The sequence below is a fragment of the Arachnia propionica genome, from assembly GCF_037055325.1.
Taxonomy (GTDB): domain Bacteria; phylum Actinomycetota; class Actinomycetes; order Propionibacteriales; family Propionibacteriaceae; genus Arachnia.
Genome location: NZ_CP146373.1, coordinates 1,893,880 through 2,124,565 on the forward strand (window position 1 = coordinate 1,893,880; position 230,686 = coordinate 2,124,565).

The 230,686-nt window shown below is 63.8% G+C and carries 208 protein-coding genes, 3 tRNA genes, 3 rRNA genes and 2 riboswitches (2 of these 216 running past the window's edge); of the genes, 95 read left to right on the top strand and 119 right to left on the bottom strand.

The window, feature by feature from the left end; all coding sequences use genetic code 11:
* The 5 genes from mshB to V7R84_RS08765 all read left to right on the top strand — a co-directional run.
* Positions 1–104: the 3' portion of an N-acetyl-1-D-myo-inositol-2-amino-2-deoxy-alpha-D-glucopyranoside deacetylase gene (gene mshB / locus V7R84_RS08745; RefSeq protein ID WP_338568056.1), read on the top strand. The gene continues 790 nt to the left of window position 1, outside the view; the window shows 104 of its 894 coding nt (coding positions 791–894); the start codon falls outside the window, past its left edge; its stop codon occupies positions 102–104.
* Positions 105–199: 95 nt separating this feature from the next.
* Positions 200–370, top strand: a riboswitch (cobalamin riboswitch).
* Positions 371–487: 117 nt separating this feature from the next.
* On the top strand, positions 488–1,471 hold the full coding sequence (locus V7R84_RS08750) for an iron ABC transporter permease (protein ID WP_338573867.1): 984 nt from the start codon (positions 488–490) through the stop codon (positions 1,469–1,471).
* On the top strand, positions 1,468–2,265 hold the full coding sequence (locus tag V7R84_RS08755) for an ABC transporter ATP-binding protein (protein ID WP_338568058.1): 798 nt from the start codon (positions 1,468–1,470) through the stop codon (positions 2,263–2,265). Before V7R84_RS08750 ends, V7R84_RS08755 begins: the two co-directional genes overlap by 4 nt.
* A gap of 9 nt (positions 2,266–2,274) precedes the next feature.
* A complete protein-coding gene (locus tag V7R84_RS08760) occupies positions 2,275–3,357 on the top strand; it encodes an ABC transporter substrate-binding protein (protein WP_338568060.1) in 1,083 nt (360 codons plus the stop codon).
* 85 nt (positions 3,358–3,442) lie between these two features.
* Positions 3,443–4,975, top strand: a complete 1,533-nt coding sequence (locus V7R84_RS08765; RefSeq protein ID WP_338568062.1) for a hypothetical protein — start codon at positions 3,443–3,445, stop codon at positions 4,973–4,975.
* A 12-nt stretch (positions 4,976–4,987) separates the two neighbouring features.
* Here the strand turns inward: V7R84_RS08765 and V7R84_RS08770 are convergent, their stop codons facing one another.
* From V7R84_RS08770 to V7R84_RS08795, 6 genes are all read right to left on the bottom strand, one after another.
* Positions 4,988–5,755: an ABC transporter permease gene (locus V7R84_RS08770; RefSeq protein ID WP_338568063.1), complete on the bottom strand. Its 768-nt coding sequence runs from the start codon at positions 5,753–5,755 to the stop codon at positions 4,988–4,990.
* Entirely contained in the window at positions 5,752–6,789 is a 1,038-nt protein-coding gene (locus tag V7R84_RS08775; protein ID WP_338568065.1) for an ABC transporter substrate-binding protein, read from the bottom strand. The genes V7R84_RS08770 and V7R84_RS08775 overlap by 4 nt, the downstream gene beginning before the upstream one ends.
* A complete protein-coding gene (locus tag V7R84_RS08780) occupies positions 6,786–7,457 on the bottom strand; it encodes an ATP-binding cassette domain-containing protein (protein WP_338568067.1) in 672 nt (223 codons plus the stop codon). Before V7R84_RS08780 ends, V7R84_RS08775 begins: the two co-directional genes overlap by 4 nt.
* Positions 7,454–8,287 carry a class I SAM-dependent methyltransferase gene (locus V7R84_RS08785; RefSeq protein ID WP_338568069.1) on the bottom strand — a complete coding sequence of 278 codons (834 nt, stop codon included), beginning with the start codon at positions 8,285–8,287 and terminating at the stop codon, positions 7,454–7,456. Before V7R84_RS08785 ends, V7R84_RS08780 begins: the two co-directional genes overlap by 4 nt.
* 179 nt (positions 8,288–8,466) lie before the next feature.
* Positions 8,467–10,377 carry an alpha/beta hydrolase gene (locus V7R84_RS08790; protein ID WP_338568070.1) on the bottom strand — a complete coding sequence of 637 codons (1,911 nt, stop codon included), beginning with the start codon at positions 10,375–10,377 and terminating at the stop codon, positions 8,467–8,469.
* Between the two features lie 2 nt (positions 10,378–10,379).
* Entirely contained in the window at positions 10,380–11,216 is an 837-nt protein-coding gene (locus tag V7R84_RS08795) for a hypothetical protein (RefSeq protein ID WP_338568072.1), read from the bottom strand.
* Between the two features lie 233 nt (positions 11,217–11,449).
* On the opposite strand from V7R84_RS08795, the gene V7R84_RS08800 reads away from it, so the two are divergent.
* The 3 genes from V7R84_RS08800 (at position 11,450) to V7R84_RS08810 (ending at position 15,897) form a co-directional block, all read left to right on the top strand.
* Complete coding sequence (locus V7R84_RS08800) at positions 11,450–12,895, top strand: CCA tRNA nucleotidyltransferase (RefSeq protein WP_338568074.1); 1,446 nt, start codon at positions 11,450–11,452, stop codon at positions 12,893–12,895.
* A gap of 159 nt (positions 12,896–13,054) precedes the next feature.
* The gene (locus V7R84_RS08805; RefSeq protein WP_338568076.1) at positions 13,055–13,483 is read left to right on the top strand and encodes a hypothetical protein; all 429 of its coding nucleotides are present in this window, start codon (positions 13,055–13,057) and stop codon (positions 13,481–13,483) included.
* A gap of 14 nt (positions 13,484–13,497) precedes the next feature.
* On the top strand, positions 13,498–15,897 hold the full coding sequence (locus V7R84_RS08810; protein ID WP_338568078.1) for a GDSL-type esterase/lipase family protein: 2,400 nt from the start codon (positions 13,498–13,500) through the stop codon (positions 15,895–15,897).
* Between the two features lie 202 nt (positions 15,898–16,099).
* Here the strand turns inward: V7R84_RS08810 and V7R84_RS08815 are convergent, their stop codons facing one another.
* Complete coding sequence (locus V7R84_RS08815) at positions 16,100–16,408, bottom strand: hypothetical protein (RefSeq protein ID WP_338568080.1); 309 nt, start codon at positions 16,406–16,408, stop codon at positions 16,100–16,102.
* 468 nt (positions 16,409–16,876) lie between these two features.
* Here V7R84_RS08815 and V7R84_RS08820 point away from each other — a divergent pair, with 468 nt between their 5' ends.
* The 3 genes from V7R84_RS08820 to treZ all read left to right on the top strand — a co-directional run bounded on the left by V7R84_RS08820 (position 16,877) and on the right by treZ (position 22,863).
* Entirely contained in the window at positions 16,877–18,355 is a 1,479-nt protein-coding gene (locus tag V7R84_RS08820) for an SGNH/GDSL hydrolase family protein (RefSeq protein ID WP_338568082.1), read from the top strand.
* 172 nt (positions 18,356–18,527) lie between these two features.
* Positions 18,528–21,065 carry a malto-oligosyltrehalose synthase gene (gene treY, locus V7R84_RS08825; protein ID WP_338568084.1) on the top strand — a complete coding sequence of 846 codons (2,538 nt, stop codon included), beginning with the start codon at positions 18,528–18,530 and terminating at the stop codon, positions 21,063–21,065.
* Between the two features lie 58 nt (positions 21,066–21,123).
* Positions 21,124–22,863: a malto-oligosyltrehalose trehalohydrolase gene (gene treZ / locus V7R84_RS08830; protein ID WP_338568086.1), complete on the top strand. Its 1,740-nt coding sequence runs from the start codon at positions 21,124–21,126 to the stop codon at positions 22,861–22,863.
* Positions 22,864–23,031: 168 nt separating this feature from the next.
* On the opposite strand, the gene lgt is transcribed toward treZ, so the two are convergent.
* A complete protein-coding gene (gene lgt, locus V7R84_RS08835; protein WP_338568088.1) occupies positions 23,032–24,027 on the bottom strand; it encodes a prolipoprotein diacylglyceryl transferase in 996 nt (331 codons plus the stop codon).
* A 101-nt stretch (positions 24,028–24,128) separates the two neighbouring features.
* On the opposite strand from lgt, the gene V7R84_RS08840 reads away from it, so the two are divergent.
* Complete coding sequence (locus V7R84_RS08840) at positions 24,129–24,680, top strand: NADAR family protein (protein ID WP_338568090.1); 552 nt, start codon at positions 24,129–24,131, stop codon at positions 24,678–24,680.
* 125 nt (positions 24,681–24,805) lie between these two features.
* Here the strand turns inward: V7R84_RS08840 and V7R84_RS08845 are convergent, their stop codons facing one another.
* Both V7R84_RS08845 and V7R84_RS08850 read right to left on the bottom strand, forming a co-directional pair.
* Entirely contained in the window at positions 24,806–25,288 is a 483-nt protein-coding gene (locus V7R84_RS08845; protein ID WP_338568092.1) for a hypothetical protein, read from the bottom strand.
* A 186-nt stretch (positions 25,289–25,474) separates the two neighbouring features.
* A complete protein-coding gene (locus V7R84_RS08850) occupies positions 25,475–26,083 on the bottom strand; it encodes a DUF6498-containing protein (RefSeq protein ID WP_338568094.1) in 609 nt (202 codons plus the stop codon).
* 283 nt (positions 26,084–26,366) lie between these two features.
* Here V7R84_RS08850 and V7R84_RS08855 point away from each other — a divergent pair, with 283 nt between their 5' ends.
* Positions 26,367–27,686, top strand: a complete 1,320-nt coding sequence (locus V7R84_RS08855; protein ID WP_338568096.1) for an SWIM zinc finger family protein — start codon at positions 26,367–26,369, stop codon at positions 27,684–27,686.
* 19 nt (positions 27,687–27,705) lie between these two features.
* Positions 27,706–30,174, top strand: a complete 2,469-nt coding sequence (locus tag V7R84_RS08860; RefSeq protein ID WP_338568098.1) for a DUF6493 family protein — start codon at positions 27,706–27,708, stop codon at positions 30,172–30,174.
* 24 nt (positions 30,175–30,198) lie between these two features.
* Here V7R84_RS08860 and V7R84_RS08865 read toward each other — a convergent pair whose 3' ends face one another.
* A complete protein-coding gene (locus V7R84_RS08865) occupies positions 30,199–30,633 on the bottom strand; it encodes a pyrimidine dimer DNA glycosylase/endonuclease V (RefSeq protein ID WP_338568100.1) in 435 nt (144 codons plus the stop codon).
* 408 nt (positions 30,634–31,041) lie between these two features.
* Here V7R84_RS08865 and V7R84_RS08870 point away from each other — a divergent pair, with 408 nt between their 5' ends.
* The 5 genes from V7R84_RS08870 (at position 31,042) to V7R84_RS08890 (ending at position 38,030) form a co-directional block, all read left to right on the top strand.
* Positions 31,042–32,142: a hypothetical protein gene (locus V7R84_RS08870; RefSeq protein WP_338568102.1), complete on the top strand. Its 1,101-nt coding sequence runs from the start codon at positions 31,042–31,044 to the stop codon at positions 32,140–32,142.
* Positions 32,135–34,771, top strand: a complete 2,637-nt coding sequence (locus tag V7R84_RS08875) for a DUF6493 family protein (RefSeq protein ID WP_338568104.1) — start codon at positions 32,135–32,137, stop codon at positions 34,769–34,771. The genes V7R84_RS08870 and V7R84_RS08875 overlap by 8 nt, the downstream gene beginning before the upstream one ends.
* Before the next feature lie 190 nt (positions 34,772–34,961).
* A complete protein-coding gene (locus V7R84_RS08880; RefSeq protein ID WP_338568106.1) occupies positions 34,962–35,189 on the top strand; it encodes a FitA-like ribbon-helix-helix domain-containing protein in 228 nt (75 codons plus the stop codon).
* Positions 35,186–35,572 (top strand): type II toxin-antitoxin system VapC family toxin, encoded by a 387-nt coding sequence (locus V7R84_RS08885; protein WP_338568107.1) that lies wholly within the window; start codon positions 35,186–35,188, stop codon positions 35,570–35,572. Before V7R84_RS08880 ends, V7R84_RS08885 begins: the two co-directional genes overlap by 4 nt.
* Before the next feature lie 58 nt (positions 35,573–35,630).
* Positions 35,631–38,030, top strand: a complete 2,400-nt coding sequence (locus tag V7R84_RS08890; RefSeq protein WP_338568108.1) for a DUF6493 family protein — start codon at positions 35,631–35,633, stop codon at positions 38,028–38,030.
* A gap of 208 nt (positions 38,031–38,238) precedes the next feature.
* On the opposite strand, the gene V7R84_RS08895 is transcribed toward V7R84_RS08890, so the two are convergent.
* The 4 genes from V7R84_RS08895 to V7R84_RS08910 all read right to left on the bottom strand — a co-directional run bounded on the left by V7R84_RS08895 (position 38,239) and on the right by V7R84_RS08910 (position 44,323).
* Positions 38,239–38,796, bottom strand: a complete 558-nt coding sequence (locus V7R84_RS08895) for a type IV toxin-antitoxin system AbiEi family antitoxin domain-containing protein (protein ID WP_338568109.1) — start codon at positions 38,794–38,796, stop codon at positions 38,239–38,241.
* Between the two features lie 593 nt (positions 38,797–39,389).
* A complete protein-coding gene (locus tag V7R84_RS08900; protein ID WP_338568111.1) occupies positions 39,390–40,970 on the bottom strand; it encodes a UvrD-helicase domain-containing protein in 1,581 nt (526 codons plus the stop codon).
* The gene (locus V7R84_RS08905) at positions 40,967–42,901 is read right to left on the bottom strand and encodes an ATP-dependent nuclease (RefSeq protein ID WP_338568113.1); all 1,935 of its coding nucleotides are present in this window, start codon (positions 42,899–42,901) and stop codon (positions 40,967–40,969) included. Before V7R84_RS08905 ends, V7R84_RS08900 begins: the two co-directional genes overlap by 4 nt.
* A gap of 327 nt (positions 42,902–43,228) precedes the next feature.
* Positions 43,229–44,323 (bottom strand): DUF2207 domain-containing protein, encoded by a 1,095-nt coding sequence (locus tag V7R84_RS08910; RefSeq protein WP_338568114.1) that lies wholly within the window; start codon positions 44,321–44,323, stop codon positions 43,229–43,231.
* A 95-nt stretch (positions 44,324–44,418) separates the two neighbouring features.
* Between V7R84_RS08910 and V7R84_RS08915 the strand changes: the two genes are divergently transcribed.
* Genes V7R84_RS08915 through V7R84_RS08925 form a run of 3 tightly spaced genes read left to right on the top strand, consistent with a single transcriptional unit; the run spans position 44,419 to position 45,481 of the window.
* Positions 44,419–44,775 carry a metalloregulator ArsR/SmtB family transcription factor gene (locus tag V7R84_RS08915; protein WP_338568116.1) on the top strand — a complete coding sequence of 119 codons (357 nt, stop codon included), beginning with the start codon at positions 44,419–44,421 and terminating at the stop codon, positions 44,773–44,775.
* Positions 44,772–45,125: a nuclear transport factor 2 family protein gene (locus tag V7R84_RS08920; protein WP_338568118.1), complete on the top strand. Its 354-nt coding sequence runs from the start codon at positions 44,772–44,774 to the stop codon at positions 45,123–45,125. The genes V7R84_RS08915 and V7R84_RS08920 overlap by 4 nt, the downstream gene beginning before the upstream one ends.
* Entirely contained in the window at positions 45,122–45,481 is a 360-nt protein-coding gene (locus tag V7R84_RS08925; protein ID WP_338568120.1) for a TfoX/Sxy family protein, read from the top strand. The genes V7R84_RS08920 and V7R84_RS08925 overlap by 4 nt, the downstream gene beginning before the upstream one ends.
* A gap of 418 nt (positions 45,482–45,899) precedes the next feature.
* Here V7R84_RS08925 and V7R84_RS08930 read toward each other — a convergent pair whose 3' ends face one another.
* Positions 45,900–46,847, bottom strand: coding sequence for a hypothetical protein (locus tag V7R84_RS08930; protein ID WP_338568121.1), 948 nt, complete (start codon positions 46,845–46,847; stop codon positions 45,900–45,902).
* A gap of 821 nt (positions 46,848–47,668) precedes the next feature.
* Between V7R84_RS08930 and V7R84_RS08935 the strand changes: the two genes are divergently transcribed.
* The 3 genes from V7R84_RS08935 to V7R84_RS08945 all read left to right on the top strand — a co-directional run bounded on the left by V7R84_RS08935 (position 47,669) and on the right by V7R84_RS08945 (position 50,108).
* Positions 47,669–47,739, top strand: a tRNA-Pro gene (locus tag V7R84_RS08935).
* Positions 47,740–47,770: 31 nt separating this feature from the next.
* A complete protein-coding gene (locus V7R84_RS08940; RefSeq protein ID WP_338568122.1) occupies positions 47,771–49,939 on the top strand; it encodes a hypothetical protein in 2,169 nt (722 codons plus the stop codon).
* 96 nt (positions 49,940–50,035) lie between these two features.
* Positions 50,036–50,108 (top strand) — tRNA-Ala (locus V7R84_RS08945).
* A gap of 97 nt (positions 50,109–50,205) precedes the next feature.
* On the opposite strand, the gene V7R84_RS08950 is transcribed toward V7R84_RS08945, so the two are convergent.
* From V7R84_RS08950 to V7R84_RS08965, 4 genes are all read right to left on the bottom strand, one after another.
* On the bottom strand, positions 50,206–50,478 hold the full coding sequence (locus tag V7R84_RS08950; protein ID WP_338568123.1) for a hypothetical protein: 273 nt from the start codon (positions 50,476–50,478) through the stop codon (positions 50,206–50,208).
* Positions 50,479–50,607: 129 nt separating this feature from the next.
* Positions 50,608–50,967, bottom strand: a complete 360-nt coding sequence (locus V7R84_RS08955; RefSeq protein WP_338568124.1) for a hypothetical protein — start codon at positions 50,965–50,967, stop codon at positions 50,608–50,610.
* 117 nt (positions 50,968–51,084) lie between these two features.
* Entirely contained in the window at positions 51,085–51,312 is a 228-nt protein-coding gene (locus V7R84_RS08960) for a hypothetical protein (RefSeq protein ID WP_338568125.1), read from the bottom strand.
* A gap of 265 nt (positions 51,313–51,577) precedes the next feature.
* Entirely contained in the window at positions 51,578–52,141 is a 564-nt protein-coding gene (locus tag V7R84_RS08965) for a hypothetical protein (protein WP_338568127.1), read from the bottom strand.
* Between the two features lie 164 nt (positions 52,142–52,305).
* Between V7R84_RS08965 and V7R84_RS08970 the strand changes: the two genes are divergently transcribed.
* Both V7R84_RS08970 and V7R84_RS08975 read left to right on the top strand, forming a co-directional pair.
* On the top strand, positions 52,306–53,562 hold the full coding sequence (locus V7R84_RS08970; RefSeq protein WP_338568129.1) for an ATP-binding protein: 1,257 nt from the start codon (positions 52,306–52,308) through the stop codon (positions 53,560–53,562).
* Positions 53,563–53,696: 134 nt separating this feature from the next.
* Positions 53,697–54,920: a dicarboxylate/amino acid:cation symporter gene (locus V7R84_RS08975; protein ID WP_338568130.1), complete on the top strand. Its 1,224-nt coding sequence runs from the start codon at positions 53,697–53,699 to the stop codon at positions 54,918–54,920.
* A gap of 25 nt (positions 54,921–54,945) precedes the next feature.
* On the opposite strand, the gene V7R84_RS08980 is transcribed toward V7R84_RS08975, so the two are convergent.
* On the bottom strand, positions 54,946–55,896 hold the full coding sequence (locus V7R84_RS08980) for a GlxA family transcriptional regulator (RefSeq protein WP_338568132.1): 951 nt from the start codon (positions 55,894–55,896) through the stop codon (positions 54,946–54,948).
* Between the two features lie 100 nt (positions 55,897–55,996).
* Between V7R84_RS08980 and V7R84_RS08985 the strand changes: the two genes are divergently transcribed.
* Entirely contained in the window at positions 55,997–56,623 is a 627-nt protein-coding gene (locus V7R84_RS08985; protein ID WP_338568133.1) for a cysteine hydrolase family protein, read from the top strand.
* Positions 56,624–56,655: 32 nt separating this feature from the next.
* On the opposite strand, the gene V7R84_RS08990 is transcribed toward V7R84_RS08985, so the two are convergent.
* The 4 genes from V7R84_RS08990 to V7R84_RS09005 form a co-directional block, all read right to left on the bottom strand.
* Positions 56,656–57,408 carry a hypothetical protein gene (locus V7R84_RS08990; RefSeq protein ID WP_338568134.1) on the bottom strand — a complete coding sequence of 251 codons (753 nt, stop codon included), beginning with the start codon at positions 57,406–57,408 and terminating at the stop codon, positions 56,656–56,658.
* A 1-nt stretch (position 57,409) separates the two neighbouring features.
* Entirely contained in the window at positions 57,410–57,754 is a 345-nt protein-coding gene (locus V7R84_RS08995; protein WP_338568135.1) for a PadR family transcriptional regulator, read from the bottom strand.
* A gap of 187 nt (positions 57,755–57,941) precedes the next feature.
* Positions 57,942–59,675: a glycoside hydrolase family 3 N-terminal domain-containing protein gene (locus V7R84_RS09000; protein WP_338568137.1), complete on the bottom strand. Its 1,734-nt coding sequence runs from the start codon at positions 59,673–59,675 to the stop codon at positions 57,942–57,944.
* Between the two features lie 172 nt (positions 59,676–59,847).
* Positions 59,848–60,708 carry a DUF817 domain-containing protein gene (locus tag V7R84_RS09005; RefSeq protein ID WP_338568139.1) on the bottom strand — a complete coding sequence of 287 codons (861 nt, stop codon included), beginning with the start codon at positions 60,706–60,708 and terminating at the stop codon, positions 59,848–59,850.
* Between the two features lie 358 nt (positions 60,709–61,066).
* Here V7R84_RS09005 and V7R84_RS09010 point away from each other — a divergent pair, with 358 nt between their 5' ends.
* Both V7R84_RS09010 and V7R84_RS09015 read left to right on the top strand, forming a co-directional pair.
* On the top strand, positions 61,067–61,750 hold the full coding sequence (locus tag V7R84_RS09010) for a hypothetical protein (protein WP_338568141.1): 684 nt from the start codon (positions 61,067–61,069) through the stop codon (positions 61,748–61,750).
* Entirely contained in the window at positions 61,743–62,867 is a 1,125-nt protein-coding gene (locus V7R84_RS09015) for an XRE family transcriptional regulator (protein ID WP_338568143.1), read from the top strand. The genes V7R84_RS09010 and V7R84_RS09015 overlap by 8 nt, the downstream gene beginning before the upstream one ends.
* Before the next feature lie 159 nt (positions 62,868–63,026).
* Here V7R84_RS09015 and V7R84_RS09020 read toward each other — a convergent pair whose 3' ends face one another.
* From V7R84_RS09020 to V7R84_RS09030, 3 genes are all read right to left on the bottom strand, one after another.
* Positions 63,027–63,137, bottom strand: a complete 111-nt coding sequence (locus V7R84_RS09020) for a toxin-antitoxin system toxin subunit (protein ID WP_338573870.1) — start codon at positions 63,135–63,137, stop codon at positions 63,027–63,029.
* 135 nt (positions 63,138–63,272) lie between these two features.
* Entirely contained in the window at positions 63,273–63,548 is a 276-nt protein-coding gene (locus V7R84_RS09025) for a ribbon-helix-helix protein, CopG family (RefSeq protein ID WP_412728117.1), read from the bottom strand.
* 122 nt (positions 63,549–63,670) lie between these two features.
* Positions 63,671–64,420: a helical backbone metal receptor gene (locus tag V7R84_RS09030; protein ID WP_338568147.1), complete on the bottom strand. Its 750-nt coding sequence runs from the start codon at positions 64,418–64,420 to the stop codon at positions 63,671–63,673.
* A 495-nt stretch (positions 64,421–64,915) separates the two neighbouring features.
* Between V7R84_RS09030 and V7R84_RS09035 the strand changes: the two genes are divergently transcribed.
* From V7R84_RS09035 to V7R84_RS09060, 6 genes are all read left to right on the top strand, one after another.
* On the top strand, positions 64,916–65,290 hold the full coding sequence (locus tag V7R84_RS09035; protein ID WP_338568149.1) for a hypothetical protein: 375 nt from the start codon (positions 64,916–64,918) through the stop codon (positions 65,288–65,290).
* A gap of 78 nt (positions 65,291–65,368) precedes the next feature.
* Positions 65,369–66,088 (top strand): TOMM precursor leader peptide-binding protein, encoded by a 720-nt coding sequence (locus V7R84_RS09040; RefSeq protein ID WP_338568151.1) that lies wholly within the window; start codon positions 65,369–65,371, stop codon positions 66,086–66,088.
* The gene (locus V7R84_RS09045) at positions 66,085–66,735 is read left to right on the top strand and encodes a hypothetical protein (protein WP_338568153.1); all 651 of its coding nucleotides are present in this window, start codon (positions 66,085–66,087) and stop codon (positions 66,733–66,735) included. Before V7R84_RS09040 ends, V7R84_RS09045 begins: the two co-directional genes overlap by 4 nt.
* The gene (locus V7R84_RS09050) at positions 66,732–67,970 is read left to right on the top strand and encodes a YcaO-like family protein (protein WP_338568155.1); all 1,239 of its coding nucleotides are present in this window, start codon (positions 66,732–66,734) and stop codon (positions 67,968–67,970) included. Before V7R84_RS09045 ends, V7R84_RS09050 begins: the two co-directional genes overlap by 4 nt.
* 4 nt (positions 67,971–67,974) lie before the next feature.
* Positions 67,975–68,697, top strand: coding sequence for a SagB/ThcOx family dehydrogenase (locus tag V7R84_RS09055; RefSeq protein ID WP_338568156.1), 723 nt, complete (start codon positions 67,975–67,977; stop codon positions 68,695–68,697).
* A 570-nt stretch (positions 68,698–69,267) separates the two neighbouring features.
* Positions 69,268–70,050, top strand: a complete 783-nt coding sequence (locus V7R84_RS09060) for a DUF6199 family natural product biosynthesis protein (protein ID WP_338568157.1) — start codon at positions 69,268–69,270, stop codon at positions 70,048–70,050.
* Between the two features lie 137 nt (positions 70,051–70,187).
* On the opposite strand, the gene V7R84_RS09065 is transcribed toward V7R84_RS09060, so the two are convergent.
* From V7R84_RS09065 to V7R84_RS09085, 5 genes are all read right to left on the bottom strand, one after another.
* Positions 70,188–70,622: a hypothetical protein gene (locus V7R84_RS09065; RefSeq protein WP_338568158.1), complete on the bottom strand. Its 435-nt coding sequence runs from the start codon at positions 70,620–70,622 to the stop codon at positions 70,188–70,190.
* 81 nt (positions 70,623–70,703) lie between these two features.
* Positions 70,704–71,066 carry a TfoX/Sxy family protein gene (locus V7R84_RS09070; RefSeq protein ID WP_212323880.1) on the bottom strand — a complete coding sequence of 121 codons (363 nt, stop codon included), beginning with the start codon at positions 71,064–71,066 and terminating at the stop codon, positions 70,704–70,706.
* Between the two features lie 83 nt (positions 71,067–71,149).
* The gene (locus V7R84_RS09075; RefSeq protein ID WP_338568161.1) at positions 71,150–71,974 is read right to left on the bottom strand and encodes an alpha/beta hydrolase; all 825 of its coding nucleotides are present in this window, start codon (positions 71,972–71,974) and stop codon (positions 71,150–71,152) included.
* Positions 71,931–72,137, bottom strand: a complete 207-nt coding sequence (locus V7R84_RS09080) for a hypothetical protein (protein WP_338568162.1) — start codon at positions 72,135–72,137, stop codon at positions 71,931–71,933. The genes V7R84_RS09075 and V7R84_RS09080 overlap by 44 nt, the downstream gene beginning before the upstream one ends.
* Positions 72,138–72,302: 165 nt before the next feature.
* A complete protein-coding gene (locus V7R84_RS09085) occupies positions 72,303–73,295 on the bottom strand; it encodes an alpha/beta hydrolase (protein WP_315567205.1) in 993 nt (330 codons plus the stop codon).
* 400 nt (positions 73,296–73,695) lie between these two features.
* Between V7R84_RS09085 and V7R84_RS09090 the strand changes: the two genes are divergently transcribed.
* On the top strand, positions 73,696–73,920 hold the full coding sequence (locus V7R84_RS09090; RefSeq protein WP_315566949.1) for a hypothetical protein: 225 nt from the start codon (positions 73,696–73,698) through the stop codon (positions 73,918–73,920).
* Between the two features lie 248 nt (positions 73,921–74,168).
* Here the strand turns inward: V7R84_RS09090 and V7R84_RS09095 are convergent, their stop codons facing one another.
* From V7R84_RS09095 to feoB (V7R84_RS09135), 9 genes are all read right to left on the bottom strand, one after another.
* Positions 74,169–75,260: an alcohol dehydrogenase catalytic domain-containing protein gene (locus V7R84_RS09095; protein WP_338568166.1), complete on the bottom strand. Its 1,092-nt coding sequence runs from the start codon at positions 75,258–75,260 to the stop codon at positions 74,169–74,171.
* A gap of 65 nt (positions 75,261–75,325) precedes the next feature.
* Positions 75,326–76,657 (bottom strand): ISL3 family transposase, encoded by a 1,332-nt coding sequence (locus V7R84_RS09100; protein WP_338568008.1) that lies wholly within the window; start codon positions 76,655–76,657, stop codon positions 75,326–75,328.
* A 208-nt stretch (positions 76,658–76,865) separates the two neighbouring features.
* Positions 76,866–78,092: an IS256 family transposase gene (locus V7R84_RS09105; RefSeq protein WP_338568167.1), complete on the bottom strand. Its 1,227-nt coding sequence runs from the start codon at positions 78,090–78,092 to the stop codon at positions 76,866–76,868.
* 324 nt (positions 78,093–78,416) lie between these two features.
* Positions 78,417–79,850: a hypothetical protein gene (locus tag V7R84_RS09110; protein WP_338568169.1), complete on the bottom strand. Its 1,434-nt coding sequence runs from the start codon at positions 79,848–79,850 to the stop codon at positions 78,417–78,419.
* Positions 79,851–79,940: 90 nt separating this feature from the next.
* Positions 79,941–80,519, bottom strand: a complete 579-nt coding sequence (locus V7R84_RS09115; RefSeq protein ID WP_338568171.1) for a NifU family protein — start codon at positions 80,517–80,519, stop codon at positions 79,941–79,943.
* Positions 80,516–82,396, bottom strand: a complete 1,881-nt coding sequence (feoB, locus tag V7R84_RS09120; RefSeq protein ID WP_338573873.1) for a ferrous iron transporter B — start codon at positions 82,394–82,396, stop codon at positions 80,516–80,518. The genes V7R84_RS09115 and feoB (V7R84_RS09120) overlap by 4 nt, the downstream gene beginning before the upstream one ends.
* A gap of 56 nt (positions 82,397–82,452) precedes the next feature.
* Positions 82,453–82,698 (bottom strand): FeoA family protein, encoded by a 246-nt coding sequence (locus tag V7R84_RS09125; protein ID WP_338568173.1) that lies wholly within the window; start codon positions 82,696–82,698, stop codon positions 82,453–82,455.
* Between the two features lie 101 nt (positions 82,699–82,799).
* On the bottom strand, positions 82,800–83,387 hold the full coding sequence (locus V7R84_RS09130) for a hypothetical protein (RefSeq protein WP_338568175.1): 588 nt from the start codon (positions 83,385–83,387) through the stop codon (positions 82,800–82,802).
* Complete coding sequence (gene feoB, locus V7R84_RS09135; RefSeq protein ID WP_338573874.1) at positions 83,384–85,261, bottom strand: ferrous iron transporter B; 1,878 nt, start codon at positions 85,259–85,261, stop codon at positions 83,384–83,386. The genes V7R84_RS09130 and feoB (V7R84_RS09135) overlap by 4 nt, the downstream gene beginning before the upstream one ends.
* Before the next feature lie 298 nt (positions 85,262–85,559).
* On the opposite strand from feoB (V7R84_RS09135), the gene V7R84_RS09140 reads away from it, so the two are divergent.
* Entirely contained in the window at positions 85,560–86,492 is a 933-nt protein-coding gene (locus V7R84_RS09140) for a 2-hydroxyacid dehydrogenase (protein ID WP_338568177.1), read from the top strand.
* A complete protein-coding gene (locus V7R84_RS09145; RefSeq protein WP_338568178.1) occupies positions 86,489–87,184 on the top strand; it encodes a GNAT family protein in 696 nt (231 codons plus the stop codon). The genes V7R84_RS09140 and V7R84_RS09145 overlap by 4 nt, the downstream gene beginning before the upstream one ends.
* 89 nt (positions 87,185–87,273) lie before the next feature.
* Here V7R84_RS09145 and V7R84_RS09150 read toward each other — a convergent pair whose 3' ends face one another.
* Positions 87,274–87,492 carry a FitA-like ribbon-helix-helix domain-containing protein gene (locus tag V7R84_RS09150; protein ID WP_338568180.1) on the bottom strand — a complete coding sequence of 73 codons (219 nt, stop codon included), beginning with the start codon at positions 87,490–87,492 and terminating at the stop codon, positions 87,274–87,276.
* A gap of 170 nt (positions 87,493–87,662) precedes the next feature.
* Here V7R84_RS09150 and V7R84_RS09155 point away from each other — a divergent pair, with 170 nt between their 5' ends.
* The 3 genes from V7R84_RS09155 to V7R84_RS09165 are packed head-to-tail and all read left to right on the top strand — an operon-like array spanning position 87,663 to position 90,810.
* The gene (locus tag V7R84_RS09155; RefSeq protein WP_338568182.1) at positions 87,663–88,304 is read left to right on the top strand and encodes a TetR/AcrR family transcriptional regulator; all 642 of its coding nucleotides are present in this window, start codon (positions 87,663–87,665) and stop codon (positions 88,302–88,304) included.
* Entirely contained in the window at positions 88,301–89,182 is an 882-nt protein-coding gene (locus V7R84_RS09160) for an ABC transporter ATP-binding protein (protein WP_338568184.1), read from the top strand. Before V7R84_RS09155 ends, V7R84_RS09160 begins: the two co-directional genes overlap by 4 nt.
* Positions 89,179–90,810, top strand: a complete 1,632-nt coding sequence (locus tag V7R84_RS09165; protein WP_338568186.1) for an ABC transporter permease subunit — start codon at positions 89,179–89,181, stop codon at positions 90,808–90,810. Before V7R84_RS09160 ends, V7R84_RS09165 begins: the two co-directional genes overlap by 4 nt.
* A 402-nt stretch (positions 90,811–91,212) precedes the next feature.
* Here V7R84_RS09165 and V7R84_RS09170 read toward each other — a convergent pair whose 3' ends face one another.
* The 14 genes from V7R84_RS09170 to V7R84_RS09235 form a co-directional block, all read right to left on the bottom strand.
* Positions 91,213–91,662: a DUF6301 family protein gene (locus V7R84_RS09170; RefSeq protein ID WP_338568188.1), complete on the bottom strand. Its 450-nt coding sequence runs from the start codon at positions 91,660–91,662 to the stop codon at positions 91,213–91,215.
* A 197-nt stretch (positions 91,663–91,859) separates the two neighbouring features.
* The gene (locus V7R84_RS09175; protein WP_338568189.1) at positions 91,860–92,312 is read right to left on the bottom strand and encodes a DUF6301 family protein; all 453 of its coding nucleotides are present in this window, start codon (positions 92,310–92,312) and stop codon (positions 91,860–91,862) included.
* A 99-nt stretch (positions 92,313–92,411) separates the two neighbouring features.
* Entirely contained in the window at positions 92,412–92,864 is a 453-nt protein-coding gene (locus V7R84_RS09180; RefSeq protein ID WP_338568190.1) for a DUF6301 family protein, read from the bottom strand.
* Positions 92,865–93,060: 196 nt separating this feature from the next.
* The gene (locus V7R84_RS09185) at positions 93,061–93,513 is read right to left on the bottom strand and encodes a DUF6301 family protein (protein WP_338568192.1); all 453 of its coding nucleotides are present in this window, start codon (positions 93,511–93,513) and stop codon (positions 93,061–93,063) included.
* Positions 93,514–93,612: 99 nt separating this feature from the next.
* Positions 93,613–94,065, bottom strand: coding sequence for a DUF6301 family protein (locus tag V7R84_RS09190; RefSeq protein WP_338568193.1), 453 nt, complete (start codon positions 94,063–94,065; stop codon positions 93,613–93,615).
* Between the two features lie 161 nt (positions 94,066–94,226).
* Positions 94,227–94,724: a TY-Chap domain-containing protein gene (locus V7R84_RS09195; RefSeq protein ID WP_412728050.1), complete on the bottom strand. Its 498-nt coding sequence runs from the start codon at positions 94,722–94,724 to the stop codon at positions 94,227–94,229.
* 121 nt (positions 94,725–94,845) lie between these two features.
* A complete protein-coding gene (locus tag V7R84_RS09200; protein ID WP_338568195.1) occupies positions 94,846–95,298 on the bottom strand; it encodes a DUF6301 family protein in 453 nt (150 codons plus the stop codon).
* Positions 95,295–98,621, bottom strand: coding sequence for a hypothetical protein (locus tag V7R84_RS09205; protein ID WP_338568197.1), 3,327 nt, complete (start codon positions 98,619–98,621; stop codon positions 95,295–95,297). The genes V7R84_RS09200 and V7R84_RS09205 overlap by 4 nt, the downstream gene beginning before the upstream one ends.
* 143 nt (positions 98,622–98,764) lie before the next feature.
* Positions 98,765–98,896, bottom strand: coding sequence for a hypothetical protein (locus V7R84_RS09210; protein ID WP_338568199.1), 132 nt, complete (start codon positions 98,894–98,896; stop codon positions 98,765–98,767).
* Between the two features lie 30 nt (positions 98,897–98,926).
* Positions 98,927–99,160, bottom strand: a complete 234-nt coding sequence (locus V7R84_RS09215) for a hypothetical protein (protein WP_338568201.1) — start codon at positions 99,158–99,160, stop codon at positions 98,927–98,929.
* Positions 99,161–99,305: 145 nt separating this feature from the next.
* Positions 99,306–99,689, bottom strand: a complete 384-nt coding sequence (locus V7R84_RS09220) for a hypothetical protein (protein WP_338568202.1) — start codon at positions 99,687–99,689, stop codon at positions 99,306–99,308.
* Between the two features lie 238 nt (positions 99,690–99,927).
* Complete coding sequence (gene mgrA, locus V7R84_RS09225; protein WP_338568203.1) at positions 99,928–100,965, bottom strand: L-glyceraldehyde 3-phosphate reductase; 1,038 nt, start codon at positions 100,963–100,965, stop codon at positions 99,928–99,930.
* 56 nt (positions 100,966–101,021) lie between these two features.
* Positions 101,022–101,756: an ABC transporter permease gene (locus V7R84_RS09230; RefSeq protein WP_338568205.1), complete on the bottom strand. Its 735-nt coding sequence runs from the start codon at positions 101,754–101,756 to the stop codon at positions 101,022–101,024.
* On the bottom strand, positions 101,746–102,696 hold the full coding sequence (locus tag V7R84_RS09235) for an ABC transporter ATP-binding protein (protein WP_338568206.1): 951 nt from the start codon (positions 102,694–102,696) through the stop codon (positions 101,746–101,748). The genes V7R84_RS09230 and V7R84_RS09235 overlap by 11 nt, the downstream gene beginning before the upstream one ends.
* 98 nt (positions 102,697–102,794) lie before the next feature.
* Here V7R84_RS09235 and V7R84_RS09240 point away from each other — a divergent pair, with 98 nt between their 5' ends.
* On the top strand, positions 102,795–103,337 hold the full coding sequence (locus V7R84_RS09240; RefSeq protein WP_338568208.1) for a PadR family transcriptional regulator: 543 nt from the start codon (positions 102,795–102,797) through the stop codon (positions 103,335–103,337).
* Positions 103,338–103,347: 10 nt separating this feature from the next.
* Here V7R84_RS09240 and V7R84_RS09245 read toward each other — a convergent pair whose 3' ends face one another.
* On the bottom strand, positions 103,348–105,306 hold the full coding sequence (locus V7R84_RS09245; protein WP_338568210.1) for an OPT family oligopeptide transporter: 1,959 nt from the start codon (positions 105,304–105,306) through the stop codon (positions 103,348–103,350).
* Positions 105,307–105,768: 462 nt separating this feature from the next.
* Here V7R84_RS09245 and V7R84_RS09250 point away from each other — a divergent pair, with 462 nt between their 5' ends.
* Positions 105,769–107,463 carry a hypothetical protein gene (locus tag V7R84_RS09250; protein WP_338568212.1) on the top strand — a complete coding sequence of 565 codons (1,695 nt, stop codon included), beginning with the start codon at positions 105,769–105,771 and terminating at the stop codon, positions 107,461–107,463.
* Here V7R84_RS09250 and V7R84_RS09255 read toward each other — a convergent pair.
* Positions 107,438–107,935: a flavodoxin domain-containing protein gene (locus tag V7R84_RS09255; RefSeq protein WP_338568214.1), complete on the bottom strand. Its 498-nt coding sequence runs from the start codon at positions 107,933–107,935 to the stop codon at positions 107,438–107,440. The two genes, V7R84_RS09250 and V7R84_RS09255, sit on opposite strands and share 26 nt — an antisense overlap.
* A 69-nt stretch (positions 107,936–108,004) precedes the next feature.
* Here V7R84_RS09255 and V7R84_RS09260 point away from each other — a divergent pair, with 69 nt between their 5' ends.
* The 17 genes from V7R84_RS09260 to V7R84_RS15485 all read left to right on the top strand — a co-directional run bounded on the left by V7R84_RS09260 (position 108,005) and on the right by V7R84_RS15485 (position 131,341).
* The gene (locus V7R84_RS09260) at positions 108,005–109,129 is read left to right on the top strand and encodes an ATP-dependent 6-phosphofructokinase (protein WP_338568215.1); all 1,125 of its coding nucleotides are present in this window, start codon (positions 108,005–108,007) and stop codon (positions 109,127–109,129) included.
* 211 nt (positions 109,130–109,340) lie between these two features.
* On the top strand, positions 109,341–115,238 hold the full coding sequence (locus tag V7R84_RS09265; RefSeq protein WP_338568216.1) for an Ig-like domain-containing protein: 5,898 nt from the start codon (positions 109,341–109,343) through the stop codon (positions 115,236–115,238).
* A gap of 19 nt (positions 115,239–115,257) precedes the next feature.
* The gene (locus V7R84_RS09270) at positions 115,258–116,235 is read left to right on the top strand and encodes a MoxR family ATPase (RefSeq protein WP_338568218.1); all 978 of its coding nucleotides are present in this window, start codon (positions 115,258–115,260) and stop codon (positions 116,233–116,235) included.
* The gene (locus tag V7R84_RS09275) at positions 116,232–117,437 is read left to right on the top strand and encodes a DUF58 domain-containing protein (RefSeq protein WP_338568220.1); all 1,206 of its coding nucleotides are present in this window, start codon (positions 116,232–116,234) and stop codon (positions 117,435–117,437) included. The genes V7R84_RS09270 and V7R84_RS09275 overlap by 4 nt, the downstream gene beginning before the upstream one ends.
* Positions 117,434–119,704 (top strand): DUF3488 and transglutaminase-like domain-containing protein, encoded by a 2,271-nt coding sequence (locus tag V7R84_RS09280; RefSeq protein WP_338568221.1) that lies wholly within the window; start codon positions 117,434–117,436, stop codon positions 119,702–119,704. Before V7R84_RS09275 ends, V7R84_RS09280 begins: the two co-directional genes overlap by 4 nt.
* Positions 119,694–120,812, top strand: a complete 1,119-nt coding sequence (locus tag V7R84_RS09285; protein ID WP_338568223.1) for a hypothetical protein — start codon at positions 119,694–119,696, stop codon at positions 120,810–120,812. Before V7R84_RS09280 ends, V7R84_RS09285 begins: the two co-directional genes overlap by 11 nt.
* Positions 120,809–121,627: a hypothetical protein gene (locus V7R84_RS09290; RefSeq protein ID WP_338568225.1), complete on the top strand. Its 819-nt coding sequence runs from the start codon at positions 120,809–120,811 to the stop codon at positions 121,625–121,627. The genes V7R84_RS09285 and V7R84_RS09290 overlap by 4 nt, the downstream gene beginning before the upstream one ends.
* Positions 121,624–123,087, top strand: a complete 1,464-nt coding sequence (locus V7R84_RS09295; protein ID WP_338568227.1) for an FHA domain-containing protein — start codon at positions 121,624–121,626, stop codon at positions 123,085–123,087. Before V7R84_RS09290 ends, V7R84_RS09295 begins: the two co-directional genes overlap by 4 nt.
* A 1-nt stretch (position 123,088) precedes the next feature.
* Positions 123,089–124,699, top strand: a complete 1,611-nt coding sequence (locus V7R84_RS09300; RefSeq protein WP_338568229.1) for a serine/threonine-protein kinase — start codon at positions 123,089–123,091, stop codon at positions 124,697–124,699.
* The gene (locus V7R84_RS09305; RefSeq protein ID WP_338568231.1) at positions 124,696–125,133 is read left to right on the top strand and encodes a hypothetical protein; all 438 of its coding nucleotides are present in this window, start codon (positions 124,696–124,698) and stop codon (positions 125,131–125,133) included. Before V7R84_RS09300 ends, V7R84_RS09305 begins: the two co-directional genes overlap by 4 nt.
* Complete coding sequence (locus V7R84_RS09310; protein ID WP_338568233.1) at positions 125,127–125,411, top strand: hypothetical protein; 285 nt, start codon at positions 125,127–125,129, stop codon at positions 125,409–125,411. The genes V7R84_RS09305 and V7R84_RS09310 overlap by 7 nt, the downstream gene beginning before the upstream one ends.
* Positions 125,411–128,305, top strand: coding sequence for an FtsK/SpoIIIE domain-containing protein (locus tag V7R84_RS09315; protein ID WP_338568235.1), 2,895 nt, complete (start codon positions 125,411–125,413; stop codon positions 128,303–128,305). The genes V7R84_RS09310 and V7R84_RS09315 overlap by 1 nt, the downstream gene beginning before the upstream one ends.
* Before the next feature lie 20 nt (positions 128,306–128,325).
* The gene (locus V7R84_RS09320; protein ID WP_338568236.1) at positions 128,326–128,853 is read left to right on the top strand and encodes a hypothetical protein; all 528 of its coding nucleotides are present in this window, start codon (positions 128,326–128,328) and stop codon (positions 128,851–128,853) included.
* Between the two features lie 308 nt (positions 128,854–129,161).
* Positions 129,162–129,542 (top strand): transposase family protein, encoded by a 381-nt coding sequence (locus tag V7R84_RS15480; protein ID WP_412728051.1) that lies wholly within the window; start codon positions 129,162–129,164, stop codon positions 129,540–129,542.
* Positions 129,543–129,551: 9 nt separating this feature from the next.
* Positions 129,552–130,190 (top strand): hypothetical protein, encoded by a 639-nt coding sequence (locus V7R84_RS09325; RefSeq protein ID WP_338568238.1) that lies wholly within the window; start codon positions 129,552–129,554, stop codon positions 130,188–130,190.
* A gap of 60 nt (positions 130,191–130,250) precedes the next feature.
* Entirely contained in the window at positions 130,251–130,826 is a 576-nt protein-coding gene (locus V7R84_RS09330) for a hypothetical protein (protein ID WP_338568240.1), read from the top strand.
* 80 nt (positions 130,827–130,906) lie between these two features.
* Complete coding sequence (locus V7R84_RS15485; RefSeq protein ID WP_412728052.1) at positions 130,907–131,341, top strand: WXG100 family type VII secretion target; 435 nt, start codon at positions 130,907–130,909, stop codon at positions 131,339–131,341.
* Here V7R84_RS15485 and V7R84_RS09335 read toward each other — a convergent pair.
* Entirely contained in the window at positions 131,284–131,886 is a 603-nt protein-coding gene (locus tag V7R84_RS09335; RefSeq protein WP_338568242.1) for a DsbA family protein, read from the bottom strand. The genes V7R84_RS15485 and V7R84_RS09335 overlap by 58 nt on opposite strands.
* A gap of 105 nt (positions 131,887–131,991) precedes the next feature.
* Here V7R84_RS09335 and V7R84_RS09340 point away from each other — a divergent pair, with 105 nt between their 5' ends.
* The 3 genes from V7R84_RS09340 to V7R84_RS09350 are packed head-to-tail and all read left to right on the top strand — an operon-like array spanning position 131,992 to position 135,391.
* Positions 131,992–132,543: an ECF transporter S component gene (locus V7R84_RS09340; protein WP_338568243.1), complete on the top strand. Its 552-nt coding sequence runs from the start codon at positions 131,992–131,994 to the stop codon at positions 132,541–132,543.
* Positions 132,540–133,301 carry a transcriptional regulator gene (locus V7R84_RS09345; RefSeq protein ID WP_338568244.1) on the top strand — a complete coding sequence of 254 codons (762 nt, stop codon included), beginning with the start codon at positions 132,540–132,542 and terminating at the stop codon, positions 133,299–133,301. The genes V7R84_RS09340 and V7R84_RS09345 overlap by 4 nt, the downstream gene beginning before the upstream one ends.
* Complete coding sequence (locus V7R84_RS09350; RefSeq protein WP_338568245.1) at positions 133,298–135,391, top strand: ATP-binding cassette domain-containing protein; 2,094 nt, start codon at positions 133,298–133,300, stop codon at positions 135,389–135,391. The genes V7R84_RS09345 and V7R84_RS09350 overlap by 4 nt, the downstream gene beginning before the upstream one ends.
* On the opposite strand, the gene V7R84_RS09355 is transcribed toward V7R84_RS09350, so the two are convergent.
* The 3 genes from V7R84_RS09355 to V7R84_RS09365 are packed head-to-tail and all read right to left on the bottom strand — an operon-like array spanning position 135,362 to position 137,145.
* Positions 135,362–136,168: an HAD-IIA family hydrolase gene (locus tag V7R84_RS09355; RefSeq protein ID WP_412728118.1), complete on the bottom strand. Its 807-nt coding sequence runs from the start codon at positions 136,166–136,168 to the stop codon at positions 135,362–135,364. The genes V7R84_RS09350 and V7R84_RS09355 overlap by 30 nt on opposite strands.
* Positions 136,169–136,180: 12 nt before the next feature.
* Entirely contained in the window at positions 136,181–136,753 is a 573-nt protein-coding gene (locus V7R84_RS09360; protein ID WP_338568249.1) for a hypothetical protein, read from the bottom strand.
* 2 nt (positions 136,754–136,755) lie between these two features.
* The gene (locus tag V7R84_RS09365; protein ID WP_338568251.1) at positions 136,756–137,145 is read right to left on the bottom strand and encodes a roadblock/LC7 domain-containing protein; all 390 of its coding nucleotides are present in this window, start codon (positions 137,143–137,145) and stop codon (positions 136,756–136,758) included.
* A 240-nt stretch (positions 137,146–137,385) separates the two neighbouring features.
* On the opposite strand from V7R84_RS09365, the gene V7R84_RS09370 reads away from it, so the two are divergent.
* Positions 137,386–138,117, top strand: coding sequence for an OmpA family protein (locus tag V7R84_RS09370; protein WP_338568253.1), 732 nt, complete (start codon positions 137,386–137,388; stop codon positions 138,115–138,117).
* A gap of 3 nt (positions 138,118–138,120) precedes the next feature.
* On the top strand, positions 138,121–140,799 hold the full coding sequence (locus tag V7R84_RS09375; protein WP_338568255.1) for a hypothetical protein: 2,679 nt from the start codon (positions 138,121–138,123) through the stop codon (positions 140,797–140,799).
* On the opposite strand, the gene V7R84_RS09380 is transcribed toward V7R84_RS09375, so the two are convergent.
* The 5 genes from V7R84_RS09380 to tyrS all read right to left on the bottom strand — a co-directional run bounded on the left by V7R84_RS09380 (position 140,800) and on the right by tyrS (position 148,830).
* Positions 140,800–141,633 (bottom strand): fructosamine kinase family protein, encoded by an 834-nt coding sequence (locus V7R84_RS09380; RefSeq protein ID WP_338568257.1) that lies wholly within the window; start codon positions 141,631–141,633, stop codon positions 140,800–140,802. It abuts the gene before it with no gap.
* A 250-nt stretch (positions 141,634–141,883) separates the two neighbouring features.
* Positions 141,884–142,000, bottom strand: a 5S ribosomal RNA gene (rrf, locus tag V7R84_RS09385).
* Between the two features lie 94 nt (positions 142,001–142,094).
* A 23S ribosomal RNA gene (locus tag V7R84_RS09390) occupies positions 142,095–145,210 on the bottom strand.
* A gap of 271 nt (positions 145,211–145,481) precedes the next feature.
* Positions 145,482–147,002 (bottom strand): 16S ribosomal RNA (locus V7R84_RS09395).
* Together the 16S, 23S and 5S rRNA genes form the textbook arrangement of a ribosomal RNA operon.
* A 568-nt stretch (positions 147,003–147,570) precedes the next feature.
* Positions 147,571–148,830, bottom strand: coding sequence for a tyrosine--tRNA ligase (gene tyrS, locus V7R84_RS09400; protein WP_338568259.1), 1,260 nt, complete (start codon positions 148,828–148,830; stop codon positions 147,571–147,573).
* Between the two features lie 87 nt (positions 148,831–148,917).
* Here tyrS and V7R84_RS09405 point away from each other — a divergent pair, with 87 nt between their 5' ends.
* Both V7R84_RS09405 and V7R84_RS09410 read left to right on the top strand, forming a co-directional pair.
* Positions 148,918–149,229 carry a metalloregulator ArsR/SmtB family transcription factor gene (locus tag V7R84_RS09405; RefSeq protein WP_338568261.1) on the top strand — a complete coding sequence of 104 codons (312 nt, stop codon included), beginning with the start codon at positions 148,918–148,920 and terminating at the stop codon, positions 149,227–149,229.
* Positions 149,213–149,539, top strand: a complete 327-nt coding sequence (locus tag V7R84_RS09410) for a hypothetical protein (protein ID WP_338568263.1) — start codon at positions 149,213–149,215, stop codon at positions 149,537–149,539. The genes V7R84_RS09405 and V7R84_RS09410 overlap by 17 nt, the downstream gene beginning before the upstream one ends.
* A 138-nt stretch (positions 149,540–149,677) precedes the next feature.
* On the opposite strand, the gene argH is transcribed toward V7R84_RS09410, so the two are convergent.
* From argH to argC, 6 genes are read right to left on the bottom strand one after another with little or no spacing between them, the layout of a single operon-like run.
* Entirely contained in the window at positions 149,678–151,078 is a 1,401-nt protein-coding gene (gene argH, locus V7R84_RS09415) for an argininosuccinate lyase (protein WP_338568265.1), read from the bottom strand.
* The gene (locus V7R84_RS09420) at positions 151,075–151,587 is read right to left on the bottom strand and encodes an arginine repressor (protein ID WP_338568267.1); all 513 of its coding nucleotides are present in this window, start codon (positions 151,585–151,587) and stop codon (positions 151,075–151,077) included. The genes argH and V7R84_RS09420 overlap by 4 nt, the downstream gene beginning before the upstream one ends.
* Positions 151,580–152,752: an acetylornithine transaminase gene (locus V7R84_RS09425; protein ID WP_338568269.1), complete on the bottom strand. Its 1,173-nt coding sequence runs from the start codon at positions 152,750–152,752 to the stop codon at positions 151,580–151,582. Before V7R84_RS09425 ends, V7R84_RS09420 begins: the two co-directional genes overlap by 8 nt.
* On the bottom strand, positions 152,749–153,651 hold the full coding sequence (argB, locus tag V7R84_RS09430; protein ID WP_338568271.1) for an acetylglutamate kinase: 903 nt from the start codon (positions 153,649–153,651) through the stop codon (positions 152,749–152,751). Before argB ends, V7R84_RS09425 begins: the two co-directional genes overlap by 4 nt.
* On the bottom strand, positions 153,648–154,799 hold the full coding sequence (gene argJ, locus V7R84_RS09435) for a bifunctional glutamate N-acetyltransferase/amino-acid acetyltransferase ArgJ (RefSeq protein ID WP_338568272.1): 1,152 nt from the start codon (positions 154,797–154,799) through the stop codon (positions 153,648–153,650). The genes argB and argJ overlap by 4 nt, the downstream gene beginning before the upstream one ends.
* On the bottom strand, positions 154,796–155,827 hold the full coding sequence (argC, locus tag V7R84_RS09440) for an N-acetyl-gamma-glutamyl-phosphate reductase (RefSeq protein WP_338568274.1): 1,032 nt from the start codon (positions 155,825–155,827) through the stop codon (positions 154,796–154,798). The genes argJ and argC overlap by 4 nt, the downstream gene beginning before the upstream one ends.
* Before the next feature lie 120 nt (positions 155,828–155,947).
* On the opposite strand from argC, the gene leuS reads away from it, so the two are divergent.
* Positions 155,948–158,782, top strand: coding sequence for a leucine--tRNA ligase (gene leuS, locus V7R84_RS09445; RefSeq protein WP_338568275.1), 2,835 nt, complete (start codon positions 155,948–155,950; stop codon positions 158,780–158,782).
* Between the two features lie 60 nt (positions 158,783–158,842).
* Here leuS and V7R84_RS09450 read toward each other — a convergent pair whose 3' ends face one another.
* Entirely contained in the window at positions 158,843–159,403 is a 561-nt protein-coding gene (locus V7R84_RS09450; protein ID WP_338568276.1) for a TetR family transcriptional regulator, read from the bottom strand.
* Between the two features lie 90 nt (positions 159,404–159,493).
* Here V7R84_RS09450 and putP point away from each other — a divergent pair, with 90 nt between their 5' ends.
* Entirely contained in the window at positions 159,494–161,005 is a 1,512-nt protein-coding gene (gene putP / locus V7R84_RS09455) for a sodium/proline symporter PutP (RefSeq protein ID WP_338568277.1), read from the top strand.
* A gap of 21 nt (positions 161,006–161,026) precedes the next feature.
* Here putP and V7R84_RS09460 read toward each other — a convergent pair whose 3' ends face one another.
* From V7R84_RS09460 to V7R84_RS09500, 9 genes are all read right to left on the bottom strand, one after another.
* Positions 161,027–162,124, bottom strand: coding sequence for a cytochrome P450 (locus tag V7R84_RS09460; RefSeq protein ID WP_338568279.1), 1,098 nt, complete (start codon positions 162,122–162,124; stop codon positions 161,027–161,029).
* A 20-nt stretch (positions 162,125–162,144) separates the two neighbouring features.
* Positions 162,145–164,640, bottom strand: a complete 2,496-nt coding sequence (gene pheT / locus V7R84_RS09465; protein ID WP_338568280.1) for a phenylalanine--tRNA ligase subunit beta — start codon at positions 164,638–164,640, stop codon at positions 162,145–162,147.
* Complete coding sequence (pheS, locus tag V7R84_RS09470) at positions 164,637–165,746, bottom strand: phenylalanine--tRNA ligase subunit alpha (RefSeq protein WP_338568282.1); 1,110 nt, start codon at positions 165,744–165,746, stop codon at positions 164,637–164,639. Before pheS ends, pheT begins: the two co-directional genes overlap by 4 nt.
* Positions 165,747–165,968: 222 nt before the next feature.
* Positions 165,969–166,781 (bottom strand): TrmH family RNA methyltransferase, encoded by an 813-nt coding sequence (locus tag V7R84_RS09475; protein WP_412728119.1) that lies wholly within the window; start codon positions 166,779–166,781, stop codon positions 165,969–165,971.
* Entirely contained in the window at positions 166,778–167,146 is a 369-nt protein-coding gene (gene rplT, locus V7R84_RS09480; protein WP_338568286.1) for a 50S ribosomal protein L20, read from the bottom strand. Before rplT ends, V7R84_RS09475 begins: the two co-directional genes overlap by 4 nt.
* Positions 167,147–167,210: 64 nt before the next feature.
* Positions 167,211–167,417, bottom strand: coding sequence for a 50S ribosomal protein L35 (gene rpmI, locus V7R84_RS09485; protein WP_338568288.1), 207 nt, complete (start codon positions 167,415–167,417; stop codon positions 167,211–167,213).
* A gap of 35 nt (positions 167,418–167,452) precedes the next feature.
* Entirely contained in the window at positions 167,453–168,079 is a 627-nt protein-coding gene (gene infC / locus V7R84_RS09490) for a translation initiation factor IF-3 (protein ID WP_338568290.1), read from the bottom strand.
* A 270-nt stretch (positions 168,080–168,349) separates the two neighbouring features.
* Positions 168,350–169,462, bottom strand: a complete 1,113-nt coding sequence (locus V7R84_RS09495) for a suppressor of fused domain protein (RefSeq protein WP_338568292.1) — start codon at positions 169,460–169,462, stop codon at positions 168,350–168,352.
* A gap of 111 nt (positions 169,463–169,573) precedes the next feature.
* On the bottom strand, positions 169,574–170,974 hold the full coding sequence (locus V7R84_RS09500; RefSeq protein ID WP_338568294.1) for an MFS transporter: 1,401 nt from the start codon (positions 170,972–170,974) through the stop codon (positions 169,574–169,576).
* 24 nt (positions 170,975–170,998) lie between these two features.
* A riboswitch (cobalamin riboswitch) is annotated at positions 170,999–171,143 on the bottom strand.
* An 89-nt stretch (positions 171,144–171,232) separates the two neighbouring features.
* Here V7R84_RS09500 and V7R84_RS09505 point away from each other — a divergent pair.
* The gene (locus V7R84_RS09505; RefSeq protein WP_338568295.1) at positions 171,233–171,742 is read left to right on the top strand and encodes a hypothetical protein; all 510 of its coding nucleotides are present in this window, start codon (positions 171,233–171,235) and stop codon (positions 171,740–171,742) included.
* Positions 171,743–171,773: 31 nt separating this feature from the next.
* On the opposite strand, the gene hisG is transcribed toward V7R84_RS09505, so the two are convergent.
* The 4 genes from hisG to V7R84_RS09525 form a co-directional block, all read right to left on the bottom strand.
* Positions 171,774–172,619 (bottom strand): ATP phosphoribosyltransferase, encoded by an 846-nt coding sequence (hisG, locus tag V7R84_RS09510; RefSeq protein WP_338568296.1) that lies wholly within the window; start codon positions 172,617–172,619, stop codon positions 171,774–171,776.
* A 15-nt stretch (positions 172,620–172,634) separates the two neighbouring features.
* Positions 172,635–172,898: a phosphoribosyl-ATP diphosphatase gene (locus V7R84_RS09515; RefSeq protein ID WP_338568297.1), complete on the bottom strand. Its 264-nt coding sequence runs from the start codon at positions 172,896–172,898 to the stop codon at positions 172,635–172,637.
* Between the two features lie 19 nt (positions 172,899–172,917).
* On the bottom strand, positions 172,918–174,165 hold the full coding sequence (gene mshC, locus V7R84_RS09520) for a cysteine--1-D-myo-inosityl 2-amino-2-deoxy-alpha-D-glucopyranoside ligase (protein ID WP_338568299.1): 1,248 nt from the start codon (positions 174,163–174,165) through the stop codon (positions 172,918–172,920).
* 65 nt (positions 174,166–174,230) lie between these two features.
* Entirely contained in the window at positions 174,231–174,746 is a 516-nt protein-coding gene (locus V7R84_RS09525; protein ID WP_338568301.1) for a DUF3090 domain-containing protein, read from the bottom strand.
* Positions 174,747–174,899: 153 nt separating this feature from the next.
* Between V7R84_RS09525 and V7R84_RS09530 the strand changes: the two genes are divergently transcribed.
* Both V7R84_RS09530 and V7R84_RS09535 read left to right on the top strand, forming a co-directional pair.
* A complete protein-coding gene (locus V7R84_RS09530) occupies positions 174,900–175,868 on the top strand; it encodes an aldo/keto reductase (RefSeq protein ID WP_338568303.1) in 969 nt (322 codons plus the stop codon).
* A gap of 77 nt (positions 175,869–175,945) precedes the next feature.
* Positions 175,946–176,031: transfer RNA gene (locus V7R84_RS09535), tRNA-Leu, on the top strand.
* A gap of 279 nt (positions 176,032–176,310) precedes the next feature.
* Here V7R84_RS09535 and V7R84_RS09540 read toward each other — a convergent pair.
* Positions 176,311–177,846 carry an MFS transporter gene (locus V7R84_RS09540; protein ID WP_338568304.1) on the bottom strand — a complete coding sequence of 512 codons (1,536 nt, stop codon included), beginning with the start codon at positions 177,844–177,846 and terminating at the stop codon, positions 176,311–176,313.
* A 73-nt stretch (positions 177,847–177,919) separates the two neighbouring features.
* On the opposite strand from V7R84_RS09540, the gene V7R84_RS09545 reads away from it, so the two are divergent.
* Entirely contained in the window at positions 177,920–178,504 is a 585-nt protein-coding gene (locus tag V7R84_RS09545) for a TetR/AcrR family transcriptional regulator (RefSeq protein ID WP_338568305.1), read from the top strand.
* Between the two features lie 172 nt (positions 178,505–178,676).
* Here V7R84_RS09545 and V7R84_RS09550 read toward each other — a convergent pair whose 3' ends face one another.
* The gene (locus tag V7R84_RS09550) at positions 178,677–179,477 is read right to left on the bottom strand and encodes a cytochrome c biogenesis CcdA family protein (protein WP_338568307.1); all 801 of its coding nucleotides are present in this window, start codon (positions 179,475–179,477) and stop codon (positions 178,677–178,679) included.
* Positions 179,477–180,265, bottom strand: coding sequence for a DsbA family protein (locus V7R84_RS09555; RefSeq protein WP_338568309.1), 789 nt, complete (start codon positions 180,263–180,265; stop codon positions 179,477–179,479). Before V7R84_RS09555 ends, V7R84_RS09550 begins: the two co-directional genes overlap by 1 nt.
* A 144-nt stretch (positions 180,266–180,409) precedes the next feature.
* Between V7R84_RS09555 and V7R84_RS09560 the strand changes: the two genes are divergently transcribed.
* On the top strand, positions 180,410–182,590 hold the full coding sequence (locus V7R84_RS09560; protein ID WP_338568311.1) for a HelD family protein: 2,181 nt from the start codon (positions 180,410–180,412) through the stop codon (positions 182,588–182,590).
* On the opposite strand, the gene V7R84_RS09565 is transcribed toward V7R84_RS09560, so the two are convergent.
* The gene (locus V7R84_RS09565) at positions 182,583–183,470 is read right to left on the bottom strand and encodes a methylenetetrahydrofolate reductase (RefSeq protein ID WP_338568313.1); all 888 of its coding nucleotides are present in this window, start codon (positions 183,468–183,470) and stop codon (positions 182,583–182,585) included. The two genes, V7R84_RS09560 and V7R84_RS09565, sit on opposite strands and share 8 nt — an antisense overlap.
* Before the next feature lie 92 nt (positions 183,471–183,562).
* On the opposite strand from V7R84_RS09565, the gene V7R84_RS09570 reads away from it, so the two are divergent.
* Both V7R84_RS09570 and V7R84_RS09575 read left to right on the top strand, forming a co-directional pair.
* A complete protein-coding gene (locus V7R84_RS09570) occupies positions 183,563–184,645 on the top strand; it encodes a polyprenyl synthetase family protein (RefSeq protein ID WP_338568314.1) in 1,083 nt (360 codons plus the stop codon).
* The gene (locus V7R84_RS09575; RefSeq protein WP_338568316.1) at positions 184,635–187,004 is read left to right on the top strand and encodes an HAD-IC family P-type ATPase; all 2,370 of its coding nucleotides are present in this window, start codon (positions 184,635–184,637) and stop codon (positions 187,002–187,004) included. The genes V7R84_RS09570 and V7R84_RS09575 overlap by 11 nt, the downstream gene beginning before the upstream one ends.
* Here V7R84_RS09575 and V7R84_RS09580 read toward each other — a convergent pair.
* The 6 genes from V7R84_RS09580 to V7R84_RS09605 form a co-directional block, all read right to left on the bottom strand.
* Positions 186,990–188,102, bottom strand: a complete 1,113-nt coding sequence (locus tag V7R84_RS09580) for an enterochelin esterase domain-containing protein (protein ID WP_338568317.1) — start codon at positions 188,100–188,102, stop codon at positions 186,990–186,992. The genes V7R84_RS09575 and V7R84_RS09580 overlap by 15 nt on opposite strands.
* Positions 188,099–188,887 (bottom strand): ABC transporter ATP-binding protein, encoded by a 789-nt coding sequence (locus V7R84_RS09585; RefSeq protein WP_338568319.1) that lies wholly within the window; start codon positions 188,885–188,887, stop codon positions 188,099–188,101. The genes V7R84_RS09580 and V7R84_RS09585 overlap by 4 nt, the downstream gene beginning before the upstream one ends.
* Positions 188,884–189,915, bottom strand: a complete 1,032-nt coding sequence (locus tag V7R84_RS09590; RefSeq protein WP_338568320.1) for a FecCD family ABC transporter permease — start codon at positions 189,913–189,915, stop codon at positions 188,884–188,886. Before V7R84_RS09590 ends, V7R84_RS09585 begins: the two co-directional genes overlap by 4 nt.
* Positions 189,912–190,904, bottom strand: a complete 993-nt coding sequence (locus V7R84_RS09595; RefSeq protein ID WP_338568321.1) for an iron ABC transporter permease — start codon at positions 190,902–190,904, stop codon at positions 189,912–189,914. The genes V7R84_RS09590 and V7R84_RS09595 overlap by 4 nt, the downstream gene beginning before the upstream one ends.
* The gene (gene fepB / locus V7R84_RS09600) at positions 190,901–191,908 is read right to left on the bottom strand and encodes a Fe2+-enterobactin ABC transporter substrate-binding protein (protein ID WP_338568322.1); all 1,008 of its coding nucleotides are present in this window, start codon (positions 191,906–191,908) and stop codon (positions 190,901–190,903) included. The genes V7R84_RS09595 and fepB overlap by 4 nt, the downstream gene beginning before the upstream one ends.
* Before the next feature lie 75 nt (positions 191,909–191,983).
* Positions 191,984–192,499 carry a hypothetical protein gene (locus tag V7R84_RS09605; protein ID WP_338568324.1) on the bottom strand — a complete coding sequence of 172 codons (516 nt, stop codon included), beginning with the start codon at positions 192,497–192,499 and terminating at the stop codon, positions 191,984–191,986.
* Between the two features lie 228 nt (positions 192,500–192,727).
* Here V7R84_RS09605 and pknB point away from each other — a divergent pair, with 228 nt between their 5' ends.
* The 5 genes from pknB (at position 192,728) to V7R84_RS09630 (ending at position 198,316) form a co-directional block, all read left to right on the top strand.
* Positions 192,728–194,872, top strand: a complete 2,145-nt coding sequence (gene pknB / locus V7R84_RS09610) for a Stk1 family PASTA domain-containing Ser/Thr kinase (protein WP_338568326.1) — start codon at positions 192,728–192,730, stop codon at positions 194,870–194,872.
* Between the two features lie 35 nt (positions 194,873–194,907).
* The gene (locus tag V7R84_RS09615) at positions 194,908–195,834 is read left to right on the top strand and encodes a DMT family transporter (protein ID WP_338568328.1); all 927 of its coding nucleotides are present in this window, start codon (positions 194,908–194,910) and stop codon (positions 195,832–195,834) included.
* Positions 195,835–195,860: 26 nt separating this feature from the next.
* Positions 195,861–197,042, top strand: coding sequence for a hypothetical protein (locus tag V7R84_RS09620; protein ID WP_338568330.1), 1,182 nt, complete (start codon positions 195,861–195,863; stop codon positions 197,040–197,042).
* A gap of 396 nt (positions 197,043–197,438) precedes the next feature.
* Positions 197,439–197,846 carry a hypothetical protein gene (locus V7R84_RS09625; RefSeq protein WP_338568332.1) on the top strand — a complete coding sequence of 136 codons (408 nt, stop codon included), beginning with the start codon at positions 197,439–197,441 and terminating at the stop codon, positions 197,844–197,846.
* A complete protein-coding gene (locus tag V7R84_RS09630; protein ID WP_338568334.1) occupies positions 197,834–198,316 on the top strand; it encodes a hypothetical protein in 483 nt (160 codons plus the stop codon). Before V7R84_RS09625 ends, V7R84_RS09630 begins: the two co-directional genes overlap by 13 nt.
* A 19-nt stretch (positions 198,317–198,335) precedes the next feature.
* On the opposite strand, the gene V7R84_RS09635 is transcribed toward V7R84_RS09630, so the two are convergent.
* The 5 genes from V7R84_RS09635 to V7R84_RS09655 are packed head-to-tail and all read right to left on the bottom strand — an operon-like array spanning position 198,336 to position 203,437.
* Positions 198,336–199,763 carry a class II 3-deoxy-7-phosphoheptulonate synthase gene (locus V7R84_RS09635; RefSeq protein WP_412728053.1) on the bottom strand — a complete coding sequence of 476 codons (1,428 nt, stop codon included), beginning with the start codon at positions 199,761–199,763 and terminating at the stop codon, positions 198,336–198,338.
* Positions 199,747–200,415, bottom strand: coding sequence for a response regulator transcription factor (locus V7R84_RS09640; RefSeq protein ID WP_338568336.1), 669 nt, complete (start codon positions 200,413–200,415; stop codon positions 199,747–199,749). The genes V7R84_RS09635 and V7R84_RS09640 overlap by 17 nt, the downstream gene beginning before the upstream one ends.
* The gene (locus tag V7R84_RS09645; RefSeq protein WP_338568337.1) at positions 200,412–201,605 is read right to left on the bottom strand and encodes a sensor histidine kinase; all 1,194 of its coding nucleotides are present in this window, start codon (positions 201,603–201,605) and stop codon (positions 200,412–200,414) included. The genes V7R84_RS09640 and V7R84_RS09645 overlap by 4 nt, the downstream gene beginning before the upstream one ends.
* Positions 201,602–202,351: a lysophospholipid acyltransferase family protein gene (locus V7R84_RS09650; protein WP_338568339.1), complete on the bottom strand. Its 750-nt coding sequence runs from the start codon at positions 202,349–202,351 to the stop codon at positions 201,602–201,604. Before V7R84_RS09650 ends, V7R84_RS09645 begins: the two co-directional genes overlap by 4 nt.
* 9 nt (positions 202,352–202,360) lie before the next feature.
* Positions 202,361–203,437, bottom strand: coding sequence for a C40 family peptidase (locus V7R84_RS09655; protein ID WP_338568341.1), 1,077 nt, complete (start codon positions 203,435–203,437; stop codon positions 202,361–202,363).
* A 143-nt stretch (positions 203,438–203,580) separates the two neighbouring features.
* Here V7R84_RS09655 and V7R84_RS09660 point away from each other — a divergent pair, with 143 nt between their 5' ends.
* Complete coding sequence (locus V7R84_RS09660; protein WP_338568342.1) at positions 203,581–205,266, top strand: DEDD exonuclease domain-containing protein; 1,686 nt, start codon at positions 203,581–203,583, stop codon at positions 205,264–205,266.
* Here V7R84_RS09660 and V7R84_RS09665 read toward each other — a convergent pair.
* Entirely contained in the window at positions 205,212–205,721 is a 510-nt protein-coding gene (locus tag V7R84_RS09665; RefSeq protein WP_338568343.1) for a peptidylprolyl isomerase, read from the bottom strand. The genes V7R84_RS09660 and V7R84_RS09665 overlap by 55 nt on opposite strands.
* A gap of 160 nt (positions 205,722–205,881) precedes the next feature.
* Here V7R84_RS09665 and V7R84_RS09670 point away from each other — a divergent pair, with 160 nt between their 5' ends.
* Both V7R84_RS09670 and V7R84_RS09675 read left to right on the top strand, forming a co-directional pair.
* On the top strand, positions 205,882–206,637 hold the full coding sequence (locus V7R84_RS09670) for a hypothetical protein (protein ID WP_338568345.1): 756 nt from the start codon (positions 205,882–205,884) through the stop codon (positions 206,635–206,637).
* Positions 206,638–206,702: 65 nt separating this feature from the next.
* Entirely contained in the window at positions 206,703–207,281 is a 579-nt protein-coding gene (locus tag V7R84_RS09675) for a prepilin peptidase (protein WP_338568347.1), read from the top strand.
* Here V7R84_RS09675 and trpD read toward each other — a convergent pair.
* Together trpD and V7R84_RS09685 are read right to left on the bottom strand one after the other, a co-directional pair.
* On the bottom strand, positions 207,213–208,319 hold the full coding sequence (gene trpD, locus V7R84_RS09680) for an anthranilate phosphoribosyltransferase (RefSeq protein WP_338568349.1): 1,107 nt from the start codon (positions 208,317–208,319) through the stop codon (positions 207,213–207,215). The two genes, V7R84_RS09675 and trpD, sit on opposite strands and share 69 nt — an antisense overlap.
* The gene (locus tag V7R84_RS09685) at positions 208,316–208,714 is read right to left on the bottom strand and encodes a response regulator (RefSeq protein WP_338568351.1); all 399 of its coding nucleotides are present in this window, start codon (positions 208,712–208,714) and stop codon (positions 208,316–208,318) included. The genes trpD and V7R84_RS09685 overlap by 4 nt, the downstream gene beginning before the upstream one ends.
* A gap of 83 nt (positions 208,715–208,797) precedes the next feature.
* Between V7R84_RS09685 and V7R84_RS09690 the strand changes: the two genes are divergently transcribed.
* Positions 208,798–210,255, top strand: coding sequence for a GuaB1 family IMP dehydrogenase-related protein (locus V7R84_RS09690; RefSeq protein WP_338568353.1), 1,458 nt, complete (start codon positions 208,798–208,800; stop codon positions 210,253–210,255).
* A 22-nt stretch (positions 210,256–210,277) separates the two neighbouring features.
* Here the strand turns inward: V7R84_RS09690 and V7R84_RS09695 are convergent, their stop codons facing one another.
* Genes V7R84_RS09695 through V7R84_RS09710 form a run of 4 tightly spaced genes read right to left on the bottom strand, consistent with a single transcriptional unit; the run spans position 210,278 to position 212,625 of the window.
* Entirely contained in the window at positions 210,278–210,625 is a 348-nt protein-coding gene (locus tag V7R84_RS09695; protein ID WP_338568354.1) for an iron-sulfur cluster assembly accessory protein, read from the bottom strand.
* 28 nt (positions 210,626–210,653) lie between these two features.
* The gene (locus V7R84_RS09700) at positions 210,654–211,505 is read right to left on the bottom strand and encodes a glycerate kinase (RefSeq protein WP_338568356.1); all 852 of its coding nucleotides are present in this window, start codon (positions 211,503–211,505) and stop codon (positions 210,654–210,656) included.
* A complete protein-coding gene (gene pspAA, locus V7R84_RS09705) occupies positions 211,502–211,825 on the bottom strand; it encodes a PspA-associated protein PspAA (RefSeq protein ID WP_338568357.1) in 324 nt (107 codons plus the stop codon). Before pspAA ends, V7R84_RS09700 begins: the two co-directional genes overlap by 4 nt.
* Complete coding sequence (locus tag V7R84_RS09710) at positions 211,822–212,625, bottom strand: PspA/IM30 family protein (protein ID WP_338568359.1); 804 nt, start codon at positions 212,623–212,625, stop codon at positions 211,822–211,824. Before V7R84_RS09710 ends, pspAA begins: the two co-directional genes overlap by 4 nt.
* A gap of 147 nt (positions 212,626–212,772) precedes the next feature.
* Here V7R84_RS09710 and V7R84_RS09715 point away from each other — a divergent pair, with 147 nt between their 5' ends.
* Together V7R84_RS09715 and V7R84_RS09720 are read left to right on the top strand one after the other, a co-directional pair.
* Positions 212,773–213,480 carry a DUF3043 domain-containing protein gene (locus V7R84_RS09715; protein WP_338568361.1) on the top strand — a complete coding sequence of 236 codons (708 nt, stop codon included), beginning with the start codon at positions 212,773–212,775 and terminating at the stop codon, positions 213,478–213,480.
* The gene (locus tag V7R84_RS09720; RefSeq protein WP_338568363.1) at positions 213,477–213,683 is read left to right on the top strand and encodes a hypothetical protein; all 207 of its coding nucleotides are present in this window, start codon (positions 213,477–213,479) and stop codon (positions 213,681–213,683) included. The genes V7R84_RS09715 and V7R84_RS09720 overlap by 4 nt, the downstream gene beginning before the upstream one ends.
* A gap of 141 nt (positions 213,684–213,824) precedes the next feature.
* Here the strand turns inward: V7R84_RS09720 and rocF are convergent, their stop codons facing one another.
* Complete coding sequence (gene rocF / locus V7R84_RS09725; RefSeq protein WP_338568364.1) at positions 213,825–214,742, bottom strand: arginase; 918 nt, start codon at positions 214,740–214,742, stop codon at positions 213,825–213,827.
* Between the two features lie 127 nt (positions 214,743–214,869).
* Between rocF and V7R84_RS09730 the strand changes: the two genes are divergently transcribed.
* Positions 214,870–216,363, top strand: a complete 1,494-nt coding sequence (locus V7R84_RS09730) for a leucyl aminopeptidase (protein WP_338568365.1) — start codon at positions 214,870–214,872, stop codon at positions 216,361–216,363.
* 152 nt (positions 216,364–216,515) lie between these two features.
* Here V7R84_RS09730 and V7R84_RS09735 read toward each other — a convergent pair whose 3' ends face one another.
* Positions 216,516–217,214, bottom strand: coding sequence for a hypothetical protein (locus V7R84_RS09735; protein ID WP_338568367.1), 699 nt, complete (start codon positions 217,212–217,214; stop codon positions 216,516–216,518).
* Positions 217,215–217,296: 82 nt separating this feature from the next.
* Here V7R84_RS09735 and V7R84_RS09740 point away from each other — a divergent pair, with 82 nt between their 5' ends.
* The 3 genes from V7R84_RS09740 to V7R84_RS09750 all read left to right on the top strand — a co-directional run bounded on the left by V7R84_RS09740 (position 217,297) and on the right by V7R84_RS09750 (position 220,247).
* Complete coding sequence (locus V7R84_RS09740) at positions 217,297–217,899, top strand: helix-turn-helix domain-containing protein (RefSeq protein WP_338568370.1); 603 nt, start codon at positions 217,297–217,299, stop codon at positions 217,897–217,899.
* A 211-nt stretch (positions 217,900–218,110) separates the two neighbouring features.
* Complete coding sequence (locus V7R84_RS09745; protein WP_338568372.1) at positions 218,111–219,373, top strand: glycosyltransferase; 1,263 nt, start codon at positions 218,111–218,113, stop codon at positions 219,371–219,373.
* Positions 219,374–219,533: 160 nt separating this feature from the next.
* Positions 219,534–220,247: a hypothetical protein gene (locus V7R84_RS09750; RefSeq protein ID WP_338568376.1), complete on the top strand. Its 714-nt coding sequence runs from the start codon at positions 219,534–219,536 to the stop codon at positions 220,245–220,247.
* Positions 220,248–220,357: 110 nt separating this feature from the next.
* Here the strand turns inward: V7R84_RS09750 and V7R84_RS09755 are convergent, their stop codons facing one another.
* Entirely contained in the window at positions 220,358–220,684 is a 327-nt protein-coding gene (locus V7R84_RS09755; protein ID WP_338568378.1) for a hypothetical protein, read from the bottom strand.
* Between the two features lie 37 nt (positions 220,685–220,721).
* Here V7R84_RS09755 and V7R84_RS09760 point away from each other — a divergent pair, with 37 nt between their 5' ends.
* Positions 220,722–222,125 (top strand): FAD-dependent oxidoreductase, encoded by a 1,404-nt coding sequence (locus V7R84_RS09760; RefSeq protein ID WP_338568381.1) that lies wholly within the window; start codon positions 220,722–220,724, stop codon positions 222,123–222,125.
* A gap of 60 nt (positions 222,126–222,185) precedes the next feature.
* On the top strand, positions 222,186–223,880 hold the full coding sequence (gene sucB, locus V7R84_RS09765; protein WP_338568384.1) for a 2-oxoglutarate dehydrogenase, E2 component, dihydrolipoamide succinyltransferase: 1,695 nt from the start codon (positions 222,186–222,188) through the stop codon (positions 223,878–223,880).
* 114 nt (positions 223,881–223,994) lie between these two features.
* Here sucB and V7R84_RS09770 read toward each other — a convergent pair whose 3' ends face one another.
* The 5 genes from V7R84_RS09770 to purN form a co-directional block, all read right to left on the bottom strand.
* Positions 223,995–224,984 carry a malate dehydrogenase gene (locus tag V7R84_RS09770; protein WP_338568386.1) on the bottom strand — a complete coding sequence of 330 codons (990 nt, stop codon included), beginning with the start codon at positions 224,982–224,984 and terminating at the stop codon, positions 223,995–223,997.
* A 61-nt stretch (positions 224,985–225,045) separates the two neighbouring features.
* Entirely contained in the window at positions 225,046–225,330 is a 285-nt protein-coding gene (locus V7R84_RS09775) for a DUF3017 domain-containing protein (RefSeq protein ID WP_338568388.1), read from the bottom strand.
* The gene (locus tag V7R84_RS09780; RefSeq protein ID WP_338568391.1) at positions 225,311–226,174 is read right to left on the bottom strand and encodes a bifunctional methylenetetrahydrofolate dehydrogenase/methenyltetrahydrofolate cyclohydrolase; all 864 of its coding nucleotides are present in this window, start codon (positions 226,172–226,174) and stop codon (positions 225,311–225,313) included. Before V7R84_RS09780 ends, V7R84_RS09775 begins: the two co-directional genes overlap by 20 nt.
* Positions 226,175–226,184: 10 nt before the next feature.
* Positions 226,185–227,741, bottom strand: a complete 1,557-nt coding sequence (gene purH, locus V7R84_RS09785) for a bifunctional phosphoribosylaminoimidazolecarboxamide formyltransferase/IMP cyclohydrolase (protein ID WP_338568394.1) — start codon at positions 227,739–227,741, stop codon at positions 226,185–226,187.
* Positions 227,738–228,313, bottom strand: a complete 576-nt coding sequence (purN, locus tag V7R84_RS09790) for a phosphoribosylglycinamide formyltransferase (protein WP_338568396.1) — start codon at positions 228,311–228,313, stop codon at positions 227,738–227,740. The genes purH and purN overlap by 4 nt, the downstream gene beginning before the upstream one ends.
* 163 nt (positions 228,314–228,476) lie before the next feature.
* Here purN and V7R84_RS09795 point away from each other — a divergent pair, with 163 nt between their 5' ends.
* Positions 228,477–229,646, top strand: a complete 1,170-nt coding sequence (locus V7R84_RS09795; RefSeq protein WP_338568398.1) for a TIGR04053 family radical SAM/SPASM domain-containing protein — start codon at positions 228,477–228,479, stop codon at positions 229,644–229,646.
* On the opposite strand, the gene V7R84_RS09800 is transcribed toward V7R84_RS09795, so the two are convergent.
* Positions 229,635–230,686 carry the 3' portion of a DUF6350 family protein gene (locus V7R84_RS09800; protein WP_338568400.1) on the bottom strand. It continues 229 nt past the right edge of the window, so the window shows 1,052 of its 1,281 coding nt (coding positions 230–1,281); the start codon falls outside the window, past its right edge; it ends in the stop codon at positions 229,635–229,637. The genes V7R84_RS09795 and V7R84_RS09800 overlap by 12 nt on opposite strands.

Here is a 230,686-nt window from a genome sequence, read left to right on the forward strand (position 1 = left end):
TGCGCACCGTCGAAGGAACGGGCGAGGCCTACCGGCTGGCCGCTGGGGTTCCCTTCCCCGGCGACGGTCCCGCCGACGACCTGTTCGCGGGCCTCGACGTCTGACCCTTTCCCGCTCCCGCGTCTCCTCCCCGCGTCACCGATTCAACCGGTGACGCGGGGTTTGTTCGACAATGCGACAAATTCCTTCTTCAACTGCTAGCCTCCGTCGTGAAGCTGGCCCGTTGGGGCATGGGAACCCGGTGCGAATCCGGGACTGACGCGCAGCGGTGACGGTGACAAACCTGCGACTTACGCCACTGGGAAAACCCGGGAAGGCCACAGGCGAGGAGGATCCGGAGTCCGAAGACCGCAGCTTCGTTGTATCGGCTCAGAGCCTCGCGAACAGGCTCGTGGACAGTGGAGCTTCGTTGGCAAGCCTGAATTCAGCTAGCAGGGTGCTGAAATATCTCACCCTGCCCATCGTCATTGTGGTGCTGGCGCTCACCATGGTGAGCGTCATCTACTCCGTCAACATCGGCTCCGAGGCTCTCGATCAGGAAGCCATCTGGGATGTGATCGTCAGCAGGTTGGAGGGAGTCAGCAGCGAACACAAGGCCGTCGAGACCATCGTCTGGGACCTGCGGCTTCCCCGGGCATTGCTGGCAGTTGTCGTCGGCGCGGGGCTCAGCATCGCCGGCTGCGCCATACAGACTTTGGTGCGCAACCCCCTCGCCGACCCCTACCTGCTCGGTGTCTCCTCGGGTGCCTCCGTCGGCGCCACCGCGGTAATCACCTTCGGCGTCCTGTCCGGTTTTGGACTGTGGTCGACATCGATCGGGGCACTGCTCGGGGCCCTGGCGGCTGCCGTGGCCGTCTACCTGGTAGCCATGGCCCAGGGCGGTCTCACCCCGATTCGACTCGTTTTGTCCGGGGTGGTGCTCTCCTCCGCGTTCTCGGCCATCGCGAGTTTCCTGGTGTTCAAAGGACCCGATCGGCGCGCCGCCCAATCGGTGCTGCACTGGCTGCTCGGCAGCGTCTCCGGCGCCCAATGGGACCGACTCCCGCTCGCGACCGGCGTCGTCCTGATCTGCCTGACGCTGCTGCTACTCGGCAGCAGCTGGCTCGACGCGCTGGCCTGGGGACCCGACGCCGCCGCGGCCCTCGGCATCCCCGTCGGCGTGCTGCGCCAAGGACTCTTCGTGCTGCTGGCGGTGCTGGTCGGGGTGCTGGTGGCAGTGTCCGGCGGCATTGGTTTCGTCGGCCTGGTCATCCCGCACCTGTGCCGCATGGTGGTCGGTTCCCTGCACCGCCGACTGCTTCCACTCGCCGCTTCCGTCGGCGGGCTGTTCCTGCTGTGGGTCGACGTAATTTCCCGCGTCATCGTCGCCCCCTCCGAGATGCCGCTCGGTGTGGTCACCGGCCTGATCGGCGCACCGGTCTTCCTCATCGTCATGGGTCGCCGCAACTACGGATTCGGCGGTGGCTCGTGACCGCACTCAAGGCCGACAACCTCACCTGCTCCATCGGACGGCGAGTGATCGTCTCCGGCATCAATCTCGAAATACAGCCCGGCACCATGACGGCCCTGATCGGGGTCAACGGCGCCGGCAAATCCACCCTGATGCGGGTATTGGCGGGCATCAGGCCCGCGACGACGGGGCGCGTAACGATAAACGGCAAGGACATCTCCCAGCTCCGTCCCAAGGAACGAGCCCGGCTGTTGGCCTTCGTCGCTCAGGAGGAGGCCGCACCCGAGGACCTCTCGCTCTCAGAGATGGTCACCCTCGGGCGGCTGCCGCATCTGATGCCCTGGCAGGCCGGCGGCTTCAAGGAGAAACGCGTCGTCGCCGAATGCCTGGAGATGGTGGGACTGACGCACCTGGCCGACCGGCGCTGCGGGCACCTCTCCGGTGGAGAACGGCGTCGCGCCATGCTCGCCAAGGGCTTGGCGCAGGGCACCGACCTGCTGCTGCTTGACGAACCCACCAACCATCTCGACGTACACCACCAGCTGCATCTGTTGCAGACCATGCGCGCCACCGGTCGCACCATCCTCGCCTCGATCCACGACCTCGACCTGGCCATGGGCTGGTTCGACCGGATCGTGATGCTCGCCGACGGGGGAATACATGCCGCCGGGACGCCTGAAGAAGTCATGACCGCCGAGAATCTGGAGTCTACCTTCAAGGTGCAGTCCCGACAGGTCCCGGCGGTCGATGACGGGGCGCAGCACCTCGTCATCGATGGCCTCGTGCCGCCTGAATCGACCGATCAACAAGCATAAGGAGACCACATGATCACCCGCCGCGCCCGGGCAGTCGCCTGGCTGACCCTGCCCCTCATCACCCTCAGTGCCTGCTCCTCCCCCTCCCAGCCGACCGCCTCCAGCAGCGTTTCAGCCGAGGGTTCCGGACAGGTCACCGTCACCAACTGCGGCAAGGACCTGACTCTCCCCTCCACGGCGAAGAAGATGTACATCAACGACGGCAACATCCTCGCCCTCGCCCTGGCAGCCGGCGGCGCGAAGGAAATCACCGCGGTCAGCAGCATGGGCCGCGACGTCCCGATCCTGAAGGCCAAGTACGGAGCCGAGACCATCGACGGCCTCAATGACGTCTCGAAGGAATACCCCACCCTCGAGTCGATCATCGCCAACACCCCCGACCTGATGGTCGCGGGCTGGAACTACGGGTTCTCCGAGGGAGAGATAACCCCCGACATCCTGTCGGAGAAGGGCATTCACTCCTACGTGCTGACTGAGTCGTGCCGCCAGGAGGACGCCACCAAACGCGGCATCGTCGACCCGTGGGAGGCGGTCCGCACCGACATCACCAACCTCGGCACCATCACTGGACACAGCGACGTCGCCAAGACAGCCGTCGACGACATGGACACCCGCCTGAAGGCCGTCCAGGGAGCCACGCAGCCCGAGAAGAAGCCTGTGGTGTTCGTCTTCGACTCCGTCAAGGACAAGGTGTTCACCAGCGGCAAGTACGGAGCCCCGCAGGCGATCATCGAGGCCGCGGGCGGGACGAACGCCACCGCCGACATCGAGGACACCTGGACCAATGTTGACTGGTCACGCCTGGCCACCGCCAATCCTGACGTCATCGCGCTGGTGGAATACCCCGGCCAGTCCTACCAGGAGAAGATCGACGCGCTGAAGGCACACCCGGCCACCAAGGACCTCCCCGCGGTGCAGGAGGAGCGTTTCGTGAACCTGCCCTACGCCATGTGGACCGAGAGCCCCCTCAACATCGACGCCGCCGAGTACCTGCGCAAGGCCTTCGAGAAGCACGGCCTGGCCCCGGCCTCCGACGTGTCGACGCACCTCGAGATGCCCGCCGACCTTCCGGGCCGCGACAAGCTGTCCTGAGGTTTTCCGGCACGGATTTTCCGGCCCCGCCTCCCACCCGGTTCGTCTCCCGATACGCTCCGGGTGGGAAGGACAGGGGGCAGTGATGAGCATCTCCAAAGCCCTCAGCCTCGACCGTGCGGGCCGGAACGACGAGGCCACCGAGGCCATCCGGCGTCACCAGCGTCGCCTGCTCGATCGCGGCGGGTCGCTGGACGAGACGATCGAGGCGTTCCGCGCCGAGGCGCGCATCCAGCGGCACCGCGGCGAGGCCGACGCTCTCACCCGGGCCTGCGACTCTGCCCGACAGGCCGTGCTGTTGAGCCGGCTGCCCGCCGCGTCGCAGGAGCTGGTCGCTCCCACGCGCCTGGAACTGGGGGCCTGCCGGATCAGACGCGGTGATCCGGCAGGCCCCCAGGTCATCGCCGGGCTCACGACCCACCCCGACGCCGGGATCGCGGGGAGGGCGTGGCGACTGCTCGGGGAGGCCGCTCTGCTGACCGAGCGGCCCTTCGATGCGGTGGCCGCCCTGTTGAATGCCGTCGCCGAGAACCAGCGCGGCAAGGACGACCACCACGAAGCGGGCACCCGCATCCTCCTGCTGCTGGCCTTCAGCAGAGCCGGTCACCTGGAGGACGCCGACCGGCTCGCGCTCCGCCACGGCACACCATCGGATGCGCCGCAGGGTCTGCTGGGGATCCGTTTTCTGCTGGCCCGGGCGGAACATGAACACCGGTCGGGACGCATCGGTGAGGCCCTGGGGACCTTGGAGGTCGCGGAAACCCGTCTCGGGGCAACCTCCGGGCTCGGCGTGCTGCGTCGCGAGCTCCTCACCATCCGCGCCGGCTGCCTCACCGACTGGTGTCAACCCGACGAGGCAGCTCGTCTCCACATCGAGGCCGGGACACTTCCCCCGCCTGCCCACCAGGTTGCCACGGCGGCCACGTCACACGCTCTGCGGGATGCGCAGCAGGCGACCCGCTGGCTGGGCGATCCTCCACGACCCGCGACCGCATCGGGAACCGATCCACAGCACGTGGCGGTGCTACTGCGGGACCTGGCGGCACTCCCGCAGCGGGACACGGAGCATGCGGCGGTGGTGGTGCGGCTCCTAGACTCGCTGGCGGGCCGCCCAGGTCTTGAACGCGACGAGGCGCTGCTGCTCCTGGAAGCGGGTTCCCTCCTGGCCGAGAGCGGACCCGAACACCACGTCGCCGCCGAGCGGCTGTTGCGGCGCGCCCTGGTGCGCCTGGAGTTCCTGGAGGGCGCCGAGCAGTGGTTGGCACAGGCGCGCGTCACGCTGGGGCAGCTGCTGCCCGATTCCGAACGCGACCAGGCTCTCGACCTGCTGGTGCGAGGCATCCAGGGCCTCGACGAGCAGCGCTTCCAGATGCTCAACCGCAGCTACCGCGACAGCTGGCTGACCCGCCGGGAACACCCGGCGGTCGCGAGGGCCATCGAACTAGCCAGCGGAACCGACGCCGCCCTGGCCGCGGATCTGATCATCTTCTCCCGGGTCGCGGGGGTACTGGTTCCCCGGGACGACCGACAGGTGCCGCTGGTTCCCGTCCCGAGGCTGCGCTACATCGACGGCACCGAGTCGCGGCTGGGCTCAACCGGGTCGTGCAATTTTCTGTGACCCGGAACCGGTTCATCGATACCGGGCCAGGCGGTTTCTCAGGGGTCGCAGGAACAGCAGTTCCAGCCCCAGGGTGAGGGCAGCCATCACCGCCGAGAGGGCAAACACGTCGGCGGTCTCCAGGTTGGTGCGGGCCTGCTGCACCTCCGCGCCCAGGCCGGTCGTGGTGCTGAGCAGCTCGGCCATCACCGTCAACCGGATCGACTGCCCCACCGCGACCGTCACCGCCGACAGCACCGGCGGCACCACAGCCGGAATGATCACCCGCCGCACCGTGCCCCACAGACCGAAGCGGAACAGCCTGGCCATTTCCAGCAGGTCGGGGTCGACGTTGGTGACGGCATCGCGCAGGCTGGTGACCAGCAGCGGCATCGTCACCAGCGCGACCACCAGCAGCACCACCGACGGGCTGGGACCCAACCACAGCATCCCGACCACAACGATCACGATCGGCGGGATGGCCATGAGCAGCTGAGTCCAGGATGCGGTTAGTTCCTCGACGGGCCGCCAGGTGCCCGCGGCCCAACCCCAGGGCAACCCGATCAGGCAGGCGATCCCCAAGCCGCCCAGCGCCCGCTGGAGGGTGAGCAGCACCCCGGTGCCGAGCTCCTCGTCGCGGATCAACCCCAGCAGCGCCTCCCAGGTGGCCGTGGGCCCGGGCAGGACGTAGCGGGGCTGACTCCACGACGCCGCCTCCCAGGCCAGCAGCACCAGGGCGAGCCCCACCCACCACAGCAGCACGACCCGCCAGCGCGGCGCCTTGTTCTCGGCTGGGTTCACCTGGGGTCGGCCAGGTAGAAGTCGTCGGCGGGCATCGTGCCCCCGACGATGTCGGGGCTGAGGGTGGTCAGGCGCGTGTAGAAGTCCTCCAGCTCGGCCTTGGCCTTCTGCGCCGGCACCATGTCGAGTTGGAGCCGCGGGATCACGTCCTTGACCACGGCCTCCGGCACCTCAGTCTTCGCGGTAATCGCCGCAACTGCCTTCTCATCAAGGGCGTTGACCTTCGCTACCGCCTCCTCCAGTTCGTTGAGCACACCTGCGACGAGCGCCTGGTTGGAGTCGACGAGTTTCTGGGGCATCACCACACCGGCCATCGGGAAACGTGCCTGGCCGCCGGTGACCTTGGCCCATGCCTCCTGCAGGTTGGCGGTGCGTTCCAGGTTCTTCCCGGACTGTGTGGCCTGCTTCTGCGCGACGGTGGCGACGTGCTCAGGCAGCACCGCGTACTCCACCTGCCCGGACATGAGGGCCTTCACGAGCTCCGGGGCCTGGTCGTAGGACACGACCTCGATGCCGTCAGCCCCGCCCTCGAGGGGGATGCCGCTCTGGGTCATCAGGTAGCGGAAGACCAGGTCGGGCATGTTGTTGGGCAGCGGGACGCCCACCTTCTTGCCCTTCAGGCCTTCAATGCCCTGCGCCGACGACCCCTCCGGGCCGAGGATGTAGAGCATCCCCCACACGGTCATCGCGACCAGCCGGATGGGAAGGCCTTTGTTGAACAGGTTCGCCGCGGCGTAGGAGGGGGTGGCCACCAAGTCGGTCTCGCCACCCACGACCAGCGACTTCATCACGTCGACGCTGGCCCAGTTCTGCACGTCGGTCTTCCCGACGAGACCGTCGAGTTTGCCGAGTGTTCCGAAGGAGGCCATGGGGGCCATGAACGCGAGGGTGGTGGGGACGTGGACACGCAGGGTTTCCAGTGTTGAGGCGGACGTTGAGCCCTCCCCTGCCGGTTTGCCGCCGGAGCAGGCAGCCAGGCCCGCGGTGCCGAGCAGGCCGAGTCCGGTGAGGGTGAACAGGGACCGACGTTTCATGATGTCTCCTCGTGGGGGGTGGATTCTTCGGGATCGGGGGCGGGTTCTCCGGTGTCGGTGGTGAGCCGCCAGGTGCCGGGCGGCCCATCGAGGTGAAGGTGGAGATGGGAGACGTCGTCGGCCTCTTTGGGGTCGTGGGTGACCCACACCGTCACGACCTCCTGTTCCGCGAGCAGCTGCACGAGGTCGGTTCGCAGGGCCGTGGCGAGGGGTTTGTCGAGGGCGGAGAACGGTTCGTCGACGAGCAGCAGGGTGGGGCTGGTGGCCATGGCCCGCGCGATCGCGACCCGCTGCCGCATACCACCCGACAGCTGCCGGGGATACAGGTGGGTGGCCTGCTGAAGGTCGACGCGGGCCAGCCACTGTTGGGCGATCAGGTCCGGGGTTTCACCGCCGACCACCAGGGCGACGTTGCGGTGGGCGCTGTACCAGGGCAGCAGCCGGGGTTCCTGGAACACCTGCGCCAGCCGCCCCTCGGGCCGCGTCACCGACCCGCGGTCGCAGGGACTGAGACCCGAGATGGCCTTCAGCAGCGTGGTTTTTCCCGCCCCGGAGGCTCCCGTGACGGCGAGGGTCTGTCCGGGCGCGACCACCACGTCGAGGCCGTCGATCAGGGTGTTGCCGCCGCGCACCAGGGTGACGTCGTCGAGGACGAGGTCGGTGGTCATCGGAGGCTCGCCGCTCCGGGTCTGCGGGCGAGGATGACGATGCCGCCCATCAGTTTTCCCTGGAGCTGGAATCCCTGCCGCATCGCCTTGAGCCGGTCGCGGGCGCCGGGGATGCGTCGGGCATTGTTCCAGAACCGCAGCGCACCCCACAGGCCCTCGTCGGAGACGATGCGCCGAGGTTCGAGGAGGTGGAGGGGGGCGCGATCGTGCCATTCGGCTTCGAGCCCGTGGGTAGCGAGCAGTTCCGTCCAGCCCTCCAGGGTCAGTGGCCGGGCGCCGACCTTGATGACACGGGAGAGTTCCCGGCGGGCGGTTTCGCGTTCCTCGTCGGTGTGGTCGGGCAGCCACGCCATTTCGTGGATGGCGTAGCGACCCCCGGGACGCAGCAACCGCGCTGCCTCCGCGACGATCGCGTTTTTGCCCGCGTCGTCCTGGATGGTGAGCATCGCCTCGCCGACGACGAGATCTGCCGAGGCGTCGTCGAGTCCCGTGTCGCGGGCGTCGGCAACGACGTAGCCGGCCCGGGGGTGTTTCTTCAGGATGTTCTTGACGGCGTCGCGGCCCTCCGGGTTGGGGTCGACGCCCCGGTAGGACCTCGGGTTGGCGCGCAGCAGCACCTCGGCGGTGGCGCCGACGCCGGGGCCGAGTTCCACGATGTCGTCGTCGCCGGTGGGTTTCGCCTGTTCCAGCAGTTTCGCGGTGAGGGCACGCCCGCCGGGCCTGAGGATGCGTTTGCCCAGCTTCGCCAGGAGCCAGTGACCCTGCATCCGCCCGGCTTCTGGGCCCGACCGTTCCCCCGCGACCCCCTCTTGTGTCGACTTCGCGCCCATGCTCACCTCTCACACGACTCGGGCATGAGCGTTGAGCGTAACCCACTCTCACCTATTTCCGAAAGGGGGGTGTGCTGTTATTGTTGTGAATGCGAGGGATCCGTGACCCGACCACAGGTCTTGTCACGGATCACCTCGCGCCAGTTCACCCGACGCAGCACGTCGCCGATGGTGGGGTGTCAGTTCCCCTTGGTGGCGGCTTCTGCCTTGTTGTCGGGACGATCCACGGACGAGTCTTCGCCATTGAGGATCTGGGCGGCGTCCTCCCTGAACTCCGGGTTGCCCCAGTAGTCGTGGTAGCGATCGTTGGAAGCCATATGCTTGACGCCATCGAGGGTATTCGGATCCCTCCCGAACTCATCAGAGCCAACACCGGCGACTGGATCCCATTTGTTGGCGGAGGTGTACACCTGTCCATCGGCGACGTTGTATTCGTGCACGCTGTCAGCACGCCCACCCGGAGAACCGAAGACCCCCATAGCATCGAGGACACCCACCTTCGTATCGCGCGCAGCAGTGGTTCCCAGAAGGGATCCATAGGAGTGATCGAAGGTAGCGATCCGTGGATCGTTACCTTGAGATTCATGCCAGCTTTGCATTCCCTCGTAGAAACTGTTGAGTTTGGGGGCACCTTTATCAGCATTCTGTGTGCTGGCGATGTCGCTGAAGCTACCGTTTTGGGACTCCGAGGGATCGACACCGGGGGGTGCATCGTAATTGAGATACGCCACGGTGGCTGTGTGATCAGCCCCAGAGTCCTGACGAAGTTGGTCCGCGTTGCTTACCAGGCCATTCAGCCCCTTGCGAGCCGTGGTGCCGATCCCGGGAACCAGCACGCCGACATTCGATGCCTTGTCCACATCTCCACTCGCAACGATGGCTCGGACGTCCCCGTTACCGGAGGTGTCGAGACCAAGCAGCTTGTAGGGCTTTCCGTCATGGTCCGTTTTGCATCCCTCGCAGTTCGGATCCACGTATTTCTCGATCGCCTCCAGGTCCTGGACCTTACGTTGGGCCTGCGCAATCCTCTCACTGTCACCGGATTTCCGTGCTGCCTCCAGCTCATCCCGGGCCTCCCCCAATTCACGCGGAAAGACCTTTCTGTTGGCCTCATCACGAACACTCGCCGGCATGCCGTCGAGGTTTCTGATGGCGTCGGGATTCTTCTCCATGAACTCCCGGCGCTCCTCCTCGGTCAGGGAGTTCCACCAGTTGCTGACCTCGGTGGGGCTATCCACACCCTGCGGTGGCCACGGCTTGCCTTCCTCGTCGGGAACCATGATGCTCCCACCCCACGGCATTTTTATCTGGGGCCCATTCCCTCTCAGTTTCGAGTGATCGTAGGTACCGTCGCGCACACCGACCAGCCGCTTGACGTAGGCCGCATCGACCTCACCGGCACGCTCGAGGGCCGCATCAATGAGAGCCTTGAGTTCTTGCGCCTTCTGTTCCCTTTCGCGGTTCTCGGCGAGGGAACCGATTGGCCCGGAGGAGGAGAGCGAAAGTCCCTTGCCTATCGTGCTCGCAATCCCACCACCCACAGCACCGTTCACCCCGCCGACAACTGTACCCACGGGACCCAAGAGGCTGCCGCCAATAGCACCGGCAGCACCACCTGCCATGAATCCGGGACCCGCAGGATCTATCAAGTTCATCGCTGCCTCAGCGGCGCCAGAGGAATTTGTCACCTGGGACAAGTCCAGGCTGGGCATGTCGATGAAGCTTGTGGGGGTTACGTTCTCCCAGTGCACACCCCCGTCGCCGTCAATGCTCAGGTAGGGGTATTGGGCCACGAACGATGTGCACTCGTGCACCTTGGTCTCTACATCCCAGACACCTTCCGCAGCCTCAGAGGTGGCCAACCCCAGCTCGGTGGCATCGTCCACGCGTTCGCCGAGCTCGTCAACCAGCTTCCCCAAGGATGTCTTCGCTCCGTTGGCAGCTGCTCCCGTCGACTGGATCTGCCCCTTGGCTTTCGAGGCAGCGGACTTGCCATTCGCCAAACCCTTGCGCAGGGTTGCAAGATCCTGCATGGCCGTGTTCAAGTTTCCGTGTTTCCAGTTCTGGATATCGCCCCAGGTGATTGCCATGTTCAGGCCGTCCCTTCATTCGTAGCGCTGAGGTTCTCAATGACCGGCCCGGAGGGATTGGCATTGGGAATCGGATCGATGGAATAATCCCCCGGGCTCACGGGAATTGGTTCGACGACGGGGCCGTCCGAGCCGTCGATAAACCCGGAATCGAGAAGCGGCTGGGAAACGCGCTCCCCGGGGATGCCGTAATGATTGACAGGCATGTCCGATTCGCCAGAGACTCCAGGATCGCCACTCCCGGGCGATCCGTACCCGAGGAACCCATCAGCGGAGCCATTCGTCGTAGTCCCATAGGAGTGCCCGGCAGCACCAGCAGCCGCACCCGCCGCAACACCTCCGTACGAATGGCCACCAGAACCAGCAACAACATCCCCGTACGAATGCCCACCAGAACCGCCAACAGCACTTCCATAGGAGTGACCAACAGCACCAGCAGCTGCACCCGCCACAGCACCAGCAGCCGCTCCCCCCATTCTGTTGGCGATCTTTCCGGCAGCCGCACCCGCGAGTGCACCTTCGGCTCCCGACATGGTCGGGCACGAACTCCCCACAGACCCCATAGCTCCTTGGATGTTTCCTTCGTTCTGCTGGTACTCGTACAGACTCGCCTTGACCTTTTCGGTGAAATCCGTGTACCTGTCAGAGAGGTTCTTGATCCGCTTGTCGACGCTGTCTCCCGTCTCGGAAATCAGCTTCGACGATTCGGATCCGGGCATCGCGGAGGACGCATCCCCAAAAGCCGCCTCCACCTTTTTCGCGACGATGTCCTCGGCCACGCAGGCAGACGACTGCGCCAGGCTCTCGAGGTCGCCTGCAACGATGTTCATACCATCCATGCGGTTCTCCAAGCTTCTCGGCCAGCACGCCGACATCTCCGGCGAGCCGCACTTAACTTTCGGCCATTACCCTACAGCGAGTCTGGCTCACCCATCCGATCCCGCACACGCCCTTGATTGCCTTGTGACAAGGGCTTCGATACCACAAGAGTGATCCGTTACGCATCGGGAAGAGGGCCGATCGGCTCGCCAGATACAGGCGTCCCCGGAGCTTCCACGTAAACTCTTCGCCTGTGCCAGACCTCACCCAAGCCCAGCGCAACACCGTCTCCGAGCTGCTCCGCATCTCACAGGTGATAGGCGACCTCGGTTCCCGTTTCGACGCGGCGGGGCACCGGCTGTACCTCGTCGGTGGTTCGGTGCGCGATGCGATGCTGGGAGGGCTCGGCCACGACCTGGACTTCACCACCTCGGCACAGCCCGACGAGACCCACGCCATTCTCCGTGATTTCACCCCCGCTACCTGGGACATCGGTCGGGATTTCGGGACCATTGGCGCCATGAAGAAGGATGGCGACAAGGAGTGGCAGATCGAGGTCACCACCTTCCGTGCCGATGCCTACGGGCCCGGCTCCCGCAAACCGGTGGTCGCTTTCGGGGAGCGGATCGAAGAGGACCTCGTCCGCCGTGACTTCACCGTCAACGCCATGGCCGTGGACGTCGTGGCAGGTGAGTTCGTCGACCCGTGGGGCGGGTTGCGTGACCTCGCCGACGGCGTGCTGCGCACCCCCGCCCCGGCGGAGGTGTCCTTCGGAGACGATCCGTTGCGCATGATGCGGGCCGCGCGGTTCGCGTCGAGGCTGGGATTCCGGGTGGCTCCGGAGGCCCAGGAGGCGATGCAGGAGATGGCCGAGCGCATCACCATCGTCTCTGCGGAACGCGTGCAGGCCGAGTTGACGGGACTGTTGCTCACCGATTCTCCCCGCGAGGGCCTGGATCTCCTGGTGCGCACCGGGGTGGCCGAGCATTTCCTGCCAGAGCTGCCGGCGCTGCGCCTGGAACGCGACGAGCACATGCGTCACAAGGACGTCTACGCGCACTCGCTGACCGTGCTGGAGCAAGCCATCGACCTGGAGAAGGCTCGCGGCCACCAACCCGACATCGTCAATCGGCTGGCTGCCCTGCTGCACGACATCGGCAAGCCTGCCACCCGCCGTTTCGAGGGTTCGAAGGTGACCTTCCACCATCACGACGTGGTGGGCGCGAAGCTGGTGACCAAACGTCTCAAGGCGTTGAAGTACCCGACGGCGACGGTGAAGTCGGTGGCGAGGCTCGTGGAGCTGCACCTACGGTTCCACGGCTACGGCGAGGCCTCCTGGAGCGACTCGGCGGTGCGCCGCTACGTGCGCGATGCCGGCGACGAACTGGAGCGCCTCCACATCCTCACCCGTGCCGACTGCACCACCCGTAACCGCAACAAGGCCACCCGGCTTCGTCGCAACTACGAGGAACTGGAGTGGCGCATCGATGAGCTGGCCGCACAGGAGGAGATCAAGGCCATCCGCCCAGACCTCGACGGAGCGCAGATCATGGAGATCCTGGGCATCGCACCGGGCCCGGAGGTCGGGAAGGCGTACAAGTTTCTCCTGAACCACCGCATGGACCACGGCCCCCTCCCCAAGGACGAGGCCCGCGACCTGCTGCTGACCTGGTGGAAGGACCAGCAGCCGCAGAGCTGAAAGCCGATCGCACCCCTTCCCGAAACCGGTTGAGCCGCAGCACGAGGAACGAGCGACCCGAGTCGAAACCCCATCCCCGCTCTCTGGAGAAATTTTTCCCGAACTCCTCCACCCGGAGGGTCCTCCCAGGTAGTGTCAGCATCATCCCACCGGGAGGCAATGATGCACCACCGAACCACAACGACGGTCACTACCTTGATCCTGTGTGCCTGCCTGCTCCTGAGCGGCTGCTCAGCACGCGCCAGGCAGCGCGACCTCATCCGCAAGGACCCCATGTACTCAGCAACTTGGGATGGCATCGAATTCCTGGGCTTCAAGGAAAGCGAGGACGACGGCCCCAAACCCTCCCCGGTCGCCATGACTCGCTGTTTCAATATGACGATCCCTCTGGAAGATGTGCACAAACGAATTTTTGCAACCGCCACGCAAAACGGTTGGCGAGAAGATCCTCCCGCCGGACCAAATGCAACTCGGACAGCATTCAAAGGGACCAATGAAGGAGGAATGACCCTTTTTGTATCAACAACGATCATACGCTGTGAGCAACACCCCGAGACCAATCTGGCTCTAACTATCACCTTCGGGTAGTTTAGGAGAAAATCGTGCAGAAACTGACTCTCAAGAAGGGCATTCTGCTGCTCGTCATGGCGGCATCCCTGTGTCTCAATTTCACCACCACAAACTCGGCAAGCGCCGATCCACCAGCCAACGACAGAAAGGTTGCCGTGGTGACCCTCCTAGGAGATTCTTTCTCCGCCGGCAATGGCGCGGGCGATTATTACGACAACAATTCGTCGAAGAGCTATCGGAGCCGCAACAATTGGGCACAGCACTATGTGAATTCGCTGCGCAGCCGAGGTATTGCAACCATTTTCCACAACTTGGCAGTCTCTGGCTCGAAGACAGACGACCTCATCGCAGGACAGATAAAGGGAACCCCCCAGGACAGTGATCTGGTCATGTTCAGCATAGGAGGAAACGACGGAAACTTCGGCAAGATCGCCCAAGACTGCTTCGTCCTGTACCTGCAGAATGCAATAAATTGCAAAAGCAGCATAGAATCGGCAGAAAATTTCATTCGAAGCGGAGAACTCCGAACGAAAACCGAGAACGTCCTCAACGAACTAGAAAAACGCTTGCCGGACAAGCACGCCCAGATAGTTCTCATGGGGTATCCACATCTCAGCATCGATGATCCGAACTTCCTGCTGACGACATGCAGCAAACGGAGCGTTCAGGGATGCTATGGCGCCTCACTCAGCTACCCCACCGCCACCAAAGTACGGCAGCTTGCGGACGAAATGGCTGCCGCTCAGGAACAACTGGTTCGCGAGTGGAATGCGAACAATGACGGCAGCCGCCACACAGTGCACTACGCTTCCTCCATCCGCTCCGATTTCGCGGGACATGAACCGAACCCCAGCACCGCAACAAAGAATGATTACCGATGGCTCAATGAGTTCTGGGAAACCCAAGGCCGCCTCGGCGATTCCGGGAAAACCGAGGCTTCCCTCTCATTCGACATGATGGAATGGTACCACCCGAACAAAATCGGGCATCAGAAGATGAGCGAGGCCTTGGACAGGACAATAAATTCCGCGACCTTCACCCGAGACCGCGGCATCGCAAACATTCCAACAGACGTCGCCATCGTCATCGACACCTCAGGCACCATGAAAGAAGACCCGGAGAGTATACACACCATGGTGACCGGAATCATGAACAAATACACCACTTCGAACAGAAACGTCCGCTTCGGGCTGATCACCTACTCAGGCCTCCCAATCATAGCACCCGCCGCTTGGTGGGGAGAGCGACCATCCACGAGATCCGAACTAACATCAGATATCGCTGCCGTGGAGAAAGCGTTCCAAGGCATCAGAGGAACCGGGGGAGGAGACACTCCAGAAGCCGCTTACTCCGCTTATATGAAAGCCTTCGAACTCAACTGGCGACCAGGAGCCCAGAAACAAGTCATCCTGATTTCAGACGCCCCTCCGATCGATCCAGAACCAATAACCGGCTACACGAAAGCCGATGTGGAGAAGAAGGCCTACGAGCTGGATCCAGTGGAGATCTACGCATTCGACACCAGCGGCTGGCTCGAAACCCCAGAACTCGCCGACCTCACCACACGCACCGGCGGGCAGATCGTGAAGGTCAACAACCCCCAGACGGCCCCCGATGCGATCACCACTGCCGTGGAGAAAGCCAGCAACAAACCCTTCGCCTGGCTCGACGGCCCCTACAACCGCGCCATCGGAGAATCTCTCACCCTGGACGCCCGCGGCTCCTACTCGAAGAACGGCACCATCACCAGCTACGAGTGGGACCTCAACGGGGATGGTGATTTCGAGGTTTCATCCAGCTCCCCAACCTTCGAGCACACCTGGGATGCAGCCTATTCCGGTCTGGTAGGGCTACGGATAACCGATTCAACCGGCGCCACCTCCATGGCCACCACCCAAGTCGATGTCAGCATCGACGGCGACGGCGTCCCCGACAACACCGACAACTGCCCCACCGTCTACAACTACGGCCAAACCGACTACGACGGCGACGGCATCGGCGACGCCTGCGACAACACCCACGGAATCCCAACAGAACGCCAACCCGGCGTCTTCGAAGGACCACCACCCACCCCCACCCCAACCCCAACAGCAAACCCGACAGTAATCACCCCATCCCCCGCACCCACCAACTCAACAACCCCAACCCCAACAACAAGCCCAACACCATCGGCAAGCCCGACAGCGGCTCCAACCGGGACTCCGTCTTCCTCACCCACCCCCACCCAGGAACCGACCCAGCCGCCGAGTACGCCAACCGCTGAGCCACCACAAAGCCCGACCACAGACCCAACCCAGCAACCCCCGCCAGCTCCGACCACGACACCGATATCCCCTGACCCAACCCAGCAACCAACACCCACCTCTGCCCAACCTCCCAGCCGGAGCATCACCCCACCACTACGCCCCGGACTCCCCAACACAGGTAGCTGACATCCCCATCGTGTGGTGCCCGACCACCACGGACGGGCACCACACAATTGAATCCCGTTTCTCAATCCCGCGAATCCCCGGGGACACCCATGCACCACCAAACCACACCCACCACTATCGCCCTCATCCTCGCCACATGCCTCCTCCTCACCGGATGCTCAGCCGAAACCCTGCAGAAAAACGAGTTCCGGCAGGACTCCCTCTACACAGCAACCTGGAACGGCATCGAATCCTTGGGCACCAAAGAATCCACAGACGGGGCCTGGAAACCACCCCCACCATCCATCACCCGCTGCCTGAAAACAACACTCCCACCAGAAGAAGCAGTACAAAGAATCATGACAACCGCCGAACAAGCAAACTGGACAGAAGCCAAACCAACCCCCACACCAGCAACCACCAGATGGGCGCGCAAAGAAAAAATGCAGCTGTACATCTCAGCAAAGACGCCAACCAGATGCAAACAATACCCAGAAACAAACTTGGCAACAACCTTCACCATCGCCATCAACTAACTACAGTACACCCGAAATCGCCGGCATCAACAAAGGATGCAAAGCAGTCATCAACAGCATTCCTCACTCTGCCGGGGCAAGGCACCGTGAACCTCAGAATCTGCCTGCTCTTTGCTCCACCCACAGGCCAGAGCCTGTAACACCAAATCATTCAGACACGCATGGGGTGGTTTTGATGCGGCATGACCCTTCGCCACGAGTACCCCACCCAACACAAAGAATGTTGCAAATTCAACCAGATTTTCCCTCCGCGGCCTCCTGGTCACAGCGGATCCGAGACACGAGGAACCACTCCATGGCGACACGCGAAGCAGCTTCGAGTTCCCAGCCCCACAAAGAGCTTGGATTACAATCGCAAAGTAAGCAGCGGTCATGGCTTATTGTTTCAACTTTTAAACCACCCCCGCGGATGTATCCACAGAAGATTCGTCCGTTTCACGTCTTTCACTTTTCAGGAACCAGCAATGAAGATAACTATCAAGAGCAAGACCCTCCTGGCCCCACTGGCGTTGGCCCTTTGCGCCACCTTCGCGCCGACACACTCCGCAAGCGCGGACCCGCCACCCAACAGCGGGAAGGCCGCAGTGGTGACCGTGCTCGGCGACTCCCTCGCAGCCGGCAACGGCGCAGGCGACTACTACGACGACAACAACTCGTCGAAGAGCTACCGGAGCCGCAGCAACTGGGGACAGCTCTACGTCAATTCGCTACGCGACCAAGGCATAGCTGCGAGCTACCACAACCTGGCGTCCTCCGGAGCGACGACTGACACCATCAGGACCGAGCAGATACCCCAGGTTCCCAAGGACAGCGACCTCATCGTGCTCAGCGTGGGAGACAACGAAGGAGGCATCCGAGAGATTGCGCGGGACTGCTTCGTCAGGTCCATGCAGGATCCAGACAACTGCGGGAGCAGTGTGAACAAAGCCGCAGCCTACTTCAAAGGAGGAGAGTTCAGGAAAAATACCGAAAGCCTGCTGAGAGATCTGGAAGCACACCTTCCCGACAACCATGCGCGCATCGTTCTCATGGGCCACCCGAATATCATCCTGGAATCTAAATATTTCGTGACGGGTCGATGTCAGGAAAAATTGGCTCCTTCCGAGAAAAGATGCCGCAATAAGCACACGTATCCGAGCCCCAGCGGGGCGCACAGCGTCAACTTCCACTTGATGAGGGAGCAGACAAAGCTGGTCGATGACTGGAATGCACATAATGACGGTACTCATCACACCCTGCATCACGTCTCCTCCATCCCGGATGATTTCACGGATCATGAACCGAATCCCTCCCTGGTAAATTTTTCCCTCAAACCCAGAAAGAACGACCGATGGATCAACAAATTCTTGGAGACCGAAGGACAGTTCGACGAGTCAGGACTGACTGAATCCATTTTCTCCGGCGACAAGATGGAGTGGTTCCACCCGAACAAGATCGGCCATAAGAAAATGGCGGAGGCCCTCGGCAAGGTGGCGCCTCCCAGCGCCTTCGCGCGCGAGACCAGCGCGTCGACGATCACCAGCGCACCCTTCGCCTGGCTCGACGGCCATTACAACCGGCCCATCGGAACACCTTTCACCCTGGACGCCAGAGGCTCCTACTCGACGAACGGCAACATCACCGCCTACGAGTGGGACCTTGACGGCGACGGCAACTTCGAGACGTCAACCACCACCCCGACCCACGAGCACACCTGGGAGTCCGCCTACTCCGGCACGGTGAGCCTCCGGGTGACGGACTCGACGGGCGCCACGTCGACAGCATCCACCACGATCGACATCAGTACCGATGGCGACGGAGTCCCCGACGAAACCGACAACTGTCCCACAGTCCGTAACTACGGTCAGACCGACTACGACGGCGACGGCATAGGTGACTCGTGCGACGACACCAACGGAATCCCGACGGATCCCCTGCCCGGCGTCTCCGACGGCCACTTCTGATCCACCCCCTACGCCCGGGCGAACCGCCTGAGCCGAAAACCGCTGAGCGGACCGGCCTCTCTGGCCGGTCCGCTCAACCACTTCCATGGACACAGCTCTCACAAACGCATGTCCAGGACCCGAAGAGCCCGACACACCAGCAGGTGTCACAGGCCTTGCGTAGAGTGAAGGGGTGGAGACCAACAGGACCGTACCGAACTCGACATACCGGATGCAGCTGCACGGCGGCTTCACCTTCGACGACGCCGCAGCGTGGATGCCCTACCTGCACGCGCTGGGCGTCACGCACCTGTTCTGCTCCCCGATCCTGCAGGCCTCCCCCGGTTCCACCCACGGCTATGACGTCGTGGATCACTCCCGCATCTCCGAGGAGTGCGGCGGGGAGGAGGCCTTCCGGCGGTTGTCGCAGGCAGCCCACGAGCAGGGCATCGGCGTCGTCGTCGACGTAGTACCCAACCACATGGCGGTCCCCACACCGATCTGGCACAACCACGCCCTGTGGGACGTGCTGCGGCGCGGCCCCGAATCGGAGTACGCGAACTGGTTCGATCTCGACATGACTGACTCCCAGACCATCCTGATGCCGGTGCTCGGCAACAGGATCGGTCGGGAGCTGGAACACATCAACCTCACCACGGACACCATCAACGGCGAGGAACAGCCCGTGGTCACTTACCACGACCACGTCTTCCCCGTCCGACCGGGCACCGAGGACCTTCCCCTGGAGGAACTCCTGGAGCGGCAGTGGTACCGCCTGGCCTATTGGCGGATCGGCAGCGAGGAGCTGAACTACCGCCGCTTCTTCGACGTCGACACCCTGGCCGCCATCCGAGTCGAGGACCCGGCCATCTTCGAGGCCACCCACCGCACACTGATCAAGCTCCACGCCGAGGGGCTCATCGACGGTTTCCGCATCGACCACATCGACGGCCTGGCCAATCCCCGCCAATACCTCGCGGACCTGCAACGCGCCACGGGCGGCTGCTGGGTGGTGGCGGAGAAGATCCTCGAATACGACGAGGTCCTCCCCGCCGATTTCGAATGCGCGGGAACCACCGGCTACGACTCCCTGCTGCGAGTCGCGGGCCTGTTCCACGTCCCCGGTAGCGTCCCGAGGCTCACCGACCTGTGGGAACGCATGTCCGGGTTCGGCGAGGGATTCGCCTCCACCGTGCTCAACGCCAAACGCACCGTCGTCAAGGAGTCGTTGTTCACGGAACTGAACCGCCTGGTCAACATCGCAATGGCCATCTGCGACGACGACATCCGGCTACGCGACCACACCCGTCGCCAGCTCAACCACGCCATCCGCGAACTGCTGTACCACTTCAGCCGCTACCGCGCTTACGTCGAACCGGGCCGGGTACCCCCGGAATCGGAGCGGGAGATCATCGTCGAAGCCGCAACGAAGGCCAGAGAGTACCTCACGATCGACGAACTGGACGCCCTCGACCTCGTCGTCGCGCTGACCCTCGGCGAAACCGGAGAGGCCGACATGGGTGGCGCGGTGACGCTGCCCGCACCGTCGAAAATCCTCAACCAGCTGCCGGGCCGCGCCCACAACCCGTCGGACCTGCGGGCCGAGTTCATGGTCCGTTTCGCCCAGACGTGCGGACCAGTGATGGCCAAATCGAAGGAGGACACGGCCTTCTACCGCTGGAACCGGTTCATCGGCGTCAACGAGGTCGGCTCCGACCCGAACATCATCGGCATCAACCAGGACGACTTCCACGGCTTCTGTCGCACCCTGGACGCCGACTGGCCCACCAGCATGACAACCCTGTCCACCCACGACACGAAACGCAGCGAGGACGTCCGCGCCCGACTGGCGGTCCTCACCGAGTATCCACGCGAATGGGAGCAGTGCATCGGCGAACTGCGGGCCGCCACCTCCGAGCTGCGTCCTGCGCTGCTCGACGGCGGCACGGAGCTGTTCTTGTGGCAGACCCTCGCAGCCACCTGGACGCTGCCCGGCACGGCGGCGGGCGCCGAGGCGATCTCCGCCGACCGTCTCGCGCGATACCTAACCAAGGCCATGCGGGAATCGAAACTCCACACCAGCTGGACCGCCCCCGACGAAGCCTACGAGTCGGCGGTCATCGAATTCGCCACCGCATGCCTCACCACCCCGGAGGTGGGGGCCGCACTGGAAGCGTTCACAGAACTGACCTTCCCCTCGGTGCGCGCCAACATCCTGGGGCAGAAACTGATCCAGCTCACCATGCCTGGGGTCCCGGACCTGTACCAGGGCTGCGAGGTGGTGGACCTGTCGCTGGTGGACCCGGACAACCGCCGCCCCGTCGACTACTACCGCCGTTCCGGGGTGCTGACGGCGCTGGACATGAACCCGCCCGCCGACCTGGATGCGGAGAAACTTCTCGTGACGTCGCGGGCCTTGCTGCTGCGCCGCGACCACCCGGAGGCGTTCCGCGGTTCGGACGCCGACTACCGGTCGGTGTCGCTGAACACCGGCCATGCAGTGGTGTTCGAACGCGGATACCGGGGTTCGGACACCCCTGTGGCCATCACGGTCGCCACCCGGGTGCAGTCGGGGCTGGACGAGGAAGGCTGGGGCGACGCCGAACTGGTGCTGCCCAACCTGCGGTTCCGCGACGTTCTGACCGGGCGCGAATACCTGGGCGGCGCCACCCCGCTGGCCGACATCCTCCAGGACCTGCCCGTCGCCCTGCTCGTCCATCAGGTCGACTGATGCGACACCAGCACGCGAGCACCAGCAGCCACCCCGAACCCTGACCCGAGGAGCCTTCATGCGTGACATCACCCGCCCCGAGGTGTGGGCCCCCGACGCCTACATGGTGGAAGTCGTCGTCGACGACACCGAAACGATCATGGCGCGCGGCGACGACGGCTGGTGGTGGTCAGAACCGCTACCGCCCGGCACGTTGTATCAGTTCCAGATCGACGGCGGGATGCTGCTCCCCGACCCCCGAAGCCTCAGCCAGCCCGACGGCCCACACGGACCGAGTCGCATCGTCGATCCGGCGCTGTTCGACCGTCCCGCCACGTTCAGCGCAGACCTGCGGGGCGCGGTCGGATACGAACTGCACATCGGCACCTTCACCCCGGAGGGCACCTTCGAGGCGGCCATCACACGCCTGGATCACCTGCTGAATCTCGGGGTTCAGGCCGTCGAAGTGATGCCCGTCGCCGACTTCCCCGGTGAACAGGGCTGGGGTTACGACGGCGTCGGCCAGTACGCGGTGCACGCAGCCTACGGGGGACCGGAAGGGTTCGTCGCCTTCATCGACGCCTGCCACGCGCGCGGACTCGGCGTAATCCTGGACGTCGTGCACAACCACCAGGGCCCGGAGGGCAACTACCTGGCACAGTTCGGGCCGTATTTCACCAGCGCCCACCACACCCCGTGGGGGGACGCGATCAACCTGGACCAGCCGGGCAGCAGCGAGGTGCGCGACTTTCTGCTGGGGGCGTGTCGGCAGTGGCTGGTGAAATACCAGGTGGATGGGCTGCGCCTGGACGCCGTCCACGAGTTCCAGGACGACTCCCCGCGCCACTACCTGGCCGAGCTGAGCGACGAGACACGCGCCTGGGAACGGGAAACGGGACGCGAGTTCACGCTGTTCGCGGAGTCGGATCGCAACCAACCCACCACGGTTTCACCGGTAAGTTCGGTGCCGGGGGCGTTGGGCATGGACGGGCAGTGGGCCGACGACGTCCACCACGCGCTGCACTCCTTCTTCACGGGGGAACGCGACGGCTACTACATCGATTTCGGCACCGCCGAGGTGCTGCAACAGGCTCTCACGAGGGTGTTCATCCACGAAGGTGGGTTCTCGACGTTCCGCGGCCAGGACTGGGGCGCGCCCGTCGACCCCACCTCGGAGTTGTACGACGGACACTCGTTCGTAGCCTCACTGCAGAACCACGACCAGGTGGGCAACCGGGCCGTCGGCGACCGGATCTCGCACTCCATCCCGCTCGACTGCCAGGCAGCCGCGGCGGCGCTGTACCTGCTGTCGCCGTTCACCCCGTTGATCTTCATGGGCGAGGAGTGGGCCGCCTCAACGCCATTCCCGTTCTTCAGCCACCTCGGTCCGGAACTGGGTCCGCTGGTGACCGAGGGTCGCGCCCGCGAATTCGAACGCATGGGCTGGGACGCGGAGATCATCCCGGACCCGCAGTCGTCTGCGACCCGTGAGTCGGCGACGCTGCGGTGGGATGAGATCACCAAACCCGACCACGCCCGGATGCTGGCCTGGTACCAGGAACTGCTGAGGCTGCGTCGCGACCGCCCGGAGCTGGCCTCGGGATCGCTGGCGGAGGTGTCGGTGGAGGTGTTGGACGAGGACACGGTCCTGATGCGACGGGGCACCACCGTCGTGGCCACCACCCGGGCCCAGGACCGGCTGGTGGAGATCCCCGTGGAGGGCAAGGTCCTGGCGGCGTGGGGCGAGCACGGCCCGGTCCCGGAAGGCCACGCCGTCACCGGCCCGGGCGCTCTGGTGATCGAAACCAGCGCCGATTGAACCGAACCATCACGCGCATGTCCGAGGGCCTGCGGTCGGGTCCGTCTTTCAGCCGCTGGATGGTTCCGACGCGAACCACTCCTTCGTCGCAGCTGCACTCAGCCACCTTCAAAGGCACTTTCCACAGTGTTCACAACCCTGTGGAAAACCCGACTGTGGTTGGGGATTTCAGCTTTGACTTGGAGTTTCGTTTTTCTCCGCGGAAGTTTCCCCCGCCTCGTCCACAGTTTGCAGGGACTCTTCCACAGTCCCGGTGGATTCCTTCTCGCCGTCCTCATCCGCGTTCTCCTCGGGATTCTCGCCGGCGGTTTCCTCCCCCGGATCATCGGCAGGCTCCTGCACGTCGGAGATGCCGCGACGCCGAGCCCACAGCCACAGCGCGACACCCGCGAGGATCATCGGCACCGATAGCCACTGCCCCATCGACAACCCGAGCGACAGGAACCCGAGCTGGGAGTCGGGCTCGCGCCAGTACTCGACGATGAACCGGAACAGGCCGTAGCCGGCCAGGAAGGCGGCGGCCACCTGGCCGCGGAACCGCGGTTTGCGGGCGTAGAACCACAGCAGCACGAACAGCAGCACCCCCTCGAGGAGGGCCTGGTAGAGCTGCGACGGATGACGCAACACGTTGCCACCGCTGGGGAAACGCATCGCCCAGGGCAGGTCCAAGGAGGCCGCGCGACCCCACAGCTCCCCATTGATGAAGTTCCCGATCCGCCCGGCAGCAAGCCCGATGGGAACGGAGGGCACCAAGAAATCGGCGACCTGCAGGAAAGGCCGGGACCGTCGCCGGGCGAAGAGCATCATCCCCACAACCACGCCGATGGCACCGCCGTGGAAGCTCATGCCGCCGTCCCAGACCTTGAAAATGTCCAGCGGATGGGTCACGTAGTGGCCGAGCTGGTAGAACACCACGTAACCGAGCCGCCCTCCCAGAATCACGCCCGCGATGCCGTGGAGCAGCAGATCCTCGATGTCGGTGGACACCCACGCGGATGGTGTCGTGATCGATGCGAAGGGCTGATGACGAAGCCTCAGCCGCATCAACCCATAGGCCATGGCGAACGCCAGCAGATACATGATGGCGTACCAGTGGATACGCACGGGCCCGATGGCGATCGCCACGGGGTCCACGTGCGGGAAGGGGAGCTCCAGGATCGTCACGGAACAAGCTTTCCACACGCCGCCGACAAAACCCGGTAATCGCTCCACGCGCACTAGGATCAGGGCTTGTCATCCCGCACAACACAGTCACTGGAGGGGTCATGTACGACCTGGACTGGCTGCTGGCCCGCACGGCCAGGAAGCAGAAGATGAAATACCTGTACTTCTGGGGACACCGACCCACCGCGAACGGCACCCTCTCGGGCAGCTGCCTCAGCCAGTGGTGGGCCTCGCCCTTCAAGATCGACGGGGTGCGCTACGCCACCGCTGAGCACTGGATGATGGCAGGGAAGGCGCGGCTCTTCGGTGATGACAGGGCCGCGGATCGCATCGTCGCCGCCTCCCACCCGGACTGTGCGAAACGGCTGGGACGCGAGGTCCGCGGCTTCGACCAGGACCGCTGGGACGCGCACCGTTTCAATCTCGTGGTGGAAGGCAACCGGGCCAAGTTCTCCCAGCACCCCGACTTGAAGGAGTTCCTGCTCGGCACAGGGGAACGGGTGCTGGTGGAGGCGAGCCCCGTGGACCGCATCTGGGGGGTCGGCCTGGCCGCCGACGACGACCGCATCACCGATCCACACGCATGGCGCGGACTGAACCTGCTGGGTTTCGCCCTCATGACGGTCCGCGACGAACTGGCCAAGGCCACCTGAGAGGACCCCGGCGTCACCCCGCATCGCGACTCCCAACAGAGCAGCCCTCGGCGCACCACAACAATCAGCCTGGCTCTGGGGCCCTCGAGAACGGCAGCTGGTTTCCCGGCTTGATGGGGCAGGACTCAGCCGACTGAAACGGACCTGACGAAGGCCTCGGCATCCTTGACGTAAATCATCAGTGCTTGCATGGTGCTTCCCGACAGGTCACCCCCCTGCTCCAGGGTCTTGCCCAGCGCGTCCAGCTCCGCACTCCGCCTGACCACCTGTTCGTAGACTCTGCGGGGCACCTCCTCCAGCCATCCGTTCTCGAAGGTGTCGATCCCCAGCTTCAGTGCTGCGGTGAAGTAGTGCAGGTCAGCGACAGGAACCCGGATCTCGCGACCGCGGTCATCGGCGACGACGAAATGGTCGGGAAAATTCTTAAGCCCGGCCCGTCGGCAGAGCGGCCAAGCCAGCGCGGAGGGCACCAGAAGGGCGAGCTGCTCGGCTGCCGCGCGCTCGTATCCCTTCTCCCACAGCGCGGTGATCACCTTCTTCTCGGATCGTTTCGAGGCCAGCAGCGGGATTGCGTCCAACACTCCGCACCGCGCGGTCTCATGATCCATGGGTCTTCCTCTCCGAGCCCCAAACGTGACGGCTCATTTTGACACCCGTAACCTCCACCGACAAGCAAGCCCCAGCACATGCACCGGGAAACCCGCCGCCCGGCTTCAACCACGCCGACGCTCGCAGGTCACCCACCCAGCACCATCCGCCGATGAGATCGACCTCGCCGAAGAGCTCCCAGGATCTCAACCAGGGATTCTTCTCAAGGGGCGCAAGGTCATGTAGATCTCCGCACCGGCCTTGCAGACTAGGAACACCACCACGCTCACCACGCGGATGGTGGCCTGGTCAATAGCCCCCTGCATGTGAACGGAGGAGAAAGCAGAACCACCCAAAGCGACCGTCCAACACAAGAGGATCATCAGGTGAAGCATGATGATCCGTGGCCACACGAAGGCGTAGGTCTGCGTGAAATCCTCCGGCGGCTCCTCGTCTCGACTGCGCCCGACGGCCTCTACCACATACCGGATCACGAGCAGGAAGGCAGGCACCCCGAGCGCCACCCATGTGATCTCGATCCGCCACATGAGGGCGAGCAGGGCGGAGAACACCAAATGGATCGCGCAGAAAAACAGCATGCCGAAAGCCATTCCGATGACCTGCCACCAGCCGCCTTCCGGCAAACGACGGAAAACCACCATCCGGGGAATGGTCATGAGCGTCAGCAGTAGGTTCTCGAACCACAGCAGCAGAAGTATGTTGCCGGCCGGCCATCCCAGCGCAAGCACGCCGACCAACTGAACAGCGACGAAACAGATCGTCAATCCGATCTCAGGAATCAGATTTCGCCTCACGGACTTCCTCCACTTCCACGAGCCACCATCCGAAGGGTCGCATCGCGTACGCCACGCCCTCGGTGAGGTTACCGCCCGCATGGATCACCACAGAGAGCCGCTATGTGTTTAACATGCGTACCACGGATGTTAAACACATAGGAAGCCAGAACCTTCCCCGGCATCCGAGTGGCGCGAACGCCACCGCCACAGGGCGTGCTCTCGGGGCACGAAGAGCATCCCTGCCCTCCACTTGTTTGACTTTTCCCCAGTATTTGCCGGTGTTCCTCGATACGGTTCCATCATGAGATCGTTCCCCTCGGCATCGATTCTCGATGACACCGGCCTAACCCTGGAACTGGCTCCTGCCCTCACCCCCAAGGGCCTCACCGAGGCGCCCGAGTTCTTCTCGGGATTCGCCGCCCAGCCGCTCGTGCTGGCCCGCGGTCTGCTCGTGCTGGCCGATGTGGCCCGGACCCGGTACTTCCAGCCGGCCCCCACCGGCATGCGGGACCCGATCTGCACCGCCAACGGGGATCGCCTGCGGTTCGAAGTGTTCTCGGCGTGCAACACCGTCGGGGTACGGTTGGACCTCCTGGCGGCCGCCTTCGACGGGGGCGAGATCCGCCACGGCACCACCAACGTCGACATCAATCAGCCGCTGCGGGACGCACTCGGGCAGGTCTCATCGTCAGAACTGATGCACCTGGCCGTCGGCAACGACGAGCTGCGCGTTTCCACCCCCAAGGCAACGCACGTGGAACGGAAGGTGGAGCTACCGGATCGCTGGTTGAAGGCGCTCGGATCGTCGCAGGAACTGACCCGGGAATTAAAGCTGATCGGAGAAACACCAGCCGTGCAGGCCCGCAAGTTCCTGGCGGCATTGCCTTCGGGGGCAGGTCGCGCGGGGCACTGGAGCGTCTCACGGATGGGGGTGAAACCGGCGCTGCGCCCCGGGAAGGGCACCGTGTACGCGGAAGGTCTGAACCGATTGCGGGCGGCCCGCCGCCTCGGTCCGCAGATCACGGGGATGCGGGTCTATGGCCTGCCGCAGGCACCCATGGCGGCATCAGTGTGGGAGTTCTCGCTGCCCCACGGGCGGTTGACGTTCACCCTCACCGCCGAGCACTACCGGGGTTTCTCGGGCGAAGGAGCGCTGCTGACGAAACTGGCCGCCCCCACCGCCGTCGACGATTCCGCGTTGATCTCGGCCTGTCTGGCGTTCGAGCCCCGCATCGAGATCGCCTCGCTGGCGGCGAAGACCGGATTGGGCGAGGAACGCACAGAACAAGGCCTGGCGGTGCTAGCCGGCGACGGTAGGGTGGGGTTCGACCTGTACGAACAGGCCTACTTCCACCGGGAGCTGCCCAGCGATGCCGACCGGGTGATCAAGGGCAACCCGCGTCTGAAGCATGCGAAACGCCTCGTCACCGCCAGAGCAGTGCAGCCGTTTGAGGGGCATCTCGGGACCTTCCGTGTACGGGGTGACCACGACGAGTACATCGTCCGCACCGAACCGCCGAGCTGCACCTGCCCCTGGTGGCAGGGTCACGCGGGGTCGCGGGGAGTGTGCAAGCACCTCCTGGCCGTCGAGCTGAGCAGGACGCCCGCCGAACACCGCTGATTGATGGGACAACAGGAACATGACAGAAAGGTCGCTCACCCCGGAGGAACTGACGCTCGATCGGATTGTGAACCGGAGCAGGACAACCGGAGAGCTGCTCGACGAACTGGGCCGGCTCTCACCGGAACAACGCACCCTGGCCGCGAGATCGTTACCGTTGCTGCGCCGCAGGGCACCCGTCGGCTCGGAGCATCACTGCATCGTGTTGGCTGCCTTCCTGGATGTCACACCCGCACAGCTTGTCGCTTCCTTGACCACGTGGTCCATCCGACGGCTCGCGAACGACAAGCCGGCACACGACTACGTTGCGGAAAGAATCTCAACCCACGACGAGAAATGGGCACGCAGGTTCATTGCGACCGCTCTCAAGAAAGCCAGCCTGGGCGAGCACCTTCCTCCCTTGCTGGATCCCCTCATTGATGCCTTCGGCCTGCCCCTGCCCGCGGACCCCCGCTACTGGCTGGGCTGGATGCGACACCACTCGAACCCCACCTCTGGCTGCCGCTGGGAAAAGAGGTTCATCGCCGCTTGCGCCACACCCAACATCTTCGTGATTCGTCTCAGTGACAAAATCGCCTACCGGAAACAGATCGCCCACGACATCCAGAACCTGCGTGCCGTCGAACCCACCGACGACCCGGCCCTGCTGCGGGCCCTGCTCCAGATCTTCGCCCGCGGTGACCGGGAAACCGCCCAACGAGTCGCGATGCTGTGGTTGGAGGGACTCGACCTGATCCCCCTGCTCCGAACCGAACGACGCCACGTGTTCACGGCACTGCCCAGAGCCGGCGGCTCCTTCGTGAGGCTGGCCGTCACACAGCTGCTCTCCGCCGACCTCGCCGACACCGATCTCACCAACCTGGCGCTCACCGTCCTGCCACACCAGCAGAAAAGCCTGAGACGCGTCATGATGAAAGCCGTCTCGCGAATCCTCACACCGTCACAGGACCTCCTTGATGCGGTCCGGTTGATCGCAGCACAGCAGGACACCACCAGCGCAGCGCTGGCAGAACAGCTCCTGGAGCACTGGAGCCACGGCGCCAGCGGCCCCTCGGAGGAATCCGGACAGCAACCGTCTCCCACATCCGTCCCGGCCTCCACCGTTGCCGATCATTCGGAGACGACACTCAGGAAACCCGGTCTGTGGCGTGCACCCGCGGGCCGCTGTCCACAGCCGCTGCGCGGCCTCTCGAGCACTACCCTCGTCCTCGACGATCTCGATTTGGAGACGCTGATCGTGAAACTCGAGGCGGACCGACGCGGCAACCCCGGTCTTCAGGAACACGCCCTGGCCGCTTTCGTGGCGACGGCGCACGCTCGTGGCCCGAACCGGGTCAGGCACGTGGTGCGCACCAGCAGCAGGTACGTCAATTCCAACAGATCGCTCCTGGCCCGGCTGCTGCGAAGACTGGGCAGACGCACCGACGGTGAGCCACAGCACCCGACGACTTCGGACTCGAAACCCCTGACCCTCCTGGCCGCCCAGCGGGCCGTCGAGGCCCTCAACCGGCTCGGCGAGCTGCCCTGTCTGCTGTCCACCCCCACCCATGCCGACTTCCACATCGCCTGGGATGTGTTCGCCGGGCGTGCACGGCACTACCGGAAAGCCGGGGTGAAAGTGCTCCCCACAGACATTGCGGTCGCCCTCGCACGACTCGACCGCGCAGAAACCCCCGCAGACCTGTCGGCATTCGAACAACCCATTCACAACGTGACGGCAGACCTCGCCACGGTGATCGACCACTGGCGCACCCATCCGGCACGGCCCGATGAACTGCGATTCCTGCCCACCTCCGAGACGCAGAACGGGGTCGCATCACCCATGCGCGTGGAGGTCGGCGGCGACGAACCCGCCGTTCACGAGTTGCTGGGTATCCGCAGCCACTGGGGTCTTCCCTACCGACCGATCCATCCCAGTCAGGAGGATCCGTGGGCGTTGGTGCTGCTGCCCGAGCACTCGGCCCGCCCCGCAGGACTGGCGCTCCAGGCCGCGGGAACATTCGCCCTCAACATTTTCGAGTACATCGTGGCCACGGCGCCCCGATTCGGGCCGGTCGCGTCCTTCGTCTCCCTGGTCCTGACCTCCGAGGCGACGCAAAAGGAACGCGACCGCACCGCCGCCCTGATACTGACCGCCTGGGACGAGGAACGCCTCATCCCCGACGACCTCGTCACGGCCTGGAACAGTCCGTGGCGGAGGTCCTGGAGAGTGTCGGTCCCGAAGATCGCCACGACACTGGGACGCATCGCGGACATGGGTGGCCTGGCCCTCGTGTGGCCGCTGCTGACCACCATCGCGGAGGAGATCGCGGACCAGGAGACGATCCCGGCCCCTGACTCGACGCTCCTGGAAGCGGTACTGCACCACCTGCCTGAGGTGCAGGCCGCAGGGATCGCCATCGACCTACCGAACACCACAGCGCTGGCGACCAGGCCGGTTCTCCTCAAGGCCGTGAAGATCGCGCAACTGATCGCACGGGCTCTGTGACCCGGAGGAAAAAGCGTCGGGATATCACGGCCGGGCACGCTCCCACTCGGCCACCGGCCCCGGGACGACGGTGAACAGTGGGTGCGCACGCAGATCCGCGAACGCAGGGAATCCGGGAACCCGATCGGGTGAGCGTTCCTTCAGTTTGGCGAGCAGATGGGAGGCCTCGACGTCGAGCTGTCCGCGGGTGACGGTGAGCGTGAGCCCCTGATCGGGCTTCTGGATCCGGGTGACGTCGAACCTGTATCCCCGCCGCACGGCCTCGTCCGCGAGTCCCTGCAGGTAGGACCCAATCCCGGCCAGCGGATCGTCGAGGACCCTGAACCTGGCGAGCTGCGGATGTCGGGTGTAACCGACGGTCTGCCCCGCGAGGACCTTCTGCACCAACAACGACTCCCGCCAGCAGGCCACCAATCCCTGCCTGTCGAGGTATTCCGGATGCAGCGACCAGATTCTCATCAAACCTCCCGGATGATTCACCAGGATTCAACGGATACCACACCGATCGGCGGCGCTACCCATTTCAGTCGTATTCTTTCCCTTTTTTCACGGGTGAAACTCCGAATGGCGTTGCCCGCCAGCACGAGTCCACTACACTTACCGGTGGTGGAACATTTCGCCATCCTCAGCTTCTGGCTCATGTTCTGCTCAGATCAACCACTTCATAAGTCGGGGGTTCATCCGGTACCAGATGAACCCCCGTCCCCTTGTGTCTCCCGAAACCCACCCGGTCTCCCACGCACGGGTTCCCCGGAATCAGCCGACCCCTCGGCGCCGCTCCAGTCGCACCCCGGCACTTCACCGCTGGGCTCGCAAGCGACCATTGAGACGTTGTGACATCGAGCACCCGGAACAACAGGAGCAGCAATGACGGACACCCCGTGGGATCGACACCGATTCGACGCCTTCCTGAAAGCACCCCAGGACCTCGAAGGACTCGTCGCCGCCATTGACGCACTGCCGCCCGCCGACCGAGAGGCCGCTTCGACGGCTCTGGACCGCGAGCTTCCCGCACTGCGGCAACGCCTCGAACACGAAACACACCGCGACCAGGCGACAGATGTGGACCCCTGGCATCGCGGCATCGTCCTGGTCACACTGCTCGACTCCACCCCGTCCCAGGTCGCGAGCATGGTCACCGCATGGTGGGTCTGGAAACTGTGGGAAAACGAGGAGGTCTTCGGCAGGGTGCGGGAGGCGCTGCTGGCCCGTGATCGTTCCTGGGCACAGCAGCTGGTCGACGCCATCCTCGACAGACCCGACGTCGGCATCCACACCCGGCTGGCGCATCCTCTCGTCGTCGCCCACCACCTTTCCCTGCCCACCCAGCCGGGGTACTGGCAGCTCTGGGCACACGAACTGGCCATCCCTCGCTCGGAACAGCGCTGGGAGGAACACTTCCTGACCGCCTGTGCCGTGCCCGACGTCCTGGCGGGGACGGCACACGGGCAGGCCGACTACGCCCAACACGTCTCGCGGGCGATCGAGATCCTGCGGAAACTGGAACCCACGAACGACCCGGCCCTGACGCGGGCCCTGCTCCGAGTGTTCGCTCGCGGCGACCGATCCGGCGCGCAACGGATGGCATTGCTGTGGCTGGAGGCCCTCAACCTGGAAGAGCAGCTCCAGGAGGCACGTGCTCCCCTGCTGGCAGCCCTCCCGAATGCCGACAACACCGTCGTGAAGTTCGCCATCAGGCAGCTGCTGGCCTGCGACCTCGCACCGGACGAACTGACTGAGCTGGCACTGATCGTACTGAACCGCCGAGAAAAAGCATCGAAACGCACCCTCCTGAAGGCCCTCACCGCCCTGGACTCACCCCCGACCGAGCTGCTGGAGGTCGTCGGCGCCCTCACCACCCAGCACGACGACACCACCGCGCGGCTGGCCGTCTCGCTCCTGCAACACTGGAACACACCCGACCCCACACGGCCCGTCGTCGAGGAGAAAGACACCCACCATGACTGACCGACACCTCACCCCGGAAGAGGCCGACCTCGTCCGGATGGCCACGGAGGCCACCAGCCTTGGGCACCTCATCGAGAAGCTGGAGTCGATGGATCCTCAGGAGCGGGCGGCGAGGTCACGGGTGTTGGCGAAGGGCCGTCGCGCCATCAAGGCTGCGTTGACCGACACATCCGGGTTCCTCGATGCACGTCTGATGCCGCTCACCGCCGCGTTGGGCAGCACCCCCGCCCAGACCGCCGCGACGTTCGATTTCTCGACGGTCACATCCCTGAAGGACGACGAGGCCATCGACGAGGCGGTGGCCCTGCTCGCCGGCAGGGGCACCGACTGGGTGGAAAAACTCGTGGCGGCCCTACTGCGGAAACACAACGATCAGTGGTGGCTCAGCCATCTCGTCGGCCCCCTGTGCGTCGCCCTGGATCTGCAGCTGCCCGGAGCGGACCACACCACCTACTGGGCGAGCTGGGCCAGAGACAACTCCGATCCCACGCCCGGCACGCGCTGGCAGGAGCACTTCCTGCAAGCCTGCGCGTCCCCGAACGCCCTCACCTTTCCCGGCCTCAACAGGGACGCGTCCGACATCCGCGAGAAGGCGAAGGTCCTGCGGAAACGGGAACCCACGAACGACCCCACCCTGCTGGACGCGCTGCTCCGGGTCGTCGAACGCGGCGACCGCCCCACCGCCCAGCAGGCCGTCGTGCACTGGCTGCGGGCACTGGACCTGGAGGGCCTGCTCGCCGCGGAGCGGCCCCGCCTGCTGGCGGGCCTGCCGAATGCCGACAAAACCGTCGTGAAACTCTTCACCGACTGCCTGCTGGCCGATGGGCTCGGCGACGACGACCTGACCGCCCTGGCCCTCGATGTCCTGGTCCGCAAGGAGAAGGGCGTCAAACGCGACGTCCTGAAGGCCCTCCGCGGGGTGGGGGCGCCGTCGCAGGATCTCGTCGGAACCGTCGAGGCGCTGGTCGCCGACGCGGATGCAGTCACCGCCGAGCTGGCCCGGGAACTCCTGGAAGGCTGGGACGCCGCCCCGCCCGCGGAGGAGCCGCTCGGGTTGTGGCAGGAGCCGTCGCTGCCGGCGCCGGAGCTTCTTTCCGAGTTCACCGACGACGCCCTGGTCCTCGACGAACCCGCCCTGCTGGCGCTGCTCACCGACATCGACACCCAGTGGTGGTTGAGCGCCTTCCACTACGAGCGTCTCCTCGCGACCTTCGTCGCCACCGCCCACGCCGGCGGCCCCGAACATCTGGTCCGGCTGATCAGGCGTAACGTCTCGCCGGACCGCTGGTGTGGTTTCCTGACCCGGCTGGTCGTGTGCCTGGGTAATGGCACCATCGTCCCCGGCCAAGGCATCCGGCCCGCCGCCTCGCCGAGCGGTCCCCTGTCCTTCCTCACGGCACAGCGGGCCCGCGATATCTTCGGACTGCTCGGCGAGCTGCCCTGCCTGCTTTCCACCCCCACCCACGAGAGGTTCCGCATCGCCTGGGAGGTCTTCCGGGAGCGGATCGGCAGGTTCCGGGAGACAGGGGTGGAGCTGGTTCCCACCGACGTCGCCGTGGCCCTGGCCCGTCTCGACCGCGCCTGCGCCCCACGGGATGTCTCCGACCTCGACCTGCCCATCCGCGGCGTCGAGGTCCGTCTGTCCGAGGTGCTCGCCTGCTGGCGCGACAACAACCCCCACCCCGGCGTGCTCCGGCTCAGCCCGGCATCCGAGGACGATCGTCCGCACCTGAACCGTCCCGTCTGGAGGTTGCTCGTCGACGGCGACGTGCCCGGCACGTTCGAACCGCTCGGGCTGCGCAACGCCTGGACAGAACGGTTCCACCCGGATCGCAGCCTCTACTGGGAGGCGGTGCGGGACCTGTCCGAGGCCTGGCCGGAACCAGAACCCGACGACACCACCCGTATCGAGTCCGCGGGGGACGACGACGCCGAGGTTCACGTCCAACCCCGCGAACCGATCATCCACATCTCGGATTCCGAGGCCACCTTGACGCTGCTCCCGGCACACCCGACCCGCCCCGCGACACTGGTCCTGCAGGACCTCGGGAATTACTCTCCTACCAAAGCGGTTGACGGTTTCCTCCCGATCGCGAGGGTGGCGGAGCGGTTCGGGCCGGTGCTGTCGTTCGTCGCCCTCGCCGTGATCTCGGGGGCGGCACTGAAGGACCGCGACCGCGTCGCCGAGGCCCTCCTGACGGCCTGGGACGAGGGCCGCCTGCGCCCCGGCGACCTCGTCGACGCCTGGCGGAGCCCCTGGTGGGACGAGCTCAACGACATGCCGCGGGCAAAACACGAGACCTGGCCCCATTCGCCCGCGAAGACGGTGACGGTCCTGTGCACCGTCGCCGACGCCGGCGGGTTGGCCCTGGCCTGGCCGTTGCTGGTGACAATCGCGGAGGAGCTCGCGGGGCAGCGGAAAACCACGGCGGCGACGGCGACGGCACTGGAGGCGGTGCTGCGTTACCTCCCAGAGGTGCAGGCGGCGGGGGTCGCCGTCGATCTGCCGAACGTCGCGACACTGGCCACCCGGAAGGGCAACAGCAAGGCGATGACGGTCGCGAGGCGGATCGTCGAGACCAGTCCGGTGGTTCACCGCACCGGACAGGACCTACGGACAGCCCTGTAGGAGATTCCGCCTCCGGACGAGAAGTTCATCGCAGATGTCGCCGGGGCCGTGAACTTCGTGACCCCCGAAAGAACAGGTTCGAAAGAAGACGCACAATTCTGAACACGCAATTCCGCGACCGCTCCGCGCACGGGTTCGATACCGAGCACCTCCCCATGAAGCCGTGCTTGCATATTGCTAGCGTAGTTTCATGACCACCCTGTACATTCGCGACGTGCCCGACGATGTGGCCGAGACGCTCAAGCAGCGCGCCGCTGCGCGGGGACAGTCCTTGTCGGCCTATGTCGCCGCCGAACTCAAGCAGATCGCGTCGCGACCCACGAATGCGGAAATCATCGACCGGCTCCGCATCATGGATCGCACATCCGGGCCCGACCGCGAGGAGATCCTGGCCGAGATCGCGGCGAATCGCCTATGATCGTCGTCGATGCCTCCGCCATGGTAGAGGTTCTGGTGGGGGGTGACGCCGACCCGGCGCTGCTCGATGAACTGGCCGGCGACATCGCAGCCCCACACGTGCTGGACCTTGAGGTCCTGTCGGTACTGCGCGGCCTGACGTTGGCGGGAAAACTCGCCCCGGAGACCGCTGACCGGGCCCTGCAAGAGTACTTCCAGCTGAACATTCAGCGCCACAGCACGGCGCTGCTCGCCGAACGCATCTGGCAGCTCCGTCACCAGTTCACCGCCTATGACGCCAGCTACCTCGCCTTGGCCGAGGCGCTCGGTGTCCCCCTCATCACCTGCGACAAGAAACTGGCGCCACCAGGACACCGGGCCGAGGTGAGACTCTTCCCGCTCTGACACCGAATCGGCGATGATCGCGGGGGGATTTGTCACTTATCGCCGATAGGTTCATCCCATGACCTGGAACGCCGACACCCTGGCCGCTTTCCTTCTCGAATCAAAATCGTTCAAGGACCTCGTCGTGGCCCTCGACGACCTCACCGAGGCCGACCGTTCGGCGATCCGCAAAGCGATCGGCAAGGCCCTCCCCTCACTGCGCCGACGCATGGAGGAGGACCACAGGGGCGGACACCTGATCCTGCTGACAGCGGCGGTCGGCGCCACCCCCGCGCAATGCGCCACGGTTTTCTCCCTCTGGGACATCTGGCAGCTGATCCGGTTGCCCATCACCCGCGACCGGTTGCTCTCCTGGCTGGCCGGCAACGGTCCGGACTGGGCCGACGACCTCATCGCACGCCTGCTGAAACGCCGCGACGGAGCCGAAACCTACGCCGACCTGATCGACGAACTCGTCCTCGCCCTCGACCTCCCGATTCCCGACGATCCCGGGTTCCTGACGGGATGGGCGACGGAAGACAACACTGTCCCCAGACCGGGACGCCGCTGGGAGGAACACTTCATCGCCGCCTGTGCCGCCCCGAACGCCCTCGGCCAGTACCTCGTCGCCGATCAGCGTCCCCAGGTCCAGACCCGGATCCAGGAGGCCGTCGCGGACCTGCGGGTGACCGAACCCACCGACGACGAGGCCCTGCTGCTGGCTCTCCTCCAGGTGTTCGAACGCGGCGACAACCGCCCCTCGCAGCAGTTCGCCCTGCTCCAGATCGCAGGTCTGGGCCTGACCCCTCTGCTCACGAAACATCTCGACCGGTTCCTGGCGGCCCTGCCGAACGCCGATCCCGTCGTCGTGAAGTTCGCGGTCGAACAGCTGCTGCCCCTCGGCCTGAGCGAGGATCACCTGACCACGCTGGCCCTGGACGTGCTGGCCCGCAAGGAGAAGGGCGTCAAACGCACCGTCCTCACGGCGCTGCGCTCGGTGAACGACCCGTCGCAGGATCTGGTGGAGATGCTCACCGCGACCACCAGCGGCCCCGACTCCACCGCCGCCGGACTGGCCCGGAAACTCCTCGACGGCTGGGGCGTGACCACCGACCCCGCCGAGTCGTTGGGGTTGTGGCGCGACCCGCTCGGCATCCCTCCCGAACCCATCGACGACCTGGACCGGCTCCTGGACGAAGTGGAGTTCGACGAGCTGATCCACCGGCTGGACAGCGAAGCCCCGGGAAACTGGATGTCCGTCGAGGACCACGAACGCAGCTTGGCGGCGCTGGTCGCGCTGGGGTGGGCCGAGGGACGCGACGCCGTCGTCGAGACGCTGCACGACACGCTGAACCACGACCCGAACACACACAGCATGTGGAAGCAGCTGGTGCAGCGCTGGCTGCAGCGAGTGACCGGCCAGAAAGAACGCGGCAGGTCACCTCGGGGTGCGGCACTCACGCGAGTCGCGATTCGACGCTGCAACGACATCCTGGATGCCATCGGACAGGTGCCGTGTCTGCTGTCCACCCCCACTCACAAGAACAACCGGGTCTCCTGGGAGAAGTTCCGGGACCGGCTGCTCCGCTACGCCGAGAAGAACGTGGAGGTGCTGCCGATCGACCTGTTCGTCGCCCTGGGGCGGATCGACCGCTCCGAGGCCGCACCCTGCGCCCTGCCGGGTCACGTCGCCGGGGGACGAACCGTGCAGGAGGTCGTCGATCTCTGGCTGAGCACCCCCGCCGAACCGGGCCGGATGAGTTGTGTTCCCCCCAGCGTCCTCAAGAACGAGCAGGGCAACCAGGTCTGTCGCAGGGTGCGCATGGAAGGCGACGAACCCGTGGTCGCGAAGATCCTCAAGGTCGCGGGACCGTGGGACAGGACGCACCGAGCACCAGAGCGCAGCGGGGAACACGACATCGGCAGCACCCTGCTCCCGGCACACCCCATATGGGCGGCCACTGCCGCCCAGGTGAACCTGCCCTTCGGCAGCAGTTCCGCCTGGGAGATCACCGAGGCGGTCGCCTCCGTATTCCAGGTGGACCCGGTCATGGCTCTCCTCGCCTTCGTTTTCGCGAGCGGGGCCTCTCCGCAGGGTCGCGACGAGATCGCGGGGGCGCTGCTGACGGCGTGGGATGAGTCCCGGCTGGGACCGGAGGTGCTCGTTGCGGCCTGGGACAGTTCGTGGCGTCAGGAGTGGCGCGACGACATCACGCCCATGAAAGTGGCGGCGATGCTCACGACACTCGCGGAGGCCGGTGGTCTGGCCTTGGCGTGGCCACTGCTGACGAGGATCGCGGAGGAACTGGCGGGAATGGACAAGCTCCCCACCGGGGTCGCGACCGTCCTGGAGTCGGTGCTCCATCTCCTACCGGAAGTACCCGGGAAACCGGAGCTGCCCACCGTCGCGGCGCTGGCCGCACGGAAGGGCAGCAGCAAGGCGATCAAGGTGGCGCGGCAGATAGTCGCCGCCGACTGATCCACAGGGAAACCCCGCCCCAGCACTGCAAGCAGGATTCCTCCCTTGAGTACGAAGTCATCCCCGTGCTCGCTGCGGACGAGGCGGTCCAGGAAGGACTCGAGTAGGTGCCGAACCAGGTATTCTTGGGTGGGCGCTGGCCCTCCAGTTCTGCTCGCCGTGGATCGAGCCTTGGACTGGAGGATGGTGAAGACTTCTTCGCCGCGCGTCATGACAGCGTCTCCAGGGCGTGAAGCAGCGGAGTCTTGGCTCGGGGGAGCTGCAGGGCGATCCGCATCAGGGTGTTGGGTTTCCCGCCGCGGCGCAACCATTCCTTGAGGGCGTCTCGCGCGGTCTCGTAGCCGAGCTGGCCGCGCAGGCGGAACGCGTCCGCGATGCAGCGTTCGGGAGAGTAGAGCCCGATCGACAGGTCCGTACCTTCGATGGGAATCTCGTCGCGACCGAGGTCGAAGGTGGCGGCATCGAACTGGTGCCAGGTGATCACGTGCTCGGTTGCAGGAGAACGCCCTCCACGGGGGATCGCGACATCGAGAGTGTCAGGAATGGCGTCGGTCAAGTCATGGTGGGCGAGCGCAGAAGCGAGGCAGATAGTTGCATCGGATCGCCGGGTTGCGGCTTCGACCAGGCTCCAGTCCACGGCTGGCGCATCTGCGGGGAGGTAGATGCCGCGTGCGACCCGGGTCAGGTCGCCAGCGCGGGCTGCCCGGTAGAGGCCGGTACGGGACAGCCCAGCGCGATCAGCGGTTGACGGGGTGATCGGTGTCACGGTCTCACCTCAACTTGGGCAGTATGAAACGTCTACAGATAATAGTAGCTGATTACGTTTCGTTCCGCTCTGGCGCCGAAGTGACGAAAATCAAAACGCGCCCTGCGAGTTGACAAGGCGGCTCTAGTTCTGGAGTGCGAATTGTCTGACCTGTCGGTGCTGATAGGCCGAGATGTAGGTTGCGAGTTTGCCGGGCGACGCGGTGTCGGTCCATTCGACCTTGTTGACCCAATTCTGGAGGTGATAGACCTCCGGTCGCGATCCTAGACGGCGTGCCGGTGCCACGGAGGCGCCGTCACGGACATCATGCGATGGAGCTGGTAACACTAGAACCAAGCTCGAGGACCGCCTGAACAGTTTCAGTAGCGAAGAAGCGGCCACCATGTACAGGACCGAGCACCCGACTTCACGGACAGGATCTGGTCATCCAGTGGGGTGGGCTTTTCATCTGGAGCCAAAGGCGGAGGCTTACAGAGCACATCGTCACGCTTCCGGGCATCGAACGATGATCGATTGACAGTTGAGGCGCACGGATGCACCGGTGTCGCTGTGCCCTCGTGTTCGGTGTTTAGCGGGCCAGGCGCGGGTCGCGTTTAGGTGGTGCTCGCGCGACCCTTTCGCCGCTTGGATGCTCGGGATGCAGGTCTCGGTTGGGGCATGAGTTCTACGGTGCGTTCACGCGCACGGGTGCAGGCAACGTAGATTTTGCGGTGCAGGTCTTGAGTGCTGTCGAGGCCGGCAGCCAAGGCTGCCTGCTCCTCGGGTTTCAGGCGGAGCCCGACGACCTGCCACTCGCCGCCTTTGGCTTGGTGGGTTGTCAAGCCAGGAACTGGACGCCCAGAAAAGATCAGTCGTTCCTGCAACTGGGCGAGCCGTTTCGTGTGGTTGTGGTGAGGCGTACGTAACTCTCGCGCCGACACGCTGCCAATGACCTCCTTCAGCTGCATATATGCTTCCTTCACCGCATTTTTGCCGCTGTAGCGCAGGATTTCGAGAACGTTCTGCAGTTCTGGTTCCAGTTTCCGTGGCGTATCGCGATCCTGTATGTCCAGCGCAGTCAGGGCGTCGTTGAGGTATGTGGCATCGAGATCGAATACGTTCCGAGTGACGTGGTTGAGCAGTAGGGTAGCCGCAGCCTCCTCGTAGATGCCCTTGAAGGAGTGGAACGCCAACGGGAGGACTTCGCCGCCGAGCTTCCACAGCTCGGCCCACCACAGCGCGAGAACCACGTCGATGTCTGACTGGCCGGTCGGCAGAATGATTCCTTGTCCAGCACGAAGTTGGGTGGCTAAGTCGTTCTGCTCCTCGGAACGCCACCGGAACGACTTAGTGAGTCTGAGCGTCCTGACCCCGGCTCGCTCAAGAAGCTTGGGAATAGCTTGTGGACGGGCGCCACGGAACAGGTAGAGCGCCTGCCATGGATCCCCAACCAACGTGACATTGACCCCGGCCGCAATGGCGGCTTCGATGATGGCTATGTCCAGATCGTTGGCGTCGAAAACCTCGTCGACAATGAGGGATCTCATGGTGTCGCCGATGCGTTGCCGGACCCGAGCCGCTGAAGTTGGGTCTTGGAGAGCGAGTGTCAGAATGTCCCGTACGTCTTGGTGAGTGCAAATTCCCTGTTCAATTAGGGGTGCCACCGTTGCTTTGGGGAAGCGTGCGGCCTTGCTTGAATCGAATTCTTCACGGAGCCCGACCTGACGTCCGGAGAGATACAGCTCATAGAAGGCAGTGGTCCAGACAGTGCCGCTGGTCGAGTTCCAACTGTCGCGCACGTCCAACTTGATGTTCCCATCGGGCCACAGCATGGGGGTATTTGGCCAGATCACGAGCTGTTGTCGCATCAAATCATGAAGTAGATCGCACATGATCGAGTCGAGAGTCACGATCCGGTGCGGCCAAATTAAAGCTGCGGGGCCCCACAGCCGTTGCACACGTCGGCGCAGGGTATAGGTCGCGGCACGGGTGAAACTGACAGCCACGACAGCGCGTGTGTCGCGCCGATGCGCGGCGGCGAACCGTTGCACCCCGAAGCGTTGTGCCGACACCGTGGTTTTGCCTGTGCCGGGGCCAGCCTCGATGAACAGGTTGGTCCGCGGGGAAGCTGCGGCAAGGCGCTGCTCATCGGTTAGATCTGCGATGACGCCAGCGTGGGCGAGTGTCTCACTCACAGCTGAGTGCCCGGTTCGCGGCTCGAAACGTCTTTGGTATCAGAAGGCGGTTCAGGCGACGAATGGAGGAAGTCGAAGACATTCCTAATCGGCGCTGGGACGCGAACCTCGACCTCCACGAACTGCTCCCGGTTATCGCGGAGCCGATCCGCGAGGGCCTCGGCAAACTGGCCTTTACGAGCTGCTGCTGCACCGGCCGGTACTGTCTTCCCATCGACCTGGTGCTTACTGCGGAACAGGTCTCGGATCGTCTGTGGCGTAACCTGCTCGGGAACGGCCACTTTGATGTCCGTCAGGGCATCCTCGATCAGAGCCTCATTGCCCTCAGTCAGTTGAGGCTCCAGCGTCGGGTGACTGTGCTCAACGAGCACGATGCGCGAGTCGTATTCACTGGCCCACGAGGGCGGAGTAGGCGTCTGGTCGAAGTCGAGGTCGCTGTCTCTCAAAACGGCCAGACGGCTGCACAATTCGTGGCCCGGGGTGGCGAGCAGGCGAACCACCCATGGACCTACCTTCGTTCCCATCGGCACGATGCTCAGCGCATCTACGAACAATTGCTTATCCGGCTCGCCATTGGCCCAGACCCAGCCAAACTCACGAAGCACCGCCGCCTCGGTGACACCTTCCACGAGAAGGAGCCGATCGGCGAAGAGGGAGGCAGACCTGCTGGCATCCAGGTGCAGCCGTGTCTTACGCAGCACCTCTGCAGAGTGTGTGCCCAAGGGGATATCGGCTACGGCTTGACAGACTCGTCGTCCGGCGCTGTCGCGGCGAGCGATCACGAGTTCCGTTGGATCGCACGAGGTGATGACATCAGTGGCGTGACTGGACAAGATGACCTGGAGTTCAGGGCGCTGCTGGACCTGTCGACGCAGATATCGGACGAGGGAGTGCTGTAGTTGTGGGTGCAAGTGAGCTTCAGGTTCTTCAATAACAACGGTGACGTGGAAGGGGTCGTCGGGGAAGAATGAGTCCTCGACACTCTCACTCTCGGCGTGAGTTTGCTGCAAGATGCGCTCCGCATCCTCAAGCCCGCTGACAGCTGATCCGTCGGCATCAACGGCTTGTGACCCAGTCGACCCTGCCGCGACGTCTGCTTCCGCGTGGGCGATCTGCGTGAAGTCGGGGATGGCTGCGAGGGTTACTGCAACATGTAGCAAGTTGACGTAGCCCAGCCCGACCACTTCGAGAGGAAGCGCGTCGGAACGCCCTTCCGACGTGGCGAGCATCAGCTCGAGCACTCGCGCAAGGTAACGGTCATCGACGACCTGACCGCGTATGTATGGCCAGTTGCGGGACACTCCTGCCGACAGTGCACGAAGCTGCTCGCCAACCCTGGCCTCAAGGCCAGCCAGTAGCTCATCGGTCGCAAGAGCCTCAAGAAGGCCAGATGCCCGACCCCGCAACTGGGACAGGTCGCGTCCACGGCCGCGGTTCTGCTGCTGTGCACGCAGAAGCTCGACCAAGATGCGAGTTTCGCGGCGTGACAGCTCCTCGATTGGGTTGCGCCACGCCGGCAAGTAGACGAGGCGGATACGCGGCTCCACCTCGCTGGCAGCACCAAGCGCACTCGTCGAGATGCAGCCGAGGTCGCGGTGTAGCGTTCGCGACCATTCGGCAGCGACAGTCCCGGGAGCGCTACGCCCACCTTGAGTTTGCAGCTGCCTGCCGAGCGGGCCCTCTTTGTCGGCGTCGTTCTCGAAGCGGTACGCCACCTCAATGTCCCGATCGCCTGCGCCGAGAGCTGCTGCGGAATGTCTTGGGAGGTGGGGAAACCGCTTGCTGTGGCTGAGGTAGATCGCGTCCATCAGGGTGGTCTTGCCGCCGCCGTTCGCCCCGGCAATGACGGTGAAACGTCCCGGCAGCGCGAGTTCCAGCGGGCCGTCGGCAGCACCACGCAACCCCCGGACGCGCACGCGACTTAGGTACACGACAAACCTCTCGTTGATCGGCGATACTGGGCCCAGCTTTCTTGCTACTGGAACGGATCGTTTCGCCCAGTGTAAGTCGTTGGGCGAGCCGTTTCCCTGATAGGAGGCAGCGGCGTGACGGCTAGCCTCCTCTCGCTCGCAGCGGCCACCTTGCTCGAAGAACACCTACCCCCAGTACCTCGGAGTAGTCGTCGTATCTGGCCACGACCACTGGCTGCGACGGCCTTGGGCAGGTAAGCGCCTCCATCTCAACACGAAAAATCCCCTTTCAGACGCCGCAACCCGCATTGAGTGCTGCATAACCGGGGAGTCGCGGGCGGAGTGTCCTCAGAAGTCGAAATCGAAGTCGATTCCGTCCAGGAAGTCCCCCAGATCGAACCCGTCGAACAGTCCACCGATGCCGTCGAACAGGCCATCGGCGCCGTCGAGGAGGTCCAAGGTGAGCATCTGGAACACCAACTCCCCCGCCACATCGGCACCGACATCGATCCAGTCGATGTCCCATTCAACGTTTCGTTCGATGGCGAGTTCGCGGAAGATCTTGACCCAGTGGTCGGCGACCCCGAAGACCATCGCGTAGGGAAGGTAGCGGCTGAAGATGTTTTCCGCCTCCTCGAAGCGGATCTGCTCGGCCTCGGCGGTCGCGAGGTACTGCTTGAAGCCGAGGGCCTGGATGCGCGTGGCGGTGCCTGCGCCGGTGCGGGGCACGCGACGTCTCGGCCCGAAGGCGGCGACGACACCCGTCGCGACGAACATGGCGGCAGCCAGTATGCCCACAACACCCCCGCCGGCGATCACCAGCGCGGCGACACCCGCCACCATCCCGGCAGCCACGCGCCCGAGCTTGTGGCGCCGGCCACCCGGGTTCGGGTTCTGCCGATACCAGCCGCGGCGGCTGGTCTCCTCGTAGATGTCGGAGGTGAGCTGCCGGAACACCTTCTTGTGTTTGCGGACCAGCTCCGACATCCGCTTCTCACGCCCGTCGGGGAAGGCTCCCTCCAGGAACGTCTTCTCGTAGCGCATCAGGTTGGAGCGGGGCTTACTGCAGGGCTGAAGCAGCCAGTCCTTCCCGCGCCGCTTGCCCTTGCCATCGTCGAGCACCTTGATGCGCAGGAATCCGCGGGCGGAGAGGTCGACGATGGTCGCAGTGAGGTCATGGGGATCCACCATCCCGTCGATGACCATCCCGATCAGCCCCGGGGTGACGTCACGCGGCGGGGTGAAGGCGACGGGGAAAGGACCCTTGTACTCAGGAGACCGGAGCAGTTTGACCGGGGTCGCCTTCCACTCCTTCCGCGACGGCAGGACACCGGGCGTCAGGCCATCGTAGATCTCGTCATGCGAGGCGAGGAATCGCCTGAGGAGCAACATCACCGCTCCCAGGAACACGACCATCGCCACCGCAAACACAATCCATGCCATGAAATAAAGTCTCCCGCATCCTTGGATGGTGTGGCGACAAACACGTTCCACAAGTCTTCTTGAGTACAAAAAACTGTTTGTGTATGGTGGCCCTCGTGACCGCCGAACCCGCGACCATCGACCTCGCGCTGAGGGCACTCGCCGACGGGAATCGTCGCGCCATCCTGCGCATCATCCGTTCGGAGCCCCAGCAGGTGGGGTCAGTGGCGGAGAAGGTCGGACTGTCCCAGCAAGCGACCTCCCACCACCTGGGAGTGCTGCGCCGCGCCGGCCTGGCGACCAGCACCCGGGACGCGACCAGGCACCTGTACGTCCTGAACACCGACGGCCTGGCGGCGGTGCGTTCGTATCTCGACGATTTCTGGCCCACCACACGGCCCAGGGCATCCCACCGGGTCCCAATTTCTGGCGCCCCGGGGATCATCCACCCGATCGAGGAGCATCATCCATGAACGAACCACTCGACATCGTCAACCGCTACCACCGCGCATGGACCGGCGGGGACGTCGACTCCGCGATGGAACTGGTCGCGGACACCATCACATGCCGGGCTCCCGGCGTCGATCTCACGGGCAAGGCCCAGTACCGCGAGTTCATCGCGGGATTCGCCCCGGCCCTCACCAACATGGTCGACATCGCCAGCTTCTCCGACGGAAACCGCGTCGCCCTGTTCTACTACCCGCAGACGGCCATCACCGGCATCGCCCCTGCCGCGGAGTGCTTCACCGTCCAGGACGGTCTGATCACGGGCAGTGTTCTCGTCTTCGACCGGCTCTCCTTCGCCCCGCCGAGCGCACCATGACCGACCCCAAAGCAGCACAGACCGAGCTTGTCGCCCGGCTCCACGGGATCCTGGACGACGAACCCACCACCCGCGTGATCTCGATGTTCGGGTCGCGTGCCTTCATGGTGCGCGACAAGATGGTGTGCTGCGCCCTCAAGGGTGGGCACCTACTGGCGCACGTCGATCCCGACGACGATGCGAAACTTTCCGGGGAACCCGGTGCCTCCCCCGCCGAGATGGGCCCGGGCCGCGAGATGGGTCCTGGCTGGATCCAGGTGTCGGCGGAGGCGATCACCGACGACTCCCGCCTGCGTTTCTGGGTCGATACGTGTATGGCCTTCAACCGCGCCCACACCATCGACGAAGGGATGTGACGGCATGTGACAACGAGAAGGTTTACAACTTTCGTCGAGTCCCCGCCCCTGTTGTTCATCTTTCTCGAAGAGCTCGAAAAAGACAATTCCAAGGAGCATGAGAAGCCAACAAACCGACCTGGATTGGGACCGTCGCGCCCACCATCCGGACATTCACGGAGGATCTCGACGAGGACTTCGGACCGTTACAAGCCTTCATCACAGACGAGTCCTCATACAAAACCCGGGTCGCCGTCACGCCGACCAACCGAGCCACCAGCTGGATCGACTCCTTCCGGCAGGTGAAGGCCCCGGCAGTGAAGATCACGCCGGGCGCGATGAGGCTCGCTTCCGAGCAGCTGACACCTGGTTGGTGCACGTCAACCCGGCCCAAGAAGCACCTCGCCTCACGGCACTCCGAGTGCCACCAAGGAGTGACTCAATCGACTCGAGGTGGCGCTGGGGATGCGAAGGTCTCACGATAGACGCGCCTGATTCTGCAAACATACATCCACACAACGACTAAACCCACAGGAAAAGCAGCGAGCATCACCATTAAAACCAGTAGCGCAAGGAAAACTCCCGACCCCGTGAAAAGATGACTTTCACCCATCCCGAAAGTCAGGCTCCGCAACAAGAAGACTATCGCATCTCCCCCAAACACCACGCCAAGCCACACCACCAGAATCCAGCATCTGAATCCCTTTCTCGGGACCACAACATTTCTCGCACGCAAGTTGCAGTACATGACAACGACCTCGATGAGCTTGGCGACACAAAATGAAGCACAGCCAACCAGCAACACCGCAGCAGCGACCCATAGAGTTACAGAAAACAGCTTGGGCGACGCCCCAGTCAAGAATAAGATAATGAGTACGAAATAGACAGCAAAAAATGCGGCACCCGCCATCATTCCAACTCGACCAGCAATCGTCAAACTAGACTTTCTTGCCCATCGAATCGCGTTGAAAATGACCCACCCCAAAGCAATCAAATAGAGCAGGCCACCCACAAGGATCTTCAAGCCACTTTCATCAAGCCAGGACCGGAGCATATCGAAAGCGGCTCGAGGCCACTCCGACAACACTGCAGGGAAGAGCCAAGCAGCTACAGCAGCCAGAATAATACCGAATGCACTTATGAGTACACCCTTTGAAATCGATGAATGACTGGGGTCACGCAAGACATCCCACATTGTGAGCACTTGACGGCCAATCGCCACCATCAGACCTATCGTTACCCCGAGCGTGATAACGATCCCCACGATTCCCAGCCAGTCACTTGAGTCGACAAGACCACTGTTTCGCATCAAGCCCCACCACAGCAACCCCAGCCAGACACCAGCAAAAGTCGCAACAGACAGGCAAGGTTCGCCAATACGTCTCATCTTCCTGAGGAATAGGGGCGAAAACCACCGTAGTCCCGAAATCGCCATGATGAATGAATTACACAAGGCGCAAGCTCGCCAACCACAGGCAGCCAGCCTGTGACTCGGAGTCCGCCTCAGCAATTCAGCACAATACACTTGACGTCCCAAGGAGATACGAAGAGCTTTTTCCCGCGAGGTCTCGAGTTCCCCAAGCTCCTCATCGGTGGCATCTGTTACCGCTTTCAACATTCGGAATAGCCGCTGGTCACCATCCGGGGCAGAAATTACCTGTCTACACCTGAAGAAACTCTCGAGTGCGAGATGATCCGATAGGGACAGGGGCGGGGTGAGGAGTCCTCGACTCCTCACCTCATGAAGCGTAGCCGCACTAAGCACCTTTCCCCATCGAGGCGAACGAGCAGCCATCGAGCCGGCTTCCACCATCGAAACTGTGAAACAGAGTGCAACAAGACTACACACGCTGCCGAGCAAGAGTAGAACATCCATGGTGAGACCCTACGAACGCCCACTGACAATTTATGTCGCACGATCCCGAAGAAGGCCGACTCCAGCTCTGCATGAGTGACGTGGCCCCACCAAGGACACCATCAAAGTCGCCCTTACTAGGGGTTCATTGAATCGCATGGCGACCGAGATAAATCAACACTGGAAGATATTTCATGGCAAAATATCACTGCGCCGCAGGAAGGGCCTGATGCCTCTGGGGAGCTGTCTCAGGTAGTCCACCTACTTGAAGACGCTACGGCCCAATATCAGATGCTCCCGCATAACTCACCCCTTCACTGACATGACTGCTCGGTCCTCTACACTCGTTGCCACGGCGTGTAGCTCAGCAGTAGAGCACCGGGCTAGGAACCCGAAGGCGCAGGGGCAGCACCTGCCACGCCGGCTAGGTTCGTGTCGCCGCCCGGAGGGACATCGTGAGTCAGTACGTCCACCACCAGCTCCTGCGGGCGATGCGCACCGTCGCCGACCATCCCGACCCAGACGTCCGGGAAGCCGCCTCGGAACGGGTGGAGCGCTGGCAGCAGGTGATCGACGGCGTGGCGGACGGCACCTTGAGGATCGGCAGTCGCAGGCCGCTCGTCGGGCTTCCCGCCTGGGTGACCCTCAGGGTGGTGCGGGGCGGATTCGCCACCGGCAAAGCAGCCGCCGCCATCCCGCCAGCCGTGGACGAGAGGCTCCGCGCCCAACGGCTCGGCATCGAGGCCACCCGCCAGGCGATCTTCGAGTCGTGGCTGACCCCAGAAGGCCTGGCCGAGCTGGAGGTCCTGCTGGAAACCGGCGCCTACAACGTCGGCTTCCCGGAGCACGCCGTCCTCCTGAGCGTCGCTGCCCTGCTGAGGCACGGCGCCGACGACTCCGTTCGCGCGCTGCTCGACGAGGTTGCGCCGCTGGTCGGGTCGTTGCGGTTCTCGCCGTATCCGGGTGCGCCGTCCCCCCTGCGACCGGGCCAGGTGTCGCGATGGACTGCCCGGCAGGTCGCGGGCGCCTTGGAAAAGACCCGCATCAATCCGCGGGTCGCGGCGGAACGCGAGGCCCTGACCGTCTGGCTGCCGCTGACCGACAAGGTGGTGGCGTTCTGGGCGGGCATCATCGAGGCACCCGCCTTTGACGAGAGCCGCATCGACGAGGCCCGTGCACTGGTCGCCGACTACGACCGGGCGTCACAGCAGCACACCCGCTGTCGCAAGTACCGCCGACCGGGTGAGAACCTGCCGATCCTGATCGACGCGCTGCGGCAGGTAATCGACGGGCAGGGGACGTGGCCGCCCGGGCGGGTGAAGCACGTCTTGTCGCGGATCGAGGCGAAACGGGGCCTGCCCGGCAGTAAGCGATCCGACGACCTGCGCGCCCGGCAGGCGGTGGCGGCCTCCCGGCCCCTGCACGCCGAGGTCGCGGTGGTCGTCGCGGACCGGGTGGCGCAGCTGCGCGGGGACGTCGGCCTCACCGATTTTCCTGCCGCCTCCGCACCGGTCTCCGACGAGGAGGCCACCGACGTGGTGCCCGCCGGTACCCCGCTGCCGGTGTCGGTGCTGCGCACCCTGCGGCTGGGTCTCGTCTCGGATCTGGAGGAGCTGATCACACTCGGGGTGGTGCCGTCGGCGGAGGTGCTGGCGTCGCTGGTTCCGCAGCTCACCGCCGGGCAGGTGGCGTCCTCGGCGGATGATCCGCTGGTCGGCGCGCTGCTCGCCGCCATCTATCGGGCTTTCCGGCAGCGCCGGAGTCTGTTGCTGCTCGATCTGGAACGGCAGGTGCGGTTCAAGGAGCTGCCGTGGGTGGCGGCCCTTCAGGGGCTCACGACCGACGGCCCCCTCGACGACCCTCTGGTGTTGGCGCGGCGGCTCGGGTCGGTGGTGTTGGACGCGTTCCCGGGCACGATCCTGCCGAACGGATTCGTCCGGGAGTACGGCACCCTTCTCGACATGGCGCAGGTGCGGCTGCCGTTGACCGAGGAACTGGCCACCGACATCTTCATGGGACGGTTCTCGCCCAAGTTCCAGCAGGCCGCGAAGGTGGCGGCGGAACTGCTGCACGGGTCGCTGTACGAGCGCTACTACGGCATCGACTACGCCGCCGTGCTGGGCCTGCCGGAACCGGACGGGCACGGGAATGTCGAAGAGTTCGACCGCATGGTCGCCGGGGATGTGCCTGCGGGCCGGAGCGTCGCGGCGAACGGCCAGATCATCGAACGCCAGCAGATCCTCACCACCCACAACCTGGCGGTCCTGGTGAAACTCGGCGTGCAGCCCGGTCGGAGCTGGACCGAGCTGGCGCACCGCGCCGCGGGGAGATCGTTCCAGCTGCTGGAACGCGCGAGGAACAGCCCCTGGCTGTTGTCGGCCATCAAGAACGCCGCCTATGCCTGGCGGCAGGCGATGTTTTTCCTGTCCATTTGTGGCGACGACACCGCCACCGAGGCCCTCCGCGACCTCCCCGGAGCAACCATCTGGCCCGCGGCCCGGATCCTCGACGACCTCGCCCACTGCCACCGGGGTGAACCCGTGATCCCGTTCACCGGCTGGACCCAAGGCCCGCACTGGATACAGTCGAGGGTCCCGGAAACCGACCCACCCCACGCCGGTTGAGCCGCACCCTGAGCACCGGCGAAGAGCTCGTATCGACACCACCCCAGCGCCCGAACTTCCCCTGAGGCCCGTCCTCAGGTATGCTTGCCCGGGCCCGGGGCATTAACTCAATTGGTAGAGTGCCACCTTTGCAAGGTGGAAGTTAGGGGTTCGAGTCCCCTATGCTCCACACAAAACGGTCGACAGCAAAGAAGCCGTATTGACCAGCGGAAAAACCAAAGGCGATGGCTGGGATCTGCCTTTGAGGACCGACCCCAGCCCACACATCAGGCTTGGAATGACAGCCAGGACGCAATTCCCGCGACTGTGACAACACCTTGAATTCCAATCCAGATCAGAACCACCAAGAGTCCTCGACGCCGGTGAGGCACGTCGCGTCGCGTCTGCAAAACCAGCACCAGCACCACCAGAGAGAGCCCCAGGGAAATGGGCAGCGCCGGGATCAAGGCGATAACACTCAGAGCGAGAACAATCCACACCCTGGTGAGCGAGGATGCTCCTAGAACACCTTGTTCTGCGACCTTGTCTTGTTGCACCATTATCCCTCCTCGTGACGGTCTGCCGCCCAATGCTTGCTCATGAGGCTTATTCACAGATCGCCGCCTTTCGATCAACGAAACATTTATTCAGGTCACACGCGATGGCGACTGTGAATAAGTCTCCATGAATCATGCGTTGACAAGCCACGTGTTGTAAATGCCTCTGGCGTCGACTTCCAGATGCTGGATCTTGTCAAGACGAACACCAAATCCCTTGAAGAAAATGTTACCACGCCAGGTCGTCTCGCAGACCCCGTGAGAGCCCTGTACCCAGTGACTGGTGTCATCGCTCAGGGCAACCGCGATATTGAAGTTGACGCTGGATGCGGTGCAGGACTTGGTGGCGACAACCGACCCGCCTTGGACGTCATAGGAAAAGCTCTGCGAGAGCTTGGTGATGGTGATTCCAAAAATCTCCTGTTTGACTGAATACGAGGAACGATAGCTGGTGGTTGCATCCTCTTTCCCATCAGCCGATTCGTTCTCCACATCATTGTCGATCGTGATCTGCGACAGCGCTCCGGCCCGTTCAGGTTTTGAATCGCTGAGCGCTTCTTGCAGTTCTTTTCCAGCAGTACCGTCCGAAACGGCCTGCTCAATCTGCCCCTACTGCTCCGACGTGAGTGCGTGGAATTTCTCCAGATTGGCGGATGCCTCCACATCGGTCGCAGCCAGCCGCTTGAGGCTCTCCTCAAAACCTTTCGGCTCGGAATCAGCAGCGGAAGTCGTCGGTTCAGGGTTTTCGGCGGCAGCTGGAATGCCTCCAAAACACGCCACGGCAAGCGCCAGCAATGCCGCGCAGAAAGCACTCCAAATTTTGCGTTTTGTTGACATTAACATGTCACCTCCTTGCAGTGACCCATTAACCGTATGTCGATGGGTATGCGTCACCACGCTAATCATCGAAAAGAGGGAAACTAGATAACTTTCGGCTAGGATTGCCGCCATCTTTCATCCACTGAGCACCACGGGTCCGGCTTTGAATCCCAGGAATCAAGGCCGCCAGGGACAAGGCGGGTTGGGCACTCGCCGACCTGCGCCTTGTCGGCTACATGACCACTGTGCGGGATTCTCCGTCGTCCGCCTCACGACCCTCCCCTCAACGACCCTCTTCGCTCCCCCGACCTGCATCCGCGTCGCGTTCCGCCAGCGCGGCGAGGGTGCGCAACTGTTTGCGCATCATCAGCAGGTCGCCCCAGGCCAGCAGATACCGCAGGGGTTTTCCCAGCAACCGACCGATGGGGGGCATCCACATCGCCGCGACCAGTCGGCTGCGAGACCCGGCGATCGTTTCGACGCGGTAGTGGAGGGTGATCGCGCCGAAGATCCGGGTCGGACGACCATCCTTCATCCGCAGCGTCAGCGACTCGCCATCGGTGAAGTCCGTCAGCTCGAAGATCTTCATGAACGATTGCCCCACCGCGAGATCGGTCAGCGACGGATCGGCCCGCCGCGGACTGCGTCGCCCGAAGTTGTCCAGCCAGTCGTACGAGTACGGAGCGCGACGCATCTGGCACAGCCACAGGAAACCAGCCTCCCGCGGTGCTTCCATGGCGACGGCGCGAACCGCGAATCGCGAGCCGGGCGCGACCTTCGGAGTCGGCAGCCCCGCCGGTTCCACGGGCACACCCCACACCCACGGCAGCCCTTCTCCGCCCGCCATCACGCCCACCTTTCGAGTTACTGAAGGAGAATTCAAATATTACAGGCCGCCTTCCGCGGCGGCGGCAGAACCGGAGCTCAGGTCCTGGCAGAAACGGAACTAGCGGCCTGGCAAAAACGGAGTTCCTGACCCGACAGTTCCGGAACTCGACTAGGATTCACGGCATGGAAGGCCTTGTCGAACGCAGAATCCTCCCGATCGCCATTGAGCGCTGTGAGGAGAGCCCCGTTGTGCTCCTCGAAGGCCCCCGAACCGTCGGGAAGTCCACCCTTCTGCGGACCATGGCCGAACGTCTCGGCGGGGAGGTTCTCGACCTCGACGACCTTGCTGTCCGCGCGGCTGTGGCACGAGACCCGGCCATGATGATCGACGGGCCTGGACCGGTGTTGATCGACGAGTACCAGCACGCCCCGGCCGTGCTGGACGCCATCAAGGCGCGACTCAACCGTTCAAGTCGCCCCGGACAGTTCATCCTGACGGGATCGGCCCGTCACGAATCCCTTCCCCGCGCGGCACAGGCATTGACGGGCCGCCTGCAACGCCTGCAGGTGCTTCCCCTGTCGCAGGCCGAGATCGAACGCTCGAACGGCGACCTGCTCGCGTCCCTCCTGAACGAGCCCGAGGCGCCGGTCATCTCATCGGCATCGACGACGACCCGCCAGGACTACGTCGAACGGATCGTGCGCGGCGGCTTTCCCCTCGCCCTGACAGCCCGCACCACGATGGCCCGCTCACGTTGGCTCGACGAATGGACACGGCTCACCCTGGAACGCGACGTCCAGGAGCTTTCCCGCATCCGACAGGCCCGCACCCTGCCGGTCGTCCTTGCTCGGCTCGCCGGGCAGACCTCGCAGATCTTCAACGGCACACAACTCGCGGACGGCCTGGGAATTGACGAAAAAACGGCTCGCGACTACGTCCGTCTGCTGGAGGCCGTGTTCCTGGTCCGGTTGCTTCCACCGTGGGATCGGACTCTCACGAAACGGACCACGACCCGCCCGAAGGTGAATCTCATCGACCCCGGTGTGGCGGCCCGGCTCCTGCGGCTGTCACCGGACAAGCTGGCCCGTAGGGACCCCGCCGTCCTGACACAGTTCGGTCACCTGCTGGAAACGTTCGTCGTCTCGGAGATTCTGACGCAGACCACATGGACGGAGCAGATCGTCTCCGCAGGACACTGGCGGACCCGCGACGGTATCGAGGTCGATCTCGTTCTCGAAACCGACGATGGACACGTGGTGGCCTTCGAAATCAAATCAGCAAGCAGAGTGGACGGAGAAGACCTCAGTGGGCTGCGGAAGCTTCGCGACGTGCTGGGTACCGGTTTTGCCGCGGGGGTCGCGCTGTACACCGGAACCCGGAGCTACACCTACGAGGACCGCATCCACGTCATACCCGTGGACCGCCTCTGGTACCCGTGACCACACACCGTGAGGTCGCGATTTCCTCCGCAACCACGGCACGTCCGACGCTAGAAGTGGGCATCCCGGGGTCCGATCCGATGCCGGATACGGACAACTTCCCCCGTCGGGCCGGCTTCCACTACGGTTCAGGGATGAGCACAGAGAAGAGCATCGGGTTCAGGTTCGGGGTCCTGCCCCGGATTGTGGTGGCCATCGTGCTGGGGATCCTGCTGGGGTCGCTCCTGCCCACCTGGGCAACCCGGGTCTTCGTCACCTTCAACGATATCTTCGGCCAGTTCCTGAGCTTCTCCATCCCGCTGATCATTGTCGGGTTGATCACCCCGGCCATCGGGGAGCTGGGGCGCGGCGCCGGTAAGTGGCTGGCGCTGACCGCTGGTCTCGCCTACGCCTCCACCCTCATCGCCGGGCTGATGGGGCTCGGCGCGTCCCTGCTGGTGCTGCCCCAAGTGCTGCCCGCCGAGACGGGCGCCCTCAGCAACCCGGAGGATGCCCTGCTCAAACCCTACTTCTCCATCCAGATACCGCCATTGTTCGGGGTCATGACCGCCCTCATCCTGGCCTTCGTCATCGGCGTGGCGCTCACCACCATCGAGGGCAAGGCGCTGCGCACCGGATTCGAGGAATTCCGAGACATCGTCAACCTCGTGATCTCCAAGATCATCATCCCGCTGCTGCCGATCTACATCTTCGGCATCTTCCTCAACATGACCCAGGGCGGTCAGGTGCTCACCGTCATCGCCACCTTCCTGGGCGTGGTGGTGTTCGTGTTCATCCTCACCTGGATCATGCTGCTGCTTCAGTATCTCGTCGCCGGGGCAATCGCCAGACGCAACCCGCTCCGGATGCTGAGCACCATGCTGCCCGCCTACCTCACCGCACTGGGAACGTCGTCATCGGCGGCGACGATTCCTGTCACGCTGCGGCAGTCGATCAAGTCGGGTACCTCGGAGCCGGTGGCGTCGTTCGCGATCCCGCTGTGCGCCACCATCCACCTGGCCGGTTCGACCATCAAAATCACCTGCTTCTCCCTGGCCGTGATGATGCTCTCCGGCATCCCCATCGATCCGGTGCTGATGATCGGGTTCATCTGCATGCTCGGCGTCATGATGGTCGCCGCCCCGGGTGTTCCCGGCGGCGCGATCGTCACCGCCGCGGGTCTGTTGCAGTCGATGCTCGGGTTCAACGAGGCCCAGGTTGGCCTGATGATCGCCACCTACATCGCCATCGACTCCTTCGGCACCGCCACCAACGTCACCGGCGACGGGGCCATCGCAGCCATCGTCGACCGCGTCATCTCCCGTCGTCACCGGTACAGGATCACACAGGACCCCACCCCCGAAACATCCGAGGCGTAGAGGTAGTACATCCACACCGAACGAGTCACCCGCTCGCGACCGTGAATCGACGCCGGTATGACGTCGGCGTGGTCGAGTAGGTGGCGACGAAGGCCTGCCGGAACGTCACCGGACTGCCGTAACCGCAGGCCCTCGCGACCCGCTCGATGGACCACGACGTCACCTCCAGCAGGCGACGGGACTCGTCAAGTCTGCGAGCCTGCAACCATCTGGATGGGCTGATTCCGGTTGCCTCTCGGAATCTGCGCGTGAAGTTGCGCACGCTCATGTTCGCCCTGCCCGCCAGATCCGCAACCCCGAGCGGGCGGTCGAGGTTGCCCAATGCCCACTCCATGACCTCCGAAATCGGCCCTGCGGCATCCTCGCCGGGGATCGGGCGGGCCACGTACTGGGCCTGGTCACCGTCGCGGTGCGGGGCGACGACGAGCCGCCTGGCCACGCTGGCCGCGGCTGCGGTTCCGAGCCGGGTGCGAACGATGTGCAGGCAGGCGTCCAGAGCCGATGCCGTGCCTGCGGAGGTGAGGACGTCGCCGTGGTCGAGGTAGAGCGCGGCATCACGGACCTCAACCGCCGGGCACATGGCAGCCAGTTGTGTGGTCGCAGCCCAATGTGTGACAGCGGCCCGGCCGTCGAGAACTCCACTGACGGCGACCGGGAAGGCACCGAGACACAGCCCGATGATGATCGTTCCGCGACGATGAGCATCGCGGATCAACGGGACGACCTCGTCAACGGGACCGGTGTCGCCGACCGGCCAGGACGGAAAGATCAGCATGTCGGCCGACTCCGCCGCCCGGTGGTCGGCTACACCGTCGATCACGAGTCCCTCCGCGCTGCGGATCGGACTGGTCCCGCTCCAGGTGGTCGTGGTCCAGTCCTCGGCCAGCCCCTGCCGGGCCACCTCACCGAAGACGAGGAGCGGCACGGCGAGGTGGAACGTGGTGATGCCGTCGAAGGCATGAACGGCGATACGCATGGCCTGATCCCATCGAAGATGTGCTTTCCAGCCACTCACGCTACTGCAGTCTCCGCGACGATGCTGGACGGAAAGATTCCCGACCCACGAGAGGAACACCATGCCGAATCGCGCCCTGATCGTCATCGACGTTCAGCAGGAGTACTTCGACGGCCCGCTCGCCATCCAGTACCCACCCGTGGAGCAGTCGCTCGCGTACATCACCAGAGTTCTCGACGCCACCCAGAGCAGGTTGCCCGTCGTCATGGTGCGGCACGAATCCCCTGATGGCGCTCCCGTGTTCGCCGCCGGGTCACGGGGGTGGGAGCTGCACCCCGGCATCGAGGAGCGCCGGGATCCGTCGTGGCTTTCGATCACCAAACGACTCGCCAGCGCCTTCCCGGGGACAGGGCTGGCCGACCGGCTCCGGGAGCAGGGAGTAGACACCGTCACAGTGGTGGGATACATGACCAACAATTGCGTTCTCGCCACGGCAGCCGAAGCGCAGCAGCAAGGTTTCACCGTCGAGGTGCTCTCCGACGCCACTGGTTCGATCCACCTCGCGAACGAGGCCGGAAATACCTCGGCGAAGCAGGTGCAGGAAACCCTGATGACGCTGCTCCAGTCGAACTTCGCGACGGTCGCGACCACTCACGACTGGCTTCGGGCGGTCGAACAAGACGAGGACCTGCCCAGCAGCAATCTCGTGGTCTCGGCCTTGCAGGGCGCGGTGGAGGTCAGGGAGTAACCCTGGCCCCGTCGATGCCCGGATACAGGACATCACACCGGAGCCTGTGGCGTCCTATGTCTCCGACCCGTCAGCATCATCACGAAAATTGCCAGCCCCGTCATGTAGGGAAATGACGCCACGGGTGCCATCCAGATGGCAGGAACAACAACGATCCCGACGCCGATCCCGATGAGGAGACGAACAGGTCGGGATCGCCCCTGGAGATACGACAGTCCATCGGTGACGATGCTCACCGCAATCAACGTCACCGGTGTCGCGCACAGCAACAACGGCACGAAGAGCTGGCCGGCCAGGGGAACGGGCCGGTGGGCATCGGCTGCATCGAAACCGATGTTCCAGGACACCCACGCCAGGCTCACGGCCGCGGACGCCAACGCCCCGACACAGGCTGCCAGCAGGGCATGGGGCTCCGGCAGGAAACCACGTTCCCGTACCGCCGCTACGAGCGCGATGACGAGCAGGACAGGGGCAGCTGCCATAAGCAACCACACGACCAGATCCGGAATCCAGGCAATCGGTTCCCACAGGGCGACGAACAACCAGAGCACTCTGCAGGCAATCATAACGATCGCGACGATCGCGAGCCGCCAGGCCAGAGCGGCATCCAGGCGCATCCCGACCCCATGGGCGAAGGCCGACCAGCGCTCTCCCCACGACGGACCGGTGCGACCGCATCGCTCGGCCTCGTCGAGCATCACCCCCAGCAGTGCATCGCCGTTGCGTTCCCGCCACGGTTTCGGATACCACCGCAACAGCTTCCGGTACCTTGGTTCGTCGGTCATGTCACGCCCCGGTCAGCCGCGGCGCCGTCTGTCCCCACGCAGGCCCCAGATTGGCGCGCGCCGTCCGTGCGGACCGCTCCAGCACGGTGGTTTCCGCACCCAGGAGACGCTTCCCGTCCTCGGTGATGCGGTAGTAACGCCGCACGCGACCGTCGACGATCTCCTCCCCGTCCTGCTGGATCGCTCCGTCGCGTTCGAGCCGCTCCAGGGCGGCGTAGAGAGTGGTCGGTTTGAGGGTGACGAGGCCCTCGGAGGACAGGGCAGCCTCCCGCATGATCTGGTACCCGTGGCGACGCCCGCCCGCGAGCACCGCCAGAATCCAGAACGCCGGTCGTGACATGGACATGCGAACAGCATATTCCATGAACAGGCATATGCCGAGACCTGGGTGTTCGGCGATCGCGGTTGCGCAGCACTCGAATCGCTTCCAGGGACCGCACGGGCCACTTTCCGCGTTGAGTGCCGCACAACCGTGATGCTCGGGGCCGAGTCGCTGCCGCGTCTGCGCCAGCGGGATCAGCGACCCCTCATGGTCACCAGGTGAGGCCGGTGCCGACCGGGATGGACCCCTCCGAGGTCGGGATCGCGACCGGCAGTTTGCCCTCCGGCTTCCGCCCGCCGGTGATGATCGTGGCCAGCGGGGTCGCCATCAGCGACTGGTCGGAGTAGGTGCACAGCGCCGCGGCGGAACCGTAGCGACCCACGTCGTATGGGTTTCCGACCGCCACCGCGATCACCTTGCGACCCGCGCCGTGGATGGCATTCACGAGGTCGGCCTGCTCCGTGTTCTCGGCGACGTTGTAGGTCAGCGCGACGACGGCGTCCACCGACCCGGCTGCCTGCTGCACCTGGGCGGCCTGGTCCGCGGTGGGATGGTCGTCGAAGGTCACGACCGACACGTTCACCCCGGTCTTTCCGAGGGCCTCGCCGAACTCCTTGACGAAACCGGCACGGGAGCCGACAACAAGCACCTTCGATCCGTTCGCGGACAGCGGCAGCACGTTGTCATTGCGCACCAGGGTGATGGCCCGGGTCGCCACCCTGTCGACCGCCTGGCGGGTGCCCTCACCACCGATGTTGCGGAGATCTTCCTCCTCGCGCGGACCCTGGGAGTACTTCATGCGCAGCACCCGCTTGGCCTTGCGGTCGATGTCCTGCTCCGTGAGCCTGCCGGAACCCACCGCCGCGACGACGGCAGCGTGCGCGCCGCGCGGATCGGCTGACATCAGGAGCTGGTCGGCACCCGCCTCGAGGGCCATGACGGCAAGTTCGGCGTCGCCGTAGCGCTGCCGCAGAGCGGGTTCGGTGAGCGCGTCGGTGATGACGATGCCGCCGTAGCGGAACTCCTTGCGCAGGATCCCGGTGATGATGGGGGCGCTGAGGGAGGCCGGAAGACCCGACGGGTCGAGGGCGGGAGCGACGATGTGTCCGACGAGCACCGTGTTCACGTAGCTGGTGCTGGTGAGCTGCTTGAACGGCACGGCATCGATCCGGTCCCAGTCCTCGCGCGAGTGGTTGAGCACCGGCAAACCGTCGGGTCCTTGGGTGACGTCGCCGCCCCCGGGGAATCTCTGGATGCCCGACAGGATGGGACCACCCAGCTGCGCGCCGTCGACGAAGTTGCGCACCCGCCGGGTAACGATGTCGGGATCGGAGCCGTGGGAGCGCACTCCCCGAACCGGATTCCCAGGATTGGACTCCACGTCGGCAACGATTCCCAGGTAGGAGTTGATTCCCAGGACTCCGGCTTCCTTGGGTTGGTAATCATTGATGCCCCACCCGATGGCGACGCTGCCCTGGACGGCCCCGAAGGCCATCTCGTTGGGGAACTCCGTGATCGGGATGCCCTGGGCGCGCAGCTCGTTGCCGGAGCGCGTGGTCACCACCTGCAGCGCGGGTCGACCGCCCTGCATGGCCGCGTTCTGCAACGCATTCGTGAAATCCTGGACCTTCTTCGCCGACCCCCCGAAGTCGCCCGTCTCAGAGGTAATGACGACGCCTCCAAGACGCAGCTGCTGCACCACGTCGACGGGTCGGGCCACCCCGTAGAGGGCCTCGTTGCGCGAGTCCGCCTCGGTGGCGCTCGTGCCATGGATGTGCTGGACGAATAGCTGGCTCACCTTGTCCTCGAGTGACATCGTCGCCAGCAGCTTCGTTGCGAATTCCGCATCAGGACTTTCCTCGGCCCTGGTGGGCAGACTGACTGCGGCTGCGGCGAGTGCTCCGGCCCCTGCGCCGAGCAGCACACGACGGGAAACGGTGGACATATCCACTCCTTTTGGTTGCGAACCCCGATCTCCAGGGCCCTGGATGTTGCGCCTCCCCCGAGGCCTGGCCTCCAGTCGTCACGCTGCCACAGATCGAAGATAATTGAAAGAGCAACCATCGGGGTGTCTCAGGAAACGGACAAATCGATGCCTCTGGATCTCCCGGTCCGCCTCACCGGATGGTTTCGTCCGGACGCAACCGGTCGCGGGTGACTCGCGGCGCGCCGGCGCCGTAGAGCACCCCCTCTTTGGCCTTGACCGCCGCGACGAGCACGAAACTGAGGGTGATCAGCAGCGCCCAGCTCCCGAACTTGCCGACGTGCACGAGATGCCATCCGCCGAGCTGGTCGGGATAGCTCCAGGCGCCCAGGAGGGTGGCGGCGTTCTCGGCCAGCCACAGGAAACCGCCGATCAGGATGAAAGCCTGCGCGGTCGGCATCCAGTAGCGGTCGCCGCCGACAGTGAAGTGGACGGTGGAGCCCCACAACGCCACGAGGAAGGCGCCGGCGATCAACCAGCGCAGGTCGGCGATGACGTGGTGGGTGAAGAAGTTGAGGTAGGCGGCCACCGCCAGCAGGCTCACCGGCACCCAGCGGAACCCACCGACGTGCAGGTCGAAACGACGGAATGCCTGGCAGATGTAGGACCCCACCGAGGCGTACATGAACCCGGAGAACACCGGCACCCCCGCGATTCGCACCGCCCCGGCGTCGGGATAGCTCCACGACCCGACGTGCACCTTGAACACCTCGAGGGCCAGGCCGATCAGGTGGAAGGCGCAGATGACGCACAGCTCACGCCAGGTCTCCAGCCTCAGGACCACGAACGCCACCTGCACGACGACCACGTAGATCAGCAGCGCGTCGTACCGGGCGACGGGCATCGCGACGCGACCCCAGATCACGGAGGTGACGGCCAAACCGAGGAAGATCGCGATCGGAAACGCACAGCAGGCCAGTTCGATGAGCGCGAACTGGATCATCCGGACGGGCAACAACCGCAACCGGGTCAGGGGGCGACGTTCAGCAGGCACTCCAGGATTGTGCCCGAAAAATCATCTTTCTCCCCACCGCCCTCAGGTCCGCTCGCCGGCGGTGACGCCGTCCGGAACGGCGGTAGCCCGTCGCCATGAACAGCAACAAAGAAGCCGCGGCTATAGACTCACCACCCAAACCCCTACACCCCAACACCACAGCACCGGAAGCTTGGGAGTATACGAGACCGCCGCAACGACCCGGATCCCGGTGACCGTCATATTCGTTAACCCGCCCCTCCCGGCACCATCTCTCCGACACACACGCTCCTGAAGTTCTAATGCGCGAATTATGTGTCATACTGAAGTGGCTTGTGGTCGATCCACAGCATCGGACGCAACCCAAGGAGGTTCATGAATGCTCCCGAACTCGCCCGTCGACGCGCTCGGCGGTCAGGCGCACCGCGTGCGCAGCACTATCATTGATGTCGCCCGTTCCCGGCACGACAAGGCCGCAGAAGCACATCAAGTCGCTGATTCGCGTTTTTGGACTGGTTTCGCCAGCCAGTGGCGTGATCTATTGATCGATTTTCTTGATGCCATGATTAAACAGGGATACCAGTCATACAAATTGCTTCCCGCGGGCTATAAAATACCAACTATTAATAATTGCTTGGTTTTTGTATGGCGCACCCCGAACCGCGCAAACGCCATACGGGACTTCGCTTCAAGTTCGACACGGCAGAACTGCTTCGTTTCCCCACCTCCACAAGCGATGCTGTGGGAGGACCAGTCGCCACAGGAGCTTGCCGAGGACCTCTCGGAAATTACTGAAGTCTTAACCGTCACGAAGGCGGCCCGCGATGTGATGCCCTTAGTTCTCGTTATGATCAGGTCGACACCTTGGCAACTGCAGTCTATCGAATGGGCTATCGCCACCCTTGACGACTCAAACAAGGTCGAACTACAAGGACAGGAAACACTCTGGGAACCGGAGCCCGTTGCCGACGAGGTGTCGCGGGATATCGAATCGTTCGACAGTGGTTCACCAGCATCCCCAGCAATCGAGCCTCGCGAGCAGGAGAAGTCTTTGAATGCCTAACGACAACCCAGGACTTTTCGACCTGCCGAAGGTCGAGCGCACCCTGGGTCGGTTCGAGCCGGCGCGTCTTACCCAGGTACGTTTGTGGCGCGGGCTAAGCAAAACGGACCTAGCCACTAAGGTCGGGGTCTCGCCCGCTGCAATAGGGCAGTACGAGGCGGGAGTCAATTCACCTCGGCCCGACGTGGTGGACCGCTTGATGCACGCACTCGCGGTGGACGCGGAGTTCTTTAATGCCGGACGTCCGCTAGCTCGCGTCGACACCGTACATGCCCATTTCCGGAGCCTGCGTTCGGCCCGCGTCAGCGACCGCCAAAAGGCCTTGGCGACAGCGACTCTTATTTGGGAGCTAACGTTTGCCATCGAACGCTACGTCAAACTGCCAGACGTCGACATCCCCGCCCTCCCAGCTGGCACGACACCGCCGACAGCCGCAGCCGCGCTACGCGAATACTGGGCTCTACCGGATGGCCCCGTCAAACACTTGGTCGCAACAGCGGAGGCTCACGGAATCATCGTTGCAGTACGCCCCCTCCATGAAATCGATGCTGTTGACGCCTTCTCCGTGGTCATAGTTGAGCGGCCAATTATTATCACGACACCTCGCCGCAGCGAGAATGTATTCCGGCACCGATTTTCGATCGCACACGAGATCGGACATTTACTTTTACATCGCGAAACGGAAGAGTACAGCGCCGCGATGGAGAGAGAAGCGGACGAATTCGCTGCCGCGTTTCTGACACCGGCAGCCGCTATGGACGCGGTCCTGCCACAACGACTCAACCTTGCGGCGCTAGACCGACTCGGGAGGACATGGGGGGTGTCGCCGCATTCACTCGTGCGTCGAATGGTCGAACGTGGTCGCACAACGGACTCATCAGCGCGACGCGCCTATCAGCGCCTAGCAATCATCAACGATGCCACGACTGACCCTTCCCACGCATACCCGGGAGAGATGCCAACCCTTCTGAGGAAAGCAGCTGAATTGGCAAGTACCCACGGCGCCGGTATGCCGACTCTAGCTGGAGCGCTGAAACTAAGTGTTCCGCAAGTGCGCGACCTACTTGGTGATGCAGACCAACGCCCAATCCTTCGCCTCATCGGTCGTGAAGAATGACCGACGTGGCGTCGGTACGACAGCAAGTGCGCAACGCCGCTGGCATGATCTACCACAACAGCCAGCACTACCAAACTCGCATCCTGTTACACAGCACCCAGCGGCTACAGCAACACACATTGCCCAGCCAAGGCGCTACCAACCGACTGCGAATAGCCGTCAAAGTTCGTCGAGGTATTGGGAGCGTGCTTTCCTGGCGTGGATGATCAGCTCGTAACCGTCGTCGTAGACCAACATGACGAGTTCAAGAAGACGCCCAGCCGGATCCATATCAATCAACAGCCAGCGCCGAAGGTCATCTTTATCATCAAGTGGACGGGAGTGCAGGACATGGGTGGCTGCATGGCGCACTGCATCGTCGTTGAGGCGGTCGCGACGTAGTACTTCCGCGCAGCCTGACGCAGGTCACGCAACGTCCACCCAGGCCTTCACAGCAGCCCTGATCGCTTCCGACCGGTTCTGGATGCCCTCCGCCTCAGCCCGGGCCGTCAAGGCTGCAAGGATGGCTGCATCGAGCCGCACGGGGACGACCACCCCGGGGCCATCACCCACAGGCGGACGACCTCGGCGTGCCTTGGGAAGACTCGCGAGGTCGTACCCGGCCTCTGCCTCATCGGCCCAGGCCTGAATCTGTTCGTCCGTGACGGGTTCACCCCGCAGCAGGTGTTCATTCACATCAATAATGTATACGAAATTCTTGGCGCGTTGTCGAACAAGCAGCCACCCCGAGCGACACGAGTGCTCTACGCGATCACGTTGACTCCGTGACGCTCACCGGACCGCCCCCAGAGGAGCAGGCCGACTCAGCAGGCTTCATGAATGGCGGCCTCCAGGTCGGCGCGCGCCTCGACCATGGCGGGGCCGTACCAGAACAGCGACCTGCCCCGGACGTTCAGCGACCCCACCTCGCCCAGCGCCTCTGGTCCGTCGGTGGCGGTGAAAGGGTAGGGCTCGTCGGGAAGCAGGACGACATCGGGGCTTCTACTGAGGGCGTCGTTGATTTTAAGTTGCGGATACCGCATGTCATCGACAATGTTGACCAGCCCCAGATGGCGCAGCAGGTCGTCGGGATAGGTGCCTGCACCCACCCAGATCCAGGGGTCCCGCCACACCGGGAGCGCCACCCGTCCCGACAGTCGCGGCGGCCTGTCCCACACCTCGCGGGCCTCCTCCAGCCAGTCGACCTCCCGCAGTCCGAATCCCTCCCGGAAGAGCCGGGTCAGGCTGTCCAGAGCGTCGTCGATGCCGTCGATGCGGGTCACCCACACCGGAATTCCTGCGGACCGCAACCGTTCGACGTCAACTCGGCGGTTCTCCTCCTTGTTGGCCACCACCAGGTTGGGGCGCAGTGCGGCAATGGCGGCGCGGTCGGGGTTCTTGGTGCCCCGCACCCGCGCGACGTCTAGATCGGCGGGGTGAGTGCACCAGTTCGTGGCACCGACGAGTACTCCGGGCGCGGTGACGGCGATCGCCTCCGTCAGCGACGGCACCAGCGAAATCACCCGCTCAGGCGGGCAATCCAGCGCGACATCCGCCCCGAGGTCATCCAACACGCCCCCATTGTCCACCTGCTTCCGTATGCGGGAGAGCCGATCGATCCGTCCATGGGCATGGACGGATATCCAAACCCCGTTCGCAGACCATCTCATCCCGTCAACACGACCCATCGAAACTCGACGCCACGCCAGGACGACAAGGGATCACGCCAGGACGACAAGGGATTATGAATTTCCTCCCACCAGATGCTTGCATCGAGTGAATACGTCACCTAGAGTGCCGTCAAGCTTGAAGAAGATTCTCCGCGGGAAGCAGCTCGAACACAAACAGACCCGAAGGAAAGAATTTTTCCATGAAATGCATCATTGGCTGGTCTGTCGGCTCAGGTGTCCTCGGGGTCGGTGATGGAACAGTCGCCAATTGGCTGAAAAGAGGAAAGTACGTGCAGGTCGCCTCGTGGCTGCTCCGAAAAGTTCCGCGCCTAGCATTCCGCGGGGTCGCAGGTATAGTCGGCGGATTGGTCGCAGGCGTGGCGGCCTGCAGCATCACCAATGGCTAGGCATCCGATGCGGCTCGGCGTCCTCGTGAAAGTGACAGTCGCGAAGGCGATTGTCATCGCGCTTGCAGTGCTGTTGGCATTAGCCCTCGAATGGATTCCCCTGTGGAGAGGAATTCTAATTTTCGCTGCACTTCTACTGGTCACGACCGGCGTGAATCTCTACCAGCTCAACACCGACTCCGACAAATCCGCCTCGGCGGCATACGCCCTGACGGTGTACGCACTGATCGGCGTGGCCGTGCTGACACCCATGATCGGGCATCCGCTGTTCTGGAGCGCGACCGGCGTGGTCGTCGCCGCCGCCGTTTCCCAAATCGTCTTTCGGCGATGGATCCCTGACTCGGAGTCAGGGCCCCGGGACGAGTGACCGCGGAAATTTCGATCACCACATGCGGGTTCGGTTCTCGACCCCGGCCCGCTTCAGCGAACGACTATTCTTCAGGACATGTACCGGCTGTCCCCATCGTGGCGGATCGTGGAGCACGACGACGGCTTCGAGATCTACGGCGGCGACGACGCCCGCTTCCAGCTCGATCCAAGCCCTCTCGTTTCCCGGTTGGCGGCCGGGGATGCGGTGACCCGCGACGGCCTCGACCCGACCGGGGCGATCGAGTTCGAGCAGCTGCTGTCGGCGGGGATGATCCGCCCCGAGATCCCGGAGGAGCGACGCCGGTCGGTGGCGATCGTCGGCGATCCTCTTCCCGTCGACGTGGTACTGCCCGGCGATTCCCAATCCGCCGGGACCGCCGACCTGCTGGTACTGGTGCGTCACACCGCCACCGCGCCGGACATCACCCAGCAGGCCGCCGAGCTGGAACGGCCACACCTGTTTGTCGACATGTCCTTTCATCACACCGTGTCCATCGGCCCGTTGGTGATTCCGCACGAAACCCCGTGCGTCGCCTGCCTGCAGGGCCGACTGCGGGAGCGCTGGGGCGAACGACAACCCGTCGCCGATCCCGAGGTGGTCACGCGATATCCCGATCTCGTCGCGGCGCTGCTCGCCTCGGAAGTGCGACGTTGCCTTGAGGGTGACACCTCACTGGTGGGCTGGACCGTCGCCTGGGACCTCGCCGACCGTTCCGTCCTGCGCGAAAAACTGCTCACAGTTCCCCTCTGCACCTACTGCCGCGGACTCGATCTGCCCGGTAGCATCACACCATGAAGGCACTGCGAACCCAGTTCGACGGGGCCGGCGCACCAAGGACGGTGGCCACCCCCACCTGCTGCTACAGCTGTTGTTGCTGCGCAGCGACATGCGCCGCTGCGGGCGTCATCGGTGCAGGTGTGGTCATGGGCACACGAAAGACGGGCCGGGTCAATCACCTGGATGTGATGTTCTATGCCCTCGTGACCTTGCTGCTTCCCATGTCCGGTTTACTGATGGCTCTATTCATGGGTACAGCCGGGTTACCGTCAGGATTGCCAATCCTGTTTCTGCTCCTGGTTTTACCCGCATTGATGGTGCTCATCGGCTCTTGGTTCATACTTCATTTACTGCAGTCTCGTCATGCATTTGCGATATCGATCGCCGGAACCGCTGTTCTCCTGTTCCTGTTCTTTTTCGAACTCAGCATGGTGGCCAACCTCGGCCTGATTGACTTCACTCTCCGCCCCGGCAAGAGCGGCCTCGACGACATCACCTTCTACTGTGTGAAAGCTGCGGTGGTCGGGGCACTGGCGCCCGTCCCGCTGCTGATCCGCTGGCGTCGCGGAGGGCGGAGTTTCGTGGAGAAAGTCGCGGCGGGTCTCGTCGCCCCCTCCCCTTCACCGAGGGAGACCAGCGAAGGTTCCCAGCCTCCATCCCCATGACCCTCGGCGCCCATCTGATGCAGCAGGCCGTCGGGCAACGCCACGGCATGGTGTTGCCACCGCAACGCGCTCCTTTGTCGATGGCCGACGCCGACATCGTCCACTATGGGGTGCCGCGGAGGATCGACTCGCCCTGGGAGAGCGCCTCCGGAGGGGTCGCGAGGCGGGAACGCGACGCGCGTCTGGCGGCGATCGGAGAGACCGTCGAACGCGCCGCCTCGGGGCTGGTTCGACTGCCGATGCGACCTCGTCGCGACATCCCGCCCGACGAGCGAATCGATGCCGAAGACTTCGCGCTGTTCACCCTTGATCAGCGCGCCCGGCCCGGTTTCCCGCACGGCAGCATCTACGATCCCAACTGCCCGTACGTTGAGGCCTTCTCCCTTGTCGACAATTCCGCGGTGTGGGTGCCGCAGCCTTTCGTGTCGCTGCAGGACCCGCACCGCACCGGGGTGCCGAACTCCTCCGGGTTGGCGGCAGGACCCGACCCGCACGCGGCCCTGCTGCGCGGGGTGCAGGAGCTGATCGAGCGTGACGCCTTGATGACGACGTGGCTGCACGGTCTGGCCGGGCGTGCCGTCACCCCTCCCAGCCCCTTGGTCTCGGAGGTCGCGAGGCTGAGCGGCGAATTCACCGTCCTCGATCTCACCCCCGCCTACAGTCCGTTTCCCGTCGCGGCGGTGATGGGTGGGATACCGAAACGGGGCGTGTGGCGGTATTCACTCGGGGTGGCCTGCAAACACGACTGGGACTCCGCCGTGGGCAAGGCCTATCTGGAATGGAATCAGGGGGTGTTGTTCGCGGGTGTTTACGGAGAGCTAGCCGACGTTTCCCGGATTCAGAAGGACACCGAATTACATTCCTTCGATGAGCACGCAATGTATTACACACTGTACCCGGAATTGTGGCCAAAGTTGCCGATCCTGCAGGAAAAGAACGCCCCATACGCACCGTCACGACGGACGGCCCCCGAGGACCCACGACGTGCATTGGATGCGGTCCGGAAGGCACTGCTGGAAGCCGGTATCCGCGTGTACTACCGGGAGGTGAGCACCATCGACGCCATCCAGGCGGGACTGCGGGTAGTGAAGGCGCTGTCACCGGACATGGCGCTCATCCATTCCCACGACGCCTGGCCATTCCTGCACAAGGTGGACGACATGGTGGAATCGCGCTACCCGGGCCGAGGAGCGGAATCCCAGTTCCCCAATCTGAAGCCGCATCCGCTGGGGTGACGCGATGAAAACACCATTCTTCGACGATTTCTGGCAGGCCTCCGAATTGAACCCCCACAATGTGGGGGAATTCACGCGCATGATGGATTCCCACGATCCGGAGGGCAGGCAGCTGCGCCTGGACTATCCGCTCGCGCCCGCCCCGCTGCCCCGCACCCATGGGCGACCCCTGGACAGGCTCGCGGCGAGACGCAGGAGCGGGCGGGATTTCTCGTCGCGACCCCTCGGAACCAAGGACCTGGCACGGCTGCTCGGGTCATGCCGGGCGTGGGGCGGTCCGGAGCATCGCGCCTTTCCGTCGGCGGGTGCGTCGTATGCGACGGAGGTGTTCGTGGTTGGCTGGCGGGTGGAGAACCACACGGGCCGGATGCTCTACTACGACCCCGTCGATCACGGCCTGGTCACCCTCCCCGACCCGTCCCCACCGTGGCCCGAGGCGCAGTCGCGGATCAACGCCCCTGTCACCGGAGAACCGGCGTGCCTGGTGGTCGCGACGCTGTTTCCCAACCGCTTGACCGCGAAATACGGGGAGCGGGGAGGTCGTTTCGCCCTCCTCGAGGCGGGTGCCGTGATGCAGCAACTCTCCTTGACGGCGACGGACCTCGGCCTGGCGGGAGTGGTCGTGGGAGGCCTGCTCGACGACTACTGGCTGGCCCAGCTGGGCCTCACCCAAACCGGCGCCGTCGTCGCGTTCGGCTACCTGGTGGGTCACGGAGGTCGCGGCTAGGAGAAGACCCGGAAGCCTCGGCCAAGGCCGCCGCCATCAGCGGCATCCAGGGTCGAAAACCCCGCACACCGACCCCCTACAAGGGCCCCACCGGGGAAACCCTCCACGCCCGGTCGATCCACTTCACCCGTAATCCACCCCGACGCGAGTGACATCGCACATAAGCGTGCCTTGACTAGGGGCTTTACGGACCCGCGCCTATAGCAGAGAGCTGTTCGGAGCTCGTTGAAGAGATGCATTACGAAAACCCCACTGGTAGGCCCAGGCCCTCCAGGTCGGTGGTGTGCTCCCATATCGTCGTCAGGCTCCGGCACCCGGCGAGCACTCCCGTCGTCACGGCCGAGGACAGGATCATGCACAGATCGTGGCGCACACCCCTCCGGTCCCGGGATCGGCCACGCTCCTGAGAACCCGGCCAAAACACCCAAGCCACCGGCTTTGCCGACCCCTGCCCTCGACAGGGCATGAACCACGAGACTGTTAAGCTCAAGTAATCTTATCGTGTTTTACCACTGCTACAGCGGGGCGCTTGGATAGAAATACAACAAGGGTTGCCGGGAGGTTCTGGTCGTGCCATGGGTGATTTTGATCATCGTGATAGCTTACTGCTTTATCTGGGTCCTTGCACCGCGCAAGATGTGGCGGATTACACACGGATGGCAATACAAGAATCCTGAGGCAAACGAACCCAGCGATGCCGCCTATGCGATGCTACGTATACGCGCGATTGTGCCCATCGTGATAATTCCAGTTGCGATATTTGGTATCATTTCGGCCCAAAACAAGGCTGCCGAGGACCGAGAGAAGCGGGAACGTGCACAGAAGAGCGCGGAGGATGTGCAGCAGGACATGATGCGAACTTCAGAGTTTGCCCGCCAGGCTCGCAAGGCCTTCGGGGTCCCCGACAGCGAGGTCGTCATCAGGTATCCCGCTGCAAGATCTCTGAAAAAGGAAAACCCCGATAAAATCAAGAACGGATTGGCGCCGGTCGGATGGCTTCCTTACGATAACGAGCGCTCTGAGCCAAGGTTCCTCAAATATCTCTACGGCACCGGCCTCAAGGCACCCTGGGGGCTGCGATACCAGCTTGGGGAAAGCACTGACCTCGTGGCTCAGCTCCCATTTAGTTGGAGCTCTGACTGCGGACCCACGGTCTATGCGGTGACTGAGACGGAGACTGAAATTCGAGTGTCGGTAAGCTCCTCCTCCGAGGAAAAATTGGAAACCCCGACTCCGAGATCTTGTCAAATGGATTCGAATATCGCCCTACTGGACGTGAATCTACAAAACCCCGTGGGGAACCGGCGGGTTCTAGGACCGGACGGCATTGAGATTCCGCGAATCAAAATATAGAACGCAGTCGATAATGAGCCCGGTGACGGCTTGTGTTGCGGTTTCGAAAGTGTTGCAGGGGCGACGGTAGCCGGTGTGGAAAACACGCCAGATCGTGAGGTTCGCAATGAAGCGAACCTCACGATCTGGCGTGTCGATCAGCAATTGTGGCCCGGGAGGTTCAGCCAGGTGATGCCCCGCTTCTTCTTGCCTGTGTCGCCCACCCGTTTGACGGTTTTCAGCTGCGGGTAGCGGGCCCGGATGGCAGCCTCTTGCGAAGGTGGAATTGCAGTATCGCCGTCGCTAGGATAACAATCAGGGTGAGCAGCCAGGAGCTGACCGGTGGCGACCCTCTCGTTCACCCCGACGAAGAAGAACTCGTCGCTATCCCCGAACATCAGGCCGACACCGCCAATCAACAGCGCCAGCACAGCCAGCACGAGGAGCATGATCACGGCGTTCGTGACCATGATGATGAAAAAGTTCACCAAGACGGAAAGCAGACTGAATTTTCTATTCGTCCGTTTGCCATAAACACTTCTCCCAATGAAATACAAGAGAGCCAGGACGACGATAGCCTCCACGAATGCCATGGCCGGATTTTAACATGCGTAACTTCCAGATCCCCGTTTCAGATGACGGTCTTTCCCCGGACCCGAGAAGGCATATCCCACTTATTTTTCAGCGTCGTCCTTCGCACGTCGCCGTTTCCGGGGCTTCTTCGGGGGCGGGACGGGAAGGGCGTCAGCGGTGGCCCGAACCAGGTCACAGAGAATCTCGGAGCTGTCGATGTCGATCAGCAGGTAGTCCTTCGATCCCGGGTAGGCGGGCGCGTATTCGGGGTCCAGGTCGTTGTCCGCCAGCACCGCCAGACCCTCGGGGGTGGGTTTGAGGAAGAGCTGGTCGTCGCAGATGAAACCCACCACCTTCACGCCGACGTAGAGGGCGAACTCCCCGAACATGCGGCGCGTCGAAACCTCCCTGACGTCCCGGAGTTGTTCGACGATGTAGGTGGCAAAGCCGGCGGTGGAACCCATGACGGCCAGTCTGCCACGACCACGAGGGCCCAGCGGGCGAACCCGCCAGGCCCTCGCCAAGACCGGGGTACCCGCAGCCCAGGCTATCGGTGGCATTCGGTCATGAGGGCGCGGGTGCCTTCGCTAATGCGCTTGTACTCGGTGTGATGGACGTAGTGGCTGGCATCGACGATCACCGACCGCCGACAAGGACCACTGCCCACATACTCCGCAATCTCCGCATCCGTATATGCGGCATCGCGTGTCTGCGCAGAGGTGTAGACCAACACCGGCAGCTTCTCATCAAACCGAAGATTCCGAGTCTGCGCGAAAGCCTCCGCATCGACAGCCATCTGTCGCCTGACATTCGCGCTCAAAGCACTCCAGTTGATGACCATTCGCTGTAGTTCGAGGTTCTCCTTGCTGTAGCCGTCGGCGCTGCTGCCTCCAATCAGAGAGGGATCCGTACCCCGGAAGGCCTGGAAAATCCGTGTCCATCCAGCCTGAACTGCCAAATTTAAATACCAGGGAGAACCAGATTCTGTGCGATTCTCGAAGAACTTCGCATTAGAGAGGGAGGGGTCTAGGCCGACATAGCCCGCGACCTCGTCGGGATACTGATCAGCAAAGGCCTGAGAGTTCAATCCGCTGATGGAGTGCCCCATCAGAACATAGGGGCCTTTCACCCCTGCGGCATGCAACGCGGTGTGAACATCCCGCGCGATATCCGATGGCAACATGGGAGAGTCCGTGACATCGCTCCAGCCGTAGCCGAAGGGCTCCACCACCGTCACCGTCGCCCACTTCGAGAGCTCCTTCACCAAGGGCTCAAAATCCAAATCCGGAGCCGGGACACCAAGACCCGGAAGCAGAACAATACTCGTATCACCCCCCCACCGTGTGGACGTGCATCTTGTGGCCCTCGACATCCACCAACTGCCCCGGAGCCGGATGGCTCGCGCGTTCGTACGCGGTCATCGCCATGTCGGTGACCTTGATGCCGGCCAGCAGTACCACCAGCACCAACACCACGACCCCAAGCCGCCGCAGCCAGCGCCTACGACGAGGCTTCTTTTCACCTTCAACTTCCATGGTGAACAGTCAATCCCACAGGTCGCGCTGCGTCATCAGGGTCAACCCCTGAACCAACCAGGGTCAATACCTCAACCCCTCGGTAATAGCCATCACCTCACGCCCCTCGCAGCGCGGGACAAACCCGTCAAGCCCCACCCAAGGACGGAAGCAGCCAGCACCCAGCTAGCGATGGCATTCGGTCATGAGGGCGCGGGTGCCCTCACTAATACGCTTGTACTCAGTGTGATGGACGAAGTGGCTAGCATCGACGATCACCGACCGCCGACAAGGACCACTGCCCACATAATCCGCAATCTCCGCATCCGTATATGCCGCCTCGCGCGTCTGCGCAGAGGTGTAGACCAATACCGGCAGCCGCTCATCAAACCGAAAATCCCTCACCTGGGCACGCGAATCACTAGCAACTTCCGCCTGCCTCATCACATTCGCGCTCAGCATCATCCAGTTGGTCAGCATCCGCTGCTGTTCAAGATTCTCCTTACTGTAACCATCCGCAGAGCTGGCACCGAACATAAATGAGGGATCAGCACCACTGAACGCCGTAATAATACGCATCCACCCAGCCTGCACCATAGGCCTAAAAACCCATAAATAAAACCGGGGAAACGCGGGACCAGTCTGGCTGTCGAAAAATCTCGCGTGAGGAATAGTCGGATCCAAACCGACATAACCCGCAACCTCATCAGGATACTGATCAGCAAAAGCCTGCGAAGTCAACCCACTAATGGAATGACCCATCAGCACATACGGGCCTTTCACCCCAGCAGCATGCAATGCAGTGTGAACATCCCGCGCAATATCCGACGGCAACATAGGAGAGTCCGTCACGTCGCTCCACCCGTAGCCGAAGGGCTCCACCACCGTCACCGTCGCCCACGCCGACAGCTCCCTCACCAAAAGCTCAAAATCCAAATCCGGCGCCGAGACACCAAGACCCGGAAGCAGAACAATACTCGTATCACCCTGACCAGTGGTATGAACGTGCATCTTGTGGCCGTCGACATCCACCAACCGCCCCGGAGCCGGATGATCCGCCCGCTCCCGCGCCGTGAGCACCACATCCGCAACCTTCACCCCACCCAGCACCACAGCCGCCATACCAAGCCGCCGCAGCCAGCGCCTGGAACGAGGTTTCTTCCCACCTTCACTATCCATGGGGAACACCCAACCCCAAACACCAGACACCGTCAAGTAGGGGTGTCCCCGACCTGACCCCGAGAGGACCGTCCGCCCCGCCGTCCTGATTCAGGCCCGCCGCCTCGATACAGGAAAGGCGGACGTAGCATCCGTGCCTTCTCAAACGGCGACCCAGCGAGGTGGCCCAAATAACAGAAAAGCTCTCGCAGTATGCAGACACATATCAAGCAATGACCGAGCAAAAACCAGCGTCACCATCCTGATTATCATCCTGGTCCTGAGCCTCGTGCTCCTCGACGTCCTCACGACGAGAAAAACGGCAGTATACGACCGGCACCATGAAATCCCCCTCGATTCTCTGACCTATCAGCTACAGACTCAGCCGGGTCAGCTCTATGGGCAGCCGCCATTCCAGGGAATGCCTCCCGGCTCCCCCTACTACACCCCCACTCCAAACGAACGCCCCAGCAAAGCAACCGCGGCAGCCACCCTGGGAATCGTCAATGGGTCCCTGGGGATACTCCGCGCCATAGCCACGTTCCTCCTGCTGGCTGTAGTATTCAATAACTCCCAGAACCGCAAATCAGCAGGCAGCTCCTACAAGTCCTACGAGAACACTGCCGTCATGCTCAGTATCCACTGAGGCAATCTGCACTCTCGGCATTGTCCTGACTCTGCTGATCGTCACTGAAGTACTGCAAGTCGTGACTAATAGAGTTTATTCACAGCCACAGGAAAACCCGCGCCGACAAGGGCATTTACTGAATCGAAAGCTCCTCATAGATAACCCCCAATGAAGCTTATTCATGGGAGCCTCGGGAACAGTACGATTTTTGCCAGACCCCAACTGTGGGTAGCCATAAATGGCCCCCATGGAATCCCTCGCAAAATTCAGAGCATATCGAGCACCAAGCGAACTACTAGCTCACCATTCACCACCCTGGTTCCCGTCGATAGCATTACATTAAGAGTTTCAACACCCTTCTCGAAAGGGAGGTCATGGGTGATAAGACAGTCCACCTTACCCCCAAAATCCGGCTCCTCAAGTAATTTCGATGCGGCTTCTAGCCTGGTATTCGAAACACCACGATTTCCAGTAACGACCATCGATCGCTCAGAATCGCTAAAAGTCACACGACACGGAGGCCATAAGCCACCTGTATTTGCGACGCGGACACCATACAGATCAACACCAGGAAACTCTGGACTTACAGTATGAGGGGAAAGCCCTCCCACGAGATGCACGGCAGTAAGGCGCGCGCCGAAAGTTTGCGCTACTTCAGTCAAGCCTGGCGCCGTTCCGGCTCGATGCGTAGCAGACAGCATAGAAATACGGCCGTCCAAGGCAGATTCAAGATCCGCGACAGTGCGGCCGTTGACAACACGCGGCTCAAAGGCCCGTGTCCATCTAACTCCCAGTTCAGACCTATGCACCATACCTAGAGAAATCTGTTCTCCAAGTATTTGAGGCGCGACGACCGCCGCCAAATTGCCTATCAGGCCATCGCCAAGGATGAGGAGGGAATCGGGGGTCTTGAAACGGAGGCATTCCAGGGCATAGATAACCACAGCCAAGGGCTCGATAAGCGTTCCTCGAGCTGAAGGAATACAAGATGATATGCGCGACACCAACCCGCCAGAAACCGCTGTTTCAGGTATGCGAACACGCTGCTGTAAAAGACCATTTATATTGCGTCCCAGAAGAAAACTCGGATCAGAAGGGTGGGTGGGATTTACGGTGACGCGGTCGCCAACCTCAAATCCGGAAACTCCCTCCCCAACTTCAACAATCTTTGCAAGCCCCTCGTGACCAACAACCAAAGCTGGGCCATCTCGTAACTTTCGAAGAATCTGCATATCTGTACCGCATATACTAACTTTCTCCGGAGCTACAATAAGTTCTCCAGCCTCCGCCTCGTCCTTGTTCAGATAGTCAATTACACAACGATCTCCACGTCGAACAACAGCTTTATGCTTATCCATATAATCATCCTCTTTTTCTATCTTATATTTCTGAGATATCCGGCTCTTCGTACTTGAGTGTGGGGTTATAGTTGTAGACCGTTGCCGGTGAGGAGCGTTCTGAGGCGGTAGTTGTCGGGGTTAGGGAAACCTCGGGCGATGCGGCGGTGGAGTTCGATTAACCCGTTGATGGCTTCGGTTCCGCCGTTGTTGGCGCCGCTGGTGGTGAAGTAGCCCAGGAACGCGTCTCGCCACCGGTTTAGCGTCCGGCCGAGGCGGGCGATCTCCGGGATCGGACACGACGGGAACGAGGCAAGGATCTTCTCCGCGACCCTGCGGCCGTCGGCGTGACTCGACTGGTGATAGACCGAGCGGAGCTGTTGGGTGCAGTGCCAGGCGACCTCGACTTCGACGTGTCGGTCGTCGATGGTGAATGCGGTCTCCAGGCGGGTCTTCTGCCGGTTGGTGAGATGCTCTTTCCCGGCACGCAGTAGGTTGCGGATCCGATACAGCGGATCATCTCTGCGGCCGCGGTGGCCGTGGATGTCCTGCTGGACCCGGCGGCGGACCTCATCGACCGCGGCTGTGCCGAGCCTGACCACGTGGAAGGCGTCGAGCACCGCGATGGTGTGGTCCAACTGGTCGTCGATGGCGCATCTGTAGCCGTGGAATGGGTCCAAGGTGGCGATCTCGACGCCTTTTCGGAACGTGTCACCGCGGTCACGCAGCCACGACGTGTAGGCCTCACTGGAGCGGCCCGGGACCAGGTCCAGGAGCCGGGCCCGGACGCGTCCGTCCTTGTCGCGGGTGAGATCGACCATGCCGGTGAACTCCTTCGGGCCGCGGCCGCCCTGGTCGACGGGCTTGGCGGAGACGTGATGCCAGATGTGTTCGTCGACGCCCAGTGAGGTGACGCCAGCGAAGCGCTTCTCGTCGCCGGCGGCGGCTTCAAGGATCGGCTTGACCGCTCGCCACAGGGTCCTCCAAGTGCAGCCGAGCTGCCGGGCCATCCCCTGAACCGAGGCGTTCTCCCGCCGCATCTGCCCGATCGCCCACGACGTCGCCCGCGCGGTGAGCAACGCTCTGGGCCGCGCGATGTCGGGGTCTTGCTCCATGAACGAGGTCACCGGAGGCATCGGCTCGGGACACAACCAGCGTCGTTTCCGCCACCACAGCCTCACCGGCACAGTGAAACACGGCGCATCAATCAACTCCACCCTCTGCCGGCCATGCGCATGCGCGATGACCCCGCAGGCGGGGCAGCCCATCACCTCCGGCCGGACGGATTCGACCTCAACCCGAAGCCCCGCGTCGTCGCGCTGGACACCGACCACGTGAAGCCCAGGCAGGCCCAGCAGAAGGTCGCAGCGCTCGCAGTAACCGCTGGGCACACAGCAGCAGGAAGTAGAATCGGTCATCGTCGAGGTCCTCGGAATCAAGTGGTGTGGTAACCCCGATTCTTGAGGGCCTCGACCCACCATCACCCCACCGACACACCCGCCAACGGATCCACACTCACCCCACGCTCAGGCACGAAGAGCCAGATATCCCTGCGCCATGAGCTCGGCACCGATCTCGGGGCAGACTTGGCCGGGTCTGTCCGATTAATGGTGTAACTGGCGGTTTCTATTGGTGGGTGCTGGCTGCGGGCATGCGGTCAGCGAAGGTCGTGGCGAACGCGTTCAGGGCGGGCTTCCAGCGCATGCCCCACCGGGCCTGGCCGGTGTCCTTGGGATCCAAGGATCTCACGGTCAGGTACAGGGTCTTCAACGCGGCTTGCTCGTTCGGGAAGTGCCCGCGGGCGCGGACCGCTCTGCGGAACCTGGCGTTGAGTGACTCGATCGCATTCGTGGAACACAAGACCTTGCGGATCTCGACGTCGTAGTCCAAGAAGGGCACGAACTCGGTCCAGGCACCCAGCCAGAGCCGGATCATCGCCGGATAGGCCTTGCCCCACTTCTCGGTGAACTGTTCGAACGCCCGCTCAGCGGCCTCCGGGGTGGGGGCTTCGTAGACGGGCTTTAAGTCGGCCGCGATCTGGGACCAGTGCTTCTTCGAGGCGTAGCGGAAACTGTTGCGCAGCAGGTGGATCAAACAGGTCTGGATCTTCGCGGCCGGGAACACCGACCCGATGGAGTCGGGTAGTCCCTTGAGCCCGTCGCAGACCATGAAGAACACATCCTTGACACCGCGGTTCTTCAACTCGGTCAGGCACGCGAACCAGAACTTCGCCGACTCCCCGTCCCCCTGGCCGGGCCAGATCCCCACAATGTCCTTGTGACCCTCAAGGTCGACCCCGATCGCGGCGTAGAACGGCTGGTTACGGACCTGCCCATCCCTGACTTTGATCACGATCGCATCGATAAAGATCGCCGCGTAGATGGACTCCAAAGGCCGACTCATCCACGTGGCCATCTCGTCGACAACCCGGTCGGTGATCCGGCTGATCGTGTCCTTTGACACACTCGTGCCGTAAACCTCGGCGAAGTGGGCGGCGATCTCCCCGGTCGTCAGCCCTTTCGCGAACAGGCTCAGCACCATGGCATCCATGTCCGACAACCGACGTTGCCGCTTCTTGACCAGCTGCGGCTCAAACGTTCCGTTACGGTCCCGGGGCACCTGGATCTTGATCGCACCGACGTTGTCAGTAACAACCGTCTTCGACCTCGTGCCATTGCGGGAATTACCGCTGCCGCGGCCGACCGGGTCGTGCTTGTCGTAGCCAAGATACTCATCCAGCTCTTCGTCGAGAGCGGCCTCAACGATCTGAGCGGTCAACGCCTTCAACAAACCACCGGGACCGGTCAGAGCAACACCAGCATCCTTGGCCTGACGCACCAACCACGCGATCACCTCACGCTAAGCCACCTCCAGCTCAGCCAACTCCTCCGCCGACAGCAGTGATGATGATGGGTTCACATGCCCCAGTCTGACCGACCCCACGGCCAGCTCACTACTCGTTGTTATCTCGGTCATCATGACTCCCCCTGCCCTCACAGGCGATGGAACCACTTACACCATTTCCCTGACAGACCCTCTCGAGAGTGATTACGGTCTACACTCCCTTGATCGCCGAAGTCCTCCAAGCCTGGGTGCCCAGCATGGAAGATCCTTGACCCGAACCACCAATACAAGCCGTCACCGGACTCATCTTCGCCCACACCCCACGAATAAACCTCATTGGATTGGGGATTTTCCGCCACCCATGTCCTCGATGGCGTCCGCAAGCAGCGCACAAGACTCTTCAATTCTATTTTTCATGGATTCCATCGCTTTTCCGGCAGGACCCTGAGATTTTCTCACCCATGCGATAAGGGATCGCAGCCACTTGAAACGCCCTCCCGTTTCTGCACTAATGTAATCCTGAAGCACCAGAGCACATCGCGCTTGGTCGGGGGACACGTTCCCCAAGCTTTTCTCCTTCCATTCCTTTAATTCAGTCCACCAGCTTGCGTCCCAAAGTCCTTCCTTCCTGTGCATTCCCGGCATTACGGCGACGAACGAAGCCACCACATCCAAGATCACGAAGACCAGACACAGGGCGCCCAAAAACGAGAAATTATGATCGCCTAGAAACATGGTCAAGCAGAACATGGGTACACCAGCAACAATTGCTAACAGACGAAGGCCGTTACCGAAAACAAGAAACCCCCACGAAGGAGCTCTCGAACCCTCCACAAAACACTTGAGGCACCTTTCAACCTGACGACCCTTATCCACCAAAGCCGCCACAAATTCAAACACCCCCACAAGGACCCCCAATATCATCGTGGCTATCCAGGCAGCCTTTTCTTTATCTTGGACCTCTAAATACCGCGGCGACACCCAGCATAATACCCCAAAGAAAAGTACGGAAAGCAATACTCGTACCACCGGGAGCCATCTAATAATCCACACGCAATGAGAACGTTTTCCCGCCAGTGGAACCGCGTGCTTGCCGACACCGCAATCGAGCTTCAGGCTCCTTGTGAGCTCGGCATCCAGCAGCGCCAGACGCCACTTTCTGCGCTCCATTCCATCAAGACTGAGACGGAGCACGTGAACTCCAGGAATCAGCACCCTATTAATCCACCTACACCCCAGAATTCCGACCACCAAAGCGCCAAAAATTATCAGATCAGGGACTTGCTCACGCACCGACCCTTCCGACAAGAAGACTGCCACAAGTATTTTTGCAGAAGCCAGTATCAGCGTTCTCCACAAATAAACAGCAACGAAAAAGGCGCACCGCTCGACCGCCTCGTCAGCCAGATCGCCCCTGGACACCCCCGAAGCGCGCCCTCGCGCAGAATTATTATTTTCTACACTCGGACCGTTTCCGCCGGCGACAAAAACCCCTATAACGGCGGCGGCAAGAAAGGTCAACACCAAAAGCACATCACTGAAATTGGCCCAAGGCGTTTCACGAAATCCACACAGCACCTTCGACAAAAGCAGCTTGATAAAATCACTATCTGAGCGTGACTCTCCACCGGCCAGACCAAACACTCTGAGGTAAACCTCAAGGAAAGCCACAGAAATCCCTAACGCAAGCGCGTTATACCCGCCAAAACTACCGCCAATTCTTCGATACCGCAAATACTTGTTTGAAGAATTCATCGCGGCATTCACCTCCCCCTGGATAAACAGTCATGTCCCACATGAAGTGTAGGAACTACGCTATCCCAGAGCGCCCCTGCCGACTGGCAGGGGCACGCGACTTCAGCAGTTGTGGCCCGGGAGGTTCAGCCAGGTGATGCCCCGCTTCTTCTTCCCCGTGTCGCCCACCCGTTTGACGGTTTTCAGCTGCGGGTAGCGGGCCCGGATGGCGGTCTCGATGCGCTGGTGGAGGGTCTGGCCGGCGGCGGGGCAGTCCTGACATGCCCCACCGAAGTCGACCTCCACCGTCTCGGCGTCGTTGTCGACCACCTGGATCTGCCCGCCGTGGCTGGCGATGTAGGCCGCCAGCTGGTGTTCCACGACGTCACGGGAGATGTAACCCAACAGGTCGGCAGAGCCGGGCTCGACGTCCCAGCCATCCTCCTCGGCGAGGGAGGCGACGATGGCGTCGCGGACCTTGGATCCGACCTTGTTCCACGCCTGATCGGAGGCCAGCCACGTCCATACACCGTCGGCCTCCACCATGGCCCGGGAAAGTACCCCGTATTCCAGCATCGACCCGAGACTGCCGGGCGCGCCACGCACGTCCCCGACGGGCACGCCGCCGGTGGGAACCACCCACCGGACGGCCTGCGGGTCGCCGGGAACGGCCTCAGGATGGATCGGCAGCTTCCCGGTCATGTCGCGATCGCCCCCACGATGAGCTTCGCCGCAAACGCCATCACCCACGCGAGTCCACCCATGTAGATGAACGCAATGATCGACCATCGCCACGTGCCCGTTTCGCGTCTCATCACGCCCAGCGTGGAGGCGCACTGCAATGCGTAGACGAAGAACACCAACAATGCCGCGATGGTGCTCGGCGTGAACACCGGTTCACCGGCATGCGGGCCGTCCGAATGCGTCATGCCCTCCAGTGACTCGCCCGGATCCTCCGGGTCCTCCGCAGATGCGACCTGACCCAGCGTCGAGACGACGGTCTCGCGGGCCGCCAGGGAGCTGAGAACGCCGATGTTGATGCGCCAGTCGAAACCGAGCGGATCGAAGACCGGCGAGACCGCCCGACCAATGGTCGCCGCATACGAATTGTCGAGGGTGTAGGCCGTCACGGCCGCCTCGTCGCCGACATCCACCCCGGCAGCGGTCATGGCATCCTCGCTGTGGGCGGGGAAGTTCAACAACCCCCACAACACGATGGTGACCACCATGATGATCCCCGCAACCTTCCGCAGAAACGCCTTGCACGCATCCCACACGGCGATGATGACGGAGCGGGCACTGGGCAGCCGGTAGGACGGCATCTCCATGTAGAACGGCAGCTGCGTGGCGCCGCGCCCGACGATGCGTTTGAACACCCACGCGGCGATCATCGCAGAGATCGCGCCGAGCAGGTACAGGCCGAACATGATGGTGCCCTGCGCCTGGAACGGACCCCAGAACAGATCGCCGGGAACCATGATTCCGATCAGCAGGGTGTAGACGGGCAGACGCGCAGAACAAGTCATCAACGGCGCACCCATCATGGTGGCAATCCGATCCTTAGCCGACGGCAAAGTCCGCGTGGCCATGATCCCCGGAATCGCACACGCCACCGAACTCAACAAAGCAACAAAAGCACGCCCCTCCAGACCCGCCATCCCCATCACACGATCCATCAGGAACGCAGCCCGGGAGAGATATCCACTGCCCTCGAGCAGCGCGATCATGAGGAACAGCAGCGTGATCTGCGGAATGAATGCCACCACCGCACCAACACCGGCGAAAATACCGTCACCGACCAGCGAGGCGAGCCAGTCGATCGGAATCATGTCCTTAGCAACCCCACCCAACCACACAAAGAAATTCTCAAAGGCATCATTGATGGGAGCCGCAACAGTGAAAATAATCTGGAAAAACGCGTACATCGTCGCGAAGAACACCAACGTCCCCCACAACGGGTGCAGCAGCACCTTGTCTATGCGGCGGGTGCGTTCGTCGACGTCCGGTGCGCGGTAGTTGGCGCTCTCCAGCACCGAATCGGCCCAGGCCGCAACCTCCTCGTGGCCGGTGGGCGGGGGCACGACCGGCGAGGACCACGAGTCGACCTCGGCAAAGGCCTTGGACAACACCTCGACGCCACGCTTGTCACCGGAGACCACGGGGATTACCCGCACCCCGACGGCCCGCGACAGGGCGTCGACGTCGACGGAGCCGCCACGCCGCGCCAGCTCGTCGGTGAAAGTCAGCACCGCGACGGTGGGGCGTTCGCGCTGCTGCACCTGGGCCAGCATCCCGAGGCCGCGGCGCAGCTGCGTGGCGTCCATGAGCACGACGTGCCCGGAGATCGGGGAGTGCACCGACTCGCCCGCGTCCAGGACCTCCGTGACCACTTCCTCGTCGGGGCTGATCGGGTCGAGGGAATAGGTACCGGGCAGGTCCTCGATGACCACCTCGACGTCACCGAGCTTGTGGACACCCTCGTAGCGAGAGACAGTGACACCCGGGTAATTGCCGGTCTTGGCACGCAACCCGGTCAGGGCGTTGAACAACGTCGTCTTGCCGCAGTTCGGGCTGCCCACCAGCACGAAACGACGCAGATCCGTCGCGACCGGTGCGGATTGCTCGTCGTGGCAGGTCATGGTTTCACCAGCACTCTCGAGGCCTCGGAGTGGCGGAGCACGATCTCGGTGCCTCCGACGTTGAACATGAGGGGATCGAGCAACGGGGCTCGGCGTTCCAGGCGGCACGTCAGCCCTGGGGCGAACCCGAGGTCGAAGAGCCGGTGGCTTATCGCGTCATCGCCGTCGAACCCGGTGATACGCGCGCTCGCCCCAACCTTCAAGTCGGCGAGTGTCCTTGCGGTGGAAGGGGTCTCGTTCATAGTCGCGAACTTAGCAACGCCTTGCCTGACACGTGGAGTTTTGACCCAGAATTCGTAAACTTTCGTCAACATTTCCTGATTTGTCGGGACTGAGTCTCAATTCAGTCGTCCGTCCACAAAGCCCGGCGCGGGGTGTTGGACAGCGTGAAATGACTGCTCTGCGGACCCCCCAGCCGCGCTGTGTCTTGCAGCAACGGGTAGCGGACGCGAATCGCCGTCTCGATGCGCTGCTGCAGCTCCGCGCTGGCAGCGGGATCGCGGAAATCGAGCCGACCGAGGTCGAGCAGCAGCCACTGGGCATCGTTTTCCACCACTTCGACGGTGGTGTCGGCGGCGTGAACCTCGTCGGCGAGATCGCCCGAGATCACGTCGTTCGCGACCAGACGCAGCAGGTCCGCGGAGTCGCCGTTGATGTGCCAGCCGTCACGATCGAGGGATTCGAGGATTGCTTCACGCACCTTGTGACCACGATCGGCCCAGCTGTTCCCGGGGGCCAGCCACACCCAGATCCCCTCGGTTTCCAGCAGTGCCAGCGAGATCACCCTGTCCCGCATCAACGCGCCAAAAGGATCCGGCGCGACCACCACCTCGCCGACGACTCCCTGGGTGCCCGTGCGAACCACCCAGCGCACCGCGAGCGGATCATTCGGAACCGCCTGGGGGTGGATCGGCCGCATGGCATGGGTCATGTGATGAGCCTAGCGATACCTGACCCGAGAAAGGCCATCACCCACGCGACCACTCCCATGTAGACGAACGCGATGATGGGCCATCGCCATGTGCCCGTTTCGCGTCTCAACACACCCAGCGTGGAGGCGCACTGCAACGCGTAGACGAAGAACAACAGCAGCGCCGTGACAGTGGGGGCTGTGAACACTGGTTCCCCGGCGTGCGGACCATCGGTGTAGGTCATCTGCTCCAAGGCCTCGCTCGGGTCCTCCGGGTCCTCCGCGGACGCCACCTGACCCAGCGTCGCCACGACGACCTCTCGCGCGGCCAGGGAGCTGAGAACGCCGATGTTGATGCGCCAGTCGAAACCGAGCGGATCGAAGACCGGCGAGACCGCCCGACCAATGGTCGCCGCGTAAGAATTGTCGAGGGTGTAGGCCGTCACGGCAGCCTCATCACCAACATCCACCCCGGCAGCAGTCATGGCATCCTCGCTGTGGGCGGGAAAGTTCAACAACCCCCACAACACGATCGTGGTGGCCATGATGATCCCCGAGACCTTCCGCAGGAACGACTTGCACGCATCCCACACGGCCACAGCGATGGAACGGGCGCTGGGAATCTGATAGGCGGGCATCTCCATGTAAAACGGCATCACGGTTCCGCTGCGCCCCGTGACACGCTTGAACACCCACGCGGCGATCATCGCAGAGATCGCGCCGAGCAGGTACAGGCCGAACATGATGGTGCCCTGCGCCTGGAACGGACCCCAGAACAGATCGCCGGGAACCATGATTCCGATCAGCAGGGTGTAGACGGGCAGACGCGCAGAACAAGTCATCAACGGCGCACCCATCATGGTGGCAATCCGATCCTTAGCCGACGGCAAAGTCCGCGTGGCCATGATCCCCGGAATCGCACACGCCACCGAACTCAACAAAGCAACAAAAGCACGCCCCTCCAGACCCGCCATCCCCATCACACGATCCATCAGGAACGCAGCCCGGGAGAGATACCCGCTGCCCTCCATGATGGCGATCATGAGGAACAGCAGGGCGATCTGCGGGATGAACGCCACCACCGCACCAACACCGGCGAAGATACCGTCACCAATCAACGACCCCAACCAATCGATCGGAATCATGTCCTTAGCAACCCCACCCAACCACACAAAGAAATTCTCAAAGGCATCATTGATGGGAGCCGCAACAGTGAAAATAATCTGGAAAAACGCGAACATCGTCGCGAAGAACACCAACGTCCCCCACAACGGATGCAGCAACACCCGGTCGATGCCGTGGCTGCGGCGGTCGGTATCAGCCTCCCGGTAGTGCGCCGCCTCCAGGACGGATGCCGACCAGCTGAAGATATCGCTCTGGCCGATGGGCGGGGGCACGATCGGAGCGGGCCACGATTCGACCGAGCTCAGCGCCTCGGAGAGCTCCTCCACACCCGCCCGGTCACCCGCGACGATCGGGATCACCCGCACCCCGATGGCCCGGGAGAGCGCTTTGATGTCGATGGAACCGCCCCGCCGGGCCAGTTCATCGGTGAAGGTCAGCACGACCAGCGTCGGTCGCGCGACCTGCTGCACGTGGGAAAGCAAAGTGAGAGAACGCCGCAGCGACGTGGCATCGAGAAGCACGATCTGCCCAGTGATCGGGGAACCGACGGAGACCCCGTCGCCGAGCACCTGGGAAACCACTTCCTCGTCGGGACTGATGGCCTCGAGGGAATAGGTGCCGGGCAGGTCTTCGATGATCACATCGGCCTCCCCCACTCGGTGCCGCCCCTCATAGCGAGCGACGGTAACGCCTGGGTAATTGCCGGTCTTAGCACGCAACCCGGTCAGGGCGTTGAACAGCGTCGTCTTGCCGCAGTTCGGGCTGCCCACCAGCACGAAACGTAGGATGCGATGGGCCTTAGAAGCGGATGCGAGCCCAGAGCCGTGTCCGTGGTGGCTCATGCCATCACCCTCCAAAGATCGCTGCTACGAATCGTCGTCATTGGCGAGGTTGTGTTCACTCTCTTGAACCTAGCGTCGCGACACCCTGTCGTCAGGATTTCAGTCATCCAAACCGCAATCTCTCCTGTCAGCTTTTTGACTGATGGATTCCGCGGTTTTTACGACTCAAGCCCATCTCATGGGCCTCGTCGCTCCCCGGAGAATCCACACGTCCTAGACTCAGGACATGATCGTGACTCTTCCGGACCATCAGCTCCTCGAAGCCCTCACCTCACACACCCCTGCGGACCAGCTCGGCGTCGAGCTGCGCATCTGGGACTGGAACTCCCCCGCCCGCGACGTGCTCGGCGACGAGGCCGACGACGTGGTGGCCACCGTCCTGCCGTACTTCCGTCCCGCCCCGGCGTGGAGGTCGCTGGCGGATCTGCCGAAGCTGCGGCTACTGCAGGCACAGTCGGCGGGCTACGACAACCTCCTCCACATCACCCCCGACGGCGTCGCCCTGGCCAACGCGCAGGGAGTGCACGAGGCCTCCACCTCGGAGTTGGCCGTCGGTTTGATGCTCGCGGCGCAGCGGGAACTGCCCCGCTGGGCGCGTGAACGTCGCTGGCAGGCCGCCTCCACCCGGGCGCTCGCGGACTCGCGGGTGCTTGTGGTCGGGACGGGGGCCATCGGCGAGGCCATCCGGTCGCGGCTGGAGCCCTTCGAGACCGAGATCACGCGGGTCGCCACCACTGCCCGTGACGATGAGCACGGCCACATCCATGGCATCGACGAGCTGTCCGAGCTGCTGCCGAACACCGACATCCTGGTGCTGATCGTGCCGCTCACCGACTCCACCCGCGGCCTGATCGGAGCGAAGGAGCTGGCCCTGCTGCCCGACGGCGCCCTGGTGGTGAACGTGGCGCGCGGCCCCGTCGTCGACACCGATGCCATCACCGCTGAGGTGGTCGCGGGCCGGCTGCGGATGGCCTCCGACGTGTTCGACCCGGAGCCCTTCCCCGACGACCATCCGCTGTGGCAGGCCGACGGGGCCTTCATCAGCCCCCACATCGGCGGCAACACCACCGCGATGCTGCCCCGGATCGTCGCCTTGCTGGCGGACCAGCTGCCGCGCCTGGCCGACGGTCGAGAACTCAAGTTCGTCGTGAAATCATGAGCGATCCCCTCGTCGAGGCCTATCCGCCTTTCGGACTGCGAATCACCCACGACGACATGACGCTGCGGGTGTTCCGCGACGCCGACATGCCCGAATACCTCGACCTGCTGAGCGCCCCGATCTTCGCCGAGGAGAACGTGGACTGGTTCTTCCCGTGGTGCGAGGCGCCGGTTCCCGAGCGGCGCCGCAACGCCATCCAGGTGCACTGGGGGTGGCGTTCCGGGTTCCGCCCGGAGTCCTGGACGTTGGCGTTCGGGGTCTACGTCGGTGGTGTGCTGGTCGGCTGCCAGGACCTCTTCTCCGAGGAGTTCCCCACACGCCGGGTGGTGTACTCGGGTTCCTGGCTGACGCTGGAACACCAGGGCAAGGGCTGGGGCGCGCGGATGCGCAAACTGCTGCTGCACTTCGCCTTCGATCACCTGGGGGCGCAGCGGGCCGAGTCGGAGGCGGTGACAGGCAACGAATCGTCGCTCGGGGTCTCCCGCAGCGCGGGCTACGAACCGAACGGCACCAGGGTCGAGATCTTCGGGAAACGGGTGGTGGAGATGCATCGCGTCGTACTCACCCCCGACCGGTTCCGTCGTCTCGACGGCGATGTCGTGGTGGCGGGATTCACCGACGAGCTGCGCGCCATGATGGGGGCGCAGCCGGATCCGACCTCGCAAGGCGCCGGCTTCCGATCTCCCACGTGACAACCCGCCAGGCACGCTTATGGATGGCCGCGAATAAACCTCCACGACTGCTTGTTTCAGGTCGTGGACGGCCCTCCGAGAGCACTTTCTTAGGGAGCGGAGTCGCGGATGATGTCAAGATCAACCCCACCAACATCGCGCCCGATTTCACGCAGCAGGGTTCCAAGCCGCACCCGGCCCGGTTCGGTCACGGCATCGTTCAGGATGGCCCGGATCTCCGCCTCGGTGCTGCGACCGTTGCGGGCGGCCCGCAGCTTCAAGGCGCGATGAGTCGCGTCAGGCAGATTCCTGATGGTGACGACAGCCATATCCCCTCCTGATACCCATTCGCCGCAATGGTACGCGTGAGGCCTAAAGCTGGTTGAGCCGGCCTGCGCACGAATCGCGGGCGGGATGCGGATTTCGGTGGTTTTGCAGGAGAGCAGGTTCAACACACCCATTTCTTGCACAAGCGTTCAGTTTCTTATACGCTTGTATCATGACTGATGATCTGACAGCCAGGGCACGACTCCGCGACGCCGCCATCGCGCTCATCGCGACGGGCGAGAAACCCACGGCGCGCTCCGTCGCGGCGCGAGCGAACGTGTCCATCGGGTTGATCCGACACCACTTCGGCACCATGGATGGCCTGCTGTTGACCTGCGACGAGCACGTCGCCACGCTGATCCGCAACGCCAAGAACGACGCCATCCGCGGGCCGATTCCCAACGTGTTGGAAGTCCTGCGGGAAACCGGACAAGACAACGTCCTCGGCTACCTGGCCCACCGCCTCACCGATTCCAGCACCGCCATCGATTCCCTCGTCGACCAGCTCGCCGACGACGCCGCCGGCTACATTCGCCGCGCCATCGATGCGGACCTGCTGACCCCCATCCCCAACGTTGCCGCCGCGGCGCGGATGTTGACCATCTATTCGCTGGGTTCGCTGGTGCTGGGCCGGCACCTGAAGCGCCTCCTCGACGTCGACATCGCCGCCGAGGACATCGCGGCTGAACCGGGAATCAGGGATTACGTGCAGGTGCAGCTCACGTTGTTCGCGAGCCTGTTCACCCCGCACCTGCTGGAGCAGATGCAACCCCAGCTGGAGGAGTCACGAGAAAGAAAAGAGAAAGAGCAATGAACGCCATCGAGGTGAAGGAACTCCGGAAGAAGTACGGCTCCTTCGAAGCATTGAAGGGCATTGACCTGAAGGTCCACACCGGGGAGATCTTTGGTTTCCTCGGTCCCAACGGCGCGGGCAAGTCCACCACCATCCGCATCCTCCTCGACGAGATCCGCGCCACCGGTGGCACCGCCCGGCTGCTTGGCCTCGATTCCCGCTGCGACGCCGTCGAGATCCATCGCAGGCTCGGCTACCTGCCCAGCGACCTGTCCCTGTACCCCGCGATGACCGGTGCGCAGACGCTGCGGTTTTTCGCCCGGCTGCGTGGCGGCGTCGACCAGGATTACATCGACGAGTTGCGGCAGCGATTCGACGCGAACCTTGACAAGCGCGTCGGGGAATTGTCCTCGGGGAACCGGCAGAAGGTGGGGCTGATCGCCGCGTTGATGCACAAACCCGAGCTGATCATCATGGACGAGCCCAACGCCGGTCTCGATCCGCTCGTGCAGCACGAGTTTCATCAGGTGCTGCGGGAGATCGTCGCGGAGGGCCGCACCGTGTTCCTGTCCTCCCACACCCTCTCCGAGGTGCAGCAGGTGGCCGACCGGGTCGGCATCATCCGCGCGGGCCGCTTGGTGGCGGTGGAGAACGTCGCGGATTTGCGTTCGGTGCGGCGCGTCGATCTGCTTCTGGACCGCGACGCCGATCCGGGCGACTTTATCGATATTTCCGGGGCCCGCGACGTCACCGTGGATGGGCCGCGGGTGCGCATGGCCTTCGACGGGGAGCTCGGAACCCTGCTCGATGCGCTCGGCGACCGCCGTGTCGTCGACCTGACCGCCCACGACGCCGACCTGGAGGAAATCTTCCTCGCGTTCTACCAGGAGCAGTCATGACCACCCTCGCAGTGTTGGGACGCGGCCTGCTGCCGCGTTGGAAGGCCGTTTGCGTCATCGTCGCGTGCATCCTCGCTTTCCTGCTGATGGGGGTCGCGATGGTGCAGTCGATGGACACCAATGTCTACGCTTCCCTGCCGCCGGCGCTGCTGGCGATGGCCGGGATTCCCGCCGGCGCTTCGGCTTCGGTGATGTCCTACACGCAGATGCTCGGTTTCCTGGGTGCGATCGCGGTGGCGGGGTTCGCCGTCGCGATGGGCGCGCAGCTGGTCGCGGGTGAGGAGAAGGACGGCACGTTGTCGCTGCTGCTCAGCCATCCCGTCTCCCGGTTCGGTGTGGGTGTGGCGAAGGCCGCGGCGCTGGTGCTGGCGGTCGGCGTGACGTCACTGGGTTTGTGGGGTGCGGCAGCGCTGGCGGGCCTGCCCTTCGACCTCACGTTGGGGGACGCCCATCTGGGGGAGCTCTGCCTGGCGCTGGGCGCCAATGCCCTGGTGTACGGGGGCATCGCGTTCGCGGTCGGGAGTGCGACCGGAAGTCGCGGCCTGGCCACAGGGGTCGGTGCGGCGGTTCTCGGGCTGGGGTGGTTGTTCGCCGGGTTGCTGCCGCAATGGTCGGAGGGCCGGGACTTGGCGCAGCTCATCCCGTGGTACTGGTACAGCCAGCCGGCGGTGTTGCTGAACGGCATCGACGGCGGCTACCTGGCGCTGATGCTCGGCGTCGCGACGGTGCTGCTGGCCGTCGGGGTCGTCGGTCTGCTGGTCCGCGACCTGCGTCGAACAGCGACGAGGACGCGCCCGGCCTGGCACGCCACAACCCGATGGGCCGGTTCGGCGGCTGGTCGTGGACCCTCCCGCTACCGGCTGCTGGTCTCGCGTCACACCGGTCTACTCCTGGTGCTGGGTGTGGTGATGTTCGCGGTGATGGGTCTGCTGATGGGTCCGTTGTACGAGCAGATGGCCCCGCAGCTGGAGATGGCGACGCAGTCGATGCCGCCCGCACTCATGCAGATTTGGGGCGCCACCAGCATGGCCACCCCTACCGGGTTCTACTGGGGCGAGACGATGAGCCTGATGGCCCCCGCCGCCGTGATCCTGGCCGGCGCTGCGGTGGCGTCGCGGCTGGGGTCGGACGAGCGTTCGGGCCGGCTCGGCGTGCTGCTGTCCACCCCCACCACCCGCACCCGGATGCTGGCCACGGCGGCGGCAGCGCAGGCGACGCTCATCGCTCTGGTCGCGGGGCTGACGGGCCTCGGGATCTGGGGTGGGGCCCGGCTGGGCTCGCTGGGTCTGGCGACGGAGAACGTCGCAGGCGCCACCGCGCACCTGCTGGCGCTGGGCCTGTTCATCGGAGCGGCGGCGCTGCTGGCGGCGGCTGCCCTGGGCACCTCGGCGGCAGCGACCTGGACCGCGACCGGGGTGGGGCTGGTCGGCTACGTCATCAACACCACCCTGCCCATGAATCCTGACCTCGCGGATTGGGCCCGCATCTCCCCGTTCCACTGGTACGGGGCCACCAATCCCTTGGAGAACGGCGCCAACTGGGGGCACGTCGCGATCCTGCTGGTGGGGTCGGCGGTGTTGCTGGCAGCATCCTTCCCGCTGTTCACCAGACGCGACCTGCGGGTGTGATCCCACGCCTTCGACCCTCCCTGCCTGGACTCACATAGTCGAGAGGCGAGGGAGGGTCGAAGGATTTGCTGCATGGAGCACGGTGTCTGGTCTGGATCAACTGCCGATGTCGGGGCTCACGTGTGTTGTCGTCAGAAGTCATGGGTCGGGTGCGCGAATTCATCGGTCCCGACACGACACGTCCCCTCAGGAATCTCGTCACGCGCGCGGGGAGCACAGCAATGGTCGAAAACAGCTTCTTCTCAAAATCATCCCGCGTCGTGTATACAAAACTCCTTTACACATAGACAACACCACAACACGGGCAGCTTTTAGGGTCAAAAATGAAACATCCTATCGTTTTAGATGCCCTAAGATTATCCACATCAGCCCTAAGGGCCGCCGTCTTTTAGGGTTAGCTGTTTAGGTAAAATGCCACTGCCCCTGCGGCGTGGTAAACCAGAAAAGCAGCGCATCAGAGCCTCCGGTGATCTCTGCAAATGATTCGTTTGAGAATTTCCAAACGACGACAGGATCATCACCAGTCCCTAGAAAGAATGCTTCCCCCCAAGCCCTTCTCCCAGCAGTCGCATAGGATGCGAAAAGGTCGTTCAGCTCCGCGGCCCCCTCAGCATCCCCTGTTTCATTATTTGCCGTGACGAGTGAAACTCGACAGATACTGCCCGATTTGTCCGCCCTGAGAGTTGCATTCCCAATTTCGTCGTCATATACATTGAAACAACTCGGTCGCAGAGTGGGTTTCCAGCCCATTTGCTCGGCGTAGGGAGGGAAGTCGTTGAGTTGGATGGGCCACGGAAACTGCATGAGCCTGTTGGTCCACGTGATGAAATCTCGTGGGGGGAATATGATCATGGTTTTTCTTTCTTGATGAATTCGGCGACGAGTTATCCCTGAGGCTTATTCACAGCCATCCTCAAACGCGCTCTGACTAGGGGTTTCACTGGTTGACACGTCGCCTGTGAATAAGCCTCCCTCACTGGGCTCGAGAATGACCCTATCACCCAGATCGCATACCATCAGCTCTCGCATCCTTGTACAACCCGAACCTTCTAGAGGAACTGCCGCCTTCCTTGGGGAGTGAAGAACCGAAACATGACAGTCCTGCGCCCTCTTGTCACCTGAGTGAACATGTCCCCAGGGAACCTCCACGTCACACCAGGCCCATCTCCGGCCTCCAGCAGGAACGGCTCCCCCCACGCCTCCCTCCCAGCAGCCGCACACGACACAAAATGATCATTCAACTCAGCAGCACCCTCGTCATTCCTTGCCTTATTCAGCGCAGCTCGCAAAAACAGATTACGCACATTCCCATCCCTGTCACTACTGAGAATCGTGATCTCATCATCATTATCAGAACATACACTGAACTCATCCGGCAGCGAGGTGGGCTTCCAACCCAGCCTCTCGGCGTAGGGAGGGAAGTTGTTGACCTGGATGGGCCATGGGAAATGCATGAGCGCGTTGCTCCACGTGATGAATTCTTGCGGGGCAAATATAATCATCATGTCTCCTTTTTAATGAAACCAGCGACGAGCACTCCAGCCCTGAACTTGAGAATAATCAAACCATCCACCTTCACGCCCTTGTGAAACCCGAACCTTCTAGAGAAAATACCACCGCCCCTCCGGCGTGAAGAACCGAAACAGAACAGCCGTGGATCCCCCTGTTACCTGAGCGAACATGTCACCAGGGAACCTCCAGGTAGCAGTGGGATCATCCCCAGCTTCCAGCAGGAAAGGCTCCCCCCACTCCTTCCTCCCAGCAGCAACACAGGACACGAGATGATCATTCAACTCAGCAGCACCCTCGACATCATCAGCGTCATTTATCGCCATGTGCAAAAAAAGCTTATACACGTCCCCTGCCTCACTACTGCTGAGGATCGTGATCTCATCATTTTTGTCAGGGACCACGTTGAACCACGTCGGTCGCGAAGTAGGTTTCCAGCCCAGCTGTTCGGCGTAGGGAGGGAAGTCGTTGAGCTGGATAGGCCATGGAAACTGCACAAGCATGTTGGCCCAGGTGATGAAATCTTGCGGGGGGAATATGATCATGATATTGCTTTCTTGATAAATGCGGTGATGAGTTATCTGTCTTTAAGCTTGACAATGTCCTTACCATCCGAGCCAAACACAGAGGCTTATTCACAGACAGCGTGGCGGCCAGTAAAACCCCTAGTCAGGGCGCACTTCAGGAAGGCTGTGAATAAACCTCGCAATCCACCCTTACCCCTTATAAAACCCGAATTCTCTAGAGAAAATACCACCGCCCCTCCGGCGTGAAGAACCGAAACAGAACAGCCATGAATCCCCCTGTCACTTGAGCGAACATGTCCCCAGGGAACCTCCAGGTAGCAGTGGGATCATCCCCAGCCTCCAGCAGAAACGGCTCCCCCCACGCCTTCCTCCCAGCAGCCACACAAGACACAAAATGATCATTCAACTCAACAGCACCCTCATCATTCTTCATGTCGTTCACCGCCATGTACAAAAAAAGTTTATACACATCCCCTGTTTCACTGCTACTGAGAGTCGTGAACTCATAATCATTGTCAGGGAATACAGTGAATTCATTTGGCAACGAAGTGGGCTTCCAGCCCAATTGTTCAGCATAGGGAAGGAAGTCGTTGAGTCGGATGGGCCACGGAAACTGTATGAGTGTGTTAGTCCACATGATGAATTCTTGCGGGGCAAATATAATCATGTTGCCTCCTTTTTGATGAAACCAGCGACGAGCAGCCCAGCCCTGAGCTTGAGAATAATCGGACCATCCACCTTCACGCCCTTGTGAAACCCGAGTCTTCTAGAGGAACTGGTATTTCCCTTGGGGTGTGAAGAAATTAAACAGAACAGCCCTACTCCCTCCTGTCACCTGAGCGAACATGTCCCCAGGGAACCTCCACGTCACACCAGGACCACCCCCAGCTTCCAGCAGGAACGGATTCCCCCACGCCTTCTTTCCAGCAGCCACACAGGACACAAAATGATCATTCAACTCAGCAGCACCCTCATCATCCTCAGCCTCATTCGACGCCATATACAAAAACAGATTACGCACATTCCCATCCCTGTCACTACTGAGAATCGTGATCTCATCATCATTGTCAGGAAGTACGCTGAATTCATCCGGCAGCGAGGTAGGCTTCCAGCCCAGTTTTTCGGCGTAGGGGGTGAAGTCGTTGAGTTGGATGGGCCATGGGAACTGCACGAGCGTGTTGGTCCAGGTGATGAAATCTTGCGGGGGGAATATGATCATGGTGTTTCTTTCTTGATGAAATCGGTGACGAGTTGTCCGTCCTTGGGTTCGAGTGTGGTGGATATTCGCATTCCCTGGGTGCGGTGTGATAACAGAAAGGGACCTATCCGCAACCACCCTGGATGTGGGTGGTTTGCGGATAGATCCCTACGCGCTGGCTGTCAGGCACGCTCCCGCTGGAGACCAAGGGACGGAAGGTCGAGTTCATCAGTCCCGACACTACGCTCCTCCTCGGGGATTTCGTCGCGGTAGTCGGGGTAGCTCCACGCCTTGTAGACGAGCCGCTCCGGAGAATCAACATCACCGATGTCCCGAAGCCGAATAACACACGCCCGAACAACATTCCTGATGGTAGCGCTGGGTGTGGGCCAGGGAAGCTCCTGCTTCCACGTGAAACCATCCTCATCAGGAGCAAACCCCAACTCCCGGAACTCCGCCTGCTGCGCATCAGTGAAGGTGACCCGCTGATTCCCGACATTCAACAAGGACAACTCAGCAGTCATCGTGGTGTTATGACCAAACGCATAGATCCCACCAAACTGCACAAACGGCGTCCCCGTCTTCCCGGCCTGATCCGGCACACCAACAATCAAAATCGTGTGCGACGGAAACGCCATAACAGTCGAAAACAACCTCTTCTCAAAATCATCCCACGACATATACACAAAACTCCTTTACACATAGGACCACACCAAAACACAAAACAGCCTCCCCCACAGGACCCGCCACCGATTCCACCCAAACCACACCCACTTTCACTTCTTGCGAAAATCGAGTCTTCTAGACGAACTGGTATTTCCCTTGGGGCGTGAAGAAATTAAACAGAACAGCCCTGCTCCCTCTTGTCACTTGAGTGAACATGTCTCCGGGGAACCTCCACGTCACACCAGGCCCATCCCCAGCCTCCAGCAGGAAAGGATCCCCCCACGCCTCCCTCCCAGCAGCAACACAGGACACAAAATGATCATTCAACCCAACAGCACCCTCAGCGTCCTCAGCCTCATTCGACGCCATGCGCAAAAACAGTTCGTACACATCCCCAGCTTCGTCGTCACCAAGAATCGCACGCCCGCCGTTATTACCGGCACGTACGCTGAACTCATCCGGCAGCGAGGTGGGTTTCCAGCCCAATTTCTCTGCATAGGGAGCGAAGTCGTCGACTTGGATGGGCCACGGAAACTGCACGAGTGTATTGGCCCAGGTGATGAATTCCTGTGGGGGGAATATGATCATGGTGTTTCTTTCTTGATGAATTCGGTGATGAGTTGTCCGTCCTTGAGTTTGAGAATGACTTTACCACCGAGATCAAACTGTCCCACCTTGACGGTGCCGTCGGTTCGGGCATTGACCATTTCGTAGACGACCTCGACGCCTTCGGTTTTCAGTTTCTGGTAGAAACCGGCGTGCTCTGGCGAGTGCTCCAAAGAGGTCAGGGCCTCGAGGAGTCTCGGGTCCTGGTTCTTCCCGCTCAACAGGTCCATCACGTACTCCGCGGTTCCCTGCTGCGCCCTGGAACCCGCGGCAGTCTCCCGGCTGCCGAGTCCAGGGCTGTCGCCGCCCTTGTTCTCCCCGAAAACCAGCCGCGAATCACCCTCGGTGCTAAACCGGTCCCCCCTCCCCGCACCAGTGGGTTTCGCCCCATCCGGGGTATCGGCAGGTTCACCCAGCAAATGTTTGCGCCCTGCACCACCCGCATCCGGGGAGTGGTCGAGAGTGAAGTGATGCCCCGCACGATCCCCCGCCCACTCCGACACCTTCCGCAGATCAGACGCAGACCTTGTAGCAGCACGAAGGTCTTTCCTGATCTGTTTCGCTTTGGCCTGCGATTCAGGATCCAAGGCATCAAGGTTATTTTTGATTTCTTCTGCGAGTTTCGCGTAGGACTTGTCGGTGGTGTCGAGTTGTAGTTTCTTGCCGTCCCGAGTTTTCAGGGTTTCGATGTCATTGATCGCCTGAGTGGCCGCACGACGATCCGTGCGTGCTTTGGTGCGAGCCTCATCCCAGATACGCGTATCAGCCTTAGTGCGTTCAGCCAGCGCGGGATTGTTCCAGTCATGATCACCCAACAGGATCTTCCGGGCGTAGTACTTGATGCCCTTCGGTCTGTGAGCATACGGATCCTCCGCGAACTGCCCATTATCGGAATGCCGCAGCCTATTGTCCTGACTCCTGAAAGTCCCTTCCGGATCAGAAGCGTAATGTTTCCGACCATCACCACGATCGACCTCCACCGGATCGCCATGGTCATCGTAGAGAGGATTCCCCTTCTCGTCGTAGCGGGGAAGATCATCTATCGGATCGTTTCCTGAACCCGACCCTCCATGATCCGATCCATCACCGCCAGAACCAGAACCCTCATCCGGGTGACGATGATCATCCGCACCATCAACCCCGTCACCACGTCCATCACCGGGATGCTCACCCCGGCCAGGATTTTCATCCACGTCAGGATGCCTATCCCGACCCGAATGCTCATCCACATCAGGACGCCTATCCCGACCCGAATGCTCATCCACATCAGGACGCCTATCCCGACCCGAATGCTCATCCACATCAGGACGCCTATCCCGACCCGAATGCTCATCCACATCAGGACGCCTATCCCGACCCGAATGCTCATCCGGACCGGAATGCTTGTCCCGACTCGGATGGTTGTCGGGTGTGATGTCGGTTCTGGGTTTGGCAGGATCGCCGGTGTCAGTACGGGGCCGCTCGACATCGTCCCCACGCCCCTCTGGACGCGTCCTGTCGCCGGGACGCTGGTCAGGCGAATCCGCGAGATCAGCATCCGGTTTCTTCCGAGGAGCATCAGGAACATCACTTCCCGGCTCCCCTCCACGGTTACGCGTCCTGGGAGCATGATCATCCGGCACGTTGTTCTCATCCGGAGAACGCCTCGGTCGCGATGGAACCTCCGGCTCCGGCGCATGGGGCGCACCACCGTGGTGGCTCGGCGCGCCGCCATGATGCCCCGACGACCCGCCATGCGAGGTTCCACCCCCATGCCCGGCCCCGCCACCGCCGGTATGCGGAGTGGCACCGCCGTTGTTTCCAAGATGAGCACTCGCCGATCCCCCACCATGCGAGGAACCACCACCATGACCTGCCCCGCCAGCACCATGATGCGCGCTCGGGCCTTCGCCACGACCACCAGCCGATGTGTGACCCGGCTCCGGGGAATGACCATGGGACGTCGACCCGCCCACCTCCATGGAGCGACCTCCGCCCGTTCCGGCCAAGGCCGGCTCACGCACCTCGGGAGCATCCATACCGGGACGCGACGGGACTTTGCCGGGAGAATCCACCGGGTTCGACGTGAGTTTCGGCCCACCCGGGTTGGCCGGGGCCTCGAAATCAGGACCCGGCCCCGAGGACCTTGACACACCACCCCCACTGGTGGCGTGTGGGGAAGCGCCGCCGTGGCCGCTCGGGTTGTGCCCGCTGGGGGTGAGCGGCCCTGATTTGGTGGGCCCTGCCGCATCGGTGAGATCGACAGGGGTTTTGGAACGAAGTTTCTGGATCTGTTCCAAACCCAGATCAATAGCCTTGACCCCGCCCCGGATCAGCCACCCACCGCCGGGAACCGCGAAGTCTGCCACCCGCGTGGCCATGTTCACCGTTTTGAGTGCTGCAGCACCCACCTTGGTGCCACCTATGACGCCCTTGGCCGCACCGGCGCCAGGAATGAAGTTCGATCCGATGTTCAACGCCGACTCGGTGGCCGCAGCAACCGGGTCCTCCGCCCATTTGTGCCAGCCGTCCTTACCGGCCTTGTGAGCTGCGTAGTCGAAACCGATCATGCCGGTCCATGCGGTCGCGGCGACATCATGGCGGGCATCCACCCATGCGTCCACATCATCGTTACCGAAGAACTTGATCGTGTCACTTACATCCAAGGCCAACAGAGCCGTCGACCCGATGAAATCAACTACTCCCAACCAGGTGTTACCAGCATTCGCCAACGACCATGACCCATCCGGAGCGAAACCGAACATGGCCTTGGCGCCATCCCAGGTGCCCTGGAGAAAGTTTCCCGCCCCGTGTACAACGGACTCGCCGCAGTTGCGGTTCTTCTCCACCGGCGCGCCCCAGGGCATCATCTCCCCAGACTGCATAAGCGCATCCGCCGAGATTCCCTCCACCGCGGGCAGCTCTACCCCATCCAGCAACCCATTAATCGAGTTCGCGCACGCAGCAGCCGCTGTGGTGAGAGTCTCCACCACCTTCGCGTAACGCCCCAACAACGCGTTGTTACGATCCACTACCTCCTGATGATCCCGCCACTTGTCCCCATACTCCGACAACGTGGCGCTACGAAACGAAGCAGCCTCCTGCTCCAATGTTGCAAGCTCACTCTTGACCGGTTCTATCGCACCAGCGAAATCATCCAACGCACTAGAAGCCTTCTCAAACTTCGTTTTAATCGTCTCCGACGCCGTCGCCGCCGGAGCCATCAACCCATACGCCTGCTCCGCTTCCGGAGCCACATACACAGCCGGTAAACCATTCCACAACCCAACAATCGCATCCATCCGGGAATCAATCGTTTGTCCCATGGACTTCAGTTTCCCGGACGCGGCCCTCACATTCTCCGCATTAATATCCTTACTCTTACACGGAAACGCCTCCGGCATCACTAACCCATCACCCGACTGCGGCTGCTCACCCATCACACACCACTTTCTTCTTGCTTTGGAATTTACTGGTCATCTTTGTAGCCGTGGGTTTCGAAATAGGAGAAGTCGCCGCTCGACGCCGATGCTGTCATCTGGCGTTGGAACTCGCCGGCCATGTCGCCCTGCCCACGGTTGCAGGCGACACGTGAGTTCACCACTCTCACATGCCGGTCTGCGGATCCCCCTTACTCGGGGATGGCCGAGCGTGCGGTTGATAGGGCCCTGGCGGCCACGTCATCGTTCTCCGCCAACGATTGACGGATCGCTCCAATCACCTCACGTACCTGACGACCCGCCATGTTCCACTGCTGCTCCAGATGCGCATACTCATCCGAGACCCCATCAGCCTGATACGCACTCATCGCCTGCTTCACATCAGCATCCCGACGATCCAACGCAGCCTCCAACTCCGAAGCCACCGCCTCAAAATTCCCCTGCACAGCCTGAGACGCACCCACACTGTAATCATTACGATCCATCTGATTACCAGACATCACACACACTCCCAACACAACAAACCAGAAATAAACAAACACCCCCCACAAGCAACAATCCCAGCAGAAACTACTGCGGACCGATACGCGACAAAAACCCCTCAGCACTGAAATCAGCAGCACCCTCCGCCGACGCATGCACCGACGCACCATCCTCAGCCGCCGTCACAAACGCCCGATTCTGCCCCGAAATCGAACCCACAATCCCAGCCAACGCAGAATTCAACGACGCAGAAATCTCATCCACACTCACCTTGAACTTGTCAAACGCAGCCCTCGCCGGACCATTCACCTGACCCGACAACGGCTCAGCAGCCTCAAACAACCGCCTCACCAACACCCCCAAATCCTCAGACTCCGTCTGAGACCGCTGCCCCAACACCACCAACGTGTCACTCTCCATCGCGAACTTCACGCGAAACACCCCTTCCCGAAAAAACAATTCCTCACACACAAAAAATTTGAGGTCCCCATACCCTCACCCACCCCACCACCACCCCACAACCACCCTTTAAACATCAAATACAACCCGCCTGCCGCCGATCCACCCCACACGCCCCCGACAAGCGACAACACCCCACAACACGCCACCATGTCCACCAAACGGACGACACCCGGAAACTCCTCCGGCATAACACACGGTTAACGCCCACCCACCCGACACGAAGCGGAATGTGCGTGCTGGGCGCCTCTCAGTCCTCGGTTTGACTGACCCAGAGATTGATCCCCGACTCGACGGCGTGCTCATCGATGGCGGCCAGCTCGTCGTCGGTGAAGACCATGTTCTCCAAGGCCCCCAGGTTGGATTCCAGCTGTCGCAGCGACGACACACCGATCAGCGTCGACGTGACCCGTGGGTCGCGCAGCACCCAGGCGAGCGCCATCTGCGCCAACGACTGCCCACGCTCACGGGCAATCTCGTGGAGGGCGCGAACATGGGTGAGGACGTCGTCGCTGAGCTGTTCGCGGGTCAGCGACCCGCCACGCGCCGCACGGGAGTCCTCCGGAACGCCACTGAGATAGCGGTCGGTGAGCAGCCCCTGCGCCAGGGCGGTGAAGGCGATGATGCCCATGCCCTGGTTCTCGCAGGCATCGATCAGGTCGGATTCGATCCAGCGGTTGAGCATGTTGTAGCTGGGCTGGTGGATCAACAGCGGGGTGCCGAGTTCACGGGCGATGCGGGCCGCCTCCTGGGTCCTGGTGGCCGAGTACGACGAAATCCCGACATACAGAGCCCGACCGGAACGCACTGCCCGGTCGAGGGCCGTCATGGTCTCCTCGACGGGGGTATCGGGGTCGAAACGATGCGAATAGAAAATGTCGACATAATCCAGGCCCATGCGCTCCAGCGACTGATCGAGGGAGGCCAGCACGTACTTGCGCGACCCACCGCCCTGCCCATAAGGACCCGGCCACATGTCATAGCCCGCCTTGGTGGAGATGATCAACTCGTCACGAAACGGCGCGAGATCCTGCCGGAAAATGGTGCCGAAATTGATCTCCGCCTGCCCATAGGGCGGACCATAATTGTTGGCGAGATCGAAATGAGTGATGCCGGCGTCGAAAGCGCGACGAATGATAGCCCGCTGCACTCCGAGGGGTTTGTCGTCGCCGAAATTTTGCCACAACCCCAACGACATCGTCGGAAGCAGCAGCCCAGAACGTCCACAGCGACGGTAGGGCATACGACCGTCGTAGCGGTCGGGATCGGGAGTGTAGGTCGGAAACATGGCCTCATCCTGCCAGCCACCCTCCCCGCATCAGCACGGGGAGGGTGGTCAGCCGGTCAGGTCCGCTCGAGGATCCGGATGGCCGCGAGGAAACCGAGCACCGACCAGACGGCGAGCACCACGTAGCTGATGATTCCGGCCTGAAAGGTCTCGTGTGCCAGGGAGGCCCTCATCACCTGGGCCATGTGATGGAGCGGCAACAGCAGGTGCACGAACTGCAGCCACTCGGGCAGACGGTCCATCGGGAAACTGATCGGTGTGAACATGAGGGTAACGAACGCAATAATCTGCGACAGCCCCATCGCGAGCTCAGCCGGCATCGCATACGAGTAGCCGTAGCCGATGCCGAAACAGGCCGTCACCACCAGCACGTAGGCGGGGATGATCGTCCACAAAACCGAGAACCCGGGCTGGAACATGAAATGCGCGGTCACGACGGCGATGACGATCGCCGGCACCGTCACGAGCAGCCAGACCGTGCAGTCGGCGAACAGGAAGTTCTTGCGACTCACGGGCAGCGACTTGATGAAGTCGATGTACCCGGCTACCCGCGCGGTCGCGTTCTGCATGGGGACGACGACGAGCGCGGTCATGATCAGAACGATCGTCGGCGCCCCCGTGGCCAGGTACAGCATCTCGTTTCCCGCAGACGAAGAGGGCACCAGGAACGAAAACCCGATGATCACGCCGAGCGCTATAACCGTGAAAAATATGCCGTAGGCCACCAGGTGGCCGCCCAGTTTCTGGGCCTGAAGCCTGAACACATGCCCCAGTTCCGTTTCAGTGCGCATCGGTGCCCGCCTCCTTGCTCCCCACCAGCTGAACGTAGGTGTCCTCCAGGGACATCTCGCGCAGCGAGTAGTCGCCCACCAACCGGCGGCCCCGCAGCTCCGCGGCCCACGTCAGGGCGTCAACCGCCCGATCCCTCGGGAATGAGACGACCACCTCGCCGTTTCTGACCTCGATGTTCCCGGCCCAGTCCGGCTGCCCGAAGGCCTCGCGCGAGGCCGTGGTGAATGCCTGCAGCTTCATGTCGTCCCCGACCGTTGAGGCCTTGATGCGCGACGCATTCCCCCGAGCCAACACCCTGCCGTGATCCAGGATCGCCATCTCATCCACGGCCCCCTCGGCCTCGCCGATGTTGTGGGTCACCAGCAACACCGCCGTGCCGTCCCCGGTCAGCTCGCGGATCGAACCCCACAGGTACCTGCGCCGCACCGGATCGACGTCGTTCGTGGGCTCATCGAGCACCACCACACGTCCCGGTCGGATCGCCGCCATGCAGAAACAGGTCAACCGCAGCACACCCCCGGACAACTTATTGCCGGGCTGATCCGCCCACTCGGCAATGTCCAGCTGTTCGAACAGTTCACCGACCCTGCGCGTGATCTCCTCATCGCCGGCTCCGCGCATCCTGGCCATCAGGCTCGTGATGGCGCGCGGGGTCAGCTCCCCCAGGGGAACGGACGCCTGCGGCTGCACCGAGCACAGATAGCGTCCCCGCCGCCGATTCCGGACGATGTCCTCACCGGCCACCACGATCGAGCCCGCATCCGGGCGGAGCAGTCCCAGCAGCTGGTTCACCAGCGTCGTCTTGCCGGCCCCGTTGTGCCCGAACAGCCCGAACACCGACCCTTCCTCGACGTGCAGGGTGACGTCGTCATTCGCCACCACCCCACCGTCCCGGGTCCCGTACGTCTTGGAGACGTGATCGACCTCAATCAGTGCCATGTCCTGACCTCCTGAGTCCTACACACCCGCATCTATATCTCATAGATATATATCTAACAGATACATTCTCGTGGGGCAAGTGCACTACCGTGACACCCGTGAGCTACGTGATCCTCGGGCTGCTGCACATCGCCCGCATGAGCCTGTACGACCTCATGAAGGCCTTCGAGGCCGGGGCGTCGCTCTTCTACGGCTCCAGCGCCGGAAGCATCAAACGTTCCCTCGACAAACTCCTGGCGGAGGGAGCGGTGGAGGTCACCCATCAGGAACCCGGAGCCCGCGGACGCCGGGAATACGGACTCACACCCCTGGGCAGACAGAAATTCACGACATGGATGCATGCCGAAGTCCAAGGAAACTTCGACGCCACAGGGGTCGCCCGAATCTATTTCCTGGGACTCATCCCTCCAGCCGACCGCCCACCGATCATCGCGAGGCTCCGGGAATGCATCACCGCGGAACTCGAACGACTGGAGTCTGTGGAACAACAAATCTCCGGACAAGAAGTACCCGACACCTACCGCGACGTGGGCCGCTTCAACCAAGCCGCCCTCCACTACGGCCTGTCATCGATACGCCACACCTACGACTGGCTCACCGCCTTCGAAACCGAAGTAACGAAACACGACGAAACGACATAAGACGCAACCCTCAGGAACGCGTCCCCTCACGACCCGCCATCCGGTACAACGCCCGAACAACCACCACAAACAGCACAACCCCCACCACCGTGGTGACGCCACCAAACCCCTTGGGCACAATCGCCAACGGATCCTCCTTGCCGCTGAAACCGACGATGCCGGCGAAGATCACGCCGTAAAGGCTCTCGCCCACGATGAGGCTCGTGGCCATGAGCGTCCCCAGGCGCGTCGCCTTCTCCGGATTGGTAGAACGCTGCGCCCAGCGGTTGTAGAGCGCACCCAGGCCCGCGCCGACGGGGATCATGATGGTGACGGCGGCGGGAAGGTACATCCCCATGCCCACGGCCAGCGGCGGCAGGGAGAGCTTCGGCGTCGCGCGTTTCAGGACCTCGTCAATGACGATGGCAACGACTCCGATGCCGGCGCCGAGACCCAGCAGGCCCCAGTTGATGGAGCCACCAAACACCCCGGATACCAGGGAGGAGATCAGGGAGGCCTGGGGAGCCGCCAAGGCGTTCTCACCGGCGCCAGGAGCCCCGGCGAAACCGAAAGCGGTCTGCATGAGACTCAAAACCGGCGGGATGACGATCGCCCCGAAGACCACACCGATGATCAACGCGACCTGCTGTTTCCACGGGGTGGAGTCCACCAGCTGCCCGGTCTTGAGATCCTGCAGGTTGTCGTTGGAGATCGACGCGATGCTGAAAACCACCGCGCTCGTGAACAGGGTGTAGGCCACCAAGGCGCTGGTCTCGTCACCGGATGCCGAGCTGGCGACGGCCTTGACGAGCACGGCGGCAGCGAGCGCCGCGAGAATGCCAACACCCGAGATCGGCGAGTTGGAAGATCCGATGAGCCCGGCCATGTAGCCGCACACCGAGGCCACCGCCAGGCCCGTGATCAGGATGAACAGGATCGAGACCAGGATCAGCCCCCACGCGTGGTTCGCCACACCGGTGTCCTTGAGGAAAAGCCACATCAACACACCGATGGGAAGCATGGATCCCAGAGTGACGCCCACGACCACCTTCATGGACAGGTCGCGCTCCGTGAGGGGGACGTCGCTGTCGGTGACCCTCCCGCGTCCCTTGGCGAGAGATTCACCGATGCCCTTGACGATGGGACCGAGGATCTTCACGAAGGTCCAGATCGCGGCAATCGCGATGGCACCGGCACCGATGAACCGCACGTCCGTGGAGAAGATCTTGCTGATCACGCCCTGCAGCTCATCGACACCCTCCACCTGCCCCCAGGTGCGGATGGGCAGCATGACGCCGTAGGAGATGACCAGCCCCAGGATCATGGCAACACCGACGGCGATGCCGACCAGATGCCCCACGCCGATGAGGGCCGTGGACAGCGACGTGCTGAACATGGTGGCGCCCGCTCCGACCTTGAAGACGCTGGAAATCTCCACCCCGATGGCCTTGAGAGACGACAGGAGGGACAGCCCCGCGGAAGCCAGCGAGCCCCGCAGAATCATCCTGAATCCCTGCTGGGACTCCTCGGCCCCCTCGGTGGTGTCGCCGACGCGAAGCACCTCGGCCCCCGCCACTCCCTCGGGATACGGCAGATCGGAATGGGTGACCAGGGCCCGCCGCAGCGGAATGGAGTAGGTGACCCCGAGGATGCCGCCAAGAATGATGATGAAGACCGTCGTCCAGTAGGGAAAACCCGACCACCAGCCGATGATGATGAGTCCCGGCAGGACGAAGATGATCGACGACAGGGTGCCGGCTGCCGAAGCGATCGTCTGAACGATGTTGTTCTCCTGGACCGTGTGATCGGCGAAACGCCGCAGGATTGCCATGGAGATGACCGCGGCCGGGATGGATGTGGCGAAGGTGATCCCCACCTTGAGCCCCAGATAGACGTTCGCCGCCGTGAAGACGACGGTGATGATGCCGCCGATAATTATGCCGCGAATCGTCAGTTCCTTGATGGAACTGGTTGCGGGTGAATGGGACATGGTGAGAACTCTCGTTGTCAGCTTCTTTCCGCAGGCAGGATAACACCGGGAGAGGCAGCGGTGGAGGTCACACATCAGGGGCCCGGGGCCCGCGGACGCCGGGAATACGGGCTCACACCCGATAACCGCAGGGAAATTCCCATCCCTCAGGTTCCGGCTCCACGTTGACATCACATTCCTGCTCCACCGCGAAGACGGAATCAAAAGCGGGAATCGCCGCGCGAAGAGACGCTTCCCACAAGAAAACCACCGACACACACGGCGGCTGGTCAGAATCCGGGGGCGATAACCATCTGACGCGCTGCACCATCTGTGGAAAGAAAGCATCCGGCAACGGGAAAAATTCTTGGTCGCACGAGAGGCTATCCATCAGGACCCACACTTTATGGCTGGCCCGCCGTCACGGTGAATAAGGTTCCCAGGTGACGAAGGACTGCCCCCGCCCGCAGGCATCATGGTGGGATGGTGAACGACAAAGAGTGGTCCTGGGCCAACGAGTACGGGCGCGACCAACTGTTGCGCAAGGAGCTGGAAGCCCAGACAGAGGCCCTGGCCACCAGCAGGAAACGACAGCAGCGCGACACCTCGAAACTACGTTCCGAGCTGCGCACCATGCAGGGCTCGCTGGAGGCGCTCACCAACGCCTTCGTCGCTTTCGTGGAGCTCGACGGAATCCGCAAACAGCTGACGGCCTTCCCGCAGCACACCGAGGCGCGACGCTACGCCTTCCAGGACCTCCAAGTGCTGCTCGACGGCGGTATTCCCCCGCAGCGACCGGATGTCGACGGCTACTGGCTGCCACCCGCGATGGCCGCCCTGCGTCCCGACGGTTCCGTTGACCCGGAGCAGGCCGCACTCGCCCGGCAACGCGACCCCCACACGGCACCGGTCTTCCTCGCGACCGCGCAGGCCGCATTCGGCGCGGGTGAGGCCGTGGTCGCGGAGCTGCCGAAGCTCCTGACCCCCGACGACCAGGGCACCTGGGCCGATTGGCAGCTGCTGCTGTGGGACGCCACGTTGCGCGGGGCCTTCGGCCCGGCGGCCCTGACAACGCTCACCGCAACCTTCCGACCGCTGATCACCAGCGCCGACGACTGGCTGGTGTGGGCGAGAGCCCAGGCCGACACCAACGACACCACAGCACTGGACTGGGTGGCGTCGCAGCTCGAGGAATTCACCCCACGGCCCACTCCCAAGCAGGAAACCGGCCGGACCGCCACCAGAACGGGCCGCCCCGATTTCGTGATCCGAGGTTCCGGACGCTTCCGGGACACCTCGAGCAGGCCAGAACTGGAGCTGGAACCAGAACCGGAACTGGAACCAGAACCGGAACTGGAACCAGAACCGGAACTGGAACTGGAGCTGGAACCGGAGGAAACCCCCATGACCGCGGAGGAGACCTCGCCTGAGGAGAATGCCTGGGAATCCACCCGGGCCATGCTCGTCCGGGTGCTGCAGGTCCACATCAACGGCGGTAGCGAGAGTGAACACGAGCTGCTGGCCCGCGCGGAACTCCTGGAAGAACAGTTCACCAATCCCCTCGGCGCCAGCAAACTCCCCGACGAGGTGCCCGAAAAACGTCACATCGTCATCGACGCCCTGCGGCAGACAGCCCTCGACGACCACGCCGGCCGGAAGAACCGCCGCAGCCTGTGGTTGCTGATCGCCGAGGCCTTCACACCGGTCGCGCGGGAATGGCAGAAGGAACCGGAACCGCGACTCCCGGAGGAGAAGGTCTCCGGTTACGAGAGCCTCACCGTCGGCCCTCAGGGCATCCACGACCAGACAGCGATGCGAACCCTGATGCGCCGCTACGACTCCCAGCAGCCCACAGGCCTCATCCTTCGCGGCAGGGAAATCATGTGGGCGGGGGCCGCCTTGACGGCCGCCTCCGTCGCGCTGCTCCTGGTAACACGCTCGAACTGGTTCCTGCTGCTCGGCCTCGCAGGAATCGTCGCAGCGGTACTCGGCTACAAGCTGAACGAGACCGCCGTGGAGCGGCGCAACGCACTGGAGGCCAGCAAGGACTCCTTGACCAGGCGCGTCGAGGACGCCACCAAAACCACTGCCGACACATACGAGAAGGCCAAGGTCGAACACGAGGAACGCCAGGCATCGGCGTCCCGTTTCCTCACGACGCTTCGCTCGTCCTCGTGAACTTGAGCTCCCGGGCCCAGGCGCGGATCGTCGGTGGATCGACGTGGTCGGCGGGTTTCTTCGCAAGAATCCAGAACAGCAGCTTCTTGAACAACCCGACCTTCTCGGGGGCGTAACGACCCGCGAAGGCCGCCTGTGAGGTGGCCTCGACCAGCTCCACCGCGGCCTTGTTGTGGCCGAGCGCGACGTCCTGCTTGGCGGGGTCGACGGCAGTGATGGAGACGTTGAACAACGCGGCCCGCCCCACATCCTCCCCGTGTTTGCGCAGCCATGTCAGCGACTCCGGCAGCCACGTCAACGCCTGGGTGGCACTGCCCAGCACGAACCCGTCGAAGCCTGCCGGGTCGGGGTCGTCGCGCAGATCCGCCACCACGACGTCGATACCCCGGGCGCGCAGTTCGTCAGCGATGAACCCGGCCACTTCAGCCGTGGAACCCGCACGGGTCGCATATCCCACCAGTACTCGCTGCATGGGTCAAAGCTAGTACCCTGCAGCACATCTCCGCTTCGGAGTAGGCTCGGCGTGAACGAGGAGGTTCTCATGAGCAGCGCGAAACGCATCGGTGTCCTAACCGCGGGCGGCGACTCCCCCGGCCTGAACGCGGCCATCCGCGGACTGGGCAAGGCAGTGATCGGCAGACACGGCATGGAACTGATCGGTTTCCGCGACGGGGTGCGCGGCCTGGCCGAGAACAGGTGTTTCCAGCTCGGCCCGGAAGCGCTGTCGGGGATCCTCACCATCGGCGGCACCATCCTCGGGACCAGCCGCGACAAGGTGCACCGCATGCGCATGGGTGGCGAGGTCGTCGACGCCATTCCCACCATCAAGGACGTCGTGGAGCAGGCTGATCTCGACTGCCTGGTGATGCTGGGCGGCGGCACCGCGAAGAACGCGCTACGCCTGTCGGAGGCGGGCATCCCGGTGATGCACCTGCCCAAGACCATCGACCGCGACGTCGCCCACACCGACAACACCTTCGGGTTCTCCACTGCCCTGGAGATCGCCACCGACGCCATCGACCGGCTCCACTCCACCGCCCACAGCCACCACCGGGTGATCCTGGCCGAGATCATGGGACACAAGGCGGGCTGGCTGGCCCTGGGCGCAGGCATCGCGGGCGGGGCGGACGTCATCTTGATCCCCGAGATCCCCTACTCCGTCGACGCCATCGCCGAGACCATCCGGGCGCGCCAGGCACGCGGCACCAACTTCAGCGTGATCGCGGTGGCCGAGGGAGCCAATGACGTCGCGGCCGCTCAGGCCATCGCCGCCGCCGAATCGCTGAAGAAGGCCGCCGGAACCCCACAGGAGAAGGCAGCCGCGAAGTCGCATCTGGCCCGGGTCCTCGACGACCACCGCGAACACACCTTCCGGCTGGCCCGCGCCTTGGAAGACGCGACGGGCCTGGAGACCCGCGTCACCATCCTCGGCTACGTGCAGCGCGGCGGGACGCCATGCGCGGAGGATAGGCTGTTGGGGTCGCGGATCGGCACCGCCGCCGCCGACCTCATCGCCGACGGGGTCAGTGGGGTGATGGTCGCGAGCAGGGGCGACGGTACCGAGCCCGTCGACCTGAAGAAGGTCGCGGGCAATCTGGCGCTGGTCCCACCGGACCATCCGTGGATCCGGACCGCCCGCGACGTGGGGACGGGCCTCGGAGACTGAGCACAAAATTGCTCCGCTGCAGGTATTCCGCTGCAGGTATGGAGCCTGGACTCTCCTCCCAGCTATGCTGAACGAGTTCGTCTGAATTTATCTCAGGGGGGTAGTTGTGCAATCAACTATTCGCCGTAAGGTGGAAAGCGGAGTCACTGCACTGCTTATTCTCACCTTGGGTGGGTTTGCATTCGCACACCAGGGGGTTCCGGCCGAGGAAGTGGACCTCAACGACGGCGGAGTGTGGGTGACCAATACCGCTTTGGGAATGACCGGGCACCTCAATTACCAGTCGCGCATCATCGACGGTGGTCTCAATGCACCGACACGTGATTTCGACATCTCCCAGGAAGGCAATCAGGTCCTGCTGCAGGACAAAACGGACAAGGCAGCCAGGCCTATCGACACCGCGACCCTGACGATGGGAAACCGGGTCACCACCGGGAACCTGGAATACAGCCACGGCGCGAACACTGTGCTGATCGCGGACACAGGAGAGGGCAAGGTCTGGGCCACCAGCCTGGAACGGTTCACCGATTTCTCCTCCAACGCCGTCCCGCTGCTGGAGGACGTCGACTCCCCCCACGTCGTCGTGGGACGCGACGGCACCGGTTTCGTGGTCGACGCATCCGGGGCCATCACCAAGGTCACCGGCTCCGACGAACGCTTTCGGACCGACTCCGTCGGCGCACTCCCAGACGGCATCACGAGCAGCACCCAACTGACGATCGCGGGAGACCAGCTCGTGGCCGTCGACGAGGGACGGGTCCGGACAGCCGGTTCCAGCACCGAGGTTTCCGGGATCACCGCGACGTCCCTGGCCCAGCAGCCGAGTCTGGAACGCGGCCACGTCACCGTCGCCGCCGCTGACGCGCTGCTCACCATCCCATTGGGCGGCGGCGATCCGCAGCGCGTCGAGGTGCCATCCGGGAAACCGGCAGCGCCGGTCGACGTGGCGGGATGCGTCTACGGGGCCTGGTCCGGTTCCGGCGCCCACGTGCGCGACTGTCCCGGTGAATCCGACGACGTCAACGACACCAACGACACCCTCGCCGCCAGCACCAGCCCGCTTTTCCGTGTCAGCCGCGACATCATCGTCATCAATGACGCGGCGGGCAACATCTATCTTCCGAACGACAACATGGCCATCGTCAACGACTGGGACAACGTGAAATCCCAGATCGAGGACCAGAACCAGACCGACGAGCAAGAAACCGACGAGAACCAGCGCGAGCGAACCAACGACAACAACGCCAAACAGGAACCCCCCGTCGCGACCGATGACCAGCTGGGCGCTCGGCCCGGGATCAGCACCACGCTGCCGGTACTGCTCAACGACATCGATCCCGACGGCGACGTGCTGACAGTCAAACTCGGCAACGTCCCCGAAAACGTGCAGGTCTCACTCGCCAGGAACGGTCGCTCGGCCCAGATCCTCCTGCCCCCCGACACCACGAACCCCGTGACGTTCACCTATCAAGCCTTCGACGGAGAGGACCTGTCCAACACCGCCACCGTGACGGTGACCCCCACATCGGACAACGGGGAACCCCAGCTGGCCCGCAAGAACACCGTCACCATGACCGAACAGGCGACGGTGGAGTACTCGACCCTGCCCGACTGGACCGACCCCGACGGCGACCCGCTCTACCTGGTCAACGCCACGGGCAGCGAGGGCATGGCCGTCACCTTCCGTCAGGACGGTTTCATCTCGGTGCGCGACCTGGGCACCGAGGGGCCCGGCACCCGGGAACTGACCGTCACCGTCTCGGATGGCACCGCAGAGACCCCCGCGACAATTCCCGTCCAGGTCTCCTCCGGATCCACGAACCTGCCACCAGTGGCCAACGCCGACCATTACGTGGTCAACGTGGGGGAGCGAGTGTTGCTGCGTCCCCTCAGCAACGACTCCGACCCCAATGGTGAAACCCTCGTCCTCTCGGAGATGGGCGAACCGGCAGCGGACGAAACCCTCGAGACGGACTACGAGAAAGCCAACGCACTGTTCTCCTCGACCCGGGTCGGTTCCCACGAACTCACCTACGTCGTCTCCGACGGCCCGAACGCGTCCGGTGGCAAGATCCGCGTCGACGTGCAGGATCCAGCAGCCATCGATCCGAAACCCAGCGCCCAGGACGACCTCGCCCTGCTGCCCCCCGACGCGCCGGTGCTGGTAAACGTCCTGGACAACGACACCGACCCGCTCGGCGGAGTGTTGGCGGTCCAGTCGATCTCCGTCGACGCAGGGCTCGGCATCACCGTCGAGGTGAAAGACCACTCGACGCTGCGCATCTCGGCATCCAACGAGTTGAGCGGTCCCCGCACCTTCTCCTACACCGTCTCCAACGGTCGCGAGTCGGCGACCGCCCGGGTGGTGGTGCTGCCGCAACAGCCCCGCCTGAACAACCAACCCCCCGTGGTCCTCGACGACACCGCCGTGGTGCGAACCGGCGACATCGTGGCGATTCCCGTGCTGTCGAACGACTACTCACCCACCGGCATGGAATTGAGTGTCTATCCCGAGGTGGAGGTGCGCGGCGACTCCACCCTGGGAGAAGCCTTCGTCTCTGGTGACCTGGTGCGTTTCCGTGCCGGGAGCGCCACGGGCAACACCACACTGGTCTACACCGCGCACGACAATGCGGGGAACCGGACCAGCGGCAAGATCGACATCGCGGTGCGCGGACAAGACAGCGCAAACCAGAAACCAACCCCCCACCCGGTGACGGGGCGCGTCTTCGCGGGCGCGGAGACCACAGTGGCGGTGTCCTTGAGCGGGGTGGACCCCGACGGCGACTCCGTGGAACTCGTGGAGGGTTCCTCGCAGAGCCCCAAACTGGGCAACGTCAAGATCGAGGGGGGCTACCTGACCTACAAAGCCGCGCACGACTCCAGCGGCACGGATTCGTTCACCTACCAGGTGCGGGACCGGTTCGGTGCCGTCGGCGAAGCGAGCATCCAGGTGGGCGTCGTGCCGCCGCCGACCACCAACCAGCTTCCCATCGCGGTGCCCGACCAGGTGACGGTGCGTCCCGGGCGAACCGTGCAGATCCCCGTCACGAAGAACGACGTGGATCCCGACGGCGACGAGATCAGCATCGTCGCGAACAGCGCGAAGGCCCAGGCCCCCTGGGAGGCCGATCTCGAGATCGTCGGACAGGACGTGAAAGTGGTGGCCCCCAACAGGCCGGGCAACTACAAGTTCAGCTACGACATCACCGACCGCGGCGGAGCTTCCGTGACCGGCTACGGCACTCTGATCGTCGACGAACAGGCCCAGCTCATACCACCGGTGGCGGTGGACGACCGGCTTCCAGTCTCCGCGGTCCTGGGCAAGGCCGAGGTCGAGGTCCCGGTGCTCAAGAACGACAACGACCCCGACGGCAGCCAGGACGACCTGCGGATCGAGGTCGAGTCCCCGGGACTCGTCGAATCGGGACAGGTCCGGGTACCGGTTTCCGACGACCCCCAGGTGCTGCTCTACACCATCACCGACAAGGATGGCGGCACTGCCCGCGCCGCCATCTTCGTTCCCGGCGTCGCGAACGTGCCTCCCACCCTCAACCCCGAGAAGGCTCCTGCCAAGGTGAAGGCCGGCCAGCCCCTGCGCGTCGACCTGTCCGATTACGTGTTGGCCCGCCGCGGCCACTCGCCGAAACTCACGTCGAGGGAGTCGCTGAAGGCCGGGACGGGAGCATCCAGCGACCAGGCGATCACCATGGTCAGCGACACGGTGTTTGAGTTCACCCCCGATGCCTCCTTCTACGGCCCGACGACCCTCGCCTTCGGGGTGCACGACGGCGAGAGCCTCGATGACCCGAACGGTCTGCAATCCACCCTCTCCCTGCCCGTCGAGGTGGAGGCCTCTGGCATGGTTCCCCCGGAGCTACGTCCCTCACCGGTTGAGGTGGCCAAAGGGGAGCAGGCCACCCCCGTCAAGCTGCGCGACATGGTCAAGGACCCCGACCCCGGAGACGAGGAGGCGATGGCCTATTCGCTGGTCTCCGCTCCAGGAACGCTGAACGTGGAGGTCTCCGGGCAGGAGATGCGGATTTCCGCCACCTCCGAGGCCCCACTCGGCGCTGCGGGAGAGGTCGTGGTCCGGGTGCACGACGGGAAAACCGACCCCCTGGAGATGAAGATTCCCGTCACCGTGGTGGGCACCACGCGGCCCCTCATGACCACGACGGAACTCACCGAGTCCGATGGGCGTGTCGGCCAGGCGAAAGTCTTCGACCTCTCCACCGCCATCACGAACCCGTTCGCCGACCAGGGCGGGGCCATCACGATCAGCGGCGCTGCCACACGGCAGGGAAAGGCCGAGGTCTCGGTCAGCGGCACCGACCTGTCCGTGACACCCACCGAGATCGGAACCGTCGTGGTCAACTACACCGCATCCGACGCCACGGGGGACGCGGCCCGACAGGTCACGGGGCAGGTCACGTTGATGGTCAAGGGCACCCCGCTGGCACCGACGGGCCTGACCGCCCGATCGGACGTCTCCCGCACCGTGGAGCTGGCCTGGACCCAGGGCGATCTGCAGGGCGGGACCCTGGACCACTTCCAGGTCTCGTGGAACGGGGGCAGCCAGGACTGCGGAACTGTTACCAACTGCCGCATCACCGGGCTCACCAACAACACCGACTACACCTTCACGGTCGCCCAGGTCACCGATGTCGGAACCTCCGAGCCCTCGAACCCCGCCCAGGCTCATCCCGACGTGCGCCCGAACCAGCCGTCGACACCTACCGCCACCTCCGGCGACCGGGAGATCGCACTCACCTGGCCCGCCACCCAGGTGCCCGACGGGGGTTCACCGGTGGAGAAGTACAACATCCAGGTCTCGCCCGGGATCGGTGGGCAGACGACGTTCTTGACCAGCGACACCTCATACAACTTCACGGGACTGACCAACGGCACCGCCTACCGGTTCCGCATCCAGGCCGTCAACCGCTACGCAGAAAACAACGTGGCCCGCGAGGCCGACTACCTGTGGAGCGACTGGTCCGTCGCCGAGATCCCCGCCGGCGCACCGACAGGACAGGGCGCACCGACAGTGAGCATGAGCAGGGCTGCCGCCGGGGTGACGCCGCGGGCGTCGCTGTCCTGGGGTAAACCCGCCAACATCAACGGCGACGACAACCTCACCTACGAGGTGACCGAGAACAGCTCGGGACAGGTCGTCTACACCGGGCAGGACACCCAGACCACGGTCAGTATGGGCACCGACGCGTCCGACAGAACCTTCACCGTGCGTTCCACCAACAAGTCCAAGAAGTGGAGCGACCCTTCCCCCGCCTCGAACGCGGTGCGTTTCTACCAGCCGCCCTCCGCCCCCACCGGTTTCTCGGTGAAACCCACCGGGGTTCCCAACCAGGTGACCTTCTCCTTCAACGCCAGTTCCGGGAACGGCGTCCGGGCTGACGAGATCAGCTACCGGTGGAATGCCAACGGCGCCAGCGGCACCGTCTCCAACGGCCAGACGCTCACCAACGGGGCCTTCGCCAACGGTCGTGACGTCCAGGTCACCCTCACCCCCGTGGCCAACGTCAAGGGGGAAACCGCCGAGGGAGAGTCGGCCTCGGCCTCCGTGAACGCCTACGGTCCTCCGTCGGCACCCAGCATCTCCGCTTCCGGTGGCTACCAGTCGGTGACCTACACCTGGAGCGCCGACGTCAACAGCGGGGGCCGCAGCTCCACGGTCACCATCGACAACCAGCAGGTGGCCGCCAGCGGCAGCACCACCCGCGACGGTCTGGGCGCCAACAGCCAGTCGTGCGCGACGATCACCGTCACGAACTCAGAGGGCCAACAGGCCAGCAACCAGGCGTGTGGCACCAGCTGGCAGGCCCCCGAGACCAACGACCGCAGGGGTGCTGAGGCCACCGGATGCCCCGCAGGCTGGGGCAGGTGCGACGCCTACGAGGTCCGGCTCCAGCGTTGGAAGCCCAACAGCACGGTGCACTGCAACATCCCCAGCACCACGGGTGAGGACGGCAACGTCGACATCCGGGTGGATGCCAACGGCTCCTGGGGCTGGGCCCGATACAAGGACACCTGGCGGATCGGCACCCAGGAAATCGCCGGTAACGTCACCGAATACTGCACACAACAGTGAGCGGCGAGAAGGAGCAGTCATGACAGTAACCCCCGAGCACGCCGCCTGGTTCGCGGACACCTTCACCAAACTCACCGACAACGTGGGGCAGGCGCTACTGGGCAAGGCATCCGTGATCAGACTGGCCCTGACCTGCATGTTGGCCGAAGGGCACCTCCTGCTGGAGGACTCCCCCGGAACGGGCAAGACTGCCCTCGCGCGGGCCATCGCCGCCACGGTCCAGGGCAGCCACAATCGCATCCAGTTCACGCCCGACCTGCTGCCCTCCGACATCACCGGCGTCACCATGTACGACCAGTCGACGCGTCAGTGGGAGTTCCACAAGGGCCCCGTCTTCGCCAGCATCGTCCTGGCCGACGAGATCAACCGCGCCTCGCCAAAAACCCAGTCCGCACTGCTCGAGGTGATGGAAGAGGCCATGGTCACCGTCGACGGGGTGCGTCACCCTGCCGGTCGTCCCTTCATGGTGATCGCCACCCAGAACCCCATCGAGCAGGCCGGCACCTACAAATTGCCGGAGGCCCAGCTGGATCGTTTCCTGATGAAGACCAGCGTCGGCTATCCCGACCGTGCCGCCGCGTCGCAGATCCTGCTGGGCGCAGCACAACCAGATCGGTCGAAGTCATTGACGGCGGTGATCTCCCAGCAAGCCGTCAGCGAGATGAGCGACCTGGTCAAGGAGAACTACATCGACCCCACCATCGTTGACTACATCCAGGACCTGGCTGAGGCCACCCGTCAGGACAAGGACACCGCGATCGGCGTGTCCACGCGGGGCGCGATCGCCATGGTGCGTGCCGTCCGCGTCTGGGCGGCGGCCCACGGTCGCAATTTCGTCATGCCCGACGACGTGAAGGATCTCGCCGCCCCGGTGTGGACGCATCGCATCATCATGGCACCCACCGCCGAGTTCGCCGGTTCCACCGCGTCCCGGGTGATCACCCGGGCACTGAACTCCGTGACCGCCCCCGCAAGCCGGGCACAGAGCGGATCGTGAGTTCCCTCAAAGCGTTACTCAAGCAGATCCTGACGCTGTGGCAGCGTGTCCGCAGCATCGGGTTCGTCGCCATTGTCACGCCACTGGGATGGGCGACGCTGGTCATCGGTGGGGTTTCCGCGATCATCGGGTGGTCGCGCGGCTGGTTGGAATTCCGCGGACTCACCTTCCTGGCGCTGGTGCTGTTCGTCGTCGCGGTACTGCTGACGCTGCGGCGCCCCGCCCACGACGTACTGCTGGAGCTGCACCAGCCGCGGGTCCCTGCCGGGGAACCCGGCCTGGGCCGGGTGCTGCTGCGCGGGCGTCCCGGCGGCACGCCCGCCGCCACCATCGAACTGCCGGTGGGCAAGGCGGTGGCGCGATTTCGGGTGGCGTCGTTGGGTGAGAACGACGAACACGAAGAGCTCTTCAGCATCCCGACCCGACGCCGGGGCGTCATTCCCGTCGGCCCGGTACGTGCGGTGCAGGCCGATCCGGTGGGTCTGATCCGCCGCACGAAAGTGTTCAGCGAGCCGATGGAACTGTTCGTCCATCCCCGGATGGTGCCGCTGGAACTGGCGACCGTCGGTTTTCTCAAGGACGTGGAGGGCATCACGACCGCGAACCTGTCAAGCTCTGACGTCAGCTTCCACGCCCTGCGCGACTACGTCCCCGGCGACGACCGGAGGGCCGTGCACTGGCGCACCACGGCCCGTACGGGACGCCTCATGGTGCGTCAGTTCGAGGAGACGATGCGTGCCCATCTCCTGCTGATGCTGTCCACCCTGCGTGACGATTACGCGAGCGAGGACGACTTCGAAACCGCGGTCAGCGTGACCGCGTCACTGGCCGTCGCGGCGTTGCGGGAGGAACGACAGGTCAGCCTGTACACCTTCGAGGGGCCGGTGGCCTTCCCGAACGCGATGGGCGCGCTCGACGAGCTGTGTCGGGTGACGCAGATCGACAAGGGTCCCGACCTCAGCCAGGTGGCGCTCCGGGCGGGACACGACACCCCGGGGGCATCGGTGGCGGCTTTCGTCACCGGCGGCACCGACCCTGCACAGCTGCGTGCCGCACAGCTGGTGCTGCCACCCCAGGTCATGACGTTCGCGCTGCGCGTCAGCTCGGACCTGGAGATGGCACACCGTCAGCTCGGCGATCTGACGGTTCTGGACCTGCCGGTGCTCGATCAGCTGCCCCTGGTGATGCGGGGGCTGTCGTGAAGGGCGTCGGACTGCGGTGCATCGGGGTCTGGCTGCTGCTGATCCCGTCGGTGGTGGCACTCCAACCGGCTTTCGGAGGCTGGCCCGGTTTCCTGCCCGGAATGGCCGGGATCACCCTTGGTGTGCTGGTCGGCTACCTGACGGCCCGGTTCAGGCTGTCGCTGCTGTTGACCGTCCTGGCAACACTGGTCACCTATCTACTGTTCGGCGGCGCGTTCGCCCTGCCACGCACCACCATCGCCGGGTTCGTTCCGACCCTGGACACCGTTCGTCGTCTGGTGTTGCTCAGCGTCCAGAGCTGGCGTGACCTGCTGACGGTGGCTACCCCGGCCGACGATTTCACCGGCCCCGCCGTGGTGCCGTGGCTGCTGGGGCTGCTGGGAGGCGTGGTCGCCGCGACGCTGGCGGCCCGCACCCGCGCCGTGTTCTGGCCGCTGCTACCGTCCCTGGTGCTGTTGATCGTGAGCATCACCATGGGGGTGCGCACCGCACCGACCGCGACGTGGCTCGGGGCAGCTCTCGGCGCGGGCATGCTGGTGTGGGTGTGGGTTCACCAGACAATGACCCAGCGCGCCGACAACGCTGACATCCTGGTGAACAACCAGGCCGAGTCGTCCCAGACTCTCCGCCGGGCGATGGCGGCGGCGGCACTGCTCGGTGTCGGGGTCTCGGCAACAGTCATGGCCACGGGAATCACCGGAAGCAACACTCACCGCGACGTGTTGCGCGACCACATCGCTCCCCCGCTGAACCTGCGCAACTACCCCTCTCCCCTGATGAGCTACCGCCGCTACGAGGTGGAGCAGAAGGACACGACCCTGTTCACGGTCACCGGCATGCCCGCTGGGAGCCGGTTGCGACTGGCGGTCATGGACACCTACGACGGCAACGTGTTCAACGTGTCCCAAGACGCCAACCACTACCTACGCACGGGTCGCAGCATCACCCAGGACATCGAGGCCAGCACGACCCTGCAGGTCTCAATCGGCGAGTACAACGGGATCTGGGTGCCACTGGCCGGATCGCCGCGCTGGCTGGAGTTCTCCGGGAACCGGGCCGATCTGATGGCCGACGGCACCTACTTCAACCAGAGCGCTCAACAGGTTCTCGCGACAGCCGGAACGGAATCGGGGGACATCTACCGGCTGGAGTCCTCCACGACCACGGAACCCACCGAGGAGCAGCGAGCGGAACTGGGTGCCACAATCCCGGGGAATGCCCCGCTGGCCAAATTGGAACGGGTCCCCGAGATCATGTCGTCACTGGCCGTCGAGTACGCCGAGGGCAAGTCCACCGCCTTCGAGCAGATGGTGGCCATCGAGACCAAGCTCAGGACCGACGGCTACTACTCGGATGGCTCCAAGGACAGCAACCGCTCCCGTCCCGGGCACACGACGGAGCGCCTGTCCACGATGTTCCAAAGTCCGATCCTGGTGGGTGATGACGAGCAGTACGCCACTGCGATGGCCATCATGGCGAACCAGCTGGGAATTCCCGCTCGGGTGGTGCTCGGTTTCTACCCCGAGGAGAACCCGGGTGAGGTGTGGGACGTGAAGGGCACCCAGGCCCACGTCTGGGTGGAGGCCAACTTCGCCGATGTCGGGTGGGTGAGTTTCAACCCCACCCCCGACCGGGACAAGCAGCCCAACACCGAGGTGCCCAAACCCAAACCCAAACCCAAACCGCAGGTCGATCCACCGCCGAACCCGCCGGAGAAGGTCCCGGAGGAACCGGTGATCCCGGACCGGGAGGCCGACGACCGGGACGGCGACGACGACTGGAAAATCGACTGGGGGCTGATTTTTGCGGCACTTGGTGCGGTGGGAGGAATCGGGGTGATTTCGTCCCCGTTCCTGGTGGTGCTGGGATTGAAGATTCGCAGGACCGGACGTCGTCGCAACGCCGCCACTGCCCAAGAGCGCCTGGTGGGAGCCTGGGACGAGATCGTGGACCGGGCGCGGGATCTTGGATTCCAGCCCGCGCAGAGCAGGACCCGTCGTGAGACCGCCTCCGAGTTGCAGCGCCTCCACCCCGGGATTGCCTTCGCCGAGACAGCGGAAAGGATCAACACGGCCGTGTACGGACCCGTCCCACCCGAGGCCCCGGTGGCCGAGACGGCCTGGCGGGTGACCGACGGCATCACACACGAGTTGGTCAAGGACCTTCCGTGGTATCGCCGGGCCCTGGTGGCGCTGTCGCTGCGTTCACTGCGCCGGACAAAGGTGGAACCCAGCACCACGCCCCAGGAGGAACCTGATGGCACGTAAGCAGCAGATCCCCGAAAAATTCACAGGGGCCACGGTGACCGCCATCCGACGCGCTTCGGCTCGTTTACTGCTGGCCTTGCTGGAAGTCCTCCTGGCGGGGGTCGTGATCGGACTCCAGCTGTGGGCCGGCAAGCTTCACATAAAGATCGACGCCGTGTGGGTGGTGCTCTGTTCCGTGGCCTTCGGAGTGTGGCTGCTGATCAACACTGTGATCCTGCTGTTCCAGTCGCGAACCATCCCTGCACTGATGCTGGGATTCGAGTACAGATCGGTGGAAACCGGCCAGCGTGCCGGCGGCAAGGCCTTTCTGGGGCGGCTGCTCACGGCCCTGCTGTTCTACGCGACCCTCGGGGTCATGGGGATCCTGATGGCTGCCACCTATCGGAACGGACAGTCAGTGGTGGATCGCTGGCTCGGGCTGGTGGCGATACATCCGAAACGAATCCGCGACGTCTTCGACCCGGCTGCGCTGGTCCCCCCGACTCCTCCGGCACGTGTACAGCAGGTAACCATGCCCGGAATGACCTCCTCCCCCCCTCTGTACTCCCCGCCCGTTGCTCCTCCGGGCCCCCAGCACCCCGCCCCGGCCCCTGCAGTGTTCACCGCTGCGCCCTTCGCCCCACCCCAGGAAGCTGCCGGGCAGCCCAGCGCCCTCAGGAACCTGCCGGGTTTCCCCACATCCCAGGCGGCCCCTGCGACGCCATCGCCCATCCCTTCATCACAGGCACCGGGCAAGGCGCCACCCGTGGACGAGACCGAACTGGATGCGAACCTCGCCGTCCCGACCGGAATCACGATCCGTTTCGACGACGGAACATCCCTGCTGCTGGAGACCACCATGGTTCTCGGACGCAACCCCATCACACCCGATGGTTTCTCGGACGCCCGCTTGGTCGACCTGCCGGACCCGTCGATGCAGATGTCGAAAACACACGTCGTGATCATTCCCGAGGCGAAAAAGGTGAAGATCATGGACGTCGGTGCCCGCAACGGGGTCGTCCTCGAACTGGACGGAACGAAAGTGCGGATCCCCCCGCAGCAGGTGATCGATCTTCCCGACCAGGCGACGGTGCATTTCGGCGGCCGATCCTTCCAGGTGGTGTCATGATGACCGACAGGACACGAGTCGGCACGGACCAGCCGAGGTTCACGGTACGTCACGGGGGCTGCTCCGACCGGGGGCAGGTGCGAAAGCGCAACGAGGATTCGTTCCTGACAGCCGCCCCGTATTTCATCGTCGCGGACGGCATGGGTGGGCATTCCAATGGTCAGGATGCTTCCCAGACAGCCGTGGAGACGTTCCGACCCCGGAATGATCTGATGTGGGCCACATCCGAGGGGGTCATTGGCGGAATCAGCAAGGCAGCTGCGGCGATCCGGAGACTCCCCGGCACAGGCCGCCCCCCGGGCAGCACCATCGCAGGGGTCGGGCTCAGTATCCAATCCGGTCATCCCTGCTGGCTGGTGTTCAACATCGGTGATTCCCGGGTGTATCTGCTGCGCCGCGGACTGCTGACCCAGATCACCGCCGACCATTCCATCCGTCACGAAGGACCCGACAGCATCAGCCGCAACGTCATCACCCGTGCGCTGGGGGGCGGACTGACACAGCCGCTGCAACCCGACCAGTGGCTGATTCCCGCCCTGCCGCACGACCAACTACTGATCTGCTCCGACGGGCTCTACATCGACCTGACACAGCAGTTGATGACGGCGATCCTGCTGGGGGACGGCAATCCCCAGCGAAAGGCCGAGGCCCTGGTCGATGCTGCCAACGCAGCCGGGGGACGGGACAATGCAACAGCCGTGGTCGTGGTCGCCGATGACGTCGCCCCGGTGTCCGGGGCGGCCATGAGAATCAACGAGGCCACGGTGCGCGATGACGAGACCGAGACAGCTCAGGAGGAGGAACTGGTCCCATGACCAAACGATGGGCCCCCGGAGCCTGCAAACTACTGGCCTGGGAACAGGGCGTAGCACTGCTGGACAGCGAGATCAGTGACGAACAGGCCGAGAAACTCTGGACAACCGTGCAACACGAGGCGAAGCTCGCAACCTTCCTGCAGGCCCTGATGGAAGCCACGGGCGCAGGGTTGTTGAGCATTCCGCCCTTCGCCGTGGCAATCCTGGACGAACGCGGAGCCCACGTGGCTGTTCGTGGAGGATGGCTCGTTTCGGTGCGCACCGTCGATCAGGACATCAGGCTCAACGGCGAGAACATCACCACGTGGGAGGAGAAGCTGGTGGCGGGCGCCGTCGCAGTGGAACTCCAGACATCCGGCAGCCACGACCGGAACCTGCCGCTCACGGGTGGAATCGTCGACGCCGGTCGCGTGCTGTGGTCCTGGGGGGATGAATCACCGTTCCCGTCAACCCTGACGGCCCCGGTGGAGGTGGCGGCCGAGGTGAGATCCCCGGGTGAGCAGCGAGCAGAGACTTTGGTCGATCACGTCCCAACCATGATCCCGAAGGACGACCGCAGCCACCAGGACGACCAACCCAAAACACCAGAACACACACAAGAACCCCGCCACGACACCGGGGAAGACGACCGCAGCCACCAGGACGACCAACCCAAAACACCAGAACACACACAAGAACCCGGCCAGGACACCGGGGATGCGGGCGTAATGCTCACGGTTCCGAAGAGGAAACTTCCAGATCCGGGAAATCCTCAGGATTCCAGAGGACAGACCACCCTGGTTGTGCCCGTCGATCCGGACTCGGTCGTCCCCGACAGCCCCTATGCTCACCTGTGGGACGACTCGGCAGAGGTGGCGGATCCTGGGATGAGCGGCGGGGAGAACATCGAGGCGAAACCGGGTGAACCGAATGCACAGCCCAGCACCAGAACCACGGCCGGCGAATTGCGCGACGGATTGACCGTTGCGGCGAACGACGAGATCCCGATCGCCTCGTTCCCCAGTACTCGCGGCCCGCAGGTACTGGCATCCTTCTGCGCCGCCGGACACCCCAATCCCCCGCAGCGGGTCCAGTGCTACGAGTGCGATGCTCCTGTCAGCGGCCAACCCCAGTTAGTGGAACGGCCACAATTGGGCTGGCTTCGCATCACCGGAGGCGAGACGGTGCCGTTGCACGGCCCCGTGGTCGCGGGACGCAACCCCAGGAGCACGGCTTTCTCATCACCGGAGCCACCACGTTTGATAGCTCTGCCCCACCGTCACATTTCCAGCAACCACATCGCCTTCATCCTGGAAGGCTGGTCAGTGCTGGCTCGTGATCTGGGATCCAGCAACGGCTCCTACCTGCGACGCCACGGCAACCCGCCCGTCCGCCTACCGGAGAACGACACCCTCCTGGTACCCGGAGACGTAATAGACCTGGGACACGGGGTGTTCATCAACCTGGATCGGATTCCCTGACATGCCACCACGCAAACCCGCCCCGGAAATTCCCGGATTCACGTTGATCGACTGGCTGGGCGGCGGCGGTTTCGCCGACGTTTTCCGGTACCACGACCACAGCCTCGATCGCGAGGTGGCCATCAAGGTTCTGCATCGCGGCGGAAGCACCGACAAGGCGCGTCAGGCTTTCCGCACCGAGGCCAGCCTCATGGCCAAGCTCAGCAGCCACCCCAACATCGTCAGCGTCTTCCAAATGGGGGTGGCCGGCGACGGTCGTCCTTTCCTGGTGATGGAAATGTGCGCGACTCAACACCTGGGAGACACCAGTTCCCGCAGACCCTACAGCCCCGCGAAGGCGATGGAACTGGGAATCCAGATCGCAGGTGCGGTCGAGACCGCCCACCGGCTGGGAATTCTTCACCGCGACATCAAACCCTCCAACATCATGTTCACGGCCTTCGGCCGGCCCGCCCTGACCGACTTCGGCATCTCGATTTCCTTGGATCAGGGGGCATCGGCCCAACTGGCCATGAGCCCCCTGTGGGCGCCGCCGGAGCAATTCGGAAGCTCGGCGGGAAGCATTGGCCCGTGGAGCGACGTCTACTCCTTGTCAGCGACGGTCTGGGCACTGATGGTGGGTCACAGCCCCATGTACCTCCCGGGCGAGTCGAACGACCGGCTAAACCTAGAAGCGCGGATCAGGACCATGCAGGTGCCCCGGACCTTGCGTCCCGATGTGCCCGAGGAACTGGAACGGGTGCTTGCTGTGGGCATGGCCAAGGATGCGCACGCACGCTTCCAGACCGCCATCGAATTCGCGCGAGCGTTGCAGAGTGTCCAAGGTGTGATCAACCAGCCCGTCACGTCCATTGACGTGTTCACCGAACCCGGACAGGAACACTACGACGAGGAGGAGCTGCTCGACGAGGGAACCCGGATCTCAGGGTTCCAGTTGATCGACCCCGACCAGGTTGACCAGACCAGCAGTGCCACCGGCCCCACCTCCGGTTCGACGACGCTGGAGGGACGGGACTCCACCGGTGGCGGGTACGGTTCAACACCTGTAATTCCAGCGGCCGTGCTGCAACACGGCCGCGGCGTCGCCGCTCCCGGTCTGCGAGATTTCACCTTCACGGGCGAACCTCCGGAGCAGCTGCCGACAGAGCCCGTCGATGTGCTGCGTTCCGCACCCCCGGCCCCCGAAACCCCCGTCAGTCGACGTCCCCCCTGGAAATTGATCGCATCCGTGGCTGTCGCCTTGGCCGTGGTCATCGGAGCGGTTTTGGTGTTCACGCTCAACCGGGGGCAGGGAGCCACCACCCCAGATGTCACCGCCAGCACGAGCCGCAGCGGCCGTCCGGCGGATCCCCTCGTCATAGTTCCCAAGGTCACGGACCTGACGGGACACATCGACGGCGACAAGGCGACGTTCACGTGGACCAACCCAGCTCCCGAACCGGGGGATCAGTTCCGCTACACGCTGTTAGATCCCCGCAATGGAACCGCCTACGAGGCAACCAGCGAAACCACCGTCACCGTATCGAAACTTCCGGGTGACACGTGCCTGGAGGTGGCGTTGACCCGCAGGAACGGTCGGAGTTCCGAACCGGCCAAAGTGTGCGCGGCATGAGTACTCTGCAGATCGACTTCGCCGGCGAGGTGTACCAGGTGGAGCCGGGGCAGGAGTTCGTCATCGGGCGCACCGGCGATCTCGCCATCGAGGACAACCCATACCTGCACCGTCAGTTCCTGTCCATCCGCCACGACAGACAGATGTGGTGGGTGCACAACGTGGGCAGCCGCATCCCGGCCCGCCTATCAGACATCAACTGCTTCACCACCAGCACCCTTCCACCCGGTGCAGGTCTGTCGCTGGTGTTCGAGTCGATGCTGCTGACCTTCAACGCCGGGCAGGTCGGTTACGAAATCGAGCTGTCACTGGCCTCCTCGGTGTTCCAGATGGTGGTGCTACCGGAGGAGGACCTGGGGGACACCACCATGGGGAAACCCGCTTCACCCATTCACAGCTGCTGGCGATCCTGGCCCTCGCGGAGCCCGTGCTGAGCCGAGCCGGAGTGGGAAGCTGGCAGATTCCGTCGGCCGGTGAGGCTGCGGCACGCCTGGGATGGGCCCAGACCCGCTTCAACCGGAAACTCGACAACGTGTGCGACAAGCTCGACAAGGCCGGGGTGAAGGGGCTGCACGGCGGGGTGGGGTCCTTGGTCAGCAGTCGTCGCGCCAACCTCGTGGACTGGGCGGTGTCATCCCGCCTCGTGACCACCGAGCACCTGCCCGTACTGGACATCGAGGCAGCACAAAACCGCACGATGATGGAGGACTGATGCAGCTCCGGGTCACTCTCAGCAGAGGAGATTCCTTCCACAACGTGCTCATCACCGCCGACGCCACCGCCACCGATGTGGCCACCGCCATTCTCAGTGAAGGATTGTCCGAGCCGCTCGAAACCTCGGGGCCACGCCCAACCCTGCAGGTCCAGGACCCCCTTGGGCACGTCGCGGTGCTGTCTCCCGATGCCGCGGTGGCAGAGTCCGGGGTGCATTCTGGAAGCATGATCCGGGTGGTTCCTGAGCCCGAGAACCATGCGGGCAGTGAAACGGTCGGCGCCGTGCTGCGGGTGTTGGACGGCCCGGACACGGGGCTCGAGGTGCCGCTGCGAATAGGGGCCTCGAGGATTGGGCGTTCCCACAGCGCCGACGTCCGGCTGAGCGACCCGAAGGTGTCGAAACTCCACGCCCGGGTTCTTGTGGGCACCACCATCGACATCATCGACGACAACTCCGCCAACGGAGTGCTGGTCGGAAACCAGCGGATCAACCGGGCCACGCTGGGAGCCGGTGACATCGCGGTGCTCGGCAAAACCCAGCTGCGCATCGACGCCATGGCAGGTGCGCGCGGCGGTGCCAGCGTCGAGGTGGCCTACATGCGTCCCCCTCGGGTGCTGTCCCGGCCCGTGTCCATGGAACTGGAACTACCGGACGTTCCCGAACCCCCGACCCGCGCACGATTCCCGTTGCTGGCGCTCATCGGCATGGTGCGTTCCGAACGGGTGTTCGCGTCCGTCTCGACCGAGGCCGTCGACCTGGAGACGGCCCATGCCCTAGCCAGGACCATGTCGCCGCTAGTGGACGCCTCCTCGCCGGTCGAGGACGAATCCGACCTGCCACGCATGGTGTCCGTGGTCGGTCTGTTGGGGTCGTCGGTGGACGACCCCGAGCAGGTGCTGTCGCGGTGGCAGGACAACGGCTCCTACGTGAACCGGTCGGCCCCTGCCGTGCCCCGGGAACGCGCCGGGGATCTGCGTGCCACCGTCGGGCACGCCGGTCTGGAACCGTTCACCATCGACCTACGCTCCCAGGGGCCGCACGCCCTGGTGGGTGGCACCACGGGAGCCGGCAAGTCCGAGTTTCTCCAGGCCTGGGTGCTCAGTATGGCCCACGCCCACAGCCCGGACCGGGTGACCTTCCTGTTCGTCAACTACAAGGGCGGTGCGGCCTTCGCCAAGTGCGTGGAGCTGCCGCACTGCGTCGGGATCGTGACCGACCTGTCGTCCTACCTGGTACGGCGCGCGCTGCGGAGCCTGAGGGCAGAGATCCGCTACCGCGAGCACCTGTTCAACGCCAAGGGCGTCAAGGATCTCATCGAGTTCGAGAAACGCGGCGACCCGGAGTGCCCGCCGGGCCTGATCATCATCGTCGACGAGTTCGCGGCCCTGGTCGGTGAAGTACCGGAATTCATCGACGGCGTGGTGGACGTGGCACAGCGTGGTCGTTCGCTCGGACTGCACCTGGTACTCGCGACGCAGCGCCCAGCCGATGTGATCAAAAACAATCTGCGGGCGAACACGAACCTCCGCGTGGCGCTGCGCATGAACGACGAGCACGACTCCACCGACGTGTTGGGCAGCCCCGTCGCGGCCTCCATCGACCCAGCGAACCCGGGCAGGGGGGTCGCGAAGATGGGACCGGGACGGCTGATCCCGTTCCAATCGGCATTCCCGGGTGCCCGCACCCCCGCGGAGCCCCCCGCTCCTCCCATCGACGTCGACGAGCTGGACTTCGGAATGGTGACGCGGTGGAAGATTCCCCGCGTCTCCACCTCCGGCGACCAGGTGGAGAAGGACATCGAGCGGGTGGTGCGCACGGTGTCACAGGCCTCGACGCTGGGACGAATCCCGACTCCCCGTCGACCCTGGCTGGACACTCTCAGCGAGTCCTACGACCTTCTGACATTGAAACAGCAGCGCGATTCCACCCTCATGCTGGGTGTCGTGGACGACCCGGACAACCAGAGCCAGTACCCGGACGCTTTCCATCCGGACGAGACCGGGAACATCGTCTATTACGGGGCCGGCGGGTCGGGCAAGACCACGGCGCTGCGGTCGCTGGCGATCGCAGCCTCCATCACGCCGCGGTCCGGCCCTGTTCACATCTACGGCCTGGATTTCGCGGGTGGTGGTCTCAACATGCTCGAGCCGCTGCCGAACGTGGGTGTCATCATCTCGGGCGACGACGACGAACGGGTGTCACGGCTGATGGAGATGCTGACCAAGAAACTGGACGAACGAGCAGCGGCTTTCAACGCAGTGGCGGCCGACGTCCTCAGCAAGTACCGGCAGCAGCCGGGCAAACAGGATGAACCTCGTATCCTGATCCTGCTCGACGGTTTCCAGAGTTTCCGCACCGAGTACGACTCGGGGTTGCAGCGGGCGAAGACCTACTCCCAGTTCCACAGGTTGCTGGCGGAGGGCCGTGCCGTCGGGATCCACGTGGCGGTCACCGCAGATCGTGGGGCCGCGATTCCTTCGGCCATGCAGGGTTCCTTCCAGGAACGGATCGTGTTGCGGATGAGTGACACGGATCAGTACCTGACCCTCAACGTCCCGAAGGACGTGCTGAACAACGCCAGTCCTCCGGGACGTTGCATGAACAGCCGCAACGGCAACGAGATGCAGCTGGCGGTGCTTGGCAGCGACCCGTCGCCGCCGGCCCAGGCCCGGGAGATCGAGCTGTTGGCCCAGAGCATCGCACAGTTCCAGCGCACCCGTCCCGAGCCGGTGAGGCGGTTGCCCGCACAGGTATCGGCCGACGAGCTCCCAGTACGGTGGGTGGCCTCCCGACGCTGGGTCTGGAGGATCAGAGTCTCGGACCGATCGGTTTCGAACCGCAGGGGGTGTACCTGCTGGCCGGGCCGCCGAAGTCCGGGGTGTCGTCGCTAGTACGGTGGCTTGCACAGTCGATGGCGAACGCCCACCCGCAGGTGCCGAGGATTCTGCTCACGGCCCGGCCCTCGCCGCTCGCCAAACTGCCCCTGTGGACGGCGGTGATCACGGGACCCGACCGGGTGCAGGACTACATCAACAACCAGTTGAAGCCCTACCTCACCACCGAGGCCGAGCCGCGACAGCCGCGGGTCGCAGTGTTCGTGGAGCAGTTCTCGGAGCTGGCCGGTTCGCTCGCGGACGCGACGTTGGCGGAGGCGTTGAAACTGGCACGCCGCAACGGGCACCTGATGGCGGGGGCCGGGGAGACGGCCTCGTTCTCGGGTTTCAACTCCAGCATCCCGGAGCTCAAGGGAGCCCGCCAAGGTATGTTGCTGCAACCCGAAACCACGGACGGCGACATCTTGAAGGCCGCCCTGCCCCGATCCCGAGCCGCTGATTTCCCGCCGGGCCGCGGTTTCTGGGTGAGCGCCGGCAACGTCGTCAAAGTCCAGGAGGCTTATTCACAGAACGGCCAGCCACCACCAGAGACGCATCCTGAATAAATAGATTGGACGGTTCGTTTCAGATAGAATAGGTGTTGAATAAAACATTAACGAAACGAGCCGCTGAATGTATAATAGCACAGGCCTAGTTGACGATCAGTTCAACGCCCTCTACGAGTGCCTCAAGGCGGCAATACGCAACAGTCTTAAACAAGACAGAAAAACCGGTGCAGATTCCGACAGTTCTAGGTATCATAGGGGCACTCGACAGGTACCCAAGGACACCGCCCTCCTGATCGACGGTACGCTCCTGCCCTGCTGGAGATGGAAAGCCGAGAAGACCATCTTCTCAGGCAAGCACCGCCACAGTGGCGTCAACGTCCAGAGCCGTCACTGACACCCACGGAAACCTCCAGTGGATCTCACCCATCCTCGAAGGGAGTATCCATGACGTTAAAGCATTCGATACCCACGAAATCCTGAGGCACCTAAAAGCTAGAAACATCATCGCTGACAAAGGCTACATCGGCCGCGGACTCCACACTCCGGCCAGAACCCAACCCGGACGAAAACTAACCGGGCTGGAAAAAGACTATAACCAACGAATCAACCACATCAGATGGCCCATCGAACGTGCCATCGCGCACCTCAAAACCTGGCGCATCCTCCACACCATCTATCGCCGCCCATACTCGACATTCCAAACCACAGTCAACGCCATCACAGGAATCATCTTTGGGATTCTGTGAATAAGCCTCATGGTGACATACAACTATCTTCTCCCGGATGACTGGGTCCAGGTGCGACTGGATCCACTGGATCGTTCGTCGGTCAAACAGTTGACTGATCGGATGTTCGCGGACATCGATGACGAGGTGACGCGCGTCCGCGTCTCCGGCTGGGTCACTAGCCGGATGACGACCCAGCTCGAGGAGATCTCGAGCCAGGGAGCCTGGGCGGCCTACCTGCCTGCCGAGGATCCCCGGCTCTCCCCGGTACGGCCCATGATCGTGACCCGCCCCTTCGACATGACAACCACGGATTCCGATCCCATGGAGGTACTCGTCGCGTTGGCCGCGGACTCGGACGGGGAGTTCTCGACGATCGAGCCCCAGAACATGGTGGGTTTGAAGATCCGGATGCCGGAGGATCCGGAGAAGGCCCTGCTCGATTCGCTCGCCGAGGTTCCCGAGGACATCCTCGAGTTGACCATCCGCGACGAGCTGCTGGCGGCGGCTGCCGAGACCACCCGGTTGTCGCGCCGCGTCCAGTACATCATCGGCGACCCCTCAGACCGGACCGCTGGATGGCGATCGAGGCATCCGTCAGCTGCATGCTGGCCGAGGAGGCCTCCACGGCCCTCGACGGGGTGGAGGAGTTCTTCGACGCCTGGGTGACTGCCGTGAGCTGGGTCGACGAGGATGACCCGGACGAGTCCGCCGAGGAGGAGAAGCCCGATGAGTGAACCGACACCCGTGGTGCTGCCGCTGCCGCCCAACATGCCGCAGGAGCAGGCACCGGCGTGGCTGAATGAGGTGTTCCCCGATCTGATGCGGACCGGTATCGTCACGGATCCCGAGGGCACGGCAGCCGTGCTCCTGGAAATGACGGCGTTTGGTATCCCCGAGCCTGCGGTAGCGTGCTGCGCCCTGCTGCTTCCCGACACCATGCCGCTGTTGGTCGCGGTGTTCGCCTCACCGGATGCCGGCGAGACAGCGATGCTGCCCAGCCTGCTTGTCGACGACACCCCGGGAGACACTGTCATCAAACGTGCCGACGAGACGGTGGATGCGCTCGGCATCCGGGTTTTCCAGGCGTCACGGGTGGTGTCCTCGTTCGAGAACGGGGAGAACAAATTGTTCCTCCGGGGCGCCTTGGCGGGCACTCGTCCGGTGAACGGCGTTGAACGCGACGTGTGTCTCTACTTCACCGGCAGCGAGATCGGCAACCTGACCACCGCGTTCTGGCCGCTGACCTCGTTCCTCGTCGGCGACCTCCTGCCTCAGCTCATTCAGCTCGGCGAGAACGCCTGACACAAGACTTGGCGGAGGCACGGTGGGGAACCGCCGCCAACCTATAGCAACATCCCCACGCAAGAAAGGAAGGACGACTCATGGCAGCGAATCTCAATGTCTCCTACGAAGCGATGGAGAGCGAGGCTTCTGCACTGGTCAGCGGTAAAGAAGAGATCACCCAGAAGCTGAGTGCCCTGAAAACCCGCATCGACAACCTGGTGTCCAATGGTTTCGTGACCGACCAGGCCTCTGGTGCGTTCAACGAGATGTACCAGAATTTCACGACCTCGGCCAGCAACACCATCTCGTCCCTCGACGGAATCGCCAACGGTCTGCGTTCATGGCAAACGCCATGCGCGAGACCGACTCCCAGATGGCGAGCCAGATCCGCAGCTGACCCTTTTCCCGGACGACGCCGGTTGCCCTGCCCGTGGCTTCACGCCACAAGCTGTGAACAACCGGCGTCGCTACTTTCTCAGTCGAAGATCGGACCGACGTCGCGGGACCGCTTGAGCTCGAAGAATCCCGGGTAGGCGGTGACTTTCACGAAACCGTCGAACAGCTCACCCGCGGCCTCGCCCTTCGGGGCGGGCGAGATGACGGGACCGAACAGCGCCATGCCGTTGACGCGGATGACCGGGGTGCCGACGTCCGTTCCGACGAGGTCCTGGGCCACCTTCTGGTAGGCGCGCAGGTCGGTGTCGAATTCGTCGGTGGTGACGCGTTCAGCGATGTCGGCCTCCAGGCCGCAGTCGGCGAGGGCCGCGGCGACGGTCTCGACGTCGACCGGCTCACCTCCGGGATGGAAACGGGTGCCGAGCGCGGTGTAGAAGTCGCGCAGGACGTCGTGGCCGTGGAGTTTCTGCACCGCGGCTGCCGCACGCGAAGCGACGAGGGTGGCGTCGATGCGTTCCCGGTAGCCGGGGTCGAGGTCGCGTCCCTCGTTGAGGATGTAGAGGCTCATGGTGTGGAAGGTGACCTTCACGTCGCGAACCTTCTCCACCTCCAGGATCCAGCGGGAGGTCATCCACGCCCACGGGCATGTCGGGTCGAACCAGAAATCAACTTGAGTGGTCATGCACTCATCCCACCACACTGCGCCAAAGAAGCGACCCCTGTCGAGATCACGCTCTCGGCTCCGCTATGTTCAGGACCGGTTTACGTCCGTCACGAGGAAGGTCCCATGAGCGAACAACCCACCGTGTCCACATCCGGTTCGAACGGGTTTCTCTCACCGCGACGGGTGGCGCGGGTCGCGATCCTGGTGGCGCTGTCGGGGGTGGGGGCGTTCATCAAGATCCCGAGCCCGACGGGCACCGTCGCTCTCGACGCGGCCCCCGGATATCTGGCCGCGGTCGCCTTCTCCCCGCTGGAGGGTGGTGTCGTGGGGGCGCTCGGACACCTGATCTCCGCCGCGACCGCCGGTTTCCCGCTGGGCCTGCCGATCCACCTGATCATCGCGGCGGAAATGTTCGTGTTCGCCTGGGTCCTCGGCGTGCTGGCCCGGCCCCTGGGCGCCGTGGTGGCCGCTGCGGTGGCGGTGCTTCTCAACGGTCTGCTGGCCCCCGCGGTCCTGCTTCCCATCGGCGGGCTCGGAATGTATGCCGCGCAGGTGGTGCCGCTGCTGGTGGGTTCCGCCATCAATGTCGTCGTGGCCGTGATCGCGGGGATCGCCCTGGCGGCGGCTGGGCTCGCCGAACGTTCCGTACGACTCATGGGCCGCAGCACATCGTGACGGACCCGGTTCGTCCCGTCCGCGACCTCCTGATCGTCGACGGCTCCCCGCCTCTGGTGATCGCCTGCGACTCGGTGGGCGGTATTGGACCGCGACCCGCCGATCTGGTGCGGGTGTCCGCCGACGTGGTGGCGCACTTCGCGGCCCGGGTGCCGCTGCTGGAGGTGCTGTGCTCCGGGGCGCAACCCGTCGCGTTGGTCAACACCCTCTGCCACGACATGGCCGAGGCCACCGTCTTCATCGACACGTTCCGCGCGGTCGCCTCGGAGGTCGGCATCCGAGGCGACGCGGTGACGGGCAGCACGGAGGAGAACGTGCCCTCACCCGCGACGGGGGTCGGGGTGACGGTGATCGGCACCCTGGCAGGTGACCTGCTCACCGGTGGGGGCCGCCCGGGCGACGTGGTGATCTGTGTCGGCTGGCCGCGTTCCGCCCCGCACGACGAGGTTTTCATCGGCCATCCGGACATCGTGCCGCTGTCTACCGTGCAGACCCTCGTCACCACCGGAGCGGTCCACGACGCCCTGCCGGTCGGGTCGCGGGGCATCAGTTACGAGGCCGGGCAGCTCGCCGAATCCAGCGGATGCGCTCTCACGTGGCTGCCCCACCCCCTCCCCCTCGACGTCTCGGGTGGGCCTGCCAGCTGCGTGCTCCTCGCCTGCGACCCGGCCTCCGTCGCCGACCTGCGGAATGCGGTTCCCGGACACGTCCCGTGGCATCCGGTGGCGGAACTGACAGCGAAACCGACGCACCGGTGATCGAGGCCCGAGGGCTCGGTTTCTCCCACCGCGGCACCGGAACCCGGCAGCTAGCCGACATCACCTGCGACATCCCCGCAGGAAGCCGCGTCGCGGTGATGGGCGCCGCGGGTGCAGGCATGTCGACATTCGCGATGACCCTGAACGGCCTGGTCCCCCACCACCACCCCGGCGACCTCTACGGGCAGCTGCGGGTCGCGGGCATCGCCACCCACGAGACGACCCCGCCCCGCCTGGTGCGCGTCGTCGGCCTGGTCTCGCAGAACCCGGAAGCCCAGGTGATGGAGCGCCTGGTGATCGACGACGTCGCCACCGGTCCCGCGAACCTAGGGCTGGACCGCGACGAGGTGCTTTTCAGGGCCCGGCGCGCCCTGGAAGAGGTCGGGCTGGCGGGCCTGGCGGATCGTGAAACGGCCACGTTGTCCGGCGGGCAGCTCCAGCGACTCGCGATCGCCGGGGCGCTCGCGATGGAACCGCAGATCCTGGTCCTCGACGAACCCACCTCGGCCCTCGACCCGGAGGGGGCGGCGACGGTGCGGCGCATCGTCGCGGACCTCAGCGCTGCGGGACGCACCGTGGTCATGGTGGATCACGACCCGGATGCCGTGGCCGTCTGGGCGGATCTGCTCCTGGTGCTGGAGGAGGGGAAACTCGCGTATTTCGGCGCACCTGGCGCGTTCCTCGACGACGAGCGGCGGGTCGCGGCGGCGGGTATCCGCCCCCGCCACCGGTGCCGCGGCGGTGTGCCGGAGCGACCCGAACCACAGACTCCCCCCGTCCTGGAGGCCATCGACCTGACCCACCGCTACCCGTCGGGGGTGCTGGCCCTTGACGGGGTCGACGTCACCATCCACCGCGGCGAGTTCGTCGCGCTGTTGGGCGGCAACGGAGCGGGCAAGACCACCCTGGCAAAGCATTTCGCCGGGCTGCTGGAACCAACCTCCGGGACGGTCCGCAGCCACGCCGAGCGGGTGGGGTTCGTCTTCCAGAACCCCGACCATCAGATCTTCGCGAACACCGTCCTCGACGAGGTCGCCTTCGGGCCGCGCAACGCGGGACTGCCGGACCCGGAGGGGGCGGAACGGGCCGGTCGGGCCCTGAAACGGGTGGGGCTGGGGGATGTCGCAGGACTGCATCCGCTGCGGCTCGGACGCGGGGACCGGCAGCGACTGGCGGTGGCCTCTGCCCTGGTGATGAACCCCGACGTCCTCATTCTCGACGAACCCACCAGCGGCTTGGACTGGCGGGGCGCCGAGGCGCTCATGGGATTGCTGACGGACCTGAATCGCGACGGCACCACGATCGTCATGATCACCCACGACCTGCCCCTGGCGGCCCGTCACGCCTCCCACACCGTGACGCTGCCCGCTCCCGTCCCAGAGATAGCCCCGAAGGATCCCGGGAATGCGACCGCACGCGGGAACGGTCTCGATGTGCGTTCAAAGCTCATGGCGCTGACAGCCGTCGTCGCCGCGACCTTCCTTGCCTCCGCTCCCTTGGTCTACCTCGGGCTGGCCGCGCTCACCGCCGGAGCCCTGGTGCGGGTACGCGGGATGCGTGGGCTCTGGGGGCTCTTGGCCCCGATGCTCCCCGTACTGGCCCTGGTCTTCGGTTTCGCCGCCTTCACCCCGGGCGGAATCGGGTACGCCTCCACCCTGGTGTTGCGGCTGGTGACGATGCTGTGCTCGACGGCAGCGCTGCTGGCCACCACCCCCGCCGAACGATTCACCACCCTGATGCGCACCCTCCGGCTGCCGAATCCGCTGGTGTTCGTGTGCACGACCGCGCTGCGTTTCATCCCCACCCTGCGGCGGCGTTCCCGCCAGATCACCGAGGCCCAGCGGGTCCGGGGAGCTCACATCGACTCACGCGGCCCGGTGCGTCGCGTCCTGGCCCACGCCACCATCATGGTGCCGCTGCTGACCAGCGGAATTCGCATGTCGGAGGACCTGGCAGCGGCGATGATCTCCCGCGGCTACGGCATCACCCGTCACCCGACCCGCCTGCACGACCTCCACTGGACCTGGCGCGACACCCTCCTGGCCCTGGTATCAGCCGCCCTACCGCTCCTCGCCGTCGCCGCCGGTTGAATCCTTTTCGACGAGTTCGTGCACACCCTCGACTATCTCGCTCGGGCGGAAAGGGAATCTCTTGGCAGATTCACGGGTGGTGATCCCGGTGAGCACCAGAACGGTATGGAGACCGGCCTCCATTCCGGCGACGATGTCGGTGTCCATTCGGTCACCGATCATTCCCGTGTGTTCACTGTGTGCGCCTATCCGATTCAGCGCAGAACGGAACATCATCGGATTCGGTTTCCCGACCACATAAGGTTTCTTCTGTGTCGCCTCACTCACAAGAGCAGCAATTGCTCCGGTGGCGGGCAATATCCCATCGTTGCTGGGCCCTGTGGCATCAGGATTTGTGACGATGAAACGCGAACCGGATTCGATCAATCGAATTGCACGAGTGATTGATTCAAATGAATACGTTCGAGTTTCCCCTATGACCACGAAATCCGGATTGCGGTCGGTAAGCACGAAACCGGCCTCGTGAAGGGCGGTTATGGTGCCCGCCTCGCCAATCACATACACCGAGGCCCCCGGCTGCTGCTGCTCCAGGAAGGTGGCGGTGGCCAGGGCCGAGGTCCAGATGTGGTCCTCGGGAACTTCCAGCCCAGAGTCACGCAGCCGCGCCGAGAGGTCGCGGGGGGTGAAGATCGAGTTGTTCGTCAGCACCAGGAACGGCGTTTCCGTGCGGGTCCACTGTTCGATCAGCTCCTGGGCCCCGGGAAGCGCCTGTTCCTCGTGCACCAGGACCCCATCCATGTCGGTCAGCCAGGCATGCACATCACTTCGCAGTCGCATCATGACGTCACGCTACAGGCTCAGCTCAGCGCGAGCCCGTCCGAGAAATGCGCCAACCTCTTGGTCGCGCAGCCTTGCCAGCAGGCCCTCCGGCATCCCAGCCGCCTCGTACAGGGCAGTGCTGACCGCACGCTCGTGGCTCCACGCGATGACCACCCGTACGGTGCCGGCGAGCCTACCGACGGCATCTAGCAGCGCCCACCGCTCCTCGTCGGGGATCTCGGAGCGGACCAGCGCGTCCACCACCAGCTGCACCACGTGGTCCGAGGCTGCCAACATCATGGGGTTCGCGGCGCCCTTGGTGACGTGCACCAGCCCGATGAAGGCCATCCAGACCAGGTAGTCGTCATCCCACGGCCCGGTCACCGTCCGCCCCCACCAGCGCTCCAGGTCCTCCCGCGACGGCTCAGCACCCTCGGGCAACCGGGAGTACAGGACCTCTTCCAGGCCCTGCGCGACCTCGGGCCCGAGGGCCAGCAACCGCTCCTGGTGGCGTCGAATGGCGTCGCGGTCCTCGTCGCGCAGGAGTCGCTGCGGGGGAATCTGCCCGACCGCCTCCCGCACCATCACGTGCAATGTCTCCATGATCAGGCCCTCGTGAGTAGCTGTTTGATCTCCACGGCCGCGACGCGGGCCTCTATCCGCATCAGGCCAAGGTTGGATTCAATCGGTCCTTGCATCACCAGCACTGCGTCCTCGCCGGCCCCGTAGACGACCAGGTATCCGTTCCTGCCATGGATGACGGACTCCGACAAGTCACCCATGTTGGTGCGCTCGGAGATACGTTTCCCAATTCCCAGGGCGGTGGCGGCCATCGCGGCGATGCGTTCTGCATCCGCTTCCGGGAAGTCGTGAGCAATGGCCAGGCCGTCCTGAGAAGCGATCATGACGCCATGAAGCTCCGGTATGGCCCGCCTGATGGCACTGAGAACAAGCTTGAGATCACTGTGCTTGCTGCTGCCGAATTTTCCATCCATTGCGCTTCCTTCCGCCCTCGTTGGATATGTCACCCCACAGTGCCTCAGTGCCGGGACACCTCCTGAGGACACTCGCGGACATGTTATCCCCTTTTTGTAGGTCTTCCCCCGAAGTGGAATACTAGATGATTCCAGACGAAAGTTAGGATGTGAACGCAAAAACGTTCAGTGAAACTGGATCGGATACCCGGATGCAGCAAGTCGGGATATAAGGTCGGTTCACAAGAGTATGGAGGTGCCGTGAAGGGAACCATGGTGGCCGGGGTCGCCGGGTTGGTCGCACTCGTGGCCGTCGGGGCGGCAGGTGGTGCGCTGCTCGTGGAACGGACACTCACCGAGGAGGCGACCCGCTCGCTCGCAGCCCAGGGACTTGACGCCCACGTCGCCTTCTCCGGGTTGACCGCCACCGTCTCCGCCGCCGATCCAGACCAACTGCCGACGGCGATGAAACTGGTGCTGGACATCCCGGGGGTGATCCGCGCCGAAGCCGATCGTTCCTCGCTGCCCGCCGCATCCACGTCACAGGCCACGAAGCCCGCGACGCCCACCCCGAGTCCCTCTCCCACACCCACACCCAGCCCCTCCGAACCGACGCCATCCCCCAGTCCGTCGCCCAGCCCGACTCCCAAGGAGATGCCGAAGTCGGTGGTGAAGTTCGAGGGTGGGGAGTCAGAAGTCTCGTCCAGCGAACGGACCAAGATCGTTGAACTGGCGGTCTGGCTCCAGGCCAATCCAGATGTCACCGTCGAAGTCGCCGGGCACACGGACAACGGGCGTTCTTCTGATTTCCGGCGGGAACTGTCGGAGAAACGCGCACAGCGCGTGGTCGACGCCCTCGTTGCGGCAGGGGCGAATCGCGATCAACTGGTGGCAGTCGGAAAAGCCGACACAGAACCCGCGGAATCGAATTCGACTCCGGAGGGCCAAGCAGCGAACCGGCGAGTGACGTTCGTGCAACGAGGGGAAAGGTAGATCATGAACGGATATCTTCTGCTGGCCATCGAACTGGCGGCAATTCTTGTCGTGTGCGTCGGTTTGGCGTTGTTCCTGGGATGGGTACTCGGAAAACGTTCCGCCCGCGCGAAACTGGCCGCCGAACAGGATTCGTCACAGACACCAGCGACGGATGCGTTGAAGACCTCCAGGGTCGAGGAGAAGAAGGAACCCACCCCTCTCACTTCCCGTGCAGTTCCCGTGACCGCACAGACATCACCTGTCACCACGCAGTCCCCCTCCCCGATCGTGGCTTCCGCATCCGATCCACAGCAGCCGGTGTCGAGCCCATCGCCCTTTGCGCCCAGCCCGTCGCCCACGGGTAACGCAGCCCCCGCCGAGACGGGGACTGCTCGGCCCGATCCCCTCAACGACCACACCATCTCCGACGACTCCGCCGTCGACACCCACCTGATCCCCCGGATCGCCGACCAGACCACGTCCCCCGCCCCCGAGCCCGAGGCTTCCGATCCGCGACTTCTGGATGCGGAAGCCCGCGCCAACGAGGCCGAGAGCAAGGCCCGTGACGCCGAGACCAAGGCCCGCGAAGCCGAAGTCAGGATCGAGGAGGCCAATCAGCGTGCCCGTGAGGCCGAGGCCAAGGCCCAGGAAGCTGAAGCAAAAGTCGAAGCGGCTGAGGCGAAGGTTGAGGAGGCCGGTCAGCAGATCACGCAGGCCGATCAACGCGTTTCCGAGGCCGAGGCCAAGGCCCAGGAGGCCGACCAGATGGCCCGCGCCGCCGAGACCCGTGCCGCCGAAGCGGAAACCCGCGTGCAGGAGGCCAACCAGCACATCAACGACGCCGAACAGGCCCGTCGCCAGGTGGTCGAGCTGGAGGAACGGATCAACAAACAGGAAATCGACATGGCCCGGCTGGAGAACCGCGCCACCACCGCCTGGGACAAGACGATGCCTACCCTCATCGAACGAATCGAGTCCCTGGAAGACGATCTCTCCCATGCCCGCCGCGAAGCCGCGGAACTCCAGGCCATGCTCGCCTCCGAACGTGACCAGGCCACCCCCACCCCGGCTCCCGAGGCCGATACCGAAGAAGAAGCATCGGAAGCCGAACCCGTCCACGAGGACATCGTCGACGAGGCCACCGGGCAGACCGAAGTCATCAAGGAAGATTCCTGGCAGACAATCGGTCCTGGCACCGGAGCCGCACAGGAAACCCCGATCACGTTCGCATCCAGCGCCCTCCCCAGCATGCAACCCGCCACGGAGGACGAGGGCGAGAACGAGGAACCGGAAGACCTCGAGTCAGCAGAGGAAACAGCAGACGCCGAGGAAGCGGCAGACACCGAAGAAACGGCAGACACCAAGGCCGATGCAACCGAAGAACCCGAACCGACCAGCGTGACCGCAGAGGATGCTCCTGCGGAGCCGGTGGATACCGATCCGGTGGACGAGAAAACCGACGGGACCGAAGAGAACGAAGAACAACAGCCCACCGCCGAGGAATCCGCCACCGAGGAATCCGCTGAAGGCGAAGAACCAGACGTTCACTCCCACGAGCAGCTCGCCCCCACAGCCGTCGTCGAACACGAGGTGGAAATCCCGGACCACGACGCACACGACGAGGAACCAGCAGACCTCGAGCCAGCCGAAGAAACAGCAGACACCAAGGCCGCTGCAACCGAGGAACCCGAACCGACCAGCGTGACCGCAGAGGACGCACCCGTAGAAGACACCCCTGAAGAGGACGCCCCTGCGGAGCCGGTGGATACCGATCCGGTGGACGAGAAAACCGACGGGACCGAAGAGAACGAAGAACAACAGCCCACCGCCGAGGAATCCGCCACCGAGGAATCCGCTGAAGGCGAAGAACCCGAACCGGACGAAGAGGCCACCGAAACTCGCCTGATGCCGCTGATTCCAGAGCCCACCTTCACCAATTTCGACGAACTCACCGCCGCCTGGAAGGAGCGGGAGACCGTCAAGTCCGAGGAGAAGCCGCAGAGCACCAGCCACACCACGGCGTGGCCCGAGCCGGAGGACGTGGAGGCAGTCACAGCGACCCGCCTGATCCCCGTCATCAAGGATGAAGAACCAGCTCCCCGACCCAACGGGAAAGACGATCTGGAGGCTCTCACCGACACCGGAAGTTTCGCCCGGCTCATCGCAACCGGCCCAGCACCGGAAGCCCCTTCCTTCACCGCTCCCTTGGACATCCCCGGAACGGAATACCTCACCCCCTCGACGCCGGCCTACCCCGTCACGGCACACCACGACGCCGCGACCATCCCCGACATCCCAAGGATCACCGCACCGATCGCCCAGCCCTTCGAAGCCAAGCAAGACGATGCCACCCCCGACTCACGGCACGACGCAACACCATCAAAAAGCGACCTGTTGATCGATGAAACCGAGGTCGACGAGGTTCCCGTCACCGCCGGGCTCGCCGAGCCGGAACCAGCCGCGGATCCGCGAGTCAACGCGGGACACATCATCGCTCCCCAGTTCAGCATGACCAAGGAACACGACGGCATCCTGCGAAGCCCACTTGAGCGGAAGGGACAACAGATCTCGATCAGCCTCGAGGAGGACTACACCCTCGCCGATCCCATCGACGAGGAGATCGAGGTCATGGATGCCCCCGAGGAAGAGTTCCCCGTCGGGGTCGGTATCCCGCCCGAGGACTACCCCCGGGCCCGGTGATCAACTGGCAAGGTCAGCGGTACCGAGCCTGACCAGCTGCCTGCTCCGCTCCGCATCACCCCTGAGCCGTCGGGCCAGGGTGAGGGCTTGGGGAATGTAATTCCCGGAGTAGAGAGCAGCATGCACGAGAACCATGTGGAATTGGTGCACAGACACCCGGTGCTGCCACCCATCCGCCAATGGACTGACCTCCTGGTAGCCGGCGATGATGGAATCCAGATGCGGGGCCCGGAAAAGCGCCAGCTCCGCCAAATCTGTCTCGGCGTGCCCGCCATGGGCCGACGGGTCGAGCAACGTACCAGTTGTTCCCTCAGCACCAGGCGTGACGGCCCACATCACGTTCCCGGCCCAGAGATCGCCGTGGATCCTCGCGACATCCCCGACCAGTGCGGGCTGGGGCGCATCGAAACGCCCCTCCGCCACCAAGTCAATGGCTCGATGCAGCACCAACCTGGCTTCCCGGGGAACCTCCGCCAGCCTCAAGTAGGGACGCAACCGCGCCTCGGCATAGAACTCGCCCCACCCGTTCCATCTGGGGGCACGACTGACGGGAGCCGGCAGCTCCGCCAACCGCGCATCGGTCTCGCGCAAACCCGGTGGTGGCGCACCCCAGTGTGACGCGCCAGCCGCATGGGTCCGCGCGAGGCGCCTCCCGAACCTGGCAGCGTCTTCAGAGCTCGGGGTTCCGTGGGTGAGACGGCGGGTCTCCAGCCACGACTGCCCACGATCCACCACTTCAGCCACAGCCGCGCCGCCCGTCGCATCGGCTAGCCAGAAAAGACTCGTAACCTCCGTCGCGATGGCCGCCGGGCTACCGCTCTTGTGGAAACTCATAACCTCACCTCACCAAGCAGGCTCCCGATGCATGACATGTGCGCCGCGTCGCATCTGCCAAGGCCAGACATCCGTTCCATTTCGAGGCTCCCTTGCCTGTGTGACGCCCGGGATCGGGCACCCGGGCCTCAAGTTTACAGGCAATACCGCAGGAAACCAGCCCATGATGACGGGCACGTCTGCGTGCCCACGTGGGTGTGGTTGTGCTCCCACACGTGTTTGGGGTGTGGGGGCAGTTGTGGGTTTGTGTGTCCGGCGGCGTCTTACTCTCCCACACACTCGCGTGTGCAGTACCATCAGCGCTGGGAGGCTTAACTTCCGGGTTCGGGATGGGACCGGGTGTTTCCCTCTCGCTATGGCCACCGGAACAAGTCCGTGACACAAAAGAATATGTTTTTGTTTGTTGTGGTGTTGTGTGTGTTTTGGGATACCTCATAGTGGACGCGAGTAGGTGTTGTTGTTGTGGCAAGCCCTCGGCCTATTAGTATCGGTCAGCTTCACACATTACTGTGCTTCCACGTCCGACCTATCGACCCTGTGGTCTGCAGGGGGCCTTACCACCTTGATGGTGTGGGAGTCCTCATCTTGAAGCGTGCTTCCCGCTTAGATGCTTTCAGCGGTTATCACTTCCCAACGTAGCCAACCAGCCGTGCTCCTGGCGGAACAACTGGCACACCAGAGGTTGGTCCGTCCCGGTCCTCTCGTACTAAGGACAGCCCTTCTCAAGACTCCTACGCGCGCAGCGGATAGGGACCGAACTGTCTCACGACGTTCTAAACCCAGCTCGCGTGCCGCTTTAATGGGCGAACAGCCCAACCCTTGGGACCGACTCCAGCCCCAGGATGCGACGAGCCGACATCGAGGTGCCAAACCATGCCGTCGCTATGGACGCTCGGGCAAGATCAGCCTGTTATCCCCGGGGTACCTTTTATCCGTTGAGTCCTGGCGCTTCCATTCGCTACCAGAAGATCACTAGTCCCGACTTTCGTCCCTGCTCGACCCGTCAGTCTCGCAGTCAAGCTCCCTTGTGCACTTACACTCGCTACCTGATTGCCAACCAGGCTGAGGGAACCTTTGGGCGCCTCCGTTACCTTTTAGGAGGCGACCGCCCCAGTCAAACTACCCATCAGGCACTGTCCCTGAACCGGATAACGGTCCTAGGTTAGATAACCAGAGTGACCAGAGTGGTATTTCAACGACGACTCCACCGAAACTAGCGTCCCGGCTTCACAGTCTCCCACCTATCCTACACAAGTCACACCGATCACCAATACCAAACTATAGTAAAGGTCCCGGGGTCTTTCCGTCCTGCTGCGCGTAACGAGCATCTTTACTCGTAATGCAATTTCACCGGGTTCGTGGTGGAGACAGCGCCCAAATCGTTACTCCATTCGTGCAGGTCGGAACTTACCCGACAAGGAATTTCGCTACCTTAGGATGGTTATAGTTACCACCGCCGTTTACTGGGGCTTAAGTTCACCGCTTCACCACACAAAATGGCTGACAGTTCCCCTTAACCTTCCAGCACCGGGCAGGAGTCAGTCCGTATACGTCCTCTTACGAGTTGGCACGGACCTGTGTTTTTAGTAAACAGTCGCTTGGGCCTGGTCTCTGCGACCCTTGACGCTCTCGAAGCAAGTTCTAACACGTCGCAGGTCCCCCTTATCCCGAAGTTACGGGGGTATTTTGCCGAGTTCCTTCACCACGATTATCCCGATCGCCTCGGTATACTCTACCTATCCACCTGTGTCGGTTTAGGGTACGGGCGGCTAACAACTCGCTAACGAAGCTTTTCTAGGCAGCATAGGATCACTCAACCCGAACCAAAAGGTACGGGCCCATCATGTCTCAGGCATCACGGAATGCGGATTTACCTACATCCCACCCTACACACTTAGCCTCAGAACAACCAACGCGTGAGGATGAGCTACCTTCCTGCGTCCCTCCGCAGCTTGCCTACTACACACTCGGGTCACAGACTCAACCACCCGCCACCCCGAAAGGCAACAGACAGTCTCGCATGCTTAGCATCGCGCGCCTCAGCACGGGCGTTGTTTCGCCGGTACGGGAATATCAACCCGTTGTCCATCGACTACGCCTGTCGGCCTCGCCTTAGGTCCCGACTAACCCAGGGCAGATTAACTTGACCCTGGAACCCTTGGATAATCGGCGGACGGGTTTCTCACCCGTCATTCGCTACTCATGCCTGCATTCTCACTCGTATGCACTCCACGATCAGGTCACCCCACCGCTTCAACACGCACACGACGCTCCCCTACCCATCCACACAACCTTCCGGTCACACATGTGAATGCCACAGCTTCGGCGGATAACTTGAGCCCCGCTAAATTGTCGGCGCAGAATCACTTGACCAGTGAGCTATTACGCACTCTTTCAAGGATGGCTGCTTCCAAGCCAACCTCCTGGTTGTCAACGCAACTCCACATCCTTTTCCACTTAGTTACCGCTTAGGGGCCTTAGCTGATGATCTGGGCTGTTTCCCTCTCGACTATGAAGCTTATCCCCCACAGTCTCACTGCCACGCTCTCACTTACCGGCATTCGGAGTTTGGCTGATTTCGGTAAGCTTGTGGGCCCCCTAGACCATCCAGTGCTCTACCTCCGGCAAGAAACACGCAACGCTGCACCTAAATGCATTTCGGGGAGAACCAGCTATCACGGAGTTTGATTGGCCTTTCACCCCTATCCACAGCTCATCTCCTCGGTTTTCAACCCAAGTGAGTTCGGGCCTCCACGAAGTCTTACCTTCGCTTCACCCTGGCCATGGATAGATCACCCCGCTTCGGGTCTAGAGCACGCGACTACAACGCCCTATTAGGACTCGCTTTCACTACGGCTACCCCACACAGGTTAACCTCGCCACGCACCACTAACTCGCAGGCTCATTCTTCAAAAGGCACGCCGTCACCCAAAACAAAAAATTTTAAGCTCCGACGGATTGTATGCGATCGGTTTCAGGTACTATTTCACTCCCCTCCCGGGGTACTTTTCACCATTCCCTCACGGTACTAATACACTATCGGTCACCAAGGAGTATTTAGGCTTAGCAGATGGTCCTGCCAGATTCACACGAAATTCCACGAGTTCCGTGCTACTTGGGAAAAACGACAACGAGTGACAGACATACGCCTACGGGAGTATCACCCTCTACGCTCCAGCTTTCCAACCAGTTCAACTTCATCCATCATTTATAACTCGCCGGCCCGTCAACAGCCAGACCACATCGCACCCCACAACCCCCATACCGCAACACCTGTCAGCTATCACACGGCACGGGTTTAGCCTCCTCCGCTTTCGCTCGCCACTACTCACGGAATCACTATTGTTTTCTCTTCCTACGGGTACTGAGATGTTTCACTTCCCCGCGTTCCCTCCAACTGCCCTATACATTCAGACAGAGGTCACCGGACACAACTCCGGAAATTCAAGGTTTCCCCATTCGGACATCCCAGGATCACAGCTCGTTTACCAACTCCCCTGGGCTTATCGCAGGTTACAACGTCCTTCATCGGCTCTTGGTGCCAAGGCATCCACCGATCGCACTTAGTAGCTTGCCAAAAAACAACAACAAAATCTACAAAGATGCTCGCGTCCACTATAAAGTTCTCAAAACACACACCCCCAAAAACCCCCCGACACAACCGGGAGACCCCTAGGAGCCACAGAGAAACCGCAGCCACACAAAGACCACCGACCTCTCAAAACCCAACAGCGCGCCACCACAAACATGGTACAAGCCAACGTTCCACCCAGAAACCAAAAACATGACCAGCCCCCAGAAAAACATCCAGGAACAAACCAGCCACACACAAAAAATTGGCTCCTTAGAAAGGAGGTGATCCAGCCGCACCTTCCGGTACGGCTACCTTGTTACGACTTAGTCCTAATCACCAGTCCCACCTTCGACAGCTCCCTCCCAAACGGGTTAGGCCACCGGCTTCGGGTGTTACCGACTTTCATGACTTGACGGGCGGTGTGTACAAGCCCCGGGAACGTATTCACCGCAGCGTTGCTGATCTGCGATTACTAGCGACTCCGACTTCATGGGGTCGAGTTGCAGACCCCAATCCGAACTGAGACCGGCTTTTAGAGATTCGCTCACCCTCACAGGCTCGCAGCTCACTGTACCGGCCATTGTAGCATGCGTGAAGCCCTGGACATAAGGGGCATGATGACTTGACGTCATCCCCACCTTCCTCCGAGTTGACCCCGGCGGTCTCCAATGAGTCCCCGGCATAACCCGCTGGCAACATTGGACGAGGGTTGCGCTCGTTGCGGGACTTAACCCAACATCTCACGACACGAGCTGACGACAGCCATGCACCACCTGTAAACCGACCAAAAAAGCACGCCCATCTCTGAACGCTTCCGGCATATGTCAAACCCAGGTAAGGTTCTTCGCGTTGCATCGAATTAATCCGCATGCTCCGCCGCTTGTGCGGGGCCCCGTCAATTCCTTTGAGTTTTAGCCTTGCGGCCGTACTCCCCAGGCGGGGTACTTAATGCGTTAGCTACGGCACGGAGAACGTGGAATGTCCCCCACACCTAGTACCCACCGTTTACAGCGTGGACTACCAGGGTATCTAAGCCTGTTCGCTCCCCACGCTTTCGCTTCTCAGCGTCAGGAAAGGTCCAGAGAACCGCCTTCGCCACCGGTGTTCCTCCTGATATCTGCGCATTCCACCGCTCCACCAGGAATTCCATTCTCCCCTACCTCCCTCAAGTCAGCCCGTATCGAAAGCAAGCTCAGAGTTAAGCCCTGAGTTTTCACTCCCGACGCGACAAACCACCTACAAGCTCTTTACGCCCAATAAATCCGGACAACGCTCGCACCCTACGTATCACCGCGGCTGCTGGCACGTAGTTAGCCGGTGCTTCTTCTACTGCTACCGTCACAAAAAGCTTCGTCACAATTGAAAGCGGTTTACAACCCGAAGGCCGTCATCCCGCACGCGGCGTTGCTGCATCAGACTTCCGTCCATTGTGCAATATTCCCCACTGCTGCCTCCCGTAGGAGTTTGGGCCGTATCTCAGTCCCAATGTGGCCGGTCGCCCTCTCAGGCCGGCTACCCGTCGAAGCCTTGGTGAGCCACTACCTCACCAACAAGCTGATAGGCCGCGAGTCCATCCCCAACCAAAAAATCTTTCCAACCCACAAGATGCCTTGCAAGCTCATATCCAGTATTAGCAACCGTTTCCGACTGTTATCCCAGAGATGAGGGCAGGTTACTCACGTGTTACTCACCCGTTCGCCACTCGTGTACCCCCGAAAGGGCCTTACCGTTCGACTTGCATGTGTTAAGCACACCGCCAGCGTTCGTCCTGAGCCAGGATCAAACTCTCCATCGAAAAAATCAAACACACCCACACCCACACAACAATGCAGACACAGGCACATCCAAAAATTCAACACAGAACCCAATCACCGACAAACCCCCACAACACACACAAACATGCATGCCACAGGAGCCATCAATCAAAGGAAAAAACAAGAAACAAACCAAGAACAAAAAATCCCTGATCCATCCCCAAAAAATGGCATTGACTTAAAGCACGCTGTTGAGTTCTCAAACTTCGGAAGCCATCCATGCGGCTGGCGACTCGATCAACTTTACCCGGACTCATTTTGATAGTCAAATCAAGCCCTGATTAAGTTGTCCTGAGTTTGCTTCGGCCTGACCGAAGCTCATTCATCTTAGACCCATTTCCTCAATCCGTCAACCGGATCTTCATCTTCTTTCGCGACCCTGAGTGGGATCCATGCGACCACACTCGCCTCAAAATCAGACGATCGGAATCGGGGTTCCCAATAAGTTCGCCCCGAGAGCCTGAGGTAGATTACACGCCTAGAACGGATCGCGCAACTCCACGCCAGGGGCGGCTCTTCTAGCCCCGCCTAGCGGGCACGAAAGCCACATCAGTCCACTCCGATCTGGATCCCACCGACGGTCCGCCGCCCCCTGCGCACGATCGCGCAGCAACCGCCTAGGAGATCGGTCTCCGTCAGACTGAACTCGGGATCGGTGATCTTCTCGTTATTCACGTACGCGCCCCCCTCGAGGACAGCACGTCTTGCCGCAGCCTTCGACTCAACGATCCCAGCAATCAGGAAGGCATCCGCCAAAGGAATAGGGAGCTTCACCTCCGGAGCCTTGAGCTCACGCATGATTCCCCGGAGAGTTTCCTCCGACAACCCGGATAGCTCACCTCGACCAAACAGAGCCGCGGCAGCAGCCACCGCTCCCTTCCGTTCCTCGACTCCATGCACGATGTCGGTGACGTCATCAGCGAGAGCCTTCTGAGCCAGCCGCTTGTGAGGTTCGTTCTCAGTGGCCTTCTCCAGTTCCTCGATCTCCTCACGAGTTCGGAAACTGAATACTTTCAGGTAATCAACCACCTTCACGTCCTCCGCGTTGAGGAAGAACTGATGGAAGGCATAGGGGCTAGTCAGCTCACGGTCAAGCCAGACGGTACCGGACTCGGTCTTGCCGAACTTCGTGCCATCAGCCTTGGTCAGCAGAGGTGTGGCCAGAGCATGCGCCCGCACCTGATCGGACCGACGAAGTAGTTCAACTCCCGCAGTAATATTCCCCCACTGGTCCGAACCGCCATGTTGCAGGGTGACTCCGTACCGGCGGTACAACTCCCGGTAGTCCATCGACTGGAGAAGTACGTAAGAGAACTCCGTGTAGCTGATCCCAGAATCCAGCCGACGCGCCACCACGTCGCGAGCGAGCATCCGATTCACGGGAAAGTGCTTCCCGACATCGCGCAAGAAATCGAGAACCGACATCCCTGCGGTCCAGTCGAGATTGTTGACCATCACCGCGGCGTTGCCCCCCTCGAAGGAAACGAAACGCTCAGCCTGGGCACGAATCCGCTCCACCCATCCGGCGACGACCTCCTTGGAGTTCATCACCCGCTCCCCCGTCTCCTTGGGATCACCAATCTGCCCCGTGGCACCACCCACCAACAAGTGCGGTTTGTGTCCGGCCTGCTGCAGACGACGGGCGAACAGGAGTTGCACAAGATTTCCCATGTGCAGACTCGGCGCCGTCGGGTCGAAACCCACGTAGAACTTGACAGGCCCCTCGTCCATGTGGGCCCCGAGGGCTTCCAGGTCGGTCGAGTGGGCAATCAACCCACGCCAGCAGAGGTCGTCGAGCAATGCGTTCACGAAGGCAGCCTACTCACGCGCTCGCGCGGATTCATCCCACCCTCCCCAGGATTTGCAATGCAGATATTCGCATATAAGAATGGAGGCATGTCAGGCACGGAGGTCGCCGAGTACGAGCCGGTCAGCAGCCTCTTCAAGGCGCTGGCGAATCCGGTGCGTGCTGCCATCGTGCACCTGCTCTCCATCCGAGAGCACACCGTGGGACAGCTCGTCGAAGACCTCGGGCTGCCCCAACCGCTGGTCTCCCAGCACCTGCGGATACTGCGAGGCGCCCGCGTGGTCGCCACCCGCAGGCAGGGGCAGGGAGTTTGGTACAGCATCTGCGATCAGCACGTCGCTCACATCCTGGGCGACGCGATGAAACACACCCAGGAGGGGAAACATGACCACGACCACTGAACACATCGCCGCCGAGGCCCACAAGCACACCCACGGCCCGAACTGCGGTCACGAGGCCGTGATCCACTTCGATCACGTCGACTATATCCACGACGGTCACGCGCACCGCGAGCACGATGGCCACTACGACGAGTGCACCACCTGCACCTGCGGAAACTGCTCCGACACCTGTGCCACCTGCACCTGCGAAAACTGCACCTGCGAAAACTGCTCTCACAACACCTGCTCCTGCGGGTCCTGCAGCTGCGCATCCTGCGCCTCCTGCGTCTGCAAGGACTGCACCTGCCCGACCTGCCGTCACGCAGCCTGAGTGCAAAAACTTCTGGGGCCCCCGAACCGGTTCGGGGGCCCCAGAAGTTTTTGCACATGTATTTCTTCAATGCCGCTCCATGGCCGGTCAGCGGGCCAAACATGGTCTCGACACAGTGGCCTAGATGAATCCACCTGCTTAGCTCCAGGCCCTGTTCTCCTCGAGGAGCGCGAAAACCTCCTCCAGTTGTTCCGCCACGCGGGCAGTCGCGGTGCCGCCACGCCCGTTGCGGGCGTTCACCGACCCCTCTACCGTCAGCACCTCGAGCACTCCGAGGTCGAGATGCTCACTGATGCCGGGCAGGTCGGCCTCAGTGAGGTCCTGGAGGGTGATTCCTCGGTTCTCGCAGTAGCGCACCGTCTCTCCCGCTACCTCATGTGCGACGGCAAAAGGCACACGCATTCTCACCAAGTGGTCAGCGACGTCGGTGGCCAAAGAGAAACCTGCGGGAGCCACCGCGGCCATGCGTTCGCGGTCGAAGGTCAGGGTGGCGATCATCCCGGCGACTGCGGGCAGCAGGATTCTCAACTGGTCCAGTCCGTCGAATACCGGTTCTTTGTCCTCCTGGAGATCTCGGTTGTAGGCCAGCGGCATTCCCTTGAGCGTCGCAAGGAGACCCGCTAGATTCCCGATGAGCCGTCCCGCCTTGCCGCGGGCCAACTCAGCCACGTCGGGGTTCTTCTTCTGGGGCATGATCGAACTGCCCGTGGACCACTCATCAGCCAGTTTCGCGAAACCGAACTCCGCGGTGCACCAGAGGATCACATCCTCACTGAGACGAGACAGATCCACCCCAATCTGCGCCAGGATCCATGCGATCTCGGCCACCAGGTCACGAGCAGCAGTGCCGTCGATGGAGTTCGGCACCGACGACGTGAAGCCTAGCTCACGGGCCACCAAGCCCGGGTCCAGACCGAGCGAGGTCCCGGCAAGGGCGGCCGAACCGTAGGGGCTGACAGCCAGGCGGGTATCGAGGTCCCTCAGGCGGGAGACGTCGCGCAACAGCGGCCAGGCGTGCGCCAATAGGTGGTGGCTCAACAGCACCGGCTGGGCAGATTGCAGGTGGGTGCGTCCTGGCATCACGGCACCCAGGTTCTTTTTCGCCTGCCCGGCCAGGGCCTCGACAACATCCAGAACCTCCGCCACCAGCACGCGCACCTCATCGCGCAGGTAGCTGCGGATCAGAGTGGCGATCTGGTCATTACGAGAGCGCCCCGCCCGCAACCGGCCACCGAGTTCAGGGCCGACGATCTCCTTGAGACCCCTTTCCAGCGCGCCGTGGACGTCCTCATCAGCGGGGGCCGGGGAGAACTCCCCTGCGTTCACTCGACGCAGTAGCTCCGCGAGCCCAGCATCCATAGCAGCAGCCTCGTCATCAGTCAGCAGCCCAGCCGCGTGGAGGGCCTTGGCATGGGCCCGCGATCCGGCAATGTCATGGGGGGCCAGACGCCAATCGAACTGGGTGGAGCGACTCAGCTCGAACATCGCGTCGGCAGGTCCCCCGGCAAACCGTCCCCCCCAGAGCCTTCCCTCGGTCACTGTCCCTCCTTCTCCAGGTCCCGGAGCCTCGTCGGCTTCCCGGTGCGTGTCATGTGAGCGATGATGCCGGCGGTGCGTGCCGCGGCTTCTGGGTCCGTGGTGACCAACAGCAGGGTGTCGTCGCCTGCGATGGTGCCCATCACCCCGGGCAGTCGTGTTCTATCCACGTGCGCCCCCAGGAACTGAGCGGCGCCGGGCGGGGTCTTGATGACGATCTGGTTTGCTGCATGCTGTATCGACTGCAGCAGTTCCACGCAGCGGCGGGCCAGTTTCTCCGCCGCCACTCCACCGCCCTCCGCTTCATCACCGACGGCGTAGACGAGACTCCCCTCGGGAGTGCGGCGTTTCACCGCACCGAGAGCCAGGAGGTCCTTACTCAGGGTGGACTGACTCACCTCCACGTCTCGTTCCCCCAACGCAGCACTCAACTCCTGCTGCGAGGCGAACTCCCCTTCCTCCAGCAGACTCCGCAACAGGGCGAGGCGGGCGGACCGTTTCATCTCAGGCATTACATCTCTCCAACCATCCGGGCAGGGCGGTCACGAAGGGGGCCAGGTCGGCCTCCGTGATGATCAGCGGCGGAGCAACCCGCAGCACATCGGGGCGCGGAGCGTTCAGCAACCATCCCTCCGACAGGGCCAGCTCCACCACCCGCGGAGCCGCCTCCCGGGTGAGCACGATACCCCGTAGCAGGCCCGCCCCGCGCACCCCTACGATCTCCGGGCATCCCAGGCCCATGATCTTTGAAGCGAACCAGTCGCCGACGCGACGGACATCCTCGAGCAGGCCGCTGCCCACCACGTCCAGGACGGCATTGCCAGCCGCCGCCGCGACGGGGTTGCCCCCAAAAGTGCTGCCATGCCCGCCGGGGGTCAGCAGGTCCGCGGCGCGCCCCGTGGCGATGCAGGCCCCGATGGGGAACCCATTCCCGAGGCCCTTGGCCACCGTCACCAGATCCGCTGTCACCCCCTGGGCACGACTCAGCAGCAGTTCGCCACAACGACCAATGCCGGTTTGGACCTCGTCGATCCACAGCAGAGTCCCGGTACGGGAGGCGATCTCCCGGGCAGCAGCCAGGTATCCCTCCGGGGCCGGGATCACCCCGGACTCCCCCTGGACAGGTTCGATGACCACCGCGGCCACCGTTTCATCCACGACCGCTTCAAGAGCTCCAGCGTCACCAAAGGGAACGAACGTGACCTCCCCGGGAAGCGGTTCGAAGGGTTCCCGGTACTTCTCGGTGTGCGTGACGGCCAGCGCCCCCATGGTCCGACCGTGGAAAGATCCCTCCATCGCCACGAGACGGGTCCGACCGGTCAGGCGACTCACCTTGAATGCGGCCTCGTTGGCCTCAGCCCCCGAGTTGGCAAGGAAAACCCTGCCCCCACCAGCCGCTTCCGAGAGGCGTTCTGCCAGCCGGATCTGCGGCTCGGAGGCGAAGAAGTTTGAGATGTGCCCGAGGGTTTTCAGCTGCCTGGTGACGGCCTCCACGACGGCGGGATGCGCGTGTCCCAGGGCGTTGACGGCAATTCCCGCCAGCAGGTCGACGTAGCGGGTTCCATCAACGTCCCACAGGTGGATGCCCTCGCCGCGGGCGAAGATCCTTCGAGGCGCCCCAAAGGCGTTCATCATGACCGCCCCGTAGCGGCTCCCGAGTTCGGTTTCGTGACTCATGCCGTCTCCTCGCAGACCATGGTTCCCACCCCGTCGTCGGTGAAGATCTCCAGCAGCAGGCAGTGCGGCACGCGGCCGTCGATGATGGTGGCGGAGCGCACCCCGCCCTCCACGGCCCGCGCGCACGCCTCCATCTTCGGGACCATCCCCGAAGTGAGGCCGGGCATCAACTGGCGCACCTCCTCGGGAGTGATGGAGGAGATGATGGTCGACTCGTCGGGATAGTTCGCGTACAGCCCCGCCACGTCGGTGAGCATGACCAGGCGTTTTGCCCCGAGCGCAATGGCCAGGGCCGAGGCTGCGGTATCGGCATTGACGTTGTAGATCTGACCATCAGGTCCGGGCGCGACGGTTGCGACCACCGGAATGCGGCCCGCCTCGATCAGGTCGAACAGCGCGGAGGAATCGACGGAATCGACGTCACCGACAAAACCCAGGTCGATCTCCTCTCCGTCCTCGACCAGACCACGGCGCCGAGCCCGCAGCAGTCCGCCGTCCTCACCAGATAAGCCGACAGCGAATGGCGCGTGGGCGTTGATGAGACCCACCAGTTCCCTGCCAACCTGTCCCACCAGCACCATGCGCACCACATCCATGGCTTCGGACGTTGTCACTCTGAGACCGCCGCGGAACTCCGAGGTGATGCCGAGCCGCTCCAACATGGAACTGATCTGGGGTCCGCCGCCGTGAACGACCACCGGTTTCAGGCCGACGCGGCGCAGGAACACGATGTCCTCGGCGAAAGCGCGTTTGAGGTCGTCGTCGATCATGGCGTTTCCGCCGTATTTGACGACGACAGTCTCGCCCGCGAATTGGCCGATCCATGGCAAGGCCTCGATGAGGGTGTTGGCCTTGGTCAGAAGCAGGTTGTGGTCGGGATGGGTGTATCGGAGGGTCATGAGGAGTACTCCGCATTCTCCTTCACGTATTCGTACGTGAGGTCGGTGGTGAGGATGGTGGCCGTCGCATCACCCGCGTGCAGATCGATCAGGACGTGGACCCTGCGACCGGACAGGTCGACCAGTTCGCGAGGGTCACCGATCCCGCCATCGCGGCAGACCTGGATGCCGTTGAAGAAGACGTCCAGCCGGTCAGCTTCAAAAACGGCGTCGGTGACACCAATGGCTGACAGCACGCGCCCCCAGTTCGGGTCGCCCCCGAAGATCGCACACTTGAACAGGTTGCTGCGCGCCACCTCACGGCCCACCGTCTCCGCGTCACGCTCGGATGCGGCACCGACGACCTCAATGGCTACCTCGTGCCTAGCACCCTCGGCGTCGGCAATCAGCTGGCGCGCGAGATCCTGGCAGAGTTCGCTCAGCGCAGCGGTGAACTCCCGCCCGTCCGGCGTGACACCGCTGGCCCCAGAAGCAAGCAACAGCACGGTGTCGTTGGTGGACATGCAGCCGTCCGCATCGGCCCTGTCGAAACTGACGCGGCTCGCCTCGCGGAGTGCCGCGTCCAGAGCCGGTGCCTCCAGGTCGGCATCGGTGGTCAGCACCACGAGCATCGTCGCAAGGCCGGGCGCGAGCATCCCGGCCCCCTTGGCCATGCCTCCGATGCTCCAGCCCTCGCCGTGGTGAACGGCCTGCTTACTGACGGTGTCGGTGGTCATGATCGCGGTCGCGGCATCCTCTCCCCCCTCCCGGGACAGCCGCGAGCAGGCCCGTTCGATGCCGGAGGTGACCTCTGCCATGGGCAGCCGGACACCGATCAGTCCGGTGGAGCAGACGGCAACCTCTCCCGCCCTCACCCCGAGTCCGGTGGCCGTCGCCTCGGCCATGACCCCAGCGTCCTCGAATCCCGGCCGGCCGGTGCAGGCGTTCGCCCCGCCGGAGTTCAGGACCACCGCGCGCAGCTGGCCATCGGCGACGACCCGCCGGGACCAGTCGACGGGCGCTGCGAAGACTCGGTTGCGGGTGAACACCCCGGCCGCAGCAAACCGTGGCCCGAGGTTGGAAACGACGGCCAGGTCGAGGCGATCGCCGGTCTTGATGCCGGCTGCGATTCCAGCGGCGACGAATCCTGTAGGGGTCGTGACGCTCACGGTGCCACTCCGATCATGCTCAGGCCGGTGGTCTCGTCGAGACCGAGGGCGATGTTCATGGACTGGACGGCACCGCCGGCGGTGCCCTTGGTGAGGTTGTCGATGGCCGAAACCACCACAACCCGGTCCGCAGCCTCATCGACGGCGACCTGCACCGTGACCCGGTTGGACCCGAGGACACCCGCGGTCGTGGGCCACACACCTTCGGGCAGCAGGTCAACGAATGGTTCGTCCGCATAGGCAGCCTCGTAGGATCTCCGCACCTCGTCTTCCGCGACGTCACCGACCCTGGGGGCGGAGCAGGTCGCGAGGATGCCCCGGGGCATCGGCACCAACATGGGGGTGAACGAGACACCGACCCGTTCACCTGTCACCGAGGAGAGATTCTGGATGATCTCGGGAATGTGCCGGTGCACCCCTCCGACCCCGTAGACCGAGGCGCTACCCATGACCTCCGAGCCGAGGAGATGCGGTTTGGCGGCCTTCCCCGCCCCGGATGTCCCGGATGCGGCGACGATGACGATTCCCGCAGGGTCGATCAGACCTGCCTGAACGGCAGGGAACAGAGCAAGTGTGGCCGCCGTTGGGTAGCAGCCGGGCACCGCTATTCGTCCGGTGTCGCGCAGGGCATCCCGACAGCCGGGCAGCTCGGGCAGACCGTAGGGCCAGGTGCCCGCATGCTCGCTTCCATAGAAACGCCTCCACTGCCCGGGATCGCGCAGCCGGAAATCGGCCCCGGCATCGATGACCAGCGTCTCCGCTCCGAGCAGCCCGGCGATCCCGGCGCTCGCCCCGTGAGGCAGGGCCAGGAAGACGACATCGTGGCCGGCGAGATTCTCGGCGGCAGTGGCGACTATTTCCCGGTCAGCGAGGGGCGCCAGGTGGGGCTGGTGGTCTCGCAGCCGGTCGCCCACTGATGAGTTGCCTGCCAGGGCACCAATCTCAGTCTCGGGGTGTTGCAGGAGCAGTCGCAGCACCTCACCTCCCGCGTATCCCGTGCATCCTGCGACGGCAACCTTGAAACTCATAGCGGAAATTATGCCATAGAAAAGAATAAGTATTCCAAATTTTCTCGGGCCCAGTCGACCGGGCAGGCCGCGGCGGGATAGTCTCGATCCCGCAGTTGCATGTTGTAAGGAGAAACGCTGATGAGCGAGCCGTCGTACCGGTACACCGCAAAGCTGGCCGGTGAGATCGAGGCGCACTGGCAGGATCGCTGGGAGACCGAGGGCACGTTCCACGCCCCGAATCCTGCCGGGCCCTGGGCTGAGCCCGAGAAGATCGATTCCTTCGACGAGAAGCTCTTCGTCCTTGACATGTTTCCCTACCCGAGTGGCGCAGGCCTGCATGTCGGACATCCCCTCGGCTACATCGCCACCGACACCTTCGCGCGTTTCAACCGCATGAAAGGTCGCAACGTGCTGCATGCCCTCGGCTATGACGCCTTCGGTTTGCCTGCTGAGCAGTATGCGGTGCAGTCAGGGCAGCATCCCCGGGTCACCACCGAGCACAACATCGCCATCATGCGCCGCCAGCTACGGCGCCTGGGCCTGGCCCACGATCCCCGCCGCAGCGTGGCGACCATCGATGTCGAGTTCTATCGCTGGACTCAGTGGATCTTCCTGCAGATCTTCAATGCCTGGTTCGATGAGAAAGCGAACAAGGCCCGCCACATCGATGAGCTGCTCGAGGAGTTCACATCCGGGAAGCGCTCCACCCCCTCAGGACAACCGTGGGGAGAGCTGTCAGCGCAGGAGCAGCGCCAAATCATCGACTTGCACCGGCTGGCTTACCTGTCCGATGCGCCCGTGAACTGGTGCCCGGGCCTGGGCACTGTGCTGGCCAATGAGGAGGTCACCAACGAGGGACGCTCCGAGATTGGCAACTTCCCGGTTTTCAAGCGCAACATGAGCCAGTGGATGCTGCGCATCACCGCCTACGCGGAACGCCTCCTGGCGGACCTGGACAAGCTGGACTGGCCTGACAAGGTCAAGGCCATGCAGCGCAACTGGATCGGTCGTTCCGAGGGGGCCCGGGTGTTCTTCACCGAGGCCGCCAGCGGCGAACAGATCGAGGTGTTCACCACCCGCCCGGACACCTTGTTCGGCGCCACCTTCATGGTGTTGGCACCCGAACACCACCTGGCCGACGACGCTGCCTCCGAGTGGCCTGAGGGCACCGACCCCGCCTGGACCAGAGGCCACGTCTCCCCTGCCGAGGCGGTCGCTGCCTACCGCGCTGAGGCGGAACGCAAAACCGATGCGGACCACCGCGTCGAGGACAAAGAGAAGACGGGCCTGTTCACCGGGCGCTTCGCCGTTAACCCCGTCAACGGCCAGCGCGTCCCGATCTTCATCGCCGATTACGTCACCCTGGGTTACGGCACGGGAGCGGTCATGGCGGTCCCCTCGGGCGACCAGCGCGACTGGGAGTTCGCCAAGGCTCACAACCTGCCGATCGTCGAAACCGTGATCCCCGAATCCGACCATGACGGCACTTCAGCGTGGACGGGTGACGGCGAGGTAATCAACTCCGCCAACTCCGAGATCTCCCTGAACGGCATGACCGTCGCCGACGCCAAGACCGCCATCACCGAGTGGTTGGAGGCCAAGGGACTGGGCGAGGCCACCGTGAACTACCGGCTGCGGGACTGGCTGTTCAGCCGTCAGCGCTACTGGGGCGAGCCCTTCCCGATCGTCTATGACGAGACCGGCCTGCCCATCGCGCTGCCCGAAGAGATGCTGCCCATCGAGCTGCCCGAGGTCACCGACTACTCCCCGAAGGCCCTGGATCCGGAGGACCGGAACTCCGATCCGGTACCGCCGCTGGCCCGCGCCACCGACTGGGCCAGCGTCGAAGTGGACCTGGGCGACGGCACGAAGGTCTACCGTCGCGAGCTGAACGTGATGCCGCAGTGGGCCGGCTCCTGTTGGTACGAGATGCGCTACCTGGACCCCGCCAACCACGACCGCTTCGTCGGCGAGGAAGTGGAACGCTACTGGATGGGACCCCGCGGTGAGGGTGATGTCGGCGGGGTGGACCTGTACGTCGGTGGGGTCGAACACGCCGTGCTGCACCTGCTCTACGCACGGTTCTGGCACAAGGTGCTGTTCGATCTGGGACACGTCTCATCCGCCGAGCCGTTCCGTCGCTTGTTCAATCAGGGCTACATCCAGGCCTACGCCTACCGCGATTCCCGCGGCCAGACCGTGCCCGCCGCCGAGACGGAGGCACACGGGGAGGGCGAGAAAACGACCTGGACCTGGCAGGGCCAGCCGGTCAAACGCGAGTACGGGAAGATGGGCAAGTCGCTGAAGAACGTCGTCTCCCCGGACGAGATGTACGAGACCTACGGCGCCGACACCTTCCGTCTCTACGAAATGGGTATGGGCCCGCTGGCCCAGTCGAAGCCGTGGGAGACCCGCGCTGTGGTCGGGGCGCAGCGATTCCTGCAGCGGCTGTGGCGCAACGTCGTCGAGGAGGAGACGGGCGATCTGATCACCCGTGATACCGATATCGACGACGACACCCTCCATGCCCTGCACAAAACCATCGACGCCGTCACCAAGGACTACGAGGGGTTGTCGTTCAACACCGCCATCGCGCGGCTCACGGAGTACAACACCGTCCTGACCGCCCTCAAGGTGGTGCCCAGGGCCGCGGTGGAGCCGCTGGTGCTGATGGTCGCGCCCCTGGCCCCGCACATCGCGGAGGAGCTGTGGCACCGGCTGGGGCACGAGCAGTCGCTGGCCCACGAGCCCTTCCCCGTGGCGGATCCCGAGCTGGTGACCGAGGACACCATCACTGCCGTCGTGCAGGTTCGTGGCAAACTGCGCGCCCAGCTGGAGGTGCCCACCTCGATCACCGAGGATGAGCTGCGCGAACTGGCCCTGGCCCATCCACGCATCGTCAAGGAGATCCCCAACGGCGTGCGCAAGGTGATCGTCAAGGCCCCCAAACTGGTCAACGTCGTCCCGGCCTGAAGCCACGGGGAGTCACGGAAACCTGTGCGGTTCGCCAGCCCCTGTGGCCGGGAACCAGCGTCATTGCGTGGTCACGCATGGATCACAACACGAGATCCCACGAACCAGCAACTCCACGCCGTGACTGAAATCCGCCCTGGAGGCTTCCGCGTCAAAGGTTTCGAGGACCCCCAGGGCGACCAGCTGAGTGCGGGTCTGCTCCGACATGACATGGCCCAGGATGAAGTGCAGGAAAGCGGTCGCCGTGGCCGCCGGTTCGGAACAGTTCCGCTCGGCCAGCAGGCCGCGGGCCGCCGCAGTCGCGTCCACGGTGCCCATGCCCAGCGCTGTCGTCGAGGCGACCAGCTCGGCGCCATCGCGGTGGGCCAGCAGCGCCCCCCGCAGGTTGTGGGACCAGTCCCTCAACCACTCCCCTGTCGCCCTCGAATCAGGAATGGCGACGGGGGCCAGTATCACGTCGGCGATCCCGGCCAGCAGCGACTGCTTGTTCGGCACGTGGTAGTACAGCGCCCCGGCCTTGACTCCGAGTTCGTCAGCGATGCGCCGCATGGAGAGATCCCCGAGCCCCCAGGAATCCAGGATCCGCAGTCCCGCTTCGACTATCCGCCCTCTGGTCAGCACGGTGTGAATGGTACAGCCGGTATTCGGAATCCCCACCACGATGACCTCAGAGTCGATTAGGTTAGGTTGCTTCTTCGAACGGAGGTACCGATGAACGAGCAGACCTATCAGGCAATCTCGATGATCATCTACTTCGTCGCGATGATCGTCATAGGTCTCTGGGCCTATCAACGCACCGACGATATGGATGACTACATGCTGGCCGGGAGAAACCTCGGTCCTCTCTCCACAGCCCTGTCCGCCGGCGCCTCCGACATGTCCGGCTGGCTGCTCATGGGCCTTCCCGGCGCCTTCTACCTGTCGGGGATGTCCGCGATGTGGCTCCCCATAGGGTTGACCGTGGGCGCCTGGCTGAACTGGAGGTACACCGCACCGCGGCTACGAACCTACACGGAGGTGGCGAACAACTCACTGACCATCCCCACCTTCCTGAGCGCCCGACTGCACGACAGCTCACGGCTGATCCAGATCGGCGCGGGCGTAATCATCCTGGTGTTCTTCACCTTCTACGTCTCCAGCGGCATGGTGGCGGGCGGCAGGTTCTTCGAGGCTTCCTTCGGGACGGACTACCGCCTGGGCATGATCCTGGTGGCAGGCACCACGGTGCTCTACACCTTGGTCGGTGGCTTCCTCGCGGTCGCCTACACCGACGTGGTGCAGGGGCTCATGATGGTGACCGCCCTTGTAGCGGTCCCGGTGGCCGGTCTGCTCCAGTTGGGCGGTTTCGGACCACTGATCTCGACCATCGACGAACTAGATCCGAAAACGTGGGCACTGTGGGGTGCCTCCACCTCACTGATGAGCATCGTCTCAGCAGCCGCTTGGGGGCTTGGGTATTTCGGGCAGCCACACATCATCGTGCGTTTCATGGCCCTGGAAACCCCACAGCAGGCAAAGGCGGGACGGCGCATCGGCATCGGGTGGATGGCGCTGGCCTGTCTGGGCGCCGCCGCCACCGCGCTGGTCGGCATCGCCACCTACCGCCGCGACACCGGGAAACTACCCGATCCTGAGACCGTGTTCATTTCGCTGGGACAGTTGCTGTTCCACCCGTTCGTTGCGGGATTCATGCTGGCGGCGATCCTTGCCGCGATCATGTCCACCATCAGCTCCCAGCTGCTGGTCTCCTCCTCCGCCCTCGTGGAGGATCTCTATCACGCCTTCAACCGCAGGGAGCTGGGCGAGAAACGCTCCGTTCTGCTGGGCCGGGTGGCGGTGATGCTGGTCTCCGTGGTCGCAGCCATCATGGCGTGGCAGGCCAACGACAGCATTCTCAACCTGGTCTCGTTCGCCTGGGCCGGTTTCGGAGCCTCCTTTGGCCCCGTGGTACTGCTGGCCCTCTTCTGGCGACGGCTAACCCGCTGGGGCGCGCTAGCGGGCATGACGACCGGTGCTGTCGTGGCGGCAGTCTGGGCGAACCTGTCCGGGGGCATCTTCGACCTCTACGAGTTGCTTCCCGGGTTCGTGGCGAACCTGATCGTGACCATCGTCGTTTCCCTGAGCACTGATATTGCTCCGGGCGTGAAAGCTGAGTTCGACGAGGCGGTGGCTCTAGTGACCAACTTCAGGAAAGGTGAGCTGACCACCACAGCCAAGAACTAACCGAGCGAGCCTGCACGAACCTCAGCGGAGGACCACGGGGCAGCTGGCCCAACCCCCTAGCGGGAACTCGGCCCGGACCGCCCGTGGTTCCTCCGGCAGCTCGATCCCGGAGATCACTGCCAAGAGTTCCTCCAGCAGAACACGCAGCTCCAGAGTCGCCAGCCCGCGTCCCGGGCAGACGTGCGGACCCCTTCCGTAGACGAGATTCTCGGGGGCGTTCTCCTCGGGCCGGAAGGCGTCGGGATCCGGGAACACCGCAGGGTCACGGTTGGCGCGGGTCCAGTCCACCACGAGACGCTGCCCGGCCTCGATGTTCTCTCCCGCCAGTTCGGTCTCGCGGGCGGCGATCCGTCGATTGGAGACGAAGGGGTCGTCGATGCGCAGGAACTCGTCGATGGCACGGTTGGTCGCCTCGGCGTCGCCCAACCGACTGCGCAGATCCCGAAGCAACGCGGGAAACGCCGCCAATTGATGGATGATCACCCCGATGCACAGGGCGAGCGATCCGAGGTCGCCTCCGGTCCAGTTCCGCAGGATTGAGACCAGCTCGGGGTGTTGGAGACCTCGCCCCTGCACCTGCTGCCGCAACAGCTGGTCGGTGACGTCCCGGGCGGGTTCATCGAGACGCTCCAGGCGGGGCCGGAGCACACCGACGATGATCTCGTCGAAGTGTTCCGCGACGGCGCGGGTGCGTTCGATCTCACCGGACCGGGTCGCGGCTACGTTGTCGGCGACCCATTCGACGAGTTCCTCCTCCAGGTCCGGTTCCCAGCCCAGCCAGGCAAGCATCGCCTGGACCGCATAGCGGGTACCCATGCCCCCGACCACGTCGATCACCTCGCCGCGGGGAAGTCCCGCCACGATCCGGCGAGCCACGTCCCGCAGGCGTGGTTCCAGCTCGGCGAGTGCCTCGGCGGTGAAGAACCTGTCAATCACGGCGCGAAAGGCGGCGTGTTCCTCACCGTCGAGACCGTTCGGAACCTGCAGGAAACGGGAGACCCCACTCGAGAAGGTCTCGGGGTCGGTCACAATTGCGACCACCTCCGAGTGTCCCGCCACCCTCAGATATCCCGCTTCACGCCGGACCGGACACCCTCCAGCGGACTGCGAGGTGGTCATCTTTCCTCCTTCACGTCGGGTCAGGTTCGTTGCGTGGCGCCAAACCGCTCGACCGCTACCGCGACCGCCGCGTCACGAGCCGCCGCCGCCTCGGCGTCGGTCAGTGTCCGGTCGGCCCGGAATCGCAGTCCGAAGGCCAGGGACTTCCTCCCCTCAGGCACTTGATCTCCATGGTAGATGTCAAACAGGGTGACGCTCTCCAGCAGCTCACCCGCCCCCTCGATGAGAGCCTTCCGCACGCCCTCCGCAGGCGTGTTCTCGTCAACAATCAGGGCGACGTCCTCCTTGGCGAGGGGGAAACCCGTAAGCAATCCGATGCGAGGGGTTCCTGCTTCGGCCTCCAGCAGGGCCCCCAGCTCGAGTTCCACTGCGCAGGTCCGGGAGGGCAACCCGAACGCCCGAATCACCTCGGGGTGCAGTTCACCGGCGTACCCGACCGTTCGTTCCGCGAGTAGGAGCTCGGCACAGCGACCGGGATGCCAGGGCGCGGCTTCCGCGTTGCGGCGTTCGAGCGCGTGCCCGGTGGCCCGGGCCACGGCTTCGGCGAGCGCGACGACGTGACGCCAGTCGGCGGCCACCGCCGGGGTATCCCAGCCGGCTGGTCGCCACGCCCCGGTCACCACTCCGGCCAGCAGCTCGGGCTGCTCTGGAAGGGCGGCCTGCAAGGCAGCGATCTCCTCGTCGCTGGGACGTCCCTCCACCCCGGGGCGCGGAGCCGCGGGGGTGTTCCCGTCAAGGTAGACCAAGCCGCGTTCGAAGATCGCCAGGTCCGTGAGAGAGCGGGAGGTGTTCCTGGCCACCGCAGCGAAAAGGCCCGGGAGCAGCGTGGTGCGCAGGTAAGGGCTGGTCTCAGCAAGCGGATTGGCCAGTCGCACCACGGCCCGCCGCGGATCCTCAGCGACCAAGCCCATCCGGTCCAGGTCCGATTCAGAGACGAACGGCAGGCTGAGCACCTCGGTGAAACCGGTTGCGGCCGCGGCCCGCATGGCGGCGCGGCGGGCGCGCTGGGCTCTCGTCAACCCCCTGCCAGCGGGAGCGACCGGGAGACGACTCCCGATACGGTGGTAGCCGATCTTGCGCCCAACCTCCTCGACGATGTCGTAGGGGTCGCGCAAATCGGGACGCCAGGTTGGGGCTTCGACGGTCAGGGAGTCGCCGAGGGCGGTCACCCGGCAACCGCCGGCCTCCAGCACGCGGAGGATCTCCTCAAGCTCCACCTCGGTGCCCAGGATCGCGCTAATCAGTCCGGCTCGCAGATCGATCCTGACCTGCGCCGGTGCCTGCCCGACGACCGTGACGTCACCGCGGACCTGACCACCACCGTGTTCCACGAGCAGCTCGGCGGCGCGGCGGGCAGCAGCGTAGGCGAGCCCCGGGTCGACGGTGCGTTCAAAACGTTTGGACGCCTCTGATGGCAATCCGTGCCGCCGGAAGGTGTGGGAGACACTGGCCGGGGTGAATGCTGCGGCCTCCAACACGATGGCCGTGGTCTCGGCAGAGACCTCGGTGGTTTCCCCTCCCATGACACCGGCGATTCCGATCGGACCGGAGTCATCGGTGATCAGCAGGTCATCGGTGGAGAGAGTGCGGCGGATGCCGTCGAGGGTGGTGATCTCCTCCCCTTCGGTGGCGAGCCGCACCCGGATCGGCCCCTGCAGTTTGGCGGCGTCGTAGGCGTGCAGCGGCTGCCCGGACTCGAGCATCACGTAGTTGGTGACGTCCACCGGAAGGGAAATGGAACGCACCCCGCAGGCCCGCAACCGGTCCGCCATGAACCTGGGTGTCGGGGCAGCCGGATCGAAGCCCTCAATCGTGAAGGCGACGAACACACTGCAACGCTCCGACTCCAGGACAACGGGATAGCCGTCGGAAATCGGGGCGGGCAGCGGCAGGTCGTAGGGGTCACTGAACGGAACCCCGTGGACAACAGCAAGTTCGCGGCCCAGTCCCCGCAGTGACAGGCCGTGGGACAGATCAGGGGTCACGTCGATGTCCAGTACCTCGTCGCGCGTCCACAAGGCTGTCAGAGCGTCGTCCCCGGGGTGCAGACCCGACGACTCGGGGAGCACGATGATCCCGGCGTGATCCTCACCAAGACCGATCTCGTCCTCGGCGCAGATCATGCCGTCGGAGATGTGCCCGTAGGTCTTACGAGCAGAGATCTGGAAGTCACCCGGAAGAACAGCTCCGGGGAGCGCCACGACCACGAGGTCGTCGACGGCGAAGTTCGAGGCGCCGCACACGATGCCCCGGGATGCGGGGTACTGCTCGTCGGCGGGGTCGTTGTGGGACCCGACGTCGACGCGGCAGTACCGGATGGTCTTGCCGTTCTTTTGCGGTTCCTCGGTGAAGCTGAGGACACGACCGATCACGAGCGGACCCGTCACCTGCGAGCCGGTCGACTCAATGTGCTCGACGGTCAGCCCGAGGCGGGTGAAGGCGTCGGCGATCTCCTTGGTTCCGGCCTCTTCGGGCAGGCTCACCAGCTCACGCAGCCACGAGATCGGGGCTTTCATCGGACACCTCCATCAGCAAGAAGGGAGAAACGGACATCGCCCTCGACGAAGTCACGCAGGTCAGGAGCCCCGGTGCGGAACATGACGGTACGGTCAACTCCCATGCCGAAGGCGAAACCGGAATAGGTCTCGGAATCGATCCCGCAGGCCCGCAGCACCCGCGGGTTGACGACCCCGCAGCCGCACCATTCGATCCACCCCTCGGAACGGCAAGTCCGGCAGGGGCGATCGGGGTTGCCGACGGATTCGCCGTGGCAGACGACACACTGGATGTCGACCTCAGCCGAGGGCTCGGTGAATGGGAAGTAGTGGGGGCGCATCCTCGTGGTGACATCACCGAACATGGCTCGAGCGAAGTGGTCGAGGACACCGCGCAGATCGGCCATGGAGATTCCCTTGTCCACCACGAGCCCCTCGAGCTGGTGGAAGACCGGCAGGTGAGTGGCGTCGTACTCGTCGGCGCGGAACACCTTGCCGGGACTGACGACGTAGAGGGGCAGGTCGCGTTCCAGCATGGCGCGAACCTGCACGGGGGAAGTCTGGGTGCGCAGCAGCTTGCCGGCAGTCGCGGGTTCCACCCAGAGGGTGTCTTGTTCACCGCGGGCAGGATGGTCCACACCCAGATTGAGGGCGTCAAAGTTGTACCACTCTGCCTCCAGTTCAGGACCCTCGGCCACCTCCCAGCCCATGGCGACGAACACATCACACATATCGTCGATCAGGGTCGTGATCGGGTGCAGAGCACCTCGGGGGGCCAGCCCCACTGGCAGGGTCATGTCGACACGCTCAGCGACGAGGGCCCGAGTCAACTCCTCGGCAGCCAGCTCCTCCTGCCGCTCCGCGAGGGCCTGGTTGACCTGACCTCGCGCCCTACCGACACGACTCCCGGCTTCTTTGCGCTCTGTCTGCGGCAGCGCGCCGATTCCTCGGTTGGCCAGGGCAAGCGGGGAACGCTCACCCGTGTGATCGATGCGTACCTGCTTCAGCTCGGTCGTGCTGGTGGCCGCCGCGACAGCGGCCAAGGCAGAGTTCACGTATTCCTCGACGGAAGCCGCATCAAGAGCCACTGTCTGCTGTGGACTCGCATTGTCATTAGGGCCTGCCATGGATTTCCCCTTCCAATTACAGCAGCCGAGTCTAGAAGACCGTCTAGTGGCAGGAACAATCGCACCGCCTGATGCCCTCGGCAGAAACTTCCCCGCACGTTAGCAGCCACACCGATGAGCTGTCCGAGACGATTCACAGCTGGACTTTCAGCTCTTTCAGATCATTCACCGTATTGTCTTGTGAACCGCGCGGCGAGAACTGACAGGAGGACCCGACACGGATCAGTTCTTGCGGCGCTGGGCAGAAGCCGTCTGATACAGGCAGATGGCTGCGGCTGAAGACAGGTTGAGACTCTCTGCCGCACCCCACATCGGGACGGCGACTATCCGGTCGGCCAAGGCCGCATCCCCAGCAGGCAGCCCCCAGGCTTCGTTGCCCATCAACCAGGCCGACGGTTTCGCCAAACCACCGGAGGCAGCGAGCAGGTCCAGCGGTTCACCATCGCCGTCGGCCGCGAGCACCTGCATGCCCCGGGAACGCACACGGGAAACAGCCTCAGCAAGGTCGATTCCGGTGAGGATCGGAAGGTGGAACAACGATCCCACTGATGAGCGCACCGTTTTGGGGTTCCACACCTCCACCGATCCCGAGGTGAGAATGACGCCATCCGCCCCGAAGGCATCGGCGCAGCGGATCACGGTTCCCGCATTCCCTGGATCACGGACCTGGGCACAGATCACCAGCAGGCGCGCACCTTCAACGTCCTCCCAATCGAACCGGGGCTGCCGGCACACCGCAACAACCCCTTGCGGGGTGACCGTATCGGACAACTGCCGTACAACCGCCTCAGAACCCCACCACACGGGAATATCAAGATCTTCAACGAGATCGGCATGACGCTCAGGATCAGCGACGATCACACCCGTGACGAGGCCGTCCGTGGCAAGCGCTTCCCGCACCGCCTGGCGGCCTTCGGCAAGAAACTCCCCTGCCAGTTCGCGACCGCGTCGGTTCCTCAGTCGACGAACTGAACGCAGCACGGAGCCGGGAAGCTCACGTGCTGCGTTCGAGTTGTGTTCCGGAGCCACGCTCAGGCGGCAGCCGGAGTCTGGTTCTCGCGGGCGACTGCGACCAGGGCGTTGAACGCCTCGGTGTCGGTGACGGCCAAGTCGGCGAGGATCTTGCGATCCACCTCCACTCCGGCGTTCTTCAGACCGTTGATGAAACGGTTGTAGGTCAGGCCCTCCGCACGGGCGGCTGCGTTGATGCGCTGGATCCACAGGGCACGGAAATCGCCCTTCCTGGCCCTGCGGTCACGGTAGGCGTAGGTGGCGGAGTGGAGGATCTGCTCCTTCGCCTTGCGGTACAAACGTGAGCGCTGCCCACGGTAGCCGGAGGCAAGCTCCAGCACTTCGCGGCGCTTCTTCTTCGCATTCACAGAACGCTTGACGCGTGCCATGGTTACTCCTTGCTCTTCGGCCGGTCACTCCCGGCCCACGGGTGTACTGGGGTTCGGGTGGAGCTCAGCGGCCTGAGTGGCCGGCGAGGAGCGCCTTGGCCTGCTTGAGGTCGGAGCCGGCCATCTCGGTGTTGCCCTTGAGGCGACGCAGCCGCTTGGAGGATTTGTGGGCGTTGAGGTGCCCCAGGTTCGCCTGACGGTGCATCAGTTTGCCCGATCCGGTCACCTTGACACGTTTCTTGGTTCCCGAATGCGATTTCATCTTCGGCATGGTTGGCTCGCTTTCTGATTGGTGAATGGCCCGCGTCACAGCTCGATGTCGGGGTCCATGTTGTCGGCGGGGCCGCGCTTCTTCCTGGACGGCCGGGCTGCGGCCCTGAGCCGGGCCTCCTCGGCCTTCTCCGCCTCGGCGTTCGCCCGGCGCTGCTCCATGCGACGGTCCCGTTCCTCGGCCTGTTCGGCCCGGGCCTCGGTCTTCTTCTTGGTGGGGCCGAGGACCATCAGCATGTTCCGACCGTCTTGTCTGGGCGCGGATTCGACGAAACCGTGCTCGGCGACGTCGTCGGCGAGCCGTTTCAGCAGGTCGATGCCCAGTTCCGGACGGGACTGCTCGCGTCCACGGAACATGATGGTGATCTTCACCTTGTCGCCGGCCTTCAGGAACCGGACGACATGGCCCTTCTTGGTCTCGTAATCGTGGTTGTCGATCTTGAGACGAAGCTTCATTTCCTTGGTGATGGTGTTCGACTGGTTCCGACGGGCATCCCGCGCCTTCTGCGCGGCCTCATACTTGAACTTGCCGTAATCCATCAGCTTTGCAACCGGGGGGCGCGCCTGGGGCGCCACCTCGACGAGATCGAGGTCGCTCTCAACTGCGAGGCGAAGGGCGTCCTCGAGACGCACGATGCCGACCTGCTCGCCTTTCGGGCCCACGAGCCGGACTTCGGGTACTCGGATGCGTTCGTTGATCCGCGGTTCAGTGCTGATGAGTTCCTCCAGGATTGTCGTTATCTGGCCTCAACGACGAGAAAGGCCTTCGCGCACGCGCGAAGACCTGACGACACACCGTGGCGTGTGTTCCGACCCGGCCGCCACTGCAACCTGGGTGGGAGGTCAGGCCTCCGCTTCATGGGCGAACGCTTCCGCGCCGCTGTCAACGGCCAGCAACAATACCTCGCCAACCCCCCGGGAAACAAATGCTTCTCAGCCAATGGTTTCGATCACGTTGCCCTCGCTGTCGGTGATCTCAGTGCGCTCCACGTTCCAGATCACCCCGTCGGGCGCCATGTACTGACCGGCACGGGCCTTGAGAGTGGCGGCCAGCCGGGAGAGATCAGCGGGATCGAGGGTCAAGGTGGCCTCCTTGTCCCCCAGCTGGATCCCGGTGCGACCACCAGGCAGAAAGAGCAGTTCCGCGTCGGGACTGTGAAGAAGGAACTCGCGACCATGCGGCAGGCGACTGTTGAGCCTCTCCCCCAGAACCCCGGCAACGCGAGCCCCGATGGTCAGCATCGGCATGCCGGCCTCGGCTGTGATCCTGAGCACGTCGATGAAGACCTGCCCCATCTGCGATCCATCCTTCTTCCGCCCCTCCGCGATCCGTGTCGCGATCTCCGGATCGGCTCGCAGCGGATCTCCTCGCAGTTCGGTGATGCCTTTCGGTCGGGAACCGGTCAGGAGAGCGAAAAATTTCTCCGCGTCCCAATTGTTGACGTCATCGAGGTCCTCGGCCGTCAGCCCGACAAGCTGCACGAACTGCACGGAGCCACTGGGGGTCTCGACACTGCCCAGATCCGGGTCCTCAATGAAACCTAATGCCGTCTGAGTGGTTTCTTCCTCCAGGGAAATCGGGCCGTTGGCATCGATGTGATGGTTGGGCGCGAAACCGTTTCCGGTACGAAAGACATAGCGCGCCAGGTTCTGAAGCAGACTCAGCGGCCAGGTAGGCGGCTCCTTAGCCTTCAAGGCCCCGTCGTCGACGAGCCGGAAGGTCAGCTCGAAACCGTATCCGGACACCCCATCCCCGGATCCTTCCTGTTCACCGTAGAGATCACTCAGCCCGTAGGTGACGTAGTGCCAGTGCGGGCGAGGTTGCGTCGCACGGTAGACGGAGATACCGTCCAGCGGATCATCTGAATCGTCATTGCTCAAGAAACTGGGAACCAAGGTGCTGACGTGAAAGGGAGCGACCTGATCCGGGTAGATCCGTTCGCAGGCCTCCGTGATGGCTTCCCATCCGGGGCTGTCCTCAGCTCCGGTCTCAGCTGTGTGGCCAGTCGTCGACTCCCGGCCGAACAGTCCGTTCAAGATTCCCATCCCGCCAGTTTATCGACAAGGGGTGGCTAAAAGTTCACATCGGCAGTATTGATTCAATTTTTGAACACTTATCCTGAGTCACTCAGCGGTCGGCCACCCTGAACGATTTCCTCACATCATCGCGAGACGCCGCACCGGCTTCTCGGGCTGCCTCGGAGATTGGAGGCCCCGCCGACAGAAAACAACCGCGGCGACGCAGGAGGCCACGGGGAGGCCTGCCAGAACGATCCAGGGCACGGGTGCGAGCAGTTGCGGGGTTTCCGCCAAAGGCAGGAGGAGGCCAATTCCAGTGCTCCCCAACAGCACGGCCAGACCGCCGACGGATGCAAGCATCCCGAGATGAGTTCCCAGCCCTTGCCCTCCGGACAAGTCCGCGACAATGCCCCGGGCAGCAGGCATGACGAGGACCTGCCCGACGTGGAGTCCGATCACGAACAACACCGAGGGTAGGAAGGCGAGCACCCCAGGCAGGGGCGGCAGGGCAGCGAACGCGGCCACCCCCAGGAGTCCTGCAGCCATCAGGGCGTATCCCCATCCCAGGATGCGGGCAGTGGACCAGTGGGCAACCAGGCGCGTGACGGGCAGTTGCAGCGCGACGGTGAGCACGGCGGCCATGCCGAACAACCAGGTGATATCAGCCCCCGGGACGCCGATTCGGTCCAGTTCCACGGGGATGGCCAGGTAGAACTGGTTGTAGACGACCAGGCAGGTGCAGTGGATCAGCGCGAACATCAGGAATCTGCGGTTGGTGAGCACATGCCCCACGGACTCCCGCACCGTTGTGGCCTGCCCGATGCAGCTTCTCCGCGGCAACCAGATGACCTGGGCAAACATGATGACCGCAAAGACACCTGCAGCCAGCAGGCAGGTCAACCGGAACGGGATGACCAGGAGAACACCACCCAGGACGGGCCCGATAACAGAGCCCAGCTGGGAAGCCATCATCTCGAGCCCTATGACCTCTTCCCGGGAAACCGTCGCGTCGCCTGCCGCGACATCACCGGCCCAGGCGACGATCGCCGATTCCACCGCGGGCGAGAACAGTGCCGCTGCGAAACCGATCAGGATCACACCCATCATCACCCCGAAGACTTCATCAGCGACGGCAAGGGTCAGGAATCCACAGATACGAATGACGCATCCGACGAGGATGGTGTTTTTTATACCGAAACGGTCGGCGAGCGCACCTCCCAGGAAGAACATGCCCTGCTGGGAGAACGTTCTCAGCCCCAACAACAGGCCGATGATCCACTCGGCGAGTAGGAGATCCTTGGCAAGGTGGGTCGCGATGAAGGGAACCACCAGGTAGAAACCGACATTGAAGGCGAACTGGGTGACGATAACCAGCCGCAGCGGCACCGGCAGAACTGCCAGCATCGCCAACGAGCCACGTCGTCTGCCGCCTCGCCCGGAAGATCCGGGCTCCCTCACATCGGTTCTCTCCCCGGTCTCACCAACCATTGATTCCTTGGCGCTGACCTGGCTGTATGGGCGGGTGATGGACGTGGTCACAGGACTCCTGTCGAACCTGGGCGCGAGGCTCTCACGAGGGTTGGCCAGGTGCTCGGACTCGTGGTTCCACCTCATCATGAGATGGCCACCCACCGTTGCGCGTCAGTCCCGGGATTCGACCGGGTTCCCCTGCGCCTTGTTGAAGGCCACCAACCCGGCGGGGCGTGGACCGCACCGCCGAGAAAACATTAAACTCCGCGACACAGGTTTTACAAGTCTGTTCACTACCGCGGCAGGGCGTGTGGAATGCTTGAGCGCATGGGTACGTCGCTGTTTGTCACCATCGCAGTCATGACCGTCATCGTGGCCATCACAGCTGGATTGTTCGCCCGCGGTCGCAGCTCGCGGGCCCTGCTCGCCGGAATCGGTTTCGCACTGCTGCCGCTGGGGCTCTTCCTGACGGGCATGTCGGATCTACTGGTGAGCGGCATCGAGAGCCTGATCGCCTGGGTGGACCGCACCGGGTGGACGAACACGATGAGCTGGGGTGCCGGCATCGGTGGCCTGGGAATCTTGTTCCTCGTCGTGGCTCGATTCCTGCCGGGACCGAAACCACGTGAGGAACGAGGCGACAGCGCTACACGCAAACGTCCCGTCGGTAAGCAGTCCACGACCAAGCCTGCGGTCGAGAAAGGTCCTCAGCACACTGCCCAGTCCTCCCACCCAGGCCCGCAATCCGGAACCGCTCCCCAGAAGGGTGCCGCCGAGGCAGGCGAAGATGATCTCGACGAGATCGAAGCGCTCCTAAAGAAACGAGGGATAGTCTGACCGGCTTTCCCGGCCCGGACCAGGGACCAGTTCAGAGTCTGACCGCACTCAGCTCGGTCAGGATGATGCCTCGTGCCCCGGCCTCGAACAGCCGATCCATCAGCAGGTGCGCTCCGCGCCGCGGTACGAGAACTCTCACTGCCATCCACCCGGGCTCAGCCAATCGGGAAACCGTCGGACCGTTCACTCCGGAGGCCAGAGCGGTCGTGGCCTCAAGATCGGTCTCTGCGACGTTGTAGTCCATCATCAGGTAGTTCTGCGCCACCAGCACTGACTCGAGCCGGGTACGCAACGAGGTAAGTCCTTCCGGTTCAACATCCTCGTCGCGTCGGATGAGGATCGCCTCGGATGTGCAGATGGGTTCCCCGAAGACCTGGAGCCCGGCTCTGCGAAGCGTGGTCCCGGTGTCAACGACATCGGCCACCACGTCGGCCACTCCCAACCTGATGGCAGATTCCACGGCGCCGTCGAGCTTTACGAGGTTGGCCTCGATGCCCTGTTCTTCCAGCCAGAGTCCCAGAAGCCCGGGGTAGGAGGTCGCGATGCGCTTGCCCGCCAGGTCTGCAACGTCATAGGACCGGTCGGATGGCGCCGCGAATCGGAACCGACTGTCACCAAACCCGAGGGGCAGGACCTCCGTGGCGCGGGCCCCCGAGTCGAGGAGCATGTCCCGGCCAGTGATCCCGACGTCCAGGTGTCCTTCCCCCACGTACACGGCGATGTCGCGGGGGCGCAGGTAGTAGAACTCGACATCGTGAGCAGAGTCCGCCAGAGTCAGGTCCTTGGGGTCGGTGCGCTGCCGGTATCCGGCGGCCCGGAGCATGGCGGTGGCCCTTTCAGCCAAGGAACCTTTGTTGGGTACGGCGATCTTCAGCATTTTCACTCCCCCGGCTTACAAGTGCCGGTACACATCCTCGAGGTCCAGGTCCAGCGCGATCATCATCACCTGGAGGTGGTACAGCAACTGGCTGATCTCCAGTGCGGCGTCGTCGGTTGTCTCGTGTTCAGCGGCCATCCACACCTCGGCCGCCTCCTCCACCACTTTCTTGCCGATGTGGTGCACCCCTGCGTCCAGGCGAGCCACTGTCGACGATCCCTCAGGTCGAGTCTGGGCGGTTTCTCGGAGCTGTTCGAAGAGCTGTTCAAAGGACTTCACGAACCGACACCCTAGTGGGTCACAACTTCACCCCGAGCAACGCATCCACGGCGGAGGAGATCTTGGTGTACCCATCGGTCTCCTTCCCGCCGGATTCAATGCTCGCCGCCGCCCATTCATCGACGATGTCGAGCGCCAACGGCGCATCCAGGTCGTTGCGCAAGGCTCGCCGCATCTCGGCGATGATCTCTTCCGTGGGCCGGGTGGCCGGGATGTTGCGAAGAGCGCGCCATGCGCTGAGGCGCCTCGTGGCTCGCTCCAGCAGCTGCGAATCCCATTCCCAGTCGCTTCGGTAGTGCTGTCCGAGCAGCGCCAGCCGAATCGCCATGGGATCGGCCCCGCGTTGCCTGAGCCTGCTCACCAGTTCCAGGTTGCCCCTCGACTTGCTCATCTTCTCGCCATCCAGGGCGACCATTCCAGAGTGGACGTAGGCCCCGGCCATCGGCACCCCGGTCACTGCCCGCGCCTCGGCAGCACACATCTCGTGGTGCGGGAAGACCAGATCGGTTCCGCCGCCCTGCACGTCGAAGCAAGGGCCAAGATGATGCAGGGAGATGGCGGTGCATTCGATGTGCCAGCCAGGTCGGCCATCACCCAGCGCCGAGGTCCAGCTCGGCTCACCCGGACGTGCGAAGCGCCACAGCAGGCAGTCCAACGGGTGCCGCTTCCCGGGCCTGTCAGGATCCCCACCGCGTTCGGCGAAGACCTTGAGCATGCGTTCCTCGTCGTAGTGGCTGATCTCCCCGAAACCGGGCGCGCCCGCCGTGTTGAAGTACCAGTCGGGGTGCTCGGGATCCTCCACCTGATAGACCAGCCCTGTGGACAACAGCTTCTCGATCAGTTCCACCACGCATGGGATGGATTCAACGGCCCCAACGTAGTGGTCGGGCGGGATGATGCGTAGAGCGGTCATGTCGGAGCGGAACAGTTCGGTCTGGTCCTCTGCCAGTTCCTCCCAGTCCTGGCCCGTTGCGGCGGCACGTTCCAACAGCGGATCGTCCACATCCGTGACGTTCTGGACGTAGTTAACTTTCAGGCCGAGGTCCCGCCAGACCCGGTTCACCAGGTCGAAGGTGAGGTAGGTGCTGGCGTGCCCCAGATGCGTGGCGTCATAGGGGGTGATTCCGCACACGTATATCCGGGCCTCGCCTTCCGTGGGATCGACGGGAATGGTCCGAGCTGAGGAGGAATCGTGCAACCTGAGCCGCCTGGGCACGTCCTGTGACGCTGGAATGCTGGGAATCTCGACTGGAGCCCACGAGTACATGCCACAAAGCTACTGCCTTTCGGCGCCCCTCCCGGAATCAACACCGGAAACTACGGAATATCGGGTCAGAACAGTGGCGCACGATACCCGTTGCTGCGGGGGCAAATGTGCCCAGCGGCGTGCACCGGCTGGGCGCAGAACGGGCAGCTGGGATCGGCGGTCGCGACGATGATCCGGGCGCGCGCGGCGAACTGCCTGGCAACAGTGGGATACAGCCACACCTGGATCATGGCCGCCACCTCCTGCACGTCCTGGTCGTCCGGGTAGAACTCGAGCTGGATGGCCCCCCTCTTGGTGTCGAGAGCCCAGCCGATGGCCCCAACGTTGAACAGAACGTCGACGGGGGCGTCCAGCGGTCCGAGTTCTGGCTCGACCTCTGGCGCCTCACCCAACCATCCGAGGGCCGTCGCCTCCTGCAGCAAGGAATCGATGCGCCGCGCGATGGACAGTGCCGCCTCCCGCCGCACATTGACGGCAACCAGGTGCTCCCCTTGGCGGATCTGGATGACGAAGATCCGTTCCCCCACCGGACCGAGGGCACCGACGACCACACGGTCAGGGTGAGGAAATTCGTACATCATTCACCCCACCCTACGGGGACGCACCCCCGTACGCACCAGCGGCTCGGAATGGTCCGGATTTCTTCGGTGTGGGTATCATCGCGATCGCCGCAGCTCCATCGCTCACCGGCGTGCTTCAAGCAACCCAAGGAAGCCGCGCTTTACACTGCCCGAATGGAATATCGGGCACTCGGCGGATCTGGGCTGCACGTCTCCAGGATCGGGCTGGGAACGATGGCCTGGGGAAGGGATGTCGAGTGGCCGGTCGTCCGGGAACTGGTCCACGACTTCGTTGAGGACGGCGGAAACCTCATCGACACAGCCCCCGCCTACGGCGGCGGGGTGGCCGAGCAGATGATCGGGAAGCTGTTGGCAGCGGGCATCCCGCGCGACTCCTTGGTCATCGCAACCAAGGCTGGTTTCATTATCCGGAACGGACGAAGGATCATCGACACCTCCCGTGCGGCACTGCTGAACGACCTCGAGGGATCACTGCGCAGGCTCCGCACCGATCACGTCGACTTGTGGCAGGTGCACGCCTGGGGTGGGGCACCCATCGAGGAAACCCTGTCCGCGCTCGATTCCGCCGTCTCACGCGGCTTGGCCCGTTACGTCGGTGTGAGCAACTTCGTGGGGTGGCAGACCGCAACAGCCGCCACCTGGCAGGAGGCGATGGCGGGACGCACGAAGCTGGCATCGGTTCAGGTGGAGTACTCACTGCTGGCCCGCCGCGCTGAGGTGGAGGTGATCGGCGCCGCGCAATACCACAACCTTGGCCTGTTGGCGTGGTCGGCAATGGGCCGGGGCGCGTTGACGGGCCGATACCGCCGTGGAATTCCGAGGGATTCACGGGCCGCATCCGAGCATTTCGGCTGGTTCCTGGAGCCGTATCTCCAACCACGGAGCCGGGCCGTAATTGACGCCGTTGCCAAGGCCGCCGACGGCCTGGTGCTCACCCCCGCGCAGGTGGCGTTGATATGGGTTCGGGACGCTCCCCAGGTGGCGAGCGCCCTGGTCGGCCCCAGGACCCCGGAACACCTGGCAGAGCTCATCGACGCCGAGACCAAACAGCTGGTCCCGCCCATCATCGCGGCCCTCGACGACATCTCCGGCGGCCCGAACCAGTTCCGGACCGCAGGCTGAGCCCAATCATGGTTGCGACTCCCGCCTGCCGACTGCTATCGTTTTTCCCCGCGCCCACTGATGTGGGGGCAGCCCGGGTCCGGGTGGCGGAATAGGTAGACGCGCTAGCTTGAGGTGCTAGTGCCCGTTTTAGGGCGTGGAGGTTCAAGTCCTCTCTCGGACACATTTTCATGAGACCTGTTCGCAGAGTTGAACAGGCTTTTTTTGATTCATCGGTCCCTGCACACCTTGGGCATGGCTCTTGCGTCCCGTACCCCCTCGGACATCTCACCGTCTGCATTGACCGGGGTCCAACGTTCGGCAGGGGTCCACTCAGAACGGCAACCATTGCATCGGAACAACGGCAGCCCATCGTGGAACTCCCTCGCATCACGCCAGTCGCACAAGCCTCGGCAATCGTTGTGAATCAGAGTCATGAGGAGCAGGTTAGTCGCTCAAGGACTCAGTCCTCCTCGTCCTGTCCGGACTTTGCAGCCACCACTTTTCTGAGAGTGAAGGCGATCACCATGACGGCCAGCACCACAATCCCGGCCGCCGTCAGCCCCGCCATCCGGGACGCGTCCCCGAAGGCCGCCAACGCCGCCTCTCGCACCGAGGAATCCGTCCCTGCGTCGGAAAGGGTTGCGGTGAATGAGCCATCAGCCACCCCGGGCATCGAACGACGAAGGGACTCGGCATACTGGCTCGCCAACACGGCCCCCAGCACAGCGATCCCGAGGGCGGTTCCGATCTCCTGGACCGTGTCATTCATAGAGGAGATCAACCCAGACCGGCTCGTGGGACCCGACGACATGAGCAGGTCGTTGGACACGACCATCACGCCCCCGTTGCCCATACCGAGCAGGATCAGGACGATCAGGGACGGCAGGTAGCCGCGGATGGGCTGCGCCAGGCCGTACGCGGCGGCGGCCGCACCCATCAGCGCCAGGCCGAGCAGGACGACGGTACGCACCTCAAGACGTTTCACGAGCAGCGGGACCAACAAGGAAGCGATCACGGCGCCACCCGCCATCGGTAGCACCGCAACCCCGGCCAGCAACGCCGCCAAACCATCGACGAGCTGGAGCTGCTGGGTGATCATGAACAGCAGACCAGCCATCGTGAACATGGTGGCCGCCGCAGCGAGGGCCGCCCCCAGAAACGCGGGGTTCCTCGCAACATCGAGATCGAACATGCTCACCTCTCCCCTGCTCGAACGCAACCAGAACAGCACCAGCGCCGCGGCACCGATACCCGCCGCGGCCAGCACCACGGTGTCGGTGACACCGTCGGAGGAGGAGTGAATGACGGCGTAACTGACCCCGAAAAGACCGACACCCGCGAGAAGAGCCCCAGGAATGTCCAGGCGGCGCGGGTGTGGGTCGCGCGACTCCGGCACCAGTGCCGCCGCTCCGGTGAAGGCGATGGCTGCCATCACCGCGTTCAGGATGAAGATTCCGCGCCAGTGCCAGATCTGCAACACGACCCCGGAGATCAGTGGCCCGATGATCACCCCGAGGGATGTCACGGCGCCCCAGATCCCGATCGCGGTCGGGCGGGTGTCGCGGTCGAAGACGTGGGTGATGATCGAGAGGGTGCCGGGCATGAACATCGCCCCGCCGATTCCCATGACGGCCCGACCAGCAATGACGACGTTCGCATCGGGAGCGAACGCCCCGATCAGGGAACCTACCGCGAGTACCACGATCCCGAGCAGGAACACCTTACGGCGCCCGTAGCGGTCCGAGACCGCCCCCGCGGTGAGCACCACCGAGGCCAGCGCCAGCGAGTAGGCGTCCATTACCCACTGCAGCTGCTGGGTGGTGGCCTCGAGTTCTGCTTGGACATGTGGCAAGGCCAGCGTCATGCCGGACTGGTCGAACTGAATGATGGTCGTCGCCAACGACAGTGCCACCAGGATCCACCATCGCCTAGGTGACGCGACAGCCGCCGCTCCCGGGGCCCCGCTCAGCGGGTTCTGGTTCTGTTCCTCGGTCACCGATCCGCCTCCAAATGTTGTATAACGATGTTATACAACATTGTTATAGCAGATCTATCGTTACGCTTCTTCCATGCCACGACCACGGCCCCACGACGACCATCTGCGCGAGCAGCTGCTCGGCATCGCGACCGAAACGATTGCCCGCACCGGCGTCGAGGGTCTCTCTCTACGTACCCTCGCCACGGACGCCGGCACCTCGACCAGCGCGGTTTACCAGCTCTTCGGTAGCCGAGCGGCGCTGTTGGACGCGGTCTACCTGAAGGTCCTGGAGGAGTTCAATCGCGCCCAGGCCGACGCCCCGATGCACGAGGACTCGACTGAGGACCTCCTGGAACTGGCCCGCGCCTACCGGCGCTGGGCCCTTGAGAACAGAAAACAGTTCCTTGTCCTGGTGGAACGGATCACCCCGAGCCAGGAGGCCGTCGCGGGGGTGGTGGGCCACGCGGTCCCCGTCGAGGACCGCGTCAGAAGGGCACTGGACAAAGGCGCCCTGTCAGGCCCCCTGGAACAGGTCGTGCTGTCGCTGTGGGCTACGGTGCACGGCTACACCGCTCTCGAGGTCGCGGGCGTGATCACAGGATCCGATGACGACTTCGAGGCCATCGCCAGAGCCACCCAACGCGGATGGTCCCCGGATGCGGGGAAACAAACCTAGTCTTGACGCATGTGCAACACGACGACCCCCTACGAGCCCCCCGTCTGAGGCCGCACCTCAGTCGGCCTTCACCTTCTCCTGCGCGATGATCTGCTGGAAGGTCTCCAGGGCTGGGCTCCGGAAACCACCTGGGCGCCCATGAAGAAGAAAGTCGCGACGCGACCATCCGCGTTCACTCCGACCGACGACGCCCGGCCCACCAGATCAACACGCCGACGACAGCTGCGACCACAACCATCACCACCAGGTCCGGGACACCCGCCCCCCACACGCGCAGCAGGCCCTCGAGTTCAGACTGTTGCCGGGCATCAAGCAGCCCGCCAATGGCCGACGTGGCGTCGGTGACCAGAAAGAGAACCCCGATCCCGGCTATCAACAATCCGCTCAACAGGGCCCACCACGTGGTGTGCAGTGACCCGATCCGGAGTTCGCGCGGCCGCAGCAAGCGCGCGATATCGAACCCTTCCCACAACCAGGCCAACACGAGCAGCGGGACAACCATGCCTGCTGCGAAACAGGCCAGCAGCAGAGCACCATAGAGCGGTGACCCACCAACCGCCGCCATGGTGAGGACGGCACCCAGCAGCGGACCGGTGCAGGCCCCGGCCAAACCGTAGACCGCGCCCATCGCAATGACCGCCAAAAGGCTGGTGCCACCAGAACTGCGCAGCCCGGGCATGGGAATCCGGATGCCGAGAGCAGTCACCAGCCCGAGCAGGATCAATACCACCCCACCTCCAGGGGCCAGGCTCTGACGGTGCGTGATCAACAGCGCCCCCAACGCCCCGGCCCCCAGACCCATGGGCACGAGAGTTAGCAGCATCCCCAGGTAAAAAGCTCCGGTTCGGGCCACGAGCCGGCCCTTCACATCGCCGAAAGCATAGGCGAAGAACGACGGCAACAGCATCGCCGCACACGGGCTCAGCAGAGCTGCGAGCCCCCCGAGAAAGGAACCTGCGAAGCCGATCCCCATCAGCCAATCTTCTCTTTCTCCTGAGCGATGATCTGCTGGAAGATCTCCAAAGGCTGGGCACCGGAGACCGGACGGGTTCCGACGAAGAAGAAAGGCGTCCCGTTGACGCCCATCTGACGTCCCTCGGCGGTTTCGGTCTTAACAGCGGCCCGGGTCTCCTCGGAGCGATAGTCGGCCTCGAAGGCCGCCATGTCCGGCACCCCGATCTGTGTTGCAACCTCCATGACGAGATCGTCTTTGACATCGGGATGTCCCTGGTTGGGAAGCCTCCTGTGGAGGGCATCCTGGAATTCCCAGAACAAGCCCTGTTTCCCTGCCGCTCTGGCCGCCGCCGCGGCAGCGATGGAGTCATCGCCGAAGACTGCGAGGTCGCGGAATTCGACCCGCAAGGTTCCGTCATCAATCAACGGTTGCAGCTTCGGGAGCGTGTCCTCAGCAAACACGGCGCAGAACGGGCATCGGTAATCGGCGTACTCGATCATCACCACAGGGGCGTCAACTCGGCCCTTCGCCATCGGGTCGTTTTCCTGACGCCTGGCGAGTTTCGCGATCCCGGCCTCCTGCTCAGCCTTCTGCGACGGGTCCGTCGCCTGCTGGGTGGTGGCTCCTGTCGCCGTTGCAGCGGTCGAAGAAGTCCCGGAGGTGCCGCCCTGTGACGCACCGTTTTGCATGGTCTGGCTCAACATCCCCACACAGAACACGAGCGCAACAATCAGTGCTCCTGTCGCTATCTTCCACGGACGCGCCGGATCCGGTTTCTCCGATTTCGGCTGCTGTTTGGCACTCATCACCGTCCCCCTCACATTCTCTGCTCTTGCAGATGCAGCATCCTACGGTGCATGGATCAAGGATCCCAAGTGAACGTTTGACGGATCCCTGTCTCCGAACCAAGTAGAGTATGTCTTCTATCCCAGGAGTGAGGATTACTGCCCTTGAGCACTTCCCGAGGCGACCTCCGGCGCGAAATCGCGCTGGAGCAGGAACATGTTGACCGGGTATACGAAAACCTCGCGGCCTCCACGGCCAGCGCCCGGACACTCGCCCGCAGCAGCGCGGAGATCTACACAACGGACAGGGATGACTACCTACGTGAGGAGTCCGGGACCGCCCTGTTCGAACGCGACGCTTTTGCCTACCAGGCGGCAAAACGTCTGGCGATTCTCGATGCGGAACACGAGGGATTGGTTTTCGGTCGGCTCGACCTGAACTTCCCCGAGACCCGTTACATCGGTCGGCTCGGTGTCCGCGACGCCGAATACGAGCCCTTGGTCATCGACTGGCGGGCCCCCGCGGCCGAGCCCTTCTATCGCGCCACCCAGGCGTCTCCTATGAACGTGATCCGGCGTCGCGTGCTGCGTTGCCGTAACGATCACGTCATTGGTTTGGAGGACGACCTGCTGGATACCAGCGCTGACACCGACCTGCCGATCCTCGGGGAGGGAGCGTTGATGGCGGCGCTGACCCGGGCCCGGGGACGTACCATGCGCGACATCGTCGCCACCATCCAGGCGGAACAGGACGAAGCCATCCGCGCCCCCTACCAGGGGGTGACGATCATCGGTGGTGGCCCCGGCACCGGCAAAACCGTGGTGGCTCTGCACCGCGCCGCCTATCTGCTGTATACCAACCGGGCCCGCCTCGAGAAGGGTGGGGTTCTCGTCGTGGGCCCCAGCTCGGTGTTCATGAACTACATCGAGCGGGTGCTGCCGAGCCTCGGCGAGGAATCCGTGACGCTGCGCGCGATCGGAGCCGTGGCCGGCGACACGCTAGGAATGGTCTCGGAGCGGATCGACGTCGCACCAGCAGCCACCCTGAAGGGCTCGCTGCGAATGCTAAAGGTGCTTCGCCGACTGGTTCGCCGCCCCCCGAACTCTGCCGTGGAGGAAGTGCGGATCAGCGTCAAGGGTGAGGTTCTGACACTGGACGCGGTGGAACTGGCCGGGATCCGGGAGTCGACACTGTCCAACTACAAGATGAACCGCGGTCGCGCTGCAGCCACGACGTCAGTGGCTCGGGCGCTCGCCGGGAAACTGACGGTCGACGTGGGACTCAACCCCCAGGAGATCGATGAGCACATCCGCGAGCACCAGCGTTTCAGGGAGTTCATGGAATCCTGGTGGCCGATGCTCGATGCCCCTACCGCGCTTGCTCGCTTGGCAGATCGGGAGCTGCTCGACGAGCTGGCACCACACCTCACGACCGAGGAGCGCGACCACCTGGCGGAGTCCTACCAGTGGCTGCAAACCGATGCCCTCGAGATCACCGGCTGGTCGGTAGCCGACATGACGCTGCTGGACGAGCTGCTGGAGATGCTGGGGCCTGTACCTGTCGAGTCACACGAAGATCCGGTTTTCATCGACTTCGGGAACGTCTCGGAGCTGGTCACCACCTCCGACCTGCTGCGCCGCGAACACTCCGTCGACCCCGACGACGACCCGCAGACCACCTACACCCACATTCTCGTCGACGAGTCCCAGGACATCACCCCCATGCAGTGGCGGATGCTGCGACGCCGGGGACCGCAGGCGTCGTGGACGCTCGTCGGCGACCCTGCGCAGAGCTCCTACCCGGACGCCGCCGAGTTGGAGCGAGCGGTCAACGACCTCGTGGGTCGTGCCCCACTGCGTCGCTTCACCCTGTCCACCAACTACCGTTCCCCCTCCGAGATCTTCGACCTGGCGGCAAAGGTCATCACCCGAGTGTTTCCCGAGGCCAGCCTGCCACGTGCGGTGCGTAACACCGGCCTGGTGCCGAAGCTCGCCGAAACCGATGAAGCCGGCCTGACGGAGGCGATCATCACCTTGTCTCTCGGCCTGGCCGGACACGTCAGCGGAACGTTGGGCATCATTGTTCCGCCCTCACGGCTGGGGGCCACGACCCGCCTGGCGATGTCCGATCCGCGGCTGGCGGCCCTGGAGGAACGCCTCATTGTGGTCACCGCGTTGCAGGCCAAGGGCCTGGAGTACGATGGCGTTCTGGTGGTCTGCCCCGACGAGATCGTCACGGAGGCTCCCGGCGCGGAGCGGGTGCTGTATGTCGCCCTGACCCGCGCCACCCAACGCATGGCTGTCCTTGACGTCGGAACCTCCGTCTGGCGGACCGCCCTCAGCTGACCCGGTCCCCCCAACCGATCGCCTCGAGGACCTCTGAGGTGGCCTTCCAACGGTTCTGAGTGAAGAACTGGAGCCCGGGAGCCCCGGCCGCCAGGAGCTCTCGGCACAGATTGATGGCACGAGACAGTCCGATGCTACGGACCTCGGCGGGATTCCGGGCGGCCCGGAGCGCGGCAACGAAGTCCTCAGGAAGGGGACAATCCGCCAGCGATGCGAACCTTTCGATCTGGGTGATCACTGTCAGCGGAGCAATGCCGGGGATGATGGGGATCTGGCTGCCGCGGTCACGGACCCGGTTCACCAACTCCACGTAGCGGTGCGATTCGAAGAACAGCTGCGTGATGGCGTAGTCCGCACCCGCCGCCGCCTTCTCCACGACGATCCGGGCGTCCAGTTCAGGATCGTTGTCCGGTTGGTGGACGTTCGGGAAGGCAGCCACGCCAACGCAGAAATCACCGTGTCCCTTGATGAGCTGCACCAGTTCCGTCGCGTTGCCGAGCCCTTCGGGGTGCTGTTCCCAGGGTTGCTGCGGTCCGCCGGGCATGTCCCCGCGGATGGCCAGGATGTCGCGTACCCCGGCCTCGGCGAAGGCATCCAGGGTGCGCAGCAGATCATCAGTGGACTGGGAAACACAGGTCAGGTGACCGACGACGGTGGCGTGCTGGGCAGCCCCCAGAGCGGCGGTCGCGGCCACCGTACGATCACGGGTGGAACCGGAGGCCCCATAGGTGACCGACAGAAAAGCCGGGTGGAACCGGCTCAGTTTCGCGACGGATGTGTCAAAGCGCGGCTGTTCCTCAGGACTGCGGGGAGGAAAGAACTCAAAGCTCAGCGTCGGGGACGTGGTGTCGCGGAGAAGCTCGGCAACGGTCGGGGACATGAGGACAAGGATACGAGAAGTCAGACGACGTGAAACGGACCAACAAGCTGGTTGAGCCGGCACCTGTTGACGAGGCCTCTAAGCTGGATCGCATGCTGATTCCCCCCGCCCACGACCCGACGAACCCAGCTTTCGTCTCGGCGGTGGAGAAGGCACTCATGGATTTTCTCGGTGGATTGAGCGAACGTGCGGACCGCATCGGTGCGCTCCCCCTGCTGGAGGCGGCACAGGCATGCATCGCAGGCGGGAAACGGCTGCGTCCTGCCTTCTGCTACTGGGGGTATGTCGCAGCTGCCGGACGCCCCGCCGACCCGGATCCGCTGCTGCGCGCTGCTGCCTCCCTCGACCTGCTACACGCTTCCCTCCTGGTTCACGACGACCTGTTGGACGGCTCCGACACCCGGCGGGGTGCACCATCGGCTCATCGTCGTTTCGAGGCTCTCCTTCCGGGCCCTCGGGCTACCCGTTTCGGGGAGGCAGCCGCGATCCTGCTGGGCGATGTCCTGTTCTCCTGGAGTGCGGAGATGTTCGAAAGCGCAGGTCTTTCCCCGGAGGCCATTCGCGACGCTGCTCCGGTGCTCGCGACGATGCGAAGCGAGGTGCTGTGTGGTCAGTACCTCGACGTTGCGGCCGCGTTCGGAGCCACCGACCGCTCCACCCCGCGGGCCCAGGCCGACACCGCCGAGAAGGTGCTGGAGTTCAAGTCCGCCCGCTACTCGGTGCGGCGCCCCGCCGAGCTGGGGGCAACACTCGGCGAGGCCCCGCCGAGGCTGCTCGCGACTTTGGGCACCTACGGTTCCCTGGTGGGAAGGGCCTTCCAACTGCGCGACGATCTCCTCGGGGTTTTCGGGGATCCCAGTGTCACGGGAAAACCCGCGGGAGACGACATCCGGGAGGGCAAACGCACGCTGCTGGTACTGACGGCCCTGGAGAACGGCAACACCCACCAGCGCGAGATCTTGACTTCCCTCCTCGGTGCTCCCGGGCTCACCGAAGAGGATCTCACGACCGCCCGGGAGATCATCGAGACCACCGGGGCACGGGACTCGTGCGAGGAACTCATCGCACGTTCCACCAGGGATGCCCTGACCGCTCTGGAAGGAGTCGACATGGACGCAGAGGGGCTCTCGGCCCTCATCGCACTCGCAGGACTGGCCACCGATCGTGATCGATGAGCTGCAGGGCCTGACCACCGACCAGGTGGCGGAGCGGGTCAGAGAAGGAAAGATCAACACGCTGCCGGAACGCTCGGGGCGCACCACTTGGCAGATCGTCCGCGACAACGTGTTCACACGTGTGAACGCGATGCTGGCGGTGCTGTTCGTGATCGTCGCCGCAACCATGCAGTTCGCGCAGGGGGCGTTCGCGATCCTGATCGTCGCCAACTCGATCATCGGCATGGTTCAGGAGCTGCGCGCCAAACGCACTCTCGACAACCTGGCCGTGATCGGGGAGGCCCATCCCGTCGTGCTGCGCGACGGGCAACGAGTCTCCCTGCCGCGGGACCAGGTGGTGGCCGACGACCTCATCGCGCTGTCCCCTGGCGACCAGGTGGTCGTTGACGGTGATGTGGTGGCTGCCGACTATCTGGAGGTCGACGAGTCGATGCTGACCGGCGAGGCCGATCCGGTGGCCAAATCCGTGGGCGACGAGCTCATGTCGGGCGCCTTCGTCGTCTCCGGTTCTGGTGTCTACCGGGCCACGAAGGTCGGCGCCGAGGCCTATGCGGCGCAGCTGACCGCGCAGGCTGCCAAGTTCACGCTGGTCAATTCCGAGTTGCGGGCGGGCATCGACCGCATCCTGAAGTTCGTGACCTGGTTGCTGATCCCTGCGGGGTTGCTCACCATCTGGGTGCAGTTCCGCCAGCCGGGCACCACCTGGCAGGAATCGGCCCTGCGGATGGTGGGTGCCCTGGTGCCGATGATCCCCGAGGGTCTGGTGCTGCTCACCTCGATGGCTTTCGCGCTGGGTGTGATCCGGCTGGGGCGCCGCAAGTGCCTGGTGCAGGAACTGCCGGCCATCGAGGGCCTGGCCCGGGTGAGCGTGGTGTGCGCGGACAAGACCGGCACCCTGACCCAGAACGCCATGACCCTCGGCGAGGTGATCCCCCTGGAAGGCGATGCGGACGAGGTCACCGAGGTGCTGGCCCAGCTCGTCGCAGCCGACCCGGCGCCCAACGCGTCGATGTCGGCAATCGCCGAGGCCACCCCCGCGGCTTCCTCACCGTGGGAGGTCACCGCCCGGGCACCGTTCACCTCGGCCAAGAAATGGTCGGGGGTTTCCTTCGGAGCACGCGGCGACTGGGTACTGGGCGCGCCCGACGTGCTGGCTCCGGTCGACGTGTCCGCCCGCGCGGAGGAGATCGGCTCCACGGGTCGCCGGGTGCTGCTGCTGGGTCGCGCCTCCGAGCCCGTCGACTCCCCCGGCGCGCCGGGGGTGGTCACGCCGGTCGCGTTGCTGGTGCTGGATCAGCTGGTCCGTCCCGACGCCGCCGACACCCTCGCCTATTTCAACGACCAGCACGTGGCCGTGAAGGTGATCTCGGGTGACAACGCGGCCTCCGTGGGTGCCGTCACCCGTTCCCTGGGGGTGTCCGTGGCCGAGGCCGTGGACGCCCGGACCCTGCCCACCGAGGGCGAGGAGTTCACGGAGAGAATCGCCGAAGCGGATGTGTTCGGGCGCGTCACCCCGCAACAGAAACGCGCCATGGTCGCGGCCCTGCAGTCCCGGGGCCACACCGTCGCCATGACCGGTGACGGCGTCAACGACGTGCTCGCCCTGAAGGACGCCGACCTGGGGGTCGCGATGGGGTCGGGTTCCCCCGCAACCCGGGCGGTCGCGCAGATCGTGCTGCTCGACGACCGGTTCGCCACTCTCCCGCACGTGGTGGCGGAGGGCCGCCGGGTGATCGGCAACATCGAGCGGGTCGCGAAACTGTTCCTCAGCAAAACGGTCTACGCGGTCTTCCTGGCCCTGGTGATCGGGTTGATGGGCCTGCCCAACCCGTTCATCCCGCTCCAGATGACCGTGGTCGGCTGGTTCACCATTGGCATTCCCGCCTTCCTGCTGTCGCTGCCCCCCAACAAAGAACGCGCCAGGCCGGGTTTCGTGCGCCGCGTATTGTCGCTGGCGGTGCCTTCGGGCGTGATCATCGGAGCGGTTTCCACCATCACCTACGTTGTCACCCGCGGTTTCGGGACGGTCTCGGCCCTCGTGCAGGCGCAGGCCTCGACGGCCACCCTGGCTGCCCTGATCATCACCTCCGTCTGGGTGCTGGCAGTGGTGGCGCGCCCGTGGGTGTGGTGGCGACTTGGCCTGGTGGTCGTCTCCTACGCCTTCTACCTGGCCATGTTCCTGATTCCGTGGGCGTGGCTGCGGGGCCAGCTGCTGCTGGACCTGGACAACCCGTCGACGATCCTGTTCGGGGTCGTGGCTGGGCTAGTCGGGGCCGGGCTGGTGGAACTCGTGTGGTGGTTGACCGCCAAGCACAGGGGTGAGTCGGCACGCATCTGGCGGGGTTCAGACGAGGGCTGACAGGCCCGACAACAGGCCGTGCCGCCACCAGGAAAGGTCGTGGCCGCCACGGAACTCCTCTGTTGACACCAACTGGCCGGTTTTCTCCGCGATCCCGGCCAGTCGCCGGGCGCCGTGGATCAGGCCGCGTTCATCACTTCCGGCCTGCACCACCACCGGCACCCCCAGCGTCCTCGTGCCCGCGGTGAGATCGCGCAGCAGGGTGCCCTCCGTCTCCGGCTCCGGAACGGGATCGCCCGCGAACCACAGCGACGCCGACTGGGCAATCACCGCGGTGACCAGATCCGGCCGGTGGGTCGCGAGCTCCACGCACGCCAGGCCCCCGAACGACTGCCCGGCGGCTATCACCTTGCGGCCCATTCCGGCCAGTTCCCGGGCGCGTTCCACCAGCGGGGCGCAGCCTCGCGCCGTGGTCAGCCACGCGGCCCGCCGTTCCCCCTCCTCGGTATCGACGGCGACGACGGTGTGCCCGAACCCTGCGGCCCGCAACGCGGAGGCCACCCCCGCCAAGCGCCAGCGAAGCCCATCGAACAGCACCAGGGTCCGCTCATCCCCGGGCAGCACCGCGAATCTTCCGCCGTCGTGCAGCCGCCACCGCTGCTCGGCCTCGCCAGCCGGGGTCCACGGGGCGGGATGGAAGTCGGGTCCGCGCCACACCGACTGTTCCCGCAGGTCGAAGGCGGGCAGAGTCTCGGGGTTGAGCGGATCCGGTTCACCCTCTCGGTGCACCCGCAGCCAGCCCTCGCGGGTTGCACCGATGTCGCGGGATATTTCGTCGCTGCGCCAGTAGCGATAGGAGTAGCAGCCGTCGGCGGGCAGCCACCAGGACAGGGCCTGGAACGCAGTGCCCCCGACCGGGTTCATGACGGCGGGGTCCAGCCGGGTGCGGATCGCATCGGTGAGGCTGTTGAGGTGAACCAGCACCTCACGCCCCCGGGGTTCGTAGGCGACGAAAGTGACCTCCACCATCGCCACGCCATCGATCACACACCGTTTCCCCATGATCGGGGAGTGGTCCAGCTGGTCCGGCAGCACCGGATCCGCAGGGTGCGGGGCGCCCGTGGCGGACAGGGGCGTGGGTGGCAGGTGCATGGTCATCGCGGCACCACCATCGGGGTCCCGGTGACTGGATCCGGTACGACGAGCACCGGGAGTCCGAAGACGCTCTCGACCAGTTCCGCGGTCAGCACCTCGGCGGGCGGCCCTGCGGCCACGACCGCCCCGTCCTTCATGACCACCAGGTTGGTGGCGAACCGGGCGGCCTGGTTCAGATCGTGCACCACCACGACGACGGTGCGTCCTGCGTCACGGAACCCGCGCACCAGTTTCAGGACCTCGTACTGATGGGCGATATCCAGGAAGGTGGTGGGTTCGTCGAGCAGCAGCAGCGGTGTGTCCTGGGCCAGCACCGTCGCCAGCCACACCCGCTGCACCTGCCCGCCGGAGAGTTCGTCGACGTCGGCCCGCTGCAGATCAGTCAGTCCGGTGACCTCGAGCGCCGAGGCCACTTCCTTCTCGTCCTCCTGCGACCACCTGGACCAGAACCTCTGATGGGCGAACCGTCCCCGACTCACCATGTCCAGCACCTTGATGCCCGGCGGCACCGACTGGCGCTGCGGCAGGAACCCGAGCCTGCGGGCGACGGCGGTGGTCCGCAGCTGGTGGATGTCGGTTCCCCCCAGGTACACGTACCCGGCCTTGGGAGCGAGCACCCGGGCCAGGGCCTTCAGCAGCGTCGACTTGCCGCATCCGTTGGGTCCGATGAGCATCGTCAGCTCCCCCTCGGGCACCTCCAGCGTGATGTCCTCGATCACGATCTTCCGGTCGTAGCCGAGCCGCACCGACGAGGCCTTCAGTGGGAACTCCTGGGCGGTTCCGGTCATTTCTTCCTTTCCTGTCCATTCAGGAGCAGCAGCAGATAGGCGCCACCCAGCAGACCGGCCGTCACCCCCACCGGAAGCTGCAGACCACCCGGCAGGTTCGCCCCCACCAGGTCCGCCGCCACCAGCAGCGCCGCCCCCGTGCCCGCCGCGACACCCGCAGGAGCGGTTGGTCCCTTCAGGAGCCGGCGGGTCACGTGCGGACCCGCGAGCGCGATGAACGAGATGGGTCCGGCAACTGCGACCGCAGCCGCGGTCAGCGCGACCCCGACGCCGGTCGCCGTCCACTGCGTGAAGCGGCGGGAGACCCCCAGCCCGGCGGCTAGGTCCTCTCCCGGGGCGGCGGCGTCGAGGTGCCGCGAAATCAGCAGAGCGAACGGCAGGATCACCACGAACAGCACGGCGCTGACCACGGCGTGACTCCAGTTGCGGGCGTTGAGGGTGCCGGTCAGCCACAGCCGGGCCGAGGTAGCGGAGTCGCTGTCGGCCCGGGTGAGCAGCAGCACCGTCACCGGTTGGATCAGGGACGCAACCCCAAGACCGATGAGGATGAGACGATTGCCGCCACCGAATCCCCTGGGCGAGAGCACCCAGGTGAGCAGGGCCGCCCCCAGGCAACCGATGATCGCCCCGACCGCCGTGCCCCACCCGAAGGACCTGAAAACTATGACGGAGGCCACGGCCCCCAGCGCGGCGCCACCAGTCAGACCGATGATCTCCGGGGATCCCAGAGCGTTGCGCGACAACGCCTGGAACAGGCAGCCGGCCGTGCCCAGACATGCCCCGACCACCAGGCCGGTGACTGCCCTGGGCATCCGGAACTCCCACAGCAGGAGCATGTCGGCGCGTTCCCCCACCCCGACCAAGGCCGCCCAGAACTGTTCAGGGGTCATGTTCACGGAACCGGAGAACAGCACTGCGATCGCCCCGACCAGGGCAATGCCCCAGGCCAGGGTCGCGACCAGCCAGGTTCGTGGGCGGGCACGGAAACTGACGGGCCCGAGCCGCACGGACCGCACCTGCAGGCTCACAGCTGCACTCCTCGTCGCGCCCGCGCCAGCCCGATAAACAACGGCGCACCAAGCAGGGCGCACATCAGGGCGGCCTGCACCTCGGCGGGCGGGTTCACCACCCGGCCCAGCACATCGGCGGCCAGCAACGTCGCCCCACCCAGCAGGGCCGAGAACCAGATCAGCGAGCGATGCCTCGGGCCGACGGCCAGCCGTGCTGCGAAGGGCGCGATCAACCCGAGGAAGGAGACCGGGCCCACCAGGGCCGTCGCCGCTGCGCAGAGCACCAGGCAGGTGAGGGCCACCAGCATCCGGACCCGCCCGGCCGCGAGGCCGAGTCCTTTGGCGAATTCCTCCCCCAAGGCCAGGGCATCCATGGATCTCGCCAGCAGAAGCGCGGCCAGCAACCCGGCCCCAAGCGTTCCCGCCGCGGCGATCACTAGGTCCAGTGGCCGCGGCATCACGGCCCCTGCATCCCAGAAACGGAACTCTGCGTAGATCCTTGGGTCGCTGAGCAGCATGACCGTGGTGATGGCCGAGACGACCGCACTCCAGGCAGCCCCCACCAGCACGATACGAATCGGGTCGTGACGTCCTCGCCAGGCCCCCGCTGCCCCGGTCACCACCAGTCCGCTGACAAGCGCACCGACCAGGGAGACCAGCATCATTATCGCGATCGGCAGGGACCGGGCGAGACCGAGGCCGATGGCCACGGCGCAGGCGGCGCCCGCATTGACCCCCAGCAGACCCGGCTCAGCCAGCGGGTTGCGGGTCAGCGCCTGCACCAGCACCCCAGCGATCCCGAGAGCGGCGCCGGCGACCAGCGCTATCAGGGTCCGGGAGCCACGCATCCCGAGCACGATGAGGCGATGCTGCCCGGTACCGCTGCCGGAGAGCACCGCCATCACCTGTTCGGCGGGCACCTCGCCGGACCCGAACAGGAACGATGCCATGGCCAGGCAGGGTAGGAGGATCACCAACCCGAGCAGCACCCAGGCAGGCCTGCTCACCCCGAGTAGGCGGCCGCCAAGGTCTCGGCCATGGCGAGCGCGCTGTAGTAGTCCAGTTTGAAGCTGGAGATCCCCAGCGGCACCAGCCTGCCGTTGCTCACGGTTTGGGTGGTGTTGTAGTTGGAGTCTGCCTTCAGCTGTTCGACGGTTTTGTCGTCTCCAGAGACAAGCAGAAGGGTGTCGGAGGTCAGGGCCTGCACGCTCTGCTCCACCGTCGCGAACACGAAGTCCTTGCGGTTGGCTCCCTCTTCACCGCTGCTGGCGGGCGCCTCGGCGAGCTTGAAACCGAGAGCCGAGAAGATCTCGTCGTGGGGGCCGCCCGGTTTCGCGAAGGACAGGCCGTTGGACGGGGTGTAGACGATGGCCTGCACCGGGTTGGTGGGGATCCCGCTCATTCCGGCCTTGAGTTCCGTGACCCTCGAATCGAAGGTATTGGTGAGTTCCTCGGCCTTGGCCTGCGTGCCGGTGGCCTCGGCCACCTTCCGGGTGACGGTTTGCCAGCTCTCGGAGTTGTAGTTGATGGCGACGGTCGGGGCGATCCTGGCCAGTGAGTCGTAGTCGTCCTTGGTGCTGTCCCCTCCGGTGGATGCAATGATGATCAGGTCCGGTTTTTCTGCGGTCACGGCCTCAATGTCGAGTTTGCTGTTTGCGTACAGGGCTTTTACACCGCGTTCCTTGGCGGTGGCCGACCAGTGAGAGAAGAAACCGATGTCGTCGAATCCTTCGGCGCCCGGCTTCGATGCCCCGGAACCGACCACGGGCGCATCCAGGGCCAGGAGGGTTCCGGTCAACACCACCGATGTGGACACGATCCGTTTCGGGGTGCCGTTGATGACGGTCTCGCCGAGGTCGTGGGTGACGGTGCGGGCGCTTGCAGGAGACGAGGCGTCCCCTCCCCCGGAGGTTCCCCCGGATCCGCAGCCGGTGAGCCCCAGCGTCAACAGGACCGGGACCAAACCGGAGAATGTGCGCCTGGATATCGGGTTGAGAAGTGGATTTGTCATGTGATGAAACCTCTTTACCTGTAAGGATAGGCAGGCCTCACAGTACCAATTCGCAGCTGATCGACCCGAGGGGTTTCACTCCTGGACAGCGAAACCCAGGTAGTCCTCATAGTCCGGGTCTTCACGCCATGCCCGCCGCAGGATCTCACCGATCCGTTCTAGTTCCTCCATGGTCCCATTCCCGGTGAGCCAGACGCGCCGAACCCCCGAGTTCACCAGGACCTGAACCGCTCCAGCGTCGAGTCCGGCCGTAGCGAACCAAGGAACCGAATCTTGCCGCAACGGAGGGTGGTTCGCCATCGCTGCCCGCAGCAGCGGCGAGCCGGGAGGTGTTCCGGGAACCGTCAAGAACTGGAAGGCCCCGTCCGGTGTGATGATCTGCCCCTGGTCCTGGACCACCTGTCCGAGGAGCGCCCACTGATGCGGACGCGATCGGTCCCGCTCACCCGGGAAAAGGACCCGAACGTCCGCATCGATCTCCGGGGTATCGATCGCCAGCAGCACCCGCCGACCGAAATGACGTTCAAGATCACGCAGGATCTCCGGACCTGCTGCACGCTCCGCCGATCCCCTCGTGGTGAGCACTGCCATGTCGATCCCCCGCGTGGCTAACCCTGGCAATCGGTCCCCGGCCTCAGTGAGAGGAAGCTGCACCGCCACGCGTGCTAGTAGTATCCGAGAACGTAGACTGCGCAATACCGTCATACGAGAAGCCTATGCGGCGCGCCCGGAACTCTCCCGTTCCGGGATCGGCCTACACTCGATACCGGCAGAGCTCATCGCCCAGCCCAGATCCCCTATCTTCCCCAGGAGACCGCGGTGAACAAAAGCAGTACCTACGACCCCATGGTCGGAAGCGTGCTGGATGGTCGCTACGAAATTCTTGCGAAGATCGCACGGGGCGGAATGGCGACGGTCTACCGGGCCCGTGATGCTCGTCTCCAGCGGACCGTCGCAGTCAAGATCATGCGAACCGACCTGGCCGAGGACGACGAATTCGCGGCAAAGTTTGACCGAGAGGCCCGCTCCGCTGCCCTGATCAATCATCCAGCGGTGGTCAGCATATTTGACCAGGGCACGTCCCAGGGACAGCCGTACATCGTCATGGAGTTCATCGATGGCGAAACCCTGCGCAGACTCATCGCCCGTGACGCCCCACTCGAACCAGTGCTAGCACTGGATTACCTGGAACCCATCGCCTCAGCTCTGGCTGCCGCCCACGATGCGGGAATCGTCCACCGCGACATCAAACCCGAGAACGTCATGATCTCGACCCGTGGCCATGTCAAGGTCGCGGACTTCGGCCTGGCTCGCCAGACCGAATCCCCGCAGATGACCGCGACCGGGGTCCTGGTCGGTACTGCCTCATATCTTCCCCCCGAGCTGGTAACCCATGCCCGCCCGGATTCACGCAGCGACATCTACTCGACAGGCATCGTCTTATTCGAGCTACTCACCGGCAAAAAACCACACGTCGGCGAGAACAACTACCAGATCGCCTACGCGCACGTGAACGTCGATGTCCCCGCTCCTTCCACGAAACTACATGAACTCGGGCTCCCAGGTTTCATCCCGGACTACCTCGATGCTCTGGTGGCGGCCTGCACCGCACGCGCCCCAGAGGCCCGCATCGCCGATGGTCGCGAACTCATGGATGCGCTGCGCCGGGTCCGCTCCGAGCTGCTGAGTTCCCCGGGCCAGCACAATCCCACACTCGCCGCTCAGCTGCGGCCCCTGCCCGGCGACGGCAATGCCGTCACCCAGCAGATATCCCCACGCCCCGAGCCGCGACCACGCCCGCTGAAGGAACTTCCTCCCGCTCCCGCTCGCCCTCGGTCCGCCAGGACCCCTGCTCCCCCGACCGAGGCCGTCTCCCCTGACGCGGTGACCGCCATCGTCGAGCCTCAGTCCCTCAAGTCTCCGAACTCAACGCCCTCACCGCACCCGGTTTCCTCAGTCAGGTCCGCTTCTTCGACGGGAGAACCTCCCCGGGCCACGCTTCCCGGCTCCAGCAGAGGAGGACCCCCGAGTTCACACCGCACGCCACTGTTCCCACAGTTCTCCCAGGAACCGGTATACCGACGCCGCCGGGGCATTATGCTGATCGTGCTGGTGCTGCTCGTCACGGCAATAATTGTCTCCGTCTCGTGGTGGTGGGCCGAGGGGCGGTTCACCACCACCCCCGAGGTGACCAACATTCCCCAGGAACAGGCGCTCCAGAGCCTCAAAGCCAGCGATCTCGAGTACACCACCCAGGAGGCGTTCTCCGAGGATGTCGCGGTCGGATCGGTCATCAGCACCGATCCCGCGGGAAACGCCCGGACCCTTCGAGGAACCAGAGTCACTGTCGTCATCTCCAAGGGACCCGAGCGTTACATGATGCCCGACGTGGTGGGGCAGAAACTCTCGCAGGCCCGTTCCGCCATCGAATCGGCACACCTGACAGTCGATCAGGTCAAGGAGGACTGGTCAGAGTCCGTCGAAACCGACACGATCATCTCGGCCAGCGAATCAGCCGGCGCCCTCCTGCCACCCGGAAGCAGCATCGATCTGGTGGTGAGCAAGGGCCGTCAGCCCCTCACCATCAAGAACTACGTGGGAACCGACGCCGACCAGGCCAGCAAGGAACTCAAGAAACAGGGCTTCACGGTCGAAATCTCTGAGGCGCACTCGGACAGCATTCCCGCAGGGCAGGTGATCTCCCAGGACCCCGCCGATGGCACCGGACATCGCGGTGACACCGTGAAGCTGGTCAAGTCACTTGGTCCGGAAATGGTGACCGTTCCGGACGTCAGGAGCAAACGCACCGATGATGCCCAAAGAGATCTGGAGGCTGCTGGGTTCAAGGTGGAGGTTCAGAACAAGTCCTTCTTCCCCGCACCATTAGGGTTCGCCTCAGAAACCAACCCCGCAGCTGGTTCAGCGGCTCCCAAAGGAAGCACCGTCATCCTCTACGTGACATGATTGCCGGAGGCCTCACGTCCCCATAGGCTGTTCGCGTGACTTCGAGTCGTCAGTTTCTGCCCTCCGTCGCCCTGCTGGTGGCGGCAGCTGCCTGGGGGTCAACGGTTGTGGTCGCCAAGGGCGCCTACGAATCCTCCATGACACCCGCCCACCTTCTGATCTCTCGGCTCACCCTGACCGCCCTGTGCCTGCTGCCCGCTTTCCTGCCCCATCTCAGGATGAAACGCGAAACCTGTGTGCAGGGCATCATTTTGGGTCTGATCTTCAACACAGGTCTGGTGCTCCAGATGGTGGGACTGGAATATACCCCGCCTTCACTCTCAGGCTTCATCACGGCGAGCTACGTGGTCTTCACTGCGATCCTCACCCCCTTGATCATGAAACAACCCACCTCGGGGCGCACCTGGATCGCGGTGGCCCTGACGCTGGTGGGAATCGGCATCCTGGCCCTCGGGAATGGCGGAGGAGATGTCGGTTTCGGATTCGGCGCCGCTATCACACTGCTGGGAGCTGTGCTCTTCGCCCTCCACATCATTTTCCTGGGACGCTGGGTAAAACCCGAGACGGTGCAGTCACTCACCCTGATGCAGGCCCTGACCGGAGCAGTAGGGATGCTGTGCTTCCTCCCCTTCGCGGACTATCAACTGCCATCCGGCTGGGACCTGTGGTGGCCGGTGCTCTACCTCGGTATCTTCTGCGGTGCCGTCACGCTGTTCCTCCAGAGCTGGGCGCAGAGCTACGTGCCCGCCACCGCCTCGGCGGTGATCATGTGCTCGGAACCGATGTGGGCCGCCGTATTCGCGATCTGGGCCGGCATGGAGGAGCTGACCTGGCAGGTGCTCACGGGCGGCGGCCTCGTGGTGGTGGCGCTCCTTCTGACAGCGTGGCCCGGGCGTAAAGCCACATTTGTGGATGCACTCGTCGAAGAACTACGCTCACGACGCGCCCGTCGTGGAAGCTGAACCGCTTCTACTGCAAGACTTTCCCTATGGAATTGCAAATCCTGTTCCTGGTGCTGGTCGTCGTGGGCGTCCTGGGTTTCGTCGTGACACTTCGGATTCTTCGTCATCTCACCTTGAAACGCCTCGACTGGAAATGGGTGAAGCATCCTGATCTCCGGATCACGATCGGCCTGAACCATCCGCCTTTTGGCCTCGGACTAGACAGGTGTGTCAAGGACCAGCTGGTGGGCAAGTCACACGAAGGAACACCTTTTCAGACTTTTCGTTACAGCAGCGAATCCTGGAGCGACCGCCGGCGCATCGTGTGCATGTCTCTTCCCCACCCGATGCCGTCCTTCTACCTGTTCCCCACGCAATCTCCCATACCTGCGATCAGTGGCCTGTCCCTGTCCACCGACACGCACACGATGATCTTCCCGGAGGAGAACTATGGCCGGGCGGTGTCAGCTGCCCTCGCTCCCCTCTTATCAGAACTCGGCCCCCGTCAACTCACCATTGACCATGATCAGCTGGTGATGTTCAACGTCAAGAAGGACCTAAAATCCCTGGAAGCCACGGTGGAACTTCTGGCCCGGATACGCAAGGCGATCATCGCATCCCCTGCGATGGAACACATGGGAGAAAGTTCGCCCCTGCACGTCTCCTTCACCAATCATCCCGATTGGGAGTACGTGGACCGTGACAACTCGTTACTGAGCCGTCTACCTCTCGAGCCGAGCGGCTACGATCACGAGGTGGTCAATGTCGTACAGTCCACCGGGAACAACATCTCCTTCATCCGCGTCACCCACAAGTGGAAGACCCGGAACGCGAAGAACGAGTGGAGCAGCGTCAAGGAACACACCGAACATTTCTGCAGCTTCGGGATCAATTTCAAGTTCGTCCCCATATCCGTGAACATGGGGCGCGGAAAGCCCCAAAAATTTGAATCCATCGAGTTCAACAAACGTTTCAAGGTACGCTGCCCGAACCCACGGTTTGCCTCCGACGTGTTCCACCAGCGCCAACTCGAACACCTGTTGAGCGCCTCTCCTGAAGGTTTCGCGATCACTCAGGGAGGCACCATTCAAGTCGCAGAGAGCGAATGGCTGCCGGCACAGATCGAAGTGATGCTCGGCTTCTTCCACGAGTTCTTCGTCCAGGTCCCGGATTTCGTATGGAAGGAACTAGGGGTCTGGCCCCGGCCGATCCCGAAACAAGAAGACTGAAGAACCCCGCGCTGGGACCGGGCCTCCCGGGGATGGTATAGAACGACGTTTTCCGGCGGTCGGCGGGGACGATTTCACCGGGCGATTAACACCACTTCCTGCCACACTGGAGGGGTGGCGTTGTTCCTTTTCTGTTGTCTGCTCATCGGCGCCGCCATCGCAGGCCTCATCCTGGTTCCCCGGCACCTTCGTCACAGCGCCCTTCACCGACTCGGCTGGTTCTGGAACGACAAGCCTGACCTGAGCATCACGGCCGGGCTGAACCTACCCCCCGTTCGGCATCGGGATGAACCGGAATGTGAAGCAGCAGGTGATGGGAAGATCCCGGTCCGGGCTCCCCTTCCAGGCCTCCGGTACAGCAGCGATTTCTAGGACGGAGAGCAACAGGTCGTCTGCATGCCGCTGCCGCACTCGATGCCGCCCTTCCACCTCTTCCACGAATCAGTCCCGATTCCCGGGGTTCAGGGCCTGATCATGGATGTCTGGGGACCCATAAAGGCGGTTTTCCACGATGAAACCTACGGGCGCGCCATGATCGGTGCCCTCGCCCCACTACTGCCCTCCCTCGGATACAACCGCCTGACCATCGACCACAACCAGTTCGCGCTCCTGGACGTCACCCAGGAGATAAAGACGCTCCAGCTGGCCGCGGCTCACGCGGCCATCACCAGTTCACCCGCCGTCAATCACGAATGGGAACCGCCGCTGCCGTACGTCTCCTTCGCGAATCATCCCGACTGGGAGTTCGTGGGACGCGACGACTCGCTGGCCCAGCATCTCCGGGCGGCCAGGTGTTCACCATAGTGCGTTGCCTCAGGGGCCCCATTTCCTTCATCCGGGTCACCCACCAGTGGCAGACCGCGGTTTACATCGGGCAAACCGCCACCGTTGAGAACCGCATCGAGAATTTCTGCGGTTTCTGGGTCAATTTCAACTTCATCCCCATATCGGTGAACATGGCAGGCAGCGGTGACGTTCAGAGCTTCGAGTCCATCGATTTCAACGAACGCTTCACGGTGCACTGCCGGAGCCCCCGGTTCGCCTCCGACGTGTTCAACCCGAGGCAGCTCGAGTTCTTCCTGCGTTTCCCGGCGCTGTCCTTCGGCATCGATCAGAACGGGGTGATCACCGCCCGCGACCCCGAGTGGCCGCTGGAGATGATGCTGTTCCTCCTCCGCGCTTTCTTCGACCGGATACCGGACTTCGTCTGGCGCGAGCTCGGCATCTGGCCTAGGCCGGTTCCGGAGATCAACGCCCTGCTGCCGGGGCGCTGATGAATGCACTGGGGAGTCGTCACAGCTCCTTGGCCCGGAAATCCAGCACCGGATTGTCCCGGTTCCGGCGTCCCTTGCGGAGCCTGGTGGCGACGGTGAAGGCCAGCTCCAGGCTCTGGTTGCGGTTCAGCCTGGGATCACACACCGTCTCGTAGCGGTCAGCCAGGTCGGTTTCCTCAAGTTTCAGGGCACCGCCGACACATTCTGTGACATCGCCGCCAGTCAGTTCGACGTGCAGGCCTCCCGGCCAGGTGCCGAGGGAATCGTGGACATCAAAGAAACCACGAACCTCTTCCACCACGTCGTTGAAGGAACGAGTTTTGTAGCCGTTGGCGGCCTCAAAGGTGTTGCCGTGCATCGGGTCGCACACCCACGCGACCTTGCGCCCGGTCTCCTCCACCCCTTCGATCACCCGTGGAAGCACTTCGCGCACCCGGTTGGCGCCCATCCGGGTGATGAAGGTGATTCGGCCCGGTTCCCGGTCGGGGTCGAGGCGATCGGCCAGTTCGATGGCCTGCCGGGGTGTTGTGGTGGGACCCAGTTTGACCCCCAGCGGGTTGCGGACTCGCCGCAGCAACTCCACATGAGCGCCGTCGAGCTGGCGAGTGCGTTCCCCGATCCACAGCATGTGCCCTGAGCAGCCGTAGACCTGCTGCGAACGGGAGTCGACTCGGGTCATGGCCCGCTCATACTCCAGCAGCAGCGCTTCGTGCGAGGCGTAGAAATCGATGACCGACAGCGCCCGGTCGTCCACCCCGCAGGCAACCATGAACGTCAGCGCCCGGTCGATTTCCGCGGCCAATTCCTCATATGCCGCCTCCACCTCAGGGTTGCCGACGAAATCACGGTTCCAGGTGTGCACCCCGCGCAGATCCGCGAAACCACCCGTCACGAATGCACGCACCAGATTGAGGGTGGCCGCGGAGGCGTTGTAGAGACGAACCAGGCGTTCCGGGTCGTGGACCCTGGATTGTTCGGTGAACTCGAAGCCGTTGATGGCATCACCCCGATAGCTGGGCAGGGTGGTTTCTCCCCGGGTCTCGGTCGGTTTGCTACGAGGTTTGGCGTACTGCCCGGCGATCCGCCCAACCTTCACCACCGGGACCTGGGCGGCGTAGGTCATCACGACGGCCATCGACAGCTGCACCAGCAGCTTGTCCTTGATGTGCTGCGCCGTGACCGCGTCAAAGGACTCGGCGCAATCCCCGCCCTGAAGCAGAAAGGCCCGGCCCTCTGCGACCTCCGCGAGTTTGGTGCGAAGATCATCACACTCCCCCGCAAACACCAACGGTGGCAGCTTCTCCACGGCGTCAATGACACGGTCCAGCGCGGCTTCATCCGGATAGCTGGGCTGTTGAAGCATCGGCAGGGATCTCAGCTCGGCCCGGGACATGATCGACATGGCGGGAAGATTACTCCACTTGCCCACATCACTCGTTCGGATCATGCAATCCCTGGTCGATGGCATAGAGGGTCAGCTCCACACGATTGTGAAGTTGAAGCTTGCGCAACACGTTCTGCACATGGTTTTGAACCGTGCGATGGGAAACGAACAATGCCTCCGCGATCTCCCGGTAGGCCAGCCCTTTCGCCACCTGACGCAGCACCTCCACCTCACGAGTGGTCAACACCGGGCCGTCATCGTCGTGGCTGTGAGCGACATTGACCATGCGCCGGAACTCTCCCAGCACCAATCCGGCCAGGCCGGGAGTGAACACCGCGTCCCCCGCCGCAGTGCGACGCACGCCCTCGAGCAACTCGGCCTTCGAAGCCGATTTCACCAAGTACCCTCGAGCACCGGACTTCATGGCCCGCAACACATCCTCGCGTTCACCGCTGGCCGACATCACCAGCACCTGGATGTCCGGAAATTCCTGCACCAACAATTCGGTGCAGGTCGCCCCGTCCGGGGCGGGAATCTGCAGGTCCATCACCACCACGTCGGGACGGGTGGCGCGCGCCCGCTGCAGGCACTCCGTCCCGTTCTTGGCGACCGCAACTATCTCGAAACCCTCCTCCGAGAGGTCCTCACTCAAGGCTTCGATCCACATGGGGTGGTCATCCACCAACATCACACGGTTTCGACTGATGTCATTCACGCCTCTCCCACCTTCACCGGGAAACGCAGTTCCCATTCGGTGCCTTCTCCCAGAGTGGACTTGACCACGGCAGTTCCTCCAAGAGCCGCCATCCTGCCCACGATCGAATCCCTAATACCGAGCCGCCCCCGTTCACCGGCGGACGCCGCCTCGGAAAGATCCATCCCGACCCCATTGTCTCGCACCCACAGGATTACTTCGGAATCGTCCTCCTGATCCAACAGTACCCAGGCCTTCGCACTCGGCCCCGCATGTTTGTCGACGTTCTTCAGCGCCTCAACGAGCGCAGCCTCCACCTCCTCCGCGATGAGCCTGGGAACAAGTACTTGACCGGCCATGGTGGATACAACCACTTTGGTGCTCTGGAATCGGTCGAGGGCAGCAGCCAGATCCACCTGCCTGGTGGCGTTCTCGTTGAGGATCTCCTTGTCACGGATGAGGTTGCGCAGCTGGGTCTCGGATTCATGGGCCAGTTCTGCCAGGCGCAGCCCGCGTGGCCCCAGCTCAGGTCCCTCCCGCTCGACGAGGGCCAACACCTGCAGGGCCCCGTCGTGCACGATCCGCGCCAGACGTTCCCGCTCCCCCAGCGCAACGGAACGAATCCGAGCCCGTTCCTGCTCCGTGATGGTGTGCTTGAACTGAGTGATGAGCACCCCGACGCAGATACTCATGAGCAAGATGGCAAGCACGACGTCTATCCGAGAGATCGTGAGCCGCGGTGGAATCATCAGCAAGGCCATCGCTGTGGCCAGAGTGGCTGTGATCCCGGCTGCTGTTCCCCGAAGCACCGCCGCGTACAAGCAGCACCCCGCCATCCAATACCCGGCCAGGGAGGTCTGCCCATACGGCTGATTCGTCACCAGCGGGGTAGCGAAGATCAGGGAACACGTCACGGCCCCGTCGGCCATATGCACCCACAGGTTCCGGTCGCTGGGGCGACGCAGCAGGAAAGTCACAAAGAACGTCCACAACAGGACCGCGGCCATGGATATCAGCAGACCGATCCGGTTCCTCGCAGTCGGGTACACGAACCAGAAGGAGACGACCACCGTGTGGATCGCCAGCACCACACGCACCGTGGCGGTAACGACGAAGACCCGCCCCAGAACGTCATAGTCCTTGCGGAACCAAGAGGAAGCGGCCTGAACCCACCCCAGGCGCGCCGATGTCGGGGGTGTCCCGGGAATCACCCTTCGCTCGCCACCGGTTTGGGGCCACCGCCGGGACGGGGACGCAGGAACTCATCAGAACCCTTATCCTTGAGATCGCCGTACTTGACCCGCGTAGCGTAGACATCGGCGTATTCCTGCCCGGTGAGGCGCTGGATGGCGGCCAGCACCTCTTCGGTGACCCAGCGCAGGGTACGGGTCTCGGATTCGCGCCCCTTCAGATCTGAGAAGTCAAGCGGTTCACCGACAACGACGACGGGGCGTCGCACCCAGGGAATGCCGAGGAAACCCCGGACGGTCTGGGTACCGATCAGCCCCACGGGCAATACCGGAGCCCCGGATGCGAGCACCATGCGCGCCATCCCGGTCTTGCCCTTGTAGAGCCTGCCGTCCGGTGAGCGGGTTCCCTCGGGGAAGATTCCGATCACCTTGCCTGCGTCGAGCACGTCGGAGATGGCACGCAGTGAGGCGGCCGAGGCCCGACCACCGCCGCGGTCCATGGGAACCATTCCGATGGCCTTCAGGAACCAGGCCACGATGGCGCGACCGAGGTTCTTGCTCCCGTCGAACAGCTCCGCCTTCGCGGGGAAGGTGACTTTCCGAGGCAGCATCGCGGGGATGATCACGGGATCCATCGTCGCGATGTGATTGCTCACCAGTATCGCCCCACCATGCGTGGGGACGTTCTCGGCACCGTGGATACGGGCGCGGAAACCGAACCTGACCAGCGGACGAAAGATGAAAATTTTGAAGAATCTGTACCACATGAGGCGGTCTCAGGCCACGCGCCGCGCTCCTGCGAAGGGCATGGAATTCACCGAAGCGGTCACCACGCCGCTGCGCGGATTGGCAGCGTGCACGATCTGGCCATTGCCGATGTACATGCCGACATGCGTGATGCCGCTGTAGTAGAAGACCAGGTCTCCGGGTTGCAGATCCCCCTTGGAAACGGAGGTGCCCGCCGAGATCTGGGTCTGGGATGTGCGTGGCAGGGAGATGCCGACCTGCTTGTAGGCGGCGTACATCAGCCCGGAGCAGTCGAAGGTCGATGGTCCGGCAGTGCCCATGACGTAGCCCTTGCCGACTTGAGCGAGGGCGTAGCTGATGGCCTGCTGGGCACGTCCAGAACCGCCTCCCGAGGAGGTGGCGGGAGGATCGGACTTGTCGCCCGCTCCGGTGGACGGAGCGGGGTTGGGGCTGGCGCTCTCGCGGGCTGCCTGCTCCCGTGCGGCCTCCTCCTGCTGGCGCTGTTCCTCCAGCTTCTTGAGACGCTCCTGCTCCTCCGCGCTCAGGCGGTCGTACACCTGCTGGGCCTCCGCCTCCTTGGCCTCGTACTCCTTGGAGAGCTTCTCCTTGGCTGCTCGGTCCGCCTTGAGCGACGCGTCGATGGTTTCCTGCTCACCGCGGAGCGTATCCAACCGAGCCTGCTCCACCTGCAGGGTCTGCAGATCGGCCACGCTCCGGTCGGTCTCATTCTGGATGGTGCTCAGCCCGGACAGGAAGGTGGTGTCATCGGTGCTTCCGAGCAGCTGACCGGTGATGTCCACGCCACCACCGAGACCGCCGCCGTTGAGCTGCATCATCGCCAGGTCGCCGAGGTTGGTTCCCAGCTGGGAAACCCTCACCTCCTGGGCGGACAGATCCTGTTTGAGGACCTCGAGCTTGCTCTCCGACTCCTCGGCACGGGTGATCGCCTCAATGAGCTGAGCATCCAGCTGTGCGGCTTCCTCGTGAATGCGGTCCAACTTGTCCTTCGCGGCTGCGACGGCATCGGGGTCGGCGGATGCCGTGGGCACGAAAACGACACTGGCTGCGACGAGAAGGCCAACCAAACCTGTGCGGAACAACTTCACTCGAAACTCCAGACGCTCGGGGACGAGGCTGAGAGAATCCTAAACGACCTTCAGGCCTTTCCCAAAGTTCACCCATCATGCAGGACGTGCACCCCGCTTCGGCCATGGTCATTTTGTCGCCGCCGTCGAGTAACGTCCCCGGCATGACCTCCCCCCACGCTCCAGAGTCGCTCCAGCCCAGCTTCGAGGATCTGGGACGCCACCTGCGCGCAACCACCTTCTGCGTCGTGGACCTGGAGACCACGGGCGCTGGCCCCGAGTCGGAGATCACCGAGATCGGAGCGGTCAAGGTGTGCGGCGGCGAACCGCTCGGCGAGTTCCAGACCCTGGTGCGCCCCTCGGGCCCCATTCCGGCAATGATCCAGGTACTCACAGGGATCACGGACGCCATGGTGGCCGCGGCCCCCTCCCCCACGGACGTGGTCCCGGAGTTCATGCGGTTCGCCGACGGATGCGTGTTGGTTGCCCACAACGCCCCGTTCGACGTCGGTTTCCTCAAACGTATCTGCAGGCACCTCGGCATCCGGTGGCCCAATCCCGTCGTGGTGGACACAGTGGCCCTGGCCCGGCGGGTGCTGCCCAAAGGGGAGGTGCGCAACTGCAAGCTGGGAACCCTCGCCGCCCATTTCCACGCCACCACCCGACCCGACCATCGTGCCCTGAGTGATGCGCACGCCACCGTCGACGTGCTGCACGCCCTTCTGGAGCGAACCGGGCGACTCGGCATCGACACCGTCGAAGACCTGCGAGCGCTGCTCTCCCCCGTCTCCTCGGAGCGCCGCGCCAAGAGGGTCTGGGCCAAGCAGCTACCGGAGGCCCCGGGAATCTACTGGTTCGAGCACGAAAGCCGGGACTCAAGCGGGACTCCGCACACGGAGGTGCTCTACGTCGGCACGTCACGTAACCTGCGCAAAAGGGTCGCCTCCTACTTCTCCGCCTCGGAACAGCGCGCTCGGATCCACGAGATGGTGCAGGTGGCCACCGGAGTCAGGGGAATCGAGTGCGCCACGGACTTGGAGGCACAGGTGCGGGAGCTGCGGATGATCGCCGCCCGCTCCCCACGGTACAACCGGCGTTCCAAAAACCAGCACCGCCTGTGGTGGCTGAAACTCACCGGCGGTTCCCTTCCCCGGCTGGTCGCCACGAGAACCCCGTCCCCGGATGATCTGTTCTGGGGGCCTTTCCCAGGCCTGACCGCTGCCCGGGAATCGTCACGTGTGTTCCGTGACACCTTCGGAATGTTGGAACGCAGACACCACCGCTCAGTGCGCGAATCGTGGGCTGTTCCGGCGCCGGAGGGATACGAAACGTCGGTGGAGCGCCTGCGCAACACCTGGCTCGGTGATGTCAGGGACTTGCTGGCCTCGGCCTCCCCCCGATTGGCAGAGCTGGTGGCGCAGGAACGTTTCGAGGAGGCCGGGGAGCTCACTGATCGCCTTCTCGCCGCCCACCAGACCTCCAGACGTTTCCACCGGGTGCGGTCCCTGGCCGGTTGCCCCGAATTGGTGGCGGCCGCCCCGGAGCACGACGAGTGGGCCGTTCACGTGATCCGCTTCGGGAAACTCGCCGGGGCAGCCCGGGCCTGCACCGCACAGGTCCCGGAGATCGCCGAGACCACCCGCGACCTGTCCGAGACGATACAAGAAGCTCCCGGCGGGCTTCCCGCCGGGAGCTTCGAGGAGGCTGAACGCATCGCGGACTGGCTGGAGTCGCCCGGGGTCAGGTTCTTGGACACCGTCGGCGACTGGGCCTGGCCCGCGCACTGTGCGCTAGATCAGGAAAGGGTCACCGAGTTGATCACCACAGGGACGGTGGGACGGTCCCGGTGATCGGTTTCCGTGGTGGCGATGGCATCCACGACGGCCTGGCTGGCAGGGTCCTTGACCTCGCCGAAGATGGTGTGGCGGCGGTTGAGGTGAGGGGTGGGAGCCACCGTGATGAAAAACTGCGAACCGTTGGTGCCGGGCCCGGCGTTGGCCATGGCCAGCAGGTAAGGGCGGTTGAAGGAAAGTTCTGGGTGGAATTCGTCGGCGAAACGGTACCCGGGCCCGCCAGTTCCGGTGCCCAGCGGACAACCGCCCTGGATCATGAACCCGTTGATGACGCGATGGAAGCCGAGACCGTCATAGAACTTTCCAGTCTTGCTCTCGCCCGTGGTGGGGTCGCGGTATTCCTTGGTCCCACCCGCGAGTCCAACGAAGTTCGCCACCGTGGTGGGGGCCGCGTCATCGAAGAGCTCAATGACGATGTCTCCCTTGGTGGTGTGGAGAGTAGCAGTGCTCATGGACCCAAACCTACAGGTGACGACCTCGCAGCGTCGGAGCGCATTCTGACGTGTCGTGTCACCAGAGCCGGAGCGTTCTTCCAGATTTCACCATCCCCTGCGCTCGGAACCAGGTAGCGTTGGATGTGCTCGACCACGAGCCAATCATTGGAGGAATGCAGTGAAGAAGTCACGACTGACCAAGGCCGCCGCGGAATCCGCCGCCGCCGCAACAGAAGCTGGCCGCACCATTTGGGAAGACGCCACTGAGAAGGCCGCCGCGATCCTGCTGGAAGCCCAGCGCAGAGCCGCTCCTTTCGCACGCGAGGCGGGGAAACGCACGGCAGATTTCGCCTCGAAACGCCTCGACACCTGGGAACCACACATCCGTGGCGCACTCGATCGGGTTCCCCCGGCCGTCGATGCGGCTCACAACAAGGTCACAGCCACGTTGCTACCCAACCTGCAGCAGGCCCTGCACAAGGCTGCTGGTCACAAGCCCGCACCGGTGAAGAAGAAGCGCAAGGGCGGCAAGTTCAAGAAGTTCGCGAAATTCGTGTTCATCGGTTCCCTCGTCGCAGGCGCCGTTGCAGCCGTGAGGCACTTCCTGACGCCCAAGGACGACGGCTGGACCGCTCATGAGCCGTCACGCGCCTACGTCAACAACAACGACACCTTCGCCACTGCAGCGAAGTTCAACGAGCCAGCCGCGCCCACCCCCCAAGCCGCGCCCGCTCCGGAGGCTCCGAAGGAGAGCTTCGGCAAGGGATCCTACGTGGGCCCCAACCCGCCGGAGGGCTACATTTTCAAGGGCAACGAACGTTCGAAGAAGTACCACGTTCCCGGCACCCGCGGCTACGAGCTGACAATCGCCGAGGTCTGGTTCAACTCGGAGGAGGCCGCTGAGGCGGCCGGGTTCACAAAGGCACAACGCTGACCCTGCCCCTGCTCCTACTGGCCTGCGCCAGCGCATCAGCAGCCGCGGCCCACCTCATCTGGGTGGTGCCGCGGCTGCCTCGTGTTGCGCTCGACCCGGACGATCCCCCGCCCGACTACCGATCCTTGGCAAGACCTCGGGAAGCCATCACTCTAGGTCTGGTGGTTCTCGGGTGTACCTGTGCCCTCTGGCGAGTACCCGTCGCGCAGCTGCCGTTGTGGTTCGGTCATCTCGGCGCGGGTGGAGCGCTGGTATGGGTTGATTTCAAAACCACATGGCTGCCGAAACGCCTGCACTGGATCGCCACCGCCCAAGTTGCGGCGGGCTTGGCGGTGGTCTCCTTCCGGTCCCCGGACGTGCTCGCGCCAGCCTTGGTAGGGGCGTGTGCGACTTCGGGCCTGTTGTGGTTGGTGTGGCGATTCTCCCGCAGCTTCGGTTTCGGTGATGTCAGGCTCGGTTTGCTGGTGGGTGCGGTGTCCGGGTCGATGGGGCTCCAAGGATGGACAACAGCGTTGCTGGCGGGAGCCCTCATCGGGGCGGTCTGGGCAATCGTCCACATGCTGCGAGGGCGGACCTCAGAGCCATTTCCCTACGGCCCGGCACTGTGGCTGGGCCCCATCGCTGCCGCATTGACGGGCGGCTGAGTCCCAGGCCCCGGTGGCCTCGATCCAGGCATCGAGTTTCTGCTGGGCGCTGCCATCGTCCAGGGCCCGATTGGCATCGGACAAGGTCGTCGCCAGTTGCTCAGCGAGCGGCACCACGGAACTGACCCCGCGGTAGGCAAGAAGAGCGGCCGCCGCGTTCAGGACCACGATGTCGCGGACCGGACCGGTCCTGCCCGCCACTAGATCCCGCACCACCTGGGCGTTGTGCCGCGCGTCCCTTCCCGTGAGGTCCGAGGGGGCTGCGGGCGGCAGCCCGAGTTCCGCCGGATCCAGGGTGGTGCGGTGCACCCGTCCGTCAGCCAGCAGCCACACGTCCGAGGGGGATGTGGTGGTCAGTTCATCGAGCCCGTCGAAACCCCGGAAAACCAGGCCTCGTACTCCACGTCCCGCCAGCACCCGTGCCACGACGGGAGCGATGTCGTCGTTGGCCACCCCCAATGCCATCGCCTGGGGACGGGCTGGATTGGACAGGGGCCCGAGGAAATTGAACGTGGTCTGAATGGCCAGTTGCTTCCGCACTCCCGCGACGTGCTTCATCGCGGGATGGTGAAGCTGCGCGAACAAGAAGGTAATACCCACCTCCGCCAGGACAGCGGCATGCTTTGTCGGTTCCAGCATGATGTTCACGCCGAGCGCCTCCAAGGTGTCGGCGGTGCCGGCCTGCGAAGATGCCGCCCGTGAACCGTGCTTGACCACCTTCGCGCCAGCCGCTGCCGCCACCAGCGCTGCCATGGTGGAGATGTTGACTGTGTTGGCCCGGTCGCCTCCCGTGCCCACGACGTCCACGGCCTCACGATCGAGGGTAACCTGCACCGCGTTGTCGAGCATCGCGGAGCTGAGGCCCTCAAGCTCCTCAGCCGTCTCACCCTTCGCCCGAAGCGCCACCAGCAGCGCAGCAAGCTGCACATCGCTGGCACGGCCCGAGAGAATCTCGTTGAGCGCCCACTGCGCAGCCTCGGTCTCCAGGCCCTCCCTGCGCACCAGGCCGGTCAGGATATCCGGCCAGGTATAGGTCATGCCACTTTCTCCCTCAGCAGCTCGGCCACCTGGGCAGGCAACCTAACCGGATCGATCGGGTAGGCGGAGATCGCCTCGGCACGCGACCACGTTCCAAGCCATGCGTCGGCCACGCGGGCCACCAGCAGCAGCACCGGTGGGCACGGGTCATATTCCTCCTTGACCTGATGCGCCAGGCCGATACCACCCTCGGGCTGGGCCTCACCGTCCAGGATGAGGAGAGCGCAACCAGGATCCGCATCCAAGCGTTTCAGCAAGGCCTGCCCAGTAGCCACCTCCTCCACATCGATGGGAGGCAGATCGGAGGCCACCTTGCGTCCGAGGGCGAACCGCACCTGCTCCCGCACCGTGCGGTCACTGGAAAACAGCAGCACCTTGAGGGTTTCGTCGCTCATAGTCTCTCCTTAGCCACGTGTGACTTCGCAATATCGTAGCCCTCCCGTGATGCCCGTGGGTGGGCGAGTCGTAGGCTTCACGTGTGCGTTTCCTGAATGAGAGGCCCACCACGGACCTCACCTATTCCGACGTGTTCATGGTGCCAAACCGCTCCGACGTCACATCCCGGCTGGACGTTGACCTGACCTCCACCGACGGACTGGCAACGCCGCTGCCTCTGGTGGCGGCGAACATGACGGCGGTCTCGGGCAGGCGCATGGCCGAGACCATGGCCCGCCGCGGCGGCCTCGCGATTTTTCCCCAGGACATACCAGTGGAGGTGGTGGCACGTTCCATCACGAAGGTGAAGCAATCCCACCCCATCTTCGACACCGCAGTGACGGTCTCCCCCGACACCACTGTCGGGGAGACCATCGGCCTGATGGCCAAACGGTCGCATGGTGTTGCCGTGGTGGTGGAGTCCGGTCGGGTCGCGGGGCTGGTTCACCCACAGGATGCGGCAGCTGCCGACCGTTTCGCCCAGGCCCGTGACGTGATGACCAACGACATCATCGCCGTCTCGCCGGACACAGCGCCGAAACAGGTCTTCGACTCCCTCACGGAGCGCCACCAGAAGGTGGCCCTGGCCGTAGACCCGGAGGGGCTGCTGGTGGGAATCATGACCAGCAGGGGGGCACTGCGCTCAGCTCTCTACACCCCCGCGCTCGACGAGCAGGGGCGACTGCGCGCGGGGGTCGCGATCGGAGTCAACGGAAACGTGATCGCCAAGGTACGGGCGGTGTTGGAGGCGCAGGCCGATGTGCTGGTGGTCGATACCGCCCACGGCCACCAGGAGAAGATGATCTCCGCACTGGACATGGCGCGCAGGGAACGTGACCGGTTTGCCGAACACACCGGGCGGCGGGTGCCGATCGTCGCGGGAAACGTCGTGACCACCGACGGAGTGCGTGACCTTGCCGACGCCGGGGCGGACATCATCAAGGTGGGCGTCGGGCCAGGTGCGATGTGTACCACGCGCATGCAGACCGGTGTCGGCAGGCCACAATTCTCAGCTGTCCTCGAATGTTCGGAACAGGCCCGCCGCAGCGGTTGTGCGGTGTGGGCCGACGGCGGGGTGAGGCATCCCCGCGACGTCGCACTGGCGCTGGCCGCAGGAGCTGGTTCCGTGATGATCGGTTCCTGGTTCGCGGGCACCCACGAATCGACCGGTGATCAGCTGTTCGATCACGAGGGCCGGGCCTACAAAGAGAGTTTCGGAATGGCATCAGCCCGTGCAGTCAGGCAGCGCACGCGGGAGCAGTCAGCCTTCGACCGGGCCCGCGCCGCCCTGTTCGAGGAGGGTATCTCGTCGTCGCGGATGTACCTGGATCCGCAGCGCCCCGGGGTCGAGGACCTGCTTGATTGGATCACTTCCGGGGTGCGCAGCTCAGCAACCTATGCGGGTGCCCGCACGCTCATGGAATTCGCTGACCGTGCCGTAGTCGGGGTGCAGTCCAGGTCCGGCTTTGAGGAGGGGCGCCCGATCACTACGAGCTGGTGACCGGGCACCACCCCTGGGGTATTCAGTGGAAGGAATCTCCACAGGCGCAGGCACCTGTGGCGTTTGGGTTGTCGATCGTGAAGCCCTGCTTCTCGATCGTGTCAACGAAGTCGATGGAGGCCCCGCCGAGGTAAGGGGCGCTCATCTTGTCGGTGACGACCTTCACGTCGCCGTACTCGGTGGCGATGTCTCCATCGAGTTCGCGGTCATCGAAATACAGCTGGTAACGCAGCCCGGAACAACCACCTGGTTGCACCGCGATGCGCAGGCTCAGGTCAGTGCGGCCCTCGGCCTCCAGCAGGGAACGCACCTTGGAGACGGCGACGTCGGTCAGCACGACGCCCTGGGGAACAGTCTGGGTTTCACTCACAGACCTGAGTCTACTTCTCTTCGCGACCTCACCAAGTCCAGGTGACGGCCACCCGCCGCGCCATGGCCCCCAACTGCTCAGTGGTGATGTCAATTTGCGCCACTCCCGGCGGGGCCACGGCGTGCGCCTCCTCGATTCCGGCCAGACGCAGTTCCCGGGGGGAGATGAAGTTCCGACCGGCCACCACGACCACCGGCCTCAGCGCCTCGACTGCCAGGCGCGTCAGTTCAACCACAACGTCCCCGCCGCGATGGTGAAAGTCCAGCTCACCAGCTCCCGTCACGATCACATCAGCCTTGGCGGCCAAGGTCTGCATCCGATAGCCGTCGACACAGAGCCTGATGCCCGAGACCACCCGAGCCCCACAACCCAGCGCCCACGCGCCCAGCCCACAGAGCGCTCCCGCGGGCGCCTCATCGACGACTTTGAGTCGCTCCAGCCACGCGGTGGCGCGTGAATCCTCTGCGAGCGTCGCCGCGATGTCAGCCCCGGTTTCCCTGCCTCGTTCTGCCAATGATCCCGTCAGCCCCGTCAGGGTACGTCCCGCTTCTCGGTGCGGCACCACCACGGTGGTTCCCGCATGAACGGGTGATACCGGCAACGCCAGTAGCTCCTCCAGCCCGGGAGCGGGGACGGCGGTGACGTCCAGGTAATCGGCCCCCTCGGCCAGCAGGTCACACGCTTGGGACAGGGTGTGAGCAGTCAATACGTGTGCGTCCGGAGAGAAACACCTCACGATCTCGGCAAACCCTTCCCCTCCCGCACTCACGGGCGCAACGGCAACCTGCGCCCCCCTCGCCGCGAATGCCTGCGCGACGGCATCGGACGTCTCGACCGCGTCGAGACGTCCGATGCCGTCGCAGGAAACCAGAACCCTCACTCGTTCTGGATGGATTCGAGATCCACCTCCGTGTCCGGAACGAGACCGTAATACTCCGAGGTGCTTTCGAGCAGTTTCTTCACCTCGTCGAGTGTGGCATCCACGTCAGGCAACACGAGATCAGACTCGACGATCAGGTCGTCGGGAACCTCCTGGCCGTTGCTCCGGACAGCATCGACGAGACGCTGCAGTTCTTTTCGAAGCTGTTCCCGGTCACCTTCCGCGACCGCTTTCTCGACCGCCTCGTCGATGTCGTTGAGTTCGAGAAGCTGCTCGGGTTCCATGGTCCACTGCCCGAGCCCCAAGATACGAACAATCATGCTTGCCCCTCGGTGTTGGCGGTCCTGGTGTTCTCGATCATCGGCATGCTGGATGTGGCGGGAGCAGAGGAAATCTGGGGATGTGTGGCGGCAGACCCACCGCTGAGCTGCGCCTTCATGGCTGCCAGTTCGTTCTCGACCGAAGAACCGGAGGCCAGAGCGTCAAGTTCGCGGTCGAGATCACTCCCGACGGAGCCAGTGGCGTCCTCAAGAGCACCGGAGGCCAGCAGTTCGTCGACGGCGGAGGCACGGGCCTGCAGCTGCATGGTCTTGTCCTCGGCGCGCTGGATGGCCATGCCCACATCGCTCATCTCCTCGGAGATGCCAGTGAAGGCCTCGTTGATCCGCGTCTGCGCCTCGGCCGCCGAGTAGGTGGCTTTGATGGTTTCCTTCCGGGTGCGGAAAGCATCCACCTTTGCCTGGAGCCGGGTGCTGGCCCGCACCAGCTTCTCCTCTTCCGCTTGAAGGGCCGAGTGCTGGTTCTGGAGGTCCTGGAGCTGGGTGGTGAGACCGGCTTTTCGCGTCAGGGCCTCTCGGGCGAGATCCTCACGATTGGATTCAAGGGCACGCTGCGCGGTGACCGTGTAACGATCGATCTCGGAGCTCATCTTCTGGGCCTGGAGCTCAACACGTTTGCGACTGGTGGCCACGTCCGCCACCCCTCTACGCACCTTGCGGAGCAACTCGAGCTGGCGTTCGTAGGAGTAGTCCAAGGTCTCGCGCGGGTCCTCGTACTTGTCTAGTGTTTTGTGAGCCTTGGTCTTGAACATCAAGGCGATCCGCTCAAAGATGCCTGCCATTGGGGTCCTTCCACTGCTGGTCTACTCCGTCAACCGTACCGTCCCGGAGGGCTGCGTGGAGACGGTACCACCCTGATTCCGCCCCTGATGTTGACAGACCGTTAGAATGACCACTCGATCTCACTCCTCCACCTGAAGGTAGATTCCGTGGCACTGTTCCGCCCCTATGAGCGCAAGACCGAACAATCGGGACGCGAGTCTCACCAGCGCACCCGGTTGGTACCGGAAACCGGAAAAAAGACCGCCGCCTCCCCCACGGAAAAGGAGAAGAAGTCCCCGGAAGCCCAGGAAACGTCGATCCCCAAGACCGAGACGCACCACACGTCCTCACACGGTTCCAGCAAGGTGAAGGTGCCCCGACGCCAGCCAGTACGCAAATCCGAACCAACCCTCACCCGCAAACAGGCCGAGGCCGCAAGGATGCAGCGCCTGCATCCGAACCTGACCCCGAAGGAACAACGCAAGGCCGACCGCGAGGCCCAGGCCAAGGCCCGGATAGATGCCTGGGACAAGGTGGAGGCATCACCGGAACGTGTTCTGGCACGCGACTATGTCGACACCCGGTGGACGATCACCGAGTTCATGTTCCCCGCGATGATCCTGATCATGGCCGGAACGATGGCCACAGCACAGTGGCCGCTGATCAGCGTCTCCATCGGTCTCGGACTGTGGGTGATGCTTATCCTGAGTTTCATCAACACGTGGTTCATGTGGCGGGGTTTCAAACGCCTCCTGCTGCAGCGTGTCCCCAGAGCGAATCTCCGAGGATTGTTGATGTACATGTTCAACCGGTCGTTGATGATCCGTCGTTTCCGGCGGCCGACGCCCCGGATCAATCGTGGGGAGACGATATGACCTACCAGTGGCACCCGACCGCGGGAGCCTATGACATGGATGATCTCAGGTCGCAGGATCTGTTGCCCGAATTCGGCAGCCAACCGGAGGCCGAGGGCTGGCTCGGGTTGTACTGGTCCGATCTGCTGGAAGCTGGTGTGGCCGAGGTAGCCCTCTGGAACAACGGCCAGCAGATCCAGCCGCCCATGCCCTTGTCATCCTGAGCCGCCCGACTTCCCACCGTTCCGCCCAAGGGCACGTTCCATGCAATCCTCCTCGCTGTGTTCGTGACAAGGGGTTCTTCGTCACGAACACAGCGAGGAACGGCGCGCTTCACGTCCTGCCTGCCCCGAGGCAAAGGGCTTTCAGGCTTCGGTGAAACGAAGCAGGGTGGACTTTCCGAACAAACTCTCGACGAGGTCGACAGCAAGTTCAGCGGTGGTGTTGCGAATGTCAAGTGCCGGGTTGATCTCCACCAGGTCGATGGAGCCCAGTCTCCCAGTATCAGCGATCATCTCCATGGCCAGCTGCACCTCTCGGTAGGTCGGTCCCCCGACGACAGGGGTTCCCACTCCGGGTGCGACCTGCGGATCCACGAAATCGAGGTCAAGGCTGAGATGAATGTGAGTGTCCTCATCGAGGTCATGGAGGGCACGTTCCATGGCGTGACGCATGCCGGCCTCGTCGAGGAAACGCATATCAAACACCTCGAGGCCCTTGTCCACGAGCACCCGTTTCTCGCCGGGATCTACGCTGCGCAACCCGACCTGGCGGATGTTATCCACACCAATGGCGGGTTTCCGGTCCGACATGCCGGTCAGTTCCTCCGGTCCGTCACCGAGCAGGCAGGCCACCGGCATGCCGTGGATGTTCCCGGAGGGGGTGAGCTCATTGGTGTTGATGTCGGCGTGGGCGTCCACCCAGATGACACGCAGCTTCTTGCCAACCTTGCGACAGTGCGCGGCGATGGCACTGATGCTGCCGATAGCCAGGCTGTGGTCGCCACCCATCAGCACCGGCATCCGCCCATCCGCCAGTTCTGCGGCAACCGCATCGCGCACCGCCCGGTTCCACTCGATCACTTCCGGCAGGTGGCGATAACCGTCGACCGGCGGGCTCTGGGGATTCGGCGGCCCGATGACGTCGCCAGCGTCGCGAACGTCCACTCCGAAGGCCCGCAAGGCCTTTTCAATGCCAGCGACACGCAAGGCCCCTGGTCCGAGGCGACAGCCCGCGACACTGGCACCAATGTCAGTGGGGGCTCCGATGAGAGTCAGTTTCATGGTGACGATGCTAGGCGACTCGGTAGCCATGAAAACAGGTCGCCACGAAATACTTTGTTCCCATCGGGATCAGGCATGAGCCCCGCTCGCTTCCTAACTCCTGCCAGAAAGCCTCTAAGCTGGCCCGGTGAGCACCAACATTCCCGCCCTGAAGACCGCAAAGAGCATCGACCGGGACGCCGACGTCATCGTGGTCGGCCTCACCAGCGTCGGCGGGACCCCGACCCTCGTCGGGGTGCCGGCGGACCTGGAGAAGGCCTGGAGCAAACAGCTCCCGTCATCACTACTGGAGGTCGCTATCGCATTGGGCGCCCGCAGCGAGCTCGGCACATTGGCCACCCTGCCCCCCGTTCCGCAGAAACTCGTCGTGGTCGGTCTAGGTGACGTCGACGTCACCCCGTCGGCCCTCAGGCACGCATGTGGGGACGCCCTGCGGAAGATCAGTGGCACGAAGGACGCTGAGAACCTGAACGTCACCATCTCCCTCGAACTACACGACCCCGAGCTGGCACGGGCCGCCGCAGAGGGCGCCGTTCTGGGCGCCTACCGCATTCCCTGCGTCACTCAGAAGCCCAAGAAGAGCTCCGTGTCCACCATTACGCTCGTGACGGGGCGCGCCCAGCTCAAGGAATCTGTCGAGGAGGCTGGAGTCATCGCAGCCGCCGTGGTGAAAGCACGTGACTGGATCAACACCCCTCCGAACCTGCTCTACCCCGAGACCTTCGCAGAATCCGCCAAGGCTCACGTCTCGGATCTCAAAGTCGGGACCGAGATCCTCGACGAGAAAGCCCTTGCCAAAGGCGGCTACGGCGGCATCCTCGCGGTGGGAGGCGGCTCGTCGAGGTCTCCACGCCTGCTCCGTCTCACCTGGGCCCCGCGCGGCGCGAAATTCCACCTGGCACTGGTGGGCAAGGGCATCACTTTCGACTCCGGCGGCCTGGACATCAAACCCGCCGGGCAAATGGCCTCCATGACCTGCGACATGTCGGGGGCGGCTGCCGTGATCACCGCCACCCGGGCCATCGCGGCGCTCGGGTTGTCAGTCAAGGTCACCGCCTACGCCGCTATGGCCGAGAACCTGCCCTCCGGTACTGCCTATCGCTCTGGTGACGTGCTCACCATGTTTGATGGAACCACCGTCGAGAACGTCAACACCGACGCCGAGGGCCGGCTCGTGATGGCCGACGCGCTGGGAAGAGCCGGCACTGACTCCCCGAACCTCATCGTGGACGTCGCCACGTTGACGGGTGCCTGCATGGTGGCCCTCGGGAAACGTACCGCCGGGCTCATGGCCAGCGACGATGCCGCCGCTGATCGTCTGCTCGACGCAGCCGAAGTCGCCGGGGAGGGTTTCTGGCACCTGCCGATTACCGACGACATCCGTGAGGGCCTGAAGTCGGACATCGCAGATCTGCGTTCCGGTGGCAAGAGTCGCTACGGAGGAGCCCTGACCGCGGCTGCCTTCCTGCAGCACTTCATCCCGGAGGGAATTTCCTGGGCGCACCTGGACATCGCCGGCCCGGCGTGGAACGACGAATCCCCGTACGGCTGCACACCGCTGGGCGGCACAGGTGCCGCGGTGCGCACGTTGGTGGCTCTGGCAACCCAGCTGGCCAGCTGAGAGCCCAGCCACAACGGCTTCGCGGGGCACCGGCCACAGGCCGGCGCCCCATGATCGTCACACCCACCACTCCCCACCCACGGGAGCGCTTGGGAAGCCTCTCCCGCAAGCTGTTTGAGCCGGACCGTGAGCCCCTGGGCGGACAGTCCGTGTCAAAACCGCATCCGGTCCCGACGGCCTGGCCGGCCGAGAGGTTCCCGGGACATGCGTGAGCTGGCTTCGGCATGACCTCCTGATGGGTCTCGCCGGTCGGCTCCACCAGCTTTGCGGCGGCCTTGTGGACGTGACCTCTCACCAGGAGAGCTCGGCGCCCCTCCGCTCCTGCGGATTCCTGCATGTCCGCTGATGAGTTTGAGCAGAAGAACCGGCCCCAACCATCGGTTTCGCCGCCCTCTACCGCGTCGCCAGTCTTCCACCGCGAGAACAGCAGCCGCCGCAGTCGCGATCGCAGGACGCAGACGAGAACGGGGAACGAATAGTTCCAGAGCCGCCGATGCCCCGAGGGCCGTCAGGTAACGACGGGTGGCATGGCTCCATGTCCCCTGCCCGATTGCCGGAAGAACGAAGGGCTGCACGTGGATTCCCGTGAAGAGAAGGCGCTCCGGGATGTCTTTCCGGGCGAAAGCACGTCGGTTGGACGGCCAGTGAAGGGCCACCAGGCCACCGACGAGATCGAAGGCGAGTCCTGCCGCAACCGCTCCCTTCACCGCTCCGTCGCGGCTCCCGGCGCTCAGCCCCACGGCCAAAGCGGATACAGAGGCGGCGCCAAGCACAGGGACTGCCGCTTCCCGATCGGCGACGCCCAGCAGAGACTTCAGGGAATCCAGTGACTGTGGTTTCAACGATTTCATGGCGCCAGAATATCTGGACAATTCGGTCCAGAAATAGGTATCCTCGCACCATTCCCTGACCAATGAGTAAGGAGCAGCAAGGATGCCGCGCCCCCGAAAACCCATTGCTCCCGAGCGCCGCGCTCGCCTGATGCGCGCCGCCCGCACCCACTTCGCCCGCCACGGTTACCGCGGAGCTTCCCTGCAGCGGATCCTCTCGGAGGCCAACTTTCCCCGCAGCTCCTTTTACCACTTCTTCCAGGAGAAAGAAGCGCTGTTCGACGCCGCGCTCGCCGACGGTCTGGCCCTGCTGGCGACCCGCATCGAGGTGGCCGACCCCAGCGCCCTCACCGCCGAGAATTACTGGCCCACAGTTCTCGACCTCGTGAATACCTTCAGCGAAGCCTGCCGCGACGAGGACCTGGCCGCCGTTCCCGTGATCTTCCACTTGCGCGACGCTCCGCAGTCGGAAACGCGGGACCGGTTCGAACGAGCAGCCCACCAGTGGTGCACGCTCATGGTGGAACACGGTCGTGCCCTCGGAAAGATCGAGCGGGATCTCCCGGCTGGCCTTCACGTGGAACTCACATGGAACATGGTGGTGGCGCTGGACCGGTGGTTCGCCACCCACCCGGAACACACGGGCGACAGCGCCCGGATCACCGGCGTACTCCTGGCCCGGATGCTCAAGGCAGCGGACCGGTGAACCCCCCGGATGCCCTCCCACTGGACATCACCGGGTACCTGGGAGACCGTCTCCCCACGGAACTGCACCTGCACGGTCGCCGAAAACGATCCGCAAAAGATCGATCACGGCATGCTGCGGACCGCAGAGAGGAATGGGCCGAGAGCCAGAAGATCAATGAGTTCTTCACTCAGCAAACCGGGCACATCGCGCCCTCAGCCATGAGGAACCCATGAGCACTAGAACGCCTAAGCGACGTTTCCTCTTCGCCCCCGAGACCTTCAATCTGGGTGAGACCTCTCGCGGGGTCGAGGTGGCCCGAGCGCTCACCGGGGCTGGGCACGATGTGCGTTTCATGGGGTATTCCCGCACGTACGCTCCCTACATCCGGGAGGCAGGTTTCGAACTCGACCTCCTCACCCCCGAAGTGGACGATGCCCTGGCCGCCAGGTTCTTCGCCTTCGAGCAGGGGCGTTCACCACATTTCCCGTTTACAACCCACATGGTGCGCACTCGCGTGCGCAACGAGCTGGACCTGATCGCACGCTGGCAACCCGACGCGGTGATCATCGGGACGACTCTCACCCTCCTGTTGTCGGCCAGGATCGCCGGAGTGCCGTTGATATACCTGCGCCCCTACCCTTTGAGTGCAAGCCATCTGGCCTCGGTCTCCAGCCTCCCGCTGCGTGTGCACACAGGTCTCACTTCTCGCTGCATCAACCACCTCGCCGGGTTTCTGGCCGGGAAACTCGCCAGACATCTCCGGTGGAAACCAGTAGCTTTCCGCCGGGTGGCCCGCGAACACGGTCTCCGGCTTCCCAGACGCACCGCGGTAATGCTCGACGCCGACCTGGCACCGATCGCATCCCTGTTCCCTCTGCTGGACGGGCGGCCCCTGGTATCCGGTGAAGTAGCCGTCGGCCCCATCTACGCCCACGCCGCCGGGGCCCTACCCCCGGAAGTGGAGGAACTCACCCGGGAACACAGCCGTCCGCTCATCCATGTGGGCCTGGGTTCCTCCGCCCGCCGCGAGGTGGCACTTCCGCTGCTCACTGCCCTCGGGGACCTCAAAGTGGACGTCATCTCCACGGCGGGCCGCTACCTCACCCCACAGGACCGCAGTGGGCTGCCCGCTTCGGTTCTGGTCTTCGATTTCCTCCCCACCCACAAGTTGAGCGGGCTCATTGACGCATCGCTCATCCACGGGGGCGAGGGGACGGTACAGACGGCCTGCACCTCGGGTATCCCTTTCGCAGGCATCGGCATGCAGATGGAACAGAAACTCAACATCGAAGAATGCGTGAACTTTGGCAACGCACTGGCCTTCACCATGCGCGACATCCACCGAAACAAGATCCCCTCCCTAGTTGAGCAGCTACTCACCGACCCCACCCTGCGGCGACGCGCACGAGAGCTGGCTACCCTGACGCAAGACATCGACGGGGCAGGGCGCTGCGCCGAGGTCATTCTTCGCTTCCTCGATGATCGGCGCTGATTCCCAGACATGCACTCGGGGCGCCACACAAAGATCCCTGGGCATCGCTACCTCGTTCCCACGAAAAGACCCCGTGACTGATAATTTGACACGAGACTCGGCGCCATCCCAGCAACTCGAGAAGGCGCCCGATCCGTCGAGGCGAAATCCAGGAGCCCGCATGCACATGACATTCCGGGAAACCGAACTCGACCGTATGACCCGGTCGGGCTGGATGGCCCCTGCTGTCCGGGAATTGCTCGCAGATCGCGGGATGCCCACTCCGGTAGAACATCTCGAGGCCATCCAGGACATCGACTGGTGGAAACGTGCCGAACGCACGGCAGCAGCGCTCCGGGAACATTGTGCGACATTCCGTTTCGGAGAGATGACGGATTTCGGCTTGCTGCTGATCCCATCCCCGGAGAAAATCGATACCCGTTCCCACCTTCCACCTGTGGTTCGGAAACAGCAGAATTCGGATCTCAGCGAGGATTTCGTGGACCCTGCGCTGGGACAAGGCGTTGACCTCACCCTCCCCGAAATCCCGTGGACACCGTTCATCTCGGTCGTCGGCCCCCAGGGCATCTCGGCAGGAAGCCACATGGATGTCCGAACTGCGGAGCGGCGACGTTTCGAGGTTCTGGGACACGACACCCGCGACGCCATGACCCGCCAGCTGTGGGGAGCACGTCTGCTTCAATCACCCGTCGGGGTGATACCTGACAGCGATTACAACGACGTCTGGACGTTCACCCTTTTCCCTGCCGAGCCCTTGGTGGCTGGAAAGGCTACGTCAGGAACGGTGCTGAAAGGACGAGTACGTTTCCGCCTGGGAAAGAGCAACCGGGGAATCAGCAGCGCCCGGGTCGCCCCCGGCATTCCGGTGCCCTGATCTGCGGCACAATCAGCCCGCTCACCAGACGAGAAAATCGCTGACAGCGATGCACTAGAGGAGCATATTCTCGGCTGAGTTGAGTCGCGGGCTCTGTGGTAGAGCCGACTTCATCCAGAGATCTTCTTGTTCCTCGCCCCGTATTCGCGCATGCGTTGCGGATACGGCACCACTCCCGCGTCATAGGCTGGAATGTCGTGGCGGGAGGCGAAGTCATAGCCGAAGGCGATCGAAGGGATAGCACGCCGGGTTGATTCCCCATCGGCGGCCACCAGCAGGATCGATGGTTTGTTGAAGCTGGTGGGTTGCTCCAGCCAGGCCTCGACGCCCCGGCGGGTGGTCACAAAGCCATCGAGATGGTCGAGGAGCACACCGTCCACTTCCTTCTGCTCCTTGGCGACCTTTGCAGCAACCTTGCGCTTCGAGAACCAACCCACCCGAACATTATGCCGGGAGGATGGAAGACTGTCCCGCATGACGCAAGTTCACGACCTGGCCATTCTGGGCGGTGGTCCCGCCGGTTACGCGACCGCGCTGCGGGCCACGCAGCTCGGCCTGGACGTGGTGCTGGTGGAGGAGAAGGAGGTGGGCGGCACCTGTCTGCACCGGGGGTGCGTACCCACCAAGGCGTGGCTGCAGGCCGCGAAGATCCGTGCCGCCGTCGCCAAGGCCGACAGGGTGGGAATCGGCGCCATCCTCACCGGGGTGGACGCCGCCAAGGTGCGAAGTTTCGCGGACTCCGTGGTCTCGGGGCTACACCGCGGGCTGACCGGTTTGATCCGTTCCCGCGGCATCCGGGTGATTCCGGGACATGGTCGACTGGTGGTCGATGCCGAAGGACCCGCCCTCGACGTCGACGGAGAACTGCTGCGCGCCCACAACATCGCCCTGGCAACCGGATCGACCCCCGTGACGCTGGGCCTGCCGACCGATGGGGAACGCATCCTCACCAGCGAGCACGCGCTGCGCCTAGAACGGCTTCCCGGGCGGGCCGTCATCCTGGGCGGCGGCGTCATCGGGGTTGAGTTCGCATCTCTCTGGCGCGACCTGGGAGTCGATGTGGTCCTGGTGGAGGCGGCGCCACACCTGCTCCCGAACGAGGATCCGGACCTCGTCGCCGTGCTGGAACGACGCCTGAGGGCCCGGGGCGTCGAGCTGCGACTCGGGGAGAAAGCCAAGGGGATCGTCCGTGACGGCGACCAGGTGCGCCTGCAGCTGCCCGAGGAGATCATCACCGCGGATGTCGCACTGATCGCGGTGGGCCGCCGCCCCCTCACTAGTGGCCTTGGATTGGAGGAGGCAGGCGTCGCCCTCACGTCCACGGGGCATGTGAGCACCACCCGGGAGCTCGCCACCACCATCGCGAGAGTATTCGCGGTTGGGGATCTGGTCGTGGGCCCGCAGCTGGCGCACCGCGGCTACGCGCACGGCATCTTCCTGGCAGAGCACCTGGCCCATCTGATGGGCGAGCGTCCCATCCGTCCTCGTCCTCCCGAAGACCGTGACATCCCGCGGATCACCTATTCGAGTCCGCAGTTCGCATCGGTAGGTATGACCCGGGAGCAGGCAGCAGCGACCGGAGGCTGCGAGTTCTCAGATTTCGACCTGCGCGGCAATGCCCGCGCCCTGATGCTGGCTCCCGGGGACCGCGACGCGGGACTGGTGCGGGTGGTCCGGCGTCCGGGCGGCCCGGTCGTAGGTGTTCATGCCGTCGGCGATGAGATCGCTGAGCTGATAGCCGAAGGAACACTGATGGTGGGTTGGCAGGCCACCCCTGACGACGTGAAGGACCTGATGCACCCGCATCCGAGCCTCAGTGAGGCGCTGGCGGAGGCAAACCTCGCCCTCGCCGGGTCAGCCCTGCACATGCACACCTGATTGAAGGATAGGCTTGGGACGGATAGCGACGCGCCAGACACAAAAGGAGCCAATGTTCACATGTCAACTGAAGTAAAACTCCCGGTACTGGGCGAGTCGGTCACCGAAGGCACCATCTCCCGCTGGCTGAAGGCCGTCGGAGAGATCGTCGAGGTGGACGAGCCCCTCCTCGAGGTCTCCACGGACAAGGTAGACACCGAGATTCCCTCCCCTGTGGCCGGGACCCTACTGGAGATCAGGTTCAACGAGGACGACGTGGCGGAGGTCGGTGCCGTCCTGGCGGTGATCGGCGAAGCCAGTGAAACTCCTACACCGCCAGCAGCACCAGAACCCCAGCCCGTTGCAGAAACCGCGCCAACGCCCGTCGCGGAGCCTGCCCCTGCATCAACACCTGAGCCCGCAACGCCGCAGGCCGCATCCACCGGAGACGCCACCGAGGTGGTTTTGCCTGCGCTCGGTGAGTCGGTGACCGAGGGCACCATCTCCCGCTGGCTGAAGGCCGTCGGAGAGACCGTCGAGGTGGACGAGCCCCTCCTCGAGGTCTCCACGGACAAGGTAGACACCGAAATCCCCTCCCCCGCCGCGGGAACCCTCCTGGAGATCCGTGTCGCAGAGGACGAAACCGCAGCAGTTGGCGCCGTTCTGGCGTTGGTCGGAGATGCTGCCGCTGCCACGCCAGCACCGGCCCCTGAGCCCGCTCCGCAACCCTCTGCCGCCGCACCGGCTCCTGCCGCGCCGGCCACGCCCCCTTCCCCGGCTCCTGCCGCGCCGGCCACCGCTCGCCGGGCTTCCTCCGAGGAAGGGGTCTACGTCACGCCTCTGGTTCGCAAACTCGCTGCCGAGCACGGCATCGCCCTGAACTCCGTCCGGGGTACCGGCGTCGGAGGTCGTATTCGTAAACAGGACATCCTTGATGCCGCCGAAGCTGCCAAGAAGGCCTCTTCCGCGCCCGCTCCCAGCGCTGCTGCCGAGGTGAGCGCGCCTGCTGCCGCGGCTCCCCAGGTTGCCGCTGTCTCGGAGGAAGCAGCGAAGCTGCGCGGCACCACGGAGAAGCTGTCGCGGATGCGCAAGGTGATCGCGGAGCGGATGACGGAGTCGCTGCGGGTGGCCTCGCAGCTCACCGCCACGGTCGAGGTGGACGTGACCGCCATCTCGAAGCTGCGCAAGGCTGCGAAGGACGAGTTCAAGAAACGCGAGGGCGCCTCCCTGTCCTATCTGCCGTTCATCACGAAAGCCACGATCGAGGCCCTGAAGGCGATGCCCATGCTCAACGCCTCACCCGATTTCGAAGCGGGTACCGTGACCTATGCATCGCAGGAGAACATCGGCATTGCCGTGGACACCGATCGCGGTCTGATGGTGCCTGTGATTCATGACGCCGGGGACCTGAACCTGGCCGGGCTTGCCAAGCGCATCGGTGACCTGGCGGCGCGCACCCGCGCTGGAAAGGTCGGCCCCGACGAACTGAGCGGCGGCACCTTCACCATCACCAACTACGGCTCGGCGGGGACCCTTTTCGACACCCCGATCATCAACCTGCCGCAGGTGGCGATCCTCGGTACCGGTGCACTGGTGAAGCGGCCCGTGGTGGTCACCGATGCCCTGGGCGGCGACACCATCGCCATCCGGGACATGATGTACCTGTCGCTCACCTACGATCACCGACTCATTGATGGCGCCAAGGCCGCCAACTTCCTCAGCCTGATCAAGGCACGGCTGGAAGCTGGTGACTTCGCCGGAGAACTGGGGCTCTGATCCCACGAACTGAATTGGCCCGGGTCGCTTTCGTCGCGATCCGGGCCAATACCATCAGAACAACGACAGGTGCCCGGCGGAGAACCGCCGGGCACCTGTGCGTTTCCTACCGGATCAGATCAAACCGAGTTCCTTGACCGCCTTGCGCTCATCGAGCAGCTCAGCGACGGATGCGTCAATCTTGGCGCGGGAGAACGAATCGATCTCGAGGCCCTGAACGATCTCGTACACGCCGTTCTTGATGACACACGGGAAGGAGGAGATGACGCCCTCAGCAACCCCGTAGGAGCCGTCGGAGGGAACCGCCATAGAAACCCAGTCGCCGTCAGGAGTGCCAAGCACCCAGTCACGCATGTGCTCGACAGTCGCGTTCGCCGCAGAGGCAGCGGAGGACAGCCCGCGGGCCTCGATGATGGCAGCGCCACGCTTGGCGACCGTCGGGATGAAGGTGGATTCAATCCAGGCCTCATCGTTCACCAGTTCGGCGGCGTTCTTCCCACCCACCTCGGCGTGGAAGATGTCGGGGTACTGGGTGGAGGAGTGGTTACCCCAGATGGTCATCTTCTTGATCTCCTCGACCGGACGACCGAGTTTCTGGGCGAGCTGAGACTTCGCACGGTTGTGATCCAGACGGGTGAGGGCGTTGAAACGTTCCTTCGGGATGTCGGGAGCGTTGCTGGAAGCGATCAGCGCATTGGTGTTGGCCGGGTTACCGGTCACCAGCACACGGACGTCGTCCGCCGCCACATCGTTCAAGGCCTTGCCCTGGGCGGTGAAGATGGCGCCGTTGGCGCTCAGCAGGTCGCCGCGTTCCATGCCGGCCTTACGGGGCATGGCGCCGACCAGCATCGCCAGATTGACGCCGTCGAAGACCTTCTTCGGGTCATCGCCGATGACGATGTTCTTCAGGTTCGGGAAGGCGCAGTCGTCGAGTTCCATGACGACACCCTCCAGGGCCTTCAGGGCCGGGGTGATCTCCAGCAGACGCAGCTCGATGGGCCGATCACCCAGCAGGGAGCCGCTGGCTATCCGGAACAGCAGGCTGTAGCAGATCTGGCCGGCTGCGCCGGTCACTGCGATCTTGACGGGAGCCTCAGTGCTCATCGTGCGGACCTTTCTTTCGACGGTGATGTCCACCTCCGAGCCTATCGCCCATCTCCGCATCTCATGTGCCGGGGGGAACCACCAGCGCCAACACGCCGATCGCGGTGCCCAGACTGAAGAGGATGGTGATGTCCATCCAGCGTCGCCGGACCACCAGCAACCCCGAGACGTGGCGCGGCAGAAGCATCCGGGCGATCCCCCCGAGCAGGGTCGCCGCGGCCATCACCACCGCCCCGTAGCGCCAGTGCCCGAACCCCGCGATCAACACGCCGAGTGAGAACACGCCGAGCACTGCTGCCAACGGCCACGGGTTCGTGGGGAGTCGGTTAACTGTTGGGGTTGGCATGGAGTACCTCGGCACGGTCGACGACATTGCTGAGCAGCATGGCGCGGGTCATGGGACCCACCCCGCCAGGATTCGGGGTGACCCAGGCCGCTTTGTCCCACACATCCGGCGCCAGGTCCCCGGTGGTCCTGCCCTCGACCCGGCTGACACCGACGTCGATGCACACCGCTCCCTGACGGATCATGTCGGCGGTAATCATGCCCGGCTTCCCCGCCGCCGCCACCACGATGTCGGCCCGCCGGGTGTGTTCGGCCAAGTTGCGAGTTCCGGTGTGACACAGGGTTACCGTCGCGTTCTCGCTGCGGCGGGTCAGGATCAGCCCGAGGGGACGCCCCACCGTGATACCGCGACCCACCACACACACATCCGCCCCCCGCCATTCGATGCCGTGGCGGCGCACCAGCTCCACGATGCCGCGGGGGGTGCAGGGCAGGGGGGCGGGTTCGTTCAGCACCAGCCTCCCCAGGTTGATCGGGTGCAACCCGTCGGCGTCCTTGTCCGGGTCGATCAACCTCAGCGCCCGGTTCTCATCGAGATGTCCCGGCAGGGGAAGCTGCACGATGTAGCCGGTGCAGGCGGGGTCGGCGTTCAACGCCGCGACGGCCTCCTCCAGCTGCACGGCGGTGGCGTCAGCGGGCAGCTCCACCCGGATGGAAGCGATTCCCACCTGCTCGCAGTCGCGGTGTTTCATGCGCACGTAGTTCTGGCTGGCCGGGTCGTCACCGACGAGCACCGTCGCCAGCCCGGGTATCACTCCCACATCACGGAGTCGGCCCACCCGCTGCTTCAGTTCCGTCTTGATGGCGGCAGCCGTGGCTTTGCCGTCAAGGATTCCTGCGGTCATTGTCCCTGCCTCAGTGGGAGAAGTGACGGGTGCCGGTGAAGTACAACGCAACGCCGTGTTCGGCACACAGATCGATGGTTTCCTGGTCACGTAGAGAGCCGCCCGGCTGGACGATGGCCCGGACACCGCCGTCGATCAGGATCCGCGGTCCGTCGGCGAAGGGGAAGAAGGCATCGGAGGCGGCCACCGACCCGGCTGCCCGCTCCCCCGCGCGTTCAATCGCCAGACGGCACGAGTCGACGCGGTTCACCTGGCCCATGCCAACACCAACGGAGGCGCCGTCGTGGGCCAGGAGAATGGCGTTGGACTTCACGGCGCGGCAGGCCCGCCACGCAAAGGCCAGGTCGTCCAGGGTCGCATCGTCTGCCGCCTCGCCCGCTTTGAGTTCCCAATTCGCGGGGTCGTCGCCGGGAGCGTCGAGGCGGTCGGGTCGCTGAAGCAGGGCACCTCCGGAGATGGGATGGAGGACACGTTCCCGGTGTGTGTAGGGGACGGCCTTCAGCAGTCGCAGGTTCTTCTTCGTGGTGAGGATCGCCAGGGCCTCCGGGTCGAACTCGGGGGCGATCACGACCTCGGTGAAAATGTCCTTGATCTGTTCGGCCAGTTCGGCGGTAACGGGGCGGTTGGCGGCGATCACCCCACCAAAGGCGGAGACCGGATCGCAGGCGTGGGCTCTGCGGTGGGCCTCCGCGATGTCGGACCCCACCGCGATCCCGCACGGATTGGCGTGTTTGATGATCGCGACACACGGCTCAGTGAAGTCGCTCGCGGCGCGGTAGGCAGCCTCGCCGTCGGTGTAGTTGTTATAGCTCATGGGTTTGCCGTGCAACAGCTCGGCCTGAGCGATTCCCTTCGGTCCAGGCGGATAGATGTAAAGGGCCGCTTCCTGGTGGGAGTTCTCGCCGTAACGCAGGTCCTGTTTCTTCAGCCAAACTCCACCCAGCCAGTCTGGGAACCCGTCCCCGGTGGAGGCGACCACGGTGGCCCCCATCCAGGATGCGACGGCGATGTCGTAGGAGGCGGTGTGACGGAAAGCCTCGGTGGCGAGGTCGCGGCGCTGCTGGAGAGTGAAACCGCCGTCGGTGAGAGCAGCCAGGACGGCAGGATACTGCGATGTGGACGTGACCACCGCGACACTCGGGTGGTTCTTCGCTGCGGCACGCACCATCGAGGGCCCACCGATGTCGATCTGTTCAATACACTCGTCAGCCCCAGCACCGGATGCGACGGTGGCTTCAAACGGGTAGAGGTTCACCACCACCAGGTCGAAGGGAGCGACATCGAGTTCCTCCAGCTGGGAGACGTGGGCGGGCAGGCGGCGGTCAGCGAGGATACCGGCATGGATTCGTGGATGGAGAGTCTTGACGCGACCGTCGAGGCATTCGGGGAATCCCGTCAGCTGCTCAACAGGGGTTACGGGGATCCCTGCAGCAGCGATCCGGGTCGCAGTAGATCCGGTGGAAACCAGTTCCACTCCAGCGGTGTGGAGGGCGGTAGCCAGCTCCTCCAGGCCTTCCTTGTCGTAGACGCTGAGCAGCGCGCGGCGCAGCTGAATCCGGTCGGTCATGTCTCTCCTTCATTCCAGGCACGCACGGTCTCCACCAGTAGGCAGCGCTCCACCACCTTGATACGTTCGTGAAGGGTTTCGACAGTGTCGTCGGGCAACACGTCAACGGCCCCTTGGGCCAGGATCCTACCGGTATCCACCCCGGAGTCGACGAGGAAGATCGTTGCACCGGAGACCTTCACCCCGTGGTTCAAGGCGTCCCTCGGGCCGTGCATCCCGGGGAAGCTGGGCAAAAGCGCCGGATGGGTGTTGATGGTGCGTCCCCCAAAACGAGCGAGGAAACTCTTCCCCAGCAGCTTCATGAATCCCGCAGAAGCCACCAGGTCGGGCTGAAAGCCTGCGACGATCCCGGTCAGCTCGGCATCCCACTGATCACGATCCAAACCCTTGACGAGAGGGTGGGCAACGGCAGGCACCCCCGCGGCTCGGGCCCGTTCCAGGGCGTGGGCCGCGGGCTGGTCAGAGACCACCGCCACGACCCGAGCATCCACGTCCCCCGCGGTCACTGCATCAAGAAGGGCCTGCAGCAGGGTCCCTGAGCCAGACACCAGCACCACTACACGAGTCGTCACCGGACAACCGTAGCGCCGAGTCTCATGCCGCCCAGAACCGGCCAGGAAAGTTTCACCAGACTTCTTCCCACACGGTGAAGCCACACCCCGACAAGACCCATTGACTGGTTGGCGACACACGGTCCCGCAAACACGCCAACACAGTATCCGCTAGCGTCGAGGTATGCCGCATCCCCATTCGCACCGGCCCGGACATCCTCACGGGAAACCTTTCGGCGCCCGCCCGAACCTGGACTTCGACCAGGCCCCGTTCATCGTGATCTGGGAGACCACCCAGGCCTGCGATCTGGCCTGCCGCCACTGCCGCGCCTCCGCACAGCCACTGCGCAACCCAAACGAACTGACCACCGCGGAGGCGTTGAAGCTCCTCGACGACGTCCGAAAGTTCGGGCGCGTAGTGTTCGTTTTCTCCGGTGGGGACGCCTTCAAACGCCCAGACATCATCGATCTGGTGCGGCACGGCGCCGACATCGGGCTGCGCATGGCCATCACCCCCGCCACTACGTCGCTCGCCTCGCGCGAGCAGCTCCAGGCTCTCAAGGACGCAGGCCTGAGCCGACTGGCTGTCAGCCTCGACGGCTCCAACGCGACCATCCACGACGAGTTCCGCCGCGTGAAAGGCAGTTTCGCCCACGGCCTGCGCATCCTCCGCGAAGCCCAGGAGATCGGCCTGACCACCCAGGTGAACACGGTGGTGCGCAAGGCCAACCTCAACGACATGGAGGACATGTGCCGGCTCATGACGGAGTTGGGAATCGTCTTCTGGGAAGTTTTCTTCCTGGTCCCGATGGGGCGGGCCAAGAAGGAGGACGTCGCCTCAGCCGAAGGATTCGAGGCCGTTTTCAACCAACTCTACGATTTGTCCAAGACCGCTTCCTTCGACATCAAGGCGACCGCCGCTCCCCAGTACTCGCGGGTCGTCATGCAGCGCAAACGAGCCGAGGCACGGGCCGGGGCGGACACCGACATGGACGTACTGACCTCCGGGATGCACTACTCGCAGCAGGATGGCATCGGTCGTGCCCGCAACGTCAACGACGGTGACGGCTTCATGTTCATCTCCCACATCGGAGACATCTACCCTTCGGGCTTCCTGCCCATCAAGGCGGGCAACGTCCGAACCGACGACATCGAGGAGGTTTACCGCTACTCTCCGCTTTTCACGACACTGCGTGACCGCAGCCAGCTCAAGGGCAAGTGCGGCATCTGCTCGTACCGTTCCTTCTGCGGCGGCTCACGAGCCCGCGCCTATGCGATGACGGGTGATTTTCTGGCGGAAGAGCCCTTCTGCTCCCACGAGCCGCGGCGCCCTCACGAAGAGCTACCGGCGTAGCGTCTGTTCCTCCTCCCCACCCCGCTGCATGGAACTGTCCTGGCCGGTCTCGGCACAGTTTCGACGCCACGTCGGCCACTCCCGTCTGGCAAGCCCCACCACGAGTCCTGTCACCAGCCCGACCAGCCCGAGAATGCAGGGAGCGGTGATCGCCAGACCGCCAAGTCGGACCCCCACGTGGGCAAGGCGCTGCGTCCCCAATCCGCCAGAAGCGAACCATGCGAGCACGAACAGCAGCACCCCCGTGAGGATTCCCGCGATCCCACCGGTCATGGAGGTCTCGTAGAACCGCTCGGAGGAGCGGTTGAGTGTGACGACGAGGGTCGCGAGGACGCCTGCGAGCACTCCGCCTAGCAACCACAGCCAGGCCAGCTCGGGCACCGGTCCCGGATCTGGGACAGCTCCCAACACGGGAATCGAGGGCAGAAACCCCAGACTGGTCCCGTTCATGTCGAGCAGCGTCCCCTCTCCCAGGGTGACCCCCGCCCCCAGCGCCCAGGCCATGGCCCAGATGACCAGGTTCGGGAGCCACGCCAGCTGGATGACGATCAGCAGGATCCCCGCCGTGCCATCGCCACCTAGGCCGTCGGCGATCGCGGCGATACGCTCGCGTCCCAGGATGAGCACAACCGAAAGCAGGGCTGCCCCGGTTCCCACACAGATGAGGGCAGCCACCCCGATCCCCCGCGGAAACGACCGCGCCCGCACGGGCCATCGTTCACAGGGGTCGTACCCGACGGCACGCGTTACTCCCCAGAAACCGGAGATCCCCCCGATCAGCACGCTCCCTAGGAAGGCCCGGATCACTGACGTCTCCGGGACGAAAAACGCGATCAGGGTGATGAATACGATGTAGGTTCCCGCATAGGCGCCCCCGACCCGCAGCACCAGTCCTCGCAGGTCATCGGTCTCGTCGATGGCAGCGCGGGCTGCCAACCCTGCGACCGGGACCCCGAGCAGAATCAGTGCCAGGGCCAGACCGAGCGGCGCGATGCTGACTGACTGCCCTCCGATCGTGGTCACCGCCCCGTTAGCGAGCA

What these genes read in the sequence shown, in the direction of transcription:
- V7R84_RS08750 (WP_338573867.1), top strand. Translation starts at nt 488, where the DNA reads ATGGTGAGCGTCATCTACTCCGTCAACATCGGCTCCGAGGCTCTCGAT.
- V7R84_RS08760 (WP_338568060.1), top strand. Translation starts at nt 2,275, where the DNA reads ATGATCACCCGCCGCGCCCGGGCAGTCGCCTGGCTGACCCTGCCCCTC.
- V7R84_RS08765 (WP_338568062.1), top strand. Translation starts at nt 3,443, where the DNA reads ATGAGCATCTCCAAAGCCCTCAGCCTCGACCGTGCGGGCCGGAACGAC.
- V7R84_RS08775 (WP_338568065.1), bottom strand. Translation starts at nt 6,789, where the DNA reads ATGAAACGTCGGTCCCTGTTCACCCTCACCGGACTCGGCCTGCTCGGC.
- V7R84_RS08780 (WP_338568067.1), bottom strand. Translation starts at nt 7,457, where the DNA reads ATGACCACCGACCTCGTCCTCGACGACGTCACCCTGGTGCGCGGCGGC.
- V7R84_RS08785 (WP_338568069.1), bottom strand. Translation starts at nt 8,287, where the DNA reads ATGGGCGCGAAGTCGACACAAGAGGGGGTCGCGGGGGAACGGTCGGGC.
- V7R84_RS08790 (WP_338568070.1), bottom strand. Translation starts at nt 10,377, where the DNA reads ATGGCAATCACCTGGGGCGATATCCAGAACTGGAAACACGGAAACTTG.
- V7R84_RS08795 (WP_338568072.1), bottom strand. Translation starts at nt 11,216, where the DNA reads ATGGATGGTATGAACATCGTTGCAGGCGACCTCGAGAGCCTGGCGCAG.
- V7R84_RS08805 (WP_338568076.1), top strand. Translation starts at nt 13,055, where the DNA reads ATGATGCACCACCGAACCACAACGACGGTCACTACCTTGATCCTGTGT.
- V7R84_RS08820 (WP_338568082.1), top strand. Translation starts at nt 16,877, where the DNA reads ATGAAGATAACTATCAAGAGCAAGACCCTCCTGGCCCCACTGGCGTTG.
- treZ (WP_338568086.1), top strand. Translation starts at nt 21,124, where the DNA reads ATGCGTGACATCACCCGCCCCGAGGTGTGGGCCCCCGACGCCTACATG.
- V7R84_RS08840 (WP_338568090.1), top strand. Translation starts at nt 24,129, where the DNA reads ATGTACGACCTGGACTGGCTGCTGGCCCGCACGGCCAGGAAGCAGAAG.
- V7R84_RS08845 (WP_338568092.1), bottom strand. Translation starts at nt 25,288, where the DNA reads ATGGATCATGAGACCGCGCGGTGCGGAGTGTTGGACGCAATCCCGCTG.
- V7R84_RS08855 (WP_338568096.1), top strand. Translation starts at nt 26,367, where the DNA reads ATGAGATCGTTCCCCTCGGCATCGATTCTCGATGACACCGGCCTAACC.
- V7R84_RS08860 (WP_338568098.1), top strand. Translation starts at nt 27,706, where the DNA reads ATGACAGAAAGGTCGCTCACCCCGGAGGAACTGACGCTCGATCGGATT.
- V7R84_RS08865 (WP_338568100.1), bottom strand. Translation starts at nt 30,633, where the DNA reads ATGAGAATCTGGTCGCTGCATCCGGAATACCTCGACAGGCAGGGATTG.
- V7R84_RS08870 (WP_338568102.1), top strand. Translation starts at nt 31,042, where the DNA reads ATGACGGACACCCCGTGGGATCGACACCGATTCGACGCCTTCCTGAAA.
- V7R84_RS08875 (WP_338568104.1), top strand. Translation starts at nt 32,135, where the DNA reads ATGACTGACCGACACCTCACCCCGGAAGAGGCCGACCTCGTCCGGATG.
- V7R84_RS08880 (WP_338568106.1), top strand. Translation starts at nt 34,962, where the DNA reads ATGACCACCCTGTACATTCGCGACGTGCCCGACGATGTGGCCGAGACG.
- V7R84_RS08885 (WP_338568107.1), top strand. Translation starts at nt 35,186, where the DNA reads ATGATCGTCGTCGATGCCTCCGCCATGGTAGAGGTTCTGGTGGGGGGT.
- V7R84_RS08890 (WP_338568108.1), top strand. Translation starts at nt 35,631, where the DNA reads ATGACCTGGAACGCCGACACCCTGGCCGCTTTCCTTCTCGAATCAAAA.
- V7R84_RS08910 (WP_338568114.1), bottom strand. Translation starts at nt 44,323, where the DNA reads ATGGCATGGATTGTGTTTGCGGTGGCGATGGTCGTGTTCCTGGGAGCG.
- V7R84_RS08920 (WP_338568118.1), top strand. Translation starts at nt 44,772, where the DNA reads ATGAACGAACCACTCGACATCGTCAACCGCTACCACCGCGCATGGACC.
- V7R84_RS08925 (WP_338568120.1), top strand. Translation starts at nt 45,122, where the DNA reads ATGACCGACCCCAAAGCAGCACAGACCGAGCTTGTCGCCCGGCTCCAC.
- V7R84_RS08930 (WP_338568121.1), bottom strand. Translation starts at nt 46,847, where the DNA reads ATGAGACGTATTGGCGAACCTTGCCTGTCTGTTGCGACTTTTGCTGGT.
- V7R84_RS08950 (WP_338568123.1), bottom strand. Translation starts at nt 50,478, where the DNA reads ATGGTGCAACAAGACAAGGTCGCAGAACAAGGTGTTCTAGGAGCATCC.
- V7R84_RS08960 (WP_338568125.1), bottom strand. Translation starts at nt 51,312, where the DNA reads ATGTCAACAAAACGCAAAATTTGGAGTGCTTTCTGCGCGGCATTGCTG.
- V7R84_RS08965 (WP_338568127.1), bottom strand. Translation starts at nt 52,141, where the DNA reads ATGGCGGGCGGAGAAGGGCTGCCGTGGGTGTGGGGTGTGCCCGTGGAA.
- V7R84_RS08970 (WP_338568129.1), top strand. Translation starts at nt 52,306, where the DNA reads ATGGAAGGCCTTGTCGAACGCAGAATCCTCCCGATCGCCATTGAGCGC.
- V7R84_RS08975 (WP_338568130.1), top strand. Translation starts at nt 53,697, where the DNA reads ATGAGCACAGAGAAGAGCATCGGGTTCAGGTTCGGGGTCCTGCCCCGG.
- V7R84_RS08980 (WP_338568132.1), bottom strand. Translation starts at nt 55,896, where the DNA reads ATGCGTATCGCCGTTCATGCCTTCGACGGCATCACCACGTTCCACCTC.
- V7R84_RS08985 (WP_338568133.1), top strand. Translation starts at nt 55,997, where the DNA reads ATGCCGAATCGCGCCCTGATCGTCATCGACGTTCAGCAGGAGTACTTC.
- V7R84_RS08990 (WP_338568134.1), bottom strand. Translation starts at nt 57,408, where the DNA reads ATGACCGACGAACCAAGGTACCGGAAGCTGTTGCGGTGGTATCCGAAA.
- V7R84_RS08995 (WP_338568135.1), bottom strand. Translation starts at nt 57,754, where the DNA reads ATGTCCATGTCACGACCGGCGTTCTGGATTCTGGCGGTGCTCGCGGGC.
- V7R84_RS09000 (WP_338568137.1), bottom strand. Translation starts at nt 59,675, where the DNA reads ATGTCCACCGTTTCCCGTCGTGTGCTGCTCGGCGCAGGGGCCGGAGCA.
- V7R84_RS09010 (WP_338568141.1), top strand. Translation starts at nt 61,067, where the DNA reads ATGCTCCCGAACTCGCCCGTCGACGCGCTCGGCGGTCAGGCGCACCGC.
- V7R84_RS09015 (WP_338568143.1), top strand. Translation starts at nt 61,743, where the DNA reads ATGCCTAACGACAACCCAGGACTTTTCGACCTGCCGAAGGTCGAGCGC.
- V7R84_RS09020 (WP_338573870.1), bottom strand. Translation starts at nt 63,137, where the DNA reads ATGGATCCGGCTGGGCGTCTTCTTGAACTCGTCATGTTGGTCTACGAC.
- V7R84_RS09035 (WP_338568149.1), top strand. Translation starts at nt 64,916, where the DNA reads ATGGCTAGGCATCCGATGCGGCTCGGCGTCCTCGTGAAAGTGACAGTC.
- V7R84_RS09040 (WP_338568151.1), top strand. Translation starts at nt 65,369, where the DNA reads ATGTACCGGCTGTCCCCATCGTGGCGGATCGTGGAGCACGACGACGGC.
- V7R84_RS09045 (WP_338568153.1), top strand. Translation starts at nt 66,085, where the DNA reads ATGAAGGCACTGCGAACCCAGTTCGACGGGGCCGGCGCACCAAGGACG.
- V7R84_RS09050 (WP_338568155.1), top strand. Translation starts at nt 66,732, where the DNA reads ATGACCCTCGGCGCCCATCTGATGCAGCAGGCCGTCGGGCAACGCCAC.
- V7R84_RS09055 (WP_338568156.1), top strand. Translation starts at nt 67,975, where the DNA reads ATGAAAACACCATTCTTCGACGATTTCTGGCAGGCCTCCGAATTGAAC.
- V7R84_RS09065 (WP_338568158.1), bottom strand. Translation starts at nt 70,622, where the DNA reads ATGGCATTCGTGGAGGCTATCGTCGTCCTGGCTCTCTTGTATTTCATT.
- V7R84_RS09070 (WP_212323880.1), bottom strand. Translation starts at nt 71,066, where the DNA reads ATGGGTTCCACCGCCGGCTTTGCCACCTACATCGTCGAACAACTCCGG.
- V7R84_RS09075 (WP_338568161.1), bottom strand. Translation starts at nt 71,974, where the DNA reads ATGTCGAGGGCCACAAGATGCACGTCCACACGGTGGGGGGGTGATACG.
- V7R84_RS09080 (WP_338568162.1), bottom strand. Translation starts at nt 72,137, where the DNA reads ATGGAAGTTGAAGGTGAAAAGAAGCCTCGTCGTAGGCGCTGGCTGCGG.
- V7R84_RS09085 (WP_315567205.1), bottom strand. Translation starts at nt 73,295, where the DNA reads ATGGATAGTGAAGGTGGGAAGAAACCTCGTTCCAGGCGCTGGCTGCGG.
- V7R84_RS09090 (WP_315566949.1), top strand. Translation starts at nt 73,696, where the DNA reads ATGCCTCCCGGCTCCCCCTACTACACCCCCACTCCAAACGAACGCCCC.
- V7R84_RS09095 (WP_338568166.1), bottom strand. Translation starts at nt 75,260, where the DNA reads ATGGATAAGCATAAAGCTGTTGTTCGACGTGGAGATCGTTGTGTAATT.
- V7R84_RS09100 (WP_338568008.1), bottom strand. Translation starts at nt 76,657, where the DNA reads ATGACCGATTCTACTTCCTGCTGCTGTGTGCCCAGCGGTTACTGCGAG.
- V7R84_RS09115 (WP_338568171.1), bottom strand. Translation starts at nt 80,519, where the DNA reads ATGACCGGGAAGCTGCCGATCCATCCTGAGGCCGTTCCCGGCGACCCG.
- V7R84_RS09125 (WP_338568173.1), bottom strand. Translation starts at nt 82,698, where the DNA reads ATGAACGAGACCCCTTCCACCGCAAGGACACTCGCCGACTTGAAGGTT.
- V7R84_RS09130 (WP_338568175.1), bottom strand. Translation starts at nt 83,387, where the DNA reads ATGACCCATGCCATGCGGCCGATCCACCCCCAGGCGGTTCCGAATGAT.
- V7R84_RS09140 (WP_338568177.1), top strand. Translation starts at nt 85,560, where the DNA reads ATGATCGTGACTCTTCCGGACCATCAGCTCCTCGAAGCCCTCACCTCA.
- V7R84_RS09145 (WP_338568178.1), top strand. Translation starts at nt 86,489, where the DNA reads ATGAGCGATCCCCTCGTCGAGGCCTATCCGCCTTTCGGACTGCGAATC.
- V7R84_RS09150 (WP_338568180.1), bottom strand. Translation starts at nt 87,492, where the DNA reads ATGGCTGTCGTCACCATCAGGAATCTGCCTGACGCGACTCATCGCGCC.
- V7R84_RS09155 (WP_338568182.1), top strand. Translation starts at nt 87,663, where the DNA reads ATGACTGATGATCTGACAGCCAGGGCACGACTCCGCGACGCCGCCATC.
- V7R84_RS09160 (WP_338568184.1), top strand. Translation starts at nt 88,301, where the DNA reads ATGAACGCCATCGAGGTGAAGGAACTCCGGAAGAAGTACGGCTCCTTC.
- V7R84_RS09165 (WP_338568186.1), top strand. Translation starts at nt 89,179, where the DNA reads ATGACCACCCTCGCAGTGTTGGGACGCGGCCTGCTGCCGCGTTGGAAG.
- V7R84_RS09170 (WP_338568188.1), bottom strand. Translation starts at nt 91,662, where the DNA reads ATGATCATATTCCCCCCACGAGATTTCATCACGTGGACCAACAGGCTC.
- V7R84_RS09175 (WP_338568189.1), bottom strand. Translation starts at nt 92,312, where the DNA reads ATGATTATATTTGCCCCGCAAGAATTCATCACGTGGAGCAACGCGCTC.
- V7R84_RS09180 (WP_338568190.1), bottom strand. Translation starts at nt 92,864, where the DNA reads ATGATCATATTCCCCCCGCAAGATTTCATCACCTGGGCCAACATGCTT.
- V7R84_RS09185 (WP_338568192.1), bottom strand. Translation starts at nt 93,513, where the DNA reads ATGATTATATTTGCCCCGCAAGAATTCATCATGTGGACTAACACACTC.
- V7R84_RS09190 (WP_338568193.1), bottom strand. Translation starts at nt 94,065, where the DNA reads ATGATCATATTCCCCCCGCAAGATTTCATCACCTGGACCAACACGCTC.
- V7R84_RS09195 (WP_412728050.1), bottom strand. Translation starts at nt 94,724, where the DNA reads ATGTCGTGGGATGATTTTGAGAAGAGGTTGTTTTCGACTGTTATGGCG.
- V7R84_RS09200 (WP_338568195.1), bottom strand. Translation starts at nt 95,298, where the DNA reads ATGATCATATTCCCCCCACAGGAATTCATCACCTGGGCCAATACACTC.
- V7R84_RS09205 (WP_338568197.1), bottom strand. Translation starts at nt 98,621, where the DNA reads ATGGGACAAACGATTGATTCCCGGATGGATGCGATTGTTGGGTTGTGG.
- mgrA (WP_338568203.1), bottom strand. Translation starts at nt 100,965, where the DNA reads ATGTTTCCGACCTACACTCCCGATCCCGACCGCTACGACGGTCGTATG.
- V7R84_RS09230 (WP_338568205.1), bottom strand. Translation starts at nt 101,756, where the DNA reads ATGCGCACTGAAACGGAACTGGGGCATGTGTTCAGGCTTCAGGCCCAG.
- V7R84_RS09235 (WP_338568206.1), bottom strand. Translation starts at nt 102,696, where the DNA reads ATGGCACTGATTGAGGTCGATCACGTCTCCAAGACGTACGGGACCCGG.
- V7R84_RS09245 (WP_338568210.1), bottom strand. Translation starts at nt 105,306, where the DNA reads ATGTCCCATTCACCCGCAACCAGTTCCATCAAGGAACTGACGATTCGC.
- V7R84_RS09250 (WP_338568212.1), top strand. Translation starts at nt 105,769, where the DNA reads ATGGTGAACGACAAAGAGTGGTCCTGGGCCAACGAGTACGGGCGCGAC.
- V7R84_RS09255 (WP_338568214.1), bottom strand. Translation starts at nt 107,935, where the DNA reads ATGCAGCGAGTACTGGTGGGATATGCGACCCGTGCGGGTTCCACGGCT.
- V7R84_RS09260 (WP_338568215.1), top strand. Translation starts at nt 108,005, where the DNA reads ATGAGCAGCGCGAAACGCATCGGTGTCCTAACCGCGGGCGGCGACTCC.
- V7R84_RS09270 (WP_338568218.1), top strand. Translation starts at nt 115,258, where the DNA reads ATGACAGTAACCCCCGAGCACGCCGCCTGGTTCGCGGACACCTTCACC.
- V7R84_RS09285 (WP_338568223.1), top strand. Translation starts at nt 119,694, where the DNA reads ATGGCACGTAAGCAGCAGATCCCCGAAAAATTCACAGGGGCCACGGTG.
- V7R84_RS09290 (WP_338568225.1), top strand. Translation starts at nt 120,809, where the DNA reads ATGATGACCGACAGGACACGAGTCGGCACGGACCAGCCGAGGTTCACG.
- V7R84_RS09295 (WP_338568227.1), top strand. Translation starts at nt 121,624, where the DNA reads ATGACCAAACGATGGGCCCCCGGAGCCTGCAAACTACTGGCCTGGGAA.
- V7R84_RS09300 (WP_338568229.1), top strand. Translation starts at nt 123,089, where the DNA reads ATGCCACCACGCAAACCCGCCCCGGAAATTCCCGGATTCACGTTGATC.
- V7R84_RS09305 (WP_338568231.1), top strand. Translation starts at nt 124,696, where the DNA reads ATGAGTACTCTGCAGATCGACTTCGCCGGCGAGGTGTACCAGGTGGAG.
- V7R84_RS09315 (WP_338568235.1), top strand. Translation starts at nt 125,411, where the DNA reads ATGCAGCTCCGGGTCACTCTCAGCAGAGGAGATTCCTTCCACAACGTG.
- V7R84_RS09320 (WP_338568236.1), top strand. Translation starts at nt 128,326, where the DNA reads ATGGCGAACGCCCACCCGCAGGTGCCGAGGATTCTGCTCACGGCCCGG.
- V7R84_RS09325 (WP_338568238.1), top strand. Translation starts at nt 129,552, where the DNA reads ATGGTGACATACAACTATCTTCTCCCGGATGACTGGGTCCAGGTGCGA.
- V7R84_RS09330 (WP_338568240.1), top strand. Translation starts at nt 130,251, where the DNA reads ATGAGTGAACCGACACCCGTGGTGCTGCCGCTGCCGCCCAACATGCCG.
- V7R84_RS15485 (WP_412728052.1), top strand. Translation starts at nt 130,907, where the DNA reads ATGGCAGCGAATCTCAATGTCTCCTACGAAGCGATGGAGAGCGAGGCT.
- V7R84_RS09335 (WP_338568242.1), bottom strand. Translation starts at nt 131,886, where the DNA reads ATGACCACTCAAGTTGATTTCTGGTTCGACCCGACATGCCCGTGGGCG.
- V7R84_RS09340 (WP_338568243.1), top strand. Translation starts at nt 131,992, where the DNA reads ATGAGCGAACAACCCACCGTGTCCACATCCGGTTCGAACGGGTTTCTC.
- V7R84_RS09355 (WP_412728118.1), bottom strand. Translation starts at nt 136,168, where the DNA reads ATGCGACTGCGAAGTGATGTGCATGCCTGGCTGACCGACATGGATGGG.
- V7R84_RS09360 (WP_338568249.1), bottom strand. Translation starts at nt 136,753, where the DNA reads ATGGAGACATTGCACGTGATGGTGCGGGAGGCGGTCGGGCAGATTCCC.
- V7R84_RS09365 (WP_338568251.1), bottom strand. Translation starts at nt 137,145, where the DNA reads ATGGATGGAAAATTCGGCAGCAGCAAGCACAGTGATCTCAAGCTTGTT.
- V7R84_RS09375 (WP_338568255.1), top strand. Translation starts at nt 138,121, where the DNA reads ATGAACGGATATCTTCTGCTGGCCATCGAACTGGCGGCAATTCTTGTC.
- V7R84_RS09380 (WP_338568257.1), bottom strand. Translation starts at nt 141,633, where the DNA reads ATGAGTTTCCACAAGAGCGGTAGCCCGGCGGCCATCGCGACGGAGGTT.
- V7R84_RS09405 (WP_338568261.1), top strand. Translation starts at nt 148,918, where the DNA reads ATGTCAGGCACGGAGGTCGCCGAGTACGAGCCGGTCAGCAGCCTCTTC.
- V7R84_RS09410 (WP_338568263.1), top strand. Translation starts at nt 149,213, where the DNA reads ATGACCACGACCACTGAACACATCGCCGCCGAGGCCCACAAGCACACC.
- V7R84_RS09420 (WP_338568267.1), bottom strand. Translation starts at nt 151,587, where the DNA reads ATGCCTGAGATGAAACGGTCCGCCCGCCTCGCCCTGTTGCGGAGTCTG.
- V7R84_RS09425 (WP_338568269.1), bottom strand. Translation starts at nt 152,752, where the DNA reads ATGAGTCACGAAACCGAACTCGGGAGCCGCTACGGGGCGGTCATGATG.
- argB (WP_338568271.1), bottom strand. Translation starts at nt 153,651, where the DNA reads ATGACCCTCCGATACACCCATCCCGACCACAACCTGCTTCTGACCAAG.
- argC (WP_338568274.1), bottom strand. Translation starts at nt 155,827, where the DNA reads ATGAGTTTCAAGGTTGCCGTCGCAGGATGCACGGGATACGCGGGAGGT.
- leuS (WP_338568275.1), top strand. Translation starts at nt 155,948, where the DNA reads ATGAGCGAGCCGTCGTACCGGTACACCGCAAAGCTGGCCGGTGAGATC.
- putP (WP_338568277.1), top strand. Translation starts at nt 159,494, where the DNA reads ATGAACGAGCAGACCTATCAGGCAATCTCGATGATCATCTACTTCGTC.
- V7R84_RS09460 (WP_338568279.1), bottom strand. Translation starts at nt 162,124, where the DNA reads ATGACCACCTCGCAGTCCGCTGGAGGGTGTCCGGTCCGGCGTGAAGCG.
- pheT (WP_338568280.1), bottom strand. Translation starts at nt 164,640, where the DNA reads ATGAAAGCCCCGATCTCGTGGCTGCGTGAGCTGGTGAGCCTGCCCGAA.
- pheS (WP_338568282.1), bottom strand. Translation starts at nt 165,746, where the DNA reads ATGGCAGGCCCTAATGACAATGCGAGTCCACAGCAGACAGTGGCTCTT.
- rplT (WP_338568286.1), bottom strand. Translation starts at nt 167,146, where the DNA reads ATGGCACGCGTCAAGCGTTCTGTGAATGCGAAGAAGAAGCGCCGCGAA.
- rpmI (WP_338568288.1), bottom strand. Translation starts at nt 167,417, where the DNA reads ATGCCGAAGATGAAATCGCATTCGGGAACCAAGAAACGTGTCAAGGTG.
- V7R84_RS09495 (WP_338568292.1), bottom strand. Translation starts at nt 169,462, where the DNA reads ATGGGAATCTTGAACGGACTGTTCGGCCGGGAGTCGACGACTGGCCAC.
- V7R84_RS09505 (WP_338568295.1), top strand. Translation starts at nt 171,233, where the DNA reads ATGGGTACGTCGCTGTTTGTCACCATCGCAGTCATGACCGTCATCGTG.
- hisG (WP_338568296.1), bottom strand. Translation starts at nt 172,619, where the DNA reads ATGCTGAAGATCGCCGTACCCAACAAAGGTTCCTTGGCTGAAAGGGCC.
- mshC (WP_338568299.1), bottom strand. Translation starts at nt 174,165, where the DNA reads ATGTACTCGTGGGCTCCAGTCGAGATTCCCAGCATTCCAGCGTCACAG.
- V7R84_RS09525 (WP_338568301.1), bottom strand. Translation starts at nt 174,746, where the DNA reads ATGATGTACGAATTTCCTCACCCTGACCGTGTGGTCGTCGGTGCCCTC.
- V7R84_RS09530 (WP_338568303.1), top strand. Translation starts at nt 174,900, where the DNA reads ATGGAATATCGGGCACTCGGCGGATCTGGGCTGCACGTCTCCAGGATC.
- V7R84_RS09545 (WP_338568305.1), top strand. Translation starts at nt 177,920, where the DNA reads ATGCCACGACCACGGCCCCACGACGACCATCTGCGCGAGCAGCTGCTC.
- V7R84_RS09550 (WP_338568307.1), bottom strand. Translation starts at nt 179,477, where the DNA reads ATGGGGATCGGCTTCGCAGGTTCCTTTCTCGGGGGGCTCGCAGCTCTG.
- V7R84_RS09555 (WP_338568309.1), bottom strand. Translation starts at nt 180,265, where the DNA reads ATGAGTGCCAAACAGCAGCCGAAATCGGAGAAACCGGATCCGGCGCGT.
- V7R84_RS09565 (WP_338568313.1), bottom strand. Translation starts at nt 183,470, where the DNA reads ATGTCCCCGACCGTTGCCGAGCTTCTCCGCGACACCACGTCCCCGACG.
- V7R84_RS09570 (WP_338568314.1), top strand. Translation starts at nt 183,563, where the DNA reads ATGCTGATTCCCCCCGCCCACGACCCGACGAACCCAGCTTTCGTCTCG.
- V7R84_RS09580 (WP_338568317.1), bottom strand. Translation starts at nt 188,102, where the DNA reads ATGACCATGCACCTGCCACCCACGCCCCTGTCCGCCACGGGCGCCCCG.
- V7R84_RS09585 (WP_338568319.1), bottom strand. Translation starts at nt 188,887, where the DNA reads ATGACCGGAACCGCCCAGGAGTTCCCACTGAAGGCCTCGTCGGTGCGG.
- fepB (WP_338568322.1), bottom strand. Translation starts at nt 191,908, where the DNA reads ATGACAAATCCACTTCTCAACCCGATATCCAGGCGCACATTCTCCGGT.
- V7R84_RS09605 (WP_338568324.1), bottom strand. Translation starts at nt 192,499, where the DNA reads ATGGCAGTGCTCACCACGAGGGGATCGGCGGAGCGTGCAGCAGGTCCG.
- V7R84_RS09620 (WP_338568330.1), top strand. Translation starts at nt 195,861, where the DNA reads ATGGAATTGCAAATCCTGTTCCTGGTGCTGGTCGTCGTGGGCGTCCTG.
- V7R84_RS09625 (WP_338568332.1), top strand. Translation starts at nt 197,439, where the DNA reads ATGCCGCTGCCGCACTCGATGCCGCCCTTCCACCTCTTCCACGAATCA.
- V7R84_RS09635 (WP_412728053.1), bottom strand. Translation starts at nt 199,763, where the DNA reads ATGATCCGAACGAGTGATGTGGGCAAGTGGAGTAATCTTCCCGCCATG.
- V7R84_RS09650 (WP_338568339.1), bottom strand. Translation starts at nt 202,351, where the DNA reads ATGTGGTACAGATTCTTCAAAATTTTCATCTTTCGTCCGCTGGTCAGG.
- V7R84_RS09660 (WP_338568342.1), top strand. Translation starts at nt 203,581, where the DNA reads ATGACCTCCCCCCACGCTCCAGAGTCGCTCCAGCCCAGCTTCGAGGAT.
- V7R84_RS09665 (WP_338568343.1), bottom strand. Translation starts at nt 205,721, where the DNA reads ATGAGCACTGCTACTCTCCACACCACCAAGGGAGACATCGTCATTGAG.
- trpD (WP_338568349.1), bottom strand. Translation starts at nt 208,319, where the DNA reads ATGACCTATACCTGGCCGGATATCCTGACCGGCCTGGTGCGCAGGGAG.
- V7R84_RS09685 (WP_338568351.1), bottom strand. Translation starts at nt 208,714, where the DNA reads ATGAGCGACGAAACCCTCAAGGTGCTGCTGTTTTCCAGTGACCGCACG.
- pspAA (WP_338568357.1), bottom strand. Translation starts at nt 211,825, where the DNA reads ATGATTGTTCGTATCTTGGGGCTCGGGCAGTGGACCATGGAACCCGAG.
- V7R84_RS09710 (WP_338568359.1), bottom strand. Translation starts at nt 212,625, where the DNA reads ATGGCAGGCATCTTTGAGCGGATCGCCTTGATGTTCAAGACCAAGGCT.
- V7R84_RS09720 (WP_338568363.1), top strand. Translation starts at nt 213,477, where the DNA reads ATGACCTACCAGTGGCACCCGACCGCGGGAGCCTATGACATGGATGAT.
- rocF (WP_338568364.1), bottom strand. Translation starts at nt 214,742, where the DNA reads ATGAAACTGACTCTCATCGGAGCCCCCACTGACATTGGTGCCAGTGTC.
- V7R84_RS09735 (WP_338568367.1), bottom strand. Translation starts at nt 217,214, where the DNA reads ATGAAATCGTTGAAACCACAGTCACTGGATTCCCTGAAGTCTCTGCTG.
- V7R84_RS09740 (WP_338568370.1), top strand. Translation starts at nt 217,297, where the DNA reads ATGCCGCGCCCCCGAAAACCCATTGCTCCCGAGCGCCGCGCTCGCCTG.
- V7R84_RS09745 (WP_338568372.1), top strand. Translation starts at nt 218,111, where the DNA reads ATGAGCACTAGAACGCCTAAGCGACGTTTCCTCTTCGCCCCCGAGACC.
- V7R84_RS09750 (WP_338568376.1), top strand. Translation starts at nt 219,534, where the DNA reads ATGCACATGACATTCCGGGAAACCGAACTCGACCGTATGACCCGGTCG.
- V7R84_RS09760 (WP_338568381.1), top strand. Translation starts at nt 220,722, where the DNA reads ATGACGCAAGTTCACGACCTGGCCATTCTGGGCGGTGGTCCCGCCGGT.
- sucB (WP_338568384.1), top strand. Translation starts at nt 222,186, where the DNA reads ATGTCAACTGAAGTAAAACTCCCGGTACTGGGCGAGTCGGTCACCGAA.
- V7R84_RS09770 (WP_338568386.1), bottom strand. Translation starts at nt 224,984, where the DNA reads ATGAGCACTGAGGCTCCCGTCAAGATCGCAGTGACCGGCGCAGCCGGC.
- V7R84_RS09775 (WP_338568388.1), bottom strand. Translation starts at nt 225,330, where the DNA reads ATGCCAACCCCAACAGTTAACCGACTCCCCACGAACCCGTGGCCGTTG.
- V7R84_RS09780 (WP_338568391.1), bottom strand. Translation starts at nt 226,174, where the DNA reads ATGACCGCAGGAATCCTTGACGGCAAAGCCACGGCTGCCGCCATCAAG.
- purH (WP_338568394.1), bottom strand. Translation starts at nt 227,741, where the DNA reads ATGACCGACCGGATTCAGCTGCGCCGCGCGCTGCTCAGCGTCTACGAC.
- V7R84_RS09795 (WP_338568398.1), top strand. Translation starts at nt 228,477, where the DNA reads ATGCCGCATCCCCATTCGCACCGGCCCGGACATCCTCACGGGAAACCT.